This is a genomic window from Streptomyces sp. NBC_00620 (assembly GCF_026341825.1).
In the GTDB taxonomy this organism is placed as follows: Bacteria; Actinomycetota; Actinomycetes; order Streptomycetales; family Streptomycetaceae; genus Streptomyces.
On record NZ_JAPENY010000002.1, the window covers coordinates 2,295,341 to 2,526,026 of the forward strand.

182 protein-coding genes and 7 pseudogenes (2 of these 189 cut by a window edge) are annotated in these 230,686 nt (G+C 69.7%); 127 read left to right on the forward strand and 62 right to left on the reverse strand.

Annotated features, from left to right (window positions below; all coding sequences use genetic code 11):
* The 8 genes in view from OG246_RS29665 to OG246_RS29700 are tightly spaced (at most 1 nt apart) and all read left to right on the forward strand, a layout consistent with a single transcriptional unit that may run on beyond the window.
* Nucleotides 1-713, forward strand: partial view of a 2-keto-4-pentenoate hydratase gene (locus OG246_RS29665; protein WP_266470029.1) — the 3' portion only. It extends 91 nt beyond the left edge of the window; only the last 713 of its 804 coding nucleotides appear in the window; its start codon lies beyond the left edge, outside the window; its stop codon occupies nucleotides 711-713.
* On the forward strand, nucleotides 710-1,609 hold the full coding sequence (locus OG246_RS29670) for an acetaldehyde dehydrogenase (acetylating) (protein WP_266470031.1): 900 nt from the start codon (nucleotides 710-712) through the stop codon (nucleotides 1,607-1,609). Before OG246_RS29665 ends, OG246_RS29670 begins: the two co-directional genes overlap by 4 nt.
* Nucleotides 1,606-2,676, forward strand: coding sequence for a 4-hydroxy-2-oxovalerate aldolase (dmpG, locus tag OG246_RS29675; protein WP_266470033.1), 1,071 nt, complete (start codon nucleotides 1,606-1,608; stop codon nucleotides 2,674-2,676). Before OG246_RS29670 ends, dmpG begins: the two co-directional genes overlap by 4 nt.
* A complete protein-coding gene (locus tag OG246_RS29680) occupies nucleotides 2,673-3,455 on the forward strand; it encodes a 2-keto-4-pentenoate hydratase (protein WP_266470035.1) in 783 nt (260 codons plus the stop codon). Before dmpG ends, OG246_RS29680 begins: the two co-directional genes overlap by 4 nt.
* Before the next feature lies 1 nt (nucleotide 3,456).
* Nucleotides 3,457-3,654, forward strand: a complete 198-nt coding sequence (locus tag OG246_RS29685) for a tautomerase family protein (RefSeq protein WP_266470038.1) — start codon at nucleotides 3,457-3,459, stop codon at nucleotides 3,652-3,654.
* The gene (locus tag OG246_RS29690; RefSeq protein ID WP_266470040.1) at nucleotides 3,651-4,058 is read left to right on the forward strand and encodes a carboxymuconolactone decarboxylase family protein; all 408 of its coding nucleotides are present in this window, start codon (nucleotides 3,651-3,653) and stop codon (nucleotides 4,056-4,058) included. The genes OG246_RS29685 and OG246_RS29690 overlap by 4 nt, the downstream gene beginning before the upstream one ends.
* The gene (locus tag OG246_RS29695; protein WP_266470042.1) at nucleotides 4,051-5,001 is read left to right on the forward strand and encodes a VOC family protein; all 951 of its coding nucleotides are present in this window, start codon (nucleotides 4,051-4,053) and stop codon (nucleotides 4,999-5,001) included. Before OG246_RS29690 ends, OG246_RS29695 begins: the two co-directional genes overlap by 8 nt.
* A complete protein-coding gene (locus OG246_RS29700; protein WP_266470045.1) occupies nucleotides 4,998-5,834 on the forward strand; it encodes a sugar phosphate isomerase/epimerase in 837 nt (278 codons plus the stop codon). Before OG246_RS29695 ends, OG246_RS29700 begins: the two co-directional genes overlap by 4 nt.
* Here OG246_RS29700 and OG246_RS29705 read toward each other — a convergent pair.
* On the reverse strand, nucleotides 5,750-6,838 hold the full coding sequence (locus tag OG246_RS29705) for an ROK family protein (protein WP_266470047.1): 1,089 nt from the start codon (nucleotides 6,836-6,838) through the stop codon (nucleotides 5,750-5,752). The two genes, OG246_RS29700 and OG246_RS29705, sit on opposite strands and share 85 nt — an antisense overlap.
* Nucleotides 6,839-6,919: 81 nt before the next feature.
* Nucleotides 6,920-8,404 carry a carboxylesterase/lipase family protein gene (locus OG246_RS29710; protein WP_266470049.1) on the reverse strand — a complete coding sequence of 495 codons (1,485 nt, stop codon included), beginning with the start codon at nucleotides 8,402-8,404 and terminating at the stop codon, nucleotides 6,920-6,922.
* Between the two features lie 327 nt (nucleotides 8,405-8,731).
* On the opposite strand from OG246_RS29710, the gene OG246_RS29715 reads away from it, so the two are divergent.
* The 3 genes from OG246_RS29715 to OG246_RS29725 all read left to right on the forward strand — a co-directional run bounded on the left by OG246_RS29715 (nucleotide 8,732) and on the right by OG246_RS29725 (nucleotide 11,813).
* Complete coding sequence (locus OG246_RS29715; RefSeq protein ID WP_266470050.1) at nucleotides 8,732-10,111, forward strand: MFS transporter; 1,380 nt, start codon at nucleotides 8,732-8,734, stop codon at nucleotides 10,109-10,111.
* A gap of 100 nt (nucleotides 10,112-10,211) precedes the next feature.
* Entirely contained in the window at nucleotides 10,212-11,108 is an 897-nt protein-coding gene (locus OG246_RS29720) for a shikimate dehydrogenase (protein WP_266470052.1), read from the forward strand.
* Nucleotides 11,109-11,117: 9 nt separating this feature from the next.
* Nucleotides 11,118-11,813 (forward strand): TetR/AcrR family transcriptional regulator, encoded by a 696-nt coding sequence (locus OG246_RS29725; protein ID WP_266470054.1) that lies wholly within the window; start codon nucleotides 11,118-11,120, stop codon nucleotides 11,811-11,813.
* A 110-nt stretch (nucleotides 11,814-11,923) separates the two neighbouring features.
* Here OG246_RS29725 and OG246_RS29730 read toward each other — a convergent pair whose 3' ends face one another.
* Complete coding sequence (locus OG246_RS29730; RefSeq protein ID WP_266470056.1) at nucleotides 11,924-13,405, reverse strand: alginate lyase family protein; 1,482 nt, start codon at nucleotides 13,403-13,405, stop codon at nucleotides 11,924-11,926.
* 164 nt (nucleotides 13,406-13,569) lie between these two features.
* On the opposite strand from OG246_RS29730, the gene OG246_RS29735 reads away from it, so the two are divergent.
* Nucleotides 13,570-15,102, forward strand: a complete 1,533-nt coding sequence (locus OG246_RS29735) for a sigma-70 family RNA polymerase sigma factor (RefSeq protein WP_266470059.1) — start codon at nucleotides 13,570-13,572, stop codon at nucleotides 15,100-15,102.
* 15 nt (nucleotides 15,103-15,117) lie between these two features.
* Here the strand turns inward: OG246_RS29735 and OG246_RS29740 are convergent, their stop codons facing one another.
* From OG246_RS29740 to OG246_RS29750, 3 genes are all read right to left on the reverse strand, one after another.
* A complete protein-coding gene (locus OG246_RS29740; protein WP_266470061.1) occupies nucleotides 15,118-17,487 on the reverse strand; it encodes a glycoside hydrolase family 95 protein in 2,370 nt (789 codons plus the stop codon).
* The gene (locus tag OG246_RS29745; protein WP_266470063.1) at nucleotides 17,481-20,423 is read right to left on the reverse strand and encodes a glycoside hydrolase family 2 TIM barrel-domain containing protein; all 2,943 of its coding nucleotides are present in this window, start codon (nucleotides 20,421-20,423) and stop codon (nucleotides 17,481-17,483) included. Before OG246_RS29745 ends, OG246_RS29740 begins: the two co-directional genes overlap by 7 nt.
* 158 nt (nucleotides 20,424-20,581) lie before the next feature.
* Entirely contained in the window at nucleotides 20,582-21,589 is a 1,008-nt protein-coding gene (locus OG246_RS29750; RefSeq protein ID WP_266470065.1) for a LacI family DNA-binding transcriptional regulator, read from the reverse strand.
* Between the two features lie 414 nt (nucleotides 21,590-22,003).
* On the opposite strand from OG246_RS29750, the gene OG246_RS29755 reads away from it, so the two are divergent.
* From OG246_RS29755 to OG246_RS29805, 11 genes are all read left to right on the forward strand, one after another.
* Nucleotides 22,004-23,323 carry an extracellular solute-binding protein gene (locus OG246_RS29755; protein ID WP_266470067.1) on the forward strand — a complete coding sequence of 440 codons (1,320 nt, stop codon included), beginning with the start codon at nucleotides 22,004-22,006 and terminating at the stop codon, nucleotides 23,321-23,323.
* Nucleotides 23,324-23,334: 11 nt separating this feature from the next.
* Nucleotides 23,335-24,360 (forward strand): carbohydrate ABC transporter permease, encoded by a 1,026-nt coding sequence (locus OG246_RS29760; protein WP_266470068.1) that lies wholly within the window; start codon nucleotides 23,335-23,337, stop codon nucleotides 24,358-24,360.
* On the forward strand, nucleotides 24,357-25,181 hold the full coding sequence (locus OG246_RS29765) for a carbohydrate ABC transporter permease (RefSeq protein ID WP_266470070.1): 825 nt from the start codon (nucleotides 24,357-24,359) through the stop codon (nucleotides 25,179-25,181). Before OG246_RS29760 ends, OG246_RS29765 begins: the two co-directional genes overlap by 4 nt.
* Before the next feature lie 91 nt (nucleotides 25,182-25,272).
* Entirely contained in the window at nucleotides 25,273-26,832 is a 1,560-nt protein-coding gene (locus OG246_RS29770; protein WP_266470071.1) for an alpha-N-arabinofuranosidase, read from the forward strand.
* An 18-nt stretch (nucleotides 26,833-26,850) separates the two neighbouring features.
* On the forward strand, nucleotides 26,851-28,938 hold the full coding sequence (locus OG246_RS29775; protein WP_266470072.1) for a TIM-barrel domain-containing protein: 2,088 nt from the start codon (nucleotides 26,851-26,853) through the stop codon (nucleotides 28,936-28,938).
* The gene (locus tag OG246_RS29780) at nucleotides 28,935-31,214 is read left to right on the forward strand and encodes an alpha-L-arabinofuranosidase C-terminal domain-containing protein (RefSeq protein ID WP_266470073.1); all 2,280 of its coding nucleotides are present in this window, start codon (nucleotides 28,935-28,937) and stop codon (nucleotides 31,212-31,214) included. The genes OG246_RS29775 and OG246_RS29780 overlap by 4 nt, the downstream gene beginning before the upstream one ends.
* Before the next feature lies 1 nt (nucleotide 31,215).
* Nucleotides 31,216-32,187: an aldo/keto reductase gene (locus tag OG246_RS29785; protein ID WP_266470075.1), complete on the forward strand. Its 972-nt coding sequence runs from the start codon at nucleotides 31,216-31,218 to the stop codon at nucleotides 32,185-32,187.
* A 54-nt stretch (nucleotides 32,188-32,241) separates the two neighbouring features.
* Nucleotides 32,242-33,186, forward strand: a complete 945-nt coding sequence (locus OG246_RS29790) for a glycosyl hydrolase (RefSeq protein ID WP_266470076.1) — start codon at nucleotides 32,242-32,244, stop codon at nucleotides 33,184-33,186.
* Nucleotides 33,187-33,226: 40 nt separating this feature from the next.
* Entirely contained in the window at nucleotides 33,227-34,912 is a 1,686-nt protein-coding gene (locus tag OG246_RS29795) for an AbfB domain-containing protein (RefSeq protein WP_266470081.1), read from the forward strand.
* A gap of 78 nt (nucleotides 34,913-34,990) precedes the next feature.
* Nucleotides 34,991-36,769: a putative Ig domain-containing protein gene (locus tag OG246_RS29800; RefSeq protein ID WP_266470083.1), complete on the forward strand. Its 1,779-nt coding sequence runs from the start codon at nucleotides 34,991-34,993 to the stop codon at nucleotides 36,767-36,769.
* A gap of 1 nt (nucleotide 36,770) precedes the next feature.
* Nucleotides 36,771-41,411, forward strand: coding sequence for an AbfB domain-containing protein (locus OG246_RS29805; protein ID WP_266470085.1), 4,641 nt, complete (start codon nucleotides 36,771-36,773; stop codon nucleotides 41,409-41,411).
* 102 nt (nucleotides 41,412-41,513) lie between these two features.
* Here OG246_RS29805 and OG246_RS29810 read toward each other — a convergent pair.
* A pseudogene (locus tag OG246_RS29810) lies at nucleotides 41,514-41,717 on the reverse strand (aldo/keto reductase); the annotation flags it as partial.
* Nucleotides 41,718-42,075: 358 nt separating this feature from the next.
* Here OG246_RS29810 and OG246_RS29815 point away from each other — a divergent pair.
* Nucleotides 42,076-42,228: pseudogene (locus OG246_RS29815) on the forward strand (alpha/beta hydrolase); the annotation flags it as partial.
* Nucleotides 42,229-42,314: 86 nt separating this feature from the next.
* Here the strand turns inward: OG246_RS29815 and OG246_RS29820 are convergent.
* A complete protein-coding gene (locus OG246_RS29820) occupies nucleotides 42,315-44,996 on the reverse strand; it encodes a cellulosome protein (RefSeq protein ID WP_266470087.1) in 2,682 nt (893 codons plus the stop codon).
* 282 nt (nucleotides 44,997-45,278) lie between these two features.
* On the opposite strand from OG246_RS29820, the gene OG246_RS29825 reads away from it, so the two are divergent.
* From OG246_RS29825 to OG246_RS29850, 6 genes are all read left to right on the forward strand, one after another.
* Nucleotides 45,279-46,310: a LacI family DNA-binding transcriptional regulator gene (locus OG246_RS29825; protein ID WP_266470089.1), complete on the forward strand. Its 1,032-nt coding sequence runs from the start codon at nucleotides 45,279-45,281 to the stop codon at nucleotides 46,308-46,310.
* A 144-nt stretch (nucleotides 46,311-46,454) separates the two neighbouring features.
* The gene (locus OG246_RS29830; RefSeq protein ID WP_266470091.1) at nucleotides 46,455-47,702 is read left to right on the forward strand and encodes an extracellular solute-binding protein; all 1,248 of its coding nucleotides are present in this window, start codon (nucleotides 46,455-46,457) and stop codon (nucleotides 47,700-47,702) included.
* Nucleotides 47,703-47,722: 20 nt separating this feature from the next.
* Nucleotides 47,723-48,694, forward strand: coding sequence for a carbohydrate ABC transporter permease (locus tag OG246_RS29835; RefSeq protein WP_266470093.1), 972 nt, complete (start codon nucleotides 47,723-47,725; stop codon nucleotides 48,692-48,694).
* Complete coding sequence (locus OG246_RS29840) at nucleotides 48,691-49,515, forward strand: carbohydrate ABC transporter permease (RefSeq protein WP_266470095.1); 825 nt, start codon at nucleotides 48,691-48,693, stop codon at nucleotides 49,513-49,515. The genes OG246_RS29835 and OG246_RS29840 overlap by 4 nt, the downstream gene beginning before the upstream one ends.
* 97 nt (nucleotides 49,516-49,612) lie before the next feature.
* The gene (locus OG246_RS29845; protein WP_266470096.1) at nucleotides 49,613-51,370 is read left to right on the forward strand and encodes an amylo-alpha-1,6-glucosidase; all 1,758 of its coding nucleotides are present in this window, start codon (nucleotides 49,613-49,615) and stop codon (nucleotides 51,368-51,370) included.
* A 129-nt stretch (nucleotides 51,371-51,499) separates the two neighbouring features.
* On the forward strand, nucleotides 51,500-53,293 hold the full coding sequence (locus tag OG246_RS29850; RefSeq protein ID WP_266470098.1) for an RICIN domain-containing protein: 1,794 nt from the start codon (nucleotides 51,500-51,502) through the stop codon (nucleotides 53,291-53,293).
* A 65-nt stretch (nucleotides 53,294-53,358) separates the two neighbouring features.
* Here OG246_RS29850 and OG246_RS29855 read toward each other — a convergent pair whose 3' ends face one another.
* Complete coding sequence (locus tag OG246_RS29855; RefSeq protein ID WP_266470100.1) at nucleotides 53,359-54,684, reverse strand: hypothetical protein; 1,326 nt, start codon at nucleotides 54,682-54,684, stop codon at nucleotides 53,359-53,361.
* 266 nt (nucleotides 54,685-54,950) lie between these two features.
* Between OG246_RS29855 and OG246_RS29860 the strand changes: the two genes are divergently transcribed.
* The 9 genes from OG246_RS29860 to OG246_RS29900 all read left to right on the forward strand — a co-directional run bounded on the left by OG246_RS29860 (nucleotide 54,951) and on the right by OG246_RS29900 (nucleotide 64,191).
* Nucleotides 54,951-55,778, forward strand: a complete 828-nt coding sequence (locus OG246_RS29860) for an SDR family NAD(P)-dependent oxidoreductase (RefSeq protein WP_266470102.1) — start codon at nucleotides 54,951-54,953, stop codon at nucleotides 55,776-55,778.
* Complete coding sequence (locus OG246_RS29865; RefSeq protein ID WP_266470104.1) at nucleotides 55,771-56,700, forward strand: amidohydrolase; 930 nt, start codon at nucleotides 55,771-55,773, stop codon at nucleotides 56,698-56,700. Before OG246_RS29860 ends, OG246_RS29865 begins: the two co-directional genes overlap by 8 nt.
* 99 nt (nucleotides 56,701-56,799) lie before the next feature.
* Nucleotides 56,800-58,200, forward strand: a complete 1,401-nt coding sequence (locus tag OG246_RS29870) for an FAD-binding oxidoreductase (RefSeq protein ID WP_266470106.1) — start codon at nucleotides 56,800-56,802, stop codon at nucleotides 58,198-58,200.
* A gap of 26 nt (nucleotides 58,201-58,226) precedes the next feature.
* Complete coding sequence (locus OG246_RS29875; protein ID WP_266470107.1) at nucleotides 58,227-59,246, forward strand: ABC transporter substrate-binding protein; 1,020 nt, start codon at nucleotides 58,227-58,229, stop codon at nucleotides 59,244-59,246.
* Between the two features lie 4 nt (nucleotides 59,247-59,250).
* Complete coding sequence (locus OG246_RS29880; RefSeq protein ID WP_266470108.1) at nucleotides 59,251-60,018, forward strand: ABC transporter permease; 768 nt, start codon at nucleotides 59,251-59,253, stop codon at nucleotides 60,016-60,018.
* An 18-nt stretch (nucleotides 60,019-60,036) separates the two neighbouring features.
* Nucleotides 60,037-60,849 carry an ABC transporter permease gene (locus tag OG246_RS29885; protein WP_266470110.1) on the forward strand — a complete coding sequence of 271 codons (813 nt, stop codon included), beginning with the start codon at nucleotides 60,037-60,039 and terminating at the stop codon, nucleotides 60,847-60,849.
* On the forward strand, nucleotides 60,846-61,682 hold the full coding sequence (locus tag OG246_RS29890; RefSeq protein WP_266470111.1) for an ABC transporter ATP-binding protein: 837 nt from the start codon (nucleotides 60,846-60,848) through the stop codon (nucleotides 61,680-61,682). The genes OG246_RS29885 and OG246_RS29890 overlap by 4 nt, the downstream gene beginning before the upstream one ends.
* Before the next feature lie 2 nt (nucleotides 61,683-61,684).
* Entirely contained in the window at nucleotides 61,685-62,095 is a 411-nt protein-coding gene (locus OG246_RS29895; protein ID WP_266470113.1) for a VOC family protein, read from the forward strand.
* A gap of 119 nt (nucleotides 62,096-62,214) precedes the next feature.
* Complete coding sequence (locus OG246_RS29900) at nucleotides 62,215-64,191, forward strand: hypothetical protein (protein WP_266470114.1); 1,977 nt, start codon at nucleotides 62,215-62,217, stop codon at nucleotides 64,189-64,191.
* Nucleotides 64,192-64,356: 165 nt separating this feature from the next.
* Here the strand turns inward: OG246_RS29900 and OG246_RS29905 are convergent, their stop codons facing one another.
* Nucleotides 64,357-65,139, reverse strand: a complete 783-nt coding sequence (locus OG246_RS29905; RefSeq protein WP_266470116.1) for an SDR family NAD(P)-dependent oxidoreductase — start codon at nucleotides 65,137-65,139, stop codon at nucleotides 64,357-64,359.
* 43 nt (nucleotides 65,140-65,182) lie between these two features.
* Complete coding sequence (locus OG246_RS29910; protein ID WP_266470118.1) at nucleotides 65,183-65,935, reverse strand: SDR family NAD(P)-dependent oxidoreductase; 753 nt, start codon at nucleotides 65,933-65,935, stop codon at nucleotides 65,183-65,185.
* A 107-nt stretch (nucleotides 65,936-66,042) separates the two neighbouring features.
* On the opposite strand from OG246_RS29910, the gene OG246_RS29915 reads away from it, so the two are divergent.
* Genes OG246_RS29915 through OG246_RS29935 form a run of 5 tightly spaced genes read left to right on the forward strand, consistent with a single transcriptional unit; the run spans nucleotide 66,043 to nucleotide 70,970 of the window.
* Entirely contained in the window at nucleotides 66,043-66,915 is an 873-nt protein-coding gene (locus tag OG246_RS29915) for a fumarylacetoacetate hydrolase family protein (protein WP_266470120.1), read from the forward strand.
* Nucleotides 66,916-66,921: 6 nt separating this feature from the next.
* A complete protein-coding gene (locus tag OG246_RS29920; RefSeq protein ID WP_266470121.1) occupies nucleotides 66,922-67,755 on the forward strand; it encodes a fumarylacetoacetate hydrolase family protein in 834 nt (277 codons plus the stop codon).
* Complete coding sequence (locus OG246_RS29925) at nucleotides 67,752-68,972, forward strand: amidohydrolase family protein (protein WP_266470122.1); 1,221 nt, start codon at nucleotides 67,752-67,754, stop codon at nucleotides 68,970-68,972. The genes OG246_RS29920 and OG246_RS29925 overlap by 4 nt, the downstream gene beginning before the upstream one ends.
* Nucleotides 68,969-70,426: a carboxylesterase/lipase family protein gene (locus tag OG246_RS29930; RefSeq protein WP_266470123.1), complete on the forward strand. Its 1,458-nt coding sequence runs from the start codon at nucleotides 68,969-68,971 to the stop codon at nucleotides 70,424-70,426. The genes OG246_RS29925 and OG246_RS29930 overlap by 4 nt, the downstream gene beginning before the upstream one ends.
* Nucleotides 70,427-70,466: 40 nt before the next feature.
* On the forward strand, nucleotides 70,467-70,970 hold the full coding sequence (locus OG246_RS29935; RefSeq protein WP_266470125.1) for a carboxymuconolactone decarboxylase family protein: 504 nt from the start codon (nucleotides 70,467-70,469) through the stop codon (nucleotides 70,968-70,970).
* Here OG246_RS29935 and OG246_RS29940 read toward each other — a convergent pair.
* The gene (locus OG246_RS29940; RefSeq protein WP_266470127.1) at nucleotides 70,967-71,926 is read right to left on the reverse strand and encodes an alpha/beta fold hydrolase; all 960 of its coding nucleotides are present in this window, start codon (nucleotides 71,924-71,926) and stop codon (nucleotides 70,967-70,969) included. The genes OG246_RS29935 and OG246_RS29940 overlap by 4 nt on opposite strands.
* A 149-nt stretch (nucleotides 71,927-72,075) precedes the next feature.
* On the opposite strand from OG246_RS29940, the gene OG246_RS29945 reads away from it, so the two are divergent.
* Nucleotides 72,076-72,816 (forward strand): GntR family transcriptional regulator, encoded by a 741-nt coding sequence (locus OG246_RS29945; RefSeq protein WP_266470128.1) that lies wholly within the window; start codon nucleotides 72,076-72,078, stop codon nucleotides 72,814-72,816.
* Nucleotides 72,817-72,837: 21 nt separating this feature from the next.
* Here the strand turns inward: OG246_RS29945 and OG246_RS29950 are convergent, their stop codons facing one another.
* Nucleotides 72,838-73,611, reverse strand: a complete 774-nt coding sequence (locus tag OG246_RS29950; RefSeq protein WP_266470130.1) for an SDR family NAD(P)-dependent oxidoreductase — start codon at nucleotides 73,609-73,611, stop codon at nucleotides 72,838-72,840.
* 225 nt (nucleotides 73,612-73,836) lie between these two features.
* On the opposite strand from OG246_RS29950, the gene OG246_RS29955 reads away from it, so the two are divergent.
* From OG246_RS29955 to OG246_RS29965, 3 genes are all read left to right on the forward strand, one after another.
* Complete coding sequence (locus OG246_RS29955; RefSeq protein ID WP_266470132.1) at nucleotides 73,837-74,673, forward strand: intradiol ring-cleavage dioxygenase; 837 nt, start codon at nucleotides 73,837-73,839, stop codon at nucleotides 74,671-74,673.
* A gap of 105 nt (nucleotides 74,674-74,778) precedes the next feature.
* Entirely contained in the window at nucleotides 74,779-75,828 is a 1,050-nt protein-coding gene (locus OG246_RS29960; RefSeq protein WP_266470134.1) for a formylglycine-generating enzyme family protein, read from the forward strand.
* Nucleotides 75,829-75,875: 47 nt separating this feature from the next.
* Nucleotides 75,876-77,030, forward strand: a complete 1,155-nt coding sequence (locus OG246_RS29965) for a VCBS repeat-containing protein (RefSeq protein ID WP_266470136.1) — start codon at nucleotides 75,876-75,878, stop codon at nucleotides 77,028-77,030.
* A gap of 38 nt (nucleotides 77,031-77,068) precedes the next feature.
* Here OG246_RS29965 and OG246_RS29970 read toward each other — a convergent pair whose 3' ends face one another.
* On the reverse strand, nucleotides 77,069-78,016 hold the full coding sequence (locus OG246_RS29970; protein WP_266470138.1) for a methionyl-tRNA formyltransferase: 948 nt from the start codon (nucleotides 78,014-78,016) through the stop codon (nucleotides 77,069-77,071).
* Nucleotides 78,017-78,268: 252 nt separating this feature from the next.
* Here OG246_RS29970 and OG246_RS29975 point away from each other — a divergent pair, with 252 nt between their 5' ends.
* The 8 genes from OG246_RS29975 to OG246_RS30010 all read left to right on the forward strand — a co-directional run bounded on the left by OG246_RS29975 (nucleotide 78,269) and on the right by OG246_RS30010 (nucleotide 98,546).
* Nucleotides 78,269-79,624, forward strand: a complete 1,356-nt coding sequence (locus OG246_RS29975; protein ID WP_266470140.1) for a lysine N(6)-hydroxylase/L-ornithine N(5)-oxygenase family protein — start codon at nucleotides 78,269-78,271, stop codon at nucleotides 79,622-79,624.
* A 112-nt stretch (nucleotides 79,625-79,736) separates the two neighbouring features.
* On the forward strand, nucleotides 79,737-80,798 hold the full coding sequence (locus OG246_RS29980) for an iron ABC transporter permease (RefSeq protein WP_266470142.1): 1,062 nt from the start codon (nucleotides 79,737-79,739) through the stop codon (nucleotides 80,796-80,798).
* On the forward strand, nucleotides 80,795-81,856 hold the full coding sequence (locus OG246_RS29985; protein ID WP_266470144.1) for an iron chelate uptake ABC transporter family permease subunit: 1,062 nt from the start codon (nucleotides 80,795-80,797) through the stop codon (nucleotides 81,854-81,856). Before OG246_RS29980 ends, OG246_RS29985 begins: the two co-directional genes overlap by 4 nt.
* Before the next feature lie 48 nt (nucleotides 81,857-81,904).
* The gene (locus OG246_RS29990) at nucleotides 81,905-82,759 is read left to right on the forward strand and encodes an ABC transporter ATP-binding protein (protein WP_266470146.1); all 855 of its coding nucleotides are present in this window, start codon (nucleotides 81,905-81,907) and stop codon (nucleotides 82,757-82,759) included.
* Between the two features lie 110 nt (nucleotides 82,760-82,869).
* Nucleotides 82,870-83,925, forward strand: a complete 1,056-nt coding sequence (locus OG246_RS29995; protein ID WP_266470148.1) for an iron-siderophore ABC transporter substrate-binding protein — start codon at nucleotides 82,870-82,872, stop codon at nucleotides 83,923-83,925.
* A gap of 46 nt (nucleotides 83,926-83,971) precedes the next feature.
* A complete protein-coding gene (locus tag OG246_RS30000; protein WP_266470150.1) occupies nucleotides 83,972-85,759 on the forward strand; it encodes an ABC transporter ATP-binding protein in 1,788 nt (595 codons plus the stop codon).
* A 57-nt stretch (nucleotides 85,760-85,816) separates the two neighbouring features.
* Nucleotides 85,817-96,859, forward strand: coding sequence for a non-ribosomal peptide synthetase (locus tag OG246_RS30005; RefSeq protein WP_266470152.1), 11,043 nt, complete (start codon nucleotides 85,817-85,819; stop codon nucleotides 96,857-96,859).
* Entirely contained in the window at nucleotides 96,846-98,546 is a 1,701-nt protein-coding gene (locus OG246_RS30010) for an ABC transporter ATP-binding protein (protein WP_266470154.1), read from the forward strand. The genes OG246_RS30005 and OG246_RS30010 overlap by 14 nt, the downstream gene beginning before the upstream one ends.
* 84 nt (nucleotides 98,547-98,630) lie before the next feature.
* On the opposite strand, the gene OG246_RS30015 is transcribed toward OG246_RS30010, so the two are convergent.
* On the reverse strand, nucleotides 98,631-99,761 hold the full coding sequence (locus OG246_RS30015; protein ID WP_266470156.1) for an alpha/beta hydrolase-fold protein: 1,131 nt from the start codon (nucleotides 99,759-99,761) through the stop codon (nucleotides 98,631-98,633).
* Between the two features lie 103 nt (nucleotides 99,762-99,864).
* On the opposite strand from OG246_RS30015, the gene OG246_RS30020 reads away from it, so the two are divergent.
* The 3 genes from OG246_RS30020 to OG246_RS30030 all read left to right on the forward strand — a co-directional run bounded on the left by OG246_RS30020 (nucleotide 99,865) and on the right by OG246_RS30030 (nucleotide 101,946).
* Entirely contained in the window at nucleotides 99,865-100,077 is a 213-nt protein-coding gene (locus tag OG246_RS30020) for an MbtH family protein (protein WP_266470158.1), read from the forward strand.
* A 64-nt stretch (nucleotides 100,078-100,141) separates the two neighbouring features.
* Nucleotides 100,142-101,719, forward strand: a complete 1,578-nt coding sequence (locus OG246_RS30025) for an amidohydrolase (RefSeq protein WP_266470160.1) — start codon at nucleotides 100,142-100,144, stop codon at nucleotides 101,717-101,719.
* On the forward strand, nucleotides 101,716-101,946 hold the full coding sequence (locus tag OG246_RS30030; protein ID WP_266470162.1) for a hypothetical protein: 231 nt from the start codon (nucleotides 101,716-101,718) through the stop codon (nucleotides 101,944-101,946). The genes OG246_RS30025 and OG246_RS30030 overlap by 4 nt, the downstream gene beginning before the upstream one ends.
* Here OG246_RS30030 and OG246_RS30035 read toward each other — a convergent pair whose 3' ends face one another.
* From OG246_RS30035 to OG246_RS30045, 3 genes and pseudogenes are all read right to left on the reverse strand, one after another.
* Nucleotides 101,947-102,699, reverse strand: a complete 753-nt coding sequence (locus tag OG246_RS30035) for an alpha/beta fold hydrolase (protein ID WP_266470164.1) — start codon at nucleotides 102,697-102,699, stop codon at nucleotides 101,947-101,949.
* 469 nt (nucleotides 102,700-103,168) lie between these two features.
* Nucleotides 103,169-103,435 (reverse strand): annotated as a pseudogene (locus OG246_RS30040) (M23 family metallopeptidase); the annotation flags it as partial.
* Between the two features lie 30 nt (nucleotides 103,436-103,465).
* Entirely contained in the window at nucleotides 103,466-104,407 is a 942-nt protein-coding gene (locus OG246_RS30045) for a DUF3152 domain-containing protein (RefSeq protein WP_266470166.1), read from the reverse strand.
* Between the two features lie 191 nt (nucleotides 104,408-104,598).
* Here OG246_RS30045 and OG246_RS30050 point away from each other — a divergent pair, with 191 nt between their 5' ends.
* From OG246_RS30050 to OG246_RS30065, 4 genes are read left to right on the forward strand one after another with little or no spacing between them, the layout of a single operon-like run.
* Complete coding sequence (locus OG246_RS30050) at nucleotides 104,599-105,297, forward strand: response regulator transcription factor (protein WP_266470167.1); 699 nt, start codon at nucleotides 104,599-104,601, stop codon at nucleotides 105,295-105,297.
* Nucleotides 105,294-106,763 (forward strand): cell wall metabolism sensor histidine kinase WalK, encoded by a 1,470-nt coding sequence (locus tag OG246_RS30055; RefSeq protein WP_266470168.1) that lies wholly within the window; start codon nucleotides 105,294-105,296, stop codon nucleotides 106,761-106,763. The genes OG246_RS30050 and OG246_RS30055 overlap by 4 nt, the downstream gene beginning before the upstream one ends.
* Complete coding sequence (locus OG246_RS30060; protein ID WP_266470169.1) at nucleotides 106,760-107,281, forward strand: hypothetical protein; 522 nt, start codon at nucleotides 106,760-106,762, stop codon at nucleotides 107,279-107,281. The genes OG246_RS30055 and OG246_RS30060 overlap by 4 nt, the downstream gene beginning before the upstream one ends.
* A gap of 25 nt (nucleotides 107,282-107,306) precedes the next feature.
* Nucleotides 107,307-107,807, forward strand: a complete 501-nt coding sequence (locus OG246_RS30065) for a MarR family winged helix-turn-helix transcriptional regulator (protein ID WP_266470170.1) — start codon at nucleotides 107,307-107,309, stop codon at nucleotides 107,805-107,807.
* A gap of 90 nt (nucleotides 107,808-107,897) precedes the next feature.
* Here OG246_RS30065 and OG246_RS30070 read toward each other — a convergent pair whose 3' ends face one another.
* The 4 genes from OG246_RS30070 to OG246_RS30085 form a co-directional block, all read right to left on the reverse strand.
* Nucleotides 107,898-108,308: a VOC family protein gene (locus tag OG246_RS30070; RefSeq protein ID WP_266470171.1), complete on the reverse strand. Its 411-nt coding sequence runs from the start codon at nucleotides 108,306-108,308 to the stop codon at nucleotides 107,898-107,900.
* An 81-nt stretch (nucleotides 108,309-108,389) separates the two neighbouring features.
* Nucleotides 108,390-108,791: a helix-turn-helix domain-containing protein gene (locus OG246_RS30075; RefSeq protein ID WP_266470172.1), complete on the reverse strand. Its 402-nt coding sequence runs from the start codon at nucleotides 108,789-108,791 to the stop codon at nucleotides 108,390-108,392.
* Nucleotides 108,792-108,843: 52 nt separating this feature from the next.
* Nucleotides 108,844-110,394 carry a carboxylesterase/lipase family protein gene (locus OG246_RS30080; protein ID WP_266470173.1) on the reverse strand — a complete coding sequence of 517 codons (1,551 nt, stop codon included), beginning with the start codon at nucleotides 110,392-110,394 and terminating at the stop codon, nucleotides 108,844-108,846.
* Nucleotides 110,395-110,490: 96 nt separating this feature from the next.
* The gene (locus OG246_RS30085) at nucleotides 110,491-111,990 is read right to left on the reverse strand and encodes an MFS transporter (RefSeq protein WP_266470174.1); all 1,500 of its coding nucleotides are present in this window, start codon (nucleotides 111,988-111,990) and stop codon (nucleotides 110,491-110,493) included.
* Nucleotides 111,991-112,335: 345 nt separating this feature from the next.
* Between OG246_RS30085 and OG246_RS30090 the strand changes: the two genes are divergently transcribed.
* On the forward strand, nucleotides 112,336-113,229 hold the full coding sequence (locus tag OG246_RS30090; protein ID WP_266470175.1) for an NAD(P)-dependent oxidoreductase: 894 nt from the start codon (nucleotides 112,336-112,338) through the stop codon (nucleotides 113,227-113,229).
* 76 nt (nucleotides 113,230-113,305) lie between these two features.
* On the opposite strand, the gene OG246_RS30095 is transcribed toward OG246_RS30090, so the two are convergent.
* Nucleotides 113,306-114,001: a type 1 glutamine amidotransferase domain-containing protein gene (locus OG246_RS30095; protein WP_266470176.1), complete on the reverse strand. Its 696-nt coding sequence runs from the start codon at nucleotides 113,999-114,001 to the stop codon at nucleotides 113,306-113,308.
* Between the two features lie 168 nt (nucleotides 114,002-114,169).
* The gene (locus OG246_RS30100) at nucleotides 114,170-114,757 is read right to left on the reverse strand and encodes a PadR family transcriptional regulator (protein WP_266470177.1); all 588 of its coding nucleotides are present in this window, start codon (nucleotides 114,755-114,757) and stop codon (nucleotides 114,170-114,172) included.
* Between the two features lie 82 nt (nucleotides 114,758-114,839).
* Between OG246_RS30100 and OG246_RS30105 the strand changes: the two genes are divergently transcribed.
* The 3 genes from OG246_RS30105 to OG246_RS30115 all read left to right on the forward strand — a co-directional run bounded on the left by OG246_RS30105 (nucleotide 114,840) and on the right by OG246_RS30115 (nucleotide 117,008).
* Nucleotides 114,840-115,232, forward strand: coding sequence for a nuclear transport factor 2 family protein (locus OG246_RS30105; protein ID WP_266470178.1), 393 nt, complete (start codon nucleotides 114,840-114,842; stop codon nucleotides 115,230-115,232).
* Between the two features lie 93 nt (nucleotides 115,233-115,325).
* Entirely contained in the window at nucleotides 115,326-115,700 is a 375-nt protein-coding gene (locus OG246_RS30110) for a ferredoxin (protein ID WP_266470179.1), read from the forward strand.
* 129 nt (nucleotides 115,701-115,829) lie between these two features.
* Nucleotides 115,830-117,008, forward strand: a complete 1,179-nt coding sequence (locus OG246_RS30115) for an acyl-CoA dehydrogenase family protein (protein WP_266470180.1) — start codon at nucleotides 115,830-115,832, stop codon at nucleotides 117,006-117,008.
* 156 nt (nucleotides 117,009-117,164) lie between these two features.
* Here the strand turns inward: OG246_RS30115 and OG246_RS30120 are convergent, their stop codons facing one another.
* From OG246_RS30120 to OG246_RS30155, 8 genes and pseudogenes are all read right to left on the reverse strand, one after another.
* Nucleotides 117,165-117,926, reverse strand: a complete 762-nt coding sequence (locus tag OG246_RS30120; protein WP_266470181.1) for a response regulator transcription factor — start codon at nucleotides 117,924-117,926, stop codon at nucleotides 117,165-117,167.
* Between the two features lie 276 nt (nucleotides 117,927-118,202).
* Complete coding sequence (locus OG246_RS30125) at nucleotides 118,203-119,174, reverse strand: SGNH/GDSL hydrolase family protein (protein WP_266470182.1); 972 nt, start codon at nucleotides 119,172-119,174, stop codon at nucleotides 118,203-118,205.
* A gap of 85 nt (nucleotides 119,175-119,259) precedes the next feature.
* A complete protein-coding gene (locus OG246_RS30130; protein ID WP_266470184.1) occupies nucleotides 119,260-119,916 on the reverse strand; it encodes a response regulator transcription factor in 657 nt (218 codons plus the stop codon).
* Nucleotides 119,913-121,238 (reverse strand): histidine kinase, encoded by a 1,326-nt coding sequence (locus OG246_RS30135; protein WP_266470185.1) that lies wholly within the window; start codon nucleotides 121,236-121,238, stop codon nucleotides 119,913-119,915. The genes OG246_RS30130 and OG246_RS30135 overlap by 4 nt, the downstream gene beginning before the upstream one ends.
* A 623-nt stretch (nucleotides 121,239-121,861) precedes the next feature.
* Nucleotides 121,862-124,015 (reverse strand): annotated as a pseudogene (locus tag OG246_RS30140) (MMPL family transporter); the annotation flags it as partial.
* A gap of 371 nt (nucleotides 124,016-124,386) precedes the next feature.
* Nucleotides 124,387-124,512 (reverse strand): hypothetical protein, encoded by a 126-nt coding sequence (locus OG246_RS30145; protein ID WP_266470186.1) that lies wholly within the window; start codon nucleotides 124,510-124,512, stop codon nucleotides 124,387-124,389.
* Entirely contained in the window at nucleotides 124,509-124,892 is a 384-nt protein-coding gene (locus tag OG246_RS30150) for a hypothetical protein (protein ID WP_266470188.1), read from the reverse strand. Before OG246_RS30150 ends, OG246_RS30145 begins: the two co-directional genes overlap by 4 nt.
* 20 nt (nucleotides 124,893-124,912) lie before the next feature.
* A pseudogene (locus tag OG246_RS30155) lies at nucleotides 124,913-125,128 on the reverse strand (PadR family transcriptional regulator); the annotation flags it as partial.
* 673 nt (nucleotides 125,129-125,801) lie between these two features.
* Here OG246_RS30155 and OG246_RS30160 point away from each other — a divergent pair.
* Nucleotides 125,802-127,979 carry an RICIN domain-containing protein gene (locus tag OG246_RS30160; protein ID WP_323178342.1) on the forward strand — a complete coding sequence of 726 codons (2,178 nt, stop codon included), beginning with the start codon at nucleotides 125,802-125,804 and terminating at the stop codon, nucleotides 127,977-127,979.
* A gap of 166 nt (nucleotides 127,980-128,145) precedes the next feature.
* Entirely contained in the window at nucleotides 128,146-128,346 is a 201-nt protein-coding gene (locus tag OG246_RS30170; protein WP_266470191.1) for a substrate-binding domain-containing protein, read from the forward strand.
* Between the two features lie 18 nt (nucleotides 128,347-128,364).
* Here the strand turns inward: OG246_RS30170 and OG246_RS30175 are convergent, their stop codons facing one another.
* Nucleotides 128,365-130,632 (reverse strand): glycoside hydrolase N-terminal domain-containing protein, encoded by a 2,268-nt coding sequence (locus tag OG246_RS30175; protein WP_266470192.1) that lies wholly within the window; start codon nucleotides 130,630-130,632, stop codon nucleotides 128,365-128,367.
* Nucleotides 130,633-130,857: 225 nt separating this feature from the next.
* Here OG246_RS30175 and OG246_RS30180 point away from each other — a divergent pair, with 225 nt between their 5' ends.
* The 9 genes from OG246_RS30180 (at nucleotide 130,858) to OG246_RS30220 (ending at nucleotide 144,527) form a co-directional block, all read left to right on the forward strand.
* Nucleotides 130,858-131,904, forward strand: coding sequence for a LacI family DNA-binding transcriptional regulator (locus tag OG246_RS30180; protein ID WP_266470193.1), 1,047 nt, complete (start codon nucleotides 130,858-130,860; stop codon nucleotides 131,902-131,904).
* Nucleotides 131,905-132,159: 255 nt separating this feature from the next.
* Entirely contained in the window at nucleotides 132,160-133,443 is a 1,284-nt protein-coding gene (locus tag OG246_RS30185; protein WP_266470194.1) for an ABC transporter substrate-binding protein, read from the forward strand.
* An 83-nt stretch (nucleotides 133,444-133,526) separates the two neighbouring features.
* Nucleotides 133,527-134,393 carry a carbohydrate ABC transporter permease gene (locus OG246_RS30190; protein ID WP_266471021.1) on the forward strand — a complete coding sequence of 289 codons (867 nt, stop codon included), beginning with the start codon at nucleotides 133,527-133,529 and terminating at the stop codon, nucleotides 134,391-134,393.
* The gene (locus OG246_RS30195) at nucleotides 134,390-135,208 is read left to right on the forward strand and encodes a carbohydrate ABC transporter permease (protein WP_266470195.1); all 819 of its coding nucleotides are present in this window, start codon (nucleotides 134,390-134,392) and stop codon (nucleotides 135,206-135,208) included. Before OG246_RS30190 ends, OG246_RS30195 begins: the two co-directional genes overlap by 4 nt.
* Nucleotides 135,209-135,432: 224 nt before the next feature.
* Nucleotides 135,433-137,763 (forward strand): beta-glucosidase, encoded by a 2,331-nt coding sequence (locus tag OG246_RS30200; protein ID WP_266470196.1) that lies wholly within the window; start codon nucleotides 135,433-135,435, stop codon nucleotides 137,761-137,763.
* A gap of 209 nt (nucleotides 137,764-137,972) precedes the next feature.
* Entirely contained in the window at nucleotides 137,973-139,493 is a 1,521-nt protein-coding gene (locus tag OG246_RS30205) for a carboxylesterase/lipase family protein (RefSeq protein WP_266470198.1), read from the forward strand.
* Between the two features lie 104 nt (nucleotides 139,494-139,597).
* Entirely contained in the window at nucleotides 139,598-140,395 is a 798-nt protein-coding gene (locus OG246_RS30210; RefSeq protein ID WP_266471024.1) for an oxygenase MpaB family protein, read from the forward strand.
* A 64-nt stretch (nucleotides 140,396-140,459) separates the two neighbouring features.
* Complete coding sequence (locus OG246_RS30215; RefSeq protein WP_266470199.1) at nucleotides 140,460-142,739, forward strand: serine/threonine-protein kinase; 2,280 nt, start codon at nucleotides 140,460-140,462, stop codon at nucleotides 142,737-142,739.
* A gap of 216 nt (nucleotides 142,740-142,955) precedes the next feature.
* Nucleotides 142,956-144,527, forward strand: a complete 1,572-nt coding sequence (locus tag OG246_RS30220) for an NAD(P)/FAD-dependent oxidoreductase (protein WP_266470201.1) — start codon at nucleotides 142,956-142,958, stop codon at nucleotides 144,525-144,527.
* 171 nt (nucleotides 144,528-144,698) lie between these two features.
* Here OG246_RS30220 and OG246_RS30225 read toward each other — a convergent pair whose 3' ends face one another.
* Both OG246_RS30225 and OG246_RS30230 read right to left on the reverse strand, forming a co-directional pair.
* Nucleotides 144,699-145,286, reverse strand: a complete 588-nt coding sequence (locus OG246_RS30225) for a dihydrofolate reductase family protein (RefSeq protein WP_266470203.1) — start codon at nucleotides 145,284-145,286, stop codon at nucleotides 144,699-144,701.
* Nucleotides 145,287-145,393: 107 nt separating this feature from the next.
* The gene (locus OG246_RS30230) at nucleotides 145,394-147,199 is read right to left on the reverse strand and encodes a serine hydrolase (protein WP_266470205.1); all 1,806 of its coding nucleotides are present in this window, start codon (nucleotides 147,197-147,199) and stop codon (nucleotides 145,394-145,396) included.
* Nucleotides 147,200-147,370: 171 nt separating this feature from the next.
* Between OG246_RS30230 and OG246_RS30235 the strand changes: the two genes are divergently transcribed.
* Nucleotides 147,371-148,483, forward strand: a complete 1,113-nt coding sequence (locus tag OG246_RS30235; RefSeq protein ID WP_266470207.1) for a nitronate monooxygenase family protein — start codon at nucleotides 147,371-147,373, stop codon at nucleotides 148,481-148,483.
* Nucleotides 148,480-150,054 (forward strand): acyl-CoA synthetase, encoded by a 1,575-nt coding sequence (locus OG246_RS30240; protein ID WP_266470208.1) that lies wholly within the window; start codon nucleotides 148,480-148,482, stop codon nucleotides 150,052-150,054. The genes OG246_RS30235 and OG246_RS30240 overlap by 4 nt, the downstream gene beginning before the upstream one ends.
* On the opposite strand, the gene OG246_RS30245 is transcribed toward OG246_RS30240, so the two are convergent.
* On the reverse strand, nucleotides 150,051-151,190 hold the full coding sequence (locus OG246_RS30245) for a winged helix DNA-binding domain-containing protein (protein WP_266470210.1): 1,140 nt from the start codon (nucleotides 151,188-151,190) through the stop codon (nucleotides 150,051-150,053). The genes OG246_RS30240 and OG246_RS30245 overlap by 4 nt on opposite strands.
* 217 nt (nucleotides 151,191-151,407) lie before the next feature.
* Between OG246_RS30245 and OG246_RS30250 the strand changes: the two genes are divergently transcribed.
* The 3 genes from OG246_RS30250 to OG246_RS30260 all read left to right on the forward strand — a co-directional run bounded on the left by OG246_RS30250 (nucleotide 151,408) and on the right by OG246_RS30260 (nucleotide 154,069).
* Nucleotides 151,408-151,791, forward strand: coding sequence for a VOC family protein (locus OG246_RS30250; RefSeq protein WP_266470213.1), 384 nt, complete (start codon nucleotides 151,408-151,410; stop codon nucleotides 151,789-151,791).
* A 106-nt stretch (nucleotides 151,792-151,897) separates the two neighbouring features.
* A complete protein-coding gene (cyaB, locus tag OG246_RS30255; RefSeq protein WP_266470216.1) occupies nucleotides 151,898-152,458 on the forward strand; it encodes a class IV adenylate cyclase in 561 nt (186 codons plus the stop codon).
* Between the two features lie 117 nt (nucleotides 152,459-152,575).
* On the forward strand, nucleotides 152,576-154,069 hold the full coding sequence (locus OG246_RS30260; protein ID WP_266470219.1) for an acyl-CoA synthetase: 1,494 nt from the start codon (nucleotides 152,576-152,578) through the stop codon (nucleotides 154,067-154,069).
* A gap of 26 nt (nucleotides 154,070-154,095) precedes the next feature.
* On the opposite strand, the gene OG246_RS30265 is transcribed toward OG246_RS30260, so the two are convergent.
* Entirely contained in the window at nucleotides 154,096-155,718 is a 1,623-nt protein-coding gene (locus tag OG246_RS30265; protein WP_266470221.1) for an acyl-CoA synthetase, read from the reverse strand.
* Nucleotides 155,719-155,979: 261 nt separating this feature from the next.
* Between OG246_RS30265 and OG246_RS30270 the strand changes: the two genes are divergently transcribed.
* From OG246_RS30270 to OG246_RS30295, 6 genes are all read left to right on the forward strand, one after another.
* Complete coding sequence (locus OG246_RS30270; RefSeq protein WP_266470224.1) at nucleotides 155,980-156,780, forward strand: crotonase/enoyl-CoA hydratase family protein; 801 nt, start codon at nucleotides 155,980-155,982, stop codon at nucleotides 156,778-156,780.
* Between the two features lie 45 nt (nucleotides 156,781-156,825).
* Nucleotides 156,826-157,773, forward strand: coding sequence for a Zn-ribbon domain-containing OB-fold protein (locus OG246_RS30275; RefSeq protein ID WP_266470225.1), 948 nt, complete (start codon nucleotides 156,826-156,828; stop codon nucleotides 157,771-157,773).
* Nucleotides 157,770-158,819: a thiolase domain-containing protein gene (locus OG246_RS30280; RefSeq protein WP_266470227.1), complete on the forward strand. Its 1,050-nt coding sequence runs from the start codon at nucleotides 157,770-157,772 to the stop codon at nucleotides 158,817-158,819. The genes OG246_RS30275 and OG246_RS30280 overlap by 4 nt, the downstream gene beginning before the upstream one ends.
* Nucleotides 158,816-159,982, forward strand: a complete 1,167-nt coding sequence (locus tag OG246_RS30285) for a thiolase domain-containing protein (RefSeq protein WP_266470228.1) — start codon at nucleotides 158,816-158,818, stop codon at nucleotides 159,980-159,982. The genes OG246_RS30280 and OG246_RS30285 overlap by 4 nt, the downstream gene beginning before the upstream one ends.
* Before the next feature lie 83 nt (nucleotides 159,983-160,065).
* Nucleotides 160,066-160,308, forward strand: a complete 243-nt coding sequence (locus OG246_RS30290; RefSeq protein ID WP_266470230.1) for a DUF397 domain-containing protein — start codon at nucleotides 160,066-160,068, stop codon at nucleotides 160,306-160,308.
* A 339-nt stretch (nucleotides 160,309-160,647) separates the two neighbouring features.
* A complete protein-coding gene (locus OG246_RS30295; RefSeq protein ID WP_266470232.1) occupies nucleotides 160,648-161,343 on the forward strand; it encodes an alpha/beta fold hydrolase in 696 nt (231 codons plus the stop codon).
* 15 nt (nucleotides 161,344-161,358) lie between these two features.
* Here OG246_RS30295 and OG246_RS30300 read toward each other — a convergent pair whose 3' ends face one another.
* Both OG246_RS30300 and OG246_RS30305 read right to left on the reverse strand, forming a co-directional pair.
* Nucleotides 161,359-161,949, reverse strand: coding sequence for a cupin domain-containing protein (locus tag OG246_RS30300; protein WP_266470234.1), 591 nt, complete (start codon nucleotides 161,947-161,949; stop codon nucleotides 161,359-161,361).
* Nucleotides 161,950-162,016: 67 nt separating this feature from the next.
* Complete coding sequence (locus tag OG246_RS30305; protein WP_266470236.1) at nucleotides 162,017-162,628, reverse strand: TetR/AcrR family transcriptional regulator C-terminal domain-containing protein; 612 nt, start codon at nucleotides 162,626-162,628, stop codon at nucleotides 162,017-162,019.
* Between the two features lie 70 nt (nucleotides 162,629-162,698).
* Here OG246_RS30305 and OG246_RS30310 point away from each other — a divergent pair, with 70 nt between their 5' ends.
* Nucleotides 162,699-164,177, forward strand: a complete 1,479-nt coding sequence (locus OG246_RS30310; protein ID WP_266470238.1) for an FAD-dependent monooxygenase — start codon at nucleotides 162,699-162,701, stop codon at nucleotides 164,175-164,177.
* Between the two features lie 15 nt (nucleotides 164,178-164,192).
* Complete coding sequence (locus tag OG246_RS30315; protein WP_266470241.1) at nucleotides 164,193-164,948, forward strand: SDR family oxidoreductase; 756 nt, start codon at nucleotides 164,193-164,195, stop codon at nucleotides 164,946-164,948.
* A 122-nt stretch (nucleotides 164,949-165,070) separates the two neighbouring features.
* On the opposite strand, the gene OG246_RS30320 is transcribed toward OG246_RS30315, so the two are convergent.
* The 4 genes from OG246_RS30320 to OG246_RS30335 form a co-directional block, all read right to left on the reverse strand.
* Nucleotides 165,071-166,027: an alpha/beta hydrolase gene (locus tag OG246_RS30320; RefSeq protein ID WP_266470245.1), complete on the reverse strand. Its 957-nt coding sequence runs from the start codon at nucleotides 166,025-166,027 to the stop codon at nucleotides 165,071-165,073.
* A gap of 49 nt (nucleotides 166,028-166,076) precedes the next feature.
* Nucleotides 166,077-166,484 carry a RidA family protein gene (locus OG246_RS30325; RefSeq protein WP_266470248.1) on the reverse strand — a complete coding sequence of 136 codons (408 nt, stop codon included), beginning with the start codon at nucleotides 166,482-166,484 and terminating at the stop codon, nucleotides 166,077-166,079.
* Nucleotides 166,485-166,508: 24 nt separating this feature from the next.
* Complete coding sequence (locus tag OG246_RS30330) at nucleotides 166,509-167,318, reverse strand: class II aldolase/adducin family protein (protein WP_266470251.1); 810 nt, start codon at nucleotides 167,316-167,318, stop codon at nucleotides 166,509-166,511.
* A gap of 115 nt (nucleotides 167,319-167,433) precedes the next feature.
* Complete coding sequence (locus tag OG246_RS30335; protein ID WP_266470254.1) at nucleotides 167,434-167,889, reverse strand: Lrp/AsnC family transcriptional regulator; 456 nt, start codon at nucleotides 167,887-167,889, stop codon at nucleotides 167,434-167,436.
* Between the two features lie 170 nt (nucleotides 167,890-168,059).
* On the opposite strand from OG246_RS30335, the gene OG246_RS30340 reads away from it, so the two are divergent.
* From OG246_RS30340 to OG246_RS30375, 8 genes are all read left to right on the forward strand, one after another.
* On the forward strand, nucleotides 168,060-169,211 hold the full coding sequence (locus OG246_RS30340; RefSeq protein ID WP_266470257.1) for an acyl-CoA dehydrogenase family protein: 1,152 nt from the start codon (nucleotides 168,060-168,062) through the stop codon (nucleotides 169,209-169,211).
* Between the two features lie 81 nt (nucleotides 169,212-169,292).
* A complete protein-coding gene (locus OG246_RS30345; RefSeq protein WP_266470260.1) occupies nucleotides 169,293-170,054 on the forward strand; it encodes an SDR family NAD(P)-dependent oxidoreductase in 762 nt (253 codons plus the stop codon).
* A 103-nt stretch (nucleotides 170,055-170,157) separates the two neighbouring features.
* Nucleotides 170,158-171,300, forward strand: coding sequence for a thiamine pyrophosphate-dependent dehydrogenase E1 component subunit alpha (locus OG246_RS30350; RefSeq protein ID WP_266470263.1), 1,143 nt, complete (start codon nucleotides 170,158-170,160; stop codon nucleotides 171,298-171,300).
* A complete protein-coding gene (locus tag OG246_RS30355) occupies nucleotides 171,297-172,265 on the forward strand; it encodes an alpha-ketoacid dehydrogenase subunit beta (RefSeq protein WP_266470266.1) in 969 nt (322 codons plus the stop codon). The genes OG246_RS30350 and OG246_RS30355 overlap by 4 nt, the downstream gene beginning before the upstream one ends.
* Before the next feature lie 17 nt (nucleotides 172,266-172,282).
* Entirely contained in the window at nucleotides 172,283-173,575 is a 1,293-nt protein-coding gene (locus OG246_RS30360) for a dihydrolipoamide acetyltransferase family protein (RefSeq protein ID WP_266470269.1), read from the forward strand.
* A 122-nt stretch (nucleotides 173,576-173,697) separates the two neighbouring features.
* Nucleotides 173,698-174,297: an ABATE domain-containing protein gene (locus OG246_RS30365; protein ID WP_266470272.1), complete on the forward strand. Its 600-nt coding sequence runs from the start codon at nucleotides 173,698-173,700 to the stop codon at nucleotides 174,295-174,297.
* A 140-nt stretch (nucleotides 174,298-174,437) separates the two neighbouring features.
* On the forward strand, nucleotides 174,438-177,329 hold the full coding sequence (locus tag OG246_RS30370) for an AAA family ATPase (RefSeq protein ID WP_266470275.1): 2,892 nt from the start codon (nucleotides 174,438-174,440) through the stop codon (nucleotides 177,327-177,329).
* Nucleotides 177,330-177,481: 152 nt separating this feature from the next.
* The gene (locus OG246_RS30375) at nucleotides 177,482-177,979 is read left to right on the forward strand and encodes a hypothetical protein (RefSeq protein ID WP_266470278.1); all 498 of its coding nucleotides are present in this window, start codon (nucleotides 177,482-177,484) and stop codon (nucleotides 177,977-177,979) included.
* Nucleotides 177,980-178,018: 39 nt separating this feature from the next.
* Here the strand turns inward: OG246_RS30375 and OG246_RS30380 are convergent, their stop codons facing one another.
* Nucleotides 178,019-179,998, reverse strand: a complete 1,980-nt coding sequence (locus tag OG246_RS30380; RefSeq protein ID WP_266470281.1) for an N-acetylmuramoyl-L-alanine amidase — start codon at nucleotides 179,996-179,998, stop codon at nucleotides 178,019-178,021.
* A 391-nt stretch (nucleotides 179,999-180,389) separates the two neighbouring features.
* Nucleotides 180,390-181,532 carry an aminoglycoside phosphotransferase family protein gene (locus OG246_RS30385; RefSeq protein ID WP_266470284.1) on the reverse strand — a complete coding sequence of 381 codons (1,143 nt, stop codon included), beginning with the start codon at nucleotides 181,530-181,532 and terminating at the stop codon, nucleotides 180,390-180,392.
* A 232-nt stretch (nucleotides 181,533-181,764) separates the two neighbouring features.
* Here OG246_RS30385 and OG246_RS30390 point away from each other — a divergent pair, with 232 nt between their 5' ends.
* Nucleotides 181,765-183,264 carry a hypothetical protein gene (locus OG246_RS30390; protein ID WP_266470286.1) on the forward strand — a complete coding sequence of 500 codons (1,500 nt, stop codon included), beginning with the start codon at nucleotides 181,765-181,767 and terminating at the stop codon, nucleotides 183,262-183,264.
* A gap of 25 nt (nucleotides 183,265-183,289) precedes the next feature.
* Here the strand turns inward: OG246_RS30390 and OG246_RS30395 are convergent, their stop codons facing one another.
* Both OG246_RS30395 and OG246_RS30400 read right to left on the reverse strand, forming a co-directional pair.
* Complete coding sequence (locus OG246_RS30395) at nucleotides 183,290-184,720, reverse strand: PP2C family protein-serine/threonine phosphatase (RefSeq protein ID WP_266470289.1); 1,431 nt, start codon at nucleotides 184,718-184,720, stop codon at nucleotides 183,290-183,292.
* A 279-nt stretch (nucleotides 184,721-184,999) separates the two neighbouring features.
* Nucleotides 185,000-185,683 carry a TetR/AcrR family transcriptional regulator gene (locus tag OG246_RS30400; RefSeq protein WP_266470299.1) on the reverse strand — a complete coding sequence of 228 codons (684 nt, stop codon included), beginning with the start codon at nucleotides 185,681-185,683 and terminating at the stop codon, nucleotides 185,000-185,002.
* 132 nt (nucleotides 185,684-185,815) lie between these two features.
* On the opposite strand from OG246_RS30400, the gene OG246_RS30405 reads away from it, so the two are divergent.
* Nucleotides 185,816-186,856: a medium chain dehydrogenase/reductase family protein gene (locus tag OG246_RS30405; protein WP_266470302.1), complete on the forward strand. Its 1,041-nt coding sequence runs from the start codon at nucleotides 185,816-185,818 to the stop codon at nucleotides 186,854-186,856.
* Between the two features lie 124 nt (nucleotides 186,857-186,980).
* Nucleotides 186,981-189,011 (forward strand): phosphocholine-specific phospholipase C, encoded by a 2,031-nt coding sequence (locus tag OG246_RS30410; RefSeq protein WP_266470305.1) that lies wholly within the window; start codon nucleotides 186,981-186,983, stop codon nucleotides 189,009-189,011.
* Here the strand turns inward: OG246_RS30410 and OG246_RS30415 are convergent.
* Nucleotides 189,001-190,026, reverse strand: coding sequence for a Gfo/Idh/MocA family protein (locus tag OG246_RS30415; RefSeq protein WP_266470308.1), 1,026 nt, complete (start codon nucleotides 190,024-190,026; stop codon nucleotides 189,001-189,003). The genes OG246_RS30410 and OG246_RS30415 overlap by 11 nt on opposite strands.
* 52 nt (nucleotides 190,027-190,078) lie before the next feature.
* Nucleotides 190,079-191,176, reverse strand: a complete 1,098-nt coding sequence (locus OG246_RS30420) for a chemotaxis protein (protein WP_266470311.1) — start codon at nucleotides 191,174-191,176, stop codon at nucleotides 190,079-190,081.
* Between the two features lie 150 nt (nucleotides 191,177-191,326).
* On the opposite strand from OG246_RS30420, the gene OG246_RS30425 reads away from it, so the two are divergent.
* From OG246_RS30425 to OG246_RS30435, 3 genes and pseudogenes are all read left to right on the forward strand, one after another.
* Nucleotides 191,327-191,914: an amino acid permease gene (locus OG246_RS30425; protein WP_266470313.1), complete on the forward strand. Its 588-nt coding sequence runs from the start codon at nucleotides 191,327-191,329 to the stop codon at nucleotides 191,912-191,914.
* Nucleotides 191,907-192,699, forward strand: a pseudogene (locus tag OG246_RS30430) (amino acid permease); the annotation flags it as partial. The gene OG246_RS30425 and the pseudogene OG246_RS30430, both read left to right, overlap by 8 nt.
* Nucleotides 192,700-192,752: 53 nt before the next feature.
* A pseudogene (locus tag OG246_RS30435) lies at nucleotides 192,753-194,015 on the forward strand (arginine deiminase).
* A 31-nt stretch (nucleotides 194,016-194,046) separates the two neighbouring features.
* Here OG246_RS30435 and OG246_RS30440 read toward each other — a convergent pair.
* Nucleotides 194,047-194,574 carry a DUF4232 domain-containing protein gene (locus tag OG246_RS30440; RefSeq protein WP_266470315.1) on the reverse strand — a complete coding sequence of 176 codons (528 nt, stop codon included), beginning with the start codon at nucleotides 194,572-194,574 and terminating at the stop codon, nucleotides 194,047-194,049.
* 161 nt (nucleotides 194,575-194,735) lie between these two features.
* Entirely contained in the window at nucleotides 194,736-196,364 is a 1,629-nt protein-coding gene (locus tag OG246_RS30445) for an alpha/beta hydrolase (RefSeq protein WP_266470317.1), read from the reverse strand.
* A 289-nt stretch (nucleotides 196,365-196,653) separates the two neighbouring features.
* Here OG246_RS30445 and OG246_RS30450 point away from each other — a divergent pair, with 289 nt between their 5' ends.
* On the forward strand, nucleotides 196,654-197,328 hold the full coding sequence (locus OG246_RS30450; protein WP_266470320.1) for a chaplin: 675 nt from the start codon (nucleotides 196,654-196,656) through the stop codon (nucleotides 197,326-197,328).
* Between the two features lie 63 nt (nucleotides 197,329-197,391).
* Here the strand turns inward: OG246_RS30450 and OG246_RS30455 are convergent, their stop codons facing one another.
* Nucleotides 197,392-197,910 (reverse strand): GNAT family N-acetyltransferase, encoded by a 519-nt coding sequence (locus OG246_RS30455; protein WP_266470323.1) that lies wholly within the window; start codon nucleotides 197,908-197,910, stop codon nucleotides 197,392-197,394.
* Nucleotides 197,911-198,029: 119 nt separating this feature from the next.
* Here OG246_RS30455 and OG246_RS30460 point away from each other — a divergent pair, with 119 nt between their 5' ends.
* Nucleotides 198,030-198,884 (forward strand): GNAT family N-acetyltransferase, encoded by an 855-nt coding sequence (locus OG246_RS30460; protein ID WP_266470326.1) that lies wholly within the window; start codon nucleotides 198,030-198,032, stop codon nucleotides 198,882-198,884.
* 40 nt (nucleotides 198,885-198,924) lie between these two features.
* Here OG246_RS30460 and OG246_RS30465 read toward each other — a convergent pair whose 3' ends face one another.
* Entirely contained in the window at nucleotides 198,925-199,497 is a 573-nt protein-coding gene (locus OG246_RS30465) for a dihydrofolate reductase family protein (protein ID WP_266470329.1), read from the reverse strand.
* A 172-nt stretch (nucleotides 199,498-199,669) separates the two neighbouring features.
* Complete coding sequence (locus OG246_RS30470; RefSeq protein ID WP_266470331.1) at nucleotides 199,670-200,914, reverse strand: MFS transporter; 1,245 nt, start codon at nucleotides 200,912-200,914, stop codon at nucleotides 199,670-199,672.
* Between the two features lie 59 nt (nucleotides 200,915-200,973).
* Between OG246_RS30470 and OG246_RS30475 the strand changes: the two genes are divergently transcribed.
* On the forward strand, nucleotides 200,974-201,357 hold the full coding sequence (locus tag OG246_RS30475) for a MerR family transcriptional regulator (protein WP_266470334.1): 384 nt from the start codon (nucleotides 200,974-200,976) through the stop codon (nucleotides 201,355-201,357).
* Here OG246_RS30475 and OG246_RS30480 read toward each other — a convergent pair.
* Entirely contained in the window at nucleotides 201,350-202,099 is a 750-nt protein-coding gene (locus OG246_RS30480; protein ID WP_266470335.1) for an MBL fold metallo-hydrolase, read from the reverse strand. The genes OG246_RS30475 and OG246_RS30480 overlap by 8 nt on opposite strands.
* 252 nt (nucleotides 202,100-202,351) lie before the next feature.
* On the opposite strand from OG246_RS30480, the gene OG246_RS30485 reads away from it, so the two are divergent.
* On the forward strand, nucleotides 202,352-204,358 hold the full coding sequence (locus OG246_RS30485; RefSeq protein ID WP_266470337.1) for an RICIN domain-containing protein: 2,007 nt from the start codon (nucleotides 202,352-202,354) through the stop codon (nucleotides 204,356-204,358).
* 159 nt (nucleotides 204,359-204,517) lie between these two features.
* Here OG246_RS30485 and OG246_RS30490 read toward each other — a convergent pair whose 3' ends face one another.
* Nucleotides 204,518-204,922 carry a cupin domain-containing protein gene (locus tag OG246_RS30490; RefSeq protein ID WP_266470339.1) on the reverse strand — a complete coding sequence of 135 codons (405 nt, stop codon included), beginning with the start codon at nucleotides 204,920-204,922 and terminating at the stop codon, nucleotides 204,518-204,520.
* Between the two features lie 232 nt (nucleotides 204,923-205,154).
* On the opposite strand from OG246_RS30490, the gene OG246_RS30495 reads away from it, so the two are divergent.
* The 12 genes from OG246_RS30495 to OG246_RS30550 all read left to right on the forward strand — a co-directional run bounded on the left by OG246_RS30495 (nucleotide 205,155) and on the right by OG246_RS30550 (nucleotide 216,703).
* Nucleotides 205,155-205,718, forward strand: coding sequence for a carboxymuconolactone decarboxylase family protein (locus tag OG246_RS30495; protein WP_266471026.1), 564 nt, complete (start codon nucleotides 205,155-205,157; stop codon nucleotides 205,716-205,718).
* 38 nt (nucleotides 205,719-205,756) lie between these two features.
* The gene (locus OG246_RS30500; RefSeq protein WP_266470341.1) at nucleotides 205,757-207,298 is read left to right on the forward strand and encodes a sugar ABC transporter ATP-binding protein; all 1,542 of its coding nucleotides are present in this window, start codon (nucleotides 205,757-205,759) and stop codon (nucleotides 207,296-207,298) included.
* Nucleotides 207,295-208,317 (forward strand): ABC transporter permease, encoded by a 1,023-nt coding sequence (locus tag OG246_RS30505; RefSeq protein WP_266470343.1) that lies wholly within the window; start codon nucleotides 207,295-207,297, stop codon nucleotides 208,315-208,317. The genes OG246_RS30500 and OG246_RS30505 overlap by 4 nt, the downstream gene beginning before the upstream one ends.
* A gap of 158 nt (nucleotides 208,318-208,475) precedes the next feature.
* Complete coding sequence (locus OG246_RS30510; protein WP_266470345.1) at nucleotides 208,476-209,474, forward strand: sugar ABC transporter substrate-binding protein; 999 nt, start codon at nucleotides 208,476-208,478, stop codon at nucleotides 209,472-209,474.
* A gap of 203 nt (nucleotides 209,475-209,677) precedes the next feature.
* Nucleotides 209,678-210,589, forward strand: a complete 912-nt coding sequence (locus tag OG246_RS30515) for a LysR family transcriptional regulator (RefSeq protein ID WP_266470347.1) — start codon at nucleotides 209,678-209,680, stop codon at nucleotides 210,587-210,589.
* A 193-nt stretch (nucleotides 210,590-210,782) separates the two neighbouring features.
* On the forward strand, nucleotides 210,783-211,703 hold the full coding sequence (locus OG246_RS30520; protein ID WP_266470349.1) for a VOC family protein: 921 nt from the start codon (nucleotides 210,783-210,785) through the stop codon (nucleotides 211,701-211,703).
* 48 nt (nucleotides 211,704-211,751) lie between these two features.
* Entirely contained in the window at nucleotides 211,752-213,200 is a 1,449-nt protein-coding gene (locus OG246_RS30525; RefSeq protein ID WP_266470352.1) for an NAD-dependent succinate-semialdehyde dehydrogenase, read from the forward strand.
* Nucleotides 213,201-213,206: 6 nt separating this feature from the next.
* The gene (locus OG246_RS30530; protein ID WP_266470356.1) at nucleotides 213,207-214,004 is read left to right on the forward strand and encodes a fumarylacetoacetate hydrolase family protein; all 798 of its coding nucleotides are present in this window, start codon (nucleotides 213,207-213,209) and stop codon (nucleotides 214,002-214,004) included.
* The gene (locus OG246_RS30535) at nucleotides 214,001-214,372 is read left to right on the forward strand and encodes a VOC family protein (RefSeq protein ID WP_266470358.1); all 372 of its coding nucleotides are present in this window, start codon (nucleotides 214,001-214,003) and stop codon (nucleotides 214,370-214,372) included. The genes OG246_RS30530 and OG246_RS30535 overlap by 4 nt, the downstream gene beginning before the upstream one ends.
* Before the next feature lie 26 nt (nucleotides 214,373-214,398).
* Nucleotides 214,399-215,184 (forward strand): alpha/beta fold hydrolase, encoded by a 786-nt coding sequence (locus OG246_RS30540; RefSeq protein WP_266470360.1) that lies wholly within the window; start codon nucleotides 214,399-214,401, stop codon nucleotides 215,182-215,184.
* Complete coding sequence (locus OG246_RS30545) at nucleotides 215,181-215,660, forward strand: heme-binding protein (RefSeq protein ID WP_266470362.1); 480 nt, start codon at nucleotides 215,181-215,183, stop codon at nucleotides 215,658-215,660. The genes OG246_RS30540 and OG246_RS30545 overlap by 4 nt, the downstream gene beginning before the upstream one ends.
* 2 nt (nucleotides 215,661-215,662) lie before the next feature.
* Nucleotides 215,663-216,703, forward strand: a complete 1,041-nt coding sequence (locus tag OG246_RS30550; protein ID WP_266470364.1) for a methionine synthase II (cobalamin-independent)-like protein — start codon at nucleotides 215,663-215,665, stop codon at nucleotides 216,701-216,703.
* A gap of 57 nt (nucleotides 216,704-216,760) precedes the next feature.
* On the opposite strand, the gene OG246_RS30555 is transcribed toward OG246_RS30550, so the two are convergent.
* Nucleotides 216,761-217,048 carry a putative quinol monooxygenase gene (locus OG246_RS30555; protein ID WP_266470365.1) on the reverse strand — a complete coding sequence of 96 codons (288 nt, stop codon included), beginning with the start codon at nucleotides 217,046-217,048 and terminating at the stop codon, nucleotides 216,761-216,763.
* A gap of 254 nt (nucleotides 217,049-217,302) precedes the next feature.
* Here OG246_RS30555 and OG246_RS30560 point away from each other — a divergent pair, with 254 nt between their 5' ends.
* The 5 genes from OG246_RS30560 (at nucleotide 217,303) to OG246_RS30580 (ending at nucleotide 223,793) form a co-directional block, all read left to right on the forward strand.
* Nucleotides 217,303-218,748 carry an aldehyde dehydrogenase gene (locus OG246_RS30560; protein ID WP_266470367.1) on the forward strand — a complete coding sequence of 482 codons (1,446 nt, stop codon included), beginning with the start codon at nucleotides 217,303-217,305 and terminating at the stop codon, nucleotides 218,746-218,748.
* A gap of 29 nt (nucleotides 218,749-218,777) precedes the next feature.
* Nucleotides 218,778-219,986 carry an L-2-hydroxyglutarate oxidase gene (gene lhgO, locus OG246_RS30565; protein WP_266470369.1) on the forward strand — a complete coding sequence of 403 codons (1,209 nt, stop codon included), beginning with the start codon at nucleotides 218,778-218,780 and terminating at the stop codon, nucleotides 219,984-219,986.
* 132 nt (nucleotides 219,987-220,118) lie between these two features.
* Nucleotides 220,119-220,979, forward strand: coding sequence for an amidohydrolase (locus tag OG246_RS30570; RefSeq protein WP_266470371.1), 861 nt, complete (start codon nucleotides 220,119-220,121; stop codon nucleotides 220,977-220,979).
* A gap of 13 nt (nucleotides 220,980-220,992) precedes the next feature.
* Nucleotides 220,993-222,702 carry a thiamine pyrophosphate-dependent enzyme gene (locus OG246_RS30575; RefSeq protein WP_266470373.1) on the forward strand — a complete coding sequence of 570 codons (1,710 nt, stop codon included), beginning with the start codon at nucleotides 220,993-220,995 and terminating at the stop codon, nucleotides 222,700-222,702.
* 20 nt (nucleotides 222,703-222,722) lie between these two features.
* Complete coding sequence (locus tag OG246_RS30580) at nucleotides 222,723-223,793, forward strand: Ldh family oxidoreductase (RefSeq protein ID WP_266470375.1); 1,071 nt, start codon at nucleotides 222,723-222,725, stop codon at nucleotides 223,791-223,793.
* A 187-nt stretch (nucleotides 223,794-223,980) separates the two neighbouring features.
* Here OG246_RS30580 and OG246_RS30585 read toward each other — a convergent pair whose 3' ends face one another.
* The 3 genes from OG246_RS30585 to OG246_RS30595 form a co-directional block, all read right to left on the reverse strand.
* Nucleotides 223,981-224,937, reverse strand: a complete 957-nt coding sequence (locus OG246_RS30585; RefSeq protein ID WP_266470378.1) for an alpha/beta hydrolase — start codon at nucleotides 224,935-224,937, stop codon at nucleotides 223,981-223,983.
* A gap of 163 nt (nucleotides 224,938-225,100) precedes the next feature.
* Nucleotides 225,101-226,153: a YncE family protein gene (locus OG246_RS30590; protein WP_266470380.1), complete on the reverse strand. Its 1,053-nt coding sequence runs from the start codon at nucleotides 226,151-226,153 to the stop codon at nucleotides 225,101-225,103.
* Nucleotides 226,154-226,235: 82 nt separating this feature from the next.
* Nucleotides 226,236-228,014, reverse strand: coding sequence for a hypothetical protein (locus tag OG246_RS30595; RefSeq protein ID WP_266470382.1), 1,779 nt, complete (start codon nucleotides 228,012-228,014; stop codon nucleotides 226,236-226,238).
* Between the two features lie 156 nt (nucleotides 228,015-228,170).
* On the opposite strand from OG246_RS30595, the gene fes reads away from it, so the two are divergent.
* Complete coding sequence (gene fes / locus OG246_RS30600; RefSeq protein WP_266470384.1) at nucleotides 228,171-229,433, forward strand: enterochelin esterase; 1,263 nt, start codon at nucleotides 228,171-228,173, stop codon at nucleotides 229,431-229,433.
* A 41-nt stretch (nucleotides 229,434-229,474) separates the two neighbouring features.
* Here the strand turns inward: fes and OG246_RS30605 are convergent, their stop codons facing one another.
* Together OG246_RS30605 and OG246_RS30610 are read right to left on the reverse strand one after the other, a co-directional pair.
* The gene (locus OG246_RS30605; protein WP_266470386.1) at nucleotides 229,475-229,666 is read right to left on the reverse strand and encodes an MbtH family NRPS accessory protein; all 192 of its coding nucleotides are present in this window, start codon (nucleotides 229,664-229,666) and stop codon (nucleotides 229,475-229,477) included.
* On the reverse strand, nucleotides 229,663-230,686 hold the 3' end of the coding sequence (locus OG246_RS30610) for an amino acid adenylation domain-containing protein (RefSeq protein WP_266470394.1). 2,882 nt of this gene lie beyond the right edge of the window; the window shows 1,024 of its 3,906 coding nt (coding positions 2,883-3,906); its start codon lies beyond the right edge, outside the window — the gene reads right to left on this strand; it ends in the stop codon at nucleotides 229,663-229,665. Before OG246_RS30610 ends, OG246_RS30605 begins: the two co-directional genes overlap by 4 nt.

A 230,686-nucleotide genomic window follows, 5' to 3' on the forward strand; every position in this document is an offset into this window, starting at 1 on the left:
CCGGGCTGACGGTCGATGACGCCTACGCGATCCAGCTTGAGCAGGTCCGCACCTGGACCGAGGACGAGCAGCGCGTCCAGGGCCACAAGGTCGGGCTCACCTCGGCGGCCATGCAGCGCCAGCTCGGCGTCGACCAGCCCGATTACGGGCATCTGATGGAGTCCATGTTCCATCTGGAGGGCCTGCCGATCGGACTGGACGAGTTCATCAGCCCCAAGGTCGAACCGGAGATCGCGTTCGTACTCAAGCGGCCGCTGACCGGCCCGGGGGTGAACGCCGCGCAGGCGCTGTCGGCGGTCGACTACGTCCTGCCGGCCCTGGAGATCATCGACTCCCGCATCCGGGACTGGAAGATCGGCCTGATCGACACGGTCGCGGACAACGCGTCGGCCGGCGGCGTGGTGCTCGGCAGCCGCCCCGTCCCGGTGGGTGCGGTCGATCTGCGGTTGTCCGGCTGCGTACTGACCCGGCGCGGCGAGGTCGTCGGGACCGGTGCCGGGGGCGCTGTACTCGGCTCGCCGCTGAACGCCCTGGTCTGGCTGGCCAACACGGTGGGTCGGCTCGGCGTAACCCTGGAGCCGGGCCATGTCATCCTGCCCGGCTCGGTCTGCGCCGCCGTGCCCGTCGCCGGTGGTGATTCGGTCACCGCGACCTTCGGCGGACTGGGCACCGTCACCGCACGATTCGCCCGCACCAAGGGGGAGGACGCATGACCGCCACCGCCGCCATCGTGGGGCCCGGCAACATCGGCACCGACCTGATGGTCAAGCTGCTGCGCAATGAGCACATCGACGTCCGCTACATGGTCGGCGTCGACCCCGCCTCCGACGGCCTGGCCCGAGCCGAGAAGCTCGGCGTCGAAGCCAGTGCCGGAGGCGTGGACTGGCTGCTCAGCCGGCCGGAGCTGCCCGATCTGGTCTTCGAGGCCACCTCCGCCAAGGCGCATCTGGCCAACGCCGACCGCTACACCGAGGCCGGGATCACCGCCATCGACCTGACCCCCGCCGCGGCCGGCCCCTTCGTCTGCCCGGTGGTCAACCTCACCGAGCACCAGGCCGCACCGAACGTCAACATGATCACCTGCGGCGGGCAGGCCACCATCCCGATCGTGGCCGCCGTTTCCCGGGTCGTGCCGGTGCCGTACGCGGAGATCGTCGCCTCGATCGCCTCCCGCTCGGCCGGCCCAGGCACCCGCGCCAACATCGACGAGTTCACCGAGACCACCTCCCAAGCGATCGAGACCGTCGGTGGCGCCGGACGCGGCAAGGCGATCATCATCCTCAACCCAGTCGACCCCCCGATGATCATGCGTGACACGGTGTACTGCGCCATCCCCGCCGACGCCGACCGCGACGCCATCACCGAGTCCATCCACCGGATGGCCGACGAGGTACGGGTCTACGTACCCGGTTACAAGGTGCGCGCCGAGCCGCAGTTCGACGACCCGCGCCCAGGGTGGAAGGGGCAGGCCCGGGTCGCGGTCTTCCTCGAAGTCCGCGGCAACGGCGACTACCTGCCGCCGTGGGCAGGCAACCTCGACATCATGACCGCCGCCGCCGTCCGCGTCGGCGAACTCATCAGCCGGCGACAGAAGGCGGTGACCCGATGACCGCGGACACGACCACGGACCCCCGACCGGCCGTACGCATCACCGACACCACGCTGCGCGACGGCAGCCACGCGATAGCCCATCAGTTCACCGTCGACCAGGTACGGGCCGTGACCCGCGCCCTGGACGACGCGGGCGTCACCGTCATCGAGGTCACCCACGGCGACGGCCTCGCCGGGTCCTCCTTCAACTACGGCTTCTCACACACGGACGAGATCGAACTCGTCGAGGCGGCCGTCGCCGAAGCCCGCCAGGCCCGCATCGCCGTCCTGCTGCTGCCCGGCCTCGGCACCGTCGAGGACCTGCACCGGGCCCATGACGCGGGTGCCGGGATCGTACGGGTGGCGACCCACTGCACCGAGGCCGACGTCTCTGTCCAGCACTTCGGGGCCGCTCGCGAACTGGGCATGGAGACCGTCGGATTCCTGATGCTCTCGCACCGGGTCGGTCCCGAGGCACTGGCGAAGCAGGCCAGGATCATGGCCGACGCCGGATGCCAGTGCGTGTACGTCGTCGACTCCGCGGGCTGGCTGCTGCCCGCTGACGTCACCGACCGCGTGTCGGCGCTGGCCGCCGAGCTCGGAGACGACGCCCAGATCGGGTTCCACGGCCACCAGAACCTCTCGCTCGGCGTTGCGAACTCGATCGCCGCGTACGAGGCGGGCGCCCGCCAGATCGACGGCAGCCTGTGCGCGCTGGGCGCCGGCGCCGGCAACTCGCCGACCGAGCTGCTCGCCACCGTCTTCGAACGGATGCGGGTCCCCACCGGCCTGGACGTGGACGGCGTACTGCACGCCGCGCACGAGGTGCTCACGCCGCTGATTCCCCGGCTACCCATCGCCGACCGCCCGGCCATCGAACAGGGCAGGCACGGCGTCTACTCCTCGTTCCTGCTGCACGCGCAGCGCGCCGCCGACCGTTACGGGGTGCCCGCCCACGCCATCCTGCGCGCGGTCGGCGAGGCCGGGTACGTCGGCGGCCAGGAAGACATGATCATCGACGTGGCGATCGACCTTTCGACCCGCGCCACGACAACGGCCAAGGCCCCGGAAGGCGTACCCGCATGAGCGACTGGACCATCGACCGCGCTGTCACGGAGCTGCTCGGCCGCGAGACCGACCGCAGGGACGGCGGCAAGATCACCGATGAATGGCCCGACCTCGACCTGCCGACCGCCTACCAGGTGCAGGACGCGCTGCTGCAGCGCAAGGTCGACTCCGGCGAGAAAGTCGTCGGCGTCAAGCTCGGCCTCACCTCGCGCGCCAAGCAGCAGCGGATGGGTATCGACTCCCCGCTCACCGCCTGGCTCACCGATGCGATGGTGCTGCCGGAGGGCGTACCGGTGCCGATGGGTGAGCTCATCCACCCGCGCGTCGAGCCCGAGATCGTCTTCGTCATGGGGGAGCGTCTTGAGGGCCCCGGGGTGACCGCCGCGACCGCGCTTGCCGCCGTCCGCAGCGTGCACGCGGGCTTCGAGGTCATCGACAGCCGCTTCACCGACTTCAAGTTCACCCTCCCCGACGTGGTCGCCGACAACGCTTCGTCGTCGCGCTTCGTTGTCAGCGGCACCGGCCTGCCGCCCGAGGGTCTCGACCTCGCGCTGGAGGGCTGCCTGCTCGGCATCGACGGCGAGATCACCGACTCCGCGACCGGCGCCGCCGTGCAGGGCCACCCTGCCGAGGCACTCGCGCTGGCGGCGAACTCCCTGGGCGCGCGCGGCATCGCCATCGAGCCAGGCTGGATCGTGCTCACCGGCGGCCTCACCGACGCCGTCTTCGTCGAGCCCGGGCGGGAGATCAGTGCCGAATTCACCCACCTCGGCACCCTGCGGGTGGTCGGGGCCTGACATGCCAATCGTCGAGATCAGCATCGTCGCCGGACGCCCTCCTTCGATGGTCCGCGACCTCATCCACCAGGTGCATGCCGCCGTACGGGACTCCCTGGACGCCCCCGACGGGGCCATCCGGGTCCTCGTCCACGAAATCCCGCCGGAGCACTGGGCTGCGGGCGACATCACCAAGGCAGAACAGGAGACATCCCAATGAGCGATGACCGCCCCGAGAGCATCGATGACTTCCGGGCGACGTACGAACGGATGCTGGGCTTCGTCCCGCCGCGCGTCGCCTCCCGTTTCGAGGCGTCCGAGAAGGACAACCCGGAACTGCTGCTGGCGCAGGAGCGACTGCGCAACATGGTCATGTATCCGGAGGCGCTGGACCAGAAGACCGTCCAGCTGGTGCTATTCGGCATCCTGCACGCCAAGCTCAGCGACGCCGCCAAGCTGCACGGCCTCGCCGCGCTACGGGCCGGTGCCAGCTGGGACGAGCTGCACGCCGTCATCGACCTGGCGTTCCTGTTCACCGGATTCTCCGCGATCAACCGCGGCCCCCAGGTGCTGGCCGACATCGCGGAGCTGGAAAAGAAGGCGAAGGAGAACGAGCGTGACTGAGCCGCTCTACGAACTGGCCCACCTCGGCCACGCCGAGCTGCTGACCCCCGTGTACGACCAGAGCCTGGCCTTCTTCACCGAGGTCTACGGGCTCGACCTGGTGCACGAATCCGGCGGCAGCGCCTATCTGCGCGCCTGGGGCGACCACGACCTGACGACCCTGAAACTGACCGCCGCCGACCGGGCCGGCCTCGGTCATGTCGCCTGGCGCGCGGTGAGCCCGCAGGCCCTGATCCGCCGGGCCGCGGCGCTGGAGGAACGCGGCGTCGACGGGGAGTGGATCGACGGGGACTTCGGGCACGGCAAGGCGTACTCCTTCATCGCCCCGAGCGGCCAGCGCATGGAGCTCTACTACGAGACCGAGAAGTACCGAGCCCCGACGGGCAAGGCCTCCTACCTGCCCAACCAGCCCCAGTCCTCCGTCACCCGGGGAGTCGGCGCGGCGCGCATCGACCACATCAACGTCCTCGCGAACGACGTACCGGGCACGCGCGAGATCATGTGCGAGGCCCTCGGCTTCAAGCTCCGCGAGCACCTGATCCCGCCGGGCCAGCCCGAGGTCGGCGCCTGGCTCAGCCTGATGAACAAGGCCCACGACCTCGCCATCACCCGCGAACCGGTGCCCGGCGTCAGCGGGCGGCTGCACCACCTCGCGTACGCCGTCGAGAACCGCGAGGACGTGCTCCGCGCCGCCGACATCTTCTGCGAACTGGGTGTCGAGATCGAGTTCGGCCCGGCCAAGCACTCGCGCACCCAGGGCTTCTTCCTCTACGTCCTGGAGCCGGGCGGCAACCGCATCGAGGTGTTCTCCGGCGGCATCCACATCTTCGCCCCCGACTGGGAGCCGGTCACCTGGACCACCGAGGGCCAGGGCCGCTCCACCGCCTGGGGCCTGGACGTGCCCCCGAGTTTCCACTCCCACGCCACCCCGGTGCTGCCATGACGCGGGAGCTGACCGCGAGCTTCGTGACCCTGTCCGGCGCGGGCTTCGCGCAACCCGCCCGAGTGCCGTTCGCGGAGCGCTGCCGCGCGGCGGCCGCCGCAGGCTTCACCGGCATCGGCCTGCACACCGACGACTACCGGCTGATGCGGGTCGCCGGGGCGAGCGACGCGTCCATGCGTGCCGTGCTCGGTACTCACGGACTCGCCCTGCGGGAAATCGAGTTCCTCAGTGGCTGGGCCTCGGCGGGCACCGGTGGCGGTGACACCGCCGCAGCCGTGGGCGCGCTCGCCCGGGCGTTCCGGCCGCATCACGTCACGGCGGGCGAGTTCACCGGGGACGAGCTCGACATCGCGGCGGCGGGTGCCAGGCTCCGTACGATCTGCGACCGTGTCGCCGCGTACGGGCTGCGTGTCGCGGTCGAGGCGTTTCCCTGGTCCGGGCTGAAGGACGTCGCCACCGCCCGCGCGGTGGTGGAGGCCTCCGGCGCCCCCAACGCCGGGCTGATGATCGACGTCTGGCACTTCTACAACACCCGCTCCAGCCTGGCCGACCTCGACGGTCTGCCGCCCGACCGGATCGTGGCCGTCCAGCTCAATGACGGCCGCGTCGTGGACGGCGACTTCCTCACCGAGGCACGACAAGGGCGCCTGCTGCCCGGCGACGGTGAACTGGACGTCCAGGGACTGCTGTTGGGCCTGCACGAACGCGGTTTCCGCGGTCCGTACTGCATCGAGGTCAACTACCCCGGCTACCGGGACCTCCCGGTCGACGAGATGGCGGCGCTGGCCTTCACCAAGGCGTCCAAGGCTCTTGGGGTGCTTCCCGCGAGCTGAACGCCCCGGCCCGCAGCTCCTGCCCGCTCGCCGTCCGCCGGCCGATGGCGAGCGCGGACATATCCACGACGTTCCCGCTCGGAGACCGCCGAGTCACCCTGACGCGCGCGCGTGGCGAGATCCGCTGCGTAACCGCGGTGACCCAGCTCCGAGAGCGTCGCCCCCTCCTGCAAATCCTCCGCGAATGCGGTGGTCGAGATGTACTGGCACAGACAGCCCCGGTTGCCGCAGTGGCACGGTCGCCCACTGGTCTCGATGACCACATGCCCGAACTGCCCGGCGGCCCCGCCGGCACCGGAGAACAGCCGTCCGTTCAGGCTGACCCCGCCGCCGATGCCGTCACTGCCGTGGATCGCGGCCACACACTCGACCTCCGGGCGCAGGGCGGCCTCGGCGATCACGGCCGCGTCACCGTCGTTGAGGAAGGCGAGCCGTCGGACGGTCGGGGGTGCGGTTCGGATGAGATCCGGGATCAGGACGTCGGTCCACCCGAATGGCGGCACCTGCAGGTGCGGCGAGGCCACAACGCCAGGCAGCGCGATCACGAGGCTCGCTGTGAGCGGCGGGAGGCCGGTCGTGCCGAGCAGCTTCTCGTACTCCGCGAGGACATCGAGCACCGCCGCGGGCAGCGAGTCCGGCCGTCGCTCCTGGCGGGCGTAGCTGTTCGCCAACTCGACCCCGTCCGTACCGCGGACGCTGATAGCGACTGCCTCGACGCTCACCTCGACTCCGACCGCCAGCGCGAAGCGGGAAGCCAGCCGCACCGCCCGGCGGGGTCGTCCCCTGGTGCCGGTCCCGGCGATCTCCGTATCTTCGACCAGCCCGATCCGGCGGAGCTCCGCGAGCAGGTTCGCCGCGGCGCCGTTCGCAAGCCCGGTCTCGTCGGAGATCGCCGTCTGCGATGCGATCCGGAGGCGGTCGATCGTGCGCGACACGACCGCGAGATTGGCCCGACGGACCCCGTCGAGGCGTTGCACCACGTACTTCGACCCGGCCGTCGCCACGCTATCGCCTCCCTGCCCAGGGTAAGGGACGGACGGTCGGCCGTACCTGTATCGCCCCTTCCGGCCGATCTTGAGAGAGAGTCAGGGGGCGGCGTGCTCGGGCAGGCCTGCCCAGAGGAGGCGGCGTTCGCGGCGGGGGTCGTATGCGATCCGTGGCCGGTCGTCGAGGATCATCGTGGCGCGGTCCTCCGGTTCGTAGCGGGGCCAGTCGGGGGCGCCGGTGTGCAGGAAGGCCCGCACCGCTCGGTGCAGCGTCGCGGTGACGGCGAGGTCGGCCGGGCCCATGGGCGGGGCGGGCGGCAGGCCGGCCAGGTTGTTGAAGGCGGGCGGGCGGGCCCAGAGGCAGCGGTTGTCGGCGCCATGGGTCGCGCCGAGCCGGTCGTACGGGGGCAGGCCGGGCACGTGGTCGAAGCGGCTGAACCAGACCTGGCCGCCGGCCGCGTGCTGTGCCTCGGCCAGCCGGATGGCCGGGATCAGCCACATCGTGTCGTCCAGGAGGTCGAGTTGAGGGTCGCGGCCGGCCTCGGGGAGGGACACGTACGCCTTCCCGAGCTCGGCCCAGCGCTGCTCGCCGAGGGCCGCCTGACCGGCCCTGTCCGTGCCGGCCAGGACCGGGGCGGCAGGGGGGCCGAGGAAGATGTCCATCTCGTGGCTGACGTGGCTGATCCACACCGGGAGGTGCCGGGCCTCACCGCTCAAGACCGCCGCCAGCGGCGCCTGGTGCAACACGGCGCCGTCCACCACGGGGCAGAAGCCGTCGCCGCGCAGCACCTCGTCGCCCGCGCCGGCCACGACGTGCGCCGCGGCGTCCCGCAGCGCCCGGACCGGCACGTCGGCCAGCCGGTCGGCGGTCGTCTCCAGGGCGGTGAGCAAGCGGTCGACTACCTCGGCGTTCTGGTCCGGGGTGTGGACGTTGCGGGCGGCGCCGCTGAGCACCAGGGCCTGGTGGAACAGCCCGCAGGCGGCCGGGACCGCCAGCAGGGTGGTGGTGAGCATGCCGCCGGCCGACTGGCCGGAGAGCGTCACCCGGCCGGGGTCGCCGCCGAACGGGGCGATGTTCCCGCGCACCCACTCCAGGGCCGCGACCAGGTCGCGCAGTGCGGGATTGGCGGTGTCGGCGATACCGAGGTGCTCAAGGTCGACGAAACCGAGCGGGCCGAGCCGGTAGTTGACGGTCACCACGACCGCGTCGCACACCTCGGCCAGCCACGCGCCGTCATAGAGACCGCCGCTGCCGTGCAGGAACGCGCCGCCGTGGATCCAGAACAGCACCGGCCTGGGCGCGGCCGGCTCCGCCGGGGCCCAGACATTGAGGGTGAGGCAGTCCTCCTCGCCCTCGACGCCCTGGCCGGAGGCGCGGGAGGCCGGGGTGAACTGGACCGCCTGGGGACCGAAGCGCGTGGCGTCCCGTACCGCCGTCCAGGGCTTGACAGGAGCCGGCGGCCGGAAGCGGAGCTCCCCGGCGGGAGGCGCGGCGTAGGGGATGCCCTTCCAGGAGAGGACCGGGCAGCCCTCCGCGGCGCCTCTGACGGGCCCCAGCAGGGTCTCCACCTGTATCCCTGGCATAAGCGCCCACCTCTTCGTGGCCGATCAATGTACTCACTGGTTCGTTATATCTAGCGGCGAGACGCCTCCGCCGCAAGAGGTGAAGCGTGACGAAATAACTTCCGCCGGATGTCTTGACGTCGGCCGGAAGTGACCCCACAGTCCCCTATTAACTTCCTAGTACGTTAATTGGCTGCCATCCCCGCCAGCCATCCGGCAGGTCCGCTCGACACGGCATCCCCGTAAGCGAGTTGTGATGTCGTCCGCCGCGCTCGTCCCCCCTCTGTCCCCGCTCACCCCGGCCGTTCCCGCAACGGGAGCACTCGCGGTACTCAAAGAGGAGCACACGTGACCGCTCGTTCGCTCGATGACGCCTCGGAGTCGAAGACTCCACCCAGTGGGCACCGAAAGGCGGCCCTCGCCGCATGGATCGGCAGCGCCCTGGAGTACTACGACTTCTTCATCTACGGCAGTGCCGCCGCGCTGGTCTTCCCCAAGGTCTTCTTCGACCCGGACGACCCGGCCACCGCGACCCTGATCTCGATGGCGACCTTCGGTGTGGCCTACGCGGCCCGCCCCATCGGCGCCGTCTTCCTCGGGCACTTCGGGGACAGGATCGGCCGCAGGAAGATCATGGTCTTCACGCTCTTCCTGATGGGCCTGTCGACCTTCCTGATCGGCTGCCTGCCCACCTACGGCCAGGTCGGCACGCTGGCCCCGGTCCTGCTCGTGGTGCTGCGCTTCCTCCAGGGGCTGTCCGCCGCGGGTGAGCAGTCCAGCGCCAGTTCCCTGACGCTCGAACACGCGCCGGAGAACCAACGCGGCTACTTCACCAGCTTCACCCTCAACGGGACTCAGTTCGGCCTGATCATCTCCACCCTGGTCTTCATCCCGATCGCCTCCCTCCCGGAGAACCAGTTGCTCACCTGGGGCTGGCGCATCCCGTTCCTGCTGAGCGCGTTCGTGACCCTGGCCGCGTACTTCATCCGGCGCAACCTGCAGGAGGCCCCGGCCTTCGAGGAGATCTCGGAGCGCGCCGAGGTGGCCAAGCTGCCGGTGGTCGAACTCCTCCGGGACCACTGGGCCGACATGCTGCGGGTGGCTTCGGCGGCGCTCATCGCGGCGGTGAGCACGATCGGCGGGGTCTGGGTGCTGTCCTACTCCACCGGTGCCGTCGGCCTCGACCGCACCACCATGCTGTGGGTCAGTGTCTTCGCCAACCTGGTGGCCCTGATCGCGCTCCCGATGTGGGCCAAGCTCTCCGACCGCATCGGCCGCAAGCCCGTCTTCCTCATCGGCTCCATCGGCAGCGCCGTCATGATTTTCGTCTATCTGGCTGCCGTGACCTCGAAGAGCTACCCGCTGATCTTCCTGGCCGGCGCAGCCACCATGGGCCTGGTGTACAGCGCCTCCAACGGCATCTGGCCCTCGCTCTACGCCGAGATGTTCAACACGCGGGTCCGCCTGTCGGGCATGGCCATCAGCACCCAGTGCGGGTTCGCCATCACCGGATTCGCCGTCACCTACGCGGCACAGCTCTCCGGCTCCGACGGCAAGAACTGGGTCGCTGTCGGGATCCTCACCGCCTCGATGTGTGTCGTCAGCTCGATCGCCGTGCTGACCGCCCGCGAGACCTACAACGTGCCCACCGCCGAGCTCGGTATGAAGCCGGGCATGCGCCAGGCCCAGGCCGCCGAGCGCGAGTCGGCGGAGTCGACGGCCGTCTGACCCTGTCCCCCGTCCCCGCCGCGCCTGCGGCCGTCCGCCCCCGTGCAGACGGCCGCAGGCGCACCAACCTCCGATTGCCGGAAGGAACCCCGCGATCACTGTGACCTCCTCCACCGTGACCCCCTCCACCGTGAGTTCCTCCTTTCTCACAGGGCTGATCGGAGCCGGTATCGGCCCCTCGCTCAGCCCCGCCCTGCACGAGCGGGAAGCGGACCGGCACGGTCTGCGCCTGCTCTACCGCATCATCGACATCGACGAACTGGCGCTGCCGGCCACGGCCGTTGGCGAACTGCTGAAGTCCGCCCGCTCCCTGGGATTCGACGGCCTCAACATCACCCACCCCTGCAAACAACTCGTGATCGAGCACCTGGACGAACTCGCGCCCGAGGCGGCGGAGATCGGCGCCGTCAACACCGTCGTCTTCCGGGCCGGGCGCGCCATCGGGCACAACACCGACGGCACCGGATTCGCCCAGTCCTTCGCGCGCGGACTGCCAGACGTACCGACCGGTTCGGTCCTGCAGCTCGGGGCGGGCGGGGCCGGGGCCGCCGTCGCTCACGCGCTGCTCACCGTCGGCGCCGACCGGCTCGTCCTCGTGGACGCCGACCAGACGCGCGCGGCCGTCCTCGCCGCCGCTCTCAACCGCACCTTCGGGCCCGGCCGGGCGAGCACCGCGCCGCTGCCGGACCTGGCGGCCGAGCTGGCCCGCGTCGACGGCCTGGTCCACGCCACCCCCACCGGTATGGCGGGCCACCCGGGGCTGCCGTTCCCGGCCGAGCTGCTGCACCCACGGCTGTGGGTGGCCGAGGTCGTGTATCGCCCCCTGGAGACCGAGTTGCTGCGCACGGCACGCGCCCTCGGCTGCCGCACTCTCGATGGCGGCGGCATGGCCGTCTTCCAAGCCGCCGACGCGTTCCGGCTGTTCACCGGCTGCGAGCCGCACATCGATCGTATGCTCGAAGACCTCGCCGACCTCGTCGGCAGTCCCACCCGGTGAGGAACCTCAATGCCAGCTTCCGTCCCCCCGCGGCCCCTGACACTGACAGAGGGACAGCCCGCTGCCAGACGTACCCGGGACGCCTCACGGACCCAGGCCGAGATCCTCGAGGCCGCGACGGAGGAGTTCGCTCGCATCGGCTATTCCGGCGCCCGCATCGACGACATCGCCGACCGCACCCGGACCACCAAACGCATGATCTACTACTACTTCGGCAGCAAGGAACAGCTGTTCACGGCCGTACTGGAGCGGGCGTACGCCAGCATCCGGCACAGCGAACAAGAACTCGGCGTCGAGCATCTCGACCCGGTGTCCGCGATCCGTCGGCTGGCCGGTCTCACCTTCGACCACCACGAGGCGCACCCGGACTTCATGCGTCTCGTCAGCATCGAGAACATCCACCAGGCCGAGCACATCGCCGCCTCGCCGACACTGCGTTCGCTCAACGCCCCGGTGATCGCCATCATCGACCGGATTCTCCGCGCGGGCCGCGAACAAGGGGTCTTCACCGCCGGGGTGGACGCCGTCGATCTGCACATGATGATCAGCGCATTCTGCTGTTTCCGGATCACGAACCGGCACACCTTCGGCGCCCTCTTCGGACGGGACCTCACCGCACCGGACCGCCGAGATCACTACCGGACCCTGCTGGGCGACATGGTCATCGCCTACCTCACGACCGGCGAACAACCCGCCATCGGGTAGGGCGTGCCACTGCAGGCCCATGCCCGGGGCGGGTCGGCGCTGTCGGCGCGCACCGCGCAGGACAGTGCCGACCCGCCCCGGCCTGTAATTCCGCCCGAGTCGGCCGGTGTTCAGCTGTTGCCGCGGGCGCCTCTGCGGCGCAGGGCGATGAAGCCGCCCGCGATGGCGAGGACGCCGGTGGCGGCTGCGGCGGCGATGCCGCCCGTGCCGGTGGCGGCGAGGTCCTCGCCCCGGCCGCCCTGCGGCTGGGTTCCGTCGGAGGCGTCGGCGGCAGGGTTCGCGGCGCCGGTGTCGGAGGTGGACGCCGTGTCGGACGTACTCGCGGACGGTGTCGGCGCGGTGGCGGAGACGATCGCCTTGTCCCGGGTGAAGGCCAGGGTGCCGAAGCCGAGGTGGTCGAGGCCGCCGCCGGTTCCGTAGTCCCCGCCGCCGCCCTCGGGCCTGACCTTGGCGGCCATAGCGCTCACGTACGGGGCGTCGAGGCCACGGCGGTTGACGTAGTGGTTGTAGAGGCCTTCCCAGATCGGGCGCACTTGACCTCGGGACCACGTGGACGCTTCCGTGAACGTCTCCCATCCCTCCCACGAGCCGGGCGCGCCCTTGTGCCAGGTCCAGGAGGTGAAGGGGACGTCGTGGCCGAGGTTCCACTTGGCGGCGTACTCGACGCCCTTGAGGACGCGGCTGTCGTCGTAGCCGTACAGGTCGATGCCCTGGTTCCACGCCATTTCACAGATGGTGCCCAACAGGCCCACGCTCAGCAGGGCGTGTCCCTGGTCGCGTCCGACCTCCACCATCTGTCCGAGGCCGCCGGGGTGGAGGAACGGGATGGCGTTCTTGACGGAGCCCAGGCCCTTGCCGGTCTTGAAGTACGTGACGGCTTCGTCGACCTTGTCCTGGTCGTCGCAGAGGATGCCGACGGACAGTACGCACGCCACGCTCAACAGGTCCCAACTGCTCCAGTAGTTGGAGTCGTAGGCGCCGTTGTGCTTGGCGAGGAAGCTGCTGCTCATCGGGTAGAAGACGGCCAGCATCATCTTCTTGAACCGGGCGAGGTCGAAGCCGTTGTAGCCGCGCATGATCTCCGCGGCGTTCGCGAACTGGTAGCCGTGGATGCCCGCCGCGATGAACCGGTCGGCGCTGCCGTCGAGCGTGGTGAGTTTGGCCGACCAGGCGTTGAGGATGTCGCGGGCGGCGTCCGCGTGGGCCGTGTCGCCGGTGACCTTCCAGCGCAGCGCGTTCTGGTAGGCGGCGTGGACGTCCCAGGCGAGCGTGGCGACATTGTCACCGTCTGCGCCGCGGATGACTGTCGCGAGCGGGTTCGCCCTCCAGGTGCTCAGCCCGCGCGGATTGCCCGCCAGCTTGGCGTAGCCCTCCTTCCACAGACCGGTGCCCGCCTTCACCTTGGCGGCCATACGGTCGAAGTCGGCCTGCGTGTGCAGCATCCCCGGATGTGCGAAGGCGGGAGCGGCGGTCGCGGGAGAGGCGGCGGCGCCGACCGCGGCTGTCCCGAGGCCGGCCGCCACGGTGGCCGCGCCCGTGATCCGCAGCACGCTGCGTCGGCTCATCATCGGTCGGCTGTCGTCCTGGCTCATTGACACTGAATTGGCTCCTGTCGGATTCGGCATACACACAGGAGACGTGCGGGCGGATCGCGGATAACAGAAACCGCGGAAGGGAGTTTCGAACGCCTCTGGCACACTGCCATCCTTCGGAACGTCAGCATCGGGCGTTCGTCGACGAGGTGGGGCGGGACAAGGTGGGACGGGATCGCTCGCAGGACGTGCGGGAACGGCCGGACGTCGCGGTGGTCGTGGCGGCGCGGGCGGGCGACCCGGAGGCGTTGGAGCACCTCGTGCGGGCCTGTCTGCCGTTGGTCTACAACATCGTCGGGCGGGCCCTCGACGGGCACAGCGACGTCGACGACGTGGTCCAGGACACGATGCTGCGGGCCCTGGACGGGCTGTCGGGCCTGGAGGAACCGGAGCGGTTCCGGTCCTGGCTGGTTGCCATCGCCGTACGGCAGGTCCGCGATCGGTGGCGCGGTCGGCAGGTTCGGCCGCAGGCGGATCTGCCGGACGAGGCTGTCCAGGAGACGGCCCCGGAGGCGGACTTCGCCGATCTGGCCATTCTCCGGCTGGCCCTGTCGGGACAGCGGCGCGAGGCGGTGGAGGCGACCCGCTGGCTGGAGGACGAGGAGCGTGAGGTGCTCTCGCTGTGGTGGCTGGAGGCCGCCGGGGAGCTGACCCGTGCCGAACTCGCGGCGGCCTGCGAACTCGCGCCGCAGCATGCCGCGGTACGGGTGCAGCGGGTCAAGGAGCGGCTGGAGTCCGGGCGGGCCGTGGTGCGGGCTCTGGCCGCGTCGCCGCGCTGTGCGGAACTGGAGGCGCAGCTGGCCTCCTGGGACGGCCGGCCGAACGCGCGGTGGCGCAAGCGGCTGGCGCGTCATGTCCGCGACTGCCCGCAGTGCCTGTTCAACACCTCCGAACTGGTCCCCGCGGAGGGGCTGTTGGGCGGCTTCGCGCTGGTGCCGGTGCCGATCGGCCTGGCGGGGCTGTTGCTGGCCAAGTCGATGCCCTCGGCCTCGGCGGCGGGTGGGACCGCGCACGCTCCCGACAGCGCAGGCCGGGTAGCACACGTGCTGGGCAGGTTGGCGACCAAGCCGGTGGCGACGTTGACGGCCGGGGCGGTGGTCCTCGCTGGTGCCGGCGCTCTGTATGCCTACACACGGTCCGACGCGCCCGTACGACCACCTGCGGCGCAGGCACAGGTCCAGGCCCCGACATCGTCCGCCACCCCGTCGTCACCGCCGACCCCGACGACGTCCGCCACCCCGACATCGACGGCCGCCTCGACGCTTCTCGGGCGCCACGCCCTGCGATCGGTCGACCAATCCGGCCGCTATGTGCGTGAAGTCGGCAATCTCGGCTTCCTCAGTCCCGTCGCCGCGACCAGTCCCGAGCCCGCGAAGCAGGAAGCCACCTTCCGATTCGTCACCGGACTGGCCGATTCCCACTGCTACTCGATCGAGGACGCCTCAGGCAGATACCTGCGCCACTACGCCTTCCGAATCCAACTGGACGCGAACGACGGATCGGCCGTCTTCCGGAAGGACGCCACTTTCTGCGCCCGGCCCGGTTCCACCGACGGGTCGGTCTCCCTGGAGTCGTACAACTACCCCGGTCGCTACCTCCGTTACCGCGACAACCTCGAACTCTGGGTCGACCCCGCCCAGAACACCACCGCGTTCCGCGCCAGCCGTTCCTTCACCGTCGTCGCGCCCTGGACCTGATCGCGCCCCCGCCAGTCACCGCAGGCGAGGGCGCACGTGGTGAACCGATGTCCCGACTGCCGTGAAGGCCGTGCGCACGAACCCGCCCGGCAGGAGCGTGCTGTCCACCGCGACGGGCCGGCCCTCGCCGTCCGTCACCCGCAGGAGGCGCCCGGCGGTGGGGGCGGTCAACGTGTAAGGGCCCGGTGCGGTGAGGGTCAGTCGGGCACCGGTGAGCGCGCCGTCCTGCCAGTCGAGGTCCACGCCGACGCCGCCCCGGGCCCGCAGGCCCCGGACGCTACCGCGCGGCCAGGCGGACGGCAGCGCGGGCAGGAGCCGTAGTTCGCCGGTGTGGCTCTGCAGGAGCAGTTCGGCCATGGCGGCCGTGGCACCGAAGTTGCCGTCGATCTGGAACAGCTCCGGCGGATGCAGGTCGAAGAGGTTGTCCGAAGTGGAGCCCGCCAGAAGGGAGTTGATGCTGCGCTGGGCGAGGTCTCCGTCACCGAGCCTGGCGGCGAGCGCGGCGACCCAGGCGAGGCTCCAGCCGGTGCCCCCGCCGCCGTGCGCGAGACGCTGGTTCAGGGCGGCGCGGGCGGCGGCGAACAGCTCCGGCGTGCCCTCGGCGTCGATCAGCGAACCCGGGTAGAGGCCGTAGAGGTGGGACAGATGGCGGTGTCCGAGGTCCTCGGGCTCGACGTCCTCCCACCACTCGGGCAGCGGCTCCCCGGCCACGTACGCCACCGGGCGCAGCCGTTCGCGGGCAGTGCGCAGGGAGTCTTCGATCTCGTCGCGCAGGCCCAACTCCCCGATCGCCGAGAGGCAGTTCCCGAAGAGTTCTCCGGTGAGCCAGAGATCCATCGTGCTCGCCGCGCCGGTGGCGACCAATGATCCGTCGGCTGCCCGGAAGCGGTGCTCGGGTGAGGTGGAGGGACAGGTGACGAGCCGTCCGTCGGTGTCCTCGACGAGGAAGTCCAGGAGGAAGACGGCGGCCTCCCGCATCGCCGGGTACGCGCGCTCGGCGAGGAAGCGGTGATCGGCGGTGAACCGGAAGTGCTCCCAGAGATGGGCGCACAGCCACGCCGCCCCCATCGGCCAGTTGGCCCAACTCGGGCTGCCCTGCACCGGATTGGTGCTGCGCCAGATGTCGACGTTGTGGTGGGCGGTCCAGCCGCGGCAGCCGTAGTAGGCCCGCGCGGTGCGGCGGCCGGCCTCGGCGAGGTCGTCGACCAGGTCGAAGAGCGGCTCGTGGCATTCCGGCAGGGCGGTGGTCTCTGCGTGCCAGTAGTTCATCTGGAGGTTGATGTTGGTGGTCCAGTTGGACTGCCAGGGCGGCTGGACCGCGGTGTTCCAGATGCCCTGGAGGTTGGCCGGCTGGGAGCCGGGACGGGAGGAGGCGATGAGCAGGTAGCGGCCGTACGCGAAGTGCAGTGCGGTCAGGCCCGGATCGTCGGCGCCTGCTCTGACCGCGGCGAGGCGCTCGTCGGTCGGCAGGTCATCGAGAGCCGGGTCGTGGTCCAGGCGCAGGTCGGTCCGTCCCTGGAGGGCCCGGTGGTCGGCGGCGTGCTCGGCGCGCAGTCGCTCGTACGGAAGGGCGAAGGCGGTCTCCAACTGCCGTACGACGTCGGCGTCCAGGCCGGACTCCGGGCCGAGCGGGGTGTGGTTCCAGCCCCGATATCCGGTCGTGGCGGCGACGAGCAGGGTGGCGGTCGTCGCTCCGGTGACGCGTAGGCATCCGTCCGGGGTGCGCTCGACAGCGCCGTCCCGGTCGGCCTGGACGTGAAGCCCTGCGGCGAATCCGGTCCCCACGTCGGGCGAGTACGTGACGGCGTCGGGGCCGGTGGCCTCGAAGTGCACGTGAGTGGGGGCGCGGCCCGTGATGACCGCGCCCGGCGCCGATCCCGGGTGTGCCGAGTGCAGGCGGGCTGTGAAGGACAGTGCCCCCGGGCGGTCACAGCTCAGTCGGATCGCGAGGACGCCCGCGACCGCCGACACGAACAGTTCGCGGGTGTGGCGTACGCCATCGACGGTGTACGCGACCATGCCGACGCCTTCGGTCAGGTCCAACGCCCGCCGGTACGCGGTGACTTCCCCGCCGTGGTCCAGGTCGAGCAGCAGGGCGCCCAGTGGCTGGTAAGCCTGCGTGAACGGCCCCTGCATCCGCGTGGCCAGCTCCTCGGCACGCACATGGTCGCGGTCACGGAGCACCGCCTCGCGCAGGGCGGGAAGGTGCGCGGCCGCCCCGTCGTCGTTGTGGTCTGAGGGACCGCCGGACCAGAGGGTGTCGGCGTTGAGGTCGATCCGCTCCCGTACGACGAGTCCGTGCACCATCGCGCCCAGGGACCCGTTGCCCAGCGGCAGCGCCGCGAGGAAGTCCTCCGCGGGCTGCCGGTACCAGAGCGTCAGCACGCGCGGAAGCCGAGAGTCAGCGTGACCGGGCGGGCGTCGAGCTGGAACTGGGGCTGGGTGCGGGGACCGCAGGCGCCGCTGCCGATGCCGTGGTGCGCGGCGTCGAGGTTGACGTACACACGGTCGCGGGGGCGCAGGTCGCTGGTGTGCTGTGCGGTGTCGAGGTCCTCGCTGGTCCAGCGGCGCACGGTGAGATCGGTGTGTGGGTACCCGGTGACGGTCAGGCCGACGTCGTCCGGGTCGGTGAGGCGGGCGTGGCGCACCTGGCGCCGGTTGCCGTTCTCCTGCGGCAGGACGTACGGAGTCTGGAGATCGTCGACGGCGGCGTGGAAGTGCCCGACGCGGGCGGCGGTGGTGGTGTCGGAGTACGCCTCACCGGGGCCGAGCCCGAACCAGTCGACCGTCTCGATGTCGTGCGGGAGTGCCATGCGGATGCCGATGCGGGGGAGCGGGCAGGGCCAGGTGCCCACCGGTTCGGTGGTCAGGGTGAGTTGGAGCAGGCCGGGGTCCTCGGCGTCGGCGGACCAGTGGAAGACCGTATGCATGGCGAAGTCGGCGCCCGCGGGAGCGGTGCGCGTGATGACTTCCAGGCCGCCGTCGTGGGGGCGGAGGTCGACCAGCCGGTGTTCCAGGCGGTTGAGGCCGGCCTTGCGCCATGCCTCGGCGAGGGGGCCGTTCCAGGTGCGCAGGTCGTTGTCGATGGGGGCGCGCCACAGGTCGAGGCGGGGGCCGTCGACTTGGAGGCCGCCCAGTGCGGTCAGCGTTGCGGATACGGCGTCGAAGACCGCGGGTCCGAGGGTGTACGTGCCGTTGGCGAGGACTGGGACCACGGGTCGGACCACCGGTGGAACGTCCGGCGTGGGGCCTACGACGGCAGCCTGGTCCCAGGCGATCTCGTGGCCGGCCGGCGCCCACGACTCGTCCTCCGCGAGCTCCGCGACGACCGTGACCCACCGCTCCTCGCCGTCCTCCAGGGGGGCGTCGCAGAGCTTGGTGAGCGCCTCGGGCCAGAGCAGTTCCCCGCCGGCGCCCGCGGGCACCGGCGGCAGCGCCAACTCTCCATCCCCGCGCGGCTGTCCGTTGTCCTCGACCGACCAACGGAACCGCAGATGGGCAGTGTCCAGGGTGTGCAGCAGGTTCCGGACGCGTACCGTCCCAACCGTGGTGTCGACGGTGATGCGCACCGGCTCCACGGCCTTCTTGTACTCCGTGAGGCCGGGGGAGGGAGTGCGGTCGGCGAAGACCAGCCCGTCGCAGCAGAAGTTGTCGTCGTGCACCGGTTCGCCGAAGTCGCCGCCGTACGCGAAGTGTTCGCGGCCCTGAGGGGTGCGGCGCCGGACGCCGTGGTCGATCCACTCCCAGACGAAGCCGCCGTGCAGCCGGGGGTGTTCCTCGAAGAGTTCCTGGTACTCGCTGAGACCGCCCGGGCCGTTGCCCATGGCGTGCGCGTACTCGCAGAGGATGACCGGCAGTTGGCGACGTCGCGCGTCCAGTGCCGGGTCCTCGGCGACCGCTTCCTGGCCCCGTCCCAGAAGACCCACCTCTCCGTGGTCGGCGTACATCAGGCTGAAGACGTCGGTGTACGGGCAGTTGTAGTCGCCCTCGTAGTGGATGAGGCGGTCCGGGTCGCGGTCCTTCGCCCAGGCGGCCATGGCCGCGAGGTTGGTGCCGGTGCCCGCCTCGTTGCCGAGCGACCACATGACCACGCTGGGATGGTTCTTGTCCCGCTCGACCATGCGGTGCATCCGGTCCAGGTACGCCTCGTGCCAGCGCGGGTCGTCGCTCGGATTGCCCTGCCAGCCGATCAGTCCGAAGCCGTGTGTCTCCAGGTCGCACTCGTCGACGACCCACAGCCCGTACGTGTCGCACAGGTCGAGGAATGCGGAGTCGGGCGGATAGTGGCTGGTCCGGACGGAGTTGATGTTGTGACGCTTCATCAGGAGTACGTCCGTGAGCATGTCCTCGTGGCTGAGAGTGCGCCCGGTGTCGGGGTGCCACTCGTGGCGGTTGACGCCCCGGAAGAGCAGGGGCCGCCCGTTGGCGAGGATGACGCCGTCCACCACCTCGATCCGCCGGAAACCGATCCGCAGAGGGATCCGCTCGCCGTCAGTGACCAACTCGCCCTCGTAGAGGTGTGGTTGCTCGGCCGACCAGGGCACGACGCCGGGGACGGGGTGCGGTCCCGCCGGATCGGCGTCGACGATGCCCAGAGCGGGGACGTTGAGCAGGGCCGGGCCGTCGGTCCGCACGGAGAGGGTGCCGTCGCCGGTGAGGTGGTCGTAGTCGGCGTGCACGAAGAAGTCGGTCAGCGCGCCGACCGGGCGGGAGACCAGGGTGACGGGCCGGAAGATCCCCGACAGCCACCACATGTCCTGGTCCTCGAGGTAGCTGCCGGACGACCACTGGTGTACCCGGACCGCGAGGACATTGCGACCCGGTCGCAGGGCGTCGGTGACGTCGAACTCGGTGGGCAGACGACTGCCCTTGCCATCGCCGAGCAGGGTGCCGTTGAGCCAGACGGCGAAACAGGAGTCGACACCCTCGAAGCGCAACAGGGTGCGGCCCTCGGGCCAGTTGTCGGGGCGGAAGAACTCGCGGCGGTACTCGCCGGTCGGGTTGGCGTCCGGTACGTGCGGCGGATCCACCGGGAACGGATAGACCTGGTTGGTGTACGCGGGCGGGCCGAAGCGCGGCTCGCCCGGCAGCCCCTCCATCTGCCAGCAGGACGGCACCGGGATCGTGTCCCAGTCGCTGTCGTCGAACCCGGCTTCCTGGAAACCCTCGACGACCTGCGGCAGCCCTGCGGCCAGATGGAAGCGCCAGGGTCCGGTCAGATCCAGTTCAGGTGCGTCGGAGGTGAAGGCGGCTCGGGGCCGCTCGCGGCCGCGGCCCGGTGCGAAGCTCTCCAGGTATTCGTGTGCGGTGGGCTCACTCATCACAGCGGGGGCCTTCTTTCGGGCAGTGGACGGTGTGCGCTTTCGGGCAACGGGGGGAGTGGGGGAGTGCGTGGGCATGGCGGCGCACGCGCCGGGAGGGGAGGGTTCGACGCGTGGGGTTTCCGGGCGGGGCAGCGCTCTCGACGCCGCACCGGAAGTCAGTGGATGCCGGGCGGTGCTGAGCTCGCGCGGGGTACGACTTCGGGCCGCAGGAGGGTCAGCGAGGGGGCCGCAGGCCTGCTGTTGGCGATTCCTCGCCACAGCAACTCGGTGGCCTCCCTGGCCATCTGACGCTTCGGCAGAGCCACGGTGGTCAGGGGCGGATGGGCGTGTGCCGCCTGGGGGATGTCGTCGATGCCGACGACCGAGACGTCCTCCGGCACCCGAAGTCCCTGGTGCCGGAAGACTTCCATCACCCCCAGGGCGATGGCGTCGGTGGAGGTGAACACGGCCGTCACGGGGTCCGTCGTACGCAGCTGCGGCAGGGCTCGCAGCGCCGCCTCGTAGCCGGACTCGGGTGTCGCTCCCGGGGCGGAGAACACCAGATCGTCGGGGACCGCGATCCCGTCCTCGGCGAAGGCCCGCCGGACGCCGGCCACCCGGACACGGTGTGCCGGGAGGTCCGCGATCACCGCCAGCTGCCGGTGCCCGAGCTTCCGGAGGTGCCGCCCGGCCAGATACCCGGCCTTCTCGTAGTCGATGGTGACCACGGGCAGCGTGTCCGGAGGATCGATCTCCCAGGCACACAGAACGACCGGCAGTTCCAACTCGCTCCGCGGGGACAGCTGTTCGCCGATGTCGAAGTCGCCGGCCACCAGGAGCGCGTCCACCGACCGGTTGGAGAGGGTGGCCAGTTGACGCCGGGCGCGGTCCCCGTCACCCCGGGTCGTGGCCAGCAACAGGTGATAACCGCGCTCCTCAAGGAGCATCTCCACCTCCTCCACCACCTCCGAGTAGAAGGGGTTGGCGATGGTCGGCACGATGAAGCCGATGGTCATGGTGGTGCCCGTGGACAGGCTCCGGGCCACCAGGTTGGGTGTGTAACCCAGTTCAGCGATGGCCGCCTCGACTCTCGCCCTGGTCTCCGGGCTGACGACCGTGCGCCCTCGGACCACGTTGGAGACGGTCTGCTTGGTGACGCCGGCGCGCTTCGCGACGTCGGCCATGGTGACCACGGGGCGGGTCCACCTCTCATTTGACCGGTAAAACGACCTGTGTTCTGGATTCTTGCAGCGGCCTCGGAGACCGGTCAAGGTGCCCGGTACCCCCTTTCGGAGCCTCCTGGCGGCAGTAGAAACCGGTTGTGCGCGACCTCTTGACGCTCCCGACACACGTAGTTAACGTCACTCCGCAGCGGCATTTGACCGGTCAAAAACCGTGCTGTGACAGAGCTTTGTTCCTTCACCGAGTGAGGCGGAGCCGATCTCGACGGCCCGCGATTCCACCGTCCCCACCGCAGTCAGGCGGGAATTCCACGCGCCCTCCCCACGGCCGCGCCGTGCCCGCTCCCCGTCAACAGAAATCCTGCGAAGAAGCCGGAAAGGCAGGAAGCAGTCATGCGGTCCACAACTGGTGCTCCGATGTCACGTCGTCGGTTCCTCACGACCTCCACCGGTGTCGCCGCCGCGGCCACCGCGGGCGGTCTGCTCTCGGGCTGTGCCGGCTCGGTGTCCTCGGACGGTTCCGGTGGCAAGACCACCCTGACCATCATGTCGAGCGGTACCGAGCTGGGCACGGCCGCCGAGATCAAGCAGGCCGAGAAGACACTCGGCATGACCCTCAAGGTGGTCAAGTACGACCTCACCCGGCTGACCGCCATGCTCACCAGCGGCAGCGCACCCGACATCGTGCGCGCCGAGGGCTCGGACGCCCCGTATCTCGCCTCGCACAGCGTCGCGCAGGACCTGGACGACTATTTCGCCAAGAGTACGGTCCTCAAGGCCGCCGACCTGGATCCGGTCAACGACATCTGGCGCTGGGACGGAAAGAAGCAGGGCAGCGGGCCGCGCTACGGGATGGTGAAGGACTACTCCCAGAACTACACGCTCTGGTACAACACCGCACTGTTCGACGCGGCCGACGAGCCCTACCTCAGCGAGACCGAGCCGCTGACCTACGACAAGCTGCTCGACGTGGGCAAGCGCCTCGGGGCGAGCGGAAAGAAGTCCAAGGCGTACGGGCTGAGCGTGGGCGGCACCTTCGAGACGTTCATGATCATGACCACTCAGGCCGGAGGAGAGCTCTTCAACGACGACTACTCCGAAGTCGACTTCACAAGCGACGCGGCCAAGAGTGCGCTGGCTTGGTACATCGACCTGGCGAAGTCCCGTATCACCCCCTCTCTCGCCTACCCGGACCCCAACGGCTGGGACTGGCCCACGTTCCAGGCCGGCCGGATGGCGATCACGGCCCAGGGCTACTGGTTCGGCGGACAGATCGTCACCGACGAGAAGATCGCCGCCACCGCGCGCTTCGCCCCCGCCCCCCAGCTCGGCGGCAAGCGGATGAGCACCTGCTACACGGGGACCGGCCTGTGGATGCCCAAGGCCGGCAAGAACAAGGACGCGGCCTGGCAGGCGATGGAGTACTTCCTGGGCGGCGCGCCCGCCAAGAAGCGCGCCGAGACCGGCGCCGGCCTCCCCGCGCTCAAGTCCCTGCGCCCGCTCCTGCCGAAGACCGAGGGCTTCCAGAAGGAGGCGTACGCGGTGCAGAGCAAGGAGCTGGATTACTTCTCCGTGCTGCCCTTCACCCCGTACATCCGGATGGACGCCATGAACGCCGTGATCTACCAGCTGACTCCCGGGGCGATCAAGGGCAGCACCTCCGTCACGAAGCTGGCGGACCAGTTGAATTCGGGGATCAACAAGCAGCTCGCCAACGGCAAGAAGCTGATCAAGTGAGTGCCGGTCACATGAGTACTGATCAGGCGAGTACCGATCAATCGAGTACGAGCCGGCTCGCCGAGGCGCCCGCGAAGCCGCCCCCGCCCTCCCGGCCGACGGACGGACGGCCACGCGTCCGCCTCGGCGCCCGCGGTCGCCAGCAGGAGCGGGTCTTCTGGCTCAGCGTCACCCCGTGGCTGCTCGGCTTTCTGGGCCTGACTCTGTATCCGCTGGGATACGCGCTGTGGCTGAGCCTGACCGACTCCGACGGCATCTCGCCGAACACGCACTTCATCGGCCTGGACAACTACAAGGAACTGCTCTCGGACCCGGTCACCCGCGACACACTGGTCCGCACGGGGATCTTCGTCGCGGCCGTCGTGCCGACCGGCATCATCGCCGGACTCGCCCTCGCGGTGCTGATCAACCGTCCGATTCGGGGACGGGGCATTTACCGCACCCTGCTCTACCTGCCCGCGGTGTTCCCGCCGGTCGGCGCGGCGATGGCCTTCAAGATGGTCTTCGACCGTGACACCGGCGCGGCCAACGGGATCCTCGGCTTCCTCGGCGGAAGCCCGGTCACCTGGCTCGCCGATCCCTACGCCCGGTACGTGCTGCTCATGCTCACGCTCTGGGGCTGCGGCAACGCCATGATCATCTCGCTTGCCGGTCTGCAGGACATGCCCAAGGAACTGCTTGAGGCCGCCCGCATCGACGGTGCGAACTCCTGGCAGACGTTCCGGCGGATCATCCTCCCGCTCCTTTCGCCCGTGATCTTCTTCCAGGTCATCACCGGCGTCATCGGCGCACTGCAGAGCATCATGCCGATGCTGCTCGCCGCGAACCCGAGCCCCGCCGCGGTCACCTCGGTGCCGCAGGGCAACTACCTGTACATGATCAACGTGTTCGCGCAGTATCTCGCCAACGGCCGCTTCGGCTACGCGTCCGCGCTTCTGTGGGTGCTGTTCGCCGTGATCCTCGTCGTCACCGCGCTGATCTTCAGGCTGAGTTCCGGTGCGGTGTTCTACAACTTCGAGCCGGAGACCAAGAAATGATTCTCGCTCGTCGCACCGGCCTCTACCTCGTTCTCATCGCGCTGGTCGCGCTGTTCGTCAGCCCGTTCGGCTGGCTGGTCGTCACCGCCTTCAAGGACAACTCGGAGATGGCCGCCTACCCGGTGCACTGGCTGCCCGAGAAATGGCAGTTCGGGAACTTCTCCAAGGCCCTGACCTTCTTCAACTACCTTGGCTACGCCAGGAACTCGCTGATCATCGCCACCATCTACTCGGTGCTGATCACCCTCAGTTCGGCCTGGGCCGGCTTTGGTTTCGCCCGCATGGCCGCCCGGGGCAAGCGGCTGGTCTTCGGCGTCCTGCTGTCCACGATGATGATGCCGGCGATGATCACCCTCATCCCCACCTACATCATCTTCGCCAGGCTCGGGATGATCGACACCTACTGGCCCTGGGTTCTCTGGGGACTGGCCGGAGCGCCCTACCTGATCTTCCTGTTCCGGCAGTTCTTCGCCCACATGCCCCGGGAGCTGGAGGAGGCCGCGATCGTCGACGGATGCGGCTACGGCCGTATCTTCTGGCGGATCTTCCTGCCCCAGTCCTGGCCGGTGCTCGCCACCAGCATGCTGCTGTCCTTCACCTGGGTCTGGGGCGACTACATCGCCCCGTCGCTGCTGTTGAGCACGGACCACACCACACTGGCCGTCGCCGTGGCCACCCAGTACGTCAACGAGAGCAACCAGGCGCCGATCAACAACCTCATGGCGGCGGGCTCGGTCCTCTACATCCTCCCCGTCCTCCTGCTCTTCTTCGTCCTCCAGCGCGGCTTCGTCACCGGGGTCTCCACCTCGGGCCTGAAGTAACGGCGCCTGAAGCAAGGACACGTGAACCAACAGCGCCTGAAACAAGGGCACTTGAAGCAACGGCCCCCTCATCGATCCCCAAGGACGCAGCATGTCTTCGCCCTCCGCTGCCCGTTTCACCCTCGACCCCGCCTTCGGCATCGGCACCGTCCATCCACGGCTGTACGGCTCCTTCGTCGAGCATCTGGGCCGCTGCGTGTACAGCGGTCTCTACGAGCCCGGACACTCCGACGCCGACGAGAGCGGTCTGCGGGAGGACGTCCTCGCGCTCATCCGCGAACTCGGCGTCACCACGGTCCGCTACCCGGGCGGCAACTTCGTCTCGGGCTACCGCTGGGAGGACAGCGTCGGCCCGGTCGACCGCCGGCCCCGGCGCCTGGAACCGGCCTGGCGCTCCACCGAGACCAACGAGTTCGGCCTCGCCGAGTTCATGGGCTTCTGCGCCAAGGCGGACATCGAGCCGATGATGGCCGTCAATCTCGGCACCCGTGGCGTGGAGGACGCCGGCCGGCTCCTCGACTACGCGAACCACCCCGGTGGCACCGAACTGTCCGACCTCCGGGCCGCACACGGGAACAAGGAGCCGTTCGGCATCCGCATGTGGTGCCTCGGCAACGAGGTGGACGGCCCCTGGCAGATCGGACACAAGAGCGCGGAGGAATACGGCCAGGTCGCCCGCGAGACCGCCAACCTCATGAAGATGATCGACCCCGGCCTCGAACTCGTCGTCGCCGGCTCCTCCAGCTTCGCGATGCCGACCTTCGGCACCTGGGAGTCGACGGTCCTGACCGAGTGCTACGACAAGGTCGACCACGTCTCCCTGCACGCCTACTACGAGATGAAGGGTGAGAGCCCCGACCGCGACTCGTTCCTCGCCTCGGCCGTGGACATGGAGCGGTACATCGAGGCGGCGGTCGCCACCTGTGACCATGTGGGCGCCACACTCAAGTCCCAGAAGAAGATGATGATCTCCTTCGACGAGTGGAACGTCTGGCACACCGAGCCCGAGTCGCCGCCCGAGTCCCGTCCCGAGGACGACTGGCCGCAGGCTCCACGGCTCCTGGAGAACAGCTACACGCTCACCGACGCGGTACTCGTCGGCTCACTGATGATCGCCCTGCTGCGCCACGCGGACCGGGTCACCGCCGCCTCCCTCGCTCAACTGGTCAACGTCATCGCCCCGATCATGACCGAGCCGGGCGGTCCCTCCTGGCGGCAGACCACCTTCTTCCCCTTCGCCCAGGCGTCGAAGTACGGCCGGGGCCGGGTGCTGCGCGTCGAGGTGGACAGCCCCACCCACACCACCGGGCGCTTCGGCGAGGTCGACCTGCTGCATGCCACGGCCGTCCACGACGAGCAGGCCGGCACGATCACCGTCTTCGCCGTCAACCGCAGCCTGGCCCGGGAACTCCCGCTCGAAGTGGACCTCCGCGGTCTCGGCGCCGTCCGGGTCGTCGAGCATCTGCTGCTCACCGGCGACGACCCCGACGCCCGCAACACCCTGACGGACCCCGAACGGGTCGCTCCCCGCACGGCCGACGCCAGTGCTGTCACCGGTGACGTACTGACCTCCACGTTGCCGCCGCTGTCCTGGAACGTCATCCGCCTGGCCACCGGCAGCGCCAACGCGTCGGCCACCGCCAAGAGTTGAGAAGGAAGCCCCGGATCCATGACTGTCTTCACCACCCAGGACGGCGCTCTGGAACGGCGCGCCCCGCACGAGATCCTCGTCGTCGAACCCTGGGGCCCGCACGCGGTACGGGTCCGTGCCCGAGCACTCCGGAACCCGGACGACACGGTCGCCGGCCGCAGCCTGGACGGCAGCAGTGTCACCCACGCCGACGGGGGCGGCACCGTAGAAGGAATCGACGAAACGCTGCCCGGGGCCCTCGACATCCCTCCGCCCGACTCCATCGCCACCGCGACCGCGCACCCGGACGGCACCGCCCGGCTCGTCAACGGCCGTATCACCGTCGAGGCCGACCAGGACGGCAAGCTGCGCTTCCTGCACACCGCGACCGGCCGCGAACTCCTCGCCGACAAGCGCCCGTACACCTGGTACCCGGAGCCACGCACGTTCGCACCGCTCGGCGACGGTGCCTACCGCATCGAGCAGAGCTTCGAGGCGTACGACGACGAGCGCGTCCACGGTCTCGGTCAGCATCTGCACGGCCGCCTCGACCAGAAGGGGCTGGTGATCGACCTGGTCCAGGGCAACACCATCGTTTCCATCCCCTTCCTGCACTCCTCCCGCGGCTACGGTTTGCTGTGGAACAACCCCGCGATGGGCCGGGTCGAGCTGGGCGGCGACACGACCCGCTGGGTCGCGGACGAAGCACGCCAACTCGACTACTGGATCACGGCAGGTGACACCCCGGCCGAGATCATGCGGGCGTACGCGGACGTCACCGGCCATCCACCTCTGGTGCCCGACTGGGCCACGGGCTTCTGGCAGTCGAAGCTGCGCTACCGCACCCAGGACGAACTCCTCGCCGTGGCACGGGAGTACAAGCAGCGCGGACTGCCGCTGGCCACGATCATCTGCGACTTCTTCCACTGGACCCACATGGGCGACTGGGACTTCGACCGGACCGACTGGCCCGACCCCGAGGGCATGGTCAAGGAGTTGGAGGCACTCGGCGTCAAGCTCGCCGTGTCCGTCTGGCCCACGGTGGAGCCCGGAAGCGACAACTACACCGCTCTGCGCGACGCGGGACTTCTCGTCGGCGACCGCCACGGCGGCCTGCTGACCTTCCCCTGGCCGTCCCGCGGCCACGGCGGGAGCCATCAGCCGATGGCCTACCTCGACTCCACCGAACCCGGTGCCCGCCGCTACCTCTGGCAGCAACTGTGCGAGCACTACCGCGAGTTGGGCGTCGCCGCCTTCTGGCTGGACGCCTGCGAACCCGACCTGACCCCGGAGTTGGCCGCCCGCGCGGCCTACGCGGTGGGTCCCGGCGTCCAGGTCGGCAACCTGTACGGCCTCGCACAGGTCCGGGCCGTCGCCGAAGGGCTCGCGGAAGACGGCGACGACCGCCCGTTCAGCCTGATCCGCTCCGCCTGGGCCGGCAGCCAGCGTTACGGTGCCGCCCTGTGGTCCGGTGACATCCGCCCCACCTTCGAGTCCCTCGCACAGCAGGTGCGGGCCGGGCTGAACGTCGCGATGAGCGGCATCCCCTGGTGGAACACGGACATCGGCGGCTTCGGCGGCGGCGACCCCACCGACCCGGCGTACCAGGAGGTCATGGTCCGCTGGTTCCAGTACGGCACCTTCAGCCCGGTCATGCGGCTGCACGGCGACCGACAGCCCAACTGGCCCACTTTCTCAGCAGACATGACCGGCGGGCCGAACGAAGTCTGGTCCTACGGACAGGAGGCGTATCCGATCCTGTCCGCGCATCTCCACCTCCGCGAGCGCCTGCGCCCGTACCTGCTGGAACTCGCCGAGGCCACGCACCGCACCGGCGCCCCCGTCATGCGCCCGCTGTTCTTCGACTTCCCGGACGACGAACACGCCTGGAGTGTCGACGACCAGTTCCTGCTCGGCTCCGACGTCCTCGTCGCCCCGGTCACCGAGGCGGGCGCCCGGGAACGCGCGGTCTACCTCCCGGCCGGCGCCCGCTGGACCGACTCCGTCACCGGCGAACTCCACGAGGGCGGCACGACGTTGGAGGCGCCGGCGCCACTGGAGCGCATCCCGGTCTTCGTCCGCGAAGGCGCCGCCGTGGCCGCCGCGTTCACAGGGAGCGCCGGATGACGACCCGTACGACAGCCCGTACGACGATCCGTGTCGACGCGCGCCCCGGTGCCGGACGGCCTATCAGCCCGGATCTGTTCGGCGCCTTCTTCGAGGACATCAACTACGCGGCGGACGGCGGGCTGTACGCCGAGCTCGTCCAGAACCGCTCCTTCGAGTACACCGTCGAGGACGCGCCCGGGTGGCACTCCCTGGCAGCGTGGGACGCGGTGGAACTCGGCGGCGGACGCGGCGAGTTGCGCACGGAGACGGCCGATCCGCTCCATCCGGCCAACCCCCACTACGCGGTGGTGGAGGTGACCAATCCGGGCGGCGGCGTGGGCCTGCTCAACCACGGCTTCGACGGCATCCCGGTCCAGGCGGGGGCCTCGTACACCCTGAGTCTCTTCGCTCGACGGCCGGAGGGTGAACTGACCTCGCTGGTCGTCCGGTTGACCGGCTCCGGCGGCACGTACGACGAAGTCCGGCTCGACGGGCTGCAGGACACCTGGACACATCACGAGGCGGTACTCACCGTCACCGCGACCGACCCCGATGCCCGGCTGCTCGTGCTCGCCACTGCCCCCGGCACCGTCCATCTGGACCTGATCTCCCTCTTCCCGGAGCACACCTTCCGGGGCAGACGCAACGGTCTGCGCGCCGATATGGCACAGACGATCGCGGACCTGGAGCCCAAGTTCCTCCGCTTTCCCGGTGGTTGTGTCGCCCACGGCCTCGGGCTCGGAAACGTGTACCGATGGAAGGACACCGTCGGCCCGCTCGAAACGAGACGTCAGCAGTCCAACCTGTGGGGCTATCACCAGTCCGCCGGGCTCGGCTACTTCGAGTACTTCCAGTTCTGCGAGGACATCGGCGCGAAGCCGCTGCCAGTGGTGGCGGCAGGTGTCTGCTGCCAGAACACCCCGGGCGGCCAACAGGGCATCCCGATGGACGAGATGCCCTCGTACGTCCAGGATGTTCTCGACCTCGTCGAATACGCCAACGGGCCCGCCGACTCCCCGTGGGGCGCTCTGCGGGCTGCCGCCGGCCACCCCGAGCCGTTCGGCCTGGAGTACCTCGGCGTAGGGAACGAGGACGAGATCACCCCGGCGTTCCGGGAGCGGTTCGAGATGCTCCACACGGCGCTCGCGGACCGGCATCCGGACATCAAGGTCATCGGCACGGCAGGGCCGAACCCGGCCGGTGCCGACTTCCGGGAGGGCTGGGAGTTCGCACGAAAGCTCGATCTCGCGGTGGTCGACGAGCACGCCTACCTCAGCCCGCGCTGGTTCCTCCAGAACACCGGCCGGTACGACGCCTACGACCGGGGCGGCCCGAGGGTGTACCTCGGCGAGTGGGCGTCCAAGGGCGACACCCTGCTCAACGCGCTCGCCGAGGCGGCGTACATGAACGCCCTGGAGCGCAACGGCGACATCGTGGCCCTGGCCTCGTACGCACCCTTGCTCGCCAGGTCCGGCCACACACAGTGGACCGTGGACCTCGTCCACTTCGACAGCACCGACGTACGGCTGACACCGAGTTACCACGTACAGCGCATGCACTCCACCCACCACGGGGACGAGTACCTGCCGCACACCGTGACCGGCGCTCCGGCCGCCACGCCTCCGCCGGACCCGCTGCGCGGCGGTGGTGTGCGCCTCAGCACCGTCGACACCCGGGCCGAGTACCGAGGGCTCCGGGTGACCAGCGGTGGATCGGACTACGTCCTCGACGTCCAGGCGCGCAAGACCGAGGGGGAGGAGGGCTTCGTCATCGGCTTCGGCGCGGTGGACACGCCCGACCACTACGTCTGGAGCCTGGGCGGCTGGCACAACCAGGGCCTCACTCTCCAGCGCGTGTGCGACGGCATCGTCGAGGACGTCGACCGGGTGCCGGGGCCGATCGAGACGGGCCGCTGGTACGACATTCGGGTCGAGGTCGCCGGGCCGGTTCTCCGCTGCTTCCTTGACGACGTCCTGATCCACGAGACCGAGGACGACAGGACCGCGCCCGAGACCTTCTCCGTCTCCACAATGCGGGACACGATTTCCGGCGATCTGCTGGTCAAGATCGCCAACCTGACTCCGGACGAAGTCACGGCCGCCATCCGTCTCGACGGGACAGACCGCGTCCCCACCCGCGCCAAGAAGACCGTCCTGACCGGTGAGTTCACGGACCGCGACAGTACACCCCACACGTCGGACATCGAGGCCGGGGCCGCCTTCGACTGCGCCGTGCCACCCCGCTCCTTCACCGTCCTCCGCCTGGCGGGCTCCAACCAGGTGACGGGAGCCTGACGTGCGCTACAGAGAGCTGGGCCGCAGCGGGATCACCGTCTCGGAGATCGGCTACGGCGCCTGGGGCATTGGGCAGAACGCCTGGAAGGGTGCGACGGAGGCCGAGTCCGTACGCGCCCTGCACCGGGCGATCGACCTCGGCGTGAACCTCATCGACACCGCCCGCGGCTACGGGCGGAGTGAGCACGTCATCGGCCGTGCCCTGCGCGAGCGGGCGGCGGGCGCCGACGGGGTGTTCGTGGCGACCAAGGCGGGACCGAAGATCCCGGCCGGCCACGAGTCGCGCGGCATCGACCCCATGGACGCCTACCCCGGATCGCACCTCCGCGAGAGCGTGGAGACCAGTCTCGCCGCGCTGGGCCTGGAGCGCATCGACCTCCTCCAGCTCCACGTGTGGCACGACGAATGGACCGGCCGCGGCGACTGGCTGGAGACCGTCGAGGCCCTCAAACGCGAGGGAAAGATCGGCCTGTTCGGCATCTCCGTCAACGACCATCAGCCGGACAACGCGCTCGCCCTCGTCCGCACCGGAGTCCTGGACACCGTCCAGGTCATCTACAACATCTTCGAACAGACCCCGTCGGACACCCTGTTGCCGGCCTGCCAGGAGTACGGCGTCGGCGTGATCGCCAGGGTCGCCCTGGACGAGGGCGGCCTGACCGGACGGATCAAGCCCGGCGTCACCTTCCCCGAGGACGACTGGCGCAACTGGTACTTCCGCGACGACAGGCCCGCCCAGGTCGCCCGCCATGTCGGCGCGATCGTCGACGACTTGGGCATCGCACCGGACGAGATCGCGGGCACCGCCCTGCGCTTCGCCCTCGGCGGCACGGCCGTCTCCAGCGTCATCGTCGGCATGCGCGACGTCAGGAACGTCGAGCGGAACGCGGCGGTCGGAGACCAACCGCCACTGACCGCCGAGCGGTTCGCGCTCCTGGCCAAGCATCGCTGGCAGCGCAACTTCTACACCTGACAAGCGCCGCCGCCCCCGGTCCGCCCGCCCAGAACCGAGAAGGAGCCCCCAGCAGTGACCTCGCCCCTCGCCCCCGCCGCCCCGCTCTTCCGGGATCCGGTCCACGACGGTGCCGCCGACCCGACCCTGATCCGCGACCGGGAGTCCGGCGACTGGTGGATGTTCTACACCGCCCGCCGGGCGAGCCTCACCACCGAGGGCGTCGGCTGGGTGCACGGCACCGACATCGGCATCGCCACCAGCGCGGACGACGGCCGTACTTGGACCTACCGCGGCATCGCCCAGGGCCTGGCCCACGAGCCGGGCCGCAACACCTACTGGGCACCGGAGATCCTCTGGCACGACGGCAGCTACCACATGTACGTCTCGTACGTCCCCGGAGTGCCCACCGACTGGGACGCCGACCGGCACATCCTGCACCACACCTCCCAGGACCTCCTGAACTGGCGCTTCGAGTCGGTCCTGGACCTGTCCAGCGACCGGGTCATCGACGCCTGCGTATGGCCACTGCCCGACGGGAGCTGGCGTATGTGGCACAAGGACGAGGCCGACGGCAACCGGATCCACGCGGCGGACTCGCCCGACCTGTTCACGTGGCGGCCCCTCGGTCGCGCACTGGACGACCAGGCGCAGGAGGGGCCCAACGTCTTCTCGCACCACGGCAGTTACTGGATGGTCACCGACTTCTGGTCCGGGCTGTTGGTCTACCGTTCCGACGACCTGACCAGCTGGGTGCGGCAGGACGAGCCGCTCCTGGCGGGCAGGGGCAGCCGTCCGGGCGACAAGGCGATCGGCCATCACGCCTTCGCGCTCTCCCAGGGCGACGACGCGTACCTCTTCTACTTCACACACCCCGCCGACGGGCAGCGGTCCTGCGTTCAGGCCGCCCCGTTGACGGTGCGAGACGGCCGGCTGTGCTGCGAGCGGGACGCGGCATTCGGCCTGAGTCTGCGGGCGGATCGTACGCCCGCGCTGCGGGGCGGCGACGTGCCGTCCTAACGGATCCGCAACACCCCACCGAAGGGCAAAGGAGCCCGACGTGACAGAAAGAGCCGCACAGCCGAAAGGCACCACCCGTCGCAACCTACTGAAAGCCGCCACCGGTGTCGGCGTCGCAGCCCTCGCCAGCCCGCTGTTAACGGCGAGCCCGGCCTCGGCCGCGGTCGTCCACCCCGGAATGCTGCACACCGCAGCCGACTTCACCCGAATGGCCTCCAAGGTCAGCGCAGCCGCCCAGCCCTGGCAGGACGGCTGGGCCGTGCTGATCGCCAACTCCCACTCGCTGCCCACCTACACGGCCAACCCGCAGGCGACGATCTACCGGGGCTCCGGCACCCCGGAGAACTACGGCATCCTGTACAACGACATCGCAGCCGCCTACCAGAACGCGCTGCGCTGGAAGATCCAGGGCGCCGGCGAGCACGGCAACGCGGCCCGCGACATCCTCAACGCCTGGTCGTCCACGCTCACGACGCTCGACGGCTCCGCCGACCGGTTCCTGTCCTCGGGCATCTACGGCTACGAGTTCGCCAACGCGGCCGAGATCATGCGGGGCTACAGCGGCTTCGACCTCACCGCGTTCCAGAACCTGATGCGGAACGTGTTCTACCCGCTCAGCAACGACTTCCTGGTCAACCACAACGGTGCGTACATCACCAACTACTGGGCCAGCTGGGACCTGTGCAACATCGCCTGCGTCCTGGCCACCGGCATCCTCTGCGACGACCAGGCCAAGATCGACCAGGCCATCACGTACTTCCAGTCCGGCGCGGGCATGGGCGCCATCGCGAACGCCATCCCCTATGTGTACAACGACCAGGGCCTGGCGCAGTGGCAGGAGAGCGGCCGCGACCAGGGGCACTCCATGCTGGGCATCGGCCTGATGGCCAGCATCTGCGAGATGGCTTGGCACCAGGGCTACGACCTGTACGGCTACGACAGCAACCGCTTCATGAAGGCGATCGAGTACGTCGCCCGCTACAACCTCGGCGAGGACGTCCCCTTCACCGACTACACCTGGCACTACGGCGCCCCCGGCGTCTGGGAGGGCTGGCAGACCTTCACCGAGCCGTCCACCGCCAGCCGGGCTCAGGTCCGGCCCATCTGGGCGCAGCTGTACAACCACTACGCCGTGCGCAGGGGCCTATTCGTACCCAACACCGCCGCATTCGCCAAGATCGTCGAACCCGAGGGCGGGGGAGGTGACTACGGCTCGACGAGCGGCGGCTACGACCACCTCGGCCTCACCCAGCTGACCTCCACCGAGCAGACCCGCACCACCCTGCCCACCGGGGTGACCCGCTCCCTCCAGTCGGTCAACTACCCGACGTACTACGCCTCGTACGGCAACGACAGCCTGGGTGCCCTGACCCAGGTCACCTCCAGTAGCTCGTCGACCGTCAAGCAGCAGGCCGGCTACACGATCGTCGCCGGCCTAGCCGACTCAGCGGGCTACTCCCTCCGGGCGTCGGACGGCCGCTATCTGCGCCACTACGCCTTCCGCGTCGAGCTGGGCACCAGCGACGGCACGGACGCCTTCAACGAGGACGCCACCTTCTACGCACTGGCCGGCTCCACGAGCGGATCGGTACGTCTGGTGTCCCACAACTTCCCAGGCCGCTGCATCCGCCACCGGAACTACGAGTTGTGGGTGGACACCTACGACCTCGTCTCCGGCACCTTCCCGGCCGACAGCTCCTTCACCCCCGTCACCGCCTGGGCCTGATCGCACAACCCGGCCCACCATCCAGCCGCCGCCCGAGTTCCCCGCGGGCGGCGGCCCCCAGAAAGGGATACCCCCGACATGAGCCTCCCCGAATCCCCCCTGTCACGCCGGACGCTGTTGCACGCCGCTGGTGCCGTAGCCGTCGCCGGCTACGTGTCGAGCTTGACGAGCCCTGCGCAGGCAGCGGACGCATCGGACTCCGCCAACCAAGTGGCGACCTACTCCGTCCCCGACGACATCGCCATGAACGACAGCTTCGCCGTCAAGGTGAGAACCCCAGGCGGCACCTGGAAGGCAGTCGACGTCTACCGCGCGAGGTTCATGACCATCGATCCGAGAACAGGAAGCGGCACCACACAGAACTCGTCCATGGCGTACTTCGACTTCTCGGGCGAGGTCCAGGTCTCGGTCACCTACACCCAGGACACGGTCAAGAAGGCCCGGATCCGCCCCACTTCGTACGACATCGCGCACAAACTGGACAAGAGCAGCGGCACCCTGACCTTCAGCCTCACCGAACCGCGCAACCTGTCCATCGAGTTCAACGAGGACCTCTTCGACAACCTCCAGCTGTTCGCCGGAGCGATCGACACCAATCCGCCCAGCGAGGACGACCCGGACGTCATCTACTTCGGCCCCGGCGTGCACGCCCCCTCGGACGGCAAGGTCACGGTGCCCAGCGGCAAGACCGTCTACCTGGCCGGCGGCGCGGTGCTCAAGGCACGCGTCGTCTTCGACCACGTCCAGAACGCCAAGCTGCTGGGCCGGGGCCTGGTCTACGAGGCACCCAACGGGGGCGCCTGCGGCGTCGACTACTGCGAGAACATCGAGATCGACGGCGTCACGATGATGCTCCCCTGGGGCCACTCCATCAGCGCCGGACAGACCAAGAACCTCACCATCCGCAACCTTCGCTCGATGTCCGCCACGGGCTGGGGCGACGGCATCGACCTGTTCTGCTGCCAGGACGTGGTGATCGACGGCGTGTTCATGCGCAACTCCGACGACTGCGTCGCCGTCTACAACCACCGCTGGGACTTCGTCGGCGACAGCAGCAACATCGTCGTCAAGAACTCCACGCTGTGGGCCGACGTGGCGCACCCGGTCAACATCGGCACGCACGGCAACACCGACAACCCCGAGACCATCGAGAACGTCACCTTCAAGAACATCGACATCCTCGACCATCGCGAACCACAACTCGACTACCAGGGCTGCTTCGCACTCAACGCCGGAGACAGCAACCTCATCCGCAACGTCCGCATCGAGGACGTCCGCGTGGAGGACTTCCGTTGGGGACAACTCATCAACATGCGGGTGATGTTCAACAAGTCGTACAACACCTCCGCCGGCCGCGGCATCGAGATGGTCTACATCAAGGACCTCAGCTACACCGGGACCCACGCCTCCACCTCGCACATGGTGGGCTACGACGCGGACCACGCCATCAAGGACGTCATCTTCGAGAACCTCGTCATCAACGGGACGCTCGTCTCCGACACCGACGGCCACGCCTCCTGGTACAAGACCTCGGACTTCGTCCCGATGTACACCAACGAGCATGTCTCCAACCTGAAGTTCGTCGACTCCGGGGCCTCGCTCACCGCAGTGCTGCCCGCGATCAGCAGCGCGGACTCCGTGACCGGGAACGCCGGTTCCGACTTCGCCTACACCATCGAGGCGTCCAACCACCCGTACGCCTTCGCGGCCACCGGCCTGCCGGACGGCCTGACCGTGAACAAGTCCACCGGGGTCATCTCGGGGAAGCCGACGGACACCGGCACCTCGTCCGTCGAGCTCAGTGCCACCAACGCCGTCGGCACCGGCACCCGGACCCTCACCCTGGTGGTGGGCTGACATGGCAGGACGCTTCAGCCGCCGGTCGTTCCTGGGCGGCACCGGGACCATGACCGCATCCGTGATCGCCGCCACCGCGCCCGCCACACTCCTCGCGTCGGGCACGGCGCACGCCGAGATACCCGTGGAGGACGGGGCCGCCGGCTTCACCTTTGCCCACCCGGGGATCCTGCACACCCAGGAGGATCTCGACCGTATGAGAACCGCGGTCGCCGCCAAGGAGGACCCGGTCTACTCGGGATACCAGGTCATGGCCGCGGACAGTCGGTCCTCCTACGACTACACGGCGGCGAACACCGGCCAGATCACCACCTGGGGACGCGGCCCGTACAACTACCAGGACCAGGCGCCGAACGATGCCGCCGCGGCCTACCAGAACGCCCTGATGTGGTACATCACGCAGGACGTCCGGTACGCGGACAAGGCGCGCGACATCGTCAACATCTGGTCGCGGACCCTGGAGGGAATCACCGGCGCGGACGGTGAACTCGGGGCGTCCCTCCAGGGGTTCAAGTTCGTCAACGCGGCGGAGATCCTGCGCCACACCGGCTACGACGGCTGGGCGGCCGAGGACATCGCGCGGTGCGAGAAGTCCCTCAAGGACGTCTGGTACAAGGCCCAGTCCGGCTACGCCTTGTTCGCCAACGGCGGCTGGGACGCGGGAATCATCCAGACCGTCCTGGGCATCGGCGTCTTCTGCGACGACCGCGTGATGTTCGAGGACGCGGTGCGGTACGCCGCCGCCGGTGCGGGCAACGGCAGCATCAGGCACCGGATCATCAACACGGCCGGGCAGGGCCAGGAGAGCGGCCGGGACCAGACGCACGAGCAGTTGGCCCTCGGCCTGCTCGCCGGCGCGGCCCAGGTGGCGTGGAACCAGGGCGTCGACCTCTTCGGCTTCGCGGGCAACCGCATTCTCGCCGGCTACGAGTACGACGCGAAGTACAACCTGGGCAACGACGACGTGAGCTTCGTGGCCGACCTCGACCGCACCGGCAAATACATCAAGACCAAGGTCACCACCCTCGTACGGGGTCTGTCCCGCCCCATCTTCGAACTGGCCTACGCGCACTACGTGAGCGTGCTGGGCCTGCCGGCGCCGTACACGAAGCAGGCGGTCTTCCGGGGCACCGACGGGGCCCGGTTCGTCGAGGGCTACGACCAGGACCACCCGTCCTGGGGCACGCTGACCTGCGCGCGCGAGGCGCCGACCTCGTCGACTCCCGTCGCGCCCCCCGGCGCTCCGGCCGGGCTGACCGCGAGCAACGGATCGGACTCCGTCGACCTCGCCTGGGTGGGGTCGGTGGACCCGGCCAGCGCCACCTCGGCGGCGACGTACTCGGTCGCGCGGGCGAGCACCAGCGGCGGGACGTACCAGACGATCGCCACCGGGCTGACGGCCACGAAGTACATCGATCTCGAAGTCACCATCGGCACGACGTACTACTACACGGTCACTGCCACCAACGCGGTGGGCACGAGTGTGGCCTCTCTGGAGGCCTGCGCGACGGCCGGTCTGCCCAGCAACTGGTCGTCGCGGAATGTGGGAACCGTTCAGGCGTCGGGGCTGACGACTTTCGACGGCGAGCGGTTCACGCTGGAGGCCAGCGGCGCGGACATCGCGGGCACCGCCGACAGCTTCCGGATCGCGCAGATGTCGCTGAGCGGGAACGTGACCATCACCGCGCGGGTGGTGTACCCGCTCAGTTCGCAGTACGGCAAGGTCGGCGTGATGATGCGCAGTTCGACGGCGGCGGGCTCGGCGCACGCGGCGATGCTGCTCCAGGGCCTCACCCTCGCAGCCTGGAGCGGGGTGTGGACCACCCGCGACGCCACCGGGGCGACGACCTCGGCGACCGGCAGCACCCCGGTTCCGCCCGCACAGCAGACCGCGATCTCGACGGCCGCCTCGTACCCGATCTCCAATCTGGGGTCACTGCCGGATTCGGCGACTCCGCTGTCGGCCCCTTACGTGGAGGCCGCGGGCGACGGATACCGGATGCGGATGCCCTACTGGGTGCGCCTTGAGCGCGTCAAGAACACGTTCACCGGCTCGATCTCCCCGGACGGCGTGCACTGGACCGAGGTCGGCTCCACCGAACTGGACCTCGGCACGACCGTCTACGTCGGCCTGGTGAACTGCTCGTGCCTGGGTGTCGCGGAGTCCTACGCGGAGACCGGAACGGCGGCCTTCGACAACATCACCGTGGTCCGCAAGTCCTCCACGCACTGGCAGGTGGCCGCGCCCAAGGGGACCGTCACCGCACTGGCGGCGACTACCGGGACCAGCGCGATCGAGCTGACCTGGAGCGATACGGACCTGTCCGGCCGCTACACCGTCAAGCGCGCCACCTCACCGGGCGGCCCCTACGAGGCGATCGCCACCGGCGTGGGACCGGTGGGCTTCGGCGTCCACACCGGCTACCGCGACCCTACCGGGACGCCCGGCACGACCTACTACTACGTGATCGCCAAGACCAACGTGGGCGGGGCAGGCCCCGTCTCGGCCGAGGTCGACGCGACGATGCCGACGCCGCCCGCGCCGAAACTGAGGAGCGCGTCAGCCGCGTACGCCAACACGGGTGTTCCGTTCGAGTATCTGATCGGCGCCTCCAACGATCCCGCGTCCTTCAACGCCACCGGACTGCCCGCCGGGCTGAGCGTCAGCGCCGCGACCGGTCTGATCTCCGGCACCCCCACGGGCACGGGGGACTTCACCGTCCGGATCTCGGCCACCAACGCCGCCGGCACCGACACCGCGACGCTCGAACTCGGCGTCGGGACACCGCCGCCCGCGCCGTGGTCGTACCAGGACATCGGCGACTACGTCCTGGACGAACGGCTGTTGGGTATCTACGGCGTGGTGTCCCTGCGCACACCGGGCATCACCGGCTACGACTCCACGGACGCCAGCTTCACCGTGCGCGGCGCCGGCACAGACCTCAACGTCAACGGCCAGGGCATGACCGCCCAGTACACCTACCTGCCGGTCACCGGCGACACCACGTTCATCGCCCGGGTCGCGAGTCGGACCAACGCGGGCAACGACGACCAGGTCGGCCTGCTGATGACCCAGTCCCTCTCGCCGTTCGGCCAGATGGCAGGCGCGATCCTGACCAGCACCGGCGGCGGCGACACCGGCGTCAAACAGTTCGTACGCCGCCAGGTGGTGGCCGGCGGCACGACCACCACCAACGCGAGCGGCAGCGGCGTGGCCACTCCCACCTGGCTGCGGATGGAGCGCAGCGGCAACAAGTTCACCGCCTCCGCCTCCACCGACGGCACCACCTGGTCGGTCATCGGCCGGGACACGATCTCCACCTTCGGCTCGGCCCCGTTCTACGTCGGGTTCGCCGTCACCTCCCGTACCCCGTCGGCCCTCAACACCACCGTCTTCGACCACGTCAGCGTGACGGCGGGCGCGACCACCGTCCTCGGCCAGCCTGTCCAGGCCCCCTACCAGACCTTCACCTCGGCGACGGCCGCCACGGCGGCCTACGGCCAGTCCGGCACCGACCTCGCCATCTACGGCGACGGAACCGACGTCTGGGGCAACACCGACCAGTACAGCGCCATCTATCTGACCGGTGCCCTGCCCAAGGCGTCCATCGCCACGGTCGCGGTGACCTCGCAGGACTCCACCGCCGCCTGGGCAAGAGCCGGAATCATGGTCCGCGACGACATCACCGGCACCGGCACTTCACCCGGCTACCTCACGCTGTCGGTGACGCCGGGCCACGGCGTCGCGCTCCAGTGGGACAGCGACGGCGACGGAACCCTCGACCGCAGCGTCGAGACGGACGGCAGCACCTCCTACCCGACCTGGCTCAAGCTCGTCCGCTCCGGTACTGACTACATCGGCTACTGCTCCACCAACGGCAACACCTGGACGACCGTCGGCACGGCCACCGTCGCGAGCGCGGTGACCGGCCAGGACGTGGGAGCCTTCACGACCGCCGCCTCCAGCACGGCCACGGAGTCAGACTTCAGCGAGTTCACCGTCACCGCGCAGACACTTGCCCAGGTCCTCGCCCGAGCTCGCGAGACTGACCAGGCCGCCTGGACGCAGGAGAGCTACGCGGCCTTCACCGCCGAACTCGACCGCATCGAGACGGAAGGGGCGAAGCCCGGCGCCGACGAGGACGCCCTGATCGACGAGGTGTTCACCGCGTACGACCTGCTGGATCCCAGCCACGTCCTGGTGGCCGGTGCGGCCCGGTCACTGCAGTCCGTCAACGTCCCGGACTACTACGCCGCGTACGGATCCGACGCGCTCGGCCTCCTCGGCCAGGTCACCGAAAACAGCAGCGACACCGTCAAGAAGCAGGCCGGCTTCGCGGTGGTGGCCGGTCTGGCGGACGCGACCGGCTTCTCCTTCCGCAGCGCCGACGGCCGCTACCTACGCCACTACAGCTTCCGCATCAGGCTGGACGCGAGCGACGGCTCGGACACCTTCGAACAGGACGCGACCTTCCACGCCGTCACCGGATCACAGAACGAGTCGGTCCGGTTGATGTCCCACAACTTCCCCACGCGTTGCATCCGCCACCGCTCCTACCAGTTGTGGGTGGACGAGTACTCCACCTCCGACGCCCCCATCCAGGACGACAGCTCGTTCATCCCGGTGGGCGCTTGGACCTGATGTGCATACTGCAGCCGGCGAGGGACCAACGGCCCCTGGGCATGAGTTTCAGTCGCTGCTTCCTGGAGTGATTCGGATCCGGTTCCCGCACAAGCAGGCCGCTCAGTTCCAGGTCGGCATCATGGCTTCGGGGTAGCGGGCGCCGTAGCCGCCGGTGGGCAGGATCTCCTTGATGTGGGCGAGGTCGGCATCGGTGAGGCTGACGTGGGCGGCGCCGATGTTCTCCTGGAGCCGATCGAGGTTGCGCGTGCCGGGGATGGGGACGATGTCCTCGCCCTGTGTCAGGAGCCAGGCAAGGGCGAGCTGGAGTCCTCAGCATGGTTCTGATCTGCGGCCGCACCAAATTACGAGAAGTCGATGAGCATCTTCATGGGTACCTCCTGGTGGGATGAGCAGGTGAGCATTGGTTTGTCTGGTGTGGCTGACGTGCGCTGGGACGGTTTCGGAAGCCTGCTCTGGAAAGTGTCGATGCTGAGCGGGCGGGGGTCACGTGCGCGGACGCCAACGGGTGCGTGAGGGTCGCACGCCTCTGCGTCTTGGGTTGCGGTCGTTGGACCACTCCCGTGGACGTGGTCACCGGCGTCCGGTCGTACTCCGTCCATGAACGCAGGCCCCAGGCCACTCAACAACTTCACATTGGCGGCGGAAAGGAAGACCGCACCTACCCGCATACAACGCGCTGCCGAACGACCACGACAAGGCGTTCGTCGAGCTCAAGGGCGCCGACCGCTTCACCTTCGCCAGCGCCAACACCACAGTCGCCAAATACAGCGTCACCTGGCTCAAACGCTTCGTCGACAACGACACCCGCTACGACCCCACAGGGAGCGCGGCAGGCACGGGCCATCACGGCCACCCGTGCCTGCCGCGTCTCGCATGTGGCGTCACGTACGTCTCCTGCGGTTACCTCTCCGACAGTGGGGTGACCGCGATCTGGTCGATCACCGGTGCGTACGGGGACCGCTGGTCGTACTGGTTGTAGGTGTCGCCGTCGAAGTCGGGCAGTTCCTCAGCAGTGAAGGTGAGTCGGTTGGTTCCCTTCTTCAGCGTCACCGGGACGGTCAGCTCCCGGAAGGCGTTGAAGTGGAAGGTGGTCGGGAACAGCACCCGCCGCGCCGGTCCGCCGTTGACCGAGAGGTCGGCGTGGCGGGTGATCGGGTCGGGGTTGTAGTGGGTGGCGGGTGCCTGTTCGGCGTTGGAGTAGCGGATGGTCACCGCGTGCCGCCCGGACCGCTTGGCGAGGACGTCGACGGTGAGGGCGTTGGCCTTGCCGTCCCCGATGCCGGTGACCGACGTGCCGCCTCTGGCGAAGGTGTACGCGTCGGTGACCTTGGCGGCCCCACTCGGGGTGCCGTCCTCGGCCTGGTACACCTTCGTCACAAGCGTGCCGCTGGAAGGTGCGACCCGCAGCCGGTCCAGCACGAGTCCGTGAGAGGCGCCGGTGACGGTGATCTTGTTGATGCCTCCGGACAGGAACACCCGCAGAACGTCTGTGCCCTTCTTCCCGGCGCCCGCCTCGGCAACGTCGAGCTTCTCGCCGTTGAGGGAGACCTCCGCCCGGCCGCCGGCGAGGTGGTCGAGGAAGAGGGTCGCCTCACCGTCGTCGGGGGAGTGGACCCAGAAGGTCGCGGACGCGCCCTTGGGCAGCGGTACCGCGCCCGGCCCCGAGACGCCCGGATCCGTGTAGTGCGGCCGGGTCCCGGTGAGGGTGGCGTACTCGGCCTCGTAGATCGCGGGGCCGGCCACGTTCTCGTCGCGCAGCGACAGGTCGATCTTGTCGATGATCGCGTCGCCCTTGGTGACGCCCAGGTCCGCGTCCTGCGCCGCCAGCGTGATCCGGTGCCGGCCGGCGGTCAGCTCCACGGTCGTGTCGGTGTGTCCCCAGACCACCCACTTGTAGCCGAGTGGCAGGAGCAACTCCTGCGGGTCCGTGCCGTCGACGCGGAGGAAGACGTTGGTGGGGCCCTGCTCCTTCACCAGGCCGTACAGGTTGTAGGAGTTGGCGAAGACGTTGAGGTCGTACGTGCCGTCCTGCGGGACGTCCACGTCGAAGGCGAGCACCCCGTCGGATCCGGTGCGCAGTCCGCCGACGTTGTAGTTGCCGCTGGTCGCGAACTTGCCGACGTTCGACGGCGTGCCCTCGGGCCCGTTCCTGGAGTAGCCCTTGCCGGTGTAGGTGGCGTTCTCCGCCTCGTACGTCCCCCGCCAGCCGACCGAGGGGTGGGCCTGCGTCCCGCCGTGGCCGCCCGGAGAGAGGATGACCTGGTACGCGGACATCTCGTTCATGCCGGTCATCGGCAGCGTCACCGAGCCGTCCTCACCGACCGCGACCTCCTGGTCGGCGAGCCGCAGCGGCTGGGCCGAGTCTCCGACCTGCCCGGACCACGGGATCTCCTGCACGGTGGCGTGCACGGTCGTGCCGAACAACTTGGGATCGATGTTCTTGAAGACGACGTCCGCGTTGCCGCTCTTGCCGCCGAAGAGCGCTCGGGACTGCTTCTTCTTCGTGTCGAGTGTGGCCACGCCCTGGAGGGTGTACTGCTGGTTGGGGTGCGGGGCGGTCACCTGCACGGTGTGCCCGGACATCTGGCCGTAGGCGTTGAACAGCCACCACTGGCCGTTGGCCCGGTTGGCGTCGACGGCCGAGTCGTTGAGGTTGCCGTCGATGTTCCAGTAGGCGAGATCGGCGTCGATCTTGGACTCCTCGATGGCGGAGACCCACTGGACGACCTGGCCCGGCACGGAGAGGTGGTAGTTGTGGCCGTACTCGTTGACGTTGATCGGCAGCGGTCCGATCCCTGCCTCCTGCTCCCACTGCCGGTACTTCGCCACGCTCGTGCGGACTGCGGCGGGACTCGACAGCTCGTGCCAGGTCATCACGTCCGGGACGGCGTCGTTGGCCTTGGCGTACTGCAGGAAGCCTTTGACCTGGTCGAAGAGGAGAGAGGTGTTGGGGCCCGCGATCCGGGCGTCCGGGTCCAGGTCCTTGATGAGGTGGTAGACCTCTTTCCAGGCCGCGAAGAAGTACTGCGGGTCGTTGAGCCAGGAGACGTTGTTGTAGCTCCACGTGCCCGAGCCGAACATGTTCCCCTCGGGCTCGTTGAACGGGACGTAGACGACGTTGTCCTTGTAGGTGCCCATCGTCCTGACCTGGGCGACCTGCTTCTTGATCTTCTCCTTGAAGTCCGCGAGCCGCTCGGGGCCACTGTCGCCCGGCCACTGGTACGGGAACCCGCGGTAGATGTCGGTCATGTAGATGTAGACGTCCTTGCCGCCCGAGTCCACGAACGGCGGCAGGACCTCCAGCGCGTCCGCCCCCGGGTGCTGGGGGCCGTCCTGCGCCTTGGTGGACACGGTGCGCAGGTGCATGCCCTCGATGAGGTTGCGGCTCGGTGCCCCGTCGCCGTAGATCCCGTACAGCGAGCCGGCCGCGCCGCCGTGGAAGGCGCCGGTGTCGGTGGCCAGATCGATGACGAGCCGTTCCGGGTCCGCGGCGTGAGCGGTTCCGGCGGAAGGGGCGGCGAGCAGGGTGGCCAGGACCGCCGCCACCGCGGCACCGGCTCCCGTCGTTCTCTTTCGTCGCACTGAGGTCTCCGTGGTTTTCATGCGGGTTCGGACACTGGGCGACATCATCGAACCGGTTCGATGCTGCTGGGCCGGGAAGTTAGCACCGCGGAAATCCGGCGGCAATACCTCTGGCGCGGGGAGTCGTGTCAGCTCATCCTGGATTCCAGAGGTGTTACGAGAGGTGTGGTGAGAGGTGTTGACAGCCGCAGTGGTTGTTCCTACCTTCACTTCACGCGAACCGGTTCGATGACCGGTCGTCGCCCCTGCACAGCATCGAACCGGTTCGACCAAGGAGTGCCCGTGAACATCGGTGAGATCGCCCGGCGGGCCGGTGTCTCGCGGAGCACCGTGTCCTACGCGTTGAGCGGCAAGCGCCCCGTGTCGGAGGACACCCGCCGGAAGATCCAGCGTGTCATCGACGAGCTGGGCTACCAGCCCAACGCCAGTGCGCGCGCCCTGGCCAACGGGCGGACCAACACGATCGGCCTGGTCTTTCCGCCGGCCGGCAACCACTACACCGGTATGCAACTCGACTTCATCGGCAGTGTGGTGGAGGCGGCCGCGGCCCGCGACTACGACGTGCTGCTGTCTCCCAGCGGCGTCGACAGCGACCGCTCGTTCCAGCGGCTGCTGGGGGAGCGTCGGGTCGACGGCGCGATCCTGATGGAGATCAGACTGGAGGACGACCGGGCCGATCACCTGGCCGCCCTCGGTTTCCCCTCCGTCGCCATCGGCCGGACCGCGCATCCCGAGGGCACCTGGTGGGTCGGCCTGGACCACACCGCGCTGGCAGGGGCCTGCGTTCATCACCTCGCGGACCTCGGCCACCGCAGGGTCGCCTTCGTCAACCGGCCCGAGCAGTTGCTGCGGGCCGGATACGAGTCCGCGCACCGCGGGCTTGACGGCTTCACCAAGGCCGCGGCCGAGCGCGGGCTGACCGTGCGGACGTACTGCTGCGGGGACGACGCCCCGTCCGGCCAGGCGTGTCTGGAACAGATCCTGCACGACGATCCGGCCACCACGGCCCTGGTCACCCTCAACGAGGCCGCACTCGGCGGCCTGTACCGCGGGCTGGCCCAGGCCGGCCGTCACGTACCACGCGACTTCTCCGTCACCGGAGTCGTGGCAGGCCGGTGGGCGGAGACAGTGACTCCGCAGCTCACCGCGGCGGACGTACCGGCGGAAGCGATGGGCAGACACGCCGTCGACCTCCTCGTCGAGCGGCTCGACCACCCCGACGCGCCGCCCCGGCACCACCTGCTCGCACCGCCCATCTCGCTACGCGCCAGTACAGGGCCCGCCACCGGCAGGCCGTCCACCGAGGCCACCTGACCTCGGCCTCCGGCACCACCCCTCCTGACCACGCATCACGGGCATCGTCCGTTCTCTCTCACCGCTCGCCGTGGCTGTTCGGCATGCCCGCTTCCCCCGTCACCCGCCTGGGCACACCCGTGCCAGAAAACAAAGGAACGTGCCATGCACAGCTCCGTAAGACGGCTCCGCCTCACCGCCGCGACCGTGACCGTCCTCGCCGTCGCCGGCACCGCCACCTCTTGTTCCTCCGGTACGGGCAGCACCGGCACCAAGGCCGCGGACAGCGGCACGTACACCATCTGGGACCCGTACCCGCAGTTCGACAAGAGCTCCGCGTGGGCGAAGCTGCTCGACGCCTGCGGCACCAAGGCCGGGGTGAAGATCAAGCGCACCGCGTTCGACACCAGCGACCTCGCGAACAAGGCGCTGCTGGCAGCCCAGCAGGACAACTCCGCCGACGTCCTCATCGTCGACAACCCGGTGGTGTCGACGCTGGCCGAGGCCGGGGTCCTCACCACGACCGAGGACAACAAGCTGGACACCTCGAAGGCGGACGCCAACCTCCTCGCGGCCGGACAGTCGGGCGGCAAGACGTACGGCACGCCGATCGGCGCCAACACCCTCGCCCTCTACTACAACAAGGCGGTGCTGAAGCAGGCCGGGGTGGACATAGCCTCGGTCAAGGACTGGAAGTCGCTGACGGCGGCGCTGGCGAAGGTCAAGAAGGCCGGCAAGAAAGGCATCACGTTCTCCGCGATCGGCACGGAGGAGGGCACCTTCCAGTTCCTGCCCTGGTACTGGGGATCGGGCGCCCAGCTGACCGCGCTCGACTCCGACCAGGCCGTCTCCGCGCTGACGCTGTGGAAGGACTGGCTGAAGAACGGCTACGCGCCGAACTCGGTCCTCAACAACACCCAGACGACCAGCTGGCAGGAGTTCGCGACCGGCGACTACGCGTTCAGCGAGAACGGCACCTGGCAGCTCGCCAACGCCGCGAAAGCCGGCTTCGACTACGGGGTCATCCCAGTTCCCGCCGCCGACGGCGGCAGCGCGGCCGCCCCGACCGGAGGCGAGTTCGTCACCATCCCGGTCCAGGGCAAGACCGACCGCTACACGACGTCACAGAAGATCGTGACCTGCCTGACCAGCACCGACAACCTCCTCAACACCGACACCACGCTGTCCTACGTGGCACCCACCACCGAGGTCCAGGACAAGCAGGTCACGGCGAACGCCGAGCTGAAGCCCTGGGTCGACGCGGTCAAGGCGGCCAAGGGACGCACCAGTGACGACCTGGGCACCAAGTACCCGAAGATCTCCGAGCAGTTGTGGAAGGCGGTGCAGTCCGCCCTCAGTGGCTCGCAGTCGCCGAAGGACGCGTTGGCCGCGGCGCAGTCCGCCGTCAAGTAAGCAGGAATCAGAGCCCGTTGATGAGCCACACGACGAAAGTGCCGCACCGGCGGCCCGTGCGCCACACCAGTGGTGCGGCCCCCACCGCACCACCCCGGGCACGGCGCCGCCCCACCTCCCAGCAGTGGGCCGCCTGGGGATTCCTCGCCCCGGTGACCGTCTACCTCGTCCTCTTCTACGCCTATCCCCTGTACCGCAACATCGACCTGAGCCTGCGCAACTACACGGTCCGGTCCTTCGTCCAGGGTGATGCGCCGTTCACGGGCCTGCAGAACTTCCGCACCGTATTCGAGGACCCGACCTTCGCCCCGGCCCTGCTCCACACCGTGGTCTTCACCACCGTGTGTCTGGTCTTCCAGTACGCCATCGGCCTGGCCCTCGCGGTCTTCTTCAACCAGCACTTCCGGCTCTCCGCAATCCTGCGGGCCCTCTTCCTGGTGCCCTGGCTGCTCCCGCTGATCGTCTCGGCGTCCACCTGGTCGTGGATGCTCAACAGCGACTCCGGTGTCGTGAACGCCGTACTGCACGCCGTCGGCATAGGGCCGGTGAACTGGCTGACCGCGCCGGGCTGGTCGCTCGCCTCGGTGATCGTCGCGAACATCTGGATCGGCGTCCCGTTCAATCTGGTGGTCCTCCACAGCGGCCTGCAGTCCATCCCCGCGAGCCTCTACGAGGCGGCGGCCCTCGACGGGGCGAACGCCTGGCAGCGGTTCTGGCGGATCACCTTTCCGCTGCTGCGACCGGTGTCCGCGATCACTCTGTTGCTGGGCCTGGTCTACACGCTCAAGGTCTTCGACATCATCTGGATCATGACCAAGGGTGGCCCGGCCGACTCCTCCACCACGTTTGCCACCTGGTCCTACCAGCTCGGCTTCGGCAGCCTGCTGCCGGCCTTCGGTCCGGGAGCGGCCGTAGGAAACCTGCTTGTGGTCGCCGCCCTGGTGTTCGGCCTGGTCTACGTCAGGGTCCAGCGGAAGCAGGCACTGTCATGAACCGAAGCACCAGCCGTACGTGGTGGCAGACGACCCTCGGCGTGCTGTTCACCGCGGTGATGCTCTTCCCGGTCTACTGGATGCTCAACGTGTCCTTCACCCGCGACCAGGACATGCGCAAGAGCCCGCCGGACCTGATCCCCGTGCACGGCACTCTGGAGGGGTACCGAGCCGTCCTGGACCAGCAGTTGCCCTACCTCGGCACCAGCCTCGTCATCGGCCTGGGGACCGTCGTCCTCACCGTCGCGCTCGCCGCTCCCGCCGGCTACGCACTCGCCAAACTCCGCCCGCGCGGCGGCGGCGTACTCAGCTTCCTCTTCCTGGTCGCCCAGATGATCCCCGGCATCATCATGGCGATGGGCTTCTACGCCATCTACCTCAGCCTCGGCCTGCTCCAGTCGGTGCCCGGCCTGATCGTCGCGGACTCCACGCTGGCCGTGCCGTTCGCCGTGCTGATCTTCACCGCGTTCATGTCCGGCATCCCCGGCGAACTGCTCCAGGCCGCGAAGACGGACGGCGCCGGGCCGGTGCGCACCTTCTGGTCGATCGTGCTGCCCATGAGCCGCAACGCCATTGTCACGGTGTCGCTGTTCGCGTTCCTGTGGTCCTGGTCCGACTTCGTCTTCGCCAGCACCCTCGCCAGCGGCGGCGCGCACGAGCCGATCACCCTCGGCATCTACCACTACATCGGCAACAACAACCAGGAGTGGAACGCCATCATGGCCACCGCCGTCGTGGCCTCGCTGCCCGCCGCGGTGATCCTCGTCCTCGCCCAGCGCTACGTAGCCGCCGGCGTGACCGCCGGCGCCGTCAAGGACTGACTCCTCTTCACCCCTTCACGGTCCACCCGTTGGCCGGCCCGTCATTCCTGCACGCCCAAGAGCCGATCACCCCTGCTCCAGAAACGAGTCACGCTGCATGACCGCCGCCCCGTCCGGCCCGGCCTTCTCCGTCCACGACATCCCGTTCAGCACCCGCGGGTCATGGTTCGGTATTTCGCCCGTGGTGGCGGAGAAGACCATCGCCGAAGACCTTCACCTCGTCTCGCACCAGCACGGCATGCACGCCGTGCTGCGTCTCCTCCCGCTCGACCTGCCCACTGGGGATCGCGCCGCCACCAGGCCGCACGCGACGCCAAGCCTGCTCAGCTGGATCGGTGCCGAAGGCCGCATCGACCTCGCCTACGAGTCGCCGGACACCGTACGCCTGCGCGGTGACGGGATGGGCCTGCGCATCGGTGCGGCGGCGACCGTGCTGACCCCGTTCAGCGGCACCTACTTCTACCGCGAACCCGGCACGGTGGCGTATGTGTTCACCTCGTACGAGACCGGGCGGCGCTACCGCGTCACCGTGCTGTCGGGGGCCGTGGCCGAGGCGTCCGGCACGCAGACGCTGGGCAGCGCCGCGCGAGGTGTCACGATCGGCGCCGAGGCCGGCGCGGTCTGGGAGGCCGCGGTCGAGGAGTACGAGACCGCGCGCCGCCCGTACGCGCCTTCGGCATCCTTCGGCCAGGTCGTGGACGCCGCGCACGGCGCCTTCTCCTCCTTCGTCGACACCGTCGCGCCCTGGCGCTCGTCGGGCACGCCTGCCGCGGAACTCGCCGCGTATGTCCTGTGGTCCGCGACCGTCCGGCCGCAGGGCTTCGTCACCCGGCCCGCGGTGCTGATGTCGAAGCACTGGATGGACAAGGTGTGGAGCTGGGACCACTGCTTCAACGCCCTTGCCCTGGCCCCCGGAAGCCCCGGACTCGCCCTGGACCAGTTCGCCCTGCCTTTCGACCACCAGGACGAGACCGGCGCGCTACCCGACTCGGTGGCCCACTCGGAGATCCTCTACAACTTCGTCAAGCCTCCTATCCACGGCTGGACCCTGCGCCACCTGCGTCGACGGCTCCCCAAGCCGCTCGGCGAGGCGGAGTTGACCGAGGTGTACGACCGGCTGGCCCGCTGGACGGACTTCTGGCTCACCATGCGGCGGGCACCCGGGGCAGCCCTCCCGCACTACCAGCACGGCAATGACAGCGGCTGGGACAACGCGACCACCTTCGACCCCGAGCGTGTGATCGTCAGCGCCGATCTGGCCGCCTTCCTCGTGCTGCAAATGCGCGAACTCGCCGAACTCGCACATGCGTTGGGGCTGCAGGACGACGCGCGCAGGTGGACGCGAACGGCCGACGGCACGCAAGCGGCGATGCTCGACGAGCTGTGGACCGGCGACCGATTCGTCGCCCGCTCGGCACAGAGCGGGGCCACCTGGACCAGCTCCAGTCTGCTCGACCTGATGCCCGTGGTGCTCGGCGAGCACCTGCCCCAGAGCATCGGCGACGCGCTGGCCGACCGCATCGAGGCCCACCTCACCGCGTACGGCCTCGCCACCGAACTGCCCACCTCACCGCACTACTTGGACGACGGCTACTGGCGCGGCCCGATCTGGGCCCCGTCCACCGTCCTGATCGAGGACGGCCTGCGCCGCGCCGGCCACGACCGTCTCGCGGACGAGATCAGCGCCCGCTTCCGGGCCCTGTGCGAGACCTCGGGCTTCGCGGAGAACTTCGACGCCCTCACCGGCGCGGGCCTGCGCGACCGCGCCTACACCTGGACCGCCAGCAGCTACCTCCTCCTTGCCGAGGCCCACGAGCTGAGGCGCGCCGAGACCACGGAGGCCGTCGGCGGCTGACAGACCCCCCGGGCGACTCGCGCCCGGGCAGTACCCCCTTCGGGAGACCCGCACATGCGCATATCTCGCTTCCCTGCCCCAGCCGGACGCCCCGGCAGACCAGCTGTCCCGAGACGCCGCAGGACCGCCGTGATCGCGGCGCTCCTCGCCTCGTTCGCCGCCGCCACCCTCCCCGCGACCACGGCACGCGCCGCCGACACCTCCGTCACCGTCGACTTCGCCACCGCCGGGGGCGCTCCGACGTACCACGCCTCGGGGACGATCTACGGGATGACCCCGAACGGCTCGCTGCCCCAGGACCACTTCTTCACCGACATCAAGTGGCACTTCATGCGAGCCGGGGGCGCTCAGCTCAACATTGGCGGCTACGCCACCAGCCTCGCCGACTACCAGACCCGCTGGGCCTCCACCCTGGCCCAGTACAAGCGCACCGCCGCCCTCGGCGGCACCTTCGTGCTGCTGCCGCACGACCTGTGGGGCGCCGACGGCACCACCACTCAGGGCTGGCCCGGTGACAACGGTGACTGGACTCAGTTCGACAACTTCGTCACCCAGCTCATCGGGGACGTACGCGCCAACAACATGACCGTTCAGTGGGATCTGTGGAACGAGCCCGACGGCAGCGGATTCTGGGGCGCGTCGCGGACGCAGTTCCTGCAGATGTGGTCGCGCTTCCACGCCAAGGTGCGCGCCGCATTCCCCTCCCAGCTCATCGTCGGCCCCAGCATCGCGGGCCAGCCGAACTCCTCCAACAGCTGGTGGACGACGTACCTGACCTACGTCAAGGCGAACAACGCGGCCCCGGACATCTGGAGTTGGCACGACGAGCCCGGCGACCCGGTCACGGACGTCGGCCGCGCCAACTCGACGCTCGCCGCGGCGGGGCTGACCAACACACGGCCGTACCAGATCAACGAGTACGCCACCCTGTCCATGCAGTCCCCGGGCGGCGGTGCCTGGTTCATCGGCCGTCTGGAGCGGGCCGGTGCGGACGGCATGCGCGGCAACTGGGCCTCCGGCACGAACCTGCATGACTACGAGGCCAATCTGCTCACCAAGAACAGCGCCGGCCAGTACCTGCCGCTCGGCGAGTGGTTCATGTACCGGTACTACGGCTCCCAGACCGGCAACATCGTCAACCTGATCCCGGGTACCGGTACCGACGGCCTGGCGACCAAGGACAACTCCGCGAAGAACGCCAAGGTGTTGCTCGGCAGCAGCGGCAACACGGGGACGGTCACCGTCAATCTGACCGGGCTCAACACCACCTCCGTCGTGGAGAACAGCCAGGTCCGCGCCGTCGTCCAGCGCATCCCGTACAACAGCGGAGCCGCCGTAGCCGGCCCGGAGACCGTCGCCGACACCACCCTCACGGTCAGCGGCAACGCCGCCTCCGTGAGCCTCCCGTGGACGAACGCCAAGGACGGCTACACCGTCACCCTGCTGCCCCCGTCCAACACCACCGTCTCCACGGTCGCCGTCAGCCAGAACAGCGGCCAGTGCCTTGACGACACCAACCGCTCCACCGCCAACGGCACGCAGTACCAGCAGTACTACTGCGAGGGCGGCTACCAGCAGATGTTCGACTTCAAGCCGGTCAGCGGCAAGACGAACACCTACACGGTCGTCAACGGGACCAGCGGCAAGTGCCTGGACGTCTCGGGCGCGTCCAGTGCCGACGGCTCCGCCGTCATCCAGTACACCTGCAACGGCGCCACCAACCAGCAGTTCACGCTCAACCCCGTCACCGCGCTCGGCAACGGCCACGACTACCAGCTCGTCGCCGTCCACAGCGGCAAGTGCGTCGACGTCAGCAACGTCTCGACCGTGGCCGGCGCGCAGATCCATCAGTGGACCTGCGATGCGGCGAGCGCACTGAGCACCAAGAAGAACCAGATCTGGCGTCTCCTCGGCAAGAGCTGACCGCCGTCACGCATGACGATGTGGAGGGACAGTCCAAGTGGCTGGATCCGCCCACGTCCGGAAGCTCATCGCACCTCACCGGCGAGCGCTGCCAGGTCCTCGTCGGTGAGGAGGCGGTCCTTGCTCGCCATCAACTCCTTGGCTCTGGCGAGCACTTCCTCGACCTGGGTGTGCGTGAGGTCGATGCCCAGCGCCGTCAGCTTGTCGGACAGGGTGTAGGGGCCGCTGTCGGGGGTGAAGGGGACCAGACGGTGGTTGCCGACGAAGGCGGGCTCCAAGCAGTTGTGCAGGAGGGGGTCGACCTCCGTCTCCTGGGTGATGAGGTCCATGCCGCCCCAGCAGAAGGCGTGCGTGCCGGTCACCGGGTGGTTCCAGGCCGGCTGATAGCCCGTCAGGGTCTCGCCCGCGCGGGCGAGTTCGGTCAGCCGCTCGGTCCTGATCCCGGTCCGGACGCCGTAGAGGGCCTCGAAAGCGACGGCCGTGGCGGCGAGGTCGGCATTGCCGGGACCACCGCAGTAGCCGTTGACCGACAGCTCGACGACCGCCGCGCCGGCCCGCACGGCGGCCACCGCGCAACCGACTGCCAGGCCGAACGTGTTGTGTGGGTGCAGTCCGACCTCGACGTCCGGGGCCAACTCCCGCGTCCGACGGACCAGATGTGCGTACGCCTCCGGGCTCATGGCGCCGGGCCCGTCGAACAGGGTGAGTTCGGTGGCGCCCGCCTCGGCCAGCACGGCGACCGACTCCTCGTGGACCTCCTCCGTGAGGTAGGAGACCATCAGCAGCGGGACGATCACATCGAGGCCGCGGGCGCGTGCGTGGCGGATCAGCCGGGCCGCGCGGGCGAGTACGTCGGTCCGGCCGCGTGGCGTCTGCGGGGTGCGCCAGTCCTCGCCACGCCACGCCTGACCGTAGATCGCGGGCTGGTAGACGAGCGACGTCTCGCCGAAGCCCTGCACCCATACCTGTACGGCGTCGTAACCCGCCTCGGCCGCACGGTCGATGTCGTCCGTCGAGCGCATCAGCGGACACACGACCCGGCACTGAGGGTTCTCGCTCTTCACCAGGTCCACCTCGGCCTTGAGCGCGCTGTCGTCACGGCCGGCGATCCCGGCCGTGACGACCTCGGCCACTCCGGTGCCGACCAGCCGGCGCAGATACGCCTCCTTCGCCTCGACGGACGCCACGACACCCGGCAGGGTCTCGACCGAGCGCAGGGTCGCGTCCCGCAGCCGTACGGTCCGCGGCAGTGAACCCACCACGTCCGGACGCCGGTTGAGCGGACTGACCGACCAGCGACCGGGTTCGTACGCGCCGGGAGCGCGCCGCGCCCCCAACTCCTCGCGGAACCGGGCGACTTCCTCGGCGCTGAACACGGGCGGCTTCTCCATGGACGTCCTCCGGGCGTGGCTCTGGTACTCGTCCTCAGACTCCATCCAAGCCGCCTGTCGACACTAAAGGCAATAGAGCTGCTTCGAATGCCTAGATGTTTACTTTCTGTCGACACCTGGCTAAGACTGTCGACAGGCCCGGCGGCTTGCCCGTCGGCTTCCGCGGTTGGCGGCTCATCCGCCGGCCGCTCGACGACCGGTGCCTCACCTGCCGGTTGCGAGGCCTGTCCCAGTGATCCGACCTGCTCCGACCGAGGGAGATCCCCGTGACCCAAGACGCGCCCGATCCGCGGCCCCCCGGCCGGCTGGCCGGCCGGATCGCCGTCATCAGCGGCGCCGGCAGCGTCGGCCCCGGCTGGGGCAACGGCCGCGCCACCGCCGTGATCTTCGCCCGGGAAGGCGCCACCGTCTTCCTGACCGACAGGGACAAGGAGTCCCTGGAGCTGACCGCACAGCAGATCCGGAACGAGGGCGGCACCGCGCACACCGCGGTCCTCGACGTCACCGAACCCGCCGCCGTCCAGGACTTCTTCGCCGAGTGCGAGCAGCGGGCGGGGCGGATCGACATCCTGGTCAACAATGTCGGCGGCTCGCGTGCGGGCGGCGCCGTCGAACTGAGCCTGGAGGACTGGGACGGCCAACTGCGCACCAATCTCACCAGCGCCTTTCTCGCCTGCAAGCACGTCATTCCGGTGATGCGGCGCGGCGGCGGCGGGGCGATCGTCAACACCGCTTCGGCGTCCGGGCTGCGCTGGACCGGCGCCGCCCAGGTCGGCTACGCGGCGGCCAAGGCGGCCGTCATCCAGCTGTCCCGGGTGACCGCCGTCGAGTTCGCCCCCGACGGAATCCGGGTGAACACCGTCGTCCCCGGACAGCTGCACACCCCGATGGTCGAGGCTCGTCTCGCCGGGCAGCGGGCCGGCGGCGATGTGGCGAAGCTGCTCGCGCAGCGGCAGGCCCGCATCCCGCTCGGTTTCATGGGTGACGGCCGCGACACGGCGTACGCCGCCCTGTTCCTCGCCTCCGACGAGGCCCGCTTCGTCACCGGCACGGAAATCGTCGTCGACGGCGGAATGACGGCACGCTGTGACTGAGCCCTCGGCGACCCGGCACGCCGTCCGAGCACCCGAGTTGACGCCCTCGCCCGGCTGCCCGCCCCCGCACCCGGCGCCCCGCACGCCCACGCTCGCGCTCCCGCCGGACAGTTGTGACGCCCACTGCCACATCTTCGGCCCGGCCGACGTCTTCCCGTACGACCCGGACCGCACCTTCACCCCAGTCGACGCGCCGAAGGAGCAACTCTTCGCCGTGCATGCCCACTTGGGACTGACCCGGGCCGTGATCGTGCAGTCCTCGTGCCACGGCCACGACCCTCGCGTGCTCTTGGACGCGCTGAAGTCCGGCGGCGGCCGGCTGCGCGGGGTGGCGCTGATCGGCGAGTCGACGACACGGGCCGAGATCGAGGAGTTGCACCGAGCCGGGGTGCGGGCCTTCCGCCTCAATTTCCTGCCCCATCTGCGGACTCCGCCCACCCGTGCCGAGATCGACTCGGTCCTCGAGCGCGTCGACGGGCTCGGCTGGGCGGCCCAACTCCATGTCAGGGGTGAGGAGATCACCGTGCTGGAGGACCTCGTGCGTGCGCTGCCCGGCAGGGCGGTGGTCGACCACATCGGGCGCGTCGACCTCGCCGCCGGACGGGACAGCCCCGCTCTGCGCAGCCTGCGCGCCCTCCTCGACACCGGGGACGTGTGGCTGAAGGTCAGCGGGGTCGACCGGGTCTCCCGGCAGGGGCCGCCGTACACCGACGCCGTCGAGCTGGCTGCCTCCCTCGTCGCGTACGCGCCCGAGCGGGTGCTGTGGGGGACCGACTATCCGCACGTGAACATCACCGGTGACGCACCGGACGACGGGTTGCTCGTGGACCTCATCGAGCGGATCGCCCCCGACCCCGGGCACTTGCGGCGGCTGATGGTCCACAACCCGGCGGACCTCTTCGACTTCCCGTCAACTCGCTAGTGTCGGCAGAGATGGCAGGCATTTCATTGTCACACCCCTTGAAGGCCGAAAGTGTCGACAGTAGTGTCCCGACTCGAACCCCGCGTGAGGAGAACGGCCATGCTTGAGTTGTCTCAGGGCAGCCTCATCCGGCGCGGTGACGAGGCATACGAACAGGTTCGCCTCGACGCCGTCTGGAACGAACGCAAGCCCGCCCGCCACCCGGACGTCATCGTGCTCGCCGAGAACGAGCAGGACGTCGTGGCGGCCGTACGCCTGGCCCGCCGTGAGGGGCTGAACATCGGTATCCGTTCCGGCGGCCACAGCTGGGTGGGCAACGGAGTGCGGGACGGCGGAATGCTCCTCGACCTCTCGAGGCTGCAGGAGATATCCGTCGACCCGGTGGCCCGTACCGCGGCCGTACAGCCCGCCGCCAAGGGACCCGCGCTGGTGGAAGCCGTGGAGCCGCACGGCCTGTTCTTCCCTACCGGACACGCACCGACGGTCGGGATCGGCGGGTTCATCCTCGGCGGCGGCTACGGCTGGAACTCGCGCCGGCTCGGCCCCGCCTGCCTGAGCATCGAGGCGATCGACGTGGTGCTGGCCGACGGCACCCTGGTACACGCCACCGACGCCTCGCACCCCGAGCTGCTGTGGGCGGCGCGGGGGAGCGGGCCCGGCTTCTTCGGCGTGGTCACCCGCTTCCACCTCCGCCTCCACGAGCGACCACGCCGCATCCTGCGGACCGTGCACAGCTATCCGCTCGAACTGCGCGACGAGGTGCTGGCCTGGGCGTACGACACGCTCGAAAGCCTTTCACCCGCGGTCGAGTTCTCGGCGAAGGTGGGGTGGGGGTCCGGGGGATTGCCCCCAGGAGGGCACAGCGCGCCGGGGCCGCACCGCAAGACGGTCTCCATCACGGCGACCGCCTTCTCCGAGACGGGCGACAACCTGCTCGCCCCACTGGAGGACGCGCCCTTCCGGGACCGGGCCGTCCGTGCGGTGGTCGCCCAGGACACGACCATGGCGGAGCTGTACGACGCCGCCGACCGGCTCACCCCGGCAGGGATGCGCTGGGCGCTCGACGGGATCTGGGCCGACGGTCCTGTGGAGAGGATCCTGGCCGCGGCCGGGCCGCTGTTCGACTCCATCCCGGACACCACCAGCCATGTGCTGTGGATGCTCTGGGGTCACCACCCGGAGCGCGCCGACGCCTGCTGGTCCAGCCAGGCCAAGGTGTACCTCTCGCCCAACGCGGGCTGGACCGACCCGGCCGAGGACCTCGCCCACGAGAGGTGGGCACACGGTGAACTCGCCGCGATCCAGCACCTGTCGAAGGGGCTGCAGTTCTCCGACAACAACCTCGCCGACCGCTTCGACCACGGGCTCAGCCCGAGCAACGCCGCACGCCTGGAGGAGATCCGGGCCGCGTACGACCCCGAGGGACTGTTCCGGACGTACATGACCGCCGGGGAATCCACCACCGCCTACGCCGCCGCGGCACCCGCCCGGACGCACTGAAGCCCGCCCTGAAGGAGAGCCGTTCCATGGAGACTTCGAGAAACCCGCGGCGCCGTACCGTCCTCGCCCTCACGGCGTTGACCGCTGCCCTGTCCCTCACCGCCACCGCATGCGGCGGTGACTCCACCAACGAGGCGAAGACCGCCGACGGCAAGGCCAAGGTCACCGTCCTGCGTTCCAACGGCGCCATTTTCGAGCCGCTCTACATCGCCCAGCAGCAGGGCTACTTCAAGGACGCGGGACTGGACGTCACCATCAAGGCGGGTGCACAGGACACCTCGCAGAACGCGCCGTCCGTCCTCAACGGCGAGGCCCAGTTCGCCATGACGGACAGCTCGGGCTTCCTCAAGGGCGCGGCCCAGGACATGCCGCTCCGTATCGTCACCGGTTTGCAGTCCGCGACGACGAAGACCGATCCCACGGACGGGCTGCTGGTCAAGAAGAGCAGCGCCATCACGTCCTTCTCGGACCTGGAGGGCAAGACCGTCGGGCTGTCGGCCCTGGGCGGCACCATCCAGTTCATCGTCGAGTACCTGGTCCAGAAAGACGGCGGCGACCCGGCCAAGGTCAAGTTCGTCGCCCTGCCCACCACTTCACTCACAGACGCCGTGACCTCCGGCAAGACCGACGCCGTGTACTCCTTCGGCGCGTTCTTCGCCGCCGCCAGGACGAGCGACAAGCTGAACGTCATCGGCAAGGGCATGAACGAATTGCCGGGCATGGTCCAGGGATTGCTGTTCTCCAGCCAGGAGTACCTCGCCGGGAACGGCGCCACGGCGAAGAAGTTCATCGACGCGGTCGGCAAGGCGATCACCTACGCCAACGAAAACCCCGACGCGGTACGGGCGATCGACAAGAAGTACACCCAGCTGGACGCCGCCTTCATCGACAAGCAGGAGACCGCGTACTACGACACCCAGCTCAACACCACCGTCATGCGGACGGTCATCACGAAGATGAACGAGTTCAAGCTGCTGGACAAGGAGCCTACGGACGAAGCCCTGTACTGGGACCAGGCGCCGACCACGACCTCCAGTGAGGAGTAGCACGATGGCGCGGGTCCGACTGCTTCAACTCGGCGCGCTGGCCGCCGTGTTGGCGCTGTGGGCGCTGATCGCCGCGGCAGGGCTGGTCAGTTCGACGGCCCTGCCGGGCCCACGTGCTGTCGCCGTCGCCTTCTGGCAGCTCGCGGGGAGCGGCGCGTTCTGGCAGGCGGTCGGTGAGACTCTGCGCGGCGCGGTCACCGGGTTGGTGGTGGCGGTCGCCGTCGGCATCCCGGTGGGGCTGGTGACCGGGGTGTACGCGGCGGCCGAGGAGTCCTCCCGGCTGCTCATGGAGATCCTCCGCTCCTTCCCCGTCATCGCCCTGCTGCCGGTCTTCCTGCTGGTGCTCGGCTCGACGCCGGGCATGAAGGCCACGGTCGTTTTCATCGCATGCGTCTTCCCGGTGCTGTTGCAGGCCCAGTACGGGGCACAGAGCGTCCCCCCGTCGATCCGAGAGACCGTGCACGGCTACCGCATCCCGCGCCTGCTGCGTTTCCGGCGCGTGATCCTGCCCGGTGCGGCGCCGTCCATCATGACCGGGCTACGGCTCGCGGCGACCACCTCCGTGCTCGTGGCCATCGGCGTCGAGGTGCTCACCACGCTCCCCGGCATCGGACACATGATCATGGAGTCGCAGCAGGCGGGGGCGTCGGCACGGGCGTACGCCTGCATCCTCACCGCGGGCGCCATCGGCCACACGATCACGCTGCTCGCGCAGTTCGCAGAACACCGGCTGCTGCGCTGGCGTCCGCCCGCCCTCGCGGGAGGTGAGTGACCTGTGCCCTGGAAACCGATGCTGCGTCAATTGTGGCTCCCTGTAGTGGTGTTCGCCGTCCTGATCGTGTCGACAGCGGGCAGCACCAGCTTCTACTTCCCGCCGCTGACCGAAGTCCTGGACGTCCTGTGGACGGAGCTCGCGCACGGCGGCCTCTTCGGCGACCTGCTGTTCAGCCTGCGCAACATCGTGCTCGGGCTGGCCCTCGCCATCGTGGTGGGGGTGGGCGCGGGGCTGGTCATCGGAGAGATCCGCACCCTGCGCCTCGCGACGGGCCCGCTGCTCGACTTCGCCCGCGCGACACCGACCGTGGGCTTCGTGCCCGTCATCATCCTCACCCTGGGAATCGGCTCGGGCCCGAAGGTCTTCCTGATCTTCCTCGGCTCGGTGTGGCCCATCCTCCTCAACACCGTCAGCGGGGTGCGGGCCATCAGCCCGGCCGTGCACGAGACCGCGCGCGGCTACCGCATCCCGTGGCGGCTGCGCCTGCGCCGGGTGATCCTGCCCGGGGCGCTGCCGCAGATCCTGGCCGGTATCCGGGTCGCACTGTCCATAGCCGTCGTCCTCATGGTGGTCAGCGAGATCTACGGATCGCCCGACGGACTCGGCAATTTCATCCTGCAGAGCGGATCGAGCTTCCACGTCGCCGAGACCTGGGCCGGCACCATCCTGATCGGCATCCTCGGATACGGGCTGAGCGTGCTCCTCCTGCTGTGCGAGCACCTCCTTCTCGGCTGGTACCACCAACGCGCGCCACGGGCCCGTCCGGCGAAGACCGCGACCATCGAGAGCATCGACACCATCGAGAAGAGCAACGGAGTCGTCGTATGACACGCGGATCCAGCCTGTATGTCGAAGACCTCCGAATGAGCTTCGGACAGGGCTCGCAGGAACACCGGGTCCTCGACGGACTGACCCTGCGCGTGGACCCGGGGGAGTCGGTGTGCGTGGTCGGCCCCTCCGGCGCGGGCAAGACGACCCTGCTGCGCTGCCTCGCCGGGCTGACCCGCCCGACATCGGGAACGGTGCGCTACGGAGAACAGCCGCTGACCGAGCCGCACGCGGACATCGCCGTGGTCTCCCAGGACTACCGCGGTTCGCTGCTGCCCTGGCTGCGGGTCTGGGACAACGTGGCGTTCCCGCTGCAGGGCAGGGGCGTACGGCGTGCCGAGCGCAAGCGGCGCGCCCTGGAGTGCCTTGCCGCGGTCGGCCTGCCCGACGTCGCCGACAAGTACCCCTGGCAGCTCTCCGGCGGCATGCAGCAGCGGGTGGCCATCGCGCGCGGACTCGCCTACGACGCCCCGGTCCTGCTGATGGACGAACCATTCGGCTCGGTGGACGCCCAATCCCGCTTCGATCTGGAGGACTTGACGCTGGAGCTGCGCCGGCGCCTCGGCATCACGGTCGTCGTGGTCACGCACGACATCGACGAGGCGGTGTACCTCGGCGACCGGGTGATCGTCCTCGGGGGGAAGCCGACCGCCGTCCTCGACACGCTGACCATTCCCCTCGGGAGCGAGCGCGATCAGCTGTCGACCCGGGCCGATCCCCGGTTCACCGAGCTGCGCACCCGGGTGCTGGCCCGGATCCGCGGGGAGCGCGCCCCGGATACGAGAGCCACGCCGGACCCGGCCGTCAAGGCGGATCGTACGGGGGTGGTCTGACCGTGCGCCTCGACCATGTGGGCCTTTCCGTGCCGGAGTTGACGGCCGCGACCAGGTGGTACCGCGCGGCCCTGGACCTCACCGAGGAGCATGCGTTCGCCGTCCCGGGCACGGAGTTGCGCGGAGTGATGCTCCGTCATGACAGCGGATGGCGGCTCGAGTTGCTCCACCGCCCGGACGCTGCGCCGGGACTCGCCGCCGACACCCCGCTGGAAGCCGCGGCCACGCTCGGCTTCGGCCACCTCTGCCTGCGCGTCGACACCCCGGCCGAGGTCGACGCCGCGTTCGACCGACTCGTCGTGGCCGGAGCGGGCGTACGGATGAGCCCGCGCCCGGCTCCGCGCCCCGGCGCCCGGATGGCGTTCGTGTCCGATCCGTACGGAAACCTCATCGAACTCATCGACCGCGCCTGAGACGGGCGCCCCTTCGCCACCGTCCCACTCCGCCGCTCAACCCTGCCCGAAAACACCTCAACCCTGCACAGCCACAGCTCCCCCCTGCCCGAAAACACCTGAAGACAAGGAAGTTCACGGTGGATCACAAGAAGTCCCTCGCCGAGCGTGAAGTCACCTTCAGAGCACGTCCCCGCGCCCTGCTGGTGGCAGTGGCCGCGGCTTTCGCCCCGGCCCTCGCCATCCCGACCGCCGCCCGCGCCGCCACCACACGTGCGACGCTCACCGTCGGCTCCGGGGAGACCGTCGAGGTCACCGCGACCACCAAACTCAGCTCCCTCACCATTGAGGAGGGCGGCGTCCTCGCGGCCCCCGACGGCTACAACCTGAGCCTGACCGTCAACAGCGTGGAGACCGGCAGCGAGCTGGCGCTGCTCACCGACGGCTACGGCGGAGCGGCGACCGCGATCGCCGCCGGTACCTACCGGGGCGATGTCGTCATCACCGTGGCCGAGTCCAACAAGCTCGCGTTCAGCACTCTCACCTTCCCCTTCCGCCAAGCCATCTACGTGGATTCCGACGGCGTCGACAAGGCGAAGTCCGTCCTCGCGAACGTACGCGGCGGTTGCGCCACCGACTCCGCCGCGACCGGCATCCGTCTCGCCTCGAACGGCGAGGCGTTCAACGGCGTCTACGTCACCGGCGGCGGCAGCTACGCCCTCACCAACCCCAAGATCGCCTTCGTCGGCAACGGCCGCAACGACTTCATCGGATACGGCGCCTCCGTCCAGGGCACCGGGGAGGGCACCACCCTCGTCGTCAACGGCGCGACCATCAGCAACCAGGGCGTGGTCCGTACCGCCGTCGTCGCGGACGCCACCGCCAATGTCATCGTCAAGAACTCCACGCTCCACTGCGCCGACGGCACCGTGCCCGACGAGTACCCCGCCTCCGGCACCGGCGACACCAAGTACATGATCACTGTGCCCTGGATGCTCGGCCTGTCGGGCAACGTCCGGACCACCAACCTGCTGGGCGCCAACACCAGGGCCAGCTACATCAACTCCCGGGTCTCGTCCGAGAACTGGGGCGCGCTGTCCGTCGACGGCGGCAGCAACTGCACGCTGACCGTCATCAACAGCGAGATCGCCAACACGGGCGGGGTCGGCTACGGGTCGTACGCCATCGGCAATGTGACCGAGCACATCCTCGGTTCGCGCTACGACGTCGGCGACTACGTGCTGATCACCTGGAGCGGGACCGTCCACTACGGCGACAGCACCAAGGCGGCGGTCGCCGAGCTGAACACGGGTCTGGAACTCGGGCTGACCAGCCGGGAGCTGGCCGCACTGCCCGTGCAGTCCAACGACCTCACCTCCGGGCGCTTCGGCTTCATGTGGTACGGCGCCTCGGCCGTGACCATCGACGGCGGGACCCGGGTCAGGACGGGGAAGACCACCTTCCTCTCGAAGGCCTCCGCGGCGACCGTCTCCGTGGACGGTTCCGACGGCGCCACGATCGAGGCCGGCAACGGGGTCATCTTCCAACTGATGGATACCGACCGGCCCAGCAGCGTCGCGGTGTCGGGCAAGCCGTGGAGCAGCGAGACGATCGGCAGTTACACGGAGCCCACCGGCAGTCCCGCCAAGTCGTCGACCTGGGTCACCACCAGCGCCCAGACGGCGGACTCGGCCGCCACGTTCACGGACATCTCCTTGAAGGGCGACTTCTACAACTCAGTCCGGGGCGGCGGCAACGCGAACCTGCAGGGTCAGAACCTGGTGCTCACCTTCGACGCCTCCACCGTCGAGGGTGTCATCTCCGCGTCCGCCACCAAGCACAGCGTCTCCACCATCACCGTGGCCGAGTACCGGGAGATCGGTGAGGTGACCAACACCGCCCAGGCGGTGGTCAACAACGGTGTCATCGTGACCCTGAAGAACGGCGCCACTTGGACGGTCGCCGGCACCTCCTACCTCAGCGCGCTGACCATCGGCTCCGGCGCCTCCGTCACCGCCCCGGCGGGCAGGACCGTAACCCTGACGGTGGACGGCACGGCAACGGCCATCACCCCGGGCACGACCTACACCGGGTCGCTCACGCTGACTGTGGCGTAGCGAGACAGCAAGAGAGACCGGCCCCCGGGTGGATGCGAACCGAATCCCGGGGGCCGGAGTATTTATTGGGAGGGGCAGGAGCGCCCGCCCGTAAGGGGCGCGGGGAGCTGCGAGACCAGCCCCCACCGACCCGCAGCCGAAAACCCGCGCCCCCAAGCGGAGCGCCTACGCTCCGATCATGTTGTAACCGCCGTCCGCGACAAGGAACCCACCGGTGATGTGCTGCGCATCCTCCGTGGCGAGGAAGAGGGCCGTGCCCGCGAGCTGCTCCGGACCCGGAATGCGCCCCATCGGTGTGGCCGCGCGCAGCTGCTCGCCACGCCCGCTCCGCCAGTCCTCGCGGCCGAGGGTGGCCTTCGTCTCGATGAAACCCGGCGCGAAGACGTTTACGCGGACGTCGGGCGCGAAGGCATGCGCGTACGACTTGGTCAGGCCGATGATGCCGTACTTGGCCGCCGCGTACTGCGGGGCGCGGGCGCTGCCCCGCACCACCACCGTGGAGCCGATGTTGACGATGGCGCCGCCGCCCTCCTGCTCCAGCATCCGCGCGCCGAACTCATGGGTACACAGCAGCGTGCCCTTGATGTCGACGGCGAGGACGTGGTCGATGGACTCCTCCGTGATGTCCCGCCAGGACATCTGCTCGCGGGCCACATCGCCGACGTTGTTGACGGCCACGTCCAGTCGGCCGAAGTGCGCCCAGACCTCGTCGGCCAGGCGCTGGATCTGCGCATGCTCGGAGATGTCGGCCTGCACGACGACGGCCTTGCGGCCGAGCGCCGTGACGCGCTCCGCCGTGGCCTCGGCACCCTCGCGCGAACTGCGGTAGTGGATCGCGACATCGGCTCCCTCCCGCGCGGCCCGCACCGCGATCTCGGCGCCGAATCCGGTGCCGGCTCCGGTGACGAGGACGGTCTTGCCGGTGAAGCGTTCGGGGACGGCAGTCATGGGATCTCCGTTCGAGTGAGCAGAAGGTTCGGTGCTGCGCCGGTCATACGAGAGTCCGCCCGCCGTCGGCGTACAGCACCTGCCCGGTGACGAACGCGGACGCGTCGGAGGAGAGGAAGAGGACCGGCCCCGTCAGGTCGTCGGGCCGGCCGAGTCGCCCGGCCGGTACGAGCGCCTCCATGGCCGTGCGCCTGCCGGGCTCGGCGAGATAGGCGCGCGTGAGGTCGGTCTCGGTGTAGCCGGGCGCCACGGCGTTGACCGTGACTCCGTCGGCGGCCCATTCGCGTGCCATCACCCGCATGAGCTGGTTGACGCCGCCCTTGGTGGCCGCGTACGGCGCATGGTCCTTGTGTGCGAGCACCCCGGACACGGACGACAGGAAGACGATCCGCCCGTGACCGGCCGGAACCATCACCGCGCCGACGGCGCGGCCCAGCCAGAACGCGCTGTTGAGGTTGACGGCGAGCAGCCGCTCCCACACGTCGTCGGGTGTGTCGAGGACCGGCCTGCGGTCATTGACACCGACCGCGTGCACGAACACATCGAGGCCGCCCAGTAGTTGTACGGATCTGTCGACGGCCGTACGGCAGGCGGCCGCCGAAGTGAGGTCGGCGGCGAGGCCGTTCACCGAGCCCGTGCCTGTTCCCTGGGGGAGCTTGCCCAACTTGGTCTCATCGACGTCGAGGACGAGCACCGTTGCGCCTGCCTCCGCAAGCGCCGTGCTCACCGCCGCGCCGATCCCTCCGGCACCCGCGACCAAGGCGCGCGTACCGGCGAAGTTCCATGTCGTCCGCATGTCCGGACCGTAAGCCACGGCTGTGATTTGTGTCCACACTTTGCGCGCCTCTTGACGTTGAATGGCGTGCTGGGCAGGCTGACTGTCGACAGTTAGGAGTGGTTCTGATGAAGCTGGTGACGTTCGACGAGGGGCTCGTGGGTCGTCTCGACGGCGAGACCGTCGTGGAACTCGATGTCCCGTCGACTCGCGCGTTCTTCGACCGCGAGGGGCAAGTGGGCGAGACGGGACGGACGTTCGCGCTCGCCGAGGTGCGCCTGCGCGCTCCGATCGTGCCGAAGAAGTTCTTCCACACGGCGGGCAACTTCCGGGAGCACCACGAGGACCTGGTCCGTGTCGACTGGTCCCACCCGGTCAACAAGGGCATCGTCTTCTTCCAGAACGTGGACGCGATCATCGGTCCGGAAGAGCCGGTCGTGTATCCCGCGAACCTCACCCGGGAGATGGACTACGAGCTCGAACTCGCCGTCGTCATCGGCAGACCCGGCAAGTTCTTCTCCGCCGAGCAGGCCGCGGAACACATCGCCGGATACCTGGTCTTCAACGACATCACCGCACGCGACATCCAGCGCAAGGAGATGGAGTCGGGGGTGTTCTCCTTCTCCAAGGGCATCGACACGTTCTGCCCCATCGGCCCCTACATCGTCACCGCGGACGAGATCGACGACCCGCACAACCTGGACATGGAGCTGCGCGTCAACGGCGACGTACGCCAGAAGTCCAACACCTCCCGCATGTCGGTGTCGATCCCGCAACTGGTCGCCTACCACTCGCCGCAGATCTACAGCGCCGGCGACATCATCACCACCGGCACCATCGCCGGGGTCGCGGCGAGCACCGCGGACCCCTTCGCGAACTATCTCCGCCCCGGCGACGTCGTCGAGGCCGAGATCGAGGGCCTGGGTGTCCTGCGCAACCCGGTGGTGTCCTGGCAGGACGCGTACGGGACTCCGGAACCGCCCGCCGAGCAGTGGGTCTGATCCGGCATGCGAATCGCACAACTCGCCGGTCGTACCGTGCTGTTGACTCCGGAAGGCGCCATCGATGTGGCCGCCGCCAGTGAGGGCCGTTTCACGGGTGATCTCTTCGAGCAGTGGGACGACCTCGCCGCCTGGGCGCCGGGAGCCGACCCCTCGCTCGCGCGCCCGTACGACGAGGCCGACCTGGAGGCCCCCGTCCGGGCCCCCCGCCAGATCTTCGCCGTCGCCCTCAACTACCGCCCCCACACGGCGGAGGCGGGATACGAGGAACCGGCCGCCCCTCTGGTCTTCACCAAGTTCCCGACCTGTCTCACCGGCCCGTACGCCACGATCGAGCTGCCACCAGGACACGTCGACTGGGAACTGGAGCTGGTCGCCGTCATCGGCCGAGAGGCCCATCGTGTACCGGTCGAGAAGGGCTGGGACCCGGTCGTGGCGCTCACCGTCGGCCAGGACCTGTCCGAGCGGATCAGCCAACTCGCGGGCCGACCGGCCCAGTTCTCGCTCGGCAAGTCCTACCCCGGGTTCGGCCCGATCGGGCCCGCGCTGGTCAGCCTCGACGAGGTCCCGGACCGGGACGACCTGGAGTTGACCTGCGAACTGTCGGGACAGGCCGTGCAGCACGACCGCACCGGCAACATGATCTTCCCGATACCCCGACTCGTCTCCTATCTCAGCGAGTTCTGCACGCTCCTGCCCGGCGACCTGATCTTCACCGGCACGCCGGCGGGTGTCGGCAACCGCCGCGTACCGCAGCGCTTCCTGACCCCCGACGACGAACTGGTCAGCCGTATCGGCGGAGTCGGCGAGATGCGGCACCATTTCCGGAGGACGCCATGACCCCCACCCTCTTCACCGATGTCCGGGTCTTCGACGGCACCGGACGCGATCCCCTCCCCGCGGAGGTCCTCGTCGAGGGCAACCGGATCGCCGCCGTGGCCGACAACATCCCCGCCGACCAGCGGCGGGCGGCCCGCGTGATCGACGGAGGCGGCGGCACCCTCATCCCCGGCCTGATCGACGCCCATGCGCACCTGGGCTTCGGCTCCACCGTCGAGCACCGGTCCCTGCGCCGGGACGAACCGGAGGAGGAGAAAGCCCTGCTCGTGGCGCACGCCGGCCGCGTTCTGCTCGACCACGGCATCACCAGCGCGTACTCGGGAGGCAACCGGCTGCCCCGTACGGAGACCGCGGCCCGCAAGGCGTTCGCCGAGGGCTGGATGCCAGGGCCGCGCCTCAAGGCCGCGTCCTGGGAGGGCAGCGCCGGCATGGTCGAGCCCGGCGTGTACGACTTCCCGGGCACCGCCGGCCGCGCCTCCGACCCGGAGTCGGTCTCCCGTTTCGTCGAGAGCATGGCCGTACTGGGTGTCGACATCGTCAAGTTGTCGCTCTCCGGCGAGAGCGCGGTGGTCCAGGGAACCTCGCGGATCGTGCAGTTCACGGAGGAGGAGGTGGCCGCCGCGTCCCTCGCCGCCCAGTGGCGCGGCGTCTGGCTCACCGCGCACGCACACGCCGCCGAGTCCATCAAGATGGCCGTACGTCACGGCATACGCGCCGTCTACCACTGCACCTTCGCCGACGAGGAGGCCCTCGACCTCCTGGAGGCCGCCCGGGACCGGATCTTCGTCGCGCCGACCCCCGGCATCATCCACGCCAACCTGTACGAGGCCGACAGCGAACCCGAGGCCGGCATGGAGGTCGAGGCAACCGCGAAGGCCGTACGCCAGGTCGTGCCCGAACTCGTCCGGCGCGGGGTGCGGGTCGTCCCCGGCGGCGACTACGGTTTCGCCTGGAACCCCGTAGGCCGCAACCTCCATGACCTCGAACTCTTCGTCGACTGGTTCGGCTTCACCCCCGCAGAAGCTCTGCGGGCGGCGACTCGGTACGGCGGCCAGATCATGGGGATGGAGGACGAACTCGGCCTGATCCGGCCGGGGTTCCTCGCCGATCTCGTGCTCGTCGACGGTGACCCCCTGTCCGACATCCGCATCCTCCAGGACCGCGACCGGCTGGTGGCGATCATGAAGGACGGCGTGTTGCACAAGGCGGCCCGGTGATCCGGGTCCGTACGAACTCCGGACGGCTCGTGGGGGAGTGGGACGCCGGAGTGGCAGTCTTCCGGGGCATCCCCTTCGCTGAGCCGCCGGTCGGCGAGCTGCGCTGGCGGCCGCCCCGGCCGGCCCCCGTGTGGGACGGCGAGCGAAGCGCGTACGACTTCGGCCCCGCCCCCCTCCAGCCGCAGCCGCCCCGCGACTCGATCATGTACCACACCAACTTCGCCGACCGGCGGGCCCTGGTGATGAGCGAGGACTGCCTCTACCTGAATGTGTGGACGCCTGAGCCGTCGGCGGGGCTGCCGGTGATGGTGTGGATCCACGGCGGCGGCAATCGTTACGGGCACGGCGGCCAGGATGTCCACGACGGTCGCGAGATGGCCCGTCGCGGGCTCGTGGTCGTCACCCTCAACCACCGGCTCGGCGCACTCGGCTTCCTTGCCCACCCCGAACTGGCCGCCGAGGACGACTTCGGCGCAGCCGGCAACTACGGGCTGCTCGACATCGTCGCCGCCCTCACGTGGGTCCGCGAGAACGTTGCGGTCTTCGGCGGCGACCCGGACCGGGTGACCCTCGCGGGCAACTCCGCCGGCGCCGCGCACATCTGCCACCTCATGGCGTCGACGGCGGCCCGGCCCCTCTTCCGCGCGGCCATCGGCCAGAGCGCCTCGGGCATCGGACGCGCCGAAGGGCCGCTGCCGGACCAGGCCGCCGCGCAGAAACAAGGGCTGCGCTGGGCGGAGGAGTTCGGGGACCGGAACATCGCCGGACTGCGGCGTCTCGGCGGGGTGGAACTGATCCTGAAGGGACACTTCGGCCCGGTCGTCGACGGCCGCGTGCTGACCGAGGCCAGCGACGAGGTCTTTGCGACCGGGCGACAGCACGCCGTACCGCTGCTCGTGGGCACCAACCTCGACGAGGGATCCGTGTACACGTCGCTGGACGCCCTGCGGAGACTTCCGGTGGAGCCCGGCTCCGACGAGGTGTACCCCGTACGGAATATCGACCAAGCCCGGCGTACCGCACGGCAGTTCACCGGAGAGAGTCGCTTCGTCCACCCCGTGTGGCAGTGGGCGAACGCTCACCGGGAGACGGCCCGCACGTGGATGTACCGCTTCGCCCGCACCCCACCGCTCCCACCACGGCTCGACCTGGCGCCCCCACCCGACGGGCTGCCGGACTACGGCGTCCACCACACCGCCGAACTCCCCTATGCGCTGGACAACTTGGACCAGCGCGCCTGGCCCTGGAGCGAAACGGATCGCGAACTGGCGCGCACGATGGCGGACGCCTGGGCCCGCTTCGCCAGTGCGGGGGACCCGAACGGGGGCGGGTTGCCGGCATGGCCGGCTTTCACCGGCGCCGAGGTGATGGTGTTCGGGGACACCGTCGAGGCGGGCGTCCTCGACCGGCTGGAGGCGATGCGGCTCCTGGCGCGGATCCCTCGCCCACTGTGACAGCAGCCCCCTTGGGATGCCTTCTCGAAAGGAACGCTACATGGCACGACTGCCGGAGACCGACGGCGCCGGCGAGATCGCCGCGCGCATCCGCGAGCGGCGCGGCGGCGCGCTGCACCCGCTCGACCGCATGCTGCTGCACAGCCCGCAGCTGGCCGACGGCTGGAACAGCCTGCTCGGTGCGATCCGACAGCGCATCGCCCTGCCCGCCGACATCCGCGAACTCGTGATCCTGCGGGTCGCCGTCCTCAACAGGGCCGCGTACGAGTGGACCGCGCACGAGCCCGAGGCCCGCCGCGCCGGTCTCGACGACGCCCAGCTCACGGCGGTGCGCGAGGAGCACGCCGCCGCGCACCAGCGGCTCGACGCACGGCAGCGGCGGGTCATCGCGTACACCGACGCGATGACCCGCGACGTTCACGTCCCGGAGGAACTGTTCGACGCCCTGCGGGCCGACTTCAGCGAGCCGGAACTGGTGGAACTGACCGCCACCGCGGCCGCGTACAACATGGTGTCCCGTTTCCTGGTCGCCCTGGAGGTCTAGCGCCTGCGGCCGTGCCGCTTCACGAACGTGAGCAGCAGCCGGTTCCAGGCGGCGGGTTGTTCCCAGTGCGGGTTGTGGCCCGCCTCGCGGACGACGTGCGTCTCGCAGTCGCTCAGGTGCCCGGCGTTGAGGCGCATCACGGAGGGCGGACTGTACAAGTCGGCGTCCCCGGTGATGAGTTGGACGGGCAGGGTCAGCGTCTCCAGAGCCGCCCAGGTGATCTCATGCGCGAGCGACTGCGCGAACGCGTCGGCGGTCCTGGCCCGGGCGTTGATCGCCAGCCAGGCCGCGACGCCGTCCCGGTCGCCGCCGCGGTACGAGGGCCCCAACTCCTTGAAGTCGACGGGCATGTCACCGAACGGGTCGGGCTGCAGCGCGGAGGTCAGTTCCTGGTACTCGGCGTCCTGGATGCCCATGATGCTGCCGGAGACGGTGAGGCTGCGCAGCCGGTCCGGGTACGAGAGGGCGTAGTCCAGGGCGACGGGGCCGCCGGCCGCCGAACCGGAAAGGTGGAAGCGGCCCAGGCCGAGATGGTCGGCGAGGGTGTTGAGGTCCCCGGAAGCGGTGTCCGCTGCGGCCTTCGTCCCGGCCACCGAGCCGTACGCCCCGCGCCGCGAGTAGCCGATCACCCTGAACCCCGCACGCGCCAGCACCGGCTGTTGGTACGGCCAGCTCTCGCCGCTTCCCGAACCGGGGTGCAACAGTACGATTGCCTCCCCGCTGCCGCCGGTGTCCCAGCACCACAGGCTCCCGTCCCCCGGGACGGGGACCTGATACTCCGTCACCGGCACCTGATCGGGAACGGGAACCGGCTGCCACGCATCTTCCTGGGCGGCAGCCTCGGCAGTGCCGGAGCCGGCGCCCGCCACCGCGAGCGCGGCCAGTGCCGCGCCGCCTACGACGGCGCGTCGACTCGGCCCCGTACCGGGGGTGGTTGTGATTCGTTCGCTTCGCATCGTTCCTCCTGAACTGTGAGTGGCTGTCGACAGGTCACGGTGAACCGGGTCATGTTTCGGCCAACGAGTGAGATAGTGTCGACACCGTTGGATTGCCTGTGCGTATGGACCAGACCAGCGAGCGCGGGCCGGACAGGGAGATTCGCCGCATGACCGATCAGGACACGCACCCCGTACTCGGGCTTCTCCTGCGGCTTCGGGACCGGCGTGAACCGCTCGTCGCGCAGATCGCCGAATGGGTCGGTGCCGGGATCATCGAGGGGCGCCTCGAACCCGGTCAGGACCTCAACAGCGTCGATCTGTCACGGCGGTTCGACACGAGCCGCACTCCCGTGCGCGAGGCGCTGATGCTCCTGGAGCAGGAAGGCCTCGTCGAGATGAAGGCGCGCCGTCGACCCCGTGTCGCCGCGCCGTCCCTGCAGGACATCCGGGACATCTACCAGGTCCGGCGCCAACTCCTGTCCATGCTTGCCGGACTGCTGGTCGACCGGGCCACCGACGAGGAACTGGCCGGGCTGCGCAGCCGCGTCGAGCGGATGCGGACACTGGCCGACGACGGTGACGTGGACGCGTACTTCTGGAGCCATGTGCAGCTCCAGGAGCGGATGACCGAGATCGTCGGCAATGCCACGCTGAAGCAGATCCTGGACTCGCTGGCGCTGCGCACCCTGATGCTGCGGCATCTGAGCCTGACCCGCGCCGGCCGCCTCGCCTACAGCATCGACGACCAGGAACGGCTGCTGCAGGCCTGCGAGGAGCGCGACGGGGAGCTGGCCTCGGCCCTGATCGCGGGGGCGACGGTCCGCGCGCTGCGGGCGGTGGAGGAGCAGTTGGAACAGGATGCCGCCCGGACCCGCAAGCCCACGCGCAGACGCCGGGCTGCGTCCTGACGTACAGGCGTCTCGGGATGGTCACTTGGCGAGCACTCCGCCGTCCACGGGGAAGTTGCCGCCCGTGACCCAGGCCGATTCGTCGGACGCCAGATAGACCGCACACCAGGCGATGTCCTCGGGCCTGCCGACCCGGCCCAGCGGAATTCGGGCGAGGAGCGCCTCTTGTGCCGCGCCCTCGTGGGCCCCGGCGGACTCGGTCGCGGGAGTGCGCACCATGCCGGGCGAGATGGTGTTCGCCCGGATGCTCAGCGGGCCGCCCTCCACGGCGAGCTGGCGGGTCAGTCCGAGGACGGCTGACTTCCCGGCGCAGTGTGCGATCATGCCGAAGTTCCCGCTGCCCCGGAAGGCGTTCACCGAGGCGAAGTTGACGATCGAGCCGCCGCCGGACGCCTCCAGGTGCGGCCAGGCGGCCTGTACCGGCAGGAAGACCACGTCGACCTCACCCCGCAGGGTCGGCGTCCACTGGGTTTCGAAGTCCATGCCGGAGGCGGGAGCCATGTGCGGGGCGATGGCGCCCGCGGTCACCAGAACGTCGACGCGCCCGTGCCGGACGTACGCCTCATCCGCGAACCGCCTGGCGTCGGCGGGCTCGGCCATGTCGAGCGGTGCGAGCACCGCGACATCCAGTCCACTGTCGTGGGCCAGTTTCCGGGTGTGCTCGGCCGCGACGGGATCGATGTCGCAGCCGACGACGGTCGCGCCCTGCTCGGCGAAGAGCAGCGCGCACCCCTGACCGATCCCGGCGCCCGCGCCGGTGACGAGAGCGACCTTGCCGTGGAGCCTGCCGGTCACGTTTGACCTCCTTGTCCGAGGGCGTCGTACGAGGCCGGGAAGTGCCCCACCACCTTCCTAGTGTCGACACAAGAGCCCGGTCAAGAGTTCTGACGTCATTCATCGGCTCAACTGTCGACAGTCTGCTGAGGATGACCGGAAAAGGAATGGCGCGAGGACGTACACATCGAAATGACAGCCAAGTGACACCTGGGTCATAGAGGACGCTCCTACGTTCCGGCGTCCATGGCGAACAACTCACCTGCGGAGCCGCAGGACCAAGAGATGCACCATGCCTCCGACACCGTGCACCGCCGTCGTGTCATCGCCGTGGGCGGAGCGGTCGCGGCCGTCGCCGGGCTCGGCCTCGCGGCGACGGCGTCCGCGACCCCCGAGAGCCGGGCCGCCGCGGCGGCCCGGCCGACCCGTTCGGCCTCGGCGACAGCGACCGCCGCCGCGTCCAGCAGTGTCTGCTCGCTGACCGCCGAGGTCACCGAAGGGCCGTACGCGCTGGAAGGCGCCCTGGTGCGCACCGACATCACCGAGGGCAAGTCGGGCGTTCCGGTGGAGTACACCTTCACCGTCGTCGACGAGGCCAGCAGCTGCGCCCCGTTGGAGGGCGCGCTGGTGGAGATCTGGCACGCCGACACGCTGGGCGAGTACTCCGGATTCGTCGGACGCAACGGCCACTCGGAGGACGACGACGGCACCTTCCTGCGCGGCGGGCAGATCACCGACTCCAACGGCCAGGCCTCGATCACCTCGATCTGGCCCGGTCACTACATCTCCCGCGCCGTCCACGTCCACCTGCGGGTCCACACCGACGTCACGCTCACCGACGACTCGTACACCGGCGGCGAGATCATCCACACCGGCCAGCTCTTCTTCGACGCCACCATCAACACCCAGGTCCAGCAGCTGTCGCCGTACTCCTCCAACACCACCAAGGAGACCTCGCTCGACGACGACACCGTCTACGACGGCGGCGGCGCCTCGTCCGGTCTGCTGACCCTCACCGCCCTGGGTAGCTCCGTCTCCGACGGCTACGGCGCGACGCTCACCATCGGAGTCAGCGCGGACTGAGTCCCTCCGCCCCATCCCTCCGATGTCCGACAGCCGGCCGCGCGGCACCCCCCGCCGCGCGGTCGGCCCCACTCCCTCTTCTTCCCTCTCCCCGAAGGCCACCTCATGACCGGTACACCTATGCGCCAACCCCGTTTCAGCAGAAGGAAGTTGCTCGCACTCGGCGGCGCGGGCGCGGCGGGACTGCTCGGTACCGCACTTGTGCTGCGCGCCTCGGCGAGTTCGTCGTCGGAGGCCTCGGCGATCACGACCGCCGCCGGGCAGACGCTCGTCGAAGTCCCCGCCGACCCGTCCTTCGTCTTCGCCGCCGACCTGTCCAACAACCACGGCGCGGGCGAGGCCTCCGCCGTCGACTCCCCGTACTGGCTCGGCGCGTACGAGGTCTCCAACGCCCAGTACAAGTCGTTCCTCGACGACTCATCGCGCCCGGCACCGTCGTACTGGGACGGTGCCGACTACCCGTCCGGGAGGGGTGAACACCCCGTCCTGCACGTCTCGTTGGAGGACGCGGAGGCCTACTGCGACTGGCTCACCGGCCAGGCGGACGGCTGGACCTTCCGGATACCCACCGAGGCCGAGTGGGAGAACGCCGCGCGCGGCCCCGAGGCGTACACCTACCCGTGGGGCAACGCCGCCGGGACGGCGTACACCTCCGGAGCGCTCACCAGCAACTACAACTACAACGCCGTGTGCGCGGCCTACTACCTGGCCAACCACGGCTCCACCGAGGCGACGTACAACAACGAGAACTCCACCCGGTACGGCGAGAGCGAGCCCATCTCCGACATCATCGCCGTCACCTCGACCGGCGGGGTGACCGGGTGGATCGACCACTCCACCTGGACCGGGTTCGTCTACACCGACGTCTTCGACGAGCTGACCGCGAGCGGCGGCAACACCTCGGCCGTCGGCGCGTATCCCGACGGGGTCAGCTCCTACGGCGCCTACGACATGGCCGGCAACTGCTTCGAGTGGACCTCCAGCATCATCACGGCCACCAACGGCGCCGAGGCCGGTCAGGAGGTCAACGCCGTACGCGGCGGCTCCTGGTACGCGACCGGCAGAAGCTGCACCACGAGCTACCGCGGCGAGGGCCGCGACGGCAGCGGGGGATATCCCACGGTCGGCATCCGCGTCGCGGCCGACCAGTCGTAGTCGTACGAGCCGTCCATCCATAGTCATCCGCAAGCCCAAGGAGCCGCATGAACCGCAAGAAGCACGCTCGTACGTACCGTGTCGCCGTGGTGGGTGCCACCGGGCTCGCCCTGACCTGCCTGGGCGCCGGGGGACCGGCCTCCGCCACCAGTGGCGACTGCGACGGAAGCCTTTCCTACAGTCGGCTCGACACGTCCGCGACGGCCTCGACCAACACCCGCCACCTCGTCTTCGCGGACGTCGACGGGGACGGTACGACGGACATCGTGGCCGCCAACCTTGACGCCGACTCGGTGACGGTCCTGCCCGGAGAGGGCGACGGGACGTTCTCCACCGGCAGCACATACGCCGTCGGCACCCACCCCTACCAGACGGTCGTCGCCGACTTCGACGGCGACGGGCACCCCGACCTCGCCACAGCCGACTTCGGAGGCGCGCAGGTCAGCATCCTGGTGAACAACGGGGACGGCAGCTTCGGAGCGGCTACGGCTCTGGAGGTGGGCGAGGCGCCGCGTGCCCTGGCCGCGGGTGACCTGGACGGCGACGGCAACGCGGACCTGGTCGTCGCCGAACAGGGCCCGAACGCCGTACGCGTCCTGCTCGGCAACGGCGACGGCACCTTCGACGACCAGGGCGACACCGCGACGGGCAGTCAGCCGCACGGAATCGTGGTCGCCGACTTCGACGGCGACGGAGCGGCGGACGTGGCCACGGCCAGTGTCGGCAGCGACGGGGTGAGTGTCCTGCTCGGCGAGGGCACGGGCGGTCTCGGATCCGCCACCGGGTATGCCACCGCCTCCCGGCTGTACTCCCTGGCCCACGGCGACTTCGACGGCGACGGCACGACCGATCTTGCCACCGTCAGCAACGGCTCCAACACCCTGGACGTCCTGCTCGGTGAGGGAGACGGGACCTTCGAGACGGCTGCCGAGTACGCGACACCGAGCCTGCCCGTCGCCGTCGGCACCGCCGACCTGGACGGAGACGGCACCGCGGACGTCCTCGTCTCGTCCCTCAAGGGCAACTCCGTCACCCTCTTCCAGGGCTCGGAGACCGGCGAACTCACCCAGCTCGCCGAGCTCTCCGCGACCGGCGCCTATGACGCGGCGGCTGCCGACCTCGACGGTGACGGTGTACGCGACATCGCGGTGGCCAACAGCAGTGCGGGCCAGGTCGACGTCTTCAAGGGCGCCTGCTCCTGAGCGCTCCCGCACCGCGGGACCGCGGTGGGCCCGGCCCGTCAGGGGCGGCTGGTCAGATATCCGCCCATGGAGGTGAAGTACTCCGTCGCGGACAGCTCCCGGCCGTCCTCGGTCCGTACGCGTGTGATGGCCAGGCCGTGGTTGCGGCCGGTGCGCGCGTCGGCTCCGGCGACGATCACCACGCCGTCTCCCTCGCGGTAGAAGATACGGCCGGGCGTACCGCCGTAGCGGGCCTGGGACACCACGGCGGCGAGGACCTCGAGTCGCTTGCCCTTGTGGAAGGTGAAGGCGCTGGGGTACGGCTCGGACTGGGCGCGGACCAGGCGCTCCAGGTCCTGGGCCGGCCAGGTCCAGTCGATGCGGATGTCCTCGGCGGCCCGCTTGTGGAAGAAGCTCGCCTGGGAGCGGTCCTGCTTGGTGAACTCCGTCTGGCCGGCGGCGATGAGCGCCAGTGCGCCGACGGTGACCGGGGCGATGAGGTCGACGGTCTTGTGGAAGAGGTCGGTGGTGGTGTCCGTCGGTCCGACCGGTACCGCCTCCTGCCGGACGATGTCACCGGCGTCGAGTTCGTCGTTCATCATGTGCGCGGTGACGCCCACTTCGGACTCGCCGTTGATCAGGGCCCAGATCAGCGGGGAGAAGCCGGCGTACTTCGGCAGCAGCGAGTCGTGCACGTTGAGTGTGCCCCGGCGCGGCAGGTCGAAGATGCGCGGGGGAATCCACGTACGCCAGTTGTTGGCCACGATGATGTCCGGGTCGGCCTCCTTGAGGCGCTCGAACAGCTCGTCGTCGTCAGGGCGGTTGCGGATCAGCACCGGGACGCCGTGCTCCTCGGCGAGGTCGGCCACCGAATCGCTCCAGATCTTCTCGTACGCGTGCTCGCTCTTGGGGTGCGTCACGACAAGCACCACGTCGTGTTCGGAGTCCAGGAGAGCTTGCAGGGTGCGGTGCCCCCAGGTCTGGTAACCGAACATGACGACCCGCATGGGGTTCCTCCTCGAAGCAGGGGGCTGACCAGCGGTCAGTAAAGCAAGGCTTACCTTAGTTTACAACGGCTGTACATAGCACCCCAGTTGGCGGGCCTTGATGTCCGTCCGGCACTCGACGTGCCCTATCGACACCTTCACAGGATTAGCTTAGGCTCACCTAAGTTGTAGGTGAGCCGCTCTGTCGGCGTGCCCGCATTTCGCACTTTCCCCCACGCCTGGCAGGCGACTGCCCCGCACAATGGGAGTGACATGTCGCAGGTTCTTCCTGGTGGCGCACCACTGGTCCATGACCTCATCGGCATCGGCTTCGGCCCGTCCAACGTGGCCATGGCGATCGCACTCAGCGAGCACAACGCACGCGCCGGCAGGCAGGAGGCGATCACCGCTCAATTCTTCGAGCAGCAGCCGCGCTTCGGCTGGCACCGCGGCATGCTGATCGACGACGCGACCATGCAGGTGTCCTTTCTCAAGGATCTGGTGACGCTCCGGAACCCGGCCAGCGAGTTCAGCTTCCTCTGCTACCTCAAGAGCAAGGGACGGCTGATCGACTTCATCAACCACAAGAGCCTCTTCCCGCTGCGGGTTGAGTTCCACGACTACTTCGAGTGGGCCGCGGCCAAGGTCGACGACATGGTCTCCTACGGCCATGAGGTCGTCGGGGTCACGCCTTTCGTCCGTGACGGAGTCGTGGAGTACCTGGACGTGACGGTCCGGTCGGCGGAGGGGCTCGCGGTCCACCGGGCCCGCAACCTCGTCTTCGGCACCGGGTTGCGCCCCCTCATGCCGGAGGGCGTGGAGCGCGGCGACCGCGTCTGGCACAGCTCCGAACTCCTGGCGAAGGTCGACGGGTTGGAGGGCAGTTCGCCCGACCGGTTCGTCGTCGTGGGCGCCGGGCAGAGCGCCGCCGAGAACGTCGCCTACCTGCACCGCCGCTTCCCCCGGGCCGAGGTCTGCGCGGTCTTCTCCCGCTACGGCTACAGCCCCGCCGACGACAGCAGCTTCGCCAACCGGATCTTCGACCCCGGGGCGGTCGACGAATACTTCGCCGCGCCCGAGGACGTCAAGCGCCGGCTGATGGACTACCACGGCAGCACCAACTACTCCGTGGTGGACATCGACTTGATCGACGACCTGTACCGGCAGATGTACCAGGAGAAGGTGCTCGGCACCGAGCGGCTGCGCTTCCTCAACGTGTCCCGGCTGGCCGACGTCAAGGAGAGGCCGGACATGGTCCGTGCCACCGTGAAGTCCCTCGTCACCGGCGAGGAGACTCTCCTGGACGCGGACATCGTGGTCTTCGCCACCGGCTACAGCCAGGCCGACTCCCTCGGCCTTCTCGGCGAGGTCGCGGACCGCTGCCTCCGCGACGACGAGGGCCGCGTCCGCGTCGAACGTGACTACCGCATCACGACGGATCCCGACCTGCGCTGCGGCATCTACCTGCAGGGCGGCACGGAGCACACGCACGGCATCACGTCGTCTCTGCTGTCCAACACCGCCATCAGGGTCGGCGAGATCCTGGACTCGCTCCTCGACCGGGGCCTCAAGCCCGCTTCGGACGAGGCCCGGATGGTCGCCGACGGAACCGGCAGCACCGCCGGCTAGGCCGCTCACCGGTTCGCCCCCCACACCGCCGCGCTCCGCCCGGTGCACCGCACCGGGCGGGCGCGGCAGCCCTGTGCAACCCCGTGAAACCAAAGGGATAACGTACGTCGACATGGGCATGACTGCAGTTGAGCGCCTCGCGCCCAGGGGCACAACAGAGGCCCGTCGTAGGCGGGTTGTGGGTTTGGGCATGCTTGTGGTGATCCTCGTGACCGCGGGGGCGGTGTCGTTGGCTGTCGGTGCACGCGCGTTGAGCCCCGGCGAGGTGTGGCACGGGTTGTTCGCGGGACCGCAGGACTCGGACCAGCGGCTCACCGAGATCAGGCTCATCGTGCAGACCGTGCGGGTGCCCCGGACGGTGCTCGCGATCGTGGCGGGTATCGCGCTGGGGGTCGGCGGAGCCCTGATCCAGGGGTACACCCGCAACCCGATCGCGGACACGGGCTTGCTGGGGGTGAACGCCGGCGCCTCGTTCGCCGTGGTATCGGTGATCGCCGTGTTCGGGTTCTCCAACCCGTTCCAGTACGTCTGGTTCGCCTTCCTCGGGGCGGCGGTCGCCGGTGTCGTCGTGTTCGGTCTCGCGAGCATCGGACGGGGGGCGGGCAACCCGTTGACGCTCGCCCTTGCCGGGCAGGGGATCACGGTGTTCCTCGCGGCGATGACCACGGCGGTCGCGCTGTCGGACCAGGCGTCGCTGAACGCGCTGCGGTTCTGGAACGCGGGCTCCGTGGCCGGCGTCGGATTCGACGTCATCTGGCCGGTGACCGCGTTCATCGCTGCCGGGTTGCTGCTGGCGCTGACCACGCTGCCCGCCATCAATCTGCTCAACCTGGGGGACGACGTGGCGCGCGGGCTGGGCGTGAACCTCGCGCTGAGCCGGACCATCGGCATCGTCGCCATCACCCTGCTGGCGGGCGCGACGACGGCGGCGTGCGGCCCCATCGCGTTTCTCGGGCTCATGGTGGCCCACATGGCCCGGTATCTCACCGGGCCGGACTATCGCTGGCTGGTGCCGTACGCGGGTCTGCTCGGCGCCATCATCCTGCTGGTCTGCGACATCGTGGGGCGCCTGGTGGTACGGCCGGGTGAGTTGGACGCGGGTGTCGTCGTCGCGCTCCTCGGCGCACCGTTCTTCGCGGTTCTGGTGTGGCGCGGAAAGTTCAAGAACGCATGAACGGGACGGACTTGAAGCCATCGGTGGCGCCGGGCGTGCGGCTCGGCCACGTGTCGTTCGTGTGGCGGCCCTGGATCGTGTTGGTCACGCTGCTGTTGGCGGCGGCGACCTTCCTGATGTTCTGCGTGTCCATCGGTGTAGGGGACTTCCCCATCGCCCTGCCTCAGGTGATCTCCACGATCCTGGGCCAGGGCGAGCGGGTCGACGAGTTCGTGATCATGGATCTGCGGATGCCGCGTGCCCTGGCCGGGCTCATCGTGGGGATCGCGCTGGGGGTGTCCGGGGCGATCACGCAGTCCATCGCGCGCAATGCGCTGGCCAGTCCGGACATTCTGGGGGTCACCGGGGGAGCCAGCGCGGTCGCGGTGTTCCTGGTGACGGTGTCGGGCGGGACCGCAGCGGCGATCGTCAACTCCGTGGGCCTGTCCGCCGCAGCGCTCGCCGGTGGTCTCGGCACGGGTCTGCTGGTGTACTTCCTGGCGTGGCGGCGCGGGATCGACGGCTTCCGGCTCATCCTCATCGGCATCTCGGTGAGCGCCGTGATGGAGGCGATCACGACCTGGCTGCTCGTCACGGCCGACATCAGGGACGTGGCCCGCGCCCAGGCGTGGCTGGTCGGCTCACTGGACGGCCGGTCGTGGGACGAGGTCCGGGTGGCGTTCTGGTGCACCCTCGTCCTCCTGGTCGTCGTGTCCTGCGTCGCGTTCCAGTTCAAGCCGATGCACTTCGGCGACGAGGTCGCCGCGGGCCTGGGCGTCCGGTACACGATGGTGCGGGCGGTCCTGCTGCTGTGCGCGGTACTGCTCGCCGGTGTGGCGGTGGGCGCCGCGGGTCCGGTGCCGTTCGTCGCGCTGGTGGCGCCGCAGGTGGCGATGCGTCTGGCGAGGTGCCCCACGCCGCCGATGGTCGCCTCCGGACTGGTGGGAGCGCTGCTGCTGATCGGTGCGGACCTGGTCGCGCGCACAGCCCTGCCCATCACTCTCCCTGTCGGCGTGGTGACCGCGGCGATCGGCGGTCCCTTCCTCGTCTATCTGTTGGTGCGGGCGAACCTCAGATAGCTGTTGGCTGCTAAAAAGGTTAGGCACACCTAAATACGAGGGGGCCCTGTGGTCGCTCAGAACGTCACCGAGATCGAGTCCGTGGCCCAAGGCGTCTCACGGCTGGCAGCCAGGGGGGTCACGGTCGGGTACGGCGGCCGGATGGTCATCGACGATCTCGACGTGGCGATCCCGCCCGGGGTGATCACCACGATCATCGGCCCCAACGGCTGTGGGAAGTCGACCCTGTTGCGGACCCTGTCGCGGCTGCTCAAGCCGGCCAAGGGGACGGTGGTCCTGGACGGCGACGACATCGTCAAGCTCAAGACCAGGGACGTGGCGAAGAAGCTCGGCCTGCTGCCGCAGGCACCGGTCGCGCCGGAGGGGCTGACGGTGTCCGACCTGGTCGCCAGGGGACGCCATCCGCACCAGAGTTGGCTGCGACAGTGGTCCTCGGACGACGCGGCCGTCGTGGAGCGCGCGCTGGCCATGACCGGGGTGTCCGATCTGGCCGACCGCCCGGTCGACTCGCTGTCGGGCGGACAGCGCCAGCGCGTCTGGATCTCGATGACCCTGGCTCAGGGAACCGACCTGCTCCTGCTCGACGAGCCGACCACCTACCTGGACCTGGCGCACGCGATCGACGTGCTCGACCTGGTGGACGACCTGCACGAGTCGGGGTGCACCGTGGTCATGGTGCTGCACGACCTCAATCTGGCCACGCGCTACAGCGACAACCTCATCGTGATGAGGGAGGGGTCGATCCTGGCGCAGGGGCATCCGCGTGACGTGATCACCGCCGAGCTGCTGCACGAGGCTTTCGGGCTGCGGGCCAAGGTGATTGACGATCCGGTGGGCGACCGGCCGCTCGTCGTGCCGATCGGCCGCGCGCACGTCCAGCTCGATCAGTCGGGGCACAGATAAAACACAAGTTCAGGCACAAGTAAGGCTAGGCTAGCCTCACTTGGGGCGATAAGGTTTGCCTGCCCTCAGGAAAGGGCGCAGTGGACGGCGCGAGAGCAAGGGATTTCCGGATGCAGCTCCATCGAACAAAGCTGATGAAGCCCTCGCGGCGACTGGCGGCGGTACTGTCCGCCGTGGCCCTCGGTGCCAGCCTCCTCGCGGGATGCGGTTCGGACTCCGCGGACGAGACGAGTGACAAGCCCTCGTCCACCACCGCGGCCGGCGTCTTCCCGGTCACGGTGGAGCACGCGTTCGGATCCACGAAGGTCACCAAGGCTCCCGAGCGGGTCGTCACCGTCGGCTACACGGACGACCAGACCGTCCTGGCCTTCGGCATCAAGCCGGTCGGCATGGTGGACCAGTACCCGAACCCCGCGGGCCAGAGCCCCGACATCAACACCCAGTGGCCCTGGGTGAAGGAGCAGTGGGGCGACACCAAGCCCGAGGTCATCATGAGCAACGGTGACTCCGGCCCCAACTACGAGAAGATCGCCGCCCTGCGGCCGGACCTGATCATCGCGGTCTACTCCGAGGTCGACCAGGCCGCCTACGACAAGCTCTCCCAGATCGCCCCGACGGTGGGCCGCACCAAGACCGAGAAGGAGCTGTTCAGCGCGCCCTGGCAGGACAACGCGCTGCACATCGCCAAGGCACTCGGCAAGGCCGAGGAGGGCGAGAAGATGGTGGAGGGCATCCAGGGCCAGCTCGACGCCGCCAAGGCGGCGCACCCCGAGTTCGCGAGCCAGACCGCCGTGGGGCTGTCCTGGTACGAGGACTCGGTGGCGCCGTTCACCTCCACCGACGTCCGCGGACGGCTGCTGACGGGGATCGGCTTCAAGTACCAGACCGAGATCGACAAGATCGCGGACGGCAGCTTCTACACCAAGCTCTCTCCCGAGCGCGTCGACCTGGTGGACGTCGACCGCATCTTCGTCATCAACGACAAGGCGGACACGGACGCGCTGAAGAAGTTCAAGCTGTTCACCAACCTGGACGCCGTCAAGAACGGCAAGGTGTCGTACCTGCTCGACAGCGAGGGCCCGGCGATCGGCGCGGCCATCTCCCAGGGCACCCTGCTGTCCATGCCGTACGCGATCGACGAGCTCGTCAAGTCGGCGGCCGGCTAAAGATGTTGATCGACGCGACCTGCGCCCGGCCTGCAATGGCCCGGGTGTGAGCGGCACGGACACGGGCGTCGCCCCGGCGGCCCTGCGTACGGCTACCGGACGCGAGGCGTCCCGGTGGGTCGCGGCACACTGCCGCGAGGTGCCGGGGCTGACGGCGGCCACCGTGTTCACCACGGTGGCCGGCGCGGCGCTCCAGGTGCTCCCGGTGCTGCTGCTCGGCCGGGTGGTCGACGGAGTGGTCGAGGGCGAACCGCGCTCGGTCCTGGTCACGGTCGGGGCGTTGATGGTGGCCGCCGCGCTGCTCGGCGCGGCAGCCACCGCGGTGTCCACCTACCTGATCGGGCGGTTGGGCGCCGATCTGCTCGCGCGGCTCCGGGAAGGCGCCGTCCGGGCGGTACTGGGTATGCCGAGCGCACGGATCGAACAGGTCGGCCGGGGAGACGTGCTGTCCCGGGTCGGTGACGACGTGGCCGTACTGTCCAGGGGCATCCGAACGGCCATCCCCACGGTGTTCTCGGCGGGAGTCCTGGTCTTCATCGCCACGGTCGGCATGTTCGGCCTCGACTGGCGGCTCGGCCTGGCGGGCGCCGGTGCGCTGCCCGCGTACGGGCTGGCCCTACGTTGGTATCTCCCCAGGTCCGCCCCGCTCTACCGGAAGCAGCGGGTGGCCCAGGCCGACCGTGCGCAGGCGCTGATCAGCGGTCTGAACGGGATAGACACCGTCCGTGCGTACCGTCTCGAGGACGCCTTCCGCGAGAAGGTCACCCGTGAGTCGTGGCGGGTGCGCGATCTCGGCATCGAGGTGTTCCGGTTCTTCGGCCGGTTCGTCGGCAGGGAGAACCGCGCCGAGTTCATCGGCCTGGTCCTGATCCTCGTGGTCGGGTACGCCCTGCTGGAGGCCGACGCCGCCACCCTGGGTGAGGTGTCGGCGGCCCCGCTGATGTTCCACCGGCTGTTCACCCCGCTCGGGGCCATCATGTTCACCTTCGACGAAGCGCAGAAGTCGGGCGCGAGCCTGACCCGGCTGGTCGGGGTGCTGGGGGAGGACGCGGAGGACCGGCTGGTGGGCGACTCGGCCGTCGCGTCGGCGGACGCCGTGTCGTACCCGGTGACGGTGGAGGGGCTGACGTTCCGTTATCCCGACACCGAGGAGCCGGTCCTGTGGGACGTCGACCTGACGATCCCGGCAGGCGGATCGCTCGCGCTGGTGGGCGCGACGGGCGCGGGCAAGTCGACCCTGGCCGCGCTGATCGCCGGCATCGGAACCCCACAGGCCGGATCGGTGCGCGTCGGGACGACCGACCTCGCCGGTCTGGACGAGGCCGGAGCCCGGGCCCTGGTGAGCATCCTGACGCAGGAGACGCATGTGTTCGCCGGGCCGCTCGCCGACGACCTGCGGCTGGCCGCGCCGGAGGCGACCGACGCCGAGCTGATGGAGGCGTTGCGCACCGTCGGCGCCGACGGGTGGGTCGACGTGCTGCCCGACGGGCTGAACACCATGGTCGGCGAGGGTGGCGAGCGCCTGGACGTCACCAAGGTCGCCCAGATCGCCCTGGCCCGGCTGGCGTTGGGCCGGTCGCCGGTGGTGGTGCTCGACGAGTCGACCGCGGAGGCGGGCAGTGAGGGCGCCGCCGAACTGGAGCGGGCCGTGCGGGCCGCGTGCTCGGGCCGGACCACGTTGTTCGTGGCGCACCGGCTGACCCAGGCGATGGCGGCGGACCGGATCGCCGTGCTCGACGCGGGACGCGTGGTGGAGCAGGGAACCCACGAGGAGTTGGTGGCTCTGGGCGGCCGGTACGCGCGGCTGTGGCGGGCCTGGCGAGAGGGCAGTTAGGCAAACCTAACTTAGGTTAGGCTAACTTTCAGTCTGTGAAAGGGTGCTGAGTCTTCGATGATGGAACCGAGCGCTCGTCTCGTACAACTTTCCCCCACACGATTGACCGACGTGCGCCGGCGGACCGGCGACTATTCCGACAGGACCATCACCGAAGCGTGCGCCATCGCGCTGTCGTACTGGGCGACGGGCCAGGGCCCCGACGGCATCGACCTCAAGCCCGGCACTCTGTTCGCCGACGTCCTCGGCTGGATCGACAACGGCGGTGCCGGGCCCGGCAGTTGGCAGGTCGGCGCGGACGGCCGGAGCATCGCCGTCCCGGCGGACATCGGGCCGGCCGATGCGCAACTCGCACTGGACGACCTGGCCGATTTCCCGGACCGGCCCATCGGCACCGTCGGCCCGTCCAGCGTGGCGGCGCGGCTCGCGGCCCTGAGCGAATGGAACGACACCGGCGCCGACCGGGTCCGCCCGACCATCGTGGAGATGTTCCGTGAGCAGGCGCGGAACAGGCCGGACGCCGTCGCCATCGTCGACGAGCACCGGTCCCTGACCTACCGTCAGGCAGCCGAGCGGTCCAGCCAGTTGGCCCACCATCTGATCGAACGCGGACTCACCGCCGAACAGGCCGTCGGCATCTCGCTGGGCCGCTCCGCCGACATGGTGATCGGCCTGCTCGCCGTGCTCCAGGCGGGGTGCGCGTTCGTGCCGCTCGATCCGCAGTGGCCCGCCGCCCGCCGAGCCGTCGTCATCGAGGACGCCGGGGTCGTGCTGCAGCTCAACGACTCGGGCGAGCACGACTCGGGTGAACCGGAGGCCGTGGCCGTCGACCTCGGCGACTGGCGGTTCGGTTCCTACCCCGTCGAGGGGACCGGGGTCACCGTCCTCGGCAACGCCCTGGCGTACGTGATCTTCACCTCCGGTTCGACCGGCCGCCCCAAGGGCGCGATGATTCGGCACGAAGCGATCAGCGAGCGCCTGCTGTGGCAGGTCGACGAGATCCTGGGCTTCGGCCACGACGACGCGTCACTGTTCAAGGCGCCGTTGTCCTTCGACATCTCCGTCAACGAGATCTTCCTGCCGCTGGTGTGCGGCGGCAGACTGGTGGTCCTGCGGCCCGGCGGCGAACGCGACCCGCACCACTTGCTGAGCGTGATCGCCGAACAGCGCGTCACCTTCACGTACTTGGTGTCGTCCATGCTGGACGTGCTCCTTGAGATCGCGGGCGACTCCGGGCAGTTGGACAGCCTGCGGCACGTGTGGTGCGGCGGCGAGGTGCTGACCCCGGAGCTGTACGAGCGGTTCCGCACCCGGCTCGACATCCCGATGTACCACGGCTACGGCCCGGCCGAGACGACGATCGGTGTCTCGCACGTCATCTACCGGGGTGCGGCGGAACGCCTGTCGACCTCGATCGGCAGGGCCAACCCCAACACCCAGTTGTACGTGCTGGACGACGAGCTGCGCCCGGTCCCGGTCGGGGTCGGCGGCGAGCTGTACGTGGGAGGGTTCCTCCTGGGGCGCGGCTACGTCAACGCGCCCGGCCTGACGGCGTCCCGGTTCGTCGCCAACCCCTTCGCCGGGGACGGGTCCAGGCTCTACCGGACCGGCGACCTCGCGCGGTTCGCCCCGGACGGATCGCTGGACTTCCTCGGCCGGGCCGACAACCAGGTCAAGATCCGCGGTATGCGGCTGGAGATCGAGGACGTCGAGGTCGGTCTCGCCGAGCATCCCGGCGTACGGCACACCTGCGTCGTCGCGAAGAAGAACTCGGCGGGCGGCACCTACCTCGTCGGGTACGTGATCCCGGCAACCGGCAGCGAGGCCCTGCGGGCGGTCGAGGTCAAGGCGTGGGCCGCCGAGCACATGGTCGAGTACATGGTGCCCGCCCACATCGTCGTGATGAAGGAGTTCCCGCTCACCGCGAACGGCAAGCTCGACCGGAACGCGCTGCCGGAGCCCGCCGTCGGGACGGGCTCGATCGTCCCGCCCAGCACCGAGAACGAGCGCGTGGTGTGCGCGGCGATCGCGGTGCTGCTGCAGCTGGACGAGGTCGGTGTCGACCAGGACTTCTTCCAACTCGGCGGAGACAGCATTCTGGCGATCTCGCTGCTGAGCGCGCTGCGCGACGCGGGTCTCTACGTCACGACACGGCAGATCTTCAGCAACACCGTGGTGGGGGCGCTGGCGGCGGTGGCGAGCCGTGAAGACGTCTCCACGGTGGACCACGGCGACGTCGGGACCGGTTCCGTCGTGGGATCGCCCATCGTGCAGTGGCTCGGCGAGACCACGGACGCGATCGACGGCTTCGTGCAGTCGGTGGTGCTGAACGCCCCGGCGGAGCTGACCGCCGACGCTCTCGACGCGATCCTCTCCGCCGTGCTCGGGCGGCACGACATGCTGCGCGCCAAGCTGGTGCGCGGCGACCGTTGGAGCTTCGACATCCCGGAGACGGACCAGGCCCTCGCGGGGTGGCAGGAGAGCGACCGACCGCTCGACGAGTGCGTCGCGCTCGCCACCGACGGGCTGGACCCGGCGGGCGGCGTCATGCTGCGTGCCGTCTGGCGCCGCGAAGCACGGCAGCTGGTCGTGGCCGTCCACCATGTGGTGGTCGACGGCGTGTCCTGGCGGGTCCTGATGGAGGACCTGGCCACGGCCTGGCGGCAGTTCACCTCGGGCGCGCCGATCGAGTTGCTCCCGGTGGGCACGTCGTTCCGGCGTTGGACGCAGTTGCTGGAGCGCGCGGCGTTCGACGCGGAGAGCGCCTACTTCTGGCGTCCGCTGCCAGGCGCGGACGGGCCGTTGGGCAGGCGTGCGCTGTCCGAAGCCGACACCGTCGCGGGGGAGCGGGTACGGACCGTCTCGGTCGGCCCCGATGTCACGGCCGCGCTGCTGGGCGAGATTCCCGCGAAGTTCCACGCGGGCGTCAACGACGTACTGCTGACCGCGCTCGCCGTCGGCCTCGCCCGGTGGCGCCGCGACCTCGGGCAGCACCAGACGTTCGCGCACATCGAACTCGAGGGTCATGGCCGCGAAGGACAGTTCGTGGCGGGCACCGCCGGCTTCGAGCCGGAACTGTCGCGGACCGTGGGCTGGTTCACCACTCTGTTCCCGGTGACCGTGGACCCCGGCGCGGCGGCCGACTTCACCGCCCCCGCGTACCTCGCGGCCGCGCTCAAGGCGGTCAAGGAAGACCTCGCCCGGGTGCCGGACAACGGCGTCTCCTACGGTGCCCTGCGGTACCTGACCCACACGGAGTTCGACGCGCCCGCACCGCAGGTGCTGTTCAACTACCTGGGCCGCTTCGACGCGGGTGCGTCCGGGGACTGGCAACTCGCCGGTACCACTGGGCAGTTGGGCGAGAAGCGCGACCCGAGGATGCGCCTGCCGCGCGCCCTGGAGTTCAACGCGATCGCCGAACCCGCCTCGACCGGCGAGTACGAACTGGTCACCACCATCTCCTGGCCCGACGGGATGTTCACCGACGAGGACATCGCGACCATCGGCGATTACTTCCGGGGCGCCCTGGCCGCCCTCGCCGCGCTCGACCAAGGCGGCCACTCTCCCAGCGACTTCGCCCTGGTGCCGCTCACCCAGGCCGATGTCGATGTCCTGGACGGCCCCGCGCTGCGGGACATCCTGCCGTTGACCCCACTGCAGGAGGGCCTGTACTTCCACTCGGTCTTCGACGACGACTCGGCGGGCGCCTACGTCGAGCAGCAACTGCTCACGCTGGACGGCGAGGTGGACGCCGGTCGGCTCGCGGCGGCCGCCACCCGGCTGCTCACGCTGTACCCGAACCTGGCCGCGCGGTTCGTGGCCCTCACCGACGGCCGTGTGGTCTCCGTACTGGAGAGCGGAGTGCAGGCGCCCTTCACCGTCCTGGACCGTCCCGGAATCACCGAGGACGAGATACGCGACCACGCCGAGCGGGACCGCCGCGCCGGGTTCGACCTGGCCACCGGACCGCTGATGCGGTACACGCTCATCCGCGCGGGCTCCGGCCGGAACGTCCTGGTACAGACCGTGCACCACATCATCGCCGACGGCTGGTCGGTGCCGCCGATGCTCCGCGCGCTGCTGACCGAGTACCACGCACCGGGGACCGTGTACCCGACCGGCGGCTTCCCCGACTACGTGCGCTGGCTCGCCGAACGCGACGACGACGAGAGCGACCGGGTCTGGCGCGATCAGCTCGCCGAACTGCCCGGCCCCTCTCTGGTAGCCGAGGGGCACACCCCGTCCGACCGGTTCGCCGACACCGCCGTGGAGCCCGGGGACGGCATCGACGCGGCCGTCCGGTCGGCCGGTGTGCCGCTGAGCGTGGCCGTGCACAGCGCCTGGGCGGTGACCCTCGGCGGCATCCTGCACAGCAGCGACGTGGCGTTCGGTTCCACCGTGTCCGGGCGCGACGCGGAGGTGCCCGGCATCGAGCACATGGTGGGACTGTTCATCAACACGATCCCCGTACGCGCCCGGTGGGCCGGCACCACCACGGCGCGCGAACTGCTCGCCTCGGTACGGGAACACCAGAGCGCGGTACTGCCGCACCAGCATGTCTCACTGGCGAGGATCGGCCGCAGGGCCGGCGCCGGCCCTCTGTTCGACACCCTGGTGGTGTTCGACGTCGCGACCGATCTGGACGCTCTACGGGGGCCCGACGACACGCTGGTCATATCCGGCATCGTGAACGAAGGCGCCCCGCACTACCCGTTGACGCTGGTGGTGGAGCGCGCGGTCGACGGCCGTCCGCGCTTCAACCTGATCTACGACGGCGAACTGCTGGGGGAGGCAAGGGCCCAGGAGATCCTGCGCACGTTCACCCGGAACCTCACCGGCCTGCTCACCCGGCCGGAGGCCCTGGTCGTCGACCTGGTGGCCCTGGTCGACGACCAGGTGCCCGAGGGCGACCGGTCTTCCGCGCTGGTCACCCCGACGACCTTGGGCGGGCTGTTCGACGCCGCCGCGAATCGCGACCCCGCAGCCACCGCCGTCACCCAATGCGCTCTCGACGGCGGTACCCGGTCACTGACCTACGGCGAACTGGCGGACGCGAAGAATGAGTTGGCCTCGGCCCTGCGCGCGGCCGGTGTCGGACCGGGCAAACGGGTCGCCGTAGCCATCCCCGCTTCCCTCGAACAGGTCGTCGCCCTCGTCGCGATCGTCACCGCGGGCGGCGCCTACGTGCCGCTGGACCTGGCGTACCCGGACGAACGGCTGGAGTACATCCTCGCCGACGCCGCTCCGCAGGTCGTGCTCGTGGACCGTGCGCAGCGGGACCGCTTCACGGAACTGCTGGCCAGAGCAGGCGTGCCGGCCCGCGTGCTCGTGCAGGGGGACGAACTGCCGCTGGACACCACCGAGCCGGAGGTCGGCCCGCACGACCCCGCGTACGTGATCTACACGTCCGGATCGACCGGCAGGCCCAAGGGTGTCGTCGTCCCGCACTCCAGCGTGGTGACACTGCTCGCGAACACCCGGCCCGACATGGACTTCGGCCCGCACGACGTGTGGGTCCAGTTCCACTCCTTCTCCTTCGACTTCGCGGTCTGGGAGCTGTGGGGCGCTCTGGCGCACGGCGGTGAACTGCTGGTGCCGGAGTACGGGTTGACGCGCTCCCCGGTCGACTTCCACCGGCTGGTCCGCGAGCGCGGAGTGACCGTGCTCAACCAGACCCCGTCGGCGTTCTACCAGTTCATCGAGGCCGACCGGCATGCGGGCGAGCCGGTCACCGCACTGCGCCGGATCGTCTTCGGAGGCGAAGCGCTGGATCTCGGGCGGCTGCGCGGCTGGGTCGAGCGGCACGGCACCCGTTCGCCCGAGCTGGTCAACATGTACGGCATCACCGAGACGACGGTCCACGTCACCCACCGGGTGCTGACCGACGCGGACTTCGACCTCGGCGACGACGTCAGCCCGATCGGCGGTCCGATTCCCGGCCTGGTCATCCACCTGCTCGACGACCGGCTCCGGCCGGTGCCGCCGGGCCGGGTGGGTGCCATCTACGTGGCGGGCGACCAGGTGTCGCTCGGCTACCTGGGTCGGCCCGGGCTCACCGCGGGCCGGTTCGTGGCGAACCCCTTCGTGGGCGACGGCTCTCGCATGTACCACACGGGCGACCTCGCCCGCCGTACGCTCGCCGGTGAGCTGGAGTTCACAGGGCGCGCCGACGATCAGGTCCAACTCAAGGGATTCCGGATCGAGTTGGGCGAGGTGGAGTCCGCGATCAGGGAACTCGACGGCGTGGTCGATGTGGCCGTCACCGTGGCGGACAGCGGCGACCACCTGGTCGCGCATGTCGTGGGCCGGGTACCCGGCGACTTCGCCGGCCTCCTGTCCGCGAAGCTGCCCGCGCACATGGTGCCCGGGCGAGTGCTGCCGGTCGACGCGCTGCCGTTGACGGTCAACGGCAAGTTGGACCGCAAGGCGCTGACCTCGCGGGCGAATGCGCTCCGCTGGGAGCAGGGTGATGTGCCTGCGGGCCGGTGGGGGCTGGTCGCGCAGTTCCCCGCGCCCCTTACGGGGCGCGATACCGCACCGGACTTCACGAATGCGGCGACTGGGTCCGTGCTCGTCGGTCTCGTCGACATCTTTGCTGCGGCGCTGCCCGGCACCGATGTCGATGCCGACACCGACTTCTTCAGGGCCGGAGGCGACAGCATTGTCGCCATCACCGTGATCAACCGGGCCAGGGCGCTGGGCCTGCCGATCGCGCCACGGGACGTATTCCTGTTCAGGACTCCGCGCGCGCTCGCCGAACACCTGGGCACGCGCACGCCGCAGGCCGTCACGCCCGCGCCGGCCCACCGCGAGGACGGCCCGCTGACGCCGACGCCGATCATCCTGCGTCAGCGCGAACTGGGCGGATCGCTCGCCCGGTTCGCCCAGGCCAGGGCGCTGGTGGCCCCCGAGGGAACCGGGTTCACCGATGCGCAGCGCGCCGCGAACGCCGTCGTGGCCGCGCACCCGGTCCTCCGGCTCCGGCTGCGTGTCGAGCACGGGGTGTGGGCACTGCGTACGGAACCCGTCCGCGAGGTCACGGTCGTACGGACGGAAGCGGCCGGCGCGACGGCTGGCGTTAGGGGCGATGCAACGACTGACGCAACGATCGCGGCGAACGAAGCCGCCGGACGGCTCGATCCCGAATCCGGGGAAGTCATCGCGTTCACGTGGCTCGCGGCGAGCCGGACCCTGGTGGTCGCTGTGCACCACCTCGCCGTCGACTCGGTGTCCTGGCTGGTCCTCCTCGACGACCTGGCCGCCGCCATGCGCGGGGCGGCCCTGGCACCGCCGACCACGTCCTATGCCGAGTACGCCGAAGCACTGGCGATCCAGTCCACCCACGCGATCGACGACCTCGGGCACTGGATCACCACTCTCCAGGCGCCCGCGTTGCTGCCCGCGGCCGAGGGACTGCCTTCGGCCGAGGGACTGCGCGAGACCACCGTCGTGCTCGCGCCCGAAGTGAGCGACCGCCTGACGCGCACCGCGCCCGTCGCACTCGGCGTCGGTCTCACCGAGTTGCTGTGCGGAGCGCTGCGAGCCGCGCTGACACACATTCAGCAATCGCCGACCGATCTCGCGATCGAGCTGGAGCGGCACGGCCGGGTCCCGGTGCGGGAACACCACGACTACACCCGTACGGTCGGCTGGTTCACCGCCATCGCGCCTGTGCGGCTCACGGCGCACACCGACCCCGTCGCGGCGGCGCGCGAGGTCGCCGAACGCCAGCCGGACGAGCGCGGGCACGTCGGCTACGGCCGGCTCAGGTACCTCAACCCGCAGACGGCCCCGCTGCTGAGCGCCCGCCCGCAGGTGCTGTTCAACTACCTCGGCCGGGGCAGCGAGTCCCAGGCGCTGCACCTCGCAGGTGGCGATCAGGACAGCCCGTACGCCGTCGAGGTCAACGCGTGGACCGACGCGGCCACCGGAAGCCTGCACGCGGACTTCACCCTCGCCGAAGGCATCCCCGACGAGATCACCGAGCACTGGCTGAGCGCACTGGAACGCATCGCGGACGCCTCCGCGACGGCCGAGCGCACGGCACCGGTCACCCCGCTCCAGCGGGGCCTGTTCTTCCAGGCCCAGATGGCGGGCTCGGCCGGACACTACGTCGCGCAGAACTACTTCACCTTCGACCGGCGTCTGGACACCGACGCGCTGGCCGAGGCGATGGCGCACGTGATCGCGCGGCATCCGGTCGTCGGCGCCGGCTTCACCACCGACGACGACGGGAACCCGGTCCAGACCCTCAAGGCGGGCCGGCGGGTCGATGTCCGCACGATCGGTCTGGAGACGGAAGCGGAAGTCGAGGCCTTGCGTGCCCGGGACCGCGACACGGGATTCGACCCGGGTGAACCGCCATTGATCCGGCTGACCGTGGTGCGCCTGCCCGACGGCCGCGACGGCCTGCTGCTGAGCTACCACCTGCTGCTGTGGGACGGCTGGTCCCGCGAGATTATGCTGCGGGACCTGTTCGACGCCTATCAGGCCGTCGTCGCGGGCGAGCCCCCGGCCCCCGCCCCGGCCACGCCGAGCTTCGAGGACTACGCCCGGACACTCGACGCCAAGGACTCCGCCGTATCGGAACGCTTCTGGGCGGAACACCTGACCGGCCTCCCGGGCCCGACGCTGCTTTCCGGACCGGCGCCGTCCCTGTCGGACGACCTGCCGCGGGCGCTCGTACACACGTTGACCGCCGAACAGTCGGAACTGCTGCGCGAAGCGGCCAGGGTGCACGGCGTCACGCTGAACTCGGTACTGACCGGTGCGTTCGGCCTTCTCCTCGGCGCACACACGGGCCGCAGTGACGCCGTGTTCGGCGTGACCGTCTCCGGCCGGGAGGGCGAGGGTCTTTCCGACATCGTCGGCGTACTGCTCAACACCGTGCCCATGTGGACGCGGGCCCGGCCGGACGACACGGTCCGCGAGTACCTGTCGGGCGTGCAGACGGCCAGGGTCGAGGCGATGGAGCACGAGCACCTCGGCCTCGGCGAGATCCAGCGGGCCAGTGGGCACGACACCCTGTTCGACAACCTGTTCGTGCTTCAGAACTTCCTGGACATGGACGCGTTCGCCGAGATGAACGCCAGGCACGGCATCACCTCGGTGAAGGCCGACGACTCCACCCACTATCCGTTCACGTGGGTCGTCACGCCCGGCGAACGGCTCACGGTCAAGCTGGAGTTCCGCGACGACGACACCGCCGGCGCCCGCAGTCTCCTCGACGACTACCTGAGCGTGCTCGAAGACCTGGCCAGGGCGACCGGGCCGGTGGGCGCGCTTCGGGGCCTGGGGCCGGAGCCCGAGCCCACCGAACGCACGGACGTCGGCACGGACACCGTCGTCGACCGGTTCGACCGGGCGGCGGACCGCGACCCGCAGCGGGTGGCGCTCGTCGCCCACGGCTCGACCATGACCTTCGCCCAACTCCGGGACCGCAGCCGCGCGGTGGCCGGTGTGCTCGCCCGGCTTGGCATCGGCCCCGAGATGACCGTGGCTCTCGCGGTCCCGCGCTCCCTCGACTCGATCGTGGCGCTGTTCGCCGTACTGCGCACCGGCGCGGCGTACGTGCCGCTGGAGCTGGACCATCCGGACGAGCGGATCGCCGCGATCGTCGCGGACGCCCGACCGGACGTGATCCTCACCGTGACCGCCGTCTCGCCCCGGCTGACCGGCGACCTGATCGAGCTGGACCAACCCCTGCCCGAGGCCGAGCCGTTCGTGACGTTCGCGCCCGACGACCCGAACCGTCTGCGGCACCCCGCGTACACGATCTACACCTCCGGATCGACCGGGAAGCCCAAGGGCGTGGTGACCGAGTACGCCGGGCTCACCAACATGCTGATCAACCATCAGCGCCGCATCTTCGAGCCGGTGTTGGCCGAGCACGAGCACCGGGTCTTCCGGATCGCGCACACCGTGTCGTTCGCGTTCGACATGTCCTGGGAGGAACTGCTGTGGCTCGCCGACGGCCACGAGGTGCACATCTGCGACGAGGAACTGCGGCGTGACGCGCCCCGGTTGGTCGAGTACTGCCTCGAGTACGGAATCGACGTCATCAACGTGACCCCGACCTACGCGCAACAGCTGGTCGCCGAGGGCCTGTTGGACAACCCGGCACGGCGGCCGGCACTGGTGCTCCTTGGCGGCGAGGCCGTCACCCCGACACTGTGGCAGCGGCTCGCCGAGACCGAGGGGACCGTCGGTTACAACCTGTACGGGCCCACCGAATACACCATCAACACCCTCGGCGTCGGCACCTTCGAGTGCCAGGACCCGGTGGTGGGCGTGGCGATCGACAACACCGACGTGTACGTACTGGATCCGTGGCTGCGCCCCCTTCCGGACGGAGTTCCCGGCGAGCTGTACGTGTCGGGCATCGGCATCGCGCGCGGCTACCTCGGGCAGTCCGCGCAGACCGCGCACCGCTTCGTCGCGTGCCCGTTCGGCGAACCCGGCGAGCGCATGTACCGCACCGGGGACCTGGTGCTCCGGCGGCCCGACGGGAACCTGATGTACCTGGGCCGCACCGACCAGCAGGTCAAGATCCGGGGACACCGGGTCGAACTCGGCGAGGTCGAGGCCGCGTTCGCGGCGCACCCGGCGGTGCGGTTCATCGCCGCGGTCGCCCAGCCCGACCCCGGCGTCGACGGCGCGTACCGACTGGCCGCCTACCTCGTCCTCGACGGCTCCGACCTGGCGGCGGTCGCCGCCGAAGTGGGCGCCGGGCTGCCGGACTTCCTGCGCCCGACGCACTACGCCCAGGTCGACAGCATCCCGCTGACAGTGAACGGGAAGGCTGATACGAAGGCGTTGCCGGAGGCCAAGCCGCTGGGCGCGCTGACCACGGCGGGGGAGCGCGGACCGGAGACCGAGACAGAGACCACGGTGTGCGAGTTCTTCGCCGAGGCACTGGACCTGGACGACGACGAGGTGAGCGCGGTGAGCGACTTCGTGTCCCTCGGAGGGCACTCCATGCTGGCGGTGCGGCTGATCGGGCTGCTCCGCCGGGAGTACGGTCCTGTGATCACGATCCGTGAACTGCTCACCCTGCGAACCCCGGAAGCGATTGCCCGCCACCTCGATGACAACTCCTGACACGCAGCGGCCCCGCCCGGGGTCCGACATCCTCCGGACCGCACTGCGTCGCAATGTCGGCGCCATGGTCTGGGGCACCGTCCTCATGGGCCTCTACCAGGCGGGTGAGACCGCCTTCCCGATCGCGCTCGGCCTGATCGTCGAGCACACGCTGCAGGACCGGAGCCTCGGCTCGCTCGCCCTGTCGATCGCAGGGCTGGCCGTGATCATCACGACCGTGTCGCTGTCATGGCGGTTCGGGATGCGCGTCCTGCAGAAGGCCAACACGACCGAGGCGCACCGCTGGCGGGTGCGGGTCGCGGAATGCGGGCTCCAGCCGGTGGCCAGGGACGTCGACCTCAAGTCCGGCGAGGTGCTGACCATCGCCACCGAGGACGCCGACCAGACCGCCGACATCATCGAGGTCGTGCCGCTGCTGATCAGCTCACTCGTAGCGGTGCTGGTCGCGGCGGTCGCGCTGGGCCTGGCCGACATCCGGCTCGGCCTGCTGGTGATCGTGGGAACCGTCGCGATCCTGTCGATCCTGAGCGTGATGTCCAAGCGGATCGGCGCCAGCACCCAGGAACAGCAGGCCCGAGTGGCGCGGGCCGGCGCGAAGGTCGCCGACCTGATCATCGGCCTGCGCCCGCTGCACGGCTTCGGCGGCAACCACGCGGCGTTCCGGTCCTACCGGAAGGTCAGCACGGAGGCGAAGCACCAGTCGATCACCGTCGCCAAGGTGAACGGCGTGTACGCGGGCACCGCGCTGGCCCTCAACGCCGTCCTCGCCGTGGCGGTGACCCTGACGGCGGGCTGGCTGGCGTTCGACGGCCAGATCACCATCGGGGAACTCGTCATGGCCGTAGGCCTGGCGCAGTTCATCATGGAACCGCTGAAACTCTTCTCGGAGATGCCGAAGTACGTGATGATCGCGCGGGCTTCGGCCCAGCGGATGGCGCTGGTGCTGTCCGCGCCGCAGGTCGCGACCCCGGGGACGCAACTCCCGGCCGCCGGCGGGGACCTCGAGATCGACTGCGTCCGGTACGGGTCCCTGCGCAAGGTGAAGTTCCGGGTGTCCGCCGGCGAGTTCGTGGCGATCGCCGCCTACCAGCCGCGCGCGGCGGCCGACCTGGCGTCGATCCTCGCCATGAACGTGCCGCCCGACGCGTACGAGGGAGTGGTACGGGTCAGCGGGCAGGAGCTCGCGGACCTGTCGATCGAGGCGGTCCGCGAACACCTCCTGGTGAACCCCTACGACGGGGAGATCTTCGCGGGCACCCTCCGTACGAACATCGACCCGTCCGGCACCAGCAGGACGGTCCCCGAGGCCGTCGAGGCGTCCATGCTCACCGACGTCGTCGCCCTCCACCGCGAAGGACTCGACTACGGCGTCCGCGACCGCGGCGCGAACCTTTCCGGGGGCCAGCGCCAACGGCTGTCCCTGGCCCGCGCCCTGGCCGCCGACACCGACGTCCTGGTCCTGCGCGACCCGACCACAGCCGTCGACGCGGTCACCGAACAGCTCATCGCGCGCAACATCGCGAAACTGCGCCGAGGCCGCACCACCCTCGTCCTCACCAGCAGCCCGGCCCTCCTGGACGCCGCCGACCGTGTCCTCGTACTGAACGACGGAGTCATCACGGCAGAGGACACCCACCGCAACCTGCTGGCCAAGGACGAGGCTTACTGCTCGGCGGTGGCGCGGTGACGCGCCCCGTCAGGGGCGCGGGGCCGTGTCGATTTGCGGCTCCGCCGCGTGGGCGCGACTAGCCCCCACCGGGCCCGCAGACAATCACCGTGCCCCCAGCGGAGCGCCCAGCGCCCAGGCCACATCCCTGAGCAGGGCATGCCGCCACCCCGCCCGGTCATGGCCGGAGGCCGACCGTGAGACGCGCACGGCCGCACCGGCCTGCGCGGCAAGGGCCTCGACCGGCTCACAGTGCGGCAGCATCCGCGTCTCGTGTTCACCCACGTCGAACGCGACCCGCAGCCCGGACAGTTCGGGACCACGGTCCCGCAATCGCGCGGCGATGGATCCGCCGAGCGGGCCGCCCAACGGGTCCGCCAGGCCCATCGCGTCGGGCGTCCACCAGAACGACCCCGACTGGCAGGCGACGCGGGACACCAGGTCCGGAAACTCCAGCGCCGCGTACACCGCGTTCAGCCCGCCGAGACTCTGCCCGGCGACCACCAGCCGGTCGAGGTCGGCGCGTACGCCGGATTCCGCGACCAGCGGCAGGAGTTCGTCCCGGACCGCCTCCCACAGCTCGGGCCTGCACCCGAACTCGGCCTGCCTGTCCCTGGTCGGAAGGAAGACGAGGGTGACCGGGGACATCTCGCCACTGGCGACGGCCGAGTCGAACGCGGTCATCGCCGGGTGCAGATACAGCCAGTCGTCCCCGTCGAGCAGCAGGACCACCGGTCCGCCGCCGCCCGCGGGGTGGACTCGCACGGTGCGCCGCCCGCCGAGCCGTTCGCTGCTCCAGCGGAGCCGGGTGCCCGGGACGGGCAGCACGTCGGAAGCGCCGACGACGGGCCAGTGCGGCTGGGCCGGTGCGTCCGGGGTCGCGGCGATGGACCGGTCACCGCCCGCACCAACGGGGTTGAACGGGTCGGCGTACGCCGCGTCGCCCGCCAGGAACTGGTACGTCACCCGTAGCCGCGCGGGCATGCGCACCTCGGCGTACCAGCAGTCAGTGTCGCCCCATCGGTGCATGGGCACCGGATCCGACCAGCTCTCGAACTCGATGCTCGCCGGAGACCCGCGCCACAGGAACAGGGTCGACCAGCCGCCGTCGTCGACAGGTTTCGACGCGAGTGTCCCCGCCGCCGCCCAGAACTCCTCGGTGCCAGGGTCTCCGGACATTCCGAAGTCGACGAAGACGTTCTCCATATCGGCCGCGCGGCCGGAGACGGGACGCATGAACGTCTCCTTGTGAGAGAGAAGGGGGAAAGGCTAAGCTCCTTCTAATTAGGCGAGCCTAACCTAATCACGGTATTCCTCGGCCCCGAGGAGGCAATGAAACATGAGCACCAACCCGTTCGACGACACCGAAGGCCGTTTCCTGGTCCTGGTGAACGAGGAGGGCCAGCACTCACTCTGGCCGTCCTTCGCCGAGGTGCCCGGGGGGTGGACGATCGTCTTCAGCGAGAACACCCGAGAGGCATGCCTGGACTTCGTCGAGGCCAGCTGGACCGATCTGCGCCCCCGGTCCCTCACGGCGTCCATGGAGGGCTGACCCGAGGGCGCGGCCGATTCACTTCGCGACCGGGCCGGTCAACTCCCTTGGGGGGACACCGCTGTTGCTCAGCACCAGACTGACGAACGCCCGCTTCCTCACCATGGACCCGGACCACCCGGTCGCCCACGACCTGGGCATCTGGCAGGGCCGGATCGTGGGCCTCGACGAGGCCGTGACCTCCTTGCCCGCCCGGGAGGTGATCGACCTGCAGGGTGCCACCGTGCTGCCCGGGTTCATCGACGCCCATGTCCACCTGGCCTGGACCGGGTTCAAGCAGAACACCCCGAGCATCGCGGGGTGCACGCGGATCGACGACGTGCTTGCCATCGTGGAGGAGGCCGTCACCCGGAAGAGCTCGCCCGGCACCTGGGTGAGCATCGCCGGCTACGACCAGCGGGCCCTGGGGCGCCATCTCACCGCCGCCGAACTGGACAAGGTCAGCCACGGGCACAGGCTGTTCGTGATGCACGACTCCGGGCACGGCTGTGTCGTCAACTCCGCCGTTCTCGACCTGCTTCCCGCCGACCTCCCGCACGACAAGGGCTTCCTCGCCGAGGGCGCCATGGGGGCCGCCCGCGCACTGCGCCTCCCGTACTCCCAGGAGGAGTTGGCCAAGGCGATCGGACGGGCCGCCCGCACCTGCCTGGCCGAGGGCGTCACCGCCTGCGCCGAGGCAGGCATCGGCGGAACCCTCTTCGGCCACAGCCCCGTTGAGCTCGGCGCCTACCAACTCGCCCGCGAAAAGCGCCTGTTGCCGCTGCGCGTGCAGCTCATGGTGTCCGCGGACCGGCTGCGCCCGGTCGCCGCGCACGAGTCCGACGGCATTCCCCGGGCCCTCGACCTCGGCCTGCGCACCGGGTTCGGCGACGACCGGCTGTCCGTGGGCGCGCTGAAGATCTACACCGACGGCGGCATGATGGCCCGGACCGCCGCGCTCAGCAGTCCGTACGAAGGGCTGGACCACACGGGCCAGTTGCAGGACGATCCGGACAAGCTCGCGGACATGATCGTGGACGGGCACCTCGCCGGGTGGCAGCTCGCCGTCCACGCGATCGGCGACCGTGCGGCCGACATCGCCCTGGACGCCCTGGAACGGGCCCAGCGCCTCCGGCCGCGCCCCGGCGCCCGGCACCGCATCGAGCACGCCGGCCTGATCCGCCCCGACCAGCTCCCGCGCTTCGCGCGGCTCGGCATCAGCGCGGTCGTCCAACCCAGCTTCCTGCGCTACTTCGGCGACGACTACGCGGCGATCATGGGCGAGGAGCGGGCCGAGTGGCTCTACCGTGGCCGGGCGTTCCTGGACCACGGCATCACGCTGGTGGGCAGCTCCGACCGCCCCGTCACGGACGGATCCCCGCTGCGAGCCATCCAGTTCATGGCCGAGCGCGCCTCCGAGTCCGGCCAGGTGATCGGCCCGGACGAGGGCGTCACCGTCGACGAGGCCCTGCGCGCCTACACGGTCGCCGGTGCGTTCGCCTGCCACTGGGAGGACAACCTGGGAAGCCTCACTCCGGGCAAGCTCGCCGACCTGGTCGTGCTCGGCGACGACCCCCGGCGCGTCGACACCTCGCGCATCGGAGACATCGAGGTGGCGGCGACATATGTCGACGGCCGCGAGACCGGGAGGCCGGTGTCGTGACCAGGAAGGCGGCGGTTGTGGAGAGCTACGCGCACCTCTGGGAGGACGACATGCTCCGGCATCGCTGGGTCCTCTGGAACACGGCGGGGGAGACCCTGGTCTTCGACAGGGAGATCAACTGCCCGGTGGACATTGGCGGTGAGCCGGTCCTGCACGAGGTTCTGCGCAGGATGCGCGAGGCGGGCGTACCCGAGACCGACGACTATCCGGGCCGGCCGTGCGCGTAGTCACGACAGGCCGACGGTCTCCGTGGCCCAGTCCCGGATGAGCCGGATGGTTTCGTCGAGGCGTTCCTCGTGCAGATAGTGCCCGGTGCCGGGCCAGTGGTCGACGCGGGAGCCCGGCACATGCAGGGTGCCGCGCTCCCAGGCGGCGGCCGAGGCCGACGTCCACGCGGTGAGCGCACGCTGGGTGCGTTCGCGCAGATACGCCTCGCTGTGCGGGCGGACACCGACCGCTCCGGAATCGGTGTACATACCGGCGTACGCCTGGGCGATGACGTGATCCGGGGTGCCGAGCATGGTGCGGATGTGGGCGGTCCGCAGCCCGCGCGGGGCGTCGGGCCCGAAGGCCCCGGCGACGAAGGCGGCCGCGGCGCGGGAACCGTTCTCGCGGTAGTCGGCGAGGCGGGCCGGGATTCCGTCGACTTCCGCGCCGTGCGCCCCGTGGGCCGGATCGAGCGCGATGACGGAGCGTACGGCGTGCGGGTGCCGGACGGCGAGCAGGTTGACGACCTGGCCTCCCATGGAGTGCCCCACGGCGATCACCGGCCCCGTACCGAGCGCTTCGGTGAGGGCGGCCAGGTCATCGGCCATCTCCACCGGAGTGTTGCCGGTCAGCGGCACTTCGGAACGGCCGTGCCCGCGCAGGTCGGGCACGACGACCCGGAACCGGTCGGCCAGCGTCTCGGCATGCGGCGACCACTCCCGCCCGTCGCCGCCCCAGCCGTGCACGAGCAGCAGGGCGGGTGCGGGGCTCACACCGAGGTCGGTATGAAAAAGCCGGATACGGTCGGTCAATCTGTCCCTTGCCTTCGCCGTCGTGGGGGAGCTGACACGGGCTTTCGTCACCGGTGTCGTACGAGTACCGACTCTCCGCAGCGTGCGCTGCCGTCCTTCCACCGCCAATACGATCTAATAGGCCTGTCGCGCACGGGGCAAGCAGGTACCGGTATCCACCGGTCGACAGCTCCGCTTTGAATCCGCGTGGCCCTCGACTCCGGATGGTTGTGCATGCCCGCTTCCTCTTCCCACCGCGATCCCGCGCAGCCCATAGACAACGCAGAAGGCTCGCCCGACACGCCGCAGTACCACGATCTGTTCCTGCAGCCGCGCTACACCGTCGAGCTGGCGCCATTGGAGGACGAGGAAGACACCTTCGCCCCGCTCCCGGCACAGCCCGAACCACGGCGGCGCGGCGCAACCCGAAGTCGCTGACCGCCGTCCGCGGTCAGGGGCCGAGGGCCGGCCACGGCACCGGGTCGGTGTACGTCCCGTCGAAGAGCACCTCGAAGTGCAGGTGCGGCCCGGTCGACAGACCGGTCGAGCGGACGAACCCGATCACGGTGCCGGCTTCGCCACTCTGCCCGGTGCCGACTTGTATGGACGAAAGGTGGCTGTACGTCGTCTCCAGCCGCCTTCCGCCGATGGCACCGTGATCGATCACCATGCGGTTGCCTCAGGCCTTGGTCATCCCCGCGAACACGATCTGCCCCTGCCCCGTCCTGCTGTCGCCGACCTCTGCCGGTCACGACACGGCAGGTCCGGTGATGAGCCGTCCCTTGGTGTCGTACGGCCAGACGTTGGGGGTGCAGCCGTGCATTCCCTTGATCTGCTGCATCATCGCGGGGGCCGGCTTGCCCGCGCCCGGGCAGGTCACATGGCCGTGACCGAGAAAGTGGCCGACCTCGTGGTTGATGATCAGCGCCCGGTAGGCGTCCACGTCGTCGGCGTACACCGGAGTCGCCAGCAGCCACCGCCTGAGGTTGACCACAACGTCCTTGCCCACGCTGCAGTTGACCTCGCCGCCGGTGTCCAGCCCGTACTTGCCGCAGATCTCGTCCACCGTGCCCGGCGTGGCGAGCCGTACGACGAAGTCGGGCGTACCGCCGGAGACGCGCCGGAACGCGGACTCACCGTCGGCCGTCCAGCCGCGCGCGTCGGCGAGTATGCCCTCCACCTGCTGGGCGACATCGGAGGCCGATTGCGTGAGGCCGTCCTCGACGACGACCTCGTAGCGCAGCAGCCGGCTGCCCTTCCCCACGGTCTCGCTGCCACCTCCGGCGGTGGTGAACGTGCCGGGACCCGAGGACGGGATGGAGGGCGAGGAGGAGACGGAGGGGGAGGGAGGGGGCGGCTTCGGAGTCGTGGCGTCCGTCCCGCTGGGCTTCGTACCGGCCTTCTCGCTGCCCTCGGTGCCGACCGCGGTGCCGCTCGGCTTCACGGGCCGGTCCGGCGTCGGCCGTGAGGGCTTTGCGGCGGCAGCGGGGCGGTCGTCGGTTCCGGAGGCCGCGGGTGACGTCCAGTTCACGGCCAGGGCGGTGGCGGAGGCGAACACGGCGAGCGCGGCCAGGCCTCCCCACAGGGGCCCTTTCCGCTTCCGGCCGTGGCCGCCGGCGTGCGCGGGGCCTCTGCGACGACGGTGGGATCGCGAGGTCGAAGGCTTCGCACGCTGAGCGGTCGTGGTCATGGCCGCCAAGGCTGTGTGCGCCATGTGATGGGACCTGGCCCGGGAGGTAACGAAAGCATAACGCCCGATCGCCGGTGCCGGAGGCGTCGACGTCAACCGCCGCGACTGGGCAATGTGATCGTCCCGTAACAGTTCCCCGGTCGGACGCCTTCCCCGCCTCAAGCCCCTTGAGCCGTACGGATACTGATCACATGCCACGTGTCCTGCTCATCGAAGACGACCGCGCCGTACGGGAGGGCGTCCTGCTCGCGCTGCGCCGCCAGGGGCACGAGGTCGGTGCCGCCGGGACCGGTGAGGACGGCCTGGCCCTGTTGCGGTCGTTCCGGCCGGACGTCGTCGTGCTCGATCTGATGCTGCCCGGTATGAGCGGCCTTGAGGTGTGCCGCAGGATCCGTATCGAGGACCAGGTGCCGATCATCATGGCGACCGCCCGGGGCGACGACATCGACATCGTGGTCGGACTGGAGGCCGGAGCGGACGACTACGTCGTGAAGCCGGTTCAGGCACGTGTGCTGGAGGCCCGCATCCGTGCGGTCCTGCGTCGCGTCGACGGCGCGCCCGCCGACGGCGGCATACCCAAGATCGAGGCCCATGGCGAGCGCGGCGAACTCGCCATAGACCGGGCCGGGTTGACCGTCACCCGGCAGGGCGTGCCGGTCTCCCTCGCCCCTTCCGAACTGCGGCTCCTGCTGACGCTCTCGGCCTCGCCCGGCCAGGTGTTCTCCCGGCAGCAGTTGCTGGAAGCAGTCTGGGAGCACAGCTACCACGGCGACTCACGGCTGGTGGACGCCTGCGTCAAGCGGCTGCGCACCAAGATGGGCGAGCCGGCGGGGCAGCCGCGCTACGTCCAGACCGTGCGCGGCTTCGGCTACCGGTTCCAGTCCCGGTGAAGCCACTGCTGCGCGGTCTGCGTGGCCGGTTGCTCGTGGCGTTCGTGCTCGTCGCAGCCGTCGCCACCCTGACGACAGGCGCCCTGACCTTCCGGGAGGCCCGTACCGGAGTGCTCCAACAGAGCCAGGACGCAGTGATCAAGCGCCTCCGGTATCACGTCAACGCCATTTCCGCGGGCATCACCTACCCCCCGAGCCAGGCCGATCTGGAGTGGGCTGCCACGGAGGTGGCCCGCGCGGAGCCGGGGCAGAACTGGCGCGTACTGGCCACCTATCGCGAGCTGCGCGGCACTTCCACGCCCGAGGACGGGTTCACCGAGCTGACGTCCGCGATGCGGTCGGCCGTGGGCTCCCGCCGCGCCGCCGTCTTCCAGCGGGTGTCGACGGACGGCCACTCATCGCTCGTCGTCGGCATGCCGGTCACCTTCGAGACCCCCAGTGAGCACCCGGCGTCCGGGATCGCGGTCTTCCTGACGGTGCCGCAGACCGGCGAACAGGGGTACGTCGACGCGCTGGTCACCGCCATCGGACGAGCCGTCGTGCCCGCGCTGGGCCTGGCCGTGCTGCTCGCCCTGCTGGCCGCCCGGGGCGTGCTGCGCCCGGTACGGGAGCTGCGCCGCGCCACCCGCCGCATCGCCGAGGGCCACCTGGACACCCGGCTGGCCGTCAACGGCTCCGACGAACTCGCCGACCTGTCACACACGTTCAATGAGACCGCCGCCGCGCTGGAGGAGTCCGTGGCCGAGCTGCGCCGCATGGAGGCCCGCGCCCGCCGCTTCGTCGCGGACGTGTCGCACGAGCTGCGCACCCCGCTGGCCGCGATGTCGGCGGTCACCGACATCCTCGACGAGGACGCGGCCCGCCTCGCCACGGACACCGCGACGGCCGTACGGCTCATCAGCGGGGAAACCGTGAAGCTGGCCCGCCTGGTGGACGACCTGATGGAGATCTCCCGCTTCGACGCGGGCGCGGCAGGCCTGCAACTGGACGACCTCGACCTCGCCGAGTCCCTTCGGCGCACCCTCGCCTCCCGCGCCTGGCTGGACTCGGTGGACACCCGGCTGCCCGAGCCCGGCGAACTGCGCGGCCGGGTCGACCCGCGCCGCCTCGACGTGGTCGTCGCGAACCTGGTCGGCAACGCGCTCCGGCACGGGGCGCAGCCCGTACAACTGTGCCTGCACGTAAGGGATTCGCCGGACGCGTACGACGCGGGGTGGGCGGTCATCGAGGTGCTGGACAGCGGGCCCGGCATTCCCGCCGACGTCCTGCCGCACGTCTTCGACCGCTTCTACAAGTCGGACACCGCCCGGACCAGAACAGAGGGCAGCGGCCTCGGACTCTCGATCACGGCAGAGAACGTCCACCTGCACGGGGGTACGGTCCGCGCGGCGAACCGGGCGGAGGGCGGCGCTGTCTTCACGGTCGAGATACCCCTGCGACAGGCCCTGGAACAGGGGGAGTCATGAGCCCCGCACTGCGGTCGTCGCGGCCCGCGCTGTTGTTCGCGACCGCCCTCCTGCTCTCCTCCTGCGGCATCCCCGAGACCGGTGTGGTGGAGACCGGGGAACCCGCGACCGGCATCCGGCCTGCCCAGCTCCTCTACTTCGTCAGCGAAGGCGCCGTGGTCGCCGTCCATCGTCAGGTCGTCATCGGTCCGGTCGGCGTCGAGACGGCCGTGGAGGCGGTGTTGGAGGGGCCGGACGTCACGGAGCGCCGTAGGGGCATGACCACCGAGCTTCCGCGGCTGACGGGGGACGCCACGGTAGGGACGGACGGCGGGCGGGTGACGGTCGAACTCCCTGTGGGCACCAGGCGCCTGACCGAAACAGCCCTCACCCAACTGATCTGCACAGCCGCCGGAGCCGGGCCGGACAAGACCTCGACGAAGGTGACCGTGACCGTCCCCGACGCCTGGCACACCGAAGGCTCCGGCGAAACCTGCGCATCGGCGACCGGCGCCGCCATGGCGAGATTGCTTAACTAAGGCAAGTATCTGTTACCGTGGACTCATGTCCACACCGCCACCCGCAGCGCCCGTCTCGACCGACGTGATCGCGATCGAGCAGGCCCTCACCCGCGTCGCGTACCTGGCCGGCCGGGCCCGGCAGCACGAGCGTCTGATGGCAGTGGCCGGGCTGAACCTGGACCGGGCCGCGGCCGCGATCCTGCGAAGCATCGCCGAGAGCGAGCCGGTACGGCCCGGGGTGTTGGCGGTCCGGCTGTCCGTGGAGGCCTCCCACGTCAGCCGGCAGCTACGGCAGCTGGAAAAGGACGGTTACGTGATCCGCATCCAGGATCTCGACGACAGCCGTGCGCATCTCATCCAGCTCACCGACGCCGGACTGGCAGCGGCCGAGCGCATACGAGAGGTGAGCCGCCGGGGCATGCAAGTGGCTCTCGCGGACTGGTCGTCCGAGGACCTGCGGCAGCTCGCCACGCTCTTCCATCGGCTGGTCGACGACTTCGTCACGCACGCCGAGGCGGCTGTCGAAGTCGGACCCTCCGCCTGACGGATCCGCGCCAGTGGGCCAACCGTGGGCCTGCGGCCCGGACGGTCGGCCCATTGCCTTTCGACCCATCCCGAGGGGTGGGGACCGGCCTCAGGCCTTCGGCTGAGTGAAACGGATGCTGTTGCCGAAGGGGTCGCGGAGGCCGCAGTCGGTTCCGTACGGGCGCTCGGTGGGCTCCTCGGTGAACTCGACGCCCCGGCCGAGCAGAGTCTCGTACGTCTTGCGGCAGTCGTCCGTGCTGAAGATGAGTGAGCCGCCCATCGCACCCTTGGTGACCAGCTCGCGGACCTGCTGTGCCGTCTCCTCGGGCATCGCCGGAGGGCCCGGCTTCTCCAGCAGGATCTGGCGCTCCGGGTGACCGGGAACGCTGACGGTCAGCCAGCGCATGAAGCCCATGTCGACGTCGGCGCTGACCTCCAGGCCAAGCTTGCCGACGTAGAAGTCGAGAGCCTCGTCCTGGTCGAGGACGTAAATCTGTGAGTGTGTGATCGCGGTGAACATGTGCATCACGCTACTGGGCAGGCCGGACGAAAACTTATCCAAAACTGCTCTTTCGACGGACGGTACCGGCCGTGCGCACGGTCAGTCGGTCGGCCGCGTCCACGCCATCGTGAAGCACGTCGGTACGCCGGTGGCGGCCGCCGTTTCCTTTTCCTTGCGGTACGCCCTCGGTGACCGGCCGACGATGTCGCGGAACGTGCGGCTGAAGGTTCCCGGGCTGCCGAAGCCGACCTGGAAGCAGATGTCCGTCACGCTGCGATCGGTCTCCCGCAGCAGGAACATCGCCCGCTCGACGCGGCGCCGCTGCAGGTAGCGGTGCGGCGTCTCGCCGAACGTGGCCCGGAAGGTGCGCGTGAAGTGCGCCTCCGACACATGGGCGATCCGGGCCAGGGCCGGGACGTCCAGTGGCTGCGCGTAGGCGCGGTCCATCGCATCCCGTGCCCGAAGCATGCGTCGGTTGGTCTCTTCTGCGGCACGGCTCACGTCTTCATCACACCACGTAGTGCGTATCGCGCGGTCTCGTTCTGTCTGCCGATCAGTTGATCAGCGGCATGGCGAGGAAGGTGTGGTCCTGCCAGAGGCGACGGGAGGTTTCCTCCGGGTAGGCGGTGACGTGCGGGTCCGCGTCGAGGACCTGGACGAGTCGCCGCTCGGTGTCGTACGAGGGCCAGCCCGGGTCGCCCGTCCTGGCGAACGCGGTCCAGGCCGCGCGGAAGCGGGACGACAACGCCTCGGCCTCGGGTGAGGGTTCGGAGCCGGCGAACAGCAGGGCGCCGATGTCGGCGTCGAACGTGCCGAACAGCAGCGGAATGTCCAGGCCGTGACAGGCGCCCAGGGCACCGCCGTTCCCCGGCGCCGGCCAGGTCAGCTCGTACACGTGGGCGCGGCCGCCGCCGGCTGTCTGGGCCTCGGCCAGGTGCAGCGAGGGCATGTTGAACAGCCAGTCGGTCTGGACCCGTTCGTACAGGTCGCTGGGGGAGGCGTCCGGGAAGGCGGCACGGTAGGCCTGCTCGCCGTCCGGTCCGGGCCCGAACATGCGCAGTGCCGCCGCCGCTTGCTCGTCGCTGATCTTCCCGAGCTGTCCGCCGAGGGCGAGGAACAGCCGGAACTCGTCCTTGTTGTGCCCGGCGATCAGCTCCACGTCCCGTGCCGCGCCGGCCGCCAGCGCCTGCCAGGGGGTGGCCGGCAGGACCTCGCCGTCGACGACCGGGGAGAAGGGGGTCTGCGTGGGGACGACCTGCCCCCACCGATCCTCGTACTGGCGCATCTTGGCGCTCAACGCCTCTCCTGCGGCGGGCAGTTGGCGTGGGTCCACCGTGGACAGGTCGGCGACCGTCGGACGCAGGCCCACCTCCGCGGCGAGGGCGGCCGCGATGTCGCGGGCCAGCTCGTCCGAGAAGTACGTGCCGGGCACGCTCTGCGCGATGGCCCGCCGGAACAGTCCCGCCGCGCTCGGCATGGCCAGCAGCGAGGCGACCGATCCGGCTCCGGCCGACTCGCCGAAGACGGTGACCTGACCGGGGTCGCCGCCGAACGCCGTGATGTTCTCCCGTACCCACTCCAGGGCCGCGACCTGGTCGAGCAGGCCGCGGTTGGCCGGCGCCCCGTCCATGCGGGCGAACCCCTCCATGCCGACACGGTAGTTGAGGGTGACCACGACCACGTCCCCCTCGCGGGCGATGTGCCTGGCGTCGTAGCCGGGGCTGCCCGAGTGGCCGAGTTTGTAGGCGCCGCCGTAGATCCACGCCATCACCGGGCGGAGGGCGGCCGGGTCCGGGTCCGGGGTCCAGACGTTGACCGTCAGCCAGTCGTCGCCCGTGGGTGAGTTCAGCAACAGGTCGCGGCCCTGGAACCCCGACTCCTGCGGGGGCGGCGGGCCGAAGGCGAACGCGTCCCGTGTTCCGTCCCAGGGGCGAGTGGGGCGCGGCGCCTGGAACCGCGCGTCTCCCACCGGCGGTTGAGCGAACGGGATGCCACGGAAGACGGTCAGGCTGCCTTCCCGGCGCCCGCGCACCGCACCGGCGGCGGTACGCACTATGGGCTGGGTGGAACCGTCTGCCGACTCGGGTGACGTGGCTGGCGTCATCGATGACTCCCCAATGGTCGCTGGTGGAACGGGTGGAACGGTGCGGGTGCACAGGCGCCTGGCGGTCGGTGTCGGGCAGGCACCCGGCGCGGGATGTTACGCCTTCGCCTCGGACACCTGCGCGGTTTCGGCCTGCTCGCCGTCCGAACCTGCGGCGGGGGACGCCTCCAGCGCGGCGGCGGCGCGCTGACGCGGGAGGAAGGAAGCGAGGAGGAGGGCGAGAAGGGCGGCACCGGCGCCGACGGCCATGACTGTCCTGAAACCGTTCTCCGAGGGCAGGGCGGTGGTGCCGAAATCGGTGGTCATCTGCGCCAGGATGACGCCGGCGAGTGCGCTGGCGAAAGACGTACCGATGGACCGCATCAGGGTGTTGAGGCTGTTCGCGGCGGCCGTCTCGGTGGCGGGCACGGCGCCCATGATGAGTGCGGGCATCGCGCCGTAGGCGAAGCCGACACCGGCGCCGATGATGCAGGAGACCAGAACGAGGTGCCAGACCTCGGACATCAGGAGGATGTTCAGGCCGTAGCCGGCGGCGACGATGACCGCGCCCGTCATCAGGGTGATCTTCGGGCCCCTGGTCTTGGAGATCGCGGCGGACAGCGGAGCCATCGCCATCATCACCAGGCCCTGCGGAGCCAGGACCAGGCCGACGGTCAGCATCGACCTGCCGAGGCCGTAGCCCGTCTGTTCGGGCAGCTGGAGCAACTGCGGCAGGACCAGGGACATCGCGAACATCGAGAAGCCGAACGACACCGAGGCGAGGTTGGTGAAGAGCACCTGACGGCGGGCGAGGGTGCGAAGGTCCACCAGCGGCTGGGCGGTACGCAGCTCGAACACGCCCCATGCCAGCAGCACGAGGACCGCGGTGGCGAACAGTCCAAGGACGGTGCCGCTGGTCCAGCCCCAGTCGGAGCCCTTGGAGACGGCCAGCAGCAGGGAGACCAGGGCGGTCGACAGGCCGATGGCACCGATCAGGTCGAAGCGGCCGCCTGCGCGCACCTTCGACTCGGGCACGATGGCCAGGACGAGTGCGAAGGCGACGGTGCCGAGGGCGGCCGAGGTCCAGAACAGGATGTGCCAGTCGAAGCGGTCGGCGATGAAGGCGGCGGAGGGCAGACCCAGGGCGCCGCCCACTCCCAGTGAGGCGCTCATCAGGGCGGTGGAGCTGGTGAGCCGCTCGGCGGGCAGCACGTCGCGCATGACGCTGATGCCGAGCGGTACGACAGCTGCGGCCAGGCCCTGCAGGGTCCGTCCGACGATCATCGGGACCAGGGAGTCGCTCAGCGCGCAGACGACGGAACCGGCCACCAGCAGGACGATGCTGACCAGGAGCATGCGGCGCTTGCCGAACATGTCCCCGAGGCGGCCGACGACCGGCGTGGCGACGGAGGCGGCGAGCAGCGTGGCGGTGACCGCCCAGATCGTGTTCGACGCCGAGGCGTCGAGGAGTTTCGGCAGCTCCGGGACGATCGGGATGACCAGGGTCTGCATCAGCGAGACGACGATCCCGGCGAGGGCCAGTACCGCCACCACGGCGTTCGACTTCGCCGGGGCGGAACCTCCGACCTCGGCGGATCGGGCAAGGGCGTCGGGCATGGCGGAGCCTCCGGTCGGGGGAGCGGATTTGCTTAACTTACTCAACCATAAGTGGGTTGATTAACTTAGGCAAGTGTTTTATTCGGGTGGGCCACGCCGCATAAGCGACGCCGGGCTTCGATGCCGAGCGGTTCAGGGGGGCGAGTCGGTGGCGTGTCCGGGTCGGCCATTCGGCCGCCGCTCTCAGGCCGTGGCAGCGTGGCCCTGTGCCCCGGGATCAATCCCCGTGTCGGCGTGGCTCGACGGAGTCGTCGGCGCCGCCGCCAAGTCGTAACGTCTCTTTCCGGCACGACCGTCACGGCACGGCAGCAACCACCGCACCACATGGATCAGGAAGTTGATGACATGACCGACAAGCTCACCGTCAGTGTCCTGGGCACAGGGATCATGGGGGCCGCGATGGCCCGCAACCTCGCTCGCGCCGGGCACACCGTCCGGGCCTGGAACCGCAGCCGGGACAAGGCCGAGGCGCTGGCCGCCGACGGCGTGTACGTCGCCGACACCCCCGCCGAGGCGGTCCAGGGCGCCGGTGTCGTCCTCACCATCCTGTACGACGGCGCAGCCGTGTTGGACGTGATGCGGCAGGCCGCGCCCGCACTGCGCCCCGGTACTGCCTGGGTGCAGTCGACGACCGCCGGGATCGAGGCCGTCGGCGAGCTGGCCGACTTCGCCCGCGAGAACGAGCTGGTCTTCTACGACGCCCCGGTGCTCGGCACCCGGCAGCCCGCGGAGGCCGGGCAGTTGCTCGTCCTGGCCGCGGGGTCGAGCCAGGACCGGGACGCCGTGACGCCGGTGTTCGACGCGGTCGGCGCCCGCACCGTGTGGACCGGCGAGGACGGCGCGGCGGGCAGCGCCACCCGCCTCAAGCTCGTCGCCAACAGCTGGGTCCTCGCGGCCACCAACGCGGTCGGCGAGGTCCTCGCCCTGTCCAAGGCCCTCGGAGTGGACCCGCAGAGCTTCTTCGACGCCATCGAGGGTGGCCCGCTCGACATGGGCTACCTGCGTGCGAAGGCCGGCCTCATCCTCAACGACCAGCTGACGCCGGCCGCCTTCGCCGTGTCCACCGCCGCCAAGGACGCCCGCCTGATCGTCGAGGCCGGCGAGCAGAACGGTGTGCGCCTCGACGTGGCCGCAGCCTCCGCCGAACGCTTTGCCCGTGCCGCCGCCCAGGGACACGCCGACGAGGACATGGCGGCCGCCTACTTCGCCAGCTTCGACGAGGGGCCTGAGACGGCCTGACCTCGGACGCGGGCGGCGACCCGACGAACGGGCCGGCGGCGTCCAGGGCCTCGTCGAGCCGGTCGCCGCCCGTCGCTCAGGCCAGCTTCTTCAGCAGTTCGGCAGCGAGCGGGGCGGAGGACGCCGGGTTCTGGCCCGTGACCAGGTTGCGGTCCACGACTACGAACGGGGCCCACGGCTCGCCCTCCTGGAAGTCGACGCCCGCCTCGACAAGACGGTCCTGAAGCAGCCACTTGGCCTTGTCGGCGAACCCGGCCTGCGTCTCCTCGGTATTGGTGAAGCCCGTGAGGCGGTAGCCCGCGAAGGCGTTGGCGCCGTCCGGGCCGGTGGCTGCGAGCAGCGCCGCCGGGCCGTGGCACACCACACCGAGCGGCTTGCCCGACTGCAGCGCGCGGGTGAGAAGCCGGCCGGACTCGGCGTCGACCGCGAGGTCCTCCATCGGGCCGTGGCCGCCCGGGTAGAAGACCGCGGCATAGCCGTCCAGGTCCACTTCCTCCAGCTTGACGGGCTTGTGGAGCTCGTCGATCGACGCGACCGCCTTCTCGATCCTGTCGGCGCCCTCCTGCCCGCCGTTGAACTCGGGCGCGAGGCTCGCCCTGTCCAAGGTCGGCACGACGCCGGCCGGCGTGGCGACGACGACCTCGTGGCCCGCGGCCTTGAACGCCTCGTACGGGGCGACGGCCTCCTCGGCCCAGAAGCCGGTCGGGTGCTGGGTGCCGTCGGCGAGCGTCCAGTGGTCGGCGCCGGTCAGCACGAAAAGGATCTTCGACATGGTGCGTGTCTCCGGGGGGTGCGGCCCTGACGGGCATGGGCTGGGAATCCGGTCTGCTTCACTCGTACGTCCTGACGCTCCGCATTCGGACTTCGGATCGTCAGGGCGGCGATGTCCTCGACGCTATGCCGCTCGGAGACGGGGGACCAATAGGGAACCCGCCGGGGGTCATAGGACATCCAATGGCCCGGCCTGCTGCTGCACCGACGCGCGCTGTTCCAGAACGCGCAGGGCCCGTTCGCCCCACCGGATGTTCTCCTCCTCGAAGGAGCGCCCTCGCATCAGCGTGAGATACGGGCCTACGCGCTCGCTCCCCGCCAGGAACTCGTCCTCGGTGCGCCCGTCGAGGAGGCGGTCGCGCAACCGCTCGTAACGGGCCAGCTTGGCGCGCGCCCACTCGAGCCGCTCGGCGATGGCCGCCCGTACGGCCTCCTCGTCCCCCGAGTCGACGGCCTGGACCTTGACCAGCAGCTCGTCCCGGATGGCCGTGGGCTTCGGGAAGTCGGCGGTGAAGTCGCGCAGGGCGCTGCGGCCCGCCTCGGTGAGGGAGAAGACCCGCTTGTTCGGGCGGCGCTCCTGCCGTACGAGCCGGGCCTCGATGAGCCCCTCGGACTCCATGCGGTCGAGCTCGCGGTACAGCTGCTGCGGGGTCGCCATCCAGAAATTGGCCACCGACGCGTCGAACCCCTTGGCGAGGTCGTACCCCGACGCCTCGCCCTCCAGAAGCGCGGCCATGACCGCGTTGCGCAATGCCATGCCCCCAGGCTAGACGTCGCCCATCCCCGCGACTAATCTGTTCCGCACCTAATCAATTAGTTGAGTATGAGAGGTGGGCGTGATGCACCCCTTCCGCAAGGCTGTGGAGGCCGGCGACATAGCGGCGATCGAGGACATGCTGGCCGACGACGTCGTGTTCACCAGTCCCGTGGTCTTCAAGCCCTACCCGGGCAAGGCGATCACGGGGGCCATCCTGCGCGGCGTCTCCCGGGTGTTCACCGACTTCCGCTACGTACGCGAATTCGGCGACCCCGGTGGCCGTGACCACGCGCTGGTCTTCGAGGCCAAGGTGGGCGACAAGGAGATCACCGGCTGCGACTTCCTGCACTTCGACGAGGACGGCAGGATCGACGACCTGATGGTCATGGTCCGTCCGCTGTCGGCGGCCCACGCGCTCGCCGAGGCGATGGGGGCGCAGTTCGAGCAGATCTCGCAGGAGGCGGCGGACGCCTAGGGCCTGTCCGGCCGATCCCGGCGGGACGGGTCCTAACCGCAGTCCCTCTCCGCTGCCGGGTTTGACGCGATTCTCTTCGGCTACCCGCGTGTTGTGACGACAACGACATCCCAACGGGAGCTCTTCCGGTTTCTGGAGGCCCGCTTCGCCTGCGCCCAGGCCTGTACCGAGTGCGCCCGGGCCTGCGCGCTGCGCGCGAGCTGCATGGATCCGGACGGGCCGAAGGAAGAGCAACTCATCCGGCGCGAGGGCATCTTGTGCGCGGAGGTCTGCGACGCGACCTGCCGTGTGCTGTCCGAGCAGCTTCAGCAGGACGAGGCCGGCATCCGCGCCCAGGTGGAGTGGTGCCGGACGGTCTGCCTGGAAAGCGCCCGTGTCTTCGAGGAGTACGCCGGGGCGGAGAACGCGGTGAAGGCCTGCCGCGAATGCGCCCAGGAGTGTGCGGACTTCGTCGCCACGCTGCGCTGAGCGACGCTCGGCCTCAGGTCCGACCAGTGTGAAAGCGTCACCGGCATTCCCAATTTCTGCAACGCGTTCTACCGTGTGCGCCGACCAGCCCGGGAGAACCAGCTCAGTCAGTGGGAGCCAGGAGGCGCCGTGCATCTCGAGTACACGCCAGAGCAACAGCGATTGCGCACCGGACTGCGCGGCTACTTCGCCGAGTTGGTGCCCGACCACTCCTACGCCCGGTACGCCGACCCGGCCGTGCAGAAGCGCTTCTACCGCGAAACCATCCGCCGCCTCGGCACGGACGGCTGGCTCGGCGTGGGCTGGCCCAAGGAGTACGGCGGGCGCGGACTGAGCCCGATGGAGCAGTTCATCTTCTTCGACGAGGCGGCGCAGGCGGTCGTACCGCTGCCGCTGATGGCCCTGAACACGGTCGGCCCGACGATCATGCAGTTCGGCACGGAGGAGCAGAAGAGGTACTTCCTGCCCAGGATTCTGTCCGGCGAGATCGACTTCGCGATCGGGTACAGCGAGCCGGACGCGGGCACGGACCTGGCCGCGTTGAAGACGAAGGCCGTCAGGGACGGCGACGACTACATCGTCAACGGGCAGAAGATCTGGACGACCAACGGCGACACCGCCGACTGGGTGTGGCTCGCCGTCCGCACCGACCCCGCGGCCCCGCCGCACAAGGGCATCACCATGCTCCTGGTCCCGACCTCGGACCCCGGCTACTCCTGCACCCTCATCAACACCCTCGCCTCGCACGACACCACCGCGAGCTACTACGAGAACATCCGCGTCCCCGTCTCGCGCCGCGTCGGCGAGGAGAACAAGGGCTGGCGGCTGATCACCAACCAGCTCAACCACGAGCGGGTCACCCTCGCAGCGCACGGCACCATGGCGATCCGCGCCCTGCACGACGTACAGCACTGGGCGATGGAGACGAAGCTCGCCGACGGCCGCCGTGTCGTCGACCTGCCCTGGGTGCGCCGCCGTCTCGCCCAGACCCACACCAGGCTCGACGCCATGAAACTCCTCAACTGGCAGATGGTGAACGCCGTCCAGGAAGGCACCCTCACCCCGCAGGACGCCTCCGCCGTCAAGGTGTACGGCTCCGAGGCCCGCCGGGACGCCTACGCCTGGCTGATGGAGATCGTCGCCGCCCCCGCCGCCCTCAAGGAGGGATCCACGGGCGCCGTCCTGCACGGCGAACTGGAACGCGGCTACCGGTCAGCGGTGATCTTCACCTTCGGTGGCGGCAACAACGAGATCCAGCGGGAGATCATCTCGTGGATCGGTCTGGGGATGCCGCGGGTGCGGCGTTAGCCGACTTGTGACGAGGATTTCCAGTAGAACCGGATTCGGACGTCGACCGAGCCCTACAGCGATGCGTCAGCCCCGTGGTGCGCGGCCAGGCCTCGGCCCTTTCGGATGCTGCCTGCCGACTGGGATTACGAAGAGCAAGGTCGCTTTCACCGTCCTCTAGGTGGACCGGAACCCTCCTCCTGGCGGATCCGAGAAGTCTGAATCGCGCGGACGAGGTTGCTGCCATGGCGGCCTGACCAGACCTGTCTCGTAGGCGAACACGACGGCCTGCACCCGGGCACGGGCGCCGATCTTGGCCAGAATGCTGCTGATGTGGGTCTTGACCGTGGTCGGCGAAATCGACAGCCGCTCGGCGATCTCCAAGTTGCTCCAGCCGGAGGCGAGAGCGGCAAGTACTTCGGTTTCGCGTTCGGTGAGGCGGGACAGCCTCCGTCTTCGGTCGGGCCTGTCGGTGGAATCCCGTTCACGGACGGCCTCGATCAGGGCGCGCGTGAGACGAGGAGACAGAACTGAGCCTCCCAGCGCGACGATGCGCACGGCTGCGGCGAGTTCTTCGGGGAGCGCGTCCTTGAGGAGGATTCCGTCGGCGCCCGCGCGCAGGGTGGCACAGGCGTACTCGTCGCCATCGGATGCGATCAGCACGAGCACCCGCGGGGGGAGTCCGCCTGCCGGTTCGGGGCGAGACGCCTTGGCATGGCAGTCGGGTTGGGTGATGCGACGTATTGCCTGAATGAGGTCGGCGTCCGTTCGGCCCAGGTCCAGGAGGACGACGTCGGGCTGGAGCGCGGTGGCGGCTCGGACTGCTTGGGCGCAGTCGGTCGCCTCGCCCACGACCGTGAGGTCGGGCTGGGCATCCAGGAACATGCGCAGGCCGAGACGTTGAAGGGCCTGCTCGTTGACGATAAGTACGGTGGTCATGCGGGCGTTCTCCCGGCGGACCGGGCCCGGAGGCGTTCGGCCGCCATGTTCGGAGCGGGGCGGATCAGAGGGTGAGGACCCGGCCGCGGATCGTGAGATGTTCCGGATCGCGGCCGGGCCCTTCCTCGCACCGGGCGCCTGTCCCCACGGACGGCCGGTGCGTACCGGGCGCGCGCTCCGCTCGAGCACACGCGCCCGGAGTCGCAGGTGCGTGAAGGACGTGGATGAGGCGGGCTCCCTGCCGGTGACCCGCGGCCAATGTCCTGCTGGGTGTCGTCAGTTCTTCATGGCGCTCAGGACGGCGGTGGCCATGCCTCGTTCACCGTGTTCGTTGGGGTGGACGACGGCTGCTGGGCTGCTGGGCCGGAGAGGTTCGATCCAGCGGGTGGCGGCAGGGGAGCAGGCGTCGTGTCCGGCGGACGGGGCGTACGTGTCGACGTACGTCGCTCCGGCGGCCCGGGCGCGTTCGCCGAGCATGGTGTTGAGCTCCTGTTGTTTCTGGCGCAGGAACGCTACGTCGCCGGGGGCGAGGGGCAGTTCGCCGCCGCAGTGGCTGCCTTCGGCGGGCAGGATCGCGGGGTAGCCGACGACGTAGACCCTGGCCTCGGGCGCGCGGCGGTCGATCTCGGTCAGAGCTCGGGCGAGGCGGTCGCCCGTGGCGCGTATCTTCTGGGCCACTTCGTCGGTGTCGCCGGAGGCGTACTTCTCCTTGCAGGGCGCGTTGTCGGTGACGTCCGTGAGCCGGTCGGCCAGCTTGAAGAGCGATCCGGTGGCGACGCACTTGGTCATCATCGAGCTGAAGCCGATGTCGTTGCCCCCGATGCCGAGGGTGACCATCCTCGTGGAGGCGGAAAGCGCCGAGAGCTGGGCGGGGTTGGTGCCGTGGTCGGTGGACTGGGGAGTGGTGAGGTCGGTGATGGTGGCGCCGCTGCAGCTGACGTCGCGGAAGTCGGCAGCCTTGATACCGAGTGCCTTCGCCACGACGGACGGGTAGTTGCGGCCGGACCGGTCGCAGCCGGCCGGATCGCCGGTCTGGGGAGGGATCTTGGGGCCCGAGGTGTACGAGTCCCCAAGAGCGACGTACGGCCCCTTGGGAGGTGCCGGCACAGATGTCGGTGCCGACGCCGATGTCTTCTTCGCCTGTTCTTTGCCGCTGTCGCCTTCCGAGTTCTGTCCGATGCTGACGGCGGTGACCAGTACCCCGCACGCCAGGGCCACGCCTATGCCGGTTCGTGCCAACGGTCCCATTGCTGTGTCCTGTTCAGTCGTGGTGGCTGCTCAACTTCGGTGCGGGGACGTGGGGAGCCGGGTAGGGCGAGCGGGGCGGGCGGGGTCAGGCCGGGCGGACGAGTCCGGTGTCGTAGGCGAAGATCACGGCTTGGACGCGGTCGCGGGCGTCGATCTTGGTGAGGATGCGGCCGATGTGGGACTTGACGGTCGATTCGGCGAGGTGGAGGCGTTCGGCGATCTCCGTGTTGGTCCAGCCACTGGCGATGGCGGTGAGGACTTCGCGTTCGCGCTGGGTGAGTTCGTCCAGTCGGCGTTGCTGCTGCGGGGAGTGGCCGGGGAGGCGGTCGCCGAAGGTGTCGATGAGTTTGCGGGTGAGGCCGGGGGAGATGACGGCGTCGCCGGCGGCCACCGCGCGGACACCGGCGACGAGTTCCTCGGGAAGGGCGTCCTTGAGCAGGAAGCCGCTGGCTCCGGCGCGCAGGGCGTCGTAGGCGTATTCGTCGAGGTCGAAGGTGGTGAGCACCAGGATGCGGGAGCGGCCGCCCGACTCGACGATGCGCCGGGTGGCCTCGATGCCGTCCATGCCGGGCATGCGCACGTCCATCAGGACGACGTCGGGGCGTAGTTCGGCGGTCATGCGGACCGCTTCGGCGCCGTTGGTGGCCTCCCCGACGACGGTCATGTCGGACTGGGCCTCCAGGAGCATGTTGAAGCCCATGCGCTGCAGGGCCTGGTCGTCGACGATGAGAACTGTGGTCATGAGCGGTGCTCCGGGGAGGATGGGGGTTCCCCCTGCTCGTGCGAGGTCGAGAAGTTGGGGGAGGGCGGGTTGGGGACGAGGAACGCGCGGACGGTCCAGCCGCCACGGGAGTTGGGGCCCGCGGTGACGGTGCCCTTGTAGAGGGCGACGCGTTCGCGCATGCCGACCAGGCCACGACCGCCCCCGGATTGCCGACGACGGGTCTGCGGAATACGGGGCGGGCCGTCGTCCTCCACGGTGACGTGGAGGGCCTCCGGGCCGGAGGTGAGGGACACACGGACCGAGGTGTCGGAGGCGGCGTACTTGACGGTGTTGGTCAGGGCCTCCTGGACGATGCGGTAGACGGACAGCTGGAGACCCGGTGGCAGGCGTGTGAGGTCGCCGTGGGTGTCCAGGGTGACGGTGGGGCCCGCCGCACGGACGCGCTCCAGCAGTGAGTCGAGGTCGGTGAGACCCGGCTGTGGGGCGAGCGGCGCGTTGTCCGCTCCTTCGTTGTCCTCGCCGATGACGGCGAGCAGGCGGCGCAGTTCGGCCAGGGCGTCGCGTCCGCTGGCGCTGATGATGCGGAGTGTCTGGGCGCCGCGTTCCGGTTTCGTCTCGGCGAGGGCGGCGGCGCCGTCGGCGAGGCCGACGATGACCGAGAGGGTGTGGCCGAGGATGTCGTGCATCTCGCGGGAGACGCGGGCGCGTTCCTGCGCGGTGGCGAGGCGGGCCTGCTGGTCGCGTTCCTTCTTCAGGGCGTCGATGTAGGCGCCGGCCAGTCGGCTCAGCAGACCGAGCGCGGCGAACGCCGCCATCGCGGTCATCGCCAGCGTGGTCACGACCTCCGGTCGTGTGGCGTACTCCAGCTGGCGCCCGGCGAACACGGCAGCCCACGCGACGAGCTGCGCGGTGGTGACACCGACGGCGAGGGCCAGTTGGCGCGGCGAGCAATGGCGGCCGACGTTGAAGATCGCCACGACGCGCGCGGACTCGGAGCCGGTCATCACCCCCAGCGGGAGGGCCACCACGGAGACGGCGGTGGTGAGGGCGAAGACGAGCATGGGCCGGCGCTCCCGCCACAGCAGCGGGACGGCGAAGGCGGCGATGAGTGCCACCTGCGCCGGGATGTCGCCGGTGTTGTAGGGGTTGAGGTAGGAGTTGACACCGAGCGCGGCGCAGAAGACCGGAACACCCCAGTGCCGGACCTTGGGGTGGGCCCGGTCGGCCCGCCGCAGCGCTGCCAGCCGGTAGGCGACAGAGGCGATCACGGAATCGCCGGCCAGGGTCTCCAGGGTCCGGTCGTCGTCCGGGCGGGAAGCGGGGGCGCTCGGTACGGTCACGGGGGTCCTTCACGGGTCGGGGGCCGCCCGCCGGTCCCGGGGGATTGGACCGGCGGGCGGGGGCCGGGGAGCCGGCCGGTGGGAGGTGGCCGTTCCGATTGTGGGTCGGGCGGGTGGTCGGCAGCTGTCGCTGCGGCTCGCTTCTGTCAGCGCTTGCGGAACATCTTCTTCCGTATCCCCTTCATCGCGCTGGCCTTCGGCTCGGTCGTGTCGGCGGGCGGGGTGGCGTCACCGGTGCGTGCGAGACGCTGCTTGAACCTGGACAGTCCCAGCTTCTCGCTGCGGAGCTTTGCACGACGGCTCGGCGTCTCCGTGTCGCCAGGGCCGTTGACGCCGGTGGAGCCGCTGTCCGACGCCGCGTCGCTCCCGGCGTCCGTGTCCGCGAGGGTCTCGGCGCCACGGTTGTCAGCGCGGCGCTGCCTGAGTCCGGACAGCCCCCGGGGCCGGCCGTGGTGGTGTCGCGGAAGCGGCGACGTGAACGTGGCCGTGTCCGAGGCATCGGCGCCGGAGCCGCTGGTGAAGACCTGCGGGGCGCTGTAGCTGCCCGAGCCCTGGTGGACCCCGGCGCCCACGCCGGCGAGTACGGGTTCGGGTGCGGTGCTCGTGCTGTCGGCGTCCAGCGTGTGGCGCAGTTTCTCGCCCTCGACGTCGACGTTGGGCATGGCGCGGTCGAGCCATGCGGGCAGGGCCCAGGCGCGATGGCCGAGCAGGGCCAGCACCGCCGGGACGATGGTCATGCGGACCACGAAGGCGTCGAAGAGGACGGCGGAGGCGAGTCCCAGGCCGACCGACTTGATCAGTGCCGCGTCGTCGAGGAGGAAGCCGGAGAAGACGGCGATCATGATGACCGCGGCGGCGGTGACCACCCGGCCGCTGTGCCGGAAGCCCCCGATGACGGCCTGTGTGGGGGTGGCCCCGTGGACGTACTCCTCCCGCATCCGGGTGACGAGGAAGACCTCGTAGTCCATGGCGAGGCCGAAGACGACACCGATCAGCAGGATGGGCAGCACGCTGACGATGGGCGCCGTCTGGTCGACGCCGAAGACATCCGCGAGCCAGCCCCACTGGAAGACGGCGACCAGGACGCCGAGGGTGGAGGCGATGGTGAGCAGGAAGCCGAGGGCGGCCTTGAGCGGGATCAGGATCGAGCGGAAGACCAGCAGGAGCAGGATCAGGGCCAGGCCGACGACGATGGCGAGGTAGGGGATGAGGGCCTGGGCGAGCTTGGTCGAGACGTCGATGTTGACGGCGGTGGTGCCGGTGACCATGAGGTCGGCGCCGGTGTCCTTCTGCAAGGCGGCGCTGTGGTCGCGGATGTCGGCGACCAGGTCCTTGGTGGCCTGACTGGTCGGGGAGCTCTCCGGGACGACACCGATGATGGCGACGTCACCGGCCTCGTTGAAGGCCGCGTCACGGACCGAGGCGACGTCGTCCAGCTTGCCGAGCACCGCGGTCGCGTCTGCGGCGGCGGCCTCGGGGTCGTCACTGTCGCGGGCGTCGACGACCACGGTCAGCGGGCCGTTGAAGCCCGGACCGAAGCCCTTGCTCAGGGTGTCGTAGGCGAGACGCTGGGTGCTGTCCGGGGGCTTCATGGAGTCGTCGGGCAGGGTCAGGCGCAGTGACATGGCGGGGATGGCCAGCAGTCCGAGGCCGATCACCGAGACGGCGAGGACCTTGACCGGGTTGCGGGTGACGAACTTCGCCCAGCGCACGCCCATCGACTCGCCCTCGCCGCGCTCCAGCGCCTTCATGCGGGGGGACAACATCTTGGCCTTCATGATCCGCGTACCGGCGAAGCCGAGCAGGGCGGGCAGCAGGGTCAGCGCGATCACCACGGCGACGGCGACGGCGAAGGCGGAGCCCAGGCCCATGGAGGTGAGCATCTGGATGCCGATGACACTCAGGCCGGCCAGCGCGATGATCACGGTCAGGCCGGCGAAGACGACCGCGGAGCCGGCGGTGCCCAGGGCCCGTCCGCAGGCCTCTTCCGGATCGTGCCCGTCGCGGATCTCGTTGCGGTAGCGGGAGACGATGAACAGGGCGTAGTCAATGGCGACGGCCAGGCCCAGCATCAGTGCCAGCGCGGACGTCTGAGAGGCGATGTCGAAGAACTGGGTGGCGACGGTGATCGACAGGATCGCCGCACCCACGCCGAGGATCGCGGTGAGCAGGGGCAGTCCGGCGGCGATCATCGAACCGAAGGTGATCACCAGGACGACCGCGGCGACGCCGAGACCGATCAGCTCGGCGGCCTTGCTGGCGGCGGTGTCGGCGACGGCGTCGCCGCCCAGGCTCACCGTGATGCCGGCCTTCTCGCCCTGCGCGACGACAGCGGTCTGGACGTCGTGCGCGGCGTCACTGACGTCGGCCTGGGCGACCTTGTACGTCACCCCGGCGTAGCCGATGGTGCCGTCCTTGCTGACCTGACCGCTGGTGAAGGGGTCGGAGACGCTCGCCACCTGCGGCGACTTCTCCAGCTTCGCCACCAGCAACTCAACCGCCGCCTTGTGGGCAGTGGCGGTCAGCTTCTGCCCGTCGGCCGCCTCGAACACGACCCGGGCGGAGGCGCCGCCGGCGGAAGCCTGCGGGAACTCCTCGCCCAGCAGGTCGATGGCTTTCTGGGACTGGGTGCCGGGCAGCGTGAAGCTGTCCGAGGTCTTGCCGGTGGAACTCATGGCGCCGATGCCTACGGCGGCCAGGACGGCGATCCACAAGATGACGACGAGGCGTCGTCGCCGAAAGGCGAGCCGTCCCAGTCGGTACAGGAAGGTGGCCACGGATTACTCCCACAGGAGAAGAGATCGTTACGTGAGTGCGCGGGGTCGATCGACCCTTGATCTCAAGCTAGGGGCGGTTTCTCGCGCTCCCTGCCCCCTGCGGGACCGAACTGTCGGGGTGCGGTTAGTACCCCGGTACTAATGCCTCTCGTTCTTGTGGCGCGGCGACCGGTGACCGGCGATGTGCTGGTCAGGGGCTGATCGTGATCAGCACCCGTCCGCGTTGGCCTGCGTCGACCCGGTCGTGGGCCTTGGCGATGTCCTCCAGGAGTAGCGGTCGACGGTGAGGTCGCGTGCGGCCTGCGTTTTGCCTCGGCCGGGAAGTCGTCGCTGCCGAGCAGGCGCACAGTGACGTTGTTGAACAGCAGTGGTCAGAAGGGAAGTTCGGTGCGGTCGGTGTGGGTTCCGTAGGCGGCGATGACGGCGTCGGGCGCGGTGACCGCGTTGTCGAGGTCTACGCCGTCCAGATCGCTGCTGCGGCGGACCGTACCGATCACGGTGGCGCCGCCCCAGCGGGCGAGTTGAGCCGCCAGGGAGCGGACGCCGCCGAGCGCTCCGTGCACGAGCACGAGCCTCCGGTCGACCGGGCCGTCCGCGAACACCGTGCGGTGGGCGGTGATTCCGGGAATGCCGAGGCTCGCGCCCAGTTCGTCGCCGAGGTGGCCGGGCAGCCGGACGGCCTGATGGTCGGGTACGACGCTGTACAGGGCATCGAGGAACCGAGCCAGCCGCGCCGCTTCTTGGTGTCGCCGGGGTTGAGACCGGAGACGCTCACACGGATGCGGACCTCGCCGGGGCCGGGCTTGGGGTCGGGGAGTTCACCGACGTGCAGGACGTCGGCGGCGGGGCCCTGTTCGTCGTACCAGGACGCGAGCATGGAAGTACCTCCGATGTCTTTCAGGAGTACGTGGGCGGTTCCTCGCCCAGCACCTCGCGGAGCCAGGCGCGTTCGGCGCGGCTGGTGGCGCGGGCGGTCAGGAGGAGGCCGCGCCGGTAGGGGTCGGTGACCTCCTCGGCGCGCAGGGGGCGGTCTCCGTCGTAGACGAAGCTCGCCGGCGTCTCCAGGAAGGCGAGGCGCCGGCGCAGGACCGTGTGCTGTTCGGCCACGTCCGGGAAGGGAGTACGTCGGGGAGCACGCCATTCGCCGGCTGAAGTGACACTGCGCCAGTAGGCGCCGGTGTTGTTGATCCCTGAGTTACGACGCTCGGTCATGTGGTCGCCGTGGTGGCCTGTGTCCGTCCTGCGATGGTCGCTTGAACAGCTGCTGTAGGCGACGAGCCGTTTCCAAGCCGAGCCCTCGCGTCTCAGAGGGTCTGGGCGTCATGGTTTCCGCCACGTCAACACTTGATGACGGGCGGCGTGCGAAACACTTTCGGAAACGCGCCAGTGACATAGCGACGCCGCGTCCTAATACTTTCCCCATCCGGCTCACGTCTCATCGACCGAAATTCGGATCCATGAGTCGCCGCTGTCGGCTGCGTACCCCGTCTCATGGCGGTGCGCGAGGTGCTTCTCGCCCAACGAACGCCGATCCATGGGAATCAGTCGACCGCAGTCCTGCGGCCGAACCAGGCGAGAGAAACAGCATGGGCTACTTGGCGAATTACGTTGTCCCCCTGAGGGCGAGGGGCGGCAAGGGAATTCTGGCGGCAACTGTCGGACAGAGTGGACGCCTTTCCGGCTGCAGTCTGATGTGAGCCGTTTTCCGTTTCGGTTACCGAGCTGCCTTTTCTCAGCTCCAAGTGCCGCTAACCAACGCTCAGAGGAATCGCAAATGATTCAGAAAATGGCGCGGAAGGTTCTCGCGGCAGCGACAGCCTTCGGTCTCGGCGCGGCATTCGCCGTTGCCTCCGCAGGGAGTGCCTCGGCGTATCAGCCGAGCCAGACGAATCTGTATGTGTCGCAGGACAGCGCCACGTGCAGCAAGAAGCCCTGTGTTCTCTACCCGAAGTCGGCCCAGCTTGCGAGCGGCCGCATCGTGGCGTCGTTCGAGAACAGCAAGGGCGACCCGGTGGGACAGACGCTGCCCGTCTACAAGAGTGACGACGAGGGCACCACCTGGCAGAAGCTGACCGATGTCAAAGCGCCCGCCGCTCTGTCCAGCGACCCCAAGTACGCGAAGTACACGAGCAACTGGACGAACCCGTACCTCTATGTGCTTCCGCAGAACGTCGGATCTCTGACGGCCGGCACCCTGCTCCTGGCGAGCGTCGTCTCGGGGGACGACTACTACTACAAGGAGCACAAGGCCGCCGACCCCAACTGGACAGCGGACGGTGACGGCGACCGCAAGGACGTGGCGATCGCGCTGTACTCCAGCACCGACGACGGCGCGACCTGGAGCATCCAGAACATCATCGCCGCCGGTGGGTGGCAGGGCAGCCGCGTCTCGAACGCCAACACCAACGGGCAGTCCGACCCACTCTGGGAGCCGTACCTGATCGCCCGCAATGGTCAGCTCGTCGCCTACTACTCCGACGAGCACGACTACCTCGGCTTCAACGCCGACACCGGAGTACCGACCCGCGACCCGGACGACGACACGGCTACGGACTCGTACAACCAGATCCTCGTACACGCGACCTGGGACGGCACCAGCGCTTCCTGGACCCAGCCGATCGTCGACGTCCCGGGCACGACCGAGAACCTCAACGGAAAAACACTGATCGGCAACGGTCGCCCCGGCATGACGACGATCGCCCCGACCACCGACGGCAAATGGCTGCTCACCTACGAGTACTGGGGCGGCGGAACGAACGTGAGATACAGGCTCGCGGACGACCCGCTGAAGTTTTATCCCAACAGCGTGACGGACCTCCCGATCACCAACCTGCCGGTGCCCTCCGGGGGACACACGCTGTCGACGAGCGGCAGCCCGGTGCTCGCCCCGCTGCCGGACGGGCGGATCCTCTACAACGCGGCCAGCAGCGGCAGCGTCTGGGTGAACGAGTCCGGTAAGAGCGACGGCACTTGGAAGGAGTACCAGACGCCGGTCACCAACGGCTACAGCCGCAATCTCCAGTACGTCGAGGGCACGGGACGCGTCGTCATCCTTCAGGCAGACTTCGGCACGGGCTACGGTCCCATACGCTACGGCGAGGTCGACCTCGGCCGGTCCCAGGGCGCCTACAGCACGCTCGTCAACCGTGCGACCGGTCAGGCCCTCAGCCCCGACGCAGGCAAGACTCAGGACGCCAACCTCACGGGGAACGTCCCCGACCTCGTCCTGCGGGACCGCAACGCCACGGACGACACACAGCGCTGGCACCTGACCGCCAAGGGCAACGACGTCACCCTGCTCAACAAGGCCGGCGGCCGCTCGGCCGCCATCTGGACCGGCAGCGCCACGGCCGGGCAGAAGCTCGCCCAGTGGGCCGACGACGGCGCCACCGACAAGCAGTGGACCCTCGTCTCCTCGACCGACGGCTACTACAAGATCCGGTCCGTCCGCAACACGAGCCTGTTCATGACCGGAGCGACACAGAACGGTGCCGTCGACCTTGAGGCATCCATCGACGCGTCCGGCAATGCCTCGGCGGACGACGCGCAGGAGTGGCAGCTCGTCCAGGATCCGCTGCCGACGGATGCGACCTTCACGCTGAAGGGCGCCAACTCCGGCCGCTGTCTCGACGTGCCGAACGGCCAGACAGGCGTGCAGGTACAGATCTACGACTGCTCCGGGAACGCGAACCAGACCATCACACAGACCACCGCCGGCGAACTCCGCGTCGCCGGCAAGTGCCTCGCCGCAGACGCCGACGGGACCACCCCGGGCACCAAGCTCATCCTGTGGTCCTGCAACGGGAAGTCCAGCCAGAAGTGGTGGTTCCGCCTGGACGGATCCGTCATCAACCGCGCCAACGGTCACGCCCTCGACGTCACCAACTCGGCGACGGCCAACGGATCGAAGGTGCAGCTGTGGACGGCTCTCGGCAACGCCACCCAGAGGTGGAGCCGGGGATAGTACGCAACCGGTGGGGTGCGACCGCGACGGTGCGGCCGCACCCCGCTGCGCGCCCTGTCTGTTCTGTACGGTGGCACGCCCAGGGCGAGTTCGGCCCTGGCCCCTGTCTCCGACATCGACCGGGCGGGGAGGGGACCGGTGAACGTCGGGGGGTTACCCGGCGAACATGCCCGCAGGTCGCGACGGTGCTGCCCGCCCGCCGCTGAGCGCTGTTCGCCAGCCCTTCGAGGAACTGGGCCACGAGGCCACCCGGGTGCTCGTTCACATGGCGGAGGGACGGCCGCCCGCGTCGTCGCGGATCGAACTGGCGACGGAACTCGTGCTGCGCACCTCGACGTCGGTGCGCCGCCCGGTCGGTACGCAGTGAGAGCCCGCCCCTCAGGCGTCAGACGAGCGGGACCGTCACCGAGGTGGGGGCGTTTGGCAGCAGGTGCACGGTCTGCCGCGGATCCGCGGCACCACGGCAGACAAGGGTGACGTCCCGCTCGATCGGCGATGTGAGAAGCACCCGGGCGAAGCCCTCCGTCACGTCCCACGTCAGCTCGTCGACGCTCACCCCGGCGCGCGTGGCGATGCCGCGCAGACTGCCGGAGCGCCACTCCGGGGGCAGGGCGGGCAGGAGTTCCACGATCCCGGGACGGGAGTCGAGCAGCATCTCCACGATCACGGCCGGCAGACAGTGGGCGGCGTCCGCGTTGTAGATGTCCAGATCCGGGTTGTGCGAGGTCATCAGTGACCGGAAGACCATGTTCCGACCAAGGATCTTGAGGACGTTCGCCCTGGCCGTCTCGCTGTCCTTCAGACGTGCCGCACACAGAGCGCGGTGCAGGCTGCCGTGCGCGGAGATGTTCTCGTCACCGCGCCGCAGCAGGGCTTCGCGGGCGGCGGCGGCCAGGTCGGGGGTGTCGTCCGGGGTGATGTCGTGCAGCGGCCAAACCGGGTAGAGATGGCTGACGTGGCGATGGTCGTCGGCGGTTTCCAGTCCAGGCCACGCCCACTCGGCGAGCGCTCCGTGGTTGTCGACGCGGTAGGGCGGCAGCCGGTCGGCCAGCGCACGCCAGCGGACGGCCGCGGCCTGCTCGATCCCGAGCCGTGTACAGACGTCGGCGGCGGTCGACAGCGCGTGCCGGGCCGCGGCCACGTCCATGGTGGCGTTCACCCCGGCCGCGCCCCGTTCGTCCTTCGGGCCGACCTCCGGGGAGTAGGACGGGACGAGGACGACGTGTCCGTCGTCGTCCTCGCGGGTGAGGAAGTCCTCGAAGAAGACGGCGGCCTCGACGAGCCAGGGGGCGAGGATACGGGCGAGGAAGTCGTCGTCGCCGGTCGCCTGCCAGTACTCGTACAGCGGGAACAGCAGCCAGTCCGCGCCCGCCAGCCACATGGTCCAGGGCCAGTCGTCGTCGAGATGGAAGAGCAGCCCGTGTTCGCCGTCGGTCCGGCTGGGCGCGAGGACCCCGCGGGTGCCGTAGATCGTGCGGGCGTTGGTGCGCCAGTCCTCGATCTGCCCGCCGATCAACGCGGCGTACGGCGCGATGAGTTCGGGCATGCCGGTGAGGACCGCCCCGGCCATCTGGAGGTTGATGTTGGCGTCGGTGGTGTAGTCGCCGGACCAGGCCGCCCCCCAGGCTCCCAGCCACAGTCCGGTCAGCCGGGGCGGAAGGACCCCGCTGGAGCTGAGCAGCAGGTAGCGGCCGGAGTGGAACAGCGCCTCGACCAGCGCGCCGTCCAGCACCTTGGGGTCGGCGCGGGCGATCAGCTCGCTCACGGGCAGGCTGCGGGCGCTGTCGGGCACGCCCAGGTCGAGTTCGGCCCGGCCGTAGAGTTCGCCGTGTACGGGCACATGGCGGGCGAGCAACTCGTCGTATTCGGCGGGCAGTTCGTCCAGAGTCGTGCGGAGCAGGTCGGTGCGGGGAAGGGGCGCCGAGCGGTCCATCCGAGTCAGCAGGACCACGCGCGTCGCCCCCTCGACACGGACCACGTCCCCTTCCGCCCGGACCCGGCCACCGGCGACGACGGCCCGGGTGACGCCGGCGAATCCCGCCGCACCGAGCCCAGGCGGATAGGCCCCCACGACGGCGAGTGATGCCTCATCGTCCCCGCCGGCCTCGGTGGACGTCGTGAAGGTGACCTCGGAGGGGCGGCCGGGCACCTCGCCGGAGAGCCGGATGGCCAGGTCGAGCCGTGGACCGGTGATCTCGACGACCGCGACGGCATCGGTGCGCGACACGAAGGCGCGCCGCGACCACTCCCCGTCCCCGTCGGACCACGTGACCCGTACCTCGCCGGTGGAGAAGTCGGTGACCCTGCGGTAGCACTCCACCGGGCTGTCCCCGGCCGCCGCGTCCACATGCAGCACGTGCCCCGGATGGAAGGACTGCGTCCAGGCCATCGCCCTGCCGTCGGAGAACTCGCGCTGTGCCTGTTCCCGCTGCCCTGCGAGAACCAGGTCGCGGACGTGTCCGAGGCGGTCGGCGACAGCCGGCGGCCGCATCCCGAGGGACTCGTTGGGCAGGACGTACCGGTGATGGTTGTGAACGATCCGTTCCCGGTGGGGATGCCCGAACACCATGATCCCGTACTCGCCGTTGCCGGAGAGGAAGGAGTCCTCCCAGCGGTCGGCGGGTTGCGTGTCGTGGATGCTGTGCACCGGCATGCCCGGCCTCCCGGAAGTGGCGTACCTGAGCGGCTCGAACAGGCTGCGGCGGAGCCTACAAGAGTTGCCCAGCTGGACGGCGAAAGACTTTCGTAGGCCGAAGGTCGTTGAATTTCGCAGGTCTTCGGGCTTTCCGACGCTTGGCACCGGACGCTGTGTTCGATTCGGCGTGTACTTTCACTCCGCACGCAGTCTGCGTATGCCGACAGGAAGGTCCACGCCGAAGTGACGGGCCCAGCCAGGTCGAGCCAGAACGCCCAGTACGGGCTTCTCACTTCGATCGCCAACGAGGCCGGCGTCTCTCCTGCGACGGTTTCGAAGGTTGTTCACCGGCGACGTGACGTGTCCGAGGCGACGCGGGAGCGGATCGAGACACTGCTCGCCGAATACGGCTACGTCCGTGTCTGGGAGGGTGACGCGGGCCGGCCGCGGCAGATCCTTGCCGTGTTCCGGGACCTGGCCGGACCGTACACCCTGGAAGTCGTCCGGGGCATCGTGGAGTCGGCGGCCGAGGTGGGTGTCCACACGACCGTCGGTACGACCAGTAGGAGCTCGATCGGGCAGTGGCTTCAGAAGTCCGTGGCGATGGGCGCCGCAGGAGTCGTCATCGTCATCTCGGCTCTTGCCGACCGGGACCAGCGCAGGATCCTGGATCAGGGGCTGCCGGTGGTGCTCGTCGATCCCTTGAACGCGCCGAGCGCGGACATCCCGAGCGTCGGGGTGACGAACTGGCACGGTGCGACGACCGCGGTCCAGCACCTGATCGGCCTCGGACACCGCCGGATCGGCATGCTGGCGGGCCGGTCGAGTTCGCTGGCCGGGTCCGCACGTCTGCACGGCTACCGGGCCGCTCTGGCGGAGGCCGGGATCCCGTACGATCCCGCGCTCGTCCGGTCGACGGACTTCGACTACGGCGAGGCTCTGAGCGCTGCTCGCAGCGTCCTGGACCGGAGTGAGAGGCCGACGGCTCTCTTCGCCGCGAGTGACGTACAGGCCCTCGGTGCCCTGGAGGCCGCCCGGAGGCTCGGTGTCGCCGTGCCGAGCGGTCTGTCGGTCATGTCGTTCGACGACACCCTGGTGGCAGCAATGGCTTCGCCACCGCTGAGCGCTGTGCGGCAGCCGTTCCGTGAGCTCGGTCAGGAGGCCACGCGCATCCTGCTGAACCTGGCCGACGGCAGGCCGCCCGCGACGACGCGCAGGGAACTCGCGACGGAATTGGTCCTGCGCATGTCCACTGCCTCGCCCCGGAGCGAAAAGAGCGGGCGCGCTTGACCTCGATTTCGCAAGCCCTCGGACTACGAAAGTCTTTCGGAACTGAAGCCCTTCCGGTATTGCCGCGGCCGAATTACGCCGCTTAGCGTGACCGACGCCAGCTCAACCGCAGGAGCAACGGGACGCAACCCTTGCGCGAAAGCACCTGACGGTCTTGGCCATCGACCCACATCCCTCAGTGCGAACAGGCCGGGACGGCCTGTCGGGTGAGCCCACCCGTGCAGAGGGCATTGCCGACACGAAAGGTGTTCAACGATGAACAGAGTGTCCCGACGGTGGTTTCTCACCGCGACGGCGGCGACCACGCTGAGCGTCACCGTGGCGGGCTGCGGCTCGTCCGGCAGTTCCACGTCCTCGCCCACCGGCAATGCGGACTTCTGGACGCTCCAGGACCCGACCAACTCGGTGCAGAAGGCCGCCGTGGACTCGTTCAACTCTGCCGGCAAGGGCAAGGTCAGCATGACCGTGATCGCCACGGACGGGTACAAGGACAAGCTGCGCACCGCGATGGGCTCTTCGAAGATGCCCGGACTGTTCTTCAGCTGGGGCGGCGGCAGTCTTGACGACTACGTCAAGGCGGGCAAGCTCGTGGAGCTCGACGGGATGCTGGGAGGGCGTTTCCTGCCCTCCGCGCTGGCCGCCGGCAAGGTCGACAACAAGCTGGTCGGCATCCCGTGCCGTGGCACACAGCCCGTGTTCCTCTTCTACAACAAGAAGGTCTTCGCCGACGCCGGCGTCGAGCCGCCCAAGACCTACACCGAGCTGCAGAGTCTCGTGAAGGTCTTCAAGGGCAAGGGGATCACACCGTTCGCGCTTGCGGGCAACGCCAGTTCGTCGTGGACGGAGCTGATGTGGGTCGAGTACCTCGTCGACCGCCTCGCGGGACCGGAGCTGTTCGACAAGATCCAGGGTGGCGACTGGTCGCAGTGGGAGGACCCGACCGTCCTGAAGACCGCCCAGATGATCAAGGACCTGGTGGACAGCGGTGCCTTCGGCAAGAACTTCGGTTCGGTCAACTACGGCGCCGGCGGCACCTCCACCCTGCTCAACAAGGGCAAGGCCGCGATGGTCCTGATGGGGTCGTGGGAGTACGCCGTCCAGCAGGGCGAGGCTCCCGACTTCGCGAAGAACGACCTGGGGTACGTGGCCTTCCCGAGCGTCGAGGGCGGCAAGGGCGACGCCGCCAACGTCGTCGGCAACCCCACCAACTACATCTCGGTGACCACCGCGGCCCCCAAGGACACCGCGACGGAGTTCCTCAAGACCACCTACAGCGACAGCTATGTCCAGGGGCTCATCGAGAAGGGCGAGGTGCCGGTCACGACCAATGCCGAGAAGCTGCTCGCCAAGGCGCCCGACCCGGCGTACGCGAAGTTCCAGTACGACATGGTGGCGAAGGCCCCGTCCTTCACCCAGTCCTGGGACCAGGCGCTCGGCCTCACCCTCGGCACCCCGCTGCTGACCGAGATCCAGAAGCTGTTCAACGGACAGAGCTCGCCTGAGCAGTTCGTCAGCGCGGTCTCGGCGATCAAGAAGTAGGAAGGCAAGTCCACGTGGTCTCCGCAACGACATCGCGGTTCGCGAGCAAGACGCGGGCACGCGACCGGGCCGCTCCTCCCACACTGGAACGGCCCGGCGTGGCCTGGGCGGTCCCCGGGCTGCTGTTCTTCCTCGTTTTCGCGATCGTGCCGATGGCGGGAGTGGTCTACCTCTCCCTCACTCACTGGGACGGCCTGAGCTCGCCGCAGTTCACCGGCCTGGACAACTGGTCGCGATTCTTCGGCGACAGCCAGGTCCGCCAGTCAACCCTCGTCACGGGCGTCCTGCTGGTCGGGAACATCGCTGTGCAGGCGCCGATCAGCATCCTGCTGGGAGTCTGGGCGGCCGGCCACCAGCGCAACCGCGCCGTCCTGTCGGCGATCTTCTTCCTGCCGCTGCTGCTGTCCACAGCGGCCACGGCCATCATGTGGCGCCAGCTGCTCGACCCGAACTTCGGCCTGCCGTCGAAGGTCGACTGGTTGTTCGGCGGCAGCAATCCCTTCGGCTCCCAGGCAGGCTCGATCGCCTGTCTGGTCCTGGTCACCAGTTGGCAGTTCATCCCCTTCCACAGCCTGCTCTACCAGGGCGCCGCCCGCGCCATCCCCCACACGCTCTACCAGGCGGCCGCGATCGACGGCGCGGGGCGGGTGCGGCAGTTCGTCCACATCACCCTGCCGCAGCTGCGCAACACGATCATCACCTCGACCACCTTCATGGTCATCGGCGGTCTCACGGCCTTCGACATCGTGCTGCTGCTGACCAACGGGGGTCCCGGCACGGACACCTCGATCCTGCCCTTCTCGATGTACCAGACGGCCTTCCGCACGTACGACTACGGATATGCGAGTGCCATCGCGAGCTTCCTGCTGCTGCTCGCCACCGTGGCCTCGGTCCTCCTCACGAAGCTCAGTGGGTACGACAAGATGACGAGCACGATGGAGGGGCTGTGAGGACGCGCCCGAACTACCTTGCCGGCGCGGCCGCCCTCGTCTGGCTGGTGATCATCGGTGTCCCGCTCTACGCGCTGGCGAACACGGCGGTGCAACCGCAGACGAAGTACACCGACAAGGGACCGGTCTCGATCCCCTCCACGGTGACGTGGGACAACTTCCGCACTGTGGTGGACAGCGGGTTCCTGCACTACATCTGGAACACCGTCGTCGTCGCCGTGGCCACCGTCGCCATCGTGCTCGCGCTCGCCGTACCGATCAGCTACGCGGTGGTTCGCGGCCGGGGCTGGATCTCCAAGGGAGTGTTCCGCCTGTTCCTGCTGGGCCTGGCCATCCCCTCCCAGGCGGTCATCATCCCGCTCTTCCTCATCGTCAACGACCTCGGCTTGTACGACACCCTGTGGGGGATCATCCTGCCCACGGCGGCTTTCGCGCTTCCCGTGAGCGTGCTGGTCCTCAGCGGCGGTATGCGGGACATCTCCAACGAGCTGTACGAGGCCATGGCTTTGGACGGCGCCAGTCCGGCCCGGACACTGGTGACCCTGGTCATCCCGATGTCGCGCTCCGCCATCGCGACCGCGTCCGTCTTCGCGGCTCTGCAGGCATGGAACGGCTTCCTGTTCCCGCTGATCATGGCCCAGTCCGAGGACACGAAGCTGGTGACCCTCGGCCTGTACAACTTCGTCTCCGAGTACGGCTCCAACGTCCCGGCCCTGCTGGCCGCGGTGCTGATGTCCGCGGTGCCCATCCTCGTCGTCTACCTCTTCGCCCGGCGGGCCCTCGTCGCGGGCCTCATGGGCGCCGGCGGCAAGTAGCGGCTCCGCCGTCCCGCCCGACCTGACGAGGTGGGACGGAGATCGAAGCCGGGCCCGGGCACCCTCAGGTGCCGAGGAGAACCTCCTCACGGTGCCGTCCCGCGCGTCCGCCTCCCCAGGACCGCTGCCCGGGCCCGACTCCGGTCCGGCCTGCCCGCACGACCCTGCTTCGACTTCCCCGAACCACGCCGTTCGCGGCACCCGTCACAGAAACGGATGACCCTTTGACGATCAGCGACGAGCGCCCGGCGACGACCGGGCTGTGGAACGATCCCGCCCTGCCGGCCTCCGACCGCGCCCGGGCCCTGCTCGACGTCATGACCGAGGCCGAGAAGACAGCGCAGCTCGGCAGCACATGGCCGGGTCACGACATGGCCGGCGACGTCGCCCCCATGCAGGACACCTTCAGGGGCGCCGAGAGCTTCGACGAGGCGGTCGTGGACGGGCTCGGACATGTGACGCGAGTGTTCGGCACAGCACCGCTGGCTCCCGAAGCGGGCCGCGAGCGGCTGGCCGCCCTGCAGGAGCGGGTTGTCGCGGCGAACCGTTTCGGTATCCCGGCCATCGCCCACGAGGAGTGTCTGACCGGATTCACCACCTGGCAGGCGACCGTCTACCCCACCCCGCTCGCGTGGGCGGCCACCTTCGACCCCGGCCTCGTGCACCGGATGGCCGCGGCCATCGGCTCGGACATGGCGGCCGTGGGTGTCCACCAGGGACTGTCACCCGTCCTGGACGTCGTACGCGACTATCGCTGGGGCCGGGTGGAGGAGACACTCGGCGAGGACCCCTACCTCGTCTCGGAGCTCGGGCTGGCCTATGTCCAGGGCCTGCAGTCAGGCGGTGTCGTCGCCACCCTGAAGCACTTCGCCGGCTACTCCGCCTCCCGGGCGGCCCGCAACCACGCCCCGGCCGCCCTGGGCCCGCGCGAACTCGCCGACGTGGTCCTCGTCCCCTTCGAGAAGGCCGTCGTCACGGGCCGGGTCGGCTCGGTGATGAACGCGTACAACGACATCGACGGTGTGCCCTGCGCTGCGGACGAGGCCCTGCTCACCCAACTCCTGCGCGAAAGCTGGGGGTTCGAGGGCACGGTGGTGTCCGACTACTGGGCGATCGCCTTTCTCGCCTCCCTGCACCACGTCGCGGCCGACATCCCGGACGCGGCACGTGCCGCGCTGCACGCCGGCATCGACGTGGAGCTACCCCACACCACGGCCTACGGAGAAGCCCTGCAGGCCCAGCTGAGGGACGGTCGCGTCCCCGTCGGCCTGCTCGACCGCGCGGTGCTGCGCGTTCTGACGCAGAAGGCCGAACTCGGCCTGCTGGACCCGGACTGGCATCCCCGTCGGTACACGGCCCCCGCGGACTTCGACTCGCCCCTCAACCGAGGCGTCGCCCGCGCGCTGGCCGAGGAGTCCGTCGTCCTGCTGGACAACGCCGCCGACCTGCTGCCACTCACCGGTGCGCGCTCCGTCGCCGTGATCGGCCCCACGGCCGACGACGCCCACTGCCTGTTCGGCTGCTACTCCTTCCCCAACCACGTCCTCCCTCACAACCCCGAGATCCCCATGGGCATCGAGGCACCCACCGTGCTGGACGCCATCCGGCGGGAGTTCCCCGATGTCACCGTGCGGTACGAGGTCGGCTGCCCCGTCACCGGGGACGACCGCAGCGGTGTCGAAGCGGCGGTGGCCGCGGCCGCGGCGGCCGACGTGACGGTTCTCGTCGTCGGCGACCGCTCCGGCATGTTCGGTCACGGAACCTCCGGGGAAGGCTGCGACGTCGGCGATCTGACGCTTCCGGGAATGCAGGACGAGCTCGTCGAGGCCGTCCTCGCCGCGGCGAACCGTACAGTCCTCGTCGTCGTCTCGGGCCGCCCCTACGCGATCGGCCGGCACGCCCGGAACGCGGACGCGACCGTCCAGGTGTTCTTCCCCGGCGAGGAGGGGGCGGCGGCGATCGCCGGAGTCATCTCCGGGCGGATCAACCCCTCCGGACGCCTTCCGGTGCAGATCCCGGGTGACATGGCCGGGCAGCCGGGCACCTACCTGGCGCCCCCGCTCGCCCTCAAGAGCGACGGGGTGAGCAACATCGACCCCACACCCGCGTTCCCGTTCGGCCACGGCCTGTCGTACACGACCTTCGCCATCGGGGACGTGCATGTGAACGAAGCCGCCGTGCCCGTCGACGCGACGATCGCGGTACGAGCCGCGGTCTCCAACACCGGCGAAAGGGCGGGCACCTTCGTGCCCCAGCTCTACCTCACCGACCCGGTCGCCTCGGTCACCCGCCCCGTGCGCCAGCTCATCGGGTTCACCCGTGTCGACCTTGCCGCCGGTGAAACCCGTGTCGTCGAGTTCCAGGTCCACACGGACATGACCAGTTTCACCGGAAGGGACCTGCGCCGACGCGTCGAACCCGGCGGCATAACGTTCACCGTCGCCCAGTCGGCGGGCGATCCCGGCGTCCCCGTCCAGGTGACCCTGCAAGGAGACGAGCGCATGGTCGACCACACCCGCACCATGACCACGCCTGTCACGGTGCTCCCGGGCTGACGGTCGGTACACCGCGGGCCGGGACGGCTTCGGCCGGGGATGTACCACGTCTCCGGCCGAAGCCGCACCCGTCCGCCCGTCCGTGCCAGAGCCGGGTGCGACCTCCACATCCGTAGAGCCGCCCGTAGGCGCTTCGAAGCACGATTCTGCCGAAAGGTATGTTCGTACAGTGAAATATAGTTCACACTAGGGTAGGTGAGGAGTCAACGATGAGCAGCGGCGAGTTCCCAGAGGTCAGGACGGTGGCGGGCGCGGTCCGCGGGCGCCGTGAGGGTGGCTTGGAGGTCTTCAGGGGCATCCCGTTCGCACAGCCGCCGGTGGGTGAGGCTCGCTTCGCGGCGCCGCAACAAGTGGACGCCTGGGACGGCGTGCGGGAGGCGTTCGCGTTCGGTCCGCCACCTCCGCAGGAGCAGATGGGCCCCGAGGCCGAGCCTCCCGCCGGCCTTCCGGGCGGTGACGACTGGCTGACGGTCAACGTCTGGACTCCGGAGACGGACCCGGCCGCGCGACGCCCGGTGATGGTGTGGATCTACGGTGGCGCGTACAAGTTCGGCTCTGCCGACGACCCGGCCTATGACGGCAGCCGCCTCTCCCGCGAGGGCGATCTGATCGTGGTCACACTCAACTACCGAGTCGGTGTCGAGGGGTTCGCCCTGATCGAGGGCGCACCCGCGAACCGTGGACTGCTTGACCAGGTCGCCGCCCTGGAGTGGGTGTGCGAGAACATCACCGCCTTCGGTGGCGACCCCGACCGGGTCACCGTCTTCGGTGAATCCGCAGGCGCCGGGTCCATCGCCGCACTGATGGCCATGCCGCGAGCACGGGGTCTGTTCCGGCGGGCCATCGCCCAGAGTGTGCCGGGCACCTTCTTCTCCGGCGCACTGGCCCGTGACATCGCCGAGGCCCTGGCCGACGGGCTGGGGCTGCGCCCGACGGTCGCCGATCTGTCGGGCGTGGATCCCCGGAAACTCCCTGAGGCAGGAGCTGTACTGACCGCCCGGATGCGCGAGTATGTGCACCGCTGGGGTCCGGTCGCTCTCACCCCAACCCCTTTCTCGCCCGTCGTCGACGGCGATGTCCTGCCCACCGCGCCGTGGCAGGCTCTCGCGAACGGCGCCGCACGGGACGTGGAGCTGATCACCGGGCACAACCGGGACGAATATCGTCTCTTCCTCATGCTCGGCGGGCTGCTCGGTCGAGTGGACGAGAGCCTGGCCTCGATGGCGTTGGGCCTGTTCGGGCCGACGCCGGACGCCGAACAGGCCTACCGCACCGCGTTCCCGGACGCCTCGGCGGAGTATTTGTTCGAACTGGTGCAGTCCGACTGGCTGTTCCGCATGCCCTCGCTTCATCTGGCAGAGGCGCAGGTGGCCGGTGGTGGCCGGGCACACGCCTACGAACTCACCTGGGCCGCACCCGCCAACCACGGCGCTCTGGGCGCCTGTCACGGCCTCGATGTACCCCTGACCTTCGGCACATACGGCGGCCTCGGTGCCATGCTGGTCGGGCCCACTCCCTCGCCCGAGACCGAGGCGCTCTCCGCCCGCTTCCGCTCCGCCTGGACCGCCTTGGCGACCGGGGGTGACCCGGGCTGGCCCGCGTACGACGCCGATCGCCGTCTCGTCCAGCTCTTCGATACGGAACCGGCGGTCACCGCGTACCCGGAGGAGGCTGCCCGCCGACTCTGGGAACACCATGCCTTCGCCGCTCTGCCCCTCACTTCGGCGTAGCCGGTTGGCTAGCGCCAACTGGCAACCCTGGTCACACTGCTGGTGTGGACGCCTTTCAGACCGGTGACCCGGGACTCTTCACTCCTGACTCGGTGACCTGGCAGATGCACGGCGACCCGATGATGTGGGTCGCCGGAGTCCGCGCGCTCTATCTGCAGGCCCTGCATCCGCGCGCGGTGCGGGGTGTCATGCAGAACTCGGACTTCCGGCGCGATGCGTGGGGCCGGCTGATGCGCACCGCGAACTTCGTGGGGACGACGACGTACGGGACCAGTGAGGCCGCTGAGATGGCGGGGGTGCGGGTGCGGAAGATTCACACGATGCTCACAGCCGAGGACCCGGAGACGGGGGAGCGGTACCGGATCGACGAGCCCGAGCTGCTGCTGTGGGTGCACTGCGCCGAGATCGACTCCTATCTGCACGTCCTGCGGCGCTCGGGGTTCCGCCTCACGGATGCGCAGGCGGACCGCTACATCGGTGAACACCGGGTCAGCGCACGGCTGGTGGGGCTCGACCCCGATGTCGTACCTGCGGACCGGGCCCAACTGGCCGCGTATTTCGAGAAGGTGCTGCCCGAGCTGGCGGCAGGCCCGGAAGCGCGGGACGTGGACGACTTCCTGTTGCGCCCGCCGACACACCCGTTGCTCGTACCGGCGCGCGCCGTGCTGTGGCGGCGCGTGGCGCATCTGGCGTACGCCTCTCTGCCGCCGTACGCCCACGAGTTGTACGGCAGAGCGGCTCCGGAGCCCGCCGTGGTGACCCGGCGCCTGCGTGTCACGGGCACCATGCTGCGCTGTGTTCCCGCACGTCTGCGCTGGCAACTTCCGCCCAAACACATTCTCCGCGCCATGTCACGACTCGGCCCCGGCTCGCGCCCGGCGCCGTACAAAGTCGACAGATAACTCGCCATACTGGACGGGCCGGGGGAGGGCGCGGGGCGAGTATCGACGGGGGCGGTCGCAGGAGATGGCGGAGACCAGGCTGATCCAGAGCCGGTACCGGCTGCTCGATCTCATCGGGCGGGGCGGTATGGGTGAGGTGTGGCGTGCCCGCGACGAGTCGCTGGGCCGGCATGTGGCGGTCAAGTGCCTCAAGCCCCTCGGCCCGCACCACGATCAGTCCTTCACCCGAGTGCTGCGGGAGCGGTTCCGGCGCGAGGCCCGGGTGGCCGCCGCCCTCCAGCACCGCGGGGTGACGGTCGTCCATGACTTCGGTGAGTCCGACGGCGTGCTGTATCTCGTGATGGAGCTGTTGGAAGGGCGGAACCTCAGCCAGCTCCTGGAGGACAACAAGCAGCACCCGCTGCCGGTCGCCGACGTCGTCGATGTCGCCGACCAGGTGGCCGCGGCCCTCGCGTACACCCATCAACAGGGCATCGTGCACCGCGACTTGAAGCCCGCGAACATCATGCGGCTCACCGACGGCACGGTGAAGATCTGCGACTTCGGCATCGCGCGCCTCGGCCACGACATCGGGTTCACCTCACGTCTGACCGGCACCGGTATAGCGATGGGCACCCCGCACTACATGTCGCCGGAGCAGATCAGCGGCACCCATGTCGACCAGCGCAGCGACCTGTACTCCTTCGGGTGCGTGCTCTACGAAATCGCCACCGGGGCACCGCCGTTCGACCTCGACGACGCTTGGGCTGTGCTCGTCGGACACCGGGACACGACTCCCGAACCGCCGCGCCGGCACCGGGCCGAACTCCCCGAGTACTTCGAGAAGATCATCCTGGATCTGCTCGCCAAGGAGCCCGAGGAGCGCCCGCAGGACGCCCGCGAACTCGGCCGCCGCATCAACGCGGGCCGCACGACCCCGATGTACGTGCCGACCGTGGTGACTCCCGCCATCCGGCAACCGGGGCCGGAGCAGCGACCGTTGGCGCCCTCGGCCCAGGCGCGCCCCGAGCAGCCGCCCTCGCGCGAACCCCGGCTGCCCTCCTGGACCCGCGGCATGACCACGGGCCACAAGGCGACCGGCGCCGGGCTGCGCGTCACACCCCCGGACGCTTCTGCGGGCCTCACCGGCGAGTGGATCGCGCGTCCGTCCACGGCTGTGGCGCGCGCGCCCGAGCGCACCGAACGGCCTACTCCCTCACCGGAGTTGATCACCACTCTGGCGGGGCGGCACAACGCCGGCCTGAGTCTCGGGCGGCTCGGCCGGTGGACGGAGGCGGGCGAGGTGCACCGTGCGGTCGCCGCCGAGCGGGAGCACGCCCTCGGTCCTGACCACCCCGACACGCTCGCCTCCCGCTACGAGGTCGGGTTCACGCTCAGCCGCACCGGACGCCCCGCCGAGGCGCTGCGCGAGTACGCGCATGTCGCCCAGGCCAGGGAGCGGGTGCTCGGCCCCGACCACCCCGACACGCTCGCCGCACGGCAGGAAATGGCGTATGTCCTCGGCCAGTTGGGCCGCCACTTCGAGGCCCACCAGGCCTACACTTCCGTGCTCGCCGCCCGGGAGCGCGCCATGGGCCCCGACCATCCCGACACCCTGCGCTGCCGCCACAACCTCGCCTTCAACCTGAGCAGACTCGGGCGCCTTGAGGACTCGTACCGCATGGCGAGCGAGGTGGCGTCCGCCCGTGCGCGGGTGCTCGGCGCGATGCACCCCGACACGCTCGTCACCAGGTACGAAGTCGCCTACGCGCTCGGCCAGTTGGGGCGTTGGCCCGAGGCGCTGCACACCTACCAGGAGGTGGCCGAGGCTCGCGCGCAGGCGCTGGGGCCCGATCATCCGGACACGCTCGCCGCCCGCTATGAGGTCGGCATCAGCCTCGGGCGGCTCGGCCGCAGTGCGCAGGCGCTTGAGCTGTACCGCGATCTGATCGACGACCGCACTCGCGTGCACGGCTCCGCGCATCCCGAGACCCTGCGTGCCCGGCACGGTCTCGGGGTCAACCTTGGCCGCATGGGGCGCTGGGAGGAGGCCCTCGCGGAGTCGCGTGACGTGTGTGCCATCCGCGAGCGGGTGCTCGGGGGCGACCATCCGGACACTCTTGTCAGTCGGCGCGAGGTTGCCGTCGGTCTTGGGTGGCTCGGTCGGTGGGCCGACGCGCTCACCGAGTATCGCGGGGTGGCTTCCGCTCGCGAGCGGGTGCTCGGGGCCGATCATCCCGACGCGCTTGCCAGCCGTAACGACGAGGCGCACTGTCTGGAGCAGCTGGGGCGGGGTCAGGAGGCTGTGGAGTTGTATCGGAGGGTGGCTGCGTTGCGGCAGCAGCGGGCGTCCGGGGGGCATTGAGTGTGGTTGGGGTGGTGGGATTTCGCCCCCTCCGCCCCTACCCGTCCCGTCCTTCTGGGGCTGCGCCCCAGACCCCCTTGGTCGTTTGTTTGCTGCCGGCTGTGGGGGCTTGTCGCGCAGTTCCCCGCGCCCCTGCGGGGGCGCGGCCCCGTACGGGTGCCCGCCGCCTGCCGCGTACCCCTGGCCGCCGTAGATCATCACGTGTTACCAAGAAGCATGCCTGCACTCGAGGGATACGACGCCGTGATCGTCGGCGGGGGACACAACGGGCTCGTCGCCGCTGCCTACCTGGCCCGGGCCGGGCGGTCGGTGCTGGTCCTTGAGCGCTTGGGGACGACCGGTGGGGCCGCTGTGTCCACGCGGCCGTTCGCCGGGGTCGACGCGCGGCTGTCGCGCTACTCGTACCTGGTCAGCCTGCTGCCGCGGAAGATCGTGCGGGATCTCGGCCTGGACTTCCGGGTACGCGGGCGCACCGTCTCCTCGTACACGCCTGTCGAGCGCGACGGAAAGGCGACCGGACTGCTTGTCGGCGGTGGTGAGCGGCGCACCCGTGAGGCGTTCGCGCGGCTGACCGGATCGGACAGTGAGTACGCGGCGTGGCAGCGGTTCTACGGGATGACGGGCCGCGTCGCCCAGCGGGTGTTCCCCACGCTCACGGAGCCCTTGCCCACGCGCGATGAGCTGCGTCGGCGTGTCGACGACGAGGAGGCGTGGCGGGTGCTCTTCGAGGAGCCGGTCGGCGCCGCCGTGGAGGAGTACTTCGCCGACGACCTCGTACGCGGTGTCGTCCTCACCGATGCCCTCATCGGGACCTTCGCGGACGCCCACGACCCCTCCCTGCGGCAGAACCGCTGCTTCCTCTACCACGTGATCGGCGGCGGCACCGGCGCCTGGGACGTGCCGGTCGGCGGCATGGGCGCCCTGACGGACGCCATCGCCGCGGCGGCGCGCAACGCGGGCGTCGTGATCGCGACCGGCCATGAGGTCGTGCGGATCGAGTCGGACGGGCGGGCCGCCGAGGTCACCTACCGGAGTGCGGACGGCGAGGGTGTCGTCGCGACCCGGCACGTGCTGGTGAACGCCTCGCCGCAGGAGCTCGCGCGCCTCACCGGCGACGAACCGCCCACCCCCGCCGAGGGCGCCCAGCTCAAGGTGAACATGCTCCTGAAGCGGCTGCCGAGGCTTCGCGACACCTCCGTCGACCCGCGCGAGGCGTTCTCCGGGACCTTCCACATCGCGGAGGGATACGAGCAGTTGGCCACCGCCCACGCGCAGGCGGCGGCCGGCGAACTGCCCACCGCGCCGCCCTCCGAGATCTACTGCCACTCGCTCACCGACCCGAGCATCCTCGGCCGGGACCTGGTCGAGCAGGGCTACCAGACCCTCACCCTCTTCGGACTGCACACGCCGGCCGGGCTCTTCGCTCGCGACAACGACGCCGTACGCGATGAGCTGCTGAAGTCGACCATTGCGCAGCTGGACGCCCACCTCGCCGAACCCCTCGTCGGCTGTCTGGCCACCGACGCCGACGGCCGCCCCTGCATCGAGGCGAAGACCCCACTCGACCTGGAACGCGACCTGCGGCTGCCCGGCGGCAACATCTTCCACCGCGATCTCGCCTTCCCGTACGCGCAGGAGGGCACGGGACGCTGGGGCGTCGAGACCCGGCACGCGAACGTCCTGCTGTGCGGGGCGGGCGCGGTGCGTGGCGGCGGGGTGAGCGGGGTGCCCGGGCACAACGCGGCGATGGCCGTGCTGGAGGAGCCAGGTCTTGGCGGGCCGCGCTAGGGCCTGTCTGACAATTCCCGTCGTCGCCCGGAGGGCGGCCTCGCGGCGTCAGGTGCGTGCTCTCGGCGTGCCGGGCGTAGAGCCTCGTACTGGATGTACTTGGGTCTGCGCCCGGTGCGGCGAGAGTGCGTGCATGGCGTCGCGGGGCAGACGGGAATTGTCAGACAGGCCCTAGGCGGTTGCCTCGTCCGGCTGTCCCGCCCGTTCGAAGGTGAGGATGGTGACTCCGTCGCCGACGACCCTGGAGTCCTTCAGGCGCAGACGCTTCTTGTCGGACGTCGCGCCGAAGAGGCGCTTGCCGGTCCCTAGGACGACCGGGAAGACCATCAGGCGGAGCTCGTCGACGAGGTCCTTCTCGATGAGGGTCTGCACCAGGCGGGCGCTGCCGTGGACCACGATGTTCCCGGGCTGTGTCTCCTTGAGAGCCGCCACCTCCTCGACGACATCGCCGCTGAGCACCGTGGAGTTGTTCCACTCGGCCTTGTCGAGGGTCGAGGAGACGACGTACTTGGGCATGCTGTTGAACTTGTCGGCGAACTCGCCCTCGCGAGAGGGCCAGGCGGCGGCGAACCCCTCGTAGGTGACCCGGCCGAGCAGCAGGGCGTCCGAGTCGTGTGTCTCCTCGAGCTTGAACTGGTTGCCTTCGTCCCCACGGTCGATCTCGAAGCTCCAGCCGTCGTACTTGAAGCCCTCGCCTCCGCCGGGCGCCTCGAGGACGCCGTCGAGCGAGACGAATTCGGTGACGATGATCCTTCCCATGCTGTCGCTCCCTTTCCTGTTCCCGGTGGATGCGGGCCTTCATGGTGGATGTGGGCCTTCACGGGTGGATCTGTGGTCCGTGACGCACACATCTCACCTTCGAGCCTTCAGTCCCGGGACGCCACCCAGCCCACCGCAACAATGCGCGCGGCGTCCGCCGGACGTGCCTCGTCGAAGAGGACCTGGTCTCCGGAATCGACCCGGAGTGCGTCGACGTAGGCGCCACGACCGACGTACAGCTGGTCGGTCGCGTACCGCCAGCGCGCGGTGAGCTGCCGCGCCTGGGGCAGGTCCGCGGTGAGCCGGTGCCAGACCCGTCCCGACCAGCCGGTGACCGAGCCGGTGGGGTGTTCCTGCGGTTCCTCGCCGTGCGGGGCCGTCGTGAAGGGAACCGGCTGCCAGGTCGTACCGCCGTCGGCCGACGTCTCCAGGGAGAGACGGTCCGCCTGGGGTTCGGTGTCCCACCACAGTGCGCAGCGCAGGCGTACGGGACCGGTGGCAGTGGCAGTGTCGAACGCGGGCAGCGTCAGTGTGGCCGTCGTCGTGCCCGTCATCCCGGAGAACCAGGATGTGCGGCCGCGCGCGGGGCGGACCGGCACGGCGCGGGCCAGGTTGTTCGCCGCGGCGACCCGGGGAGCGGAGCCAGATCGCCAACTGCGGGCGGGGTGGACGGAGTTGCCGAGGACGATCAGGAAGGAGTCGGTCGTCGGGTCGAGGACGAGGGAGGTGCCGGTGAAGCCGGTGTGGCCCGCGGTGCGCGGGGTGGCCATCGCGCCCATGTACCAGTGCTGGTAGAGCTCGAAGCCGAGGCCGTGTTCGTCGCCCGGGAAGGCCGTGTTGAAGTCGGTGAACATCAGGTCCACCGTCTCCGGCTCCAGGATGCGCGCCCCGCCGTACGCGCCGCCGTTGAGCAGCGTGCGGCCGAGGATCGCCAGGTCCCAGGCGCAGGAGAACACGCCCGCGTGGCCGGCCACACCGCCGAGGGAGTACGCGTTCTCGTCGTGCACCTCGCCCCACACAAGGCCCCGGTTCAGCCCCGACCAGGGCAGCCGCGCGTCCTCGGTGGCGGCGATCCTCGGCTTCCAGGAGGCGGGCGGGTTGTAGCGGGTGCGGTGCATACCGAGCGGAGCGGTGATCTCCTCGTGGAGGAGGGTGTCGAGGGTGCGGCCGGTGATCTTCTCCAGGACGAGCTGGAGCGAGATCAGATTCAGGTCCGAGTAGAGGTACTTGGTGCCCGGAGGGTTGAGCGGGGCCTCGTTCCAGATGAGTTGGAGCTTTCCCTCGTGGGTCGGCGCGTTGTACAGAGGGATCCAGGCGCGGAAGCCCGAGGTGTGGGTGAGGAGTTGGCGGATCGTGATGGTCTGCTTGCCGCCGCCCGCGAACTCGGGGAGGTACGAGGCGACCGTCGCCTCCAGAGCCAGCGCGCCGCGCTCGATCTGCTGGACCGCGAGGATCGACGTGAACAGCTTCGAGACGGAGGCCAGGTCGTAGACGGTGTCCTCGGCCGCCGCGATCTGCTGGTCGGCGGGGAACTCGACGCCGGTGTCGGTCTTCTCGTCGTACGCCGCATAGCGCACCGCCATGCCGATCGGCTGGTGCAGGGCCACGGTGCCGCCGCGCCCGGCGAGGAGTACGGCGCCCGCGTACCAGGGGTGCCTGGGGGAGGGGTCGAGGAACGCCTCGGCGTCGGCGACCAGTTGGCGCAGATGGCCCGACAGCAGTCCGGCACGCTCGGCCGACCCGTGCCGCAGTGTCGGCAGTCCGCCACCGGTTCCCCCGGCGGCAGTGGCGGATGCGGCGGGTCCTGCGGGGAAGGGGGCGATGGCCAGGGCACCTCCCAAGGCCGCCACCCGTCTGCCCAGTTGACGACGGGTCAGCCGGCTGTGTGCTCCACCCGTTGCTTCATCGGTCATCGAGAAGTCTCCCGCCGCGCCGCCTGAAAGTATCTTTCCTGGTTCGCCTTGCGGGGTGAAACTTTCCTGTCAGGGGGAGAGTGTGTCAACCGTGGCAGGCGGTTCCGGTAAATCTGACGGAGCATCAGAAAAGGTCTTCCCTCGTCCGGAGGACTGCGGCATCCTGCGGCCATGCAGACGGAGCTGAGCAAGAGACTGGGAGTCGAGCACGCCATCTTCGGCTTCACGCCGTTTCCCGCCGTCGCCGCGGCCATCAGCCGTGCGGGCGGATTCGGTGTGCTCGGTGCGGTCCGCTACACCGCCCCCGACGACCTCAAACGCGACCTCGACTGGATCGAGGCCAATGTCGACGGCATGCCCTACGGGCTGGACGTCGTCATGCCGGCCAAGAAGGTGGAGGGTGTGACGGAAGCCGACGTCGAGGCGATGATCCCCGAGGGGCATCGGCAGTACGTCAAGGACACCCTGGCCAAGTACGGCGTACCCGAACTCGCCGAGGGCGAGGTGTCCGGGTGGCGTATCACGGGGTGGATGGAGCAGGTCGCCCGCAACCAACTCGACGTCGCCTTCGACTACCCGATCAAGCTGCTCGCCAACGCGCTCGGCTCCCCGCCCGTCGATGTCGTGGAGCGCGCCCACAAGCAGGGAGTGCTCGTCGCCGCCCTCGCGGGCAGTGCCCGGCACGCCCTCAAGCACGCCGAGGGCGGCATCGACATCGTCGTCGCGCAGGGCTACGAGGCGGGCGGCCACACCGGGGAGATCGCCTCGATGGTGCTGACGCCGGAAGTCGTGGACGCCGTAGACCCGTTGCCCGTACTCGCGGCGGGCGGCATCGGCAGCGGGCAGCAGGTGGCCGCCGCGCTCAGCCTCGGCGCCCAGGGTGTGTGGCTCGGCTCCGTGTGGCTGACCGTGACAGAGGCGGACATGCACTCGCGCGGCGTCACGCGGAAGCTGCTCGCCGCCGGATCCGGCGACACGGTCCGTTCGCGCGCGCTGACCGGCAAGCCGGCACGTCAGCTGCGCACCGAGTGGACCGACGCCTGGGACGACCCGAACGGGCCCGGCACGCTTCCCATGCCGTTGCAGGGACTGCTAGTGGCCGAGGCGCTCTCCCGGATCCAGAAGTACGAGGTGGAGCCGCTGCTCGGCACACCCGTCGGGCAGATCGTCGGCCGGATGAACAGCGAACGCAGCGTCCAGGCCGTCTTCGACGACCTGACCCGGGGGTTCGAGCACGCCGTCGACCGGATCAACCGCATCGCGGGAAGGGGCGAGCAGTCGTGAGCAAGGTTGCGAGTGCGGCGGGGGCCACGCCGCCGAACGGTTTCTGGGCCCAGGCCGCAGCGGACCCGGGGCGTACGGTCCTGATCACCCCGGACGGAGACGACTGGACCGCCGGCCGGCTGCACGCCTCGGCCAACCAGTTGGTCCATGGCCTGCGCGCCGCCGGCCTCGCACGCGGCGACGCCTTCGCGGTCGTTCTCCCCAACAGCGTCGAGTTCTTCGTCGCCTACCTCGCCGCCTCCCAGGCGGGCTTCTATCTCGTCCCCGTCAACCACCACCTCGTCGGCCCCGAGATCGCCTGGATCGTCTCCGACTCGGGCGCCAAGGTGCTCATCGCGCACGAACGGTTCGCGGACGCCGCCCGCCACGCCGCCGACGAGGCCAAGCTCCCCGCCACGCACCGCTACGCGGTCGGCACACTCGCGGGCTTCCGGCCGTACGCCGAACTCCTGGACGGACAGCCCGAGTCGGCGCCGGAGGACCGGACCCTCGGCTGGGTCATGAACTACACCTCGGGCACCACGGGCCGCCCCCGCGGCATCCGGCGCCCGCTGCCCGGCAAGCTCCCCGAGGAGACGTACCTCGGCGGCTTCCTCGGCATCTTCGGCATCAAGCCGTACGACGACAACGTGCACCTCGTCTGCTCACCGCTCTACCACACTGCCGTGCTCCAGTTCGCGGGCGCGTCCCTGCACATCGGCCACCGGCTGGTGCTGATGGACAAGTGGACACCCGAAGAGATGCTCCGCGTCATCGACGCCCACGCCTGCACGCACACCCATATGGTCCCGACCCAGTTCCACCGACTGCTCGCGTTGCCGGACCACATAAGGCAGGCGTACGACGTGTCGTCGATGCGGCATGCCATCCACGGCGCCGCGCCCTGCCCCGACCACGTGAAGCGGGCCATGATCGAGTGGTGGGGCGAGTGCGTCGAGGAGTACTACGCGGCCAGTGAGGGCGGCGGGGCCTTCGCGACCGCCGAGGACTGGCTGAAGAAGCCCGGCACGGTCGGCAAGGCCTGGCCGATCAGCGAACTCGCCGTCTTCGACGACGACGGCAACCGGCTGCCGCCCGGTGAACTCGGCACCGTCTACATGAAGATGAGCACCGGCGGATTCTCGTACCACAAGGACGAGAGCAAGACGAAGAAGAACCGCATCGGCGACTTCTTCACCGTCGGCGACCTCGGCCTCCTCGACGAGGACGGCTACCTCTTCCTCCGCGACCGCAAGATCGACATGATCATCTCGGGCGGGGTCAACATCTACCCGGCCGAGATCGAGGCCGCGCTGCTCACCCACCCCGCCGTCGCCGACGCGGCCGCCTTCGGCATCCCGCACGACGACTGGGGCGAGCAGGTCAAGGCGGTGGTCGAGGCCGCGCCCGGACATGAGCCCGGCGCCGCCCTCGCCGCGGACATCCTCGACCACTGCGAACATCAACTCGCGGGGTACAAGCGCCCCAAGAGCGTCGACTTCATCGAGACGATGCCGCGCGATCCGAACGGGAAGCTCTACAAGCGGCGGCTGCGGGATCCGTATTGGGAGGGGCGCACCCGAGTGGTCTAGGCCGGCAGGAGTCGTGCCTGAAGGTTGGGAAGCTTGGCCCACCAGTGGTCGTAGCGGCTGTAGGCCCGGGGGTCGCGGTCGGCCAGCACCGTGGTCAGTGACCGCGCCTCCTCGGCGAGTGCCGCCCACGCCGCGGGCGGAAGGTCGTGGAAGGCCGTGGCCTCGATGCCGCCGTCGACCGGGCGCCATACGCCGGCGACGTAGCCGTCGACCAGCAGAGTGGGCAACACGTCGCCGTTGTTGCGCGTCACCAGTCGGCGATAGGCCGGAGGGATCATACGGCTGCGGTCGGCGTAGGCCAGCAGGGTGCTGTCCCACATGGCCATGAGCCGAGGCGGGGCCGGGGTGTCCGAGGGCGGGCGCGGGGCGCCGGGGATGTCGAACAGGCTGGTGCCGTCGGGTCCTTCGAACTGATCGAGGGAGCTGCCCAGTGCGCGTAGAGCCGCGCGGATCGGTGCGCGCTGCAGCATGGCGAACTGGGCCACGTCCGCCACCGAGGCCGGACCGAACCCTTCCAGATAGCGCAGGACGAGCCTCTGCAGCGCCTGCGGTGCCGTCTCCCGCCCCGTGGGCACGGGCCCGGTTCGCGCCGCGACGTACGACGACCGGGTGTTGAACGACCACGGCCCGCCCGTCGGTACATGAAGCAGCGGTGCATACGCCCGCAGCCCCCACCAGGCCCCTGCCTTCTTCTCCGGGCCGAGCCGCTCCTCGACCCATTCCTGCATCTCGGCGGCCGTCCGCGGCCGGTCGGCGAACGCCAGCAGCTCCGGCACCAGTTCCTCGCCGTCCGCGGGAGTGAGCCCCGCCTCAGCGAAGCGGTAGCCCAGACGCGAGCCGTACAGCGTCGGCTGCATTGCCTCGCGGAACACTTGGTAGTCGTCGGCATGAACCGCGTGCAGCGTGATCCGCATCAGGGTCGCCTTGACGACCGCGCGGTCGGCGAAGGCGGCGTCCAGATCGGCCAGCGAAAGGCCGGCGAGCCGGTTCCACAACGCGAGGTACGGCGAAGCGGGGTGCTGCGCCTGCAGCGCGACAACGCGACGCACCGCATCGACGACGTTCAGCGGCTCCCGCTCCAGCAGGAGTTGGCGGCTCAGCGTGGCCCGGTTGAGCTCCCGCGCGGTGATCTTCATGGCGAGGATTGTGCCGGGGACCGACGCGCGGCCGCCAGGATGTTTCGCGAGACTCTTCGGTGGGTCGGTGGGTCGGTGGGTCGGTGGGTCGGGTGATCGGGTGACCGGGTGACGCGATTCCCGGTCGACCGGGGGAGGGGGGAGAGAGCTGCGCCCCGGCCGCATGGTGATCCGAAGGACAGGTGCCGACCCTGGTAGCCCCGGGATACGGTCGAGCATGCGATCTCGAACGAGCGGCATGTGGTGGGGGACCGCGCTCGAAGCGCCGGACCCGGGGGCCCTGGCCCGCTTCTACGCGGAACTGCTGGACTGGTCGATCGTGCACGAGGAGCCCGGCACGGCCGTCGTCGCTCCGCCGCAGGGGTCCGTCTACGTCGTCTTCCAGCAGGCCACCGGATACCGGCCGCCCGTGTGGCCACCGGCCGACGGGGAGCAGCGCCCGATGATGCACTTCGACTTCCAGGTGGGCGACCTGGACGAGGCGGTCGCTGAGGCCGTCGCCATGGGAGCGTCCCTGGCGCCGGTTCAACCGCAGGACAACGTGCGCGTGCTCCTCGACCCCGCCGGGCATCCCTTCTGCCTGTGCCGCGACGACGGTTAGAGCTGGCTACTTGGCGGCTCATCCGCATGGACTCCACCATGTTCGGCAGCGCCTTCGATGCGGGAATCGGCATCGTCGTCGCGAAGTCTGAAGAAGGGAACGACCTGTGATCGAGGTGGAGTTGAAGGCGCGGGTTCGTTCACCCGGGGCGGTCATGGGGCAGCTGGACGAGCGCGCCGAGGCTCGCCTCGAGGTGTACCAGGACACCTATTACGATCTGCCCGACGGCTTGCTGGAGAGGCAGGACCAGGAGTTGCGGGTGCGGACCGTCCGCAGCCCGAACGGCCTGCGAACGCTACTGACGTTCAAGGACGCGACGGTCGACGAGGCCTCCGGCTCGAAGCCCGAGCGTGAAACCCGTGTTGAGGATTCCCAGGCGGCGCACGCCATCCTGCAGGGGCTCGGCTATGTTCCGGCGATCGCCTTCTCGAAGCGGTGCCGCAACTACGACTTCGAGGCCCGCGGCCGACAGATGTTCGCCACGCTGGTCAGGGTTCCCGAGATCGACGGGACGTTCCTGGAGGTGGAAACCCTGGCGACCGAGGACGACTTCACGGCCGCGCTGGACGACGTGCGTGCGGTCCTCGCCGAACTCGGTATCGCTCCTCAGGATCTGACGCGGGAGACGTACACGGGGGCGGTGGCGGCGCAGCGCCGAGGACAATGAGTCCGGCCGCGCACTGCCCGCCCGCGCCATCGGGTCACCGCAGCCTTGGGGCGGGCGCTTCCGATCTACGTGCGTCAGCTTGACCTTCTTCGTGCGGCGGACCGAGGATCACGTGTCATGAAGCCTGAACACGGCAGCACGGTTGACGGAGTCCTGCGGCGCAGCGCCCGGCGTGTCCCGGCTCGCGTCGCGGTCGACTACCGCGAGCGCTCCTGGACCTATGCGGAACTTGACGAGGCCGTCTCCCGCGCGGCGAGCGTGCTGCTGGAGCAGGGGCTCGACCCGGGCGACCGCGTCGGAGCCTACGGCCACAACTCGGACGCGTACCTCATCGGCTTCCTGGCCTGCGCCCGCGCGGGACTCGTACACGTGCCCGTCAATCAGAACCTGACCGGCGACGACCTCGCGTACATCGTCGGTCAGTCCGGCAGTTCGCTGGTCCTGGCCGACCCGGACCTCGCGGGTCAACTGCCGGACGGTGTACGCACCTTGCCACTGCGTGACGCGGACGACTCACTGCTCGCGCGGCTGGACACGGCACCCGCATACGACGGCGCCGAGCCGCGGAGCGAGACCCTCGTGCAGTTGCTCTACACCTCGGGCACCACCGCCCTGCCCAAGGGCGCGATGATGACGCACCGCGCCCTCGTGCACGAGTACCTCAGCGCGATCACCGCCCTCGACCTGAGCGCGGGGGACCGTCCCGTGCACTCGCTGCCGCTCTACCACTCGGCGCAGATGCACGTGTTCCTGCTGCCGTATCTCGCGGTCGGCGCGACGAACATCATCCTCGACGGGCCCGACGCCGATCAGATCTTCGACCTGATCGAGGCCGGCCGCGCGGACAGCCTGTTCGCGCCGCCCACCGTGTGGATCGGCCTGTCGAACCGTCCCGACTTCGCTTCACGTGATCTGAGCGGACTGCGCAAGGCGTACTACGGGGCGTCGATCATGCCGGTGCCCGTCCTGGAACGGCTGCGCGAACGGCTGCCGAAGCTGGGCTTCTACAACTGCTTCGGCCAGAGCGAGATCGGTCCCCTGGCCACGGTCCTCGCGCCCGACGAGCACAAGGGGCGGATGGACTCCTGCGGACGCCCGGTCCTGTTCGTCGACGCGCGGGTGGTCGACGAGAACGGCAAGGAGGTGCCCGACGGGACTCAGGGCGAAGTCATCTACCGCTCACCGCAGTTGTGCGAGGGCTACTGGGAGAAGCCGGAGGAGACGGCCGAGGCCTTCCGCGACGGCTGGTTCCACTCCGGGGACCTCGTCGTGCGGGACGCCCACGGCTACTTCACCGTTGTCGACCGGGTGAAGGACGTCATCAACTCCGGTGGCGTACTGATCGCTTCACGCCAGGTCGAGGACGCGCTGTACACGCATGAGGGAGTCGCCGAGGTGGCGGTGATCGGCCTCCCCGACGAGCGCTGGATCGAGGCGGTCACGGCGGTCGTCGTCCCCCGCGGTGAGGTCACCGAGGCCGAACTCCTCGCGCACGCACGGGAGAAGCTCGCCCACTTCAAGGCGCCGAAGAGGGTTCTGTTCGTGGACGAGCTGCCGCGCAATGCCAGCGGGAAGATCCTCAAACGGGAGTTGCGGGAGCGGTTCGCCTGAGACCCGGGCCTTGTGCCCCGGGAGACTCAGCCGGCCGCCTCCGCCGCCACCGACCGTGCCCACCGATAGTCCGCCTTCCCGCTCGGTGACCGCTGGATGGTCTCCGTGATGACGAGCTGGCGCGGAATCTTGTAGCCCGCGAGGTGGGTGCGGCAGTGGGTCTGGATGTCGTCCAGGGACGGGTGATCCGCGCCACGGCGGAGTTGGACCACCGCTGCCACGTGGTTGCCCCACTTCTCGTCCGGTACGCCGGCGACAAGGGCGTCGTAGACGTCCGGATGGGACTTGAGGGCCTGCTCGACCTCTTCCGGATAGACCTTCTCGCCACCGGTGTTGATGCACTGGGAGCCGCGGCCGAGGACGGTGACGATGCCCTCCTCGTCGACGGTGGCCATGTCGCCGAGGAGTACCCAGCGCTCGTCGCCCTTCTGGAAGAAGGTCTCGGCGGTCTTCTTCGGGTCGTTGTAGTAGCCGAGGGGCACGTGGCCGCGCTGTGCCACCCGCCCCGGCTCGCCGACCGCGACCGGCTCGTACGTGGCCGGATCCACCACCTGGGTACGGGAGTTGACGCGGATCCGGAAACCCCGCTCCGGCCCCGAGTCGGCCGTCGCCGTGCCGTTGAAGCCCGACTCCGACGAGCCGAAGTTGTTCAGCAGCATCACGTTCGGCACGAGCGTCTGGAACTGCTCGCGCACGGTCTCCGACATGATCGCGCCGGACGAGGACACGCTGAACATGGAGGAGCAGTCGGTCCCCTTCAAGGGGCCGTTCAGTGCGTCGATCAGTGGCCGCAGCATCGCGTCGCCGACCAACGACACGCTGGTGACCTTCTCCTTCTCGATCGTCCGCAGTACTTCCTCCGGCACGAACTTGCGGTGGATCACGATGCGTTGGCCGAAGTTGAAGCCGATGAAGGCGGTGAGTGTCGAGGTGCCGTGCATCAGCGGGGGAGTGGGGAAGAAGGTGATGCCCTCGCCTCCGGCCGCGACGCGCTCGGCCAGCTCCTCCGGGCTCTTGACCGGCTCGCCCGTCGGTGCCCCACCGCCCAACCCGGAGAAGAAAAGGTCTTCCTGACGCCACATCACACCCTTGGGCATTCCGGTCGTGCCGCCGGTGTAGATGATGAACTGGTCGTCCGCCGAGCGTGCCGGGAAGCCCCGCTCCGGGGATCCGGCGGCCTCCGCGTCGGCGAAGTCCACGAGGGGCGGCGAAGTGGCGGTGGACGCCGGTGCCGGCCCCACGCGTATGAGATGCCGCAGGGCCGAGGCTCGTGGCAGCGCCGCCGCCACCCGCTCCGTGAACTCCGTGTCGAAGACCAGGGCCGCCAGATCCGCGTCCCGGTAGAGGTAGACCAACTCCTCTTCCACATAGCGGTAGTTGACGTTGACCGGGACGATCCGCGCCTTCAGACAGGCCAGTACGGTCTGCAGGTACTCGATGCCGTTGTAGAGGTGCAGCCCGAGGTGCTCGCCGGGGCGGACGCCGCTGTCGATCAGGTGGTGCGCGATGCGGTTCGCGGCCGCGTCCAACTGCGCGTACGTCAGCCGGCGTTCCGCACCGGTGCCGGGGTGGTCGATGTACACGAGCGCCTCGCGGTCGGGGACCACGTCGACGACCGACTCGAACAGGTCGGCAAGGTTGTACTCCACCGCTCCTCCTGACCCCGGACGACTTTGACGGCCCATCGGCTCGGCGCCATCGGCTCGACGGTCATCAGAGCAAAGCCGGACCCAACTGTGAAGGGTCCGCGCAGAAGAAATCTGACTACCTGTCAGAAAACTCTTGTACTGGCTCCGCGCCTCCTGCAACCTGTTCTCGCATCCGAGACGGTCGGAGACGACTGCACGACCGGAGTCGACCGGAGTCGACCGGAGACGGTCCGGGACGGTTCCAGACGGGGAGGAAGCCAAATGGGTGGTACGGAACACCTCACCGTGCAGCGCGAAGGCGCCACACTGGTACTCACGCTCAACAGGCCCGAGGTCAAGAACGCGCTCTCGCTGCCGATGCTGGTCGGCCTGTACGACGGCTGGATCGAGGCCGACGAGGACGACGCGATCCGCTCGATCGTGCTCACCGGCGCGGGAGGCGCCTTCTGCGCCGGGATGGACCTCAAGGCGCTGGCCGGGCAGGGCATGGAGGGCCAGGAGTACCGGGACCGGATGAAGGCGGACCCGGATCTGCACTGGAAGGCGATGCTCCGCCACCACCGTCCCCGCAAGCCGGTGATCGCCGCCGTCGAAGGACACTGCGTCGCGGGCGGCACCGAGATACTCCAGGGCACCGACATCCGCCTCGCCGGCCAGTCGGCCACCTTCGGGCTCTTCGAGGTGCGGCGCGGCCTGTTCCCGATCGGCGGCTCGACGGTCCGCCTCCAGCGGCAGATCCCGCGCACCCACGCCCTCGAAATGCTGCTCACCGGACGCCCGTACACGGCGCGGGAAGCCGCCGACATCGGCCTGATCGGGCATGTCGTCCCCGACGGCACCGCTCTCGACAAGGCCCTCGCGATCGCCGAGCAGATCAACGCCTGCGGCCCGCTGGCCGTCGAGGCCGTCAAAGCGTCCGTGTACGAGACCGCCGAGATGACCGAGACCGACGGACTCGCCGCCGAACTGGCCCGCGGCTGGCCGGTCTTCGACACCGCCGACGCCAAGGAGGGGTCCCGGGCCTTCGCCGAGAAGCGCCCGCCCGTCTACCGGCGCGCCTGATCCTCGAAAGAGACACGCGCCTGACCTCCGAAGGAGACATCCGGGATGCCCGAAGTCCTCAAAGCCCCCCTCGTCGTCGAGTTCCCCTTCACCCGCTCACTCGGCCCCGTCCAGAGCGCGTTCCTCACAGGTCTCCGCGAGCGCGTCGTGCTCGGCGTGCGGACCGGCGACGGCCGGACGCTCGTCCCGCCCGTCGAGTACGACCCCGTCACCGCCGAGGAGATACGCGACCTCGTCGAAGTCGCCCCCACCGGCACAGTCACCACCTGGGCCTGGAACCACGAACCCCGCCGCGGCCAGCCCCTCGACACCCCCTTCGCCTGGGTCCTGGTCCAGCTCGACGGCGCCGACACCGGCCTGCTGCACGCCCTCGACGCCCCCGGCCCCGACGCCGTCCACACCGGCATGCGCGTCCGCGTCCGCTGGGCCGAAGAACGCTCCGGCGCCATCACCGACATCGCCTGCTTCGAGCCGTACGACGGCGATCCGTCGGAGCCCACAGGCCGCGGACACGACGGCCGCTTCGAGGACATGGTCACCGGAATCGTCGCCCCCGCCCGGCTCGACTACGTCTACTCGCCGGGCCGCGCCCAGTCCGCCTACATCAACGCCCTCTCCGAGCAGCGGACCGTCGGCGAACGCTGCCCGTCCTGCCGCAAGGTGTACGTCCCACCCAGGGGTGCGTGCCCCACATGTGGCGTGGCCACATCGGAGCAGGTGGAAGTGGGCCCGGGCGGCACGGTCACGACGTACTGCATCGTCAACATCAAGGCGAAGAACCTCGACATCGAAGTGCCGTACGTCTACGCGCACATCGCCCTCGACGGCGCCGACCTCGCGCTGCACGGCCGTATCGGCGGCATCCCCTACGACCAGGTGCGGATGGGCCTGCGCGTCGAGCCGGTGTGGACGGCGGGCGGCCGCTACCCCGACCACTACCGGCCGACCGGCGAGCCGGACGCGGACTACGAGATGTACAAGGAGCTGCTGTGACGCGTGAGATTGCCGTGGTCGCCTTCGCGCAGACCGACCACCGGCGCACCAGCGACGAGCACTCCGAGGTGGAGATGCTCATCCCGGTCCTGCACGGCGTCCTCGACCAGACGGGCCTGAAGACGAGCGACATCGGCTTCACCTGCTCCGGCTCCACGGACTACCTCGCGGGCCGTGCCTTCTCCTTCACCATGGCGCTCGACGGGGTGGGCGCCTGGCCGCCGATCTCCGAGTCGCACGTGGAGATGGACGGCGCGTGGGCCCTGTACGAGGCGTGGACCAAGCTGCTGACCGGCGACGCCGACACCGCGCTCGTGTACGGGTACGGCAAGTCCTCGCCCGGCTCCGTACGGGACGTCCTGACCCGGCAGCTCGACCCGTACTACCTGGCGCCGCTCTGGCCGGACTCCGTCGCGCTCGCGGCACTGCAGGCGCAGGCGCTCATCGACGCGGGCGAGACCGACGAACCCGCGCTCGCCGGTGTGGCCTCCCGGAGCCGCGCGTCGGCATCCGCCAACTCCCATGCCCAGCTGAGGGGTTCGGTTGCTCAGGGCGATTACGTCGTACGTCCCTTGCGCACCGGCGACTGCCCGCCCGTCGGCGACGGAGCCGCCGCCGTGATCCTCGCGGCGGGGGAGCGGGCCCGCGAGCTCTGCGAGCGGCCCGCCTGGATCCGGGGCATCGACCACCGCATCGAGGCGCACAGCCTCGGCGTCCGCGACCTGACCGACTCGCCGTCCACGCGCCTCGCCGCCGAGCGGGCCGGCGCCTTCGAACGGCCCGTGGACACCGCCGAGTTGCATGCACCGTTCACTTCCCAGGAGGTCGTCCTGCGCAAGTCGCTGCGCCTGGGGGACGAGGTGAGCGTCAACCCCTCCGGAGGGGCACTCGCCGCCAACCCGGTGATGGCGACGGGGCTCATCCGCATCGGTGAGGCCGCCGCCCGTATCCATCGCGGTGAGTCCGACCGGGCGCTGGCCCATGCCACTTCGGGCCCGTGCCTCCAGCAGAACCTGGTCGCCGTACTCGAAGGGGATGCCCGATGAGCAAGGAGCCCGTGGCCGTCGTAGGCATCGGCCAGACCAAGCATGTGGCCGCCCGACGGGACGTGTCGATGGCGGGACTGGTCCGCGAGGCCGCCCAACGAGCGCTGGCCGACGCCGAGTTGACGTGGGCGGACATCGACGCGGTCGTCATCGGCAAGGCGCCCGACTTCTTCGAGGGCGTCATGATGCCGGAGCTCTATCTCGCCGACGCGCTCGGTGCCGTCGGCAAACCGATGCTCCGGGTGCACACGGCGGGCTCGGTCGGCGGATCGACGGCACTCGTCGCCACCAACCTGATCGCGGGGCGCGTCCACGGCACCGTCCTGACCCTCGCCTACGAGAAGCAGTCCGAGTCGAACGCCATGTGGGGCCTGTCGCTGCCGATCCCCTTCACGCAGCCGCTTCTCGCCGGGGCGGGCGGCTTCTTCGCGCCGCACGTACGGGCGTACATGCGGCGCACGGGCGCGCCCGACACGGTCGGCTCGCTGGTCGCGTACAAGGACCGTCGCAACGCGCTCAAGAACCCGTACGCGCATCTCCACGAGCACGACATCACGCTGGAGAAGGTCCAGGCCTCGCCCATGCTGTGGGACCCGATCCGGTACTCCGAGACCTGCCCGTCCTCGGACGGGGCGTGCGCGATGGTTCTCACCGACCGCGCGGGGGCGGCCCGTTCGCCGCGGCCGCCCGCCTGGCTGCACGGCGGCGCGATGCGCAGCGAGCCAACGCTCTTCGCGGGCAAGGACTTTGTCTCGCCGCAGGCGGGCAAGGACTGCGCGGCCGACGTGTACCGGCAGGCCGGGATCGCGGACCCGCGCCGTGACATCGACGCCGTCGAGATGTACGTACCGTTCTCCTGGTACGAGCCGATGTGGCTGGAGAACCTCGGTTTCGCCGAGGAGGGAGAGGGCTGGAAGCTCACTGAATCCGGGGTGACGGAGCTTGATGGGGACCTGCCCGTCAACATGTCGGGTGGAGTGCTCTCCACCAATCCGATCGGCGCCTCCGGCATGATCCGGTTCGCCGAGGCGGCACTTCAGGTGCGCGGCCAGGCCGGAGATCACCAGGTCGACGGGGCTCGCCGGGTGCTGGGGCACGCCTACGGCGGCGGATCCCAGTTCTTCTCGATGTGGCTGGTCGGGGCCGCGCCGCCCGCCTCCTGAAACCGTCCCCCTCACGTGGCCTGTCCGCCGCCCGAACCGATCGCTAGGCTGGCCGCGGACGACGAACCGGGAGGAGCACGGACGTGGCCGAAAGCACCATTGAGCAGCACCCGCTCGCGGGCTGGGACAAGCCGGAGCTGGACCTCAGTGCAGCAGAGTGGCATTCCAGCAGCCGAGGACGGGGAGACGTCCAGATCGCCTTTGTCGAGGGCTTCATCGCGATGCGCAACAGTGGCCGGCCCGAGAGCCCTTCCTTGATCTTCACCCCGGCGGAATGGGGCGCGTTCGTGTCGGGGGCGCGGGAGGGCGAGTTCGACCTGACCTGACCTGTGCTGCTTCGGAGGTGATCCTCCCTTCTTCTTGAGGACAGGAGGGGAGGATGACCGCTGTACGCGTCGGCGGGAGTGCACCGACGCCGACCGATCCCTCTCGGGGGTCGGCCCGAGGCCGCTGAGGTACATGACCGGCGGCGTTGTTGCGCTTCTCTTCGGGTGTCGTCTGGTGCGCGGCGTGCATGGTTCGGCTGCTTACGGGCGGGAGACTGCGGGATGGTGTTTGCCTACTGGGCAAATTAAATCGCCCTGTGGGTTGACCGTGTGTGCTGCTCGCCCGATCCTGGGAGCAGCCGTCCGCAGGGACGCGCGACTCGCAGGAGGAAGAGCGAAATGGCGACATTCGTACTGATTCATGGTTCCTGGGGTGGGGGATGGGTCTGGGACCGCATGCGGCCCGTTCTGGAAGAGGCGGGTCACCGTGTACTGACTCCCACGCTCACCGGGTTCGCCGAGAAACACGATCTGTCCCGGTCGGATGTGGGGCTCTCCGTCAATGTCCAGGAGGTCGCCGACCTGCTCGCCATCGAGGGGGTCGACGACGCGATCCTCGTGGGCCACAGCTACGGCGGCATGGTCATCACCGGGGTGGCGGCCCTCGCCCCGGATCGCATCAGTCAGATCGTGTACGTGGACGCCTTCGCCCCCACCACCGGTGAGTCGGCCTTCACGGTGCTTCCTTGGCTGGAGGACGCGTTCACGGCCCCCGAGGGAGGCCCGGACTGGGAGGTCGCCCCGCTGGACCCGCGCGCGCTCGGCGCAGACGAGGACGGCGCCACGTGGCTGGAGAACGGCCTGACCCCCATGCCTCGCCTCACCCATGCCGAACCGCTGGGACCTGGCAGCGAGGAAGTCCTCGATGGCAAGCAGGTGACCTACATTCACTGCGCGGCCCAGGAGTTCTTCAACGACACCGCTGCGGCAGTGGCCAAGCGCGGGTTCCGCCTTGTCACCCTCACTGAGGTCACTCACGTCGAGGTACTGGTGCAGCCGCAGGTCCTGGCCCGCGAACTGCTCGCGCTTCTCTGACCGGTCGGCGAACGGTCAGCGCCGGGGTTTCGGTGACGGAACCGGGTGATGCATCGGCATCGTCGCGGCGGTCGACGCGACCAGCACGGTGGCCGGTTTCTCGCCCTTGTTGGTCAAGCGGTGAACCTTCGACGAGTCGAAGTGAAGGGAATCGCCGGCGCTCAGGGCGATGTCCTTGCCGTCCAGGCGGAAATCGACGTCGCCCGACAGGATGTGCAGCCACTCTTCGCCCGCGTGCTTGGCGTCCTTGGTCGACTTTCCGGGCTCCACCTCGACACGGATGACCGCGATCGTCGATCCCGGGCCGCTCAGGACGGTGTAGTGCCCGTCCTGCCCGGGGTGCTCGACCGCATCGTCGGCTCGTACGAGGTGGTAGTCCTCCAGCTCCTGCTCCTGGATCAGCTCGCTCACCGAGATCCCGTACACCCGGGCGATCTGGAGGAGGCTGCCGATGGACGGCTGCCGGTGCCCCTTCTCCAGGCGGGAGAGGTGTGTGACGGAGATGCCGGTCTGCTCGGACAAGGTCACCAGCGTGATGCCGCGTTCACTGCGCAGGTCTTTCAGTCGATGACCTACCCAAGCGTCCAGCTCGTTGTCGTCCGCCATGGTCGTAACATACACGCCTCATAGACAACGCATGTTGCCGAGATGGCAAATATCGGCCGGCCTCCCCTTACGTCCCGGCGAGGATCGCAGCCACCCCGAATTCGAACCGCTCGTCGAAGGACGCCGGCGCGAGATGTCCGGCCACGCGGTGGAGGGAGGGATACGTCGTCCCGGAGATCGCGCTCGCCAGGATGTCGCCCAGCGGGCGCTGGTCGACCGCCTGCTCCTCCTGGGTGAGGCCCAGGGTGAAGTAGGTGACCGCCCACGCGGTCCACGCGGCCTCGCGGTCGCCAAGGCCGGACTTCAGCAGCGCTTCCACCAGGGTCTCCGCGAAGCGCAGGGTGTTCGGCTCGGCGGCGTAGGTACCCACCACCAGTGCGGCGCCGTCGCGATGGGACAGCAGGGCGCGGCGGTAGCGCCGGGTCAGCTCGCGGGCGCGTTCGTGGGGGGCGGCCGGCAGGCCGGTCAGCGGGATCTCGCCGAGTACGGCGTCCGCCATGAGCTCCAGCATTCGGGCCTTGGTCTTCACATGCCACTGCACGGTGTTGATCCGCACGCCGAGACGGTCGGCGACCGCTCTCGTGGACACCGCGTCCAGGCCCTTCTCGTCCAGGAGATCCAGTCCCGCACGGATCACCGTAGCCGGATCCAGCCGGTCGCTCTGTTGCCTATTGGTCACTGACCTAGTTTACTGCATCTCGAAGGCCTTGGTCGGTGACCAAGAATTCGACCAGGAAATGGGTGATCGTATGGAAACTCAGCAGGTCGTCATCGCCGGAGGCGGCCCCGTCGGGCTCTGGCTCGCCGCCGAACTGCGGTTGAACAACATCTCCGTGACCGTTCTGGAAGAACGCACCGAGATCGACCAGCGCTCCAAGGCGCTCACCGTGCATCCGCGCGGCGTCGAGGTACTGGCCTCGCGCGGGATCCACCAGCGGTTCCTCGACGAGAGCCTGAAGATCTCCACCGGCCACTTCGCCAACCTCGCGAACCGGCTCGACTTCTCCGTCCTGGACACGCCGTTCCCCTACACCCTCTTCATCCCCCAGGCTCGCACCGAGGCGCTCTTCGAGGAGTACGCCCTCGGGCTCGGCGCCACCATCCGGCGCGGGCATCGGGTCACCGGCTTCGCCGAGCACGCGGACTCGGTGACCGTCCAGGTGGAGGGGCCGGAGGGGCCGTACGAGATCCAGGCCGAGTACATCGCCGGCTGTGACGGCACCAGGAGCACCGTGCGCGAGGCGGCCGGCATCGACTTCCCCGGTACGCCCTCCACCTACCTCGGCTGGCTCGGCGATGTCCTCTTCGACAACCCGCCCCCGCCCGGCTTCAACAGCTTCGACGAGCGCGGCGGGTTGATGATCATTCCGCTGCCCGACAACCGGTGGCGCATCGCCGGCACCAGCCCCGACAGCGCGACCACCGAGTGGCCCGGCGACCTCACGCTGGACGAATTGCGGCAGAAGGTCATCGACATCGCCGGTGACGACTTCGGCATGCGCGACCCGTCCTGGCTCTCCCGCTTCGGCAACGCCACCCGGCTTGCCACCCACTACCGGCGCGGACGTGTCGTGCTCGCGGGCGACGCCGCCCATCAGCACTACCCCACCGGCGGTGTCGGCATGAACGTCGGCTTCCAGGACGCCTTCAACCTCGGCTGGAAGCTGGCCGCGACGATCGACGGCTGGGCCTCGGACGGGCTCCTTGACAGCTACCACAGCGACCGGTACCCGGTCGGCGAGCAGTTGATGGAGCACAGCCGCGCGCAGACGTACCTGTTCCACGCCTTCTCGCCCGAGGGGCTCGCCCTGCGCGACCTGCTCAGCCGGATGGTCCCCGAGTCACGGGAGTTCAGCGACTTTCTGGCCGGCCGGCTCACCGCGCTCGACGTCGCCTACCCGAGCACCGACCCGACGGCCCACCCGGTGACCGGCACCCGCGCCCCCGACCTCACCCTCACCGGAACGGACAGCACCCTGTTCGGCGCGCTGCGGGCGGACTCGTACGTCCTGCTCGACCGCACCGCCGACGGCGCGCTCGCCGACCTCGTCCAGGAGCGGGTCACTGTGCAGGGCGGGGCGCCCGACCGGACGCGGGACGCCTGGGAGGACGTACGCGCCGCCCTGATCCGGCCCGACGGGCATGTCGCGTGGGCCTGGACGGAGGAGGACGACACCAAGCTGGCGGCGCAGGTGGACGCGGTCGTCACCACGGCCCTCGGCCGCTAGGAAGGGACCGGAGTCATGGATCTCGGACTGAAGGACCGGGTGTACGTCCTCACTGGTGGCACGCGCGGGCTGGGTTACGCCGTCGCGCGCGAACTGGTCGCCGACGGGGCCAAGGTGGTCGTCACCGGCCGCGACGAGAAGCGCGCCGCCGAGGCGGCGGCCGAGCTGGGGCCGAACGCGGCCGGAGTCGCCTTGGACAACTCCGACCCGCAGGCACCGCAGCAACTGATCGCCGCCGCACGGGAGTTGTTCGGCGGCTTCGACGGCATCCTCGTCAGCGTCGGCGGACCGCCCGCGGGCAACGTGGCGGACAACACCGACGAGCAGTGGCAGGCGGCGTTCGAGTCGGTGTTCCTGGGCGCGGTACGGCTCGCCCGAGCGGCCGCGGCGGAACTGGGGGACGGGGGTTCCATCGGGTTCGTCCTGTCCATCACGGCGCACGAACCGGCGCCCGGGATGGTCATCTCCAACGGACTGCGGCCCGGACTCGCCGGGTTCGCCAAGTCCCTCGCGGACGAGCTGGGCCCGCGCGGCATCCGCGTCTTCGGGCTGCTGCCGGGGCGGATCGGTACGGATCGCATGCGCGAGCTGGACGGGCTGTCCCCCGATCCCGGGGCCAGGCGGGCCGCCAACGAGTCCGGGATTCCGCTGCGGCGGTACGGGGCGCCGGAGGAGTTCGGGCGCGCGGGTGCGTTCATGCTGTCGCCGGCGGCTTCCTATGTGACCGGGGTGATGCTGTCGATCGACGGCGGGGCCCGGCGCGGTTTCTGACGTCGTTCGACCACAGGGCGCGGGGGGCTGGCACAACTCCCCGCGCCCTTGCTTGGGTTAGACCCAGGCATAAAGCAGCGGCCATCGCGGGAAATCGCGATGGCCGCTCTGTACTCGGGAAATCAGGTGGAGTTCACCTCAGGCCCGCCTGCGAGCAGCGCGCGCCACCGATCGACGATGGCGTCGACCGCCGCGTCCCCCTCGGGAATGAGATCGCCCAGCACGGGGAAGTCGTGGACCTGCCCGTCGACGCGGAACAGGGACACGTCGACCCCGGCGGCTCGGAGAGCGCGGGCGTACTCCTCCCCGGCGTCACGGAGCGGGTCGTACTCGGCGGTGACCACCAAGGCGGCGGGTGTGCCCGCGAGTTCGGTGGCGGCGGCCGGGGACAGCCGAGGGTCCGACAGATCCTGCCCAGGGGCGTAGAGACTGATCCAGTGCTCGAACTCGCTCGTCGACACGAAGTAGCCCTTGGCGAACTCGACGTAGGAGCCACGGCGATGGCCGAGGTTCACCGCCGCGCAGATGAGCAGTTGAGCGCGTACGGTGAACTCGTCCGTGGACCGCGAGACCTGCGCGACGACCGCGGCGAGATTGCCCCCGGCGCTGTCACCGCCGACGAGGATCCCCGGTCCGCCGGCATTGAGGTCGGCGGCGTTCCGGCTGAGCCAAGCCGCTGCGGCGAGTGCGTCCTCGACGGCGGCGGGGTACGGGTTCTCGGGTGCGAGCCGGTAGTCGACGTTCACCACCACGCCCCCGCTGCGTGCGGTGAGCTTGCGGCACAGGGCGTCGGAGGTGCTGAGTCCACCGACCGACCATCCGCCGCCGTGGAAGTACAGCAGTGGCGGCAGGTCGGAACTGCCATCCGGACTGCCTTCGGGGTGGTAGACCCTCGCGGGGACGGTTCCCGACGGTGTCGGGATGTCGATGTCTGAGGTGGAGCCGACTCGGTCACCCGCGCCGAAACTCGCCGCCAACGTGTCGAGTTGAAGCCGGGCCTGCTGAATGGGAATGTCCGACAACGACGGGCCGTCCGAGGCCATGTCGATGAGGCGCTGCACGCCAGGGAGAAGCGGCATCAGGAATCCTTTGTCGTAGCTGCGTGCATGCGGGGGAAGTGGGCGTGCCTCACCGCAGAACCGCGAACCCGTCGACCTCGATGAGCCACTCAGGCAGGCCGAGCGTCTGCACACCGAGGAAAGTGCTCGCCGATACCGGCCACTTGCCGTCGAAGGCACGCTGACCCGCGGCGAAGATGGGGCCGATCAACTCAGGTCTGTGACCGACGACGTGAATCGTGTTCTTGATCAGATCGTCCGGGGTGGCGCCGGCGGCTTCCAGCGCGGCCCTGAAGTTACGAAAGGCCTGTTCGGCCTGCGCTTCATGGTCTCCAGGTCCGACGAGCTCGCCGTCGGAGTCGAGCGCGATCTGCCCGGCGATCGCGATGAAGCGGCTGCCCGTGCCGATCGCCGCGTGGGTGTAGAGGCCCTGGATCGGGGGCGCGACGGTGTCCGGGTTCACTCGTTGAATCGACATTGCGTCTCCAGTCTGATCGCGGGGTCACCGCAGGACGTCGGGCTCCTCGTCCACCACGAGTCCGGCGAGGAGGTTGAAGTTGTGCCGGGCCATGTTGGCGTTACTGAACTGCCGGTGAGCCAGAGTCACTTCCTCGTCGCTCATGATCCGCGGCTTGCCCGCCGCGTCGGCCAGCAGCTGCATCTGGCAGGCCCGGTCCATCGTGATGAACCACCAGGCCGCCTCCTCGACGGACCGACCCACGGTGAGCAACCCGTGATGACGCAGGATCGCCGCCCTGCTGTCTCCCAGCCGGTCGGCGATGCGCTCGCCCTCCGCCTTCTCCAGCACGAGGCCCTTGTACTCGTCGAAGAGCACATGGTCCCCGGCGAAGGCGCACGATTCCTGGACGATGGGGTCGAGAAGCTTGTCCAGCGAGGCGAACGCCCGGCCGTGGATCGTATGAGCATGGGCGACGGCGACCACGTCGGGGCGCGCGTGGTGAATCGAGGAGTGGATCCAGAAGGCGGCCTTGTTGGTACGGCGATCGCCCTCGATCACCTGCCCCTCCTCGTCGATGAGCAGCAGATCGCTCACCCGGATCTTCGAGAAGTGCACGGCGTACGGGTTGACCCAGAACCGGTCGGGGAACTCCGGGTCGCGTGCCGTGATGTGCCCTGCGATGCCTTCGTCGAAGCCGTAACGCGCGAAGATCCGGAAGGCGATCGCGAGCTGTTCCTTGCGGTGCCGGCGTTCGGACTCGACCGAACCCTTCGCGTCCGACAGCTGGGGTATGTCGAGCTCGCCGATGCCGTCCAGATCCTCTGCGCCGGCGCTCTCAGTCGACACGGACATGTGCTCATGCCTCCCTGTTCGGTGCTGCTGGGCCTGCTTCAGCGTGCGCCCGGCAAACCAGGGAAGTCAACCTAGGAGGCAATTTAATGTGCCCTCTGGGCAAATAATTGTCCGATCAGGCTCGGCCGTCCCGCCGCCACGCACCCAGCACCATCAAGGTCTTCGTCCCGATCACCGGCCCCGAGCGGCGCAGCCGGTCGATGACATCCCGGAGATGCTGGACGCCGGACACGCGGACCCGGACCAGTGCGTCGGGATCCCCGGCCACCGTGAAGACCTCCAGGACCTCCGTGACGCTGGTGGCCGCCATGGTGATCATCTCGACCTTCACGTCCCCCGAGAACCTCAGCTCGACGAAGGCCTCGAAGCTGGAGCCGAGCTTGCCGTGATCCAGCACGACCGTGTAGCCCGCGATCACCCCGACCCGTTCGAGGCGGTCGATGCGCCGCTTCACGGCGGAGGGAGACAGGCTGACCTGCTCCGCGATCTCCGTGACCGTCCGGCGGCCGTCCTGCACCAGCAGGTCGATGATCGTGCTGTCGACGCTGTCGACGTGCTCTGTATCCGGCATGGTCACACCTCACTCATGAGCAGGTTCTTTGCGTAGAACCCTGATCAGACTTCATAAAGTTTGCGCGCACAACAAGATCTCGGCAGGTTAATTGCATCATGGGCAGCGCGCTGTCGACTGTGGTCATCCCCGAGTCCACCAGGACGCGACCGCAGGAGAGGGCCCATGCAGTGAAAGTGGAACGCGAACTGCCATCCCGCGAGGCCTATGACCTGCTGGAACTGGTCACGGACGTCGCGGACAAGGAACTGGGGCCACGGGCCGCCGAGTTCGAGGAAAGGGGCGAGTTCCCCCGCGAGGTCTTCGGCCTCCTGGGCGAGGTCGGGCTGCTGACTCTGCCGTTCAGCGAGGACGTCGGCGGCGGGGGACAGCCTTACACGGTCTACCTACAGGTGCTGGAAGAGATTGCCGCACGTTGGGCCGCGGTGGCCGTCGGCATGAGCGTGCACACGCTGTCCTGCCACCCGGTGACCACGTTCGGCACCGAGGCGCAGCAGGCCGAACTCCTGCCGCGGATGCTGAGCGGCGAGGCTCTGGGCGCGTACTCCCTGTCCGAAGCCCACGCGGGTTCCGATCCCAGGGCGCTGCGCGCGTCCGCCGTACAAGAGCCGCACGGCTGGACCGCACGGGGCACCAAGTCCTGGGTCACACACGGTGGTCAGGCCGACTTCTACACCGTGTTCCTGCGGACCTCCCCTGACGCGAGCGGGGGCATCTCCTGCTTCCACGTCGACGCCGACACGGCAGGGCTTGTCGCGGGAACACCGGAACGCAAGATGGGTCTGCGCAGCTCGACCACCGCCGAGATGCACTTCGAGGACGCGGTCATCCCCGAGGACAGACTCGTGGGCGCTCCCGGCCAGGGACTGCAGATCGCCCTGTCGGCGCTCGACGCGGGCCGGCTCGGCATCGCCGCTGTCGCCGTCGGCATCGCGCAGGCCGCCCTGGACTACGCGGTCGACTATGCCCGGGAGCGGCAGACGTTCGGGCGACCGGTCATCGAGCACCAAGGCGTCGGATTCCTGCTGGCCGACATGGCAGCCAGGACCGAAGCCGCCCGAGCGACCTACCTGGTCGCCGCACGCCGCAAGGACAACGGCCAGTCGTACACGCGGCAGGCCAGTGTGGCCAAGCTGATCGCGACCGATACGGCGATGGCGGTTACGACCGATGCGGTGCAGGTGCTGGGCGGCGCGGGATACGTGCTCGACCACCCGGTGGAACGGTTCATGCGGGAAGCGAAGATCACGCAGATCTTCGAGGGCACCAACCAGATCCAGCGCCTGGTGATCAGCCGTCAACTCGCGGATCCCGCACGCTGACCAGCGCCGTAGACGCCAACCCGCATGTCCGCACGCCAACCCTTCATGCCTACACGATGTCTACCTGTGAGGAGAACTGCCGTGCAGTATCGCGATGCCGTAGCCGTCGTCTCCGGCGGCGCTTCCGGCCTCGGGCGTGCCGTGGTCGAGAGGTTGCACTGGCAGGGAGCCACCGTGGTGGTTCTGGACCTGCCCACCGGAGCAGGCCGTGAGTTCGCCGACCACCTCGGCAAGCCCGCACATTTCGTGGCGGCCGATGTCACGGACGAGTCCGCGGTGCGGGCTGCGTTCGCCGAAGCCGCTGAACTCGGCACGGTGCGTGTGGCCGTCAACTGCGCCGGAGTGGCCACACCTGGACGGATCATCGGCAGCCGGGGTGTGCTCCCGCTCGACCAGTTCCGCCGAGTGGTGGACATCAACCTCGTAGGGACATTCAACGTCCTGAGCAACGCCGCGGCAGTGATGGCGGGCAACGACCCCGTCGACGGTGACCGCGGGATCATCGTCTGTACCGCCTCCATCGCCGCGTACGACGGGCAGATCGGGCAGGCCGCGTACGCCGCCAGCAAGGGCGGCGTCGTCTCGCTGACGTTGTCCGCCGCACGGGACCTTGCGGACAAGGGCATCCGAGTGGTCACCGTCGCGCCCGGGCTGTTCGACACCCCGCTCATGGCGGGACTGCCTCAGAAGGCGCGTGCGGCGCTGGAGGTCTCCGTGCCCCATCCCTCCAGGCTGGGTGCGCCGGACGAGTACGGCGCGCTGGTCGAGCACATCATCGACAACCCCATGCTCAACGGCTGCGTGATCCGCCTCGACGGATCGCTCCGTATGGCACCGCGCTGACACGCAGCGGTGATTGCCGTCCAGCCATCCGCCGACGCCCGATCGGCGGGCGCATCCGAAACGCAAGCATCCCGAAACGCGAGCATCCGAATCGAGAGCCGCTGTGCCACGTAGACAATCCAAGCCGACCGACGACGCCCAACCCGCCGACGGCCCGATCCAGTTCCTCTCACCCGAGGGCATACTCGGGCCCGACAGCAGACTCGAACTCCCTCCCGCGATCGATCTGTTGGCCCTCTACCGGGACATGGCGCTGGTACGCCGCCTGGATTCCGAGGCGATCGCGCTCCAGCGCCAGGGGGAACTGGGCCTGTGGCCCTCTCTGCGCGGTCAGGAGGCGGCCCAGGTCGGTGCGGCCTACGCGCTGGCCGAGCAGGACATGGTGTTCCCCACCTACCGGGAACACGGCGTGGCCTGGTGCCGCGGACTCGATCCGGTGTCGCTCCTCGGCCTCTTCCGCGGTTCGACACTGGGCGGCTGGAACCCGTACGAGCGTCGCTTCGGCCTCTACACCCTGGTCATCGGCGCGCAGACCCTGCACGCGGTCGGCTACGCCATGGGCCTGGTCCGGGACGACGTGATCGGCTCCGGGGACGGCACACGCGACACCGCGGTACTGGTCTTCCTCGGTGACGGAGCACTGAGCGAGGGCGAGACCAACGAGGCGTTCCTCTGGGCCGCCGCCCAGAACCTCCCCGTGGTCTTCTTCTGCCAGAACAACCAGTGGGCCATCTCCGCTCCCTACAGCGTGCAGAGCCGTGTCCCCGTCGCTCAACGCGCGGCCGGCTTCGGCTTTCCCGGCGTCTCCGTCGACGGCAATGACGTGCTGGCCTGTCTCGCGGCGACCCGTGAAGCGCTGACCCGTGCCCGGTCCGGCGGCGGGCCGACCCTCATCGAGGCGGTGACCTACCGGATCAACGCGCACACCACCGCCGACGACGCCACCCGCTACCGCCCCTCCGCCGAGACCGACGAGTGGACGGCCAAGGATCCGCTGGAGCGTCTGCGCCTGCACCTCACCGCGAGCGGCGAAGGCGTAGTCGACGAGGAGTACTTCGCCGATATCGAGCGACGAGAACAAGAACTGGCCGAACGTCTGAGGGCCGGCTGCCGGGCACTGCCCCCGCCGGACGATGCCTCGTCCTTCGAGAACACCTACACAGACATGCCGGTCGAGCTCAGGCGCCAACTGGCAGAGCACTCGCAGTACCTCGCCGCCGGCCAGGAGATCGGAGCCGTTCGATGAGCATCTCCATGGTCAAGGCCCTCAACAACGGGCTTCGCAAAGCCCTGCAGGACGATCCCAAAGTCCTGCTGATGGGCGAGGACATCGGACGCCTCGGCGGGGTGTTCCGCGTCACCGACGGTCTGCAGAAGGAGTTCGGCAGCCTGAGAGTCATCGACACTCCCCTCGGTGAGGCAGGCATCGTCGGCTCCGCCATCGGTCTCGCGATGCGCGGTTATCGCCCGGTGTGCGAGATCCAGTTCGACGGCTTCGTCTACCCGGCCGTCAACCAGATCATCAGCCAGCTCGCGAAGCTCCGGCACCGCTCGGGCGGTGTGATCACCCTGCCCGTGGTCATCCGCATCCCCTTCGGCGGCGGCATCGGCTCCATCGAGCACCACTCGGAATCGCCCGAGGTCTACTTCGCCCACACCGCCGGACTCAAGGTCGTCACCTGCTCCAACCCGCAGGACGCGTACGACATGATCCGCCAGGCCGTGGACGACGACGACCCGGTGATCTTCCTCGAACCCAAGCGGCACTACTGGACCAAGGGCGAGGTCACCGACCGGACACCGGCACCGTTCGCCCGAGCCCGTGTGCTGCGGGACGGCACCGACGCCACACTCATCGCGTACGGCCCCATGGTCCCGGCAGCTCTCGAAGCAGCCGAGGCCGCCGCCGAAGAAGGCCGCAGCGTCGAGGTCATCGACCTGCGCTCCCTGTCACCGCTGGACCTGGACACCGTACGGAAGTCCGTCCACCGCACCGGCCGGGCCCTGGTCACCCACGAGGCATCCCTGTCCCACGGGTTCGGGGCGGAGTTGGCCGCGAGGATCCAGCAGGAGGAGTTCCACTTCCTCGAAGCGCCGGTTCTCCGCATCACCGGATATGACACCCCGTACCCGCCGAGCCGCCTCGAGTCGGACTGGCTTCCGGGTGTCGACCGGATCCTCGATGCCCTCGACCACAGCTTGAGCTACTAGAGGAGGGGCGGATCACCGTGTCGAACGAGCAAGTTTTCCTGCTGCCCGATGTCGGCGAGGGACTCACCGAGGCCGAGATTCTCCAGTGGGCAGTGCAGGTGGGCGACTCCGTGGAGATCAACCAGATCATTGTCGAGGTGGAAACGGCCAAAGCTGCCGTCGAACTCCCCTCTCCGTATGCGGGTGTTGTGGGGACACTGCACGCGCAGGACGGGGAGACCCTGCCCGTGGGCAAACCCCTCATCACCATCCTCAGTGAGGTCAGCGGCGCTCCCGACGTGACGGAACCGGGTCCCGACAGGGAGGCGCTGCTGGTGGGGTATGGCCCGCAGGAGGGCAGCGGTCGCCGCAGACGTCGCCGGCCTGGGGCGACACCGCCTACAGACCAGCCAATAGCGCCGGCTCTCGTCCAGGCACCGGCCACAGAGCGGACAGCAGCCAAGCCCCCCGTCCGCAAACTCGCCAAAGACCTCGGCGTCGACATCACCACCGTCACCCCCACAGGCCCTGCGGGCACCGTCACCCGCGACGATGTACGCCGGGCAGCGGAGGCTCAGCCCGTGGCGGCGGAAGCTCCGAAGCCCGCGACTTCGGAGGCCGCAGCCGAGACCCGCATCCCGATTCGCGGCGTACGCAAGCACACCGCGGCCGCCATGGTCGCCTCCGCGTTCACGGCACCGCACGTCACCGAGTTCATGACGGTCGACATCACGGCGACCATGCGGCTCCGTGACACGGTCGCCGCCCGCCGCGAGTTCCGTGATCTGCGCGTCACGCCGCTGCTGTTCGTGGCCCGGGCACTCCTGCTGGCCCTGCGCAACACCCCCGAGGCGAACGCCAGTTGGGATGAGCCGGCGCAGGAGATCGTGCTCAAGCACTATGTCAACCTGGGCATCGCCGCCGCGACAGGGCGAGGGCTCATCGTCCCCAACATCAAGCACGCCGACCGGATGTCGCTGCGTGAACTCGCCGAAGCACTCGCCGCGCTCACCGGCACAGCCCGCGACGGCAGGACAACACCCCAGTCGATGATGGACGGGACCATCACCATCACGAACGTCGGCGTGTTCGGTGTGGACACGGGAACGCCGATCCTGAACCCGGGTGAGGCGGCCATCCTCGCCATGGGTGCCATCCGCCGTACACCCTGGGTCGTGACCGACGCGTCGGGGACCGAGAAGATCGAGCCGCGGTGGGTCACTCAGCTGGCACTGTCCTTCGATCATCGCCTCGTCGACGGTCAGCAGGGCTCACAGCTGCTCGCCGACACAGGCGCCTTCCTGCACGACCCCGGGCTGGCGATGCTCTGACGCGGTATGAGTGCGCGGGACGTGCTCGCGGACCGGTGTGTCACCCGCAGCGGCAACGCAAGGCTCTACGCGAGCGGCAACGCAGGGATCTAATGGATGCGGGCGAACGTATCATTAGCGCCATGGACGACTCGCTCAGCAGGGACGCACGGCTCGCCCTCGACCTCGCCCTGACCGTCCGGCACGACGGCCACGGGGGAGTCGCGGACGATCTCGCCGAGCCCACGGGCCTCACCGCCTGGGTACGAGCGCACCCGGATGTCCTGCCGGGAAGCGAGGCGTACGTCGCCGACGACCTCGCGCTCATCGCCGTACGCGATCTGCGCGCCGCCGTCCGCGCCCTCTTCGCCCGCGCCGTGCGCCCCGCCGAGCCGAGCCCCGCCGACGCCGCGAGGCTGCTGCCCGTACCCGAGGCCGTGGCGCGGCTCAACGCGGCGGCCGCCCGCACCCCGACCGTGCCCGTCCTCGCCTGGCCCGATGGCGCGGACCCCGTCGTACGGCAGGAGCCCCAGGGCGGCAGGCCGGAGCTCACCGCGGTGCTCGCCGGCGCCGCGATCGCGTTCCTCGCGAGCCCCGACCGGCAGCGCCTGCGCGCCTGCCACGCGCCGCGCTGCGTGCGCTACTTCCTCAAGGAGCACCCGCGTCAGGAGTGGTGCAAGGCGTCGTGCGGGAACCGCGCCCGAGTCGCCCGCCACCACGAGCGGCACAAGAAGTCCGCGTAGGCCACGGTCGGTTGCCCGGCGGTCAGGAGTGGCCGAACGGGGCGCCTCTGCACCGCTCCCGGCGTACGCTGAGGTGCCTGTAGGTCACGGTGCGCACCCGCTCCCCGCGCTGGCTGCGCCACCGTGGCAGGGGGTGCGCCATGGGGCAGCGAAACGCACGGAGCAGAAGGACACTCTTCGAACGCGAGAGTGAACTCGCCGCGGCCGACGAGGCGTTGAACGAACTCACCGGGCTGCGCAGGGACGGCGCCGAGCCACCCGGACGCCCCCGCGGCGCGCTCCTCGCCTTCGCGGCACGCGCCGGACTCGGCAAGACGACGCTCCTCGCCGAGGTCCGCCGCCGCGCCGCGGTCAAAGGCTGCACCGTACTGTCGGCGCGCGGCGGCGACCAGGAGCAGCGCGTCGCCTTCCACGTCGCCCGCCAGCTTCTGCAACCGCAGCTCGCCGGGGCCGCCGAATCCGAGATCCGTGCCTCGCTGGGGAGTTGGTACGCGATCGTCGGCCCGGCGCTCGGCCTGTGCGCGCCGGCCGAGGGTGCCCCGCCCGACCAGCAGGGCCTGCGCGACGGTCTCGACTGGGTGCTCACACACCTGGCCGTGCAGCGCGCCCCGATGGTGCTCGTCCTCGACGACGCGCACTGGGCCGACCCCGAATCGCTGAGCTGGCTCGCCGCGTTCGCACCGCGTGCGGAGGAGCTGCCGCTGCTGCTCGTCGTCGCTTACCGGCCCGAGGAACTCCCCGACCACGCCGAGGCGTTCAGGGGACTGCCCGGGCGCGCCGGTCAGCGCCCCATCGACCTCGAACCACTCAGTGCCGCCGCCGTCGCCCGACTCGTACGGGAGGACTTAGGCACCCAGGCCGACGACGCGTTCTGCCGCGAGTGCTGGGCGGTCACCGCGGGCAGCCCGTTCGAGGCGGTCGAGCTGACCGCGAAGGTGCGCGACCGCGGACTGACCCCGACCGAGGCCGGGGCGCATCTGCTGCGCGACCTGGCCGCCGCCGTCAAGGGCAGCGGCCTGATCGCCCGCCTGGAACGCCTGGGCACCTCGACCGTGCGGTTCGCCTGGGCCTGCGCGGTCCTCGGCACGGAGATCCATCCGATGCTCGCCGCCGCCGTCGCCGGCCTCGGCTCCGAGGAGGCCGCCGACGCGGCCGACGCCCTGCGCGGCGCCCGCATCCTCACCGGCGCCGACACCCTCGAATTCGTCCACCCGCTCATCGCCACCGCCGTCTACCGCGCGATCCCCGGCGGCGTACGCGTGGCTCTGCACGGACAGGCCGCCTGGTGCATCATCAACGACGGGCTCGGCCCGTCGGCCGCCGCACGGCACCTCATGGAGACCCACCCCGACGGCGACACCTGGGTCGTCCAGCAACTGCGTGCCGCCGCCCGCGAGAACCTCCGCGCGGGCGCCCCCGACGCGGCCCGCCGCTACCTCGCCCGCGCCCTGCGCGAACCCCCGCCCTTCGAGGATCGCGCCGCCGTCCTGTATGAACTGGGCTGCGCCTCCCTGCTCACCGAACCGGCGACCACCGTCAACCACCTGCGCGCAGCCCTCGAAGAGCCCATCACCGACCCGGAGTTGCGCCACAACATCGTCTACCGCCTCTCCCAGGTCCTCGCCCACAGCGACCGCCTCGCCGAGGCGTCCGAGACACTCGCCCGCGAGATCCCGGTGACCGGCGACGCCCGGGTGCGGCTGCGCATGCAGTCCGAGCAGTTCATGTGGGACGCCTTCCGGGCCGACGAACCCGACTCACCGGCCCGCTCCCGCCGCCTGGCCAGGCTCGCCGACCGGCTGTCCGGCCGCGACCTCACCGAGCGCTACGTGATCGGCCTGCGCGCATGGGACGCCACGCTGCGCGGCGAACCCGCCGCCGTCGCGCTCCACCACGCCGAACGCGCCCTCGCCGGAGGACTCGGCTGGGCCGAGGCCGACCGCGGCTTCGAGGTGCCCGTCCTGGTCGCCCTCACCTTCATGTACGCGGACCGCCCCGGGCGCACGGAGGAACTGTTCGCCGCCGGCATCGCCGACTTCGAATCCCAGGGCTGGCACGGTGCGCACCTGTCCTTCGGCTACACCCTCCTCGCGTACGTCCGCTACCGCCGCGGCCGGCTCACCGAGGCCGAGGACTTCGCACGGGCGGGCCTCAGGCTCGCCCAGCGCGTCGGGCCCGGCACCCCCGTGCACTGGTACTCCGTCGGCGTCCTCATCGAGATCCTGCTCGCCCGGGGCAAGATCACCGAGGCCGCGCAGACCGGCGAGGACCACGCCTTCGGCGCGCCCTTCCCGGCCGCCGTGACCTTCCCCGACGTCCAGACCGTGCACGGCGAGCTGCTGCTGGCCCGCGGCCTCACCAAGGACGCCGCCGTCGAGCTGGCGTCGGCCGGGCGCCGCCTCGATCCGCGCGGCATGCGCAACCCCGCCTGGTGCCCTTGGCAGCTCCACCTCGCGCGCGCCGAGAGCCACGACGCCCCCGAGCGGGCCGTCACCACGGCGCTGGAAGCGGTGAATCGCGCCCGCCAGTTCGGCGCTCCCTCAGCGGTCGGACAGGCACTCCGTGCCGCCGCCGAGGTCTCCTCCGGCTCGACCCGCGTCAAACTCCTCGAAGAGTCCGTCGCCAACCTGGAGCGCTCCCCGGCCGCGTACGAACTCGCCTGCGCCCTGATCGCGCTCGGCACCGAGCTGCGCCGCGCCGGACGCCCCAAGGAAGCCGCCGAGCACCTCTACCGTGGGCTCGACGCGGCCGTGCAGTGCGGCGCCGACGGACGCGTCGAAGAGGCCCGCGACGAGCTGGCCGCCGCCGGCCTCGGGCCGCGCCGCCTGCACAGCACCGAGACGGACACGCTCACCGCCCGCGAGCGCACCGCCGCCGCCCTGACCGTCCGGGGCCGCAGCACGGCCGAGATCGCAGCGGAGCTGGACATCGACGAGCCGGCCGTCGTACGGCTGCTTTCGGCGGTCTACCGGAAGGTGGGCACGGAGCGCATGGGACTCGGTGCCGCGCTGGGGGAGCGGCCGTCCCCGTAGCCGGAGGAACGCCGTCGCCGTACGCGGAGGAACAGCGGTCCCCGTATGCGGAGCAACAGGCGTCTCCGCGACCGGGGAACAGCCGTCCACGTGACCGCTCACATGGGGCGCCCCCGGGGCCCGGAGCACCGCTGTGCACGTACCATTGCGGCATGTCCTTCCTCCGCCGCCGTAGCGCCACACCCGCCGGGCCCGACTTCGATGTTCTGGCCATGGACCCGGGTGACTGGCCGGGCAATCTCGGCGCGGGCCTGCTGCCCGCTCCCGACGGCAGCTGCCAGGGCGTTTTCCTGCGCTACGACCTGTTCGGCGGCCGTGGCCCCGCGATGATCATCGGCAATCTGCCGGAGGGCTCCCCGGCCCGTGACATCCCGGAGGGAGAGATCCCCTTCGAGGTGGCCCAGCTGCTGCTGGCGCTGGAGAACGAGGAGGAGGTCACCGTCGTCGGCACCGAGGACATGCCGGTGATGCAGGGGGACAACCTCCTGATCGTGCGCCGCCTCAAGCTCTCCGAGACCCGCATCTCGTGCGTGCAGTTCGACCGCAGCGACAAGGTCCTGGTGACCATCGCCGCCTGGGACCGCCCCATCACCGACGATCTGTACGCGCTGCTCAAGCCGCTGCCGGCCGAGCTGTTCCAGCAGGGCTGAGCGGCCGGGTCCGCGCGTTCCGCGGACCCGCCCACGTCCCTACGAGGCCGACGAAAGCACCCGCACATCGGCGGCCCGCACGAACGCCACCCGGTGCCCGAACTGGATCTCGTAGTACATGTCCTTGCCGATTACGACCTTGTGCGGTGCCGTGTCGAAGGTCGGTGCGTAGTAGTACTCGCCCGGCACCTTGTCACCGACCGCATACTCCTGGCCCGTGAGCAGCTTGTACGGCAGCGGCGAGACCGTCTGCACGGGTACGCCCGTCGGGTACGCCTCCTTCTCCGGGTACGCGCGCCCGTAGACCGGGATCTCCGTGAGCCCTGTCCGGGGCGTGACCACGAGCCCCGACGCGTTCACCGCCGTGGGCTGCTTCTGCGGGTTCTTGAACCAGGCCTTCTGGCCCAGGTACCAGATCGCCGTCCAGTCGCCGTCGCGGCCCGCGACCGCGTACCGCTGGCCGGTGGAGACCCGTGAACCGATGTCGTTCACGTCGATCGTCGAGTCCGCGCCGCCCGGTCGCAGCCCGATGTCCTTGATCAGGGGCGAGGTCTCGCTCGCCGCGCTGTAGAGCCGCACCTCACTGGAACCGTGCACGGCGCAGGGCTCGCCGCTGGTGACGCAGCCGGTGTACGCGGGCCGGTTCGCGGTGAACTCCGGCAGCACGGTCACCAGCCCGCCGACGGCCTTCGCCGTGGAGCGGAAGGGATGGCCGAGCAGCGCGAAGTAGTGCTGCCAGTCCCAGTACGGGCCCGGGTCCGTGTGCATACCGGGGATGGTCGACGTCGTCGTGCCCGGCACGTTGTCGTGGCCCAGGATGTGCTGCCGGTCCAGCGGAATGCCGTACTTCTTGGCGAGGTACGCCACCAGCCGCGCCGAGGACCGGTACATCTCCTCCGTGTACCAGGCGTCCGGCGAGGCGAGGAAACCCTCGTGTTCCAGGCCGACCGACTTGGCGTTGACGTACCAGTTGCCCGCATGCCAGGCCACGTCCTTGGCCTTCACATGCTGGGCGATGTGCCCATCGGTCGAGCGCAGGGTGTAGTTCCACGACACATAGGTCGGGTCCTGGACCATATTCAGGACGCCGTCCCAGGTGCCCTCCGTGTCATGGATGACGATGTACTTGATGCTCTGCGAGGCGGGCCGGTCGCCGAGGTCGTGGTTTCCGTAGTCGCCCTCGCCGAACTCCTCGTACGGTGCCGGGATCCACTCGCAGGACACGGTCGCCGGGCACTCGGTGCCGGCCGCGGAGACCGTACGCAGACCCGCTCGCCCGAGCTGATCCTTGTCGGGGCCCAGTCCGGGTTGGGCCGCCAGCGCGACCTGCTGACCGGCGTCCGTTGTGCGCTGTTCGCCCCCGCGGATCACCTCGTAGACGTCATTGGCGTACGTCGCGGCCGTCGCGCTGTCGTCGGCACCCGAGAAGCGCGCCACCGCCCCGTACCAGTCGGCGGCGTCGTCGCTCAGCGGCTCGCCGAGGTCCTGCTGTGCGGCGGCGAGGAGCGCGGCGCCGCCCGCCACATTGGCGGCCGGGTCCGTACGCAGCTGCTCCGCCGGCAGGCCCGTGAGCTCGGCCGCCTTCGTCAAAGTCTTGAGGCGGGCGGGGAGTTCGGAGATCTCCGGCACTTTTGTGTCGGGGTGCAGAGCCGCGCGTGAGCTGTCGCCACGGGCGTCCTCCGTGCCCTCGCTGTGATGCGGCGCGCCGGCGATCGCCGTACGCGCGTCGGTGAGGTGCATGGGGCCGTAGCCGCCGCTGACGCTCGGCGCTCCGCCGTGCGCGTCCCAGCGGGACTGCAGATAGGAGACGGCGAGAAGCACACTCTGCGGAACGTGGTACGTGGCGGCCGCACCGGCAAAAGCACTCTGCAGCCGTGCCGAGGAGGCCTGCGCGGTGCTGCCGGAGGGGGCCGCGCCGAGCAGCGGCAGCAGCAGCGCCGCCGAGGCGAGGGTGCCTGCGGTTCTGCGCGCGCGTCTGTGCCCGGCGGTGGTCCTGGGGTCGGTGGCGGGTCCTCGCAAAGCAGCCTCCTGGGACGGTCGAGCGCGGTGGGGCGTGCGGGGCCGAACGTGCGTCAGTGGTACCGGGTCTCCGACGATCCGTCAATCATGCCCAGAGGCAGGCGATTTCCCATGTCAACGAGGGGCGGAAGGGGTTTCGTGGCGGAGGCGATCCCGCCTGCGGAGCGTCAGTGGCGTGGACCAATAACCCGGATGGTGGACGCACAACCCGGTCCCTGGACGCACACCTCGGTCCCCGGACGCATGGCCGGTCCTCGGGCACATGGCCGGTCCGTGGACGCGTGTCCGGCCGGTGGAAGCTTGGCCCGGCCGGTGGAGCCCCGGCGTCCAGACATGACGAAGGCCCGCGGTGCGCCCCTGTCCAAGGCGCGACCGCGGACCACCATCCCCGTCAGCGAGTGCCGACCGCCGCTCGGACGGCCCGTCGGGCCATCTGGCAGTCGTCGTGCAGCCGCCGCAGCAGCAGCCGCTGTTCCTCGCCGGACGGCGCAGCACCCGGGTGGGCCGGACCCGGTGCCGCCGGGGTCGCATCGTGCATCGAACGCTGCATGGCCGTCTCGTAGGTGCGGATCTCACGAGTCAGTACGAGCATCAGGTTCACCAGGAAGGCGTCGCGCGCCGCCGGTCCCGCCGACTGCGCGAGCTGGCTGATCTGGCGCCGTGCCACCGGAGCGTCACCGAGGACCGCCCACAGCGTCGCCAGGTCGTACCCCGGCAAATACCATCCCGCGTGCTCCCAATCCACCAGCACTGGACCGGCCGGTGAGAGAAGGATGTTCGACAGGAGTGCGTCGCCGTGACAGAACTGGCCCATGCCCTGACGGCCCGACGAGTGCGCGATGCCGTGCACCAGCTTCTGCAGATCGCCCATGTCCCGGTCCGTGAGCAGACCCAGCCCGTGGAATCGGGAGATCCGCTCCGCGTAGTCCAGCGGGGCGTTGAACGTCCCCGCCGGCGGCCGCCACGCGTTCAGCCGGCAGATCGCGCCCAACGCCGCCCGGATGTCCGCGCGGGGCGGGGCCTCGGCCGGATGCCGCTGCAGCGCGGCCACCCGGCCCGGCATCCGCTCGATCACGAGGGTGCAGTTGTCCGGGTCCGCCGCGATCAGCCGGGGCACCCGGACCGGCGGCCGGTGCCGCACGAACGAGCGGTATGCCGCTATTTCATGCCGGATCCGCTCCGCCCAGATTGGGGAGTGGTCCAGTAAACACTTGGCGACGGCCGTGCTGCGCCCGGTCGTGCCGACCAGGAGCACGGAGCGTCCACTGCGGCGCAGCACCTGGACCGGAGCGAACTCCGGGCAGATCCGGTGCACCGACGCGATCGCCGTGCGCAGTTGTGCGCCCTGAGGGCCGGACAAGTCGAGTCTCCCGCTGAGCGGTTGGGTGCCGAGCCCCGGAACGCGCCGTGTCCTGCCGGCGCCGAGCACGGGGCCCGCCGCGGGACGCGCGGGGTCGAGGTAGGGGCCGCTGCCGGCCGGGCGGGGGTGCAGCGACCGGGGCGGGGCGGACACGGAGGACGATGCTGTGTACATGGGCGAAACAGATCCCTTCGTGTGCCTGCAAGATGCCGCGCTACCCGCCCCGGCCGCCCTGGTGCACCCTGGGGAATGTCCTGAGGCGACCGGGTCGGGGTGGCGCGTTCCTACCTGACACCGGATGCCCAGTGGCACACCATCTGGCGCACCCTGGCGAACCCTGGCGAATAGTCGCTCAGCAACTGACAGGCGGTTACTGTCAAATCAGCCGAGAACCTGGGGGCTTGACGTGAACGGACAACCCAACACTCGTCTGTCGGACCTGTTCGGCCTGGCCGGCTGGTCCAAGGGCGAACTCGCGAGAATGGTCAACCGGCAGGCGGCGGCGATGGGCCACCCCCAACTGGCGACCGACACCTCACGGGTGCGGCGGTGGATCGACACGGGAGAGATCCCGCGTGATCCGGTTCCGCGGGTGCTGGCAGCTCTGTTCACCGAGCGTCTCGGCCGTGTCGTGACCATCGAGGACCTCGGTCTGGTCCGGCACGGGCGCGTGGGGAAACGGCCAGGCGGCGGGAGTGTGGAAAATCCCGACGGAGTGCCGTGGGCGCCCGAGCGGACTGCTGCGGTCCTCACCGAATTCACGGGAATGGACCTCATGCTCAACCGACGCGGCTTGGTGGGCGCGGGTGCCGCGCTTGCCGCGGGCTCCGCACTCAGTTCTGCCATGCACGAGTGGCTGCACACCGATCCGGCCCTCGCGGCCGACGCCCCTGATTTCGACGATCCCCTGCACGCCGACCCCGCTGGGTTCGACCGCTACGAGGCCGCCCCCATCGGGTCGCAGGAGATCGAGGAACTGGAGCGCTCGGTCGAGGTGTTCCGGGCCTGGGACGCCGCCCGCGGGGGCGGGTTGCAACGCAAGGCTGTGGTGGGCCAGCTCAACGAAGTGGGAGGAATGCTCTCCTACCGACACCCCGATCATCTGCAGCGGCGCCTGTGGGGCGTCGCCGCCAACCTCGCCGTCCTCGCGGGCTGGATGTCGCACGACATCGGCCTGGAGCCGACGGCTCAGAAGTACTTCGTCATCGCCGCCCACGCGGCCCGGGAGGGCGGCGACCGGCCCCGCGCCGGGGAGGCGCTCTCACGAGCGGCTCGCCAGATGGTGCATCTGGGCCGGCCCGACGACGCACTCGACCTGATGAAACTCGCCAAGTCCGGTTCCGGCGAAGAGGTGTTACCCCGCACCAGGGCCATGCTCTACACCATCGAGGCCTGGGCACAGGCCTCCATGGGCAAGGGCCAGGCCATGCGGCGCACCCTCGGCGAGGCCGAGGACCTGTTCGTCTCCGACCGGGGCGACGTACCTCCGCCGAGCTGGATGCAGATGTTCGACGAGGCGGACATGCACGGTATGCAGGCCCTCGCCTACCGCACCCTCGCCGAACACGAGCCGGCCGCGGCCGCCACCGCGCAGCGCCATGCGAAGGAGGCGCTCAAGCTGCGCGAGTCGGGCAGAGAGAGGTCACAGATCTTCGACCATATCTCCCTGGCCTCCGCCTGCTTCATCGCCGACGACCCCGAACAGGCCGACCGGTACGCGAGACTGGCCCTGACGTCGATGGGGGCCAACTCCTCCCACCGCACCTGGGACCGGCTGCGCGAGATGTACCGGCTCACCGGGCAGTACTCCAGCTATCCGAAGATCCACGAACTGCGTGAGGAGATCGAACTCGCTCTGCCGAAGGGCACGTTCAAGCCGAAGGGCGGCAACAGCGCGCGGGCGTAGGTCCCAGGGACGTTAAGTCCGGTCGTCAGGGGCCGACCCTGGCCACGAGCACGCAGGCGTCGTCCTCGCGCTCGGTCTCACCGAATTCCTCGACAACCGTCCGTACACAGTCCTGTGCCGTGCGCGCCTCGTGGAAGCGCGGGGCCAGAGCGAGCAGCTTCGGTGCGGCCACTGCGCCACCGCGCCGGGGGACAAGTCCGTCCGTGTGCAGGAGCAGCACGTCGCCGTCCTCGAGCGTTTCCTCGGCCTGCCCGTAGGTGGCCCCAGTGGTCGCCCCGAGCAGCACGCCGTCCGGCGCCGGCAGTATGCGCCCCGTCCCGTTGCGGAACAGCAGCGGGGCGGGGTGTCCTGCCTGTGCCCAGGTGAGGGTGCGGGTCTCGGGCCGGTAGCGGCAGCAGACGGCGCTGCCGAGGGCGGGTTGGACGGTGGCGTCCAGTAACTGGTTGAGCCAGGACATGAGTTGGCCCGGCTGGGTGCCCGACATGGCCATACCGCGCAGGGCGCCGAGCAGCATCGCCATGCCCGAAGCGACCGGGATTCCGTGGCCGGTGAGATCACCGACGCTCAACAGGGTTTCCCCGTCGGGTAGTTCGAGAGCGTCGTACCAGTCGCCGCCGACCAGTGCGCTGGTCGACGACGGCAGATAGCGGGCGGCGAGGTCCAGGGTCTCGGGCCCCCGCTGCGGGAACCGCAGGGAGCCACGCCACGGCGGCAGCACGGCCTCCTGCAGCTCTACCGCGAGCCGGTGCTCGGTCTGCGCGATGTGCCGTTGGCGCTGCAGCGAGTCACGGGTCTCGCTCACCTTCCGCTGGCTGCTGCGCAGTTCGCTGACGTCGCGCAGCACGGCCCACATCGAGACGGTGCTGCCGTCGGCGTCGAGCACGGGCTCGCCCATCATGTGCACGGTCCGCACCCCGCCGTCGGGGCGCTGTATGCGGAACTCACCGTCGATGGGCTTGGCGTCGATGAGGCAGTCCGTGACCATCGCGGTCAGCATCGGCCGGTCCTCGTCGAGCACCAGCGACGGCAGCTCGTCGAGCGTGAGCGGGGGAGCGGCGGGGTCGCGGCCCAGGAGCTGGTAGAGCTCCCCCGACCAACTGGCCTCGTCCGTCAGCAGATTCCACTCGGCGCTGCCGACCCGGCTGAGCAGCGAGCCGCGCCGGGGTGTGACCGGCACGGCTCGGACGGCTGGGGCGGGCGCGGGCTGGACGGGCGCCGTGGGCGGTCCGTCCCGCAGCTGGGCCAAGTGCTGGTCGAGGTCGTTGAGTTGATGCAGCGCCAGATTGCACAGCGCACGCTGCCAGCGTCCCTGCGGGTCCTCGTCGTCGGCGGGTGCTTCACGCCGTACGGCGTCCACCTCACCGCGCAGCCGCCGCGTCTGCGATATGAGCGCGTCAACCGTGCCGCGCTGAGGCGGCTGGGCGGCTGAGCGATCCGCAGAGAGATGGGAGGGCATGACGTACTCCGATGCGGGGACGGTACGACCAAGGCTGAGGAAGGACCGTTACGACTGTCGCACAGCCTGCGACGCGCTGTAAGGGATTTGGCAACACACGATACGGTGGTGCACCTGGCATATGCCACAGTCCCCATGGAGTGGGTACCTAGCACGTGTTCGGTACGCGTCCGGCGTGGTCAAGTCGTAGGCGGCGTACGCGACTTGAAGGTGTTCGAGGCTACGCGTGCGCTCCAGTCATTCTCTTGTTCGAGGGTCGTTTGTGCTAGCCCCTCCGCGTTACGGAATCCGGCGCGCGAAGTCCTGCACCTCGGCCTCGTAGAGAGGGGCCGGCTCGATGCCCATCGAGGCGAAGTTGCCCTCGATCTCCAGGCTCACCAAGCCGTGCAGGCGGGCCCAGAGAATCGTGGCGCGTGAGGCGACCGCCGTCGTCACGTCCTCGATTCCGTGGCGCTTCATCCACTCCTCGAACTGGGCCCCCGAGTCCTGGGAAACCGCGGTGTCCGGATTCGCGAGGGCACTCACCACGTCCAGTACGACGGTCATGGCCGGCTGTGCGGCCTCCACCAGGCTCGTCGACTGGGCGTCATAGCCCTGCAAGGGCGCCCGGAAGAGCAGACGGTAGCGGTGTGGCTCGGCCAGGGCCCAGTCGCGGTAGGCCCGTACGACGGACGTCAGGCGCGCGGCCGCGTCCTGCGGCGTGCCGTCGGCTGCGCGGGCGAGCGTGGACGTCAGGTCGCCGTACGCGTCGATGACCAGCTCGGTGAGCAGGCTGTCCCGGTTGGCGAAGTAGCGGTAGAGCGCGGGGCCGGTCATGCCGACCTGCTTGGCGATGGCGTTGAGCGACAGCGCCTCCGGGCCGCCCTCGGCCAGCTGCCGCAGTGCCGCCGTCTTGACTTCCTGTCGTACCTGCGCGCGGAACCGATCGCGCGGGCCGGGCCTGGTCCGGTTCTCTGCGGCCATGTCGTCGCCTCTTCGTCTGCTGCCGGTGGTCCTTGACCTTGAGCTTGACTTACGGAATGTAGAGGAGCAAGCTTTAGTTAGAACCTATCACGAACACGTGAAGCTATTACGAAACGAAGGGCTTTGACCGTCATGAACAGCGAGAACGTGACCGAAGTCGTCCTCCCGGGCGTGGTGGAGCCGTCCGGCCTGGAGATCCGCGTGCGCCCCGCGCCGCAGCCCGCGGCCGGCGAGGTCGTCCTGGCCATGGAGGCGACCGGGGTGTCGTTCGCCGAGCAGCAGATGCGCCGTGGCAAGTACTACGACCAGCCACCGTTCCCCTTCATCCCCGGCTACGACCTGGTCGGAGTCGTCGTCCGGGTCGGCGGGGGAGTGGACGCCACGCTGATCGGCCGCCGCTTCGCCGCGCTGACCAAGGTCGGCGGCTGGGCCAGTCAGGTCGTGCTGCCGGCCACCGACCTGGTCGAGGTCCCCGGCGCACTGGACCCCGCCGACGCCGAGACGGTGGTCGTCAACGGCATCACCGCCTGGCAGATGCTGCACCGCGTCGCCAAGGTCCGCGCCGGACAGACGGTGCTGGTGCACGGCGCGAACGGCGGCGTGGGCTCGACCTTGGTGCAACTGGCCACCCACGCGGGCGTCCGCGTGATCGGCACGGCCTCGCCCCGTCACCACGACGCGGTGCGCGCGCTCGGCGCGCTGCCGCTCGACTACCGTGCGGCCGATCTGCCCGCCAGGGTGCGGGAGTTGGCGCCGGACGGAGTCGACGCCGTCTTCGACCACGTCGGCGGTGACGGGATCGTCGACTCCTTCCGGCTGCTGGCCCGCGGGGGCACGCTCGTCTCGTACGGCAGCGCCGCAACCCGGGACGTCACCGGATCCTCCAAGCTGCCCGTCCTCAAGCTCGTCGGGCGGCTCTTCCTCTGGAAGCTGCTCCCCAACGGCCGGCGGACGCACTTCTACAACATCTGGGCGGGCAAGCGCCGTCCGGCCGCCTTCCACGCCCGCCTCCGCACGGACCTCGGGCAGGTCTTCGCCCTGCTCGCCGACGGCACCATCAAGGCTCAGGTCGCGGCCCGCATCCCGGTCAGCCAGGCCTCGGAGGCCATGCGGCTGGCGGAGTCCGGCACCGTCACCGGCAAGGTGATCCTCGTCCCCGACACCCACATCTGACGTCCATCACGGTTCTACGGCTGTTCATCCCCGCCTCACCACTCAGGCATGGACCTTGACGATCGCCCCGTGCACGCTTGCGCGCGGTGTGCCGCAGGGGCACTCCGGTGACGAGGGCGGGCGAATGACACCGATCAGCCGAAGAGGGTTCGTGGGGCTCGGCGCAACTGTCGCGGCAGGCGCCGCGATGGGCGTCGGTTCGCGGCCGGCCGAAGCCGCAGGGACCGCGGCAACCGCGACCGGCACGATCTCGGACGTACGGCACGTCGTCATCCTCATGCAGGAGAACCGCAGTTTCGACCACTACTTCGGCCGCCTCAACGGCGTCCGCGGCTTCGGCGACCGCAGCGGTATCGCACTGTCCGGCGGCCACTCCGTCTTCAACCAGCCGAACGGCGGCGGCAGACAGTACCCCTGGAAGCTGAGCTCGACGCCCGCCGCCGGCGGCACGGACGGCGAGACCCTCGCGCAGTGCAACGGCGACCTCCCGCATTCCTGGTCCTCGCAGCACTCCGCCTGGAACAAGGGAAGGCTCGACAACTGGGTCTCGGGCGTCGGCAACGTACGCACGATGGGCTATCTCGACCGCTCCGACATCCCGTTCCACTACGCGCTGGCCGACAACTACACCATCTGCGACGCCTACTTCTGCTCCACGCTCAGTGCCACAGGCCCCAACCGCACGTACCTGTGGAGCGGCAAGGTCGACGGCACCAGCTACGACGGCGGCGACGAGTCCGGGCTGACCTGGCAGAACTACGCCGAGGCACTGCAGACGGCCGGAGTGACCTGGAAGGTCTACCAGAACGCCCAGGACAACTACGGCGACAACGGCTGCGCGTACTTCAAGAAGTTCACCGACGCCAAGGCGGGCGACCCACTCCACGACCGAGGCATGTCCTCCGTACCGGCGGTCACCGGCTCCACGCCCGACGACATCGCCGCCGCCATCAAGGCCGACGTCCTCGCGGGCACGCTGCCACAGGTCTCGTGGGTGGTCGCCAACGAGGCCTTCTCCGAGCACCCCTACGCCCCGCCCGGCGACGGCGCCCACTTCGTCGACCTCGTCTACCGCGCTCTCGCCGCCGACCCGGAGGTCTTCGACTCGACCGTCCTGTTCCTCAACTACGACGAGAACGACGGCTTCTTCGACCACGTACCGCCCCCGGCGCCGCCCGCGGGCACGGCGGGGGAGTTCCTCAACGGCGTGCCGTACGGCCTCGGATTCCGCGTACCCATGCTGGTCATCTCGCCCTGGACGCGCGGTGGTTGGGTCTCCTCGGAGGTCTTCGACCACACCTCCGTGCTGCGCTTCCTGGAGACCTGGACCGGCGCGCTCGGCAAGCCCGCCCCCTGCCCCAACATCAGCGCCTGGCGCCGCAAGGTCACCGGCGACCTGACCGGCGTCTTCGACTTCGCGCACCCGGTGTACGGCGCCGCCACGCTGCCCTCGACAAGCGTCATCGGCTTCGGCACCTGCGGCCCGCTGCCCAACCCGGTGCCCACCACCAACGCGCTGCCCGCCCAGGAACCCGGCACCCGCCCCGCCCGCGCCCTCCCGTACCAGCCCAACGGCTACCTGGACCACCTGGAGTTCGGCACCGGCGGCAAGATCCTCGCCTGGTTCACCATGGCCAACCAGGGCACCCCGGCCAGGAGCGCCGCGCACTTCTCCATCCACCCGAACGCCTACCGCGACACCACACCCTGGCAGTACACCGTCGACGCGGGCGGCACGGCCTCCGACTACTTCAACATCGGCACCGGGTACGGCGCAGGGAAGTACGACATTTCCATGACCGGCCCCAACCGCTTCCTGCGCCGCTTCAAGGGCGACGCCACGCAGGCGGGCAAGTCCGCGGAAGTGAGCACCCGTTACGCCACCGAGCCCGGCACCGGGAAGACGGCGATCTATTTCAGGATGGCCAACTCCGCCGCGTCCTCGGTGAAGTTCACGATCACCTCGAACCAGTACCGCGGCGACGGTCCCTGGACGTACACCGTCGCCGCGGGTACCTCGGCGGAGGACTACTTCAACGCCGTCGCGTACCAGGGCGGTTGGTACGACTTCACGGTCACCGTCGACTCCGACGCGAGCTGGTCGCGCCGGTTCACCGGGCACATCGAGACGGGCGCGGCGAGCGTCAGCGGTTGACCGGCTCGTAGAGTTCCGGGCGCGGGGCGAGTTCGACGGTCACCCGGCCGCCGCTCTCCTGCGCCCGGACTCCCGCCTCGGCGACGGCGGACGACGCGTACCCGTCCCAGGCGCTCGGTCCGGTGACCCGGCCCGCGCGGGTGGCGTCCACCCATGCCTGCACCTCACGGTCGTAGGCGTCCGCGAACCGTACGAGGTAGTCCTGCGCGACCTCCTCGTACGCCCCGCCGGCCGTTGTCACGACCATCGTGTGCTCGTCCCCGATCCGCGCGCTCCCGCTCTCGCAGACCGCCTCGCACCGCACCTGGTAGCCGAAGCCGGAGTTGACGAAGATCTCCACGTCCACCAGTGCGCCCTCCGCGGTCTCGAACAGCACGAGCTGGGGGTCGACGAGACCCTCCGGGGCGTGCGAGGACGAGCGCGGGCGCAGCACCGTCACGGCCGTGAGCTCCTGGTCTAGCAGCCAGCGCGCCGCGTCGATCTCGTGCGAGACGGAGCTGTTGACCAGCATCGCGGTGGTGAAACCGGGCGGCGAGGAGACATTGCGGTGCGTGCAGTGGAGCATCAGCGGACGGCCCAGCCGACCGCTGTCCAGCAGCGACTTGAGGCGCTGGTACTCGGCGTCGTACCGGCGCATGAACCCGACCTGCACCAGCCGCCGGCCGAGCCGCGACTCCGCCTCCACCACCCGCAGCGCCCCGGCCGAATCCGGCACCATCGGCTTCTCGCACAGCACCGGCAGACCGCGCGCGAAGGCCGCGAGCAGCGCCTCCTCGTGCGCGGGCCCGGGGGACGCGATCAACACGGCCTGTACGCCGGGTGCGTCCAGCGCGGCCGTCGCGTCGGCGTGGACCGAGACGCCGTCGATTCCGGTCACGACGTCCTTGGCTCGCCCGGTGTCGGGATCGGCGACCGCGGCGACCCGAGCGCCGCCCATCACCCGGTCGATTCGCCGTATGTGGTCGGCACCCATGTGCCCCGCACCCAGGACCGCTACACCCAGTAGTTCACTCACGTGCTCCGCACCTCTCCAGCCGACAGCTCAGGATCATTGTCGGCCGTGGAGATCAGTAACGCAGCACCCCTGCGATCCCTTTCGCGTCCCCGAGACTGCCGTCGGGAACGAAGCGGACCTCGGCGCCGGTCTCCAGACACTGTTCGACGATCTCGTCGACGATGTCCTCGCGGGCGTCCAGGTCGCCGCTCTCGGCCGGGACGAGATGGTCGCCGCCGTTGTCGCGTACGGTCACGCGGTAGTTCTCCTCGACGGCGAGCAGCTGGACGCGGCCCTCGGTCGCGCTCTGCCACACCTCGTCGACTCCGGCGGCGAACGCCTTGCGACCGCGTGCCGTTTCCAGCTCGCGCGCCACCGCGTCGACGTCCTTCTTCGCCTCGGCGGTGATCAGGGGATGCACCGCCTGCCACACGGCGTCGGGTGTGCCGTGCGCGAGGCCGCCGTGCGGGATGTGCGCGGCCTCCTTGGTGACGGTGCCGATCTCGTCGAGGAGGGAGAGAGCGGCGGTCTCACCGGTGACGTACAGCGGCCGGGGGTGCTTGCGCAGGACGGCGCTCACGGCGGTGTCGGCGTCGCGCAGGAAGTGCCGGGTCTGCTCGTCGCGGAAGGTGCTGGGCAGGTCGCCGACGCGTTCCTGGCGCTCGGCGTCCGGGTCCTCCAGGCTCCGTGTGAGCGGAAAGCCGTTGGCGTGCTCCTGGGCGACCCGGTCGGCCCCGCCGTTCCACAGCGTGACCTGGTCGGCCGATACCGACAGCACCCAGAACGGCCGCTCGGAGGCCTGCGCGGCGACGAGATTGCGGGTCAGGAAGGTGTCCGACAGCACCACGCGCTCCGGCACGGTACGGGCCAGCGACCAGACCTGGTGCTCACCGGGGGCGGCGAAGATGGCCAGGCCGTCCTCGGCGTGCGTCAGATCGACCTCCGCGAGGGCGCGGTCGAGCTGCTCGACGAGGTCCATCCGCCGTTCGCGGGTGACCGACGGATCGGCTTCCAGCTGTTTCTTGGCCTCGGCGACCACATTGCGCAGCCGGACCGGATCCTGGGCGTTGTCGGGCTCGCGACGATGTGTCGGCGTCAGCACGGAGACCGCGGGATAGGGCCGGGGCCTGCGCAGTTCGGTCAGGGTGGCGGGACTGAGTGCGTGCTCCATACCTGCACGATAGGACCAATTCGCTTATCGGGCATTTGGTGCATTTGATTGCTAGGGTCGCTCGCGTCGACAGATCGCGTAGTCCTCGTCACCGTCGCCGGACGCCGGTGCCCCACCGTCGTAGGACACCATGACCTGCTTAGGACGCCCATGACGCAGGCCGACGTGGAAGCCAAGGCGCCACCCGCCGCCAAACTCACGCTCCTGACGCTCACCACGATGGTCGTCGGCTCGATGGTCGGAGCCGGCGTCTTCTCACTGCCCCGCCGCTTCGCCCAGGAGACGGGCGTGGCCGGAGCCCTCATCGCGTGGGCCGTCGCCGGCACCGGCATGCTGATGCTCGCCTTCGTCTTCCAGCGCCTCGCCATCCGCAGACCGGACCTCGACGCGGGCGTCTACGCCTACGCGAAGGCCGGCTTCGGCGAGTACCTGGGTTTCTTCTCGGCGTTCGGCTATCGAACATTTGCGCAGTGCTCCACCCTCCAGGGTGGAGGTGAAGGGCATCCTTGGCCCAGCGGCTCCGATGGCCGCAGGGCCACTGCTAACGTCGGCTTGTCTGACAACGTAGTTGGCGGACCTACCGCCGGACGGGCGGGAAGTCACGCCTGTGGAGACCAGGTAAGACCGCTCCTCACGGAACGGCACAGGTCGCTGAAGCAGGAACCCACGGTGGTGTCGCGTCAGCGGTACGGACCGGAGTCGTCGCCCTTCAAGGCGGCGAGGACGTCAATGGGCTAGCGCCTGCGTCGGCAATGCGACGTACTGGGTCCTCAGCATTCCGGCCGTCGGCGCCGTCGCACCCGCGCTGGGCGGCGGCGATACCATATCCGCGCGAACGCGTACTCACGGCACGTCAAACGCCGCGAGGGTGTGGGGCGCGCGACCGTCCTGGAGTTCCCCTGATCGCCGAGCTGCGGCAGCCCTCCATGGCCGAGGTCCTGGAGCACGCCGTCGGCACCTGGGGGCAGGTCTTCGTCAGCGTCGGCCTGATCGTCTCGGTGCTCGGCGCCTATCTGGCCTGGACCCTGATGGCGGCCGAGGTGCTGTTCGTCGCCGCCAAGGACGAGGACATGCCCCGTTTCCTCGGCCGCTCCATCGGCGACGACGTACCCACGCCCGCGCTCGTGATGACGACCCTGCTGACCCAAGTCGTGCTGGTCGTCACCCTGTTCTCGGACGACGCCTTCAACTTCGCGCTCGACCTGACCAGCGCGCTGACACTGATCCCGTTCCTGCTGGCGGCGGGCTTCGCCGTCAAGATCGCCCGCGCGGGCCCCGGCAGCGACCTCCTCGTCGCCGTGCTCGCCACCGTCTACACCGCCTTCCTGTTCTACGCGGCCGGGCTGAAGTACCTCCTTGTCTCGTTCGTCATCTACGCGCCCGCCACGATCCTGTACGTGATGGCCAGGCGCGAGCAGGGCAGACAGCTGTTCTCGCCCCGCGAACTCGTCATCCTCGCCGTCTCGATCGCCGGCGCGATCCTCGGGATCGTCGCTCTGGCGCTGGGCTGGATCAGCCTCTGACCGAAAGGCCCGGAAGACCCGGAAGGCCCGGACGACCTGGAGAAAGGCACACCGTGACCAGTCAGGACAGCACCAACGGGACGGCGTACGGCGTCCACTCCGAGGTCGGCAGGCTGCGCAAGGTGCTGGTCTGCGCGCCCGGCCTCGCACACCGCCGGCTCACCCCCACCAACTCCGACGACCTGCTCTTCGACGACGTCATGTGGGTGGAGAACGCCCAGCGCGACCACGCCGACTTCGTCAACAAGCTGCGTGAACGAGGCGTCGACGTCGTGGAACTGCACGACCTGCTCGCCGAGACGATGGCGATCCCCGCGGCCAGGGACTGGCTCCTGGACCGGAAGATCACCGCCAACGAGGTCGGACTCGGACCCGTCGACGACACCCGGGCCTTCCTGGGGTCCCTCGAACCCGCCACGCTCGCGCGGTACTTGATCGGCGGTCTGGCCACCGGCGACCTGCCGGACGGCTTCCGCTCCGGTCATCTCGCACTCGCCCGCGAGTCGACGGGCGTACGCGAGTACCTGATGCCGCCGCTGCCCAACACGCTCTACACCCGCGACACGACGTGCTGGCTGTACGGCGGCCTCACGCTCAACCCCCTCTACTGGCCCGCCCGGCACGACGAGACCCTCCTGATGAAGGCCATCTACACCTTCCACCCCGACTAGGCCGGCTCCACGGTGTGGTGGGGCGACCCCGAACTCGACTGGCGGCAGGCCACGTTCGAGGGCGGCGACATCATGCCGGTCGGCAACGGTGTCGTCCTCATGGGCATGAGCGAGCGCACCTCACGGCAGGCGATCACCCAGGTCGCGGCCGCGCTGTTCAAGAACGGGGCGGCCGAGCACGTCATCGTCGCCGGTATGCCCAAGTTGCGCTCCGCGATGCACCTCGACACCGTCTTCACGTTTGCCGACCGCGACCTGGTGACCCTCTACCCGGCCATCATGGACGCGGTCCACACCTTCTCCCTCCGCCCGAGCGACAAGGCCCCCGGCATCGAACTCACCGACGAGGGCTCGCGCCCCTTCACCGAAGTCGTCGCCAAGGCCCTCGGGTTGCCGCAGCTGCGCGTCGTCGAGACCGGCGGAGACGTGTACGCCTCCGAGCGCCAGCAGTGGGACAGCGGCAACAACGCCGTCGCCCTGGAACCCGGTGTGGTCTTCACCTACGACCGCAACACCCAGACCAACACACTGCTGAGGAAGGCCGGCGTCGAGGTCATCACCATCGTCGGCGCCGAGTTGGGGCGCGGCCGGGGCGGCGGCCACTGCATGACGTGCCCGATCGTGCGGGACCCCGTCGAGTTCTGAGCGGCTCGCCGGCCCCTCCGCGCCCCGGACTTCATGCCTGGTTGAGCCCGAGTGCCTTGTCCGCGGCGGCCACCGACGGCTTCCACCATGTCGTCACCGGCTCCCATACGCGCACGGCGTCACCGGCGCCCAGTTCCTTCGCCGTGAAGGTGCGGCCGAACCGCGCCGGATCGGCGGAGACGGTGATCGAGTCCACCCGACGGGCCTCGGGGTCGGCCAGGTCGGCGATCGTGCGTACGGCGGCGTACGCCGTCCTGCCCGCGCCGATCCGGTACGGCCCGCTGTCCCCGGCGGGCACCGGCTGGGCCGCGCCGTCGAGGTCCCCGAAGGTGACGGTCGGGATGCGGTCGACGGTGCAGGTCCGCTTCGAGTGGTTGGTGACGCTGATGTGTACGACGGTGGGGTTCGCGGCCTGGTGCGCCGCCACGGCGAGGGCCTTCTCCGGGCAGGCGGCGACCCTGGTGGTGGCGGAGCTCTGGGCTACGGCCGAGCCCTGAGGCGCGGCGACGAGCAGTGCCGCGGCGGCGGTCGCGAGGGCGAGGACGGGACGGATGCGCATCAGTGGTGTTCCCCCTGTGATGGACGTGTATACGGGTACTGCGGCGTGCCCGGTCGAGGCGACGCCCGCACAGTGTGACGGCCGGGGGGTTCGAGGGGTTGTAGCCGACTTGTCCGTGTTACGTGGCTGTTGCATTTCCCGGTGCATCCTCGCCCCCGGGTTCAGTCGCCCGAGTCCGGCGGCCCGCAGGAGCTGCCGTTGTCCGGCAGGGAGCCGTACAGCAGGAAGTCGTCGACCTTCTGATGCACGCACTCGGAGGACGCGTACCCGGTGTGTCCGTCGCCCTTGTTGTCCAGCACGACCGCCGAGGAGCCGAGCCGCTCGGCGGTCTCCAGGGCCCAGCGGTACGGAGTGGCGGGGTCGCCGCGGGTGCCGACGAGGAGCATCTTCGGGGTGTCGACGTCGCGTACTTCGTCGCGTATGTAGTCGGTGCCCTTGGGGCGGCCGTAGCACGTCAGTACCTGGGTGAGCCGGTACTCGCCGAAGACAGGGGACACCTGCGCGTACTCGGCGCGCAGCGAGTCGATCTCCCTGGTGACCTGGTCGGCGGTGGGCCGGTCGGGGTCGTCCGCGCAGTTGATCGCCATCAGCGCGGCCGGGAGGTTGTCGATGGGGACGTCCACCGGGTCGACGAGACCGCCGTCCGGGCTGGCCGTCACGGTCAGCTCGTCGTCCTTGCGGGGTGCCACCGCCGGTCCGCCCGGCTGGGTGCTCCCGGCGGTGTCGGGGAGGGCCGCGCCGCCCGACAACTGCATGAGCCAGCGGGTGTCGCCGTCCTGGAGCAGGGAGTTGAGGGCCTGCGCGAGCGTGGGCCACATCTGGCGGCTGTACAGGGCCTGACTTATGGCGCCCACGAGGTCCTGGCCGGAGAACTCCTGGCCGAAGTCGGCCGGAACCGGGTCCGCGTCGAGCGAGTCGACGAGCTGGACGACCTGTTTTCGGGCGCTGCGCGGATCCTGCCCGAACGGACAGGACAGATCCTTGGTGCACCAGGTGAGGAAGTCCTCCAGCGCGGTCTGCTGGCCCGCGGCGCCCACCAGTCCCTGCTCGGACAGCGGTTCGGTGAGCGTGTCCACGCCGTCGAGGACCAACCGGCCCGTCTTCTTGGGGAACTGGGCCGCGTACACCGCGCCCAGACGCGTTCCGTAGGAGAAGCCGAGGTAGTTGAGCTTCTTGTCGCCGAGCGCCTGCCGCATCACGTCCATGTCCCGGGAGGCGTTGACCGTGCCTATGTGGGCCAGCACGGGTCCCGAGTGCTTGGCGCATTCGTCGGCGGTCTTCCGCAACGCCTTGAGGGCGGCCTGCGGATCGCCGCTGTCGGTGGTGCCGTCCGTCGTGCCGTAGTACTCGTCGCCGCCCTCGCCACAACTGACGGGCGAGGACTGGCCGACGCCTCTGGGATCGAAGGTGACCACGTCGTAGCCGTTCGTCAGATGCATGAAGTCCTCACCTCCGAAGGCGAGTTGAGGGATTCCCGCGCCTCCGGGCCCGCCGAAGTTCAGTAGCACCGAACCCCTCGACTTTCCCGTCGCGCGGTAGCGGGCCATCGCCACGTCGAGCGTTCCGTCACCCGGGTTCGCGTAGTCCAGCGGGACGGTCACCTTCCCGCACTGCAGGTCCTCGGGCATGCCGTAGCCCTCGCACGCGGCCCACTTGATGCGCTGGCCGTAGAAGCGTGACAGGTCTGGTGTGTCGGCGGCCCTCGCCGCCGAAGGCAGTCCGGCCACCAGCAGGGCCAGCGTCACGGTCGTGGCTCCGGCGAACGCGCAGCGTTGGTGCACGGACAGCATGCATGCCTCCAGGACGCCCGGCTGCCCCCTCGCTCACGATAAGGGCGGGTCCCGGTGGACGCCTCTGGGCGAGCGGAACGGGCCGCGGTGCCTTACCCTGCGCGCCTTGCACGGGGCAGATCCGTACGCTCCGCAAGCGCCGATGGCCCTCGCACGAGCCGCCTCACCAGTTCGATAACCATGACGCTCGATGGGGTGAAAGACCGATTAGCCATAACTCGGATGGTTCTCTCGCGTTTTATGGCATGCGGGCGACCGCCCGCGACCATGTCTGGAAGGCAGGGACCCTATGAAACGGGTTACCCGAAATGGATTGATCGCAGCAGCCGCCGCCTCGGGAGCGATGGCCGTGACCATGCCGGCGTACGCCGACTCCGCGGCGGACGGCACCGCGGCGGGCTCGCCCGGGCTGATCTCCGGCAACACCATCCAGCTCCCGGTGCACGTTCCCGTGAACGTGTGCGGGAACACCGTGAACGTCGTCGGGGTCCTCAACCCGGCGGCGGGCAACAGCTGTGCCAACGAGGGCGGCGGCGGGGCCGAGGCGCCCGGTGGAACGCAGGGCGGTGCGGTGGAGAACGGCAGCGGAGGTGCCGCCGCGCAGAGCAGCGGAAAGGATTCGCCAGGTGTGCTCTCGGGCAACGGCGTGCAGCTTCCCGTGCATCTCCCGGTCAACGTCACCGGCAACTCCGTGAGCGTCGTCGGCATCGGCAACGCGGCCGTCGGCAACGAGTCCACGAACACCTCCGGCGGCCGGCCCGACCGCCCCGTCAAGCCCGCGCCGAAGCCGTCCGCACCGCCCGCCAAGGCGCAGTACGCGCCTCCCGGCACGCCGTCGGGGCCCGTGGCCTCCCTCGCTCAGACCGGCGCGGACCAGATGGCGCCCGCGATCGCCGGGAGCGCGGCGCTGGTCCTGGGCGGAGCCGTCCTGTACCGGCGATTCCGGCCCGCCGCCACTCGCTGACCAGGGCCCGGCAAGAGCGGAAGGCCCCACCGGACTCGTGACCGGTGGGGCCTTGACGACTCCTCAGCCCAGCTCGCCGCGGAGGATGCCGTACCGCACGCCGTCGCGCCAGTGACCGTCGCGGAACACGACACTGCGCAGCACGCCCTCGCGGGTGAACCCGACCTTCTCCAGGGCGCGTTGCTCGGCGATGTTGTCCACCTCGGTATCGGCCTCGATACGTATCACCAGCGTGTGGGCGAAGAGGTACTGGACCAGTTGCCGCTGGGCTTCGGTGCCAACTCCCTTGCCGCGTGTCTCGGGCAGCAGCCCGATACCCATGTTCCAGTAGTGAGTGGTCCGGCTGGAGACGATCTTCCGCCAGGCGACGAATCCCAGCCGCTCGTCGTCACGCACCACCATCAGATATCCCGAATCCTCGGTGATCAGACCGTTCTCCGCCCACTGGCGCCGCCAGCGCCCGATGTCCCACCAGCCGAACCACTGGAAGGGTTCGGCCGTCTCCGGCTCCATGAGGAACCGCTCCATGACGGACAGGTCGTCCTCGGCCACCGGGCGCAAAGTCACGTGGTTGATGCTCATGAGCGTCAACCTTATGAGCGCGGTTTTCGCCAGTGATCCCGTGGAGATCGGGAAGAATTGCCGAGGTGCGGACGGTAACCACAGCCCGCGACGCCACCCCGACGAAAGGAAGCACCCGCATGACCACTCCGGGACCCGAAGACCTCGTCGTCACTCAGGCCTCGCTCGACGAGTGGAAAGTGGTCCGCGGATGGGCGGCGGACGAGGGATGGAATCCCGGTCTGTCCGACAGCGTGAGCTTCTTCGCCCAGGATCCGGAGGGGTTCTTCATCGGGCGGCTCGGCGGCGAACCGGTCTCGGCCGTCTCGGTCGTCAACTACGGCGCCGACTACGCCTTCCTGGGCTTCTACCTCGTACGCCCCGACCTGCGCGGACGCGGTTACGGCATCACCACCTGGAAGACTGCCCTGGCGCACGCCGGCGGTCGGACCGTCGGTCTCGACGGGGTGGTCGCGCAGCAGGACAAATACCGTCAGTCCGGCTTCGAACTCGCTTACCGCACCTCCCGGTTCGGTGGAGTCGCGCCCGTGGGGGAGACCCCGACGGGGGTCCGGCCCGCCGAGGCGACGGACCTCGCGGCCGTCACGGCGTACGACAGCGCCTGCTACCCGGCCGACCGGCCGCGGTTCCTGGAGTCGTGGCTGAGCGGCCCGGACCACCGTGCCTTCGTCCGCCGCACCGACGGACGTCTCAGCGGGTACGGCGTGATCCGCCCGGGCCGTGACGCCCTGCGCATCGGCCCGCTGTTCGCCGACACCGCCGAGGACGCCCGGGCGCTGTTCGTCGCGCTGACCGGCGAGGCCGCCGGGAGGGAGGTCGCCATCGACATCCCCGGAACGAACGCGGCCGGAGTCGCGCTTGCCCAGGAGTTCGGCCTCACACCCTCTTTCGACACCGCCCGTATGTACACGGGTACGGTCAGGCCGTTCGCGGGTGAGCGCGTGTACGGCGTCACCACCCTCGAACTCGGCTAGGGCGTTTCGTTCGGACGGCAGGGCGAGTGCGGGAGCCTTGTCAGCGGACGACGTCGAATACGTTCTTCTGCAGGCCGTTGGCGTAGGCCTCGTGCTCGACCAGCTTCAGTTTCTGGGTGTCCTTGTCCGTGGCGCTGAACAGACGCTTGCCCGCGCCGAGCAGGAGCGGGAAGACGAGCAGGTGGTAACGGTCGATCAAGCCGGCATCCGACAGGCCCTGGTTGAGGGCGGCGCTGCCGTGGACGATGATCGGGCCGCCCTCGGTCTCCTTCAACGCGGCGACCTCGTCGAGCGAGCGCAGGATCGTGGTCTCGCCCCAGTTGGAAACCAGGTCGTCCTCGGTGAGGGTGGTGGAGACGACGTACTTCGGCATCACCTTGTAGTCGGCGAACTCCTCCATGTCCGGCCACACCGGGCTGAACGCCTCGTAGCTGAGTCTGCCCAGCAACATCGCGGTGGCTTCCTTCTGCTCCCGACCCTTGATGTCGAACGCTTCGGGGAGGAACTCCATGTCCTTGAAGGTCCAACCGGAGTTCCGGTAACCGGGCTCGCCGCCCGGGGCCTCCACGACGCCGTCGAGGGAGACGAAAGCGGTGCTGATCAAGGTGCGCATCTAAGGTTCCTCGGTGTCTCGTGTCTGGTGCTCGGCAGGTTCGGTCGGTGTGCGTTCCGTCCGCACTTGCGGCTGCGGCGCACCAACCATGTTCTCTGACTGCTGATCGCGGAGAAACTCATCGGTCGTCGCCCGCCCCTCCCGGCGGCCTCGACGATCCGAACGAAACAGCCTAGGAACACGTGCCGTTGGTGGTGACGGCCGTCTTTGGCCAACTCCCTGTGAGGCGCCGCACGGGAAAGGCCCGCCGGCGCCCCACCGCCACGACGGCCAGCGCGGCCGCGATCAGCGGCAGTGAAGTCCAGGGCAGGGCCCCGGCGCCCGCACCCTCCAGGACGAGTCCACCGGTGAACGATCCGGCCGCGATGCCCGCGTTGTACACCGTGGCCTGCAACGACGTGGCCACATCGGCGTTGGCGGGGCCGGAGGCGTCCACCAGCGCGGTCTGGATCAGGGTCGGTGCCCCGCCGAACGCGGCGCCCCACAGAGCCACCGATACGAGGAGTACGGCGGGGCTGCCCGCGTACAGACCCAGGATGAGGAAGGCGCACGCGATCGTGGCGAGCGCCATCAGCAGCGTCCGTCGCAGGTATGTGTCGACCAGTACGCCGGTGATCCAGATCCCGACGACAGTGGCCACCCCGAACACCAGCAGGACAAGACCGGTGTGGCCGAACCCCACATGCTCCGCGAACGGGGCGGCGTATGTGTACATCACCTGGTGCCCCAGAAGCAGCAGCAAGGTGACGGACAGGACGGTCGCGATCCCTGGCAGTGCGGCGACCCGGTGCAACGGCACGCGTGCGCCCGCCGCCTCACCGGGGAAGTCCGGAACCCGTCGGCGCACCCAGACCACGAGCAGCACGGCGCCGAAGGCCGACAGCGCGAAGACCGCGCGCCAGCCCAGGACTTCGGCCAGCGCGGTGCCCGCCGGGACCCCCAGCGACAGGGCGAGCGTGATCCCCGCGAGGACGATCGCGATGGCGCGGCCGCGCCGCTCGGCGGGCACCATACGGGCCGCGTACCCGACGAGCATCGCCCACATGACGCCGCCCATCACCCCGGCCGCGAGCCGGGCCGCGAAGGTGAGCGCGTACGCGGACGACAGCGCGGTGACCGCGTTGCAGCAGGCGAAGCCCACGAGCGCGCCGATCAGTACCCGGCGGCGCGGCAGACCGCGCAACGCGGCGGTGAGCGGCACGGCGGCCAGGAAGGAGGCGAGCGCGTAACCGGTCACCAGGAAGCCGGCCCGCCCCTCCGAGACGCTCAGGTCCGATGCCATCCGAGGCAGCAGACCGGCGGGCAGCAGTTCGGTCATGACGGCGGTGAAGGCGGCCGTGGACAGGGCCAGGAGCCCTGAGAGCGGGAGCGCGGCGGCAGGCGTGGACGTGCTGCCGGTGGGCGGGGCGACGGTCATGGGACCATGCTGAAACCTTCACATCAGTGTGAAGGCAAGCTCGGTCTCCAGGGGGAGCCATGAAGATCGGTGAACTGTCGCGCCGGACCGGCGTCCCCACCAGGATGCTGCGGTACTACGAGGAGCAGAACCTGCTCCACCCGGCGCGGGGCGAGAACGGCTATCGCGAGTACGGCGACGCCGCCGTCCAGTGCGTTCAGCAGATCCGCGGGCTGCTCGACTCCGGGCTCACCACCGAGATCATCCGCGCCATCCTGCCGTTTCTGTCCGGCCCCGGCGAGATCCACCTCCACCCCGAATGCCTGACCGCCGAGACGGCCGGGCTGCTGCGCGACGAGATCGACCGCATCCAGAGCCGCATCGACTGCCTGGCCCGCAACCGGGACGCACTGCGGGCCTATCTGACGGCGGTGCAGTCGGACGGGCCGGCCCCCGTCAGCTAGCCAGCTCCCGTGCCCGTCCCGCGGCCTCGCGTACGGGGCCCCGGTGCATGGGACCGTGCCCGGGGACCAGGACATCCGCGGCGAGGGCCTCGATGTCCGCGAGCGACGCGTAGGCCTGCTCGCGCTCGGCGTCGAACATCGCGGGCAGGAGCTGCGGACCCCGTACCCGTGACGTGGGGTGGGCGCTGACCAGCGCGTCGCCGGAGATCAGGATCCCGGCGTCCGGGAGGTGGAACACGCAGTGCCCCGCCGTATGACCGGGCGTGTGCACCGGGACGGGACGGCCGGGCAGATCCAGCGGGCCCTTCCTGGGGAACGGCTCGGGCCTGGTCATCCGGACGTCCTTCTTGCCGCCCGACTTGATGGCGTGCAGCGCCCACGGCAGTACACCCGGCCGCCACGCCTCGCGCAGCACCTGGCCGACGCTCACTTGGTGCAGGAACTCCCGGCGCGCGTGCGGCAGTTCGGCCTCGTGCAGGTAGACGGGGATGCCGAACGTGCTGCTGAGGTGTTCGGCCGAACCGAGGTGGTCGTTGTGCGCGTGCGTGATGAGGACGCCCGTGACGGCCTCGGGCGCGTGACCGAGAGCGTCCAGGGAGGCCAGGACCGCCTGACGGTCGCCGGGGTAACCCGTGTCGACCAGGGTGACGGCGTCGCCCTCGGTCAGGATCACCCAGTTCGTGTTGCTGCCGTGCACCAGATGAACTCCGGCAGCCACCTCCACCATCGCGCCGTCGCGCATGGCTCTCTCCCGACGTTTGAGATCTGTTCCGGCCCGAGTACGGCCGTGTCACGTGGAAGGTATCGCGTGTTCTGGAGGGCGTGACGACGGCAGTTCAGCCGCTCTCCGGGGGCCTTCGCCGGATGTGTTGGCCGAACGTGAACGGAAGTTGTGGTTCAGGGACTTGACGTGCTCGTGACGAGGCGCTGCCATATGGCGAGTCTCGTTGACTTTTGTTCGACTCTGCGAACAAACCGCTCAAGGGAGAGCCGCATGTCCACTATTTCGAACACGTCGCGTCTCAGGCGTCTCTTGAGACGTGCGGTCGTCCAGTGTGCCGTCCTGTGTCTCGCCATCGCGGGGCTGGCCGGCCTGGGCCGGTCGGCCGAGCCGCTCGCGGCCGAGCCGGCCGCCGTCAGCACCAACCAGATCGGGGTCAACCCCGCCCCGATGGGCTGGGCTTCCTGGAACAGCTTCGCGAGCATCATCGACTTCGACACGATCAAGGCCCAGGCCGACGCCCTCGTGTCATCGGGAATGGCGGCCGCGGGCTACAAGTACGTCAACATCGACGAGGGCTGGTGGGTGGGCACCCGCGACAGTGCCGGCAACATCACCGTCGACACCGAGCAGTGGCCCGGCGGGATGAAGGCCATCGCCGACTACATCCACAGCAAGGGCCTCAAGGCCGGGATCTACACCGACGCCGGCAAGAACGGCTGCGGCTACTACTACCCGACCCCGGACACCGTGCCCGCCGCGCCCAACACCGGTATGGAGGGCCACAACCAGCAGGACCTGGAGGCCTTCCAGAACTGGGGCTTCGACTTCGTCAAGGTCGACTGGTGCGGCGGTGACGCGGAGGGCCTCGACCAGGAGGCGACGTACAAGGCGATCAGCGCCGCCAACACCGCCGCGACCGCCGTCACCGGACGCTCGCTCGTGCTGTCGCTGTGCGAGTGGGGCACGGGCAATCCCTGGAACTGGGCGGCGGGCACCGGTGACATGTGGCGCACCAGCACCGACATCGTCTTCTGGCCCAGCAACCCGACGATGTCGAGCATTCTGGCCAACTTCGACAAGTCCCTGCACCCCGCGGCTCAGCACACCGGCTACTACAACGACCCGGACATGATGACGGTCGGCATGACCGGTCTGAGCGCCGCGCAGAACCGCACCCATATGGGGCTGTGGGCGATCGCCGGCGCACCACTGCTCGCGGGCAACAACCTTGCCACCATGAGTTCTTCGACCGCCTCGATCCTCACCAACCGCGAGGTCATCGCGATCGACCAGGACGCACGCGGTCTGCAGGGCGTCGAAGTCGCCGAGGACAGCACGGGGTTGCAGGTTTACAGCAAGATCCTCTCCGGCACCGGCAAGCGCGCGGTCCTGCTCCTGAACCGCACCTCCGCGGCGGCCAACATCACCGCCCGCTGGCAGGACTTGGGGCTGACCACGGCGTCGGCCGCGGTGCGTAACGTGTGGTCGGCGTCCAACGTCGGTTCGTACGCGACGAGTTACACCGCCGCGGTTCCCGCCGGGGAGGCCGTCCTGCTCACCGTCTCCGGCACGGAGGGCGCCGGGACGACGTACGAGGACACCACCACGGCCACGACACCGACGTTCACCGGCGTCACCGTGGCCAACGCGGGCACGAAGCTGATCGACGTCACCTACGCCAACTCCGGTACCACGGCCCGCAAGGCGACCTTCAAGGTCAACGACCAGTACACGCAGACGCTCTCCCTGCCGCCCACCGGTTCGGCGACCACGTACCGCACGGTGTCCGTCCTGGCGCATCTGGCGAAGGGGTCGAACACGCTGGCCTTCGGGACATCCGGGACCGCGCCCGACATCGACGCCGTGGCCGTCCGCGCCATCCCGGGCACCAACGGCACGGCGATCGTCGGCACCGGCTCCGGGCGCTGCCTCGACTTCTTCAAGAGCACCATCACCAACAACACCCAGGCCGAACTCTGGGACTGCGGCGGAGGCCAGAACCAGACGTTCACGTACACCTCGCGCGGCGAACTCGTGGTCTACGGCAACAAGTGCCTCGACGCCTACAACAGCGGCACCGCGAACGGCACCCGCGTCGTCATCTGGGACTGCCACGGCGGCACCAACCAGAAGTGGACGGTCAACACCAACGGCACCATCACCAACAACGTCTCGGGCCTGTGCCTCGACGCGCTCGGCAACGGCACCGCCAACGGCACGCTGATCGACCTGTGGACGTGCAACGGGGGAGCGAACCAGCAGTGGACCCGCAACTGACCGGCCGCTGACCTCGGCATATCCGGTACCGCGGGGCGGGACGGCCATGGTGGACGAGCATGGTCAACAATTGTGCGTCACATCTTGCTGACAACCTGCGTGGCCGGTTACGGTCACCGCCAGGACACCGCACGAGCCGCCCGCCCCGCATCACCCGTCTCAGCCCATCTGGTCCTGAGCCGAGAGGTGCTCCACCGTCACGCCCGTCTCGGTGAACGTACGCGTCACGATCCCCGACGTGTAGACCCACAGGATGCGCAGAGGACTGTCACCGACATTCCTGAAGAGATGAGGAATCGGTGACGGAACGTAGGTGGTGTCGAACTGCTCCAGCTTCGTCACCTCACCGTCGACCACGACCTCCGCCTCGCCCTCGAGGATCGTCACGTGCTCATCGCAGTTGTGCGAGTGCATGGGCGCCCCGGAACCGACCGGGTACACGCTCATCCCGCTGGTGATGCGGTTCTCCCCGCCCGCCGACGTCGTGGTGATCAGCGGCGTCGTGACAACGGCGCCGCCTCGGTCGAGCCGGCGGACGGACGCGGCCTTGATGATCGTGCTCACTCGGAGTTCCTTTCCAGTTCACGGTGGTGCGCTGAACGACGTTAGGTCGCGTCCCCGTGAATGGGTGCCCTCCGGCGTGCAGGTTTACCTTGCATTCCGAGGTGGGTGAGCTTCTCGAACCCGGCTGTACCGTCGGCGGCGTCGCACGGCTTCCCAGTACGTGCCTGAAACACGCCGGAAAGAAAAGGCAGGTATCGGCCACATGAGGCTCCCCGTTCTCACCGATGACGAGATGGATCCGCGCCAGCAGGAACTGGCCGCCCGCATCGCCGGCCGGCGCGGCGCCGTACGCGGCCCGTTCCGGGTCTGGCTGCACAGCCCGGAGATGTGTGAACGCGCGGAGTCCCTCGGTGCCTTCGCCCGCTTCGACTGCAGCCTCCCCAAGCACCTGCGTGAACTCACGCTGCTGATGGCCGCCCGGAACTGGGACGCGCAGTACTCCTGGAACGCGCATGTGCACCAGGCGATCGAGGCCGGCATCCCGGAGGCCGCGGTCAAGGCCGTCGCCGAGAAGCGCGAGGCGGTCTTCGACAGCGAAGCGGACCAGGCCTTCTACCAGTTCTGCAGGGAGATCCTGGAGGACCACTTCGTCTCCGACGAGACCTTCGCCCGAGCGCACGAGCACTTCGGTTCCAAGGGCCTGGTCGACACCATCGGCGCGCTCGGCAACTTCACCATGCTCGGCATGTGTCTGAACACCTTCCAGGTGGACCTGCAGGCCGACAAGGAACCCCCGTTCCCGGACATCCGCGGCTACGGGCGTGTCGTTTCCGACGGCGACCGGCCGCAGCCGTGACAGCCCCGACCGCCCGGAACACGCAGGGAGGTACCGCCGTGACCCCCAGGAAACCGGCCGCGCCCACGGCCACCGACGGGGCGGGCGCGGTACCCGAGGCCGTGCTCCGCGTACGAGGCGTCACCAAGAACTTCGGCGGAGCGGCCGCGCTCAAGGGCGTCGACCTCGACCTCTACCCCGGCGAGATCCACGCGCTGATGGGCATGAACGGAGCCGGCAAGTCGACGCTGGTGCAGATCCTCTCCGGGGTCCACCAGGCCGACGGCGGCACCATCGAGGTCAACGGGCAGACGCAGTCCGGGTTGACCGTGCGCAAGGCCCGCCGGCTCGGCATCGCCTGCGTGCCCCAGCGCCGGGAACTGGCGATGGGTCTGACCGTCGCCGAGAACGTCATGCTGGGCGATCTCCCCACCCGACGCGGGACCGTGCACTGGAAGGCGGTCAAGAGCGAGGCGCGGAAGGCGCTGTCCGGACTCGGTATCGACATCGACGTGGAGCGGGCGGCCGGTTCACTCACCGTCGCCGAACAGACCATGGTCGAGGTGGCCCGCGAGGTCCGCCGCGGCGGCCGGATCCTGATCCTCGACGAGCCGACCGCCTGCCTGAGTGCGGAGGCCGCCAACCAGATCCGTGCCCTGGTGCGGACCCTGCGCGACGACGGCGTCGCCGTCGTCTACATCTCGCACTACATCGACGAGGTCATGGCCGTCGCCGACCGCCTCACCGTCCTGCGGGACGGGGGAGTGGTGCGCAGCGCACCGGCCGCGGAGATGGACCAGGCAGGGCTCGTACGGAGCATGGTCGGCCGGGATGTGGTCTCGCAGCGACCCGAGCGCCCCGCTCCGAAGGACGAAGCCGGTCTCGTCGTACAGGGTCTGAGCCACGGCCGGGCCATCCAGGACTTCACCGTCGAGGTGCGCAGGGGCGAGATCGTCGCCGTCCTCGGACCCGCAGGTGACGCGCAGTCGCGGCTGTTCGACCTGCTGTCCGGCCGGCAGCGCCCGGACGCCGGTGAACTGCACGTCGACGGCAGGTCCGTGCCCTTCGGCCGGGTCGCGGCCTCGCTCGCCAGCGGTCTGCGCTGTGTCACGGGTGACCGCCGCAGCCTGGGGCTCGTCCAGGGCATGTCCCTTGACGAGAACCTGATGCTGGCCGACGACCGCTTCGCGCGCCGCAGGCTGCACCGCCGTACCGAACTCGCCCGCCGCGCCGCGCCCCGGCGCAGCAGCTACGGAGTGGTCGCCCTCGCCGGAAACCCGCCGGTGGGCGCGCTGTCCGGCGGCAACCAGCAGAAAGTCCTGCTGGGCAAGTGGCTGGAGACCGAGCCGGTCGCCTGCTTCCTCGAAGACCCCACCAACGGGGTGGACGTCGCGGCCATGGCCGACATCCACACCCTGGTCGACGACCTCGCCTCACGCGGCGTGGCCGTACTGCTCGCCTCCTCCTCCGCCGAGGAGGTCATGCGCCTCGCCGACCGTGTCGTCGTCGTCAGCGCGGGGCGCGCGGTCGCCGAACACGCCATCACCGACATCACCCGCGACGAACTCGTCGCCACCGCCCTCGGAGGTCAACCCCAGTGAGCCTCAAGACCCCCTCCGCCTCCCCGGACGCCGTGGCCGACTCGCCCTCGCCCGAGCGCACCGCGACCCGCCTGACTCCCCAGGCCCTGCTGCGGATCCCGCACGGCGGACTGATCGTCGTCCTCGTCCTGGTGGCGCTGTTCACCGCCCTCCAGGCGGACTCCTTCACCACCTCCCAGAACCTGATCAACGTGCTGCGGCAGATCAGCGTGACCGCGGTGATCGCCGGCGGGCTCACCCTGCTGATGACCGCCGGGGGCATGGACTTCTCCATGGGCAGCAACGCGGCCGTCACCGTGTCGGTGGGCGCGACCCTGCTGCACAGCGGCCAGTCCACGTTCGTCACCGTGCTCCTCAGCCTGCTGCTCGCCACCGCGATAGGCCTGGTCAACGGCTTGGTGGTGACCTACACCCGGGTCGCGCCGTTCGTCGCCACCCTCGCGTCCGCGATGCTCCTGGACGGCGTCGCCCTGCTGGTCCTCAACGGCGAGAGCGTCACCATCGGCGACAAGATGTCCGCGCTGGGCAACTCCAAGTTCCTCGGCCTCCCGTACCTGCTGATCGTGGCCCTGCTGGTGCTCGTGGCGATCGGTCTGGTCATGCGGTTCACCACCTTCGGCCGTGACGCCTTCGCGATGGGTGGCAACGAGCACGTGGCCCGGCTGAGCGGCATCAACGTCTCCGGACGCAAGCTCGCCCTGTACGCGCTCGCCGGCGGCCTCGCGGGCCTGGCCGGGCTGATGCTGCTCTCCCGGCTCGGTGCCGCCGCCCCGAACACCGGCGGACTGCAGACCCAGCTGACGGCCGTCGCCGCGGTGGTCATCGGCGGCACCTCGCTCGCCGGCGGCCGCGGCACCGTCGTGGGAACCGCCCTCGGCGCGGTACTGCTCGGTGTCGTCGCCAACGCCCTCAACCTGCTCGAGGTCAACAGCTACTACCAGTACGTCGTGACCGGCGGGGTGCTGCTCGTCGCAGCCATCGTCAACGAGTTCCAGCGCAAGTCCGAGCCGGGCCACTAGCGCCGCGTCAGGCCGTTCGGCGCCGGCGACCAGGGACGTCCGCCGGTGCGGCGCCGACCAGGAGCGCACATCGATTTTGCGCATCCCCCGCAGCTTTTGCGCGCCCCCACACCCGTGTCACCACCCTTCTCTTCAACGATGCAGGAAAGGCCAACCCCATGAAGCCCACCGCCCGCTACCTCCCCCACGCTCGAAATCGCTCGCGCGGGGGGACCCCCATCGCCGCCGCGGCCTCCCTCGTCGGCGCCGCCGCGCTGGTCCTGTCCGGATGCGGCACGCAGAACGACAGCGGGGGCGCCGCCGAAGGCTCGGTCACCCTCGGTTTCGTCAACGGCGCCAACACCAACTTCCACAGCTGTCTGCTGAAGGCCGTGGAGGCGACGGCCAAGACGGACGGGGCCAAGGTGTACTCGGCCAACTCCAAGCAGGACGCCGGGACCGAGCTGTCCAACATCGAGGACATGATCTCCCGCAATGTGGACGCGCTGATCGTCCAGACCGTCAACGTCGACGCCCTCGAGGGCGACATAGCCAAGGCCAAGGCCGCCGGTATCCCGATCTTCCTGACCTCCGTGGCCACGGACGACATGTCGGACGTCCTGGGCGTCGCCAAGGTCGACCTGAAGAAGGTCGGCGCCATGGACGCCGGCTGGATCGGGACGGACGCCGCCGGCAAGGACGTGAAGGTCGGCATCGTCGCGGGTGCCCCCGGCGCCGCCTCCGACCTGCTCGTGGGCGGCTTCAAGGCCGGCCTTCCGGCGAACGCCAAGGTGGTGGCCAACCAGCCCGGCATGTTCAACCCGGTCAAGGCCCAGGAGGTCGCCGAGAACATGATCCAGGCCAACCCCGACCTGGACTACGCCTTCGTCGCCAACGAGGAGATGGGCTTCGCCGTACGCAAGGCGTTCGACGCCGCCGGCGCCGAGGACGTCAAGATCGTGACCACCAACGGTACCGACGAGGGGCTGGCCGCCGTCAAGAGCGGGGACTTCTCCGCCACCGTGGCCAACTCGGCGATGACGATCGGCCAGACCGCGGTCAAGAACACGATCGCCCTGCTGGACAAGGACAAGGCGGTTGACAAAATTGCCAACATTCCTCTTCTCTTGGTCACCAAGGACAACTTGAGCGAGGCACCCCAGTACTGCCCCAAGTAGTCAGGGGCCCCACCAGGAAACGGTGCCTGTCTCACCGCGTCCGAGCCGCAATACTCGCCGCGCCGCAATGTTCCAGGTAGTGCCTCCCCCGCTCTCGGCTTCCCTTGAGCGGGGGACCCATCAAGGAGATTCCGGCGGCGGGCGAACCCACGCACCCTCCCCCTCCGGTCTCGGGCTGACGGGAGGGGGTTTCCGGAGGAAACATGGACCGCTTGCTCCTCATGCACAGCTTCGTCACCGTCGCGCAGGTCGGCAGCTTCAGTGGAGCCGCCAAGAAGCTGGGCTCTTCCGGCTCGCTCGTGTCACGGCACGTGGCCGAACTGGAACGGCAGGTAGGCGTCCGTCTGGTCAATCGCACGGCCCGTTCGGTGAGCCTCACCGAACCGGGTCAGCGGTACGCCGAATTCGCGGCACGCATACTCGACGAGATCGAGGCCGAGGACGCGGGTATCGCCCACCTCCATGACCGTGCCGAAGGCACGCTCAGCATCATCTGCCCCAAGTGGATAGGAAGTCTGGATCTCGGGGACGCCATCGCCGCATTCTCGGCGGCGCATCCCAAAATTCACGTCCGCTTCGAACTCGGCGGAATGTCCGACCGGACTTACGATTTCCTGGACAGCGGATTCGACGTCGCCTTCCACACCCGGGACCTGCGCGACTCCAGCGTCCGGCTCAAGAAGATCGCCTCATTGCCCTTCGTGCTGTGCGCGTCGAAGGAATACCTGGACCGGGAAGGCCCGCTCACCGAGCCGAACGGCCTCGCGCTCCACGAGTGCCTCGTGCACGTCAACGACCCCGTGTGGCGCATCGGCCACGGCCACGCCTCCACACTGCACAAGATCCGCAACGTGGCGTTCTCGTCCAATTCCTACCTGGCTCTGCAGAAAGCAGCCGTGCACGGCCGTGGCATCGCCCTGCTGCCGCAGCGCCCGGCCTACGACGACCTCATCTCCGGCGCGCTGAAGGTCCTGCTCCCCGAACTCGCCGTACCCGACCGCCCACTCTACGCAATTTACGGTCCCGGTCAGGCAACTCCCAGGAAAATCACCGTATTTCTCGACTTCCTCACCGAGTGGTTCTCCAGCAATCCCATTCCGGTGATCGACAAGTGACCTGATCCATGGCCGGTAAGTGACCTGACACTGCCCGACCGTTGCCCGGACCAAACGACCGGGCGTGCAAGAAACGTTTGCGATGCCTGCGCAGCAAGGTTGTTGAGACCGCCTCTGCCGCAAATCTACGATCGCCGGGAGTAGGTGACCGTACAAGTCCCGCAGGCGTGCTCTGCGACGAAGCGAGGAATCCATGGGAATCCAGAGAATCGAATCGGTCACCTACAGCATCGCCGACCTCGGCGAATGCGCCCGGTTCTTCGACGACTTCGGACTGTTCCTGGTGGAGAAGACCGACGAGTACGCGGTCTTCGAGACGCTCACCGGTCAGACGCTCCACCTCGACACCGACCCCGGCCCGCTGCTGCCGCCCCCGGTGGAAGGCGGCCCCACCCTCCGTGAGGTGGTGTGGGGCGTCGACACCCAGGAGGAACTGGAGCGGCTGGTGGCGGCCGTCGGCCGTGACCGCGCCCTCCGCGAGGACGCCGCCGGCGTGTTCCACACCGTGGACGAGACAGGCTTCGGCGTCGGTCTGACCCTGGCCCGGCCGAGGCCCGCGCCCGTCACCCCGCGCCCCGCCAACGCGCTGGGCAGCGTCAACCGCTGGAACACCGCGCTGGAGGCGATCACCCGGGTCCACCCCCTGCGGATGTGCCACGTGGCGCTCAACATCCCCAAGGAGGGCCGGGAGAAGGCCGTCGGGTTCTACGTGGAGCTCCTCGGTTTCCGGCCCACCGACGTGGTCGAGCCCATGGGCGTCTTCATGCAGGCGCCGGGCGACGAGGACCAGCACACGATGCTGCTGTGCCACCGCCCCGACAAGGCCGGCGTCAACCACATCGCCTACGAGGTGCCCGGCTTCGACGACGTCATCGAGGGCGGCAACCACATGATCGACCAGGGTTGGCGCGAGGCACGCAAGCTCGGCCGCCACACCGTCGGTTCCAACGTCTTCCGGTTCGTGCACGCGCCGTGCGGCGGGCGGGTCGAGTACGCCGCCGACATGGACCGGGTCGACGACACGTACGAGACCCGCGTCCACGAGACCACGCCGCCCCACCACATCTGGGCGCTGCGCACCAACCGCGACCAGCAGGACGCCCCCGCCTCCTGACCCAGCCCCCTGTTCATTTCGCTCGCCGGCCTGAAAGGGCACCCACTGATGACCACCGACCACGGCTACCCCGCCGTCCGCATGTACATAGCGGGCGAGTGGTGCCAAGGCGGCACCGGACGCACCGCCCCGATCGTGAACCCGGCCACCGAGGTGGCGATCGGGGAAGTACCGCTCGCCACCACCGCCGATCTGGACCGCGCCCTCGACTCCGCCGGCGAAGGCTTCAAGACCTGGCGCGACACCCCCATCGTCAAGCGCACCGCCATCCTGCACGCCGCCGCCGACCTCCTGGAGGAGCGCAGTGTGGAGGTCGGCCGGATCATGACCGTGGAGCAGGGCAAGCCCCTCGCCGAGGCGGTCGGGGAGGCCAACCGCGTCGCGGGCACCCTGCGCTGGCACGCTGACGACGCCCGCCGCGCCTACGGCCGCATCATTCCCTCGGCGCCCGGCACGCTGCTGTCCGTGCGCCGCGAACCCCTCGGGCCCGTCGCCGCCTTCGTCCCCTGGAACTTCCCCGCGGGCGGGCCGATGCGGAAGATCTCCTCCGCGCTCTCGGCCGGCTGCTCCATCATCATCAAGGCCTCCGAGGAGACCCCGGCCACCGCCGCGGCCCTCGTCGGCTGCTTCGTGGACGCCGGACTCCCCGACGGTGTCCTCAACCTGGTCTTCGGTGAACCGGCGGAGGTCTCCGCCCATCTGATCGCCTCCCCGGTCGTCCGCCTCGTCGCCTTCACCGGCTCGGTCCCCGTGGGCAAGCTGCTCGCCGCCGCCGCGGGTGAGGTCATGAAGCCCTCCCTGATGGAGCTGGGCGGCCACGCCCCGGTGATCGTGTGCGCGGACGCCGACCCGGCCAGGGCCGCGCGCCGTGCCGCACAGGCGAAGTTCGCCAACGCCGGACAGGTCTGCACCTCGCCGAGCCGCTTCCTGGTCCACGAGAGCCTCGTCGAGGACTTCACCGCCGAGTTCGTGAAGGCCGCCGAGGCGATCGTCGTCGGCGACGGCCTGGCGGAGGGCACCACCATGGGACCGCTCGCCAACGAGCGCCGGCTCCAGGCCATCCAGCGCCTGACCGACGACGCCGTCAGCCGCGGAGCCACCGTCCGCACGGGCGGCGCACGCCTGGACCGCGCGGGCTACTTCTTCGCGCCGACCGTCCTGACCGACGTACCGGCGGACGCGGACCTGATGCACGAGGAGCCGTTCGGGCCGATCGCGCCCATCGTCCCCTTCAGCGACCTCGACGAGGCGCTCGCCGTCGCGAACGCGCTGCCGTACGGTCTCGCCGCCTACGGCTTCACCGAGTCCGCCGCCACCGCCGAGCGCCTGGTGCGCGAACTGGAGGCCGGAATCCTCTCCCTCAACCACTGCGGCGGCTCCGTCAGCGAGGCCCCCTCCGGCGGTGTCAAGGACAGCGGCTACGGCAGGGAGGGCGGCCCCGAGGCCCTGGACGCCTACCTGGTCACCAAGCGCGTCTCCCACCTGCTGGCGGGCTGAGGCGCCATGCGATACACCCGTGTCTCGGTCGGCGGACGAGCGGTGTGGGGCCGCGTGGGGGAGGAGGACATCGAGCTGCTGTCCGAGTCCCCGCTCAGCGCCACGCGGTGCCAGCCGCATGTCGAGTGCAGTCCCACCGTCATCGGCACGGTGTCACGTGCCACCGCGACCTGGCTGCCCGTCGTCGTCCCGCCCGTGTTCTACGCGGTCGGCTTCAACTACCCGCGGCACATCGCGCACGCCGGCGCCCAGGTGCCCAGCCGCCCCGAGGTGGGCTACCGGGCCAACAACGCGCTGACCGGGCACCTTTCACCCATCGTGAAGCCGGCCGAGGTGGCGGGCCGGTTCGAGGCCGAGCCGGAACTCGTCGCGGTCATCGGCCGCACCCTGCGGCACGCCACCCACGAGGAAGCGCGCAAGTCCGTCTTCGGCTGGACCATCGGCAACGACATCAGTGCCCGCACCTGGCAGCACGAGGACCGCACGTTCTGGCGCAGCAAGAACAGCGACACGTTCAAGCCCATGGGGCCCTGGATCGAGACCGACGTCGACGCGCTCGCCCAGACGACCACGCTCCGCGTCAACGGTGAGGTCCGCGCCGCATTCCCGACCGGCGACATGGTCTTCGACCCCTACGACTACATCGTCGAGATCACCAAGCACATCACCATGCACCCGGGCGACGTGCTGTGGATGGGCGCCGAGTCCACCTGCCAGATCGAGCCGGGCGACACCGTCGACGTCGAGATCTCCGGCATCGGCGTGCTGTCCAACCCCGTACATCCAGAAGGGATTCACGCATGAGCAACGCACCCCGCTACATCCACCACGTCAACTTCCCCACCACCGACCCCGACCGCACCGCCGAGTGGTACACGAAGGTCTTCGGACTGAAGCGGATCATGCCCAAGTCCAACACCAAAGTGGTGCTGATGACCCGCGGCAACTTCGACCTGCACTTCACCCCGGTCGAGGAGATGGAGCGCATGGCGCCCTATCACTTCGCCGTCGAGGTCGACGACTGGGACGACTTCCTCGCCCACCTCAAGGAGCTCGGCATCCGGCACACCCGCCCGATCGAGCGCCCCGAGAACCAGTCCAAGTTCTGCTACATCCACGACCCCGACCACACCATGATCGAGCTGGTCTGGCACGGCAAGCGCCCCAACTGATCGCCCTCTGCTAGGAGTTCACCCCTATGCCTCTCGCCGACTCCGACGGCACCTCCATCTACTACGAGCGCCACGGCAGCGGTCCGGCGATCCTGTTCGTGCACGGCAGTGGCGGGCACCACGCCGCCTGGTGGCAGCAAGTGGCCGCGCTGCGCGAGGAGTTCACGGTCGTCACCGTGGACCTGCGCGGCTTCGGCAAGTCCGACTCGTCGATGCCCGAGTTCGACGGCCAGGACTTCCCCGGCGACGTGGTCGCCGTCCTGGACGCCGAGGACCTGACCGATGCCATGCTGGTGGGCCAGTCCATCGGCTCGGTGGCCGCCCTGCGCGCCGGTCTGCTCCGCCCCGAGCGGGTCGGCTCGGTCGTCCTCGGCCACTCGCTCGGCGGGATCAGCCACCCCGAGCTCAAGGAACTGGCCGCCGCCGACCGCGCCGAGGCCGTCAAACTCCCGGTCATCGACCGCCTGTTGACCAAGCGGTTCCAGCAGGAGCGGGCCGACCTCACCTTCCTCTTCCAGCAGATGGGCACCTTCAACGTCGCGAAGATGGCCGACCTGCGCAACCTCGACACCAACGGCCCGTCCCTGGAGGACATCGAGGCCTCGGGCGTCAAGGTCGCTTTCCTGGCCGGCGAGAAGGACGCGGTGCTCAGCGTGAAGACCGTGACCCGCGCCCACGAGCTGACGCCCGGCTCGCACCTGGAGATCGTCCCGGACGCCCCGCACTCCATGTACTGGGAGACGCCGGCGCAGTACAACGCGGCCGTCGCCCGCCTGCGCCGCACCCTCACCGCACAGAAGGAAGCCGCATGAGCAGCCTCACCCTCGACGCCGCCGAAGAGATCATCGACGCCGCCCTCAAGCGCGCCCAGTCGCTCGGGAAAGCGGTGAGCGTCGCCGTGGTGGACGCGGGCGGCTTCGTCATCAGCGTCCGCCGCTCGGACGGGGCACGTCCGCTGACCCCGGACATCGCCCGCGCCAAGGCGTACACCGCGGCCGTGATGCAGCGGCCCGGCAAGATGCTGAAGAAGTGGCAGGAGAGCCAGCCGGTCTTCTTCTCCCAGCTCTCCCAACTGCCGGGCGCCGCCATGCCGATCATGGCCACTGAGGGCAGCATGACGATCAAGAAGGACGGCGAGATCATCGGCGGCCTCGGCATCGCCGGCGGCACCGCGGACGAGGACCAGCAGATCGCCGACGAGATCCTTCAATCCCTCGGCTACGAGCTGGAGTTCGCCGCCTGGGGCGTCGCGGGCAAGCCGGCCGGGAACACCGAGAAGGCGGTCTGATCATGGCGGATACGTTCAACTACCGCATCGACCACCACGGCAGCCTGGTCCGCCCCGCCGAGCTCATCGCCGCGCGGGCGCAGGGCGACCCCGAGGCCCTGCACACGGCCGAGACCGAGGCGGTCAAGGAGGTGGTGACCTTCCAGCGCAAGCTGCGCTCCACGGTCGTCACCGACGGGGACTTCCTCCGCGAGGACTTCCGCAGCGCAGTCTTCGACGCCGTCTCCGGTTTCCGGCGTACCGGCGAGGAGACGGCGGACGGCCTGTCCCGCTGGGTGGCCGAGGCGCTGCCCAAGGCCAACCACCCGCTGGCCGCCGACTCGGCGAGCAAGCTGGCGGACCTGACCTGGATCGCCCCCAAGGTCTCCCTGCCCTCCCCGGCCTACCTCGCCGCCACCACCTTCGCGCCCGAACTCGCGGCCTCCGGCGGTCCCTCCTCGGCCCGTGAACTCGGCGAGGCCCTGGCGGAGATCATCAACGCGGAGATCGAGCTCCTCGTCTCCCGAGGCGTCCGCCTGATCCAGCTGAACAACCCGCTCCTGCTCGCCCACACTGCCACCGAGCCCGCCGCCGTCGGCGCGCTCTCCTTCGAGGACGCCCTTGCCGTCGAGGCTCTGGCGGTACGTCTGGACGCGCGGCCCGAAGGCGTACGGGTGGGTCTCTGCCCAGGCTGGGCGGCGCCCGCCGCGGTGGACCGGAGCAAGGCCGAGCGGCTGTACGGGGAGATCCCCGCCGACCGCTGGATCCTGCCGTACGACAAGGGCACCGCGGCCGAGGTGGACCTGCTCAAGGCCATGCCCGAAGACCGGGACGTGTGCCTGGGTGTCGTGGACGCGACCGTGCCCGAGCTGGAGGGCATCGACGAGGTGATGGCCCGTATCGACGCGGCCGCCGAGGTCAAGGACCTGGAGGACATGGCGATCTCGCCGTCGCGCGGCTTCGCCGACCTGGCCGTACGCCCGCTGCTGAGCACCGAGGAGCAGCGCCTCAAGCTGGTTCTGGTGGAGACGCTCGCGCGTTACTGCTGGGGCAACGAGTTCTGAGACGTCGACGGCCGGGAAGCGCGGATGCGCTTCCCGGCCGGGGCGTAAAGGGAACCTTCAGAGCACCTCGGCGAAGGTCACCGTCCGCTCGGTCAGCAGCGGTCGCACGGTGGCCACGATCAGCTCGGCGAAGTAGTCCGCGGCAGCGTGCGCGTCGAAGCCGGCGCGGTCGGTGTACTGCTCGTACAGCACGAAGCTGCCCTCCTGGCCGGCCTCGGCGTGCACCTCGTACGCCAGGTTCGCCGGCTCGGCGCGGGTGTGCTCGCGCATCTTGAGCAGCGCGGCGCGCACCGTGGCCTCGTCGGTGGGCTCGCACCGGTAGTGGGCGACGACTGCGTAGGCCATCTGTTCTCTCCTTAGGGCTCTTACGGCTCTTACGGCTCTTACTGCTCGGGGGACGGCATCGCACATGCCGTCCGGCCTGCCGATTCCAGCACGGAACACCCGCCCGACGGCCCGCGCGCGGCGCAAGCAATGACTGCCGTCGCGGGGGTGGTGGCACCGCCCCGACATGGTGTGTTGTCGCATTCGGCCCGTATGGCCGCTGCCTGTGCAGACCGCGGAACCCGCACCGCGGCGGACGAAGGAAGTGATCTTCAATGCGAACCCTGGAAACCCTCTCCGGTGGAGAGTGGTTGGCGACCGGCGAGTGGATCGATGTCCACGACCCCTCCGACCTGCGCACCCCTGTCGCCCGCGTCCCCGCACTGAGCGCCGCCGACGTCACCCGCGCCTATGACCACGCCGAGCGGGGCTTCGCCGTCTGGAAGCGCACCAGCCCCTTCGAACGCGCCCGGATCATGACGGATGCGGCCCGGCTGCTGCGCGAGCGCGTCGCCGAGATCGCTGAGGACCTGGCCACCGAGATGGGCAAGACCCGTGCCGAGGCCACGGGCGAGACGATCAAGGCAGCCGACTTCCTGGAGTACTACGCGGGCATCGCCCGCCAGGGCTACGGGACGCTGGTGCACGACGTACGCCCGGACACCCGGACCAGCTTCCAGCGCGAGCCGATCGGCATCGTCCTCGCGATCACCCCGTGGAACGACCCGCTGATCACCCCGGCCCGCAAGCTGGCGCCCACCCTCGCGGCAGGCAACGCGGCTCTCCTCAAGCCGGCCACCGACACCCCGCAGGCCGCCCTGCACTTCGCCCGCGCCCTGCACGACGCGGGCCTGCCGGCCGGGGTCCTCAACGTGATCACCGGCCGCGGCGCGCAGATCTCCGAGGCGCTGATCGCCGACCCGCGGCTCGCCGCGCTCACCTTCACCGGCAGCAACGAGGTCGGCGAGGGCCTGCGCGCCCAGCTCGCCGGCCGCAACGTCCGCTTCCAGGGCGAGCTCGGTGGCAAGAACGCCACCGTCGTCCTCGCCGACGCCGACCTCGACGCCGCAGCCAAGGCGGTCGCCGCCGCCGGCTTCGCACAGGCCGGGCAGCGCTGCACCGCCACCAGCCGGGTGATCGTCGAGCGGTCCGTGTACGAGGAGTTCACCAGCCGGCTGCTCGGCGAGGCCGCCGCGCTGCGCGTCGGACCCGGCCTCGCCGAGGGCACCACGATGGGGCCGCTGGTGAGCGCCCGCCAGCGCGACGGCGTCCTGTCCGACATCGAGCGCGCCGTCAAGCAGGGCGCCACGGTCCTTGCGGGCGGCGACCAGCCGAAGGACGAGGCGCTGAGCCACGGCTGCTACGTCAACCCGACCGTGCTCGGTGACGTGACGCCGGACGCGGACATCTGGCACGAGGAGGTGTTCGGCCCCGTCGTCGCGCTGCGCGCGGTGGACTCCTTCGAGGAGGCCGTCGAGGCGGTCAACGACTCCGACTTCGGCCTCGCGGCCGCCGTCTTCACCCAGAACCTGGGCGCCGCCCACCGGTTCGCCGAAGAGGCCGAGTGCGGCCAGGTCGCGGTGAACACCACCACCTCCGGCTGGGACGTCCACCACCCCTTCGGCGGCTTCCGCGATTCCGGATCGCCCTTCAAGGAGCAGGGCGAGGAAGCCCTGCGCTTCTACACGCGCGTCAAGACCGTCGCCATCCACTTCGGCTGACGGCCCGCTGCAAGGAAAGGAGGATGCCGATGGCTGACGAGACGATCGGCATCGTCGGCGCCGGCATCGTGGGGCTGGCCACCGCCCGCGAGATCGCCCTGCGCCGCCCCGGCACCCGGGTCGTGGTGCTGGAGAAGGAGCGGGAGGTCGCCGTCCACCAGACCGGGCACAACTCGGGCGTGGTGCACGCGGGGATCTACTACGCGCCGGGCAGCCTCAAGGCGGACCTGTGCGTGCGGGGCGTGTCCATCCTGCGCGAGTACTGCCAGGAACGCGGGCTGCCGTACGCGGAGATCGGCAAGCTCGTCATGGCGGTGCGCCAGGACGAGCTGGGCCGGATGGAGAACCTCTACCAGCGGGCCAGGAACAACCACGTGCCCGAGTTGAGGAAGGTCTCCAAGGAGGAGATCAAGGAGCTCGAGCCCCATGCCGGGGGCATCGCGGCCCTGCACTCCCCGCGCACCGCGATCACCGACTACCCGGCGATCGCCCGGGAGTTCGCCAAGGACATCGAGGCCGCGGGCGGCGAGGTGCGGCTCGGCTTCCCGGTCACCTCCATCACCAACGTGCCCGGCGGGATCGAGGTGGCCTCCGGGCAGGACCGGGTACGCGTCGACCGGCTGATCCTCTGCGCGGGCCTCCACTCGGACTCCGTCGCGGGCCTCGCCCAGGACAAGAAGGCCCCGAGGATCATCCCGTTCCGGGGCGAGTACATGCTCCTCAAACGGGAGCGCACGGACCTGGTGCGCGGGCTCATCTACCCGGTCCCGGACCCGCGTTATCCCTTCCTCGGCGTGCACTTCACTCCACGCGTCGACGGCTCGGTCGAGGTCGGCCCCAACGCCGTCCTGGCCCTGGCCAGGGAGGGCTACCGGCTCAGCAAGGTCTCGCTCAAGGACCTCGCCGGACTCGCGGCCTACCCCGGCTCCTGGAAGATGGCGGCCCAGCACTGGCGGACCGGCATCAAGGAGTACCGCGGCTCGCTGTCCAAGGCGGCCTTCATGAAGGACGCCAAGCTGTACGTCCCTGGGGTCGGTGTCTCGGACGTGGTCCGCGGCGGGGCCGGGGTGCGTGCCCAGGCACTGGACCCGGACGGCACGCTCGTGGACGACTTCCGCATCCATCAGGTGGGCCGGATCACCGCCGTCCGCAACGCGCCCTCGCCTGCCGCCACTGCCTCCATGGCGATCGCGGAGCACATCGTCGGCACCGTCTTCGGCGACGTCTCCGCAACCTGAGAATGCCCTGCGTACAGCGGACTTTCGCGCAACAACTGCTTGCATCCCCAGGTCTCTGCAAAGGGCTCACGCCCGCCTAGCGTTCCATCCGCACCACCCCGCCACCCCTGTCGAAGAGAAACGGCCGAAGACATGTTCGTTGTCGACACCCAGATCCACATCTGGAAGGAAGAGACCCCGGACCGCCCCTGGGTCCCGGGCGCGCGTGAGCGCATCCGCCTCAACGGGCACCGCGAGGAGGCCTTCTCCTACGAGGAGGCCCTCGAGCTCATGGACGAGGCCGGCATCAACCGGGCGCTGATCCTGCCCCCCTCGTGGGAGGGCAACCGCATCGACTACGCGCTCGAGGCCTGCGAGGCGCACCCGGACCGTTTCGGCATCATGGCCCGCGTCCCGCAGGACAACGAGGTCGAGGGCACCGCGATGCTCAAGGACTTCGCGCAGAACCCGCACATCAAGGGCACCCGGCTCACCTTCCACCGCCCGCAGGACCGCAACTGGATGATCGACGGCACCAACGACTGGTACTGGCCGGTCGCCGAGGAGCTCGCCGTCCCGACCATGGTGCACGCCCCGATCTGGAAGCGTGAGCTCGGTCAGATCGCCGCCAAGCACCCCGGCCTGAAGATCATCATCGACCACATGGGCATCATGGCCCGCTGCGTCGACGACGCGATCGGCTACTGGGTCGCGGAGACCGCGGACCTGGCCAAGCACCCCAACATCTACGTCAAGGTGTCGGCCCTCCCCGGCTACTCGACGCAGCCCTTCCCGAACAAGAACATCGAGCAGTACGTGCGCGAGATGGTCGACAAGATGGGCCCGGAGCGCTGCTTCTACGGCACCGACATCACCCGCCTCCTTGGCCACGGCATCACGTACACCGACACGGTCGAGCAGTTCACCAAGCACTACGACTTCACGCCCGAAGAGCTTGAATGGATCATGGGCCGCGGCATCAGCGAGGTCCTTGACTGGCCGATCGAGGGCTGAGGAAACACCTGAGATGACGGACACCAACAACACGCCAGGCGCCGACGGCGGTGACGCCGTCGTCTCCGCCTTCAACGCCGTCGGCGCCGACTACATCTTCTGCTCCTCGGGGTCCGAATGGGCCCCGGTCTGGGAGTCCCTGGCCCGGCGCCACCGGGACGGGGAGCCCGCACCGGAGTACCTGGACCTCACCCACGAGACCGTCGCCGTCGGCATGGCCACCGGCTACGGACTCGTCAAGCGCCGGCCGCAGGGCGTGCTGCTGCACGCGGCCCCCGGCCTGCTGCAGGGCTCGATGGCGGTCCACGGCGCGCTCCTCGCGGGCGTCCCGATGGTGGTCACCTCCTCGGAGTCGACCACGTACGGCGACGGGCCGGGGCAGGACCCGGGCGGCCAGTGGTACCGCAACCTGTCGATCGTGGGCGGCCCGCACCAGATCGCCCAGCCGTTCACGAAGTGGTCCAACGAGGCCGCCAGCGTGCACACCCTGCCCACGATGATCGCGCGGGCGGCGGAACTGTCCTGGCGGGCCCCGGCAGGACCGGCGTACCTCAACATCCCGCTGGAGATCCTCCTGGAGGACTGGGACGGCCGCGAGGCCAAGCCCATCGTCCCGCCGGGCTCCACCCACAGCTCGCCCGAAGAGGTCGACCCCGTCGCCCAGCTGATCCGCGAGGCCGTCAACCCCGTGATCGTGACGGAGACGGCAGGCCGCGAGGCGGGTGGCTTCGAGGCGCTCGTCGCCTTCGCCGAGGCGTGGAACATCCCGGTCGTCGAGCCCGACTCGGCGGTGTGCGGCAACTTCCCGCGCACCCACCCGCTGCACGCCGGCAGCGACATCGGGCCGTGGATGGACGAGGCGGACCTGATTCTGCTCGTCAACTGCCGGGCTCCCTTCTACCCGCCGTCGCGCCGCCCCTCCAAGGCGACGATCGTCGTCATCGACGAGGTGCCGCAGCGCCCGCACGTCGTCTACCAAGTCCTGTTTGCGGACAAGTACTTGGAAGGCAACGTCGCCAACACCCTGCGCCAACTCGCCAAGCGGGCCAAGGATCTGGACGTGGCCGTTGTCACCGCGCGCCGTGCGGCGCAGGAGGAGCGGCACGCCGACGAGCAGGCCGCGATCGCCGCCGTCGAAGCGAAGGCGGCGCAGGCCGAGGGCATCGATCCGGTGCTCGTCGCCGCGACCCTGCGCGGGCTCCTCGACGGTCAGGACGCGATCGTCGTCGACGAGACCATCACGCACAGCCGTGTGGTCAAGCGCCATGTACAGACCTCCGACCCCGACTCGTACTTCTATGTGCAGGGCGGTCTCGGCCAGGGCATGGCGGTCGCGCTCGGAGTCAAACTCGCCGCCAAGGAGCGGCCCGTGGTGCTCACGATCGGCGACGGCGCGTTCACGTACAACCCGGTCATCCAGTCGTACGACGCCTCCAACGCCTACGAACTGCCGCTGCTGATCGTGGTCTTCAACAACCGCGTCTACAAGTCGATGAACCTCAACCACCGCAGGTTCTACCCCGAGGGCGCGGCGGCCGAGACCGGCGAGTGGCTCGGCACCGACCTGCACCGGCTGCCCCGACTCGCGCAGTTCGCCGAGCCGTTCGGCATGCACACCGAGACCGTCGACGCGCCTGACGCGCTCGCCCCCGCCCTGGAGCGCGCGCTCAAGGCCGTGGCGGAGGGCACCACCGCCGTCGTCGACGTCCTCGTCACCCGCTGATCCAGGAGGCACCCGCCACCATGACCGACACACCGACCCCCAAGCCCGGCAAGGTCCTGGTCCCCGCCGAGGACCTGCGCACCTTCGGCGCCGCCCTCCTAGAGAAGGGCGGCCTCAGCCCCGAGCACGCCCGCACCACCGCCGAGGTGTTCGTCTGGGCCGCTCAGCGCGGCGTCGACTCCCACGGCACCGCGCGCATCCCGGCCTACCTGGAGCTGCTCGCCAAGGGTGTGGCCAACGCCGAGCCCGACATCAGGCTGGAGTCCAGCACGCCGGCCGCCGCCGTCCTCGACGCCGACCGCGCACCCGGCCCGGTGGCGCTCACCGCCGCGGCCGAGGAGGCGGTGACGCGGGCCAGGACGACCGGCATCGCCACCGTCGGAGTACGCCACACCGTCCACACCGGTGCCATCGGCTACTACGTCTCGAAGATCGCCGAACAGGGCCTGGTCGGCATCGGCTTCGTCGCCGGAATGCCCAACATGGGCTACACCGGGGTCAAGGGCGCCGCCGTCGCCACCAGTCCGCTCGCCATCGCCGTGCCCGCCGAGAGTCACGCACCGCTCCTGCTCGACATGGCCACCGCCACCATTGCCCTGGGCAAGATCCGCCAGGCCAAGGCGAGCGGCACCCCGCTGCCCGAGGGCGCCGCGGCCACCGCGGACGGCACGCCGACCACCGACCCGGCGCTTGCGGTCATGCCGCTGCCGCTGGGCGGCGTCAAGGGGTCCGGCATGTCGCTCGCCTTCGAGCTGCTCACCAGCGTGCTCGTCGGCGCACCGATCTTCGCCGCCTTCCACTCGGACGACCCCCAGGGCCGCAAGCACCGCCAGAACGCCCTGCTGATCGCGATCGACCCGGCGGCCTTCGGCGACGCGGAGGGCTTCACCGCCGCTGTCGACGCCACGCTGAGCACCCTCAAGGCCCTGCCGGCGGCGGACGACGCGGCGGGCGTGTTCTACCCCGGCGAGCGCAGCGCGGCCGTGGCCGTGGAGCGTGGCGAGAAGGGGGTACCCGTGGCGCCGAAGGTGTGGCGCGAACTGCTGGAGAGCGCCGAGAAGTTGGGTGTCACGCCGCCCGAGCTCGGATAGCCGGGCTCAGCAGGTCTCCACGAAGGGGGATGGAGGGACAGGTGGCGGGGGCGTCCGCTGTGAGGCGCTGCCCCTGCCGCCGAGTCCGAACGCCGGCGCCCGCCGGGCCCGTTGGACGGGGCCCGGCGGGCGCTTCGGCGTTGGCTGTCTGCTCAACGGTTGTCGGGAGCCCGACGTTGACGCCTGCTCAACCTGCCTCGGATGCCTCCGAGTTGACCGCCTGCCGCACCTGCCGCGAGATCAGGGCGTAGACCTCCCGGGCCTTCTCGTCGTCCGTGCCGTCGTACCCGTGATCGGCCTGGGGCACGTCGTGGTGCTCGACCAGCGCGCCCGCTGTCCGCAGGCGCTCGGCGTAGCGCTCGCCCTCCTCCTTGAGGAGGTCGAACTCCGCGGTGATCACCAGGGCCGGGGCGATGCCCTTGAGGTCCGCGGTGTCCGACGGATGGGCGGGAGACGCCAGCCGGTCGGCGCGCTCGCGCGGGTCCGGCACGTACGCGCTGTCGAAAATCTCACCCATCCAGGGGCGCAGCATCGGCTTGGAGATTGCGGCGCGCTTGTTCTTGGCGCCGGTCACGAGGTCCAGCGGCGGGTAGTGCAGGACCTGGAGCGCGATCGAAGGCCCGCCCTCCTCCAGGGCCTGGCGCGCGACGGCCGCGGCGAGACCGCCGCCGGCGCTCTGCCCGCCCACGCTGAGCCTGCTGCCGTCCCAGCCGTGCTCGTCACCGTGCGAGGCGATCCACCGGACGACCTCGTACGCCTGACGGGGCGGGGCGGGGAACCGGTGTTGCGGGGCGACGGCGTAGTCCACGTTGATCACGACCACACCCGCCTCCGCCGCCAGGAAGCGGCAGAGCGGATCGTCGATCTCCGTCACGGGCATGACGTAGCCGCCACCGTGGAAGTTGACGTGCACCGGCGGAGGCGAGCCCTCACTCGTGGCCGCGGGCATGTACACCACGACCCGGGCCGGAGCGACCGAGGTGGGGACGGTCAACTCCCGTACGTCGCGCGGGAATTCCGGGAAGCGGCCGTGCAGGGAAGCGTTGGAGCCGCGGCCTTGGGAGCGTCGGCTCGCCGCCACGACGAGGCGCTGCATCGACTTGGCGGCGAAGGCGGCCACGGCCGGCCGGGCGAGGAGAGACATACCGTTCCGATCGTCGAACCGTCTCACTCATTGACAGGATTCCTGTCAATGGGGTGGGGCGATGCTAGCACGCGTCGTTACTGCCCCGGCAGATCCGGGGGCCCTGCCCATCGCGCGGCTGCGACGGGCAGGACCCCCGGACGAGTTGTGGACGTGCCGTGTCTCAGCGACCGAGGCTGATGCGGGTCACCAGGTCTTCGCCCGCCGGGCCGGAGCCCGACTTGTCCACCACGTACGCGGTGCCGTCGGCGACCTCGACGTAGTTCGGGTTGGCGCCGGTGGCCACGGTCTCCACGACGGCCCCTTCGCGCGGGTCGACCACCGTGACGTTGGCGGCCGTACGGTTGGCAACCAGGACATTGCCCGAACGCTCGTCGGTGGCCACGGACAGGGCACCCGCCCCGGTGGCCACGGACTTGGTGACAGTCCCCTCCTTGAGGTTGACGACCGAGACGGTGCCGGCCGCCTGGTCGGCGGTGTAGGCGAACCGGCCGCTCTTGGACAGCGAGACCGAGATCGGGCCGTCACCCGTGGGGATGAGCCGCGGGGTCTCGGAGCCGCGGGACACCTCGATGATCCGGTCGCCGGCCAGATCGGCGGCGTACACCGTGCCGGTCTTCTCGTTCACGGCGAGGCCCGTCGGGCTGGAGCCCTCGACCGTGACGCGCTCCTTCTCCTCGAAGGTCTTGCTGTCGTAGGCGACGAGGGTGCCGGAGCCGAAGGCGCTCGCCCACACCGTGTTGTGCCGCTCGTCGACGACGATCTCGCGGGCGTGCGCCACGTCCGGCAGCGTGGCGAGGTGCTCGCCGGTCTTCTGGCTGTAGACGGCGACGGTGTTGCTGCGGGTGTTCGTCGTCCAGACGGTGTTGTGCTCGTCGTCGACGGCGACACCGTAGACGGCTTCGAGGGCACCGGTGGTCGCGTCGGTGACCGGCGGCGTGTACGTCGCCTCGATCGCCAGGGTGTCCGGGTCGACCTTCAGCAGGCTGGAGTTGGTGACCGGCGGCCGGCCCACGGCGGTGGTGACCCACAGGGCGTCGTTCCGCTCGGAGTACGCCGACTGGTACAGGCCTCTCACCAGCGGTGCGGAGGTGACGGCCGAGCCGGTCGCTGTGCCGGCCTCGGCGGTCGCGGTGCCGGTCAGGACCGCGCTGCCCGCGGCGAGGGCCACGGCGACCGCGGCGGTACGACGGATGGTGCGGGTGAATGAGGTCATGCGGTGTCGATCTCCTTGGTGGGATACGCCTCAAGGGCGCGGTGGATGGGGTGGGGGATGGATGTGGGGGTCTGTTGGGGTGTCAGCTCCCGGCCGCGTGCTGCGGTCGGCGGCGCAGGACGAACACCGTGGTGCCCGCGGCTCCGGCGGCGCCGCCGATGGCGGCGGCCGTTGCCGACCAGGCGATCGTCGCGACCGACACGGAGCTCTCGACCGATGCGGCCACGGCGGCGTTCGGTACCGTCTCCGGCGCTGCGGTGGCCGACGTCAGGCCGCTGCCCGAGTCCGCCGTCGTGCCCGGCTCGGTCACCGTGAATTCGACCTTGAGCGTGGTGGGCGGGTTGGGGGCGAGGAAGCGCAGCCAGTGCGCGCCCGCGGTGGTGTCGGCGGGGATGGCCACGTCGCCCTCGTACGAGCCTGCCGAATCCGCCTGCCACTGGCCGAGGATGCCGTCGTCGTCGAGCTTGATGGTGACGGTCTCGCCGGCAGGGAACTTCGTCACCTTGAAGTGCAGCGTGCCGCCGGGCTGCACCTGGCTTGCGGTGATCTCGGCCTTCGCGCCGGCCGAGTTGGACGCGCTGGCCGGGGCGCCCGAAGCGGCGGGGACCGGGGTGGCGGAGGCACTGGCGCTCGCACCGGACCCGCCAGCCGTGGCCGCGTCGGAACCGGAGGTCACGGTGAAGCCGGCCTTCAGGCTCGTCGCCGGGTTCGGAGCGAGGAAACGCAGCCAGTGGGCACCCTTGGCGGTCCCCGCCGGGACGGTGACGCTGCCGGAGAACGAACCGTCCGCGCCGATGCCCCCGGACCACTGCCCGATGATCTCGCTGTCGTCCAGCTTCACGGTGAGCTGCTCGCCGGCAGGGAAGCCCGTCACCTTGAAGGAGACCTTGCCTCCGGCGGCGACACTGGACCCCGCGGTGATCGTGGCGGACGTCCCGGTCGTGCTGCCGGAGCCGCCGCTCGTTCCCGAACCGCCGCTGGTACCTGATCCGCCGGTCGATCCACCGCTCGAACCGCCGCTTGAGCTCGAGCCGCCGCCCGTGGTTCCGCTGTCGGAGGCCGTTACCGTGATGTCGGCCTTCAGGCTCGTCGCCGGGTTCGGAGCGAGGACGCGCAGCCAGTGCGCCCCCGCCGAGGTGGAGGCGGGGACGGTGACCGTGCCCGAGAACGTGCCGTCGGAGCCCACGGCGCCCGTCCACTGACCGAGGATCTCGCTGTCGTCCAGCTTGACCGTGACGGTCTGCCCCTTGGTGAATCCGGAGAGCGTGAAGGAGACCTTGCCGCCCGCCGCGACCTTCGCACCGCTGGTGAGCTTCACCGCGGGCGTGGCCGTCGAAGTGGGAGTCGGAGTCGGCGTGGGGGTTGGCGTAGGCGTCGGAGTCGGAGTGGGCGTCGTGGCGTCGCCCGTCACCGTCAGGTTCTCGCTGCGGATGCTCGTCTGCGGCGCCAGGAAGCGCAGCCAGTGCTCGCCGCCGACGGTCGCGTCGGCCGGTACCGTCACGCTCCCCGAGACACTGCCGTCCGCGCCGATCGTGAACTGCTTGAGCAGCGTCTTGTCGTCGAACTTGATGCTCAGGGTCCCCCCGGCGGGGAAACCGGTCGCCGTGAACGACACTTCGCCGCCGGGCTTCACGGAGGTGGTCCCCAGTGTGACCGCGGGCGCCGCCGCGTCGGCCGCGAGCGCCACCGCGGGCGTGGTGTCCACCCCGTCCGAGGCCGCGGTGACGAACGGTACGGCCAGGGCGCCGAGACCGAGAGTCGCCCCGGCGGTGAGCGCGGCCATGCGGCCGACCCTGGCTCGGGCGGTACGGGCCGACGGCGTGGTGACGGAGGTGGGGGAGAAGGGTCTCTCGGAGGTCATGGTGGGTTGCTCCTGGATGCTGACGTGAGGGAAGTAGCGGGCACTCGGGCGCGATTTATCGGCGGTATCCGGTGCAAAAGGTGATGAAAAGTTAAATTAGGGTAGGCTAACCTAATAAATGCAGGTCAGTTCCCCCTTCATCCGGAGTCCAGCCGCATGTTCGAGCTCGTGCCGCCCGAGGGCGCCCCGCACCACCCGCCCCGACTGCCGCGCCCCTACGCGCTGCCGCGACTCCCGGAACCGGGCTGCCCGCTGCCCGCGCCGGAAGGCGTCGAGGAGTTCTGGGCCGGGATCCGCCGACGCGGCACCCCGCTCGTCTCGCCCGACCCCCGGGGCAGCGCCGACCATGTCGCCGTGACGTACCTGTGGCGCGGCACCCCCGCCACCCGCGCCGTCCAGGTCCTGCCGAACAAGCTCGGCGACCCGCGCGTCCCCGAGGGCAACCTGATGGAGCGGGTCCCCGGTACGGACGTCTGGCACTGGACGCTCCGCCTGCGCCACGACTGGCGCGGCACGTACGACTTCTACGTCGACGAGGGTGGGGGCGGCCCGGAGCCGGGCACCCCCGAGTACTGGCGATGGCTGCGCACCCAACGGCGCGCCGACCCCTTCAACTCCCGTTCGCTTCCCCGCCGTTGGAGCGGCGATCCCGTCCCGTACGCCGAACTCCCCGCCGCGCCGCGCGCGGTGGACTGGACGCCGAGGCCCGACGTCGCCCGCGGCACGGCCGCCGAGCACAAGGTGGAGAGTGCGCGCCTCGGAGGGACCCGGCGCGTCTGGTTGTACGAACCCCCCGTACCCGCCCGTGAGTTGGCGGACCTGCCCGTCCTGGTCCTGCTCGACGGCGAGCATTGGCAGCCGCGGCTCGGTCTCTCGCACCTCCTCGACAACCTCATCGCGACCGGCCGTATCCCGCCGCTCGCCGCCGTGCTGCCCGAGTCGGTGGACGCGGACACCCGCTGGGCCGAGTTGACGTGCCGTCCGGAGTTCGTCGCCTTCCTCGCGGACGAACTGCTGCCATGGGCGGCCGAGCGACTGCCGGTCACGCAGGACCCCGAGCGCACCGTGATCGCCGGCCAGAGCCTCGGCGGACTCACCGCCGCCTATGCCGGCCTCACGGCCCCGCACCGCTTCGGCAACGTCCTGGTCCAGTCGGGCTCGTTCTGGTGGCCCGTCGGCCCGGAGCCGGAGTGGCTGACCGGGCGTATCGCCGACGGTCCCCGGCTGCCGGTGCGCTTCCGCCTCTCCTTCGGCGAGCAGGAGTGGGTGGCCCTTCCCGCCGCCCGCCGCCTGCGTGACACCCTCGCCGCCGCCGGTTACGACGACGCCTCCTACCGTGAGTTCAACGGCGGACACGACTACCTGTGCTGGCGCACGGAACTGGCCGACGGGCTGGTGGAGTTGCTGTCCGGACCCTGAGCCGGAGCCGGGGTGCGCGGCGGCGGGGTGCACCGAGCCGGTCATCGCTGCCTCGCCTCCACCCGGCCCGCGCACGCCTCGTGCGGGGCCGGGCCGAACAGCGCGCTCCAGCCCTGCGGCACCGCACGCCAGGCCGGCCACAGCGACGACTGACCCCGGGCGTTCTCCAGCACCAGGTGGGTGTCCTGGCCCTCGGTCCCCGGATCGAACGGTCCGGACTGAAGCGGGGTCATGCGTCCAGCTCCTTCAAGCGGGCCGCGAGATGCGCGGCGATGTCGTCGAGGTGCCGGTCCCGCATCAACTGCGGGTGCGTGCAGTCCAGGTCGTGATTGACGACGGCTCCGGTCACGTGCGCGCGCCAGGCCTCGCGGGTGAGCCAGTCCTCGGCACGCGGCGCGGCGGCCGTGAAGAACAGCAAGTCGCCCTCGTACAGCCGGTGTTGGTGCTCGCGCATCATGCGGGCGTGGTTGGGCACGATGTCGACGATCTTCGACAGGGTGTGGTCGCCGAGTCCGGCCAGCGGGCTGCCCGCCCGACGCAGCGTGGCGAGTACGTCGTCCTTGGTGCGTTCGTCCGTGCGGTCGAAGCCCGCCATGCGCAGTACGGCGGTGAGCGCGTCGCCCTCCTCGGGGGCGGGCCGCTCGCGCCACTGCTCGGCCGGGAACGCGTCGAGCAGCGCCAGGAGTTCGACCTCCTCCCCGGCCTCCTGGAGCAGCACCGCAACCGTGTGCGCGAGGATCCCGCCGACGGACCAGCCGAGAAGGCGGTACGGGCCGTTTGCCTGGACCTCGCGGATCCGCTCGACGTAGTCCGCCGCCTCCTCCTGCAGCGTGCTGGGCAGCGGTTCGTCGCGGACCAGGCCCCGGGCCTGGATGCCGTACACGGGCTGACCCGGACCCAGCCGGGCGGACAGGCCCGCATAGCACCAGGAGATGCCGCCCGCCGGATGGAACGCGAACAGCGGAGGCCGGTCACCCTCGGCGCGCAGCGGCAGTACGACATCCAGCGCGTCCTCGGATGCGGACGTCGTTGCCACGGAATCGAGCCGGGCGGCGAGCGCAGCCGGCGTCGGGGCCTCGAACAGCGAGCCGATCGTCAGCTCGGCGCCGAGCTCCTCCCGTATGCGTGCCACCAGCCGCACCGCGAGCAGCGAGGTGCCGCCCAGGTCGAAGAACGCGTCGTCGGGACCGGCCTGTTCAACGCCGAGCACCTCCGCGAACAGCCGCGTCAGCGCCTCCTCGCGTGGATCTGAA

What these genes read in the sequence shown, in the direction of transcription:
- OG246_RS29670 (WP_266470031.1), top strand. Translation starts at nt 710, where the DNA reads ATGACCGCCACCGCCGCCATCGTGGGGCCCGGCAACATCGGCACCGAC.
- dmpG (WP_266470033.1), top strand. Translation starts at nt 1,606, where the DNA reads ATGACCGCGGACACGACCACGGACCCCCGACCGGCCGTACGCATCACC.
- OG246_RS29680 (WP_266470035.1), top strand. Translation starts at nt 2,673, where the DNA reads ATGAGCGACTGGACCATCGACCGCGCTGTCACGGAGCTGCTCGGCCGC.
- OG246_RS29685 (WP_266470038.1), top strand. Translation starts at nt 3,457, where the DNA reads ATGCCAATCGTCGAGATCAGCATCGTCGCCGGACGCCCTCCTTCGATG.
- OG246_RS29690 (WP_266470040.1), top strand. Translation starts at nt 3,651, where the DNA reads ATGAGCGATGACCGCCCCGAGAGCATCGATGACTTCCGGGCGACGTAC.
- OG246_RS29700 (WP_266470045.1), top strand. Translation starts at nt 4,998, where the DNA reads ATGACGCGGGAGCTGACCGCGAGCTTCGTGACCCTGTCCGGCGCGGGC.
- OG246_RS29710 (WP_266470049.1), bottom strand. Translation starts at nt 8,404, where the DNA reads ATGCCAGGGATACAGGTGGAGACCCTGCTGGGGCCCGTCAGAGGCGCC.
- OG246_RS29725 (WP_266470054.1), top strand. Translation starts at nt 11,118, where the DNA reads ATGCCAGCTTCCGTCCCCCCGCGGCCCCTGACACTGACAGAGGGACAG.
- OG246_RS29730 (WP_266470056.1), bottom strand. Translation starts at nt 13,405, where the DNA reads ATGAGCCAGGACGACAGCCGACCGATGATGAGCCGACGCAGCGTGCTG.
- OG246_RS29745 (WP_266470063.1), bottom strand. Translation starts at nt 20,423, where the DNA reads ATGAGTGAGCCCACCGCACACGAATACCTGGAGAGCTTCGCACCGGGC.
- OG246_RS29750 (WP_266470065.1), bottom strand. Translation starts at nt 21,589, where the DNA reads ATGGCCGACGTCGCGAAGCGCGCCGGCGTCACCAAGCAGACCGTCTCC.
- OG246_RS29755 (WP_266470067.1), top strand. Translation starts at nt 22,004, where the DNA reads ATGTCACGTCGTCGGTTCCTCACGACCTCCACCGGTGTCGCCGCCGCG.
- OG246_RS29760 (WP_266470068.1), top strand. Translation starts at nt 23,335, where the DNA reads ATGAGTACTGATCAGGCGAGTACCGATCAATCGAGTACGAGCCGGCTC.
- OG246_RS29765 (WP_266470070.1), top strand. Translation starts at nt 24,357, where the DNA reads ATGATTCTCGCTCGTCGCACCGGCCTCTACCTCGTTCTCATCGCGCTG.
- OG246_RS29770 (WP_266470071.1), top strand. Translation starts at nt 25,273, where the DNA reads ATGTCTTCGCCCTCCGCTGCCCGTTTCACCCTCGACCCCGCCTTCGGC.
- OG246_RS29775 (WP_266470072.1), top strand. Translation starts at nt 26,851, where the DNA reads ATGACTGTCTTCACCACCCAGGACGGCGCTCTGGAACGGCGCGCCCCG.
- OG246_RS29780 (WP_266470073.1), top strand. Translation starts at nt 28,935, where the DNA reads ATGACGACCCGTACGACAGCCCGTACGACGATCCGTGTCGACGCGCGC.
- OG246_RS29800 (WP_266470083.1), top strand. Translation starts at nt 34,991, where the DNA reads ATGAGCCTCCCCGAATCCCCCCTGTCACGCCGGACGCTGTTGCACGCC.
- OG246_RS29805 (WP_266470085.1), top strand. Translation starts at nt 36,771, where the DNA reads ATGGCAGGACGCTTCAGCCGCCGGTCGTTCCTGGGCGGCACCGGGACC.
- OG246_RS29830 (WP_266470091.1), top strand. Translation starts at nt 46,455, where the DNA reads ATGCACAGCTCCGTAAGACGGCTCCGCCTCACCGCCGCGACCGTGACC.
- OG246_RS29835 (WP_266470093.1), top strand. Translation starts at nt 47,723, where the DNA reads ATGAGCCACACGACGAAAGTGCCGCACCGGCGGCCCGTGCGCCACACC.
- OG246_RS29840 (WP_266470095.1), top strand. Translation starts at nt 48,691, where the DNA reads ATGAACCGAAGCACCAGCCGTACGTGGTGGCAGACGACCCTCGGCGTG.
- OG246_RS29845 (WP_266470096.1), top strand. Translation starts at nt 49,613, where the DNA reads ATGACCGCCGCCCCGTCCGGCCCGGCCTTCTCCGTCCACGACATCCCG.
- OG246_RS29855 (WP_266470100.1), bottom strand. Translation starts at nt 54,684, where the DNA reads ATGGAGAAGCCGCCCGTGTTCAGCGCCGAGGAAGTCGCCCGGTTCCGC.
- OG246_RS29870 (WP_266470106.1), top strand. Translation starts at nt 56,800, where the DNA reads ATGCTTGAGTTGTCTCAGGGCAGCCTCATCCGGCGCGGTGACGAGGCA.
- OG246_RS29875 (WP_266470107.1), top strand. Translation starts at nt 58,227, where the DNA reads ATGGAGACTTCGAGAAACCCGCGGCGCCGTACCGTCCTCGCCCTCACG.
- OG246_RS29880 (WP_266470108.1), top strand. Translation starts at nt 59,251, where the DNA reads ATGGCGCGGGTCCGACTGCTTCAACTCGGCGCGCTGGCCGCCGTGTTG.
- OG246_RS29885 (WP_266470110.1), top strand. Translation starts at nt 60,037, where the DNA reads ATGCTGCGTCAATTGTGGCTCCCTGTAGTGGTGTTCGCCGTCCTGATC.
- OG246_RS29890 (WP_266470111.1), top strand. Translation starts at nt 60,846, where the DNA reads ATGACACGCGGATCCAGCCTGTATGTCGAAGACCTCCGAATGAGCTTC.
- OG246_RS29905 (WP_266470116.1), bottom strand. Translation starts at nt 65,139, where the DNA reads ATGACTGCCGTCCCCGAACGCTTCACCGGCAAGACCGTCCTCGTCACC.
- OG246_RS29910 (WP_266470118.1), bottom strand. Translation starts at nt 65,935, where the DNA reads ATGCGGACGACATGGAACTTCGCCGGTACGCGCGCCTTGGTCGCGGGT.
- OG246_RS29915 (WP_266470120.1), top strand. Translation starts at nt 66,043, where the DNA reads ATGAAGCTGGTGACGTTCGACGAGGGGCTCGTGGGTCGTCTCGACGGC.
- OG246_RS29920 (WP_266470121.1), top strand. Translation starts at nt 66,922, where the DNA reads ATGCGAATCGCACAACTCGCCGGTCGTACCGTGCTGTTGACTCCGGAA.
- OG246_RS29925 (WP_266470122.1), top strand. Translation starts at nt 67,752, where the DNA reads ATGACCCCCACCCTCTTCACCGATGTCCGGGTCTTCGACGGCACCGGA.
- OG246_RS29935 (WP_266470125.1), top strand. Translation starts at nt 70,467, where the DNA reads ATGGCACGACTGCCGGAGACCGACGGCGCCGGCGAGATCGCCGCGCGC.
- OG246_RS29940 (WP_266470127.1), bottom strand. Translation starts at nt 71,926, where the DNA reads ATGCGAAGCGAACGAATCACAACCACCCCCGGTACGGGGCCGAGTCGA.
- OG246_RS29945 (WP_266470128.1), top strand. Translation starts at nt 72,076, where the DNA reads ATGACCGATCAGGACACGCACCCCGTACTCGGGCTTCTCCTGCGGCTT.
- OG246_RS29955 (WP_266470132.1), top strand. Translation starts at nt 73,837, where the DNA reads ATGGCGAACAACTCACCTGCGGAGCCGCAGGACCAAGAGATGCACCAT.
- OG246_RS29960 (WP_266470134.1), top strand. Translation starts at nt 74,779, where the DNA reads ATGACCGGTACACCTATGCGCCAACCCCGTTTCAGCAGAAGGAAGTTG.
- OG246_RS29965 (WP_266470136.1), top strand. Translation starts at nt 75,876, where the DNA reads ATGAACCGCAAGAAGCACGCTCGTACGTACCGTGTCGCCGTGGTGGGT.
- OG246_RS29970 (WP_266470138.1), bottom strand. Translation starts at nt 78,016, where the DNA reads ATGCGGGTCGTCATGTTCGGTTACCAGACCTGGGGGCACCGCACCCTG.
- OG246_RS29975 (WP_266470140.1), top strand. Translation starts at nt 78,269, where the DNA reads ATGTCGCAGGTTCTTCCTGGTGGCGCACCACTGGTCCATGACCTCATC.
- OG246_RS29980 (WP_266470142.1), top strand. Translation starts at nt 79,737, where the DNA reads ATGGGCATGACTGCAGTTGAGCGCCTCGCGCCCAGGGGCACAACAGAG.
- OG246_RS29985 (WP_266470144.1), top strand. Translation starts at nt 80,795, where the DNA reads ATGAACGGGACGGACTTGAAGCCATCGGTGGCGCCGGGCGTGCGGCTC.
- OG246_RS29995 (WP_266470148.1), top strand. Translation starts at nt 82,870, where the DNA reads ATGCAGCTCCATCGAACAAAGCTGATGAAGCCCTCGCGGCGACTGGCG.
- OG246_RS30005 (WP_266470152.1), top strand. Translation starts at nt 85,817, where the DNA reads ATGATGGAACCGAGCGCTCGTCTCGTACAACTTTCCCCCACACGATTG.
- OG246_RS30010 (WP_266470154.1), top strand. Translation starts at nt 96,846, where the DNA reads ATGACAACTCCTGACACGCAGCGGCCCCGCCCGGGGTCCGACATCCTC.
- OG246_RS30015 (WP_266470156.1), bottom strand. Translation starts at nt 99,761, where the DNA reads ATGCGTCCCGTCTCCGGCCGCGCGGCCGATATGGAGAACGTCTTCGTC.
- OG246_RS30020 (WP_266470158.1), top strand. Translation starts at nt 99,865, where the DNA reads ATGAGCACCAACCCGTTCGACGACACCGAAGGCCGTTTCCTGGTCCTG.
- OG246_RS30045 (WP_266470166.1), bottom strand. Translation starts at nt 104,407, where the DNA reads ATGACCACGACCGCTCAGCGTGCGAAGCCTTCGACCTCGCGATCCCAC.
- OG246_RS30050 (WP_266470167.1), top strand. Translation starts at nt 104,599, where the DNA reads ATGCCACGTGTCCTGCTCATCGAAGACGACCGCGCCGTACGGGAGGGC.
- OG246_RS30060 (WP_266470169.1), top strand. Translation starts at nt 106,760, where the DNA reads ATGAGCCCCGCACTGCGGTCGTCGCGGCCCGCGCTGTTGTTCGCGACC.
- OG246_RS30065 (WP_266470170.1), top strand. Translation starts at nt 107,307, where the DNA reads ATGTCCACACCGCCACCCGCAGCGCCCGTCTCGACCGACGTGATCGCG.
- OG246_RS30070 (WP_266470171.1), bottom strand. Translation starts at nt 108,308, where the DNA reads ATGTTCACCGCGATCACACACTCACAGATTTACGTCCTCGACCAGGAC.
- OG246_RS30080 (WP_266470173.1), bottom strand. Translation starts at nt 110,394, where the DNA reads ATGACGCCAGCCACGTCACCCGAGTCGGCAGACGGTTCCACCCAGCCC.
- OG246_RS30085 (WP_266470174.1), bottom strand. Translation starts at nt 111,990, where the DNA reads ATGCCCGACGCCCTTGCCCGATCCGCCGAGGTCGGAGGTTCCGCCCCG.
- OG246_RS30090 (WP_266470175.1), top strand. Translation starts at nt 112,336, where the DNA reads ATGACCGACAAGCTCACCGTCAGTGTCCTGGGCACAGGGATCATGGGG.
- OG246_RS30095 (WP_266470176.1), bottom strand. Translation starts at nt 114,001, where the DNA reads ATGTCGAAGATCCTTTTCGTGCTGACCGGCGCCGACCACTGGACGCTC.
- OG246_RS30100 (WP_266470177.1), bottom strand. Translation starts at nt 114,757, where the DNA reads ATGGCATTGCGCAACGCGGTCATGGCCGCGCTTCTGGAGGGCGAGGCG.
- OG246_RS30105 (WP_266470178.1), top strand. Translation starts at nt 114,840, where the DNA reads ATGCACCCCTTCCGCAAGGCTGTGGAGGCCGGCGACATAGCGGCGATC.
- OG246_RS30120 (WP_266470181.1), bottom strand. Translation starts at nt 117,926, where the DNA reads ATGACCACCGTACTTATCGTCAACGAGCAGGCCCTTCAACGTCTCGGC.
- OG246_RS30125 (WP_266470182.1), bottom strand. Translation starts at nt 119,174, where the DNA reads ATGGGACCGTTGGCACGAACCGGCATAGGCGTGGCCCTGGCGTGCGGG.
- OG246_RS30130 (WP_266470184.1), bottom strand. Translation starts at nt 119,916, where the DNA reads ATGACCACAGTTCTCATCGTCGACGACCAGGCCCTGCAGCGCATGGGC.
- OG246_RS30150 (WP_266470188.1), bottom strand. Translation starts at nt 124,892, where the DNA reads ATGCTCGCGTCCTGGTACGACGAACAGGGCCCCGCCGCCGACGTCCTG.
- OG246_RS30160 (WP_323178342.1), top strand. Translation starts at nt 125,802, where the DNA reads ATGGCGCGGAAGGTTCTCGCGGCAGCGACAGCCTTCGGTCTCGGCGCG.
- OG246_RS30170 (WP_266470191.1), top strand. Translation starts at nt 128,146, where the DNA reads ATGCCCGCAGGTCGCGACGGTGCTGCCCGCCCGCCGCTGAGCGCTGTT.
- OG246_RS30175 (WP_266470192.1), bottom strand. Translation starts at nt 130,632, where the DNA reads ATGCCGGTGCACAGCATCCACGACACGCAACCCGCCGACCGCTGGGAG.
- OG246_RS30185 (WP_266470194.1), top strand. Translation starts at nt 132,160, where the DNA reads ATGAACAGAGTGTCCCGACGGTGGTTTCTCACCGCGACGGCGGCGACC.
- OG246_RS30205 (WP_266470198.1), top strand. Translation starts at nt 137,973, where the DNA reads ATGAGCAGCGGCGAGTTCCCAGAGGTCAGGACGGTGGCGGGCGCGGTC.
- OG246_RS30210 (WP_266471024.1), top strand. Translation starts at nt 139,598, where the DNA reads ATGCACGGCGACCCGATGATGTGGGTCGCCGGAGTCCGCGCGCTCTAT.
- OG246_RS30215 (WP_266470199.1), top strand. Translation starts at nt 140,460, where the DNA reads ATGGCGGAGACCAGGCTGATCCAGAGCCGGTACCGGCTGCTCGATCTC.
- OG246_RS30220 (WP_266470201.1), top strand. Translation starts at nt 142,956, where the DNA reads ATGCCTGCACTCGAGGGATACGACGCCGTGATCGTCGGCGGGGGACAC.
- OG246_RS30225 (WP_266470203.1), bottom strand. Translation starts at nt 145,286, where the DNA reads ATGGGAAGGATCATCGTCACCGAATTCGTCTCGCTCGACGGCGTCCTC.
- OG246_RS30230 (WP_266470205.1), bottom strand. Translation starts at nt 147,199, where the DNA reads ATGACCGATGAAGCAACGGGTGGAGCACACAGCCGGCTGACCCGTCGT.
- OG246_RS30235 (WP_266470207.1), top strand. Translation starts at nt 147,371, where the DNA reads ATGCAGACGGAGCTGAGCAAGAGACTGGGAGTCGAGCACGCCATCTTC.
- OG246_RS30245 (WP_266470210.1), bottom strand. Translation starts at nt 151,190, where the DNA reads ATGAAGATCACCGCGCGGGAGCTCAACCGGGCCACGCTGAGCCGCCAA.
- OG246_RS30250 (WP_266470213.1), top strand. Translation starts at nt 151,408, where the DNA reads ATGCGATCTCGAACGAGCGGCATGTGGTGGGGGACCGCGCTCGAAGCG.
- OG246_RS30260 (WP_266470219.1), top strand. Translation starts at nt 152,576, where the DNA reads ATGAAGCCTGAACACGGCAGCACGGTTGACGGAGTCCTGCGGCGCAGC.
- OG246_RS30270 (WP_266470224.1), top strand. Translation starts at nt 155,980, where the DNA reads ATGGGTGGTACGGAACACCTCACCGTGCAGCGCGAAGGCGCCACACTG.
- OG246_RS30275 (WP_266470225.1), top strand. Translation starts at nt 156,826, where the DNA reads ATGCCCGAAGTCCTCAAAGCCCCCCTCGTCGTCGAGTTCCCCTTCACC.
- OG246_RS30285 (WP_266470228.1), top strand. Translation starts at nt 158,816, where the DNA reads ATGAGCAAGGAGCCCGTGGCCGTCGTAGGCATCGGCCAGACCAAGCAT.
- OG246_RS30295 (WP_266470232.1), top strand. Translation starts at nt 160,648, where the DNA reads ATGGCGACATTCGTACTGATTCATGGTTCCTGGGGTGGGGGATGGGTC.
- OG246_RS30300 (WP_266470234.1), bottom strand. Translation starts at nt 161,949, where the DNA reads ATGGCGGACGACAACGAGCTGGACGCTTGGGTAGGTCATCGACTGAAA.
- OG246_RS30310 (WP_266470238.1), top strand. Translation starts at nt 162,699, where the DNA reads ATGGAAACTCAGCAGGTCGTCATCGCCGGAGGCGGCCCCGTCGGGCTC.
- OG246_RS30315 (WP_266470241.1), top strand. Translation starts at nt 164,193, where the DNA reads ATGGATCTCGGACTGAAGGACCGGGTGTACGTCCTCACTGGTGGCACG.
- OG246_RS30320 (WP_266470245.1), bottom strand. Translation starts at nt 166,027, where the DNA reads ATGCCGCTTCTCCCTGGCGTGCAGCGCCTCATCGACATGGCCTCGGAC.
- OG246_RS30325 (WP_266470248.1), bottom strand. Translation starts at nt 166,484, where the DNA reads ATGTCGATTCAACGAGTGAACCCGGACACCGTCGCGCCCCCGATCCAG.
- OG246_RS30330 (WP_266470251.1), bottom strand. Translation starts at nt 167,318, where the DNA reads ATGTCCGTGTCGACTGAGAGCGCCGGCGCAGAGGATCTGGACGGCATC.
- OG246_RS30335 (WP_266470254.1), bottom strand. Translation starts at nt 167,889, where the DNA reads ATGCCGGATACAGAGCACGTCGACAGCGTCGACAGCACGATCATCGAC.
- OG246_RS30355 (WP_266470266.1), top strand. Translation starts at nt 171,297, where the DNA reads ATGAGCATCTCCATGGTCAAGGCCCTCAACAACGGGCTTCGCAAAGCC.
- OG246_RS30365 (WP_266470272.1), top strand. Translation starts at nt 173,698, where the DNA reads ATGGACGACTCGCTCAGCAGGGACGCACGGCTCGCCCTCGACCTCGCC.
- OG246_RS30370 (WP_266470275.1), top strand. Translation starts at nt 174,438, where the DNA reads ATGGGGCAGCGAAACGCACGGAGCAGAAGGACACTCTTCGAACGCGAG.
- OG246_RS30375 (WP_266470278.1), top strand. Translation starts at nt 177,482, where the DNA reads ATGTCCTTCCTCCGCCGCCGTAGCGCCACACCCGCCGGGCCCGACTTC.
- OG246_RS30385 (WP_266470284.1), bottom strand. Translation starts at nt 181,532, where the DNA reads ATGTACACAGCATCGTCCTCCGTGTCCGCCCCGCCCCGGTCGCTGCAC.
- OG246_RS30395 (WP_266470289.1), bottom strand. Translation starts at nt 184,720, where the DNA reads ATGCCCTCCCATCTCTCTGCGGATCGCTCAGCCGCCCAGCCGCCTCAG.
- OG246_RS30400 (WP_266470299.1), bottom strand. Translation starts at nt 185,683, where the DNA reads ATGGCCGCAGAGAACCGGACCAGGCCCGGCCCGCGCGATCGGTTCCGC.
- OG246_RS30405 (WP_266470302.1), top strand. Translation starts at nt 185,816, where the DNA reads ATGAACAGCGAGAACGTGACCGAAGTCGTCCTCCCGGGCGTGGTGGAG.
- OG246_RS30410 (WP_266470305.1), top strand. Translation starts at nt 186,981, where the DNA reads ATGACACCGATCAGCCGAAGAGGGTTCGTGGGGCTCGGCGCAACTGTC.
- OG246_RS30420 (WP_266470311.1), bottom strand. Translation starts at nt 191,176, where the DNA reads ATGGAGCACGCACTCAGTCCCGCCACCCTGACCGAACTGCGCAGGCCC.
- OG246_RS30425 (WP_266470313.1), top strand. Translation starts at nt 191,327, where the DNA reads ATGACGCAGGCCGACGTGGAAGCCAAGGCGCCACCCGCCGCCAAACTC.
- OG246_RS30440 (WP_266470315.1), bottom strand. Translation starts at nt 194,574, where the DNA reads ATGCGCATCCGTCCCGTCCTCGCCCTCGCGACCGCCGCCGCGGCACTG.
- OG246_RS30445 (WP_266470317.1), bottom strand. Translation starts at nt 196,364, where the DNA reads ATGCTGTCCGTGCACCAACGCTGCGCGTTCGCCGGAGCCACGACCGTG.
- OG246_RS30450 (WP_266470320.1), top strand. Translation starts at nt 196,654, where the DNA reads ATGAAACGGGTTACCCGAAATGGATTGATCGCAGCAGCCGCCGCCTCG.
- OG246_RS30455 (WP_266470323.1), bottom strand. Translation starts at nt 197,910, where the DNA reads ATGAGCATCAACCACGTGACTTTGCGCCCGGTGGCCGAGGACGACCTG.
- OG246_RS30460 (WP_266470326.1), top strand. Translation starts at nt 198,030, where the DNA reads ATGACCACTCCGGGACCCGAAGACCTCGTCGTCACTCAGGCCTCGCTC.
- OG246_RS30465 (WP_266470329.1), bottom strand. Translation starts at nt 199,497, where the DNA reads ATGCGCACCTTGATCAGCACCGCTTTCGTCTCCCTCGACGGCGTCGTG.
- OG246_RS30470 (WP_266470331.1), bottom strand. Translation starts at nt 200,914, where the DNA reads ATGACCGTCGCCCCGCCCACCGGCAGCACGTCCACGCCTGCCGCCGCG.
- OG246_RS30475 (WP_266470334.1), top strand. Translation starts at nt 200,974, where the DNA reads ATGAAGATCGGTGAACTGTCGCGCCGGACCGGCGTCCCCACCAGGATG.
- OG246_RS30480 (WP_266470335.1), bottom strand. Translation starts at nt 202,099, where the DNA reads ATGCGCGACGGCGCGATGGTGGAGGTGGCTGCCGGAGTTCATCTGGTG.
- OG246_RS30485 (WP_266470337.1), top strand. Translation starts at nt 202,352, where the DNA reads ATGTCCACTATTTCGAACACGTCGCGTCTCAGGCGTCTCTTGAGACGT.
- OG246_RS30495 (WP_266471026.1), top strand. Translation starts at nt 205,155, where the DNA reads ATGGATCCGCGCCAGCAGGAACTGGCCGCCCGCATCGCCGGCCGGCGC.
- OG246_RS30510 (WP_266470345.1), top strand. Translation starts at nt 208,476, where the DNA reads ATGAAGCCCACCGCCCGCTACCTCCCCCACGCTCGAAATCGCTCGCGC.
- OG246_RS30515 (WP_266470347.1), top strand. Translation starts at nt 209,678, where the DNA reads ATGGACCGCTTGCTCCTCATGCACAGCTTCGTCACCGTCGCGCAGGTC.
- OG246_RS30520 (WP_266470349.1), top strand. Translation starts at nt 210,783, where the DNA reads ATGGGAATCCAGAGAATCGAATCGGTCACCTACAGCATCGCCGACCTC.
- OG246_RS30525 (WP_266470352.1), top strand. Translation starts at nt 211,752, where the DNA reads ATGACCACCGACCACGGCTACCCCGCCGTCCGCATGTACATAGCGGGC.
- OG246_RS30530 (WP_266470356.1), top strand. Translation starts at nt 213,207, where the DNA reads ATGCGATACACCCGTGTCTCGGTCGGCGGACGAGCGGTGTGGGGCCGC.
- OG246_RS30535 (WP_266470358.1), top strand. Translation starts at nt 214,001, where the DNA reads ATGAGCAACGCACCCCGCTACATCCACCACGTCAACTTCCCCACCACC.
- OG246_RS30540 (WP_266470360.1), top strand. Translation starts at nt 214,399, where the DNA reads ATGCCTCTCGCCGACTCCGACGGCACCTCCATCTACTACGAGCGCCAC.
- OG246_RS30545 (WP_266470362.1), top strand. Translation starts at nt 215,181, where the DNA reads ATGAGCAGCCTCACCCTCGACGCCGCCGAAGAGATCATCGACGCCGCC.
- OG246_RS30550 (WP_266470364.1), top strand. Translation starts at nt 215,663, where the DNA reads ATGGCGGATACGTTCAACTACCGCATCGACCACCACGGCAGCCTGGTC.
- OG246_RS30555 (WP_266470365.1), bottom strand. Translation starts at nt 217,048, where the DNA reads ATGGCCTACGCAGTCGTCGCCCACTACCGGTGCGAGCCCACCGACGAG.
- OG246_RS30560 (WP_266470367.1), top strand. Translation starts at nt 217,303, where the DNA reads ATGCGAACCCTGGAAACCCTCTCCGGTGGAGAGTGGTTGGCGACCGGC.
- lhgO (WP_266470369.1), top strand. Translation starts at nt 218,778, where the DNA reads ATGGCTGACGAGACGATCGGCATCGTCGGCGCCGGCATCGTGGGGCTG.
- OG246_RS30570 (WP_266470371.1), top strand. Translation starts at nt 220,119, where the DNA reads ATGTTCGTTGTCGACACCCAGATCCACATCTGGAAGGAAGAGACCCCG.
- OG246_RS30575 (WP_266470373.1), top strand. Translation starts at nt 220,993, where the DNA reads ATGACGGACACCAACAACACGCCAGGCGCCGACGGCGGTGACGCCGTC.
- OG246_RS30580 (WP_266470375.1), top strand. Translation starts at nt 222,723, where the DNA reads ATGACCGACACACCGACCCCCAAGCCCGGCAAGGTCCTGGTCCCCGCC.
- OG246_RS30585 (WP_266470378.1), bottom strand. Translation starts at nt 224,937, where the DNA reads ATGTCTCTCCTCGCCCGGCCGGCCGTGGCCGCCTTCGCCGCCAAGTCG.
- OG246_RS30590 (WP_266470380.1), bottom strand. Translation starts at nt 226,153, where the DNA reads ATGACCTCATTCACCCGCACCATCCGTCGTACCGCCGCGGTCGCCGTG.
- OG246_RS30595 (WP_266470382.1), bottom strand. Translation starts at nt 228,014, where the DNA reads ATGACCTCCGAGAGACCCTTCTCCCCCACCTCCGTCACCACGCCGTCG.
- fes (WP_266470384.1), top strand. Translation starts at nt 228,171, where the DNA reads ATGTTCGAGCTCGTGCCGCCCGAGGGCGCCCCGCACCACCCGCCCCGA.
- OG246_RS30605 (WP_266470386.1), bottom strand. Translation starts at nt 229,666, where the DNA reads ATGACCCCGCTTCAGTCCGGACCGTTCGATCCGGGGACCGAGGGCCAG.